Below are 230,686 nucleotides of genomic sequence, written 5' to 3'. Positions count from 1 at the left end.
CGGGTGCCGCGCACGATGCGCTCGTCACCGATGTGATCTTCCAGGGGCAGGACGCGAGCGTCGCGCTGCAATTGCAGTCCGCCACGCGGACGATGGTGCGCGCACGCGTGCCCGGTTATCTGTGCCCGCGTCCGGGCGAGCGCGTGCGGCTAGCGGTCGAGGGTGAAGTGACCGCCTATACGCGGGCTTGAAGGGCGACCAGGGCTGGCACGCTCGGCTACCGCAACGACAGATCCTGCACCATCTGCTGCGCCAGATAATCGCAGGTCGGCCGATCCGATTTCGCGCTGCGTGCGACGACAATTTCGAGCGGCGCGATTTTCGGCAGGCCTTGCGCGTCGCCGAGAATCGCGAGCCGCGGCGGCACGCTGCAACGCGTCAGCGCGATCACCGACAAACCGGCATCCACGGTCGCGACGAGTCCCATCAGGCTCGCGCTGCTGAACGCCGCGCGATAGCGGATGCGCGCGCCATCCAGCGCGGCGAGCGTATGCTGGCGCGCGACGCAGCCAGGCTCGTACAACCCCACCGGCAACGGCGACGCCTTCAACACCGGCGTATCGACCGACGCCCCAACCCACACCATCGGCTCGCTGCGCACGAATTCGCCGCGCAGCTTGCGGTCGCGCGTGACGAATGCGAGGTCGATCTTGTTGTCGGCGAGCATCGGCGCAAGCGCCGTGCTCTGCGCGCAGACGATCTCGATCTCGACGCGCGGGTACAGCGTCGCGAAACGCCGCAACACCGGCGACAGCAGCGACGACACATAGTCGTCCGGCGCGCCGAGCACCACGCGCCCGGTCACCTCGGGCCGCACGATCGCCGACCATGCCTCCTCCTGCAACGCGAGCGCGCGCCGCGCGTATTCGAGCAGCGTGTTGCCGGGCCGTGTCAGCGCCAGGTTGCGCGTGTTGCGGGCGAACAGCGTCGTGCCGAGCATCGTTTCGAGCCGCTTGATCTGCATGCTGACCGCCGCCTGCGAGCGATGCACGCTCGCCGCCGCCTTCGTGAAGCTGCCCGCCTCCACAACCGCGACGAAGCTGCGCAGCAGATCGACGTCGAATTCAGGGTTCACGATTTATCAACCGGGCTTATGGAATTGCTCAATTTAATTCGTTTGTGATAAGCCCGCAAGCGGCGCAATACTCGCAGGCATCATCTCAAGGAGTCGTTGCGCATGTCCCTCACCTCACGTCAACAAGGCGCGATCACGCTGGCGGGCGGCGGGCTGCTGATGGGCACGATCGGCGTTTTCGTCGAGGAGGCGCGGCTCGATGCGCTGACGCTCGTGTTCTTCCGCTGCCTGTTCGGCTTTCTGTCGCTCGCCGCCTATTGCGCGTGGAAGGGCTTTTTCACGCGCGCGCAGTTCACGCGCCGCACGGTCGCGCTCGCGCTGATTTCCGGCGTGCTGATGGTTACGCAATGGGTCGGCTTTTTCGACGCGATTCATCGGACCAGCATCGCGGTCGCGACCGTCGTGTTTCATGTGCAGCCGTTCTGGGTCGTGCTGATTGGCGCGGCGCTCTTTAACGAACGGCTCGGCGCGGACCGGCTCGGCTGGATCGCGACGGCGTTCGTCGGGCTCGTGCTCGCGTCGGGCGTCATCGCGGCCGGCAATCTGCAGGGCCACACCAGCTACCTGATCGGCTTGAGCGAAGCGCTGCTCGGCTCGCTGCTGTACGCGAGCGTCACGCTGATCGCGAAAAGCCTCGGCGACATGCGCCCGCATCTGCTGACGCTCATGCAATGCGCGGTCGGCGTGATCTGCCTGCCGCTGATCGCGCCGTTCATCGCGCCTTTGACGCTCACGCATATCGGGCCGATGCAGTGGTTCTCGCTGATCGGCATGGGCGTGCTGCACACGGGATTGTCGTACGTGCTGATTTACGGCGCGCTGCCGAAGCTCAGCACGCCGGTGATCGCGGTGCTGCTGTTCGTTTATCCGCTGACCGCGATCGTCGTGGATGCGCTCGTGTATGGCCGGGCGCTGTCGCTGGCGCAACTGGCCGGCATGGCGCTGATCGTCGCCGCGAGTCTCGGCGTCAATCTCGGCTGGCCGTTGCTGACGCTGCTGCATCCGGCCGGGCGGGCGCGCAGTCACGCGAAGTAACGCGAAGTAAGGCGCGCCGCCCGCCTGGTGCTCACTGCGGCAGCGTCTCGCCCTTCGTCTCCGGCGCGAACGGAATCACGAACAGGCCGAGCACGAAGGCCAGCGCGGTCAACGCGACCGGCACACCGAGCGTCTGCATATGCAGCACCGCCGCGCCGAGCAGAAAGTTGACGCCCGCGCCGACGAAGCGTCCAAACGACGTGCAGAACGCAAACGCGGTCGCGCGTACGCGGGTTTCGAACTGCTCGGGCAGCCACAGGCTGAACAACGCGAAGTTGCCGCCGAAAAAGCCCAGCACGAACAGCCACGCGATGAACGGCGCGAGCCCGTTCGGCAGATAGAACGCCCAGCCGAAGCTCGCCGCGATCGACACCGCCATCCCCGCGAAGTACACCGCCAACGTCATCTTGCGGCCGATGCGCTCGGCCATCGGCGGCAGCGCGAGACAGCCGAGGATCGTGCCGATCGACAGCAGGCCGGTAGCCAGCGACGCCGTGCGCATCGAATCGCCCTTCGACATGCCGGCGCGCGTCGCGAGCTGGATCACCGCGGACGGCTCGTACACGGCGCCTGCCCACAATCCAATGATGGCTATCGTCAGCAGAATGCACGCGACCCATGTGCGACGCCGGTAAGCCGGCCCCATGATCTCGCGCAGCGGCTTCACGCGCACCGTCTTTGCCTCGGCCTTCTGCCACTTCTCCGGCTCCTTCACGCGCAGCAGGATCAGAATCGCGACGACGACCGGCACCGCGCCGGTCAGGAACATCGCGCGCCAGCCGAAATGCACGCCGATCGTGTAATTGAGCGCGGCCGCGAGAAAGAAGCCCGCGTAGTAGCCGGTCTGCAGATAACCGGCGCCCATCTTGCGGCGATCCTCGGGCCACGCCTCGGCCACGTAGGTGCCCGCAAGCGCCCATTCTCCACCGATGCCGACGCCCGCGATGAAGCGATAAATACCGAGCTGCCACACATTGGTCGAGGTCGCGGCAAGCCCGGTGAAAATCGCGAACGTGAAGATCGTCGCGGCGAGCACCTTGGTGCGGCCGAAGCGATCGGCGAGCGGTCCCCAGATGAACGACAGCCCCCAACCGACCAGGAACAGCGCAAACAGGATCGATCCCGCAAGGCCGACATTCGACGGCGTGGCCGCGAAGCCCGAACGCGGCAGCAACTCCGTCAGCGCTGGCGTGAGCACCAGCGCGTAAATGAACGAGTCCATGCCGTCGAGCGTCCAGCCGGCCCACGCGCCCCAAAACCCTGCGATCTGCGAACGATTGAGCGGTGTGCGCTGACGCGCGAGCGCTCGTCGGTCGGTCACTGTATTCATCTTGCTCCTCCAGCCTACGATGGTTGAACGTAACGAAAAACGACGGGCGCGCTTGGGGTTGGATCGACGACGTTGATTGATCGGCGATGTCCTCGTACAACTGATTCAGAGGACGGCGCGGGGAAATTGCCGGGATTGTGGGTGAAGACCCGTCCGGGTTTGCCCGCGCTGAAATACGCGTCTTTTTATATATAATATTTGATACCATGACCGACGCAACTGAAGGTTTTCCCCTGGACGCGCCCGTGCCCGGCTCGTTTCTTCCGGCCGCGGCACCCCGCGAAAGCACCTCGCACATGATTGCGGAGGCGCTGCGCGCGGCGATCGTCGACGGCACGCTCGCGCCCGGCGCACCATTGCGCCAGGACGCGATCGCCCGGCATTTCTCCGTCAGCGCGATTCCCGTGCGCGAGGCGCTGCGCCAGCTGGAAAGCGAGGGCTGGGCGCGCGCAGCCGTCCACAAAGGCGCGACCGTCGCGCCTTTGTCCGCCAGCGAGGCGCGCGAGATCTACGAGATCCGCTCGGCGCTCGAAAGTCTCGCGCTCGGCCTCGCGATTCCGAATCACACCGCGGCGACGCTGCGCGAAGCCGCGCAGTTGTGCAGCGCCGCCGAGCGCGAAGAGGACCCGTCGCTATACGTGACGCGCAATGCCGCGTTCCATATGTGTCTGTACGCGCCCGCCGGCCGGCCGCAGTTGGAGGACATGATCGGCTTGCTGCACCGGCGCGGCGAACGCTATCTGCGGTTGAAGTTCGGCTTGCCGTCGTACAAGGGCGAGTCCGACAGTGAGCACGCCGCGTTGCTCGAAGCCGTCGAGCGCCGCGATATCGCGACCGCGCAGTCGCTGGTGGTCGCGCATCTGCTCGGCACCGGCGAGCTTCTGCATCGTTTCCTGACCGAGCGCGCGCGCGAAGAAGCGCTGGCGCACCAACCGAAGCCGCGCGGCCGACGCCCGCGCGTCCACACCGGGAGCTGACTGAACCGATGAATGAGCCGATGAATGAGCCGATGCCCGAGCCGATGAACCACCCCGCCGAAGCCGCCGCATCGCGGTCCACTGCCCGCTCATGGACGATCCGGCGCGACGAGAAGAACCGCCGCCTCGCGGCCATCGCGCCGTGGCTCGAAGACGGCGTGCTGCCCACGCACCGCATAATCGATGCGCTCGAAACGCTGATCCAGCCCGGCGAGCGCGTCGCGCTCGAAGGCGACAACCAGAAACAGGCCGACTTCCTGTCGCGCTCGCTCGCGAAGGTCGATCCGCAAAAGCTGCACGACGTGCATCTGCTGATTTCGAGCATCAGTCGTCCTGAACACTTGACGCTGTTCGAGCGCGGCATCGCGCACAAGGTCGATTTCTCGTTCGCGGGGCCGCAGAGTCTGCGCGTCGCGCAACTGCTCGAAGACGGCCAGTTGGAAATCGGCGCGATTTATACCTATGTCGAGCTGTACGCGCGCATGTTCGTCGACCTGACGCCGCACGTCGCGCTGCTGTGCGCGGACAAGGCCGACCGTCACGGCAATCTGTACACCGGCCCGAACACCGAGGACACGCCGACCATCGCCGAAGCCGCCGCGTTCCGTCACGGCATCGTGATCGTGCAGGTCAACGAGATCGTCGACGAGTTGCCGCGCGTCGACATTCCGGGTTCGTGGGTCGACGTGGTCGTGCAGGCGGACCGGCCGTTCGCGGTCGAGCCGCTGTTCACGCGCGATCCCCGTCATATCGGCGACTTGCAGGTGCTGACCGCGATGATGGTGATACGCGGCATCTACGAGCCGTATGGCGTCACGTCGCTCAATCACGGCATCGGCTTCGATACCGCGGCGATCGAACTGCTGCTGCCCACCTACGGCGAAGCGCTCGGCCTCAAAGGCAAGATCTGCCGCAACTGGACACTCAACCCGCACCCTACGATGATCCCCGCGATCGAATCGGGCTGGGTCGACAGCATCCACTGCTTCGGCAGCGAGGTCGGTATGGAGGCGTATATCGAGGCGCGCCCCGATGTGTTCTTCACGGGCAACGACGGCAGCCTGCGCTCGAACCGCGTGCTGTGTCAGTTGGCCGGCCAATACGGCGTCGATCTGTTCATCGGCTCGACGCTGCAGATCGACGCGGACGCGAATTCGTCGACGGTCACGCGCGGACGGCTCGCCGGTTTCGGCGGAGCGCCGAACATGGGCCACGATCCGCGCGGCCGGCGTCATGCGAGCGAGGCGTGGCTGAAGCTGTTGAAGGGCGACGGCGCGGTGTCGCGCGGCCAGAAGCTCGTCGTGCAGCTCGCGGAAACGTACAAGAAAGGTGGCGAGCCGACCTTCGTCGATGAACTCGACGCGATCGCCGTCGGCGCGAAAAACGGCATGCCGATCGCGCCGGTGATGATCTACGGCGACGACGTGAGCCATGTGGTCACCGAGGAAGGCATCGCGCATCTGCACAAGGCCGAAGGCATCGACGAGCGGCGCGCGGCGATCGCGGCGGTGGCCGGTGTCACGCCGATCGGCCTGCGCGCAAAACCCGAGAAAACCGCCGAGTTGCGCCGGCGCGGCATCGTCGCGTATCCGGAAGATCTCGGCATCCGGCGCGGCGAAGCGAAGCGTTCGCTGCTCGCGGCGCGCAGCATCGACGATCTGGTCACGTGGTCGGGCGGACTGTACGCGCCGCCCGCGCGCTTCCGGAGCTGGTGACGATGGCGTCCGCTGCTGCTGTTCTCGAACGGTTGGACGCGCCGGCTGCTTCTGTCCTGCGCGATGCGTGCGGCACATCGCCCAAGGGGGCGCCGTTTTCCGACGCGCAACTCGCGCGCGACGCGATCACCGCGCTGATCGACGAGGCCGAGCTCACGCCGAAGCCCGCGCTCGTCGACCGGCGTGGCAGCGGCGCGCATCGCGACCTCGATCTCGCGATCATGCGGCGCTCCGCGCACGCGCTCCAACCGACGTTCGCGGCGCTCGCGCGCACCGCGCGCCGTCGCGGCGAACCGTCGGCGCTGCTGCGCGCCGAACTCGCGCAGATCGGCCGCGCGGGCGAACTGGATATGATGCAGGCGACCGGGGGTTGCAACGCGCATCGCGGCGCGATCTGGATCATCGGCTTGCTCGTTGCGGGCGTCGCGCTCGAAACGTCTTCGAGTGCCTCGATGCGTACGCACGGACCTGGCGCGCCGAACCCTCTGGATACCTCGCGCGTCTGCACTTTGGCCGCGCAGATCGCCTGCTTCCCGGACCGCTTCGCCGGTTCGTCCGATAGCCACGGCGAACGCGCGCGTCGGCGCTATCAGGTCGGCGGCGCGCGGCGCGAAGCGCAGGACGGCTTCCCGCACGCGCTCGACGTCGGCCTGCCCGCATTACGCGCGGCGCGCGCGCGCGGCATCGACGAGAACACCGCGCGCATCGACGCCTTGCTCGCGATCATGAGCACGCTCGACGACACCTGCCTGCTGCATCGCGCGGGCCTCGCCGGCTTGCATGCGGGGCAGCGCGGCGCACGACGCGTGCTCGACGCGGGCGGCAGTTCGACAGCCGCGGGCCGCGTCGCGCTCGACGCGCTCGAACGCGAACTGCTGGCGCTGAACGCATCGCCTGGCGGCGCGGCCGATCTGCTCGCCGCCACCCTCTTTCTCGACATGCTGGCGCATCGCGACGCCAGCCGGAGCTGAGCCTCATGGAACATCTGACCTTCGACTATCCGGCGCAACGCGCCGTCACGACCCGCGCGCACGTCGGCGTAGTCGGCTCGGGCGATCTGGAAGTGCTGCTGTCGCCCGCCGCCGATGCAGGCGGCTCGGCGCTTGCTGCGCACGTGGTCGTGCGCACCAGCGTCGACGGCTACAGCCACATCTGGAAGAGCGTGCTCGACCGCTTCTTCACGCGCTACGACGGCGCCGCGAACATCGAGATCAACGACTTCGGCGCGACGCCGGGCGTAGTCGCGCTGCGGCTCGCGGAGGCGGTCGAAGCGGCCGAGGAAGGAGACAGCATATGAGCACGAGCGTCAGCATTCACCGCGCACCGCTGCTGCACGAGAGCTTCATCGAACTGCCCGCGCGCGAGCGCGCCCGTTCGCTGCTCGACGCGGGCAGCTTCCGCGAACTGCTTGGACCGTTCGACCGCATCGCGTCGCCGTGGCTGCCCATGCAGGGCATCGTCTGCCAGGCCGACGACGGCTGCGTGATCGCGCGCGGCACGATCGACGGCGAACCGGCCGTGGTCGCGGCGATCGAAGCGGCGTTCCAGGGCGGCAGCATCGGCGAAGTGTCGGGCAGCAAGATCGCCGCGGCGCTCGAGATGGCGCGGCGCGACTGCGAGCGCGGCAAGCTCGTGCGCCCGGTCGTGCTGTTCGAGACCGGCGGCGTGCGGTTGCAGGAAGCGAACCTCGGGCTCGCGGTGATCGCCGAGATTCAGGCGGCGATCGTCGCGCTGCGCCGGCACGTGCCGGTGGTGGGCGTGATCGCGGGGATGGTCGGCTGTTTTGGTGGCATGTCGCTCGCGGCCGCGCTGTGCTCGTATCTGATCGTGACCCGGCAGGGACGGCTCGGCATGAACGGACCCGAAGTGATCGAGCAGGAAGCCGGGATCGAGGAACTCGATGCGAGCGATCGCCGCCGCGTGTGGCAACTGATCGGCGGCGAGCAGCGCGTCGCGAGCGCGCTCGCCGATACCCTGGTTGATGACGATGCCGACGCGGTGCGCGCCGCCGTGCTCGCCGCGTTCGCGCAGGGCGTGCCGGCCGCGCATCGCAGCGAGCAGGTCGACACGTTCCTGCGGCGGCTCGCGCGGATCGATCCGGCGAGCGTCACGCCCGAGACAATGCGTGATGTGTACAACCCGCAAGCGGGCGATGCATCGAACAAGGAGCAGGCATGAGTGACACGACACTCACGCGCGGCGCGCGCTGGTTCAACGCACTGGCCGGCGAATCTTCGAGCGCCGCGCCCGTCTGGAGCAGCGATGCGCCGCTCGGCGGCGACACCGCGCGCTTTATCGCGGTCGTGCCCGATGCCGCGAACCGCTTTCCACGCGCGACCAGCAACGTGGTCGGACTCGAACAGGGCTGGCAACTCGCGCGCGCGGTGCGCGAAGTCATGGTGGCGGATCGAGGCGCCGGCACCCGCCGCCCGATCGTCGCGATCGTCGATGTGAAGAGCCAGGCGTATGGCTATCGCGAGGAAATGCTCGGCATCCACCTCGCCTGCGCGGCCGCGGTCGACGCCTACGCGAGCGCACGCGACGCCGGCCATCCGGTGATCGCGCTGATCGTCGGTCCGGCGATGTCCGGCGCGTTCCTCGCGCATGGCTATCAGGCGAACCGCATCGTCGCGCTCGACGTGCCCGGCACGATGGTCCACGCGATGGGCAAGGAAGCAGCCGCGCGCGTCACGCGCCGCACGGTCGAAGAACTTGACGAACTCGGCGAGACGATCGTGCCGATGTCGTATTCGATGGCCTCGTTCGCGAAGCTGGGGCTGCTCGATCGGCTGATCGACGGCGTCGATGCGGATGCGCCCGACGCGGCGCAGATCGAGCGCGTGCGCACCGTGCTGGTCGAACAGATTCGCAGCGCGCGCGACGGGGATCGGACGCTCGCGCGTCGGCTGGAATCGGTTGCGGCGCGGCAGACTCGCGCCGCGTCGATCGAGGTGCGGCGGCGTCTTGCCGAACAGTGGGACGCCGTGTGATGCGCGTGTGTGCGGCTGCGCCCTTTCCGACTGCTGGCGCCACGTCGTGGGACGCGCGCTGGCGGCCGCATGATCTGCTGCGCTTGCGACGACTCGATGCGCTCGATGACGAACCCGCGTGGGTCCGCGCTGCGTTCGAACGCGCACCGTATGCGGTCGTGCGACGCGCGCTCGCCGTTGAAGGTTTCGTCGCGATCGGCGTGCGCGGCGCAGAGCGAGCGCAGCGTTACGGCACGTGGGCGCATGCGGACGATATCGTCGGCGTCGTAGCGCCGGAGTCCCTGGCCCGGGCGCGACCCGGTCCCGAACGTGATGCATTGCCTTCCTTCGTTGCGCTGAATTCGTTGCAACGTGACCGGAGCGGTCCGCTCTCCGGATTCGCTTGGGGTCCTTCTGGTAGCACGGGATTCGAACTGGCGACGCATGCTCCCACCGTGAACGAAGCCAGCGATCTCGATCTGTTGATCCGCGTGCCCGAACCGCTGGCGTTGAAGGTCGCGAGTGCCTTGCTGGAGCAACTTCAAACGCTCTCGGCTCGTATCGGTGTGCGCATCGATGCACAACTCGAAACGCCCGCGGGCGGCGTCGCGCTCGCGGAGTGGGCTGCGGGAAAGGCGCGCGTGTTGGCCCGCCACGCGAGCGGTCCCCGCTTGATCGCCAATCCGTGGGCCGAGGTCGCTCAGGATGGCGCTACCTGATGTTGGCGCTTATCTTCCCCGGTCAGGGTGCGCAAAGCGAAGGCTTTCTGAATCGACTGCCGCCGCATCGCGCGGTACAGGACACGTTCGCTGAAGCATCGGACACGCTCGGCGTCGACGTGCTGACGCTCGACTCGCCCGACGCTCTGGACTCGACCGTCGCCGTGCAACTGGGCCTGACGATCGCGGGCGTCGCGATCACGCGCGCGCTCGCCGATGAAGGTTTGGTGGCGGAAATCAGCGCGGGGCTGTCGGTCGGCGCATATCCGGCAGCGGTCAGTAGCGGCGCGGTGCCGTTTCGCGATGCCTTGCTGATGGTGCAGCGGCGCGCCGAATTGATGGAAACCGCTTACCCGTCGGGCTACGGTCTGGCGGCCGTATCCGGCTTGAACGAGCAGCAGGTGGAAACGCTCGTCGCGCAGCAGGCGCAAGAGCGGCGGCAACGCGTTTATATCGGCAACGTCAATGCGCCGCGCCAGATCGTGATGGCCGGCGCGAACGATGCGCTCGACCTGTTCATCGAACGCGCACTTGCGGCCGGCGCGCGCAAGGCCACCCGGCTCGCGGTCAGCGTGCCCTCACATTGCGAGTTGCTCGCGCACGCGAGCGACGAACTGCTGGCGTACTCGCGCGAGTTGCGTTTCGAAACGCCGCGCGGCATCTATATCGGCAATCGCGGTGGACGGCCGTTGTATACGGCCGACGCGATCCGCGAAGATCTTGCGACGAACATGCGCTACACCGTGCGCTGGTTCGATGCGCTCACCGTGATGCAGGAAATGGGCGCGCATGTGCTGGTCGAGGCGCCGCCGGGGCAGGTGTTGACGGATATCGTGAGGGAGTATTTTTCGGAGACTAGCGCGCTGGCTGCCAGTGCATGGCCGTTCGACAGACTGGTCGGGACGGTGCGCAGGCGCCTCGAGCGCGGAGCATAAGCGTTTCATATAAATCTTCCGGTTGACCCTGAATGTGTCGGCCGCTGAACAACGCGAGATTCGCCCAGGTGTCTGCCCTCACGCAACGCTGCCACGCCCGAATCAATTTCTCCGCCCGGATATTTCATTTGCATACCTTGCAGAGCCCACTTCGATCCGGCGGGACGGGTCTCGACCGCATCACCGGGAGCCGAGGGCGCAAAACCATCACAATAAGGCGCGAAACGTGGAGATTCCTGGCCAAATGCGCAGGGACCAACTGCTATCCTTGAAAGAAGTCGACCCGTTCTCGAGCGCACTCCCATGCGCGCGCACTCGGAAAGAGGGATCCATGAGTTGTCCCGCACTATCGCGACATTTTTTTCCCCGTCGTTCCATTGCCGGGTTGCCTGCGACACGTGTCGCGTGCACCGCCCTCGAGCGAAAGTCTGGCTGCACAGAGCCTTACACAAAACCTGAACCGCAACGCAGTTGAATCAGCAGGTTCAAATTCAGACTGATCAACTTCCGTGAATTTATCGATCTGATGTCACACGTGTAGCAACAGCCGGCATTCTGGAAACGAGTTGCGCAGAACTCCGCCTTCGCACCGATATGAGGGAGATATGCATAGACCCATCGACACTGAAACCATTCCGAGCAATGAATTGCAGCAGGTCAGGACGACTTATGCCAAGCTTTGCGAGGACTACCTTGCACATCGCGCCGATGGTGAATACCGGGACTATGTGCAATCGGTCATTGCCAACGACGCCAGTCTCGATCGCCATGTGCGCGCGTTCGAAATTTATGCACCGTATATCAAGCGTGGAATGAAAGTGCTCGACTGGGGATGCCGTCACGCCCCAGATTCGTGCATGCTTCGTACGCTCTACCGGGACATCGAGATATATGGGTGCGACCTATGCAACGATGGGCAATTCGCGGAATTCCATCAGTACGCCGGATTATCTTTCGCAGCGCTCGATCATGAATTTCTGCTGCCGTACGAAGACAATCAATTCGATGTGGTGATTGGAAGCGGTGTACTCGAGCACGTGGCTCGCGAACAAAAGAGCATCGATGAGCTATGGCGCGTGCTGAAAGACAACGGTTTGCTGATAATCACATTTTTACCCAACCGCTTATCGGCAACAGAAAACGCCTGCAGAGTGATGAAGAAGTACACGGGCCATAATCGACTGTACAGCCTCAGCGACGCGAAGCGCCTGTTTCTCAGTTCGGGATTCGTGCTAGAAGAATGCGGCTATCATCAGGTCTTTCCGACGTTCGCAAAAGGCATCAAGGGCGGCGGAGCGCTCAATGCACTGGCCAATATCGGCATGAAGCTGAACCGGCCTTTCGAACGGATACCGATCGTCAATGCGGTCTCGGCAAATCTGTATTTCATCCTCCGCCGCGTTCATGAGATGTAGCGGTAGGCCGCCGAGGCGGCCTACCCCGTCGGATCATTGCGCAAGGCCGCACCGCCCTCCTGTTGCGAAGTCACGAATCCTCTCAATGCGGGGGTGAGTCGGAAGACGAGCTTCTCCAGTTCCACCACGAGGAAGAACAGGACGCCACCAGCAAAGAGCCACCCCCACGCCGACAACGGCAAAGCCTCGGTGTGGAAAACGGCCTGGAACGGGAACGTATAGGTGAATAGAAGCTGCAACACCACGACCCCGGCTATCCCGTACCACAGATGACGATTGCCCATATGGGCGCGCACGGTCAGTGACGAATCGAGCAGATACCGGATGTTGAGCAGATAGAACACCTGGCCCAGCGTAATCGCGTTGACCGCGGCCGTGCGCGCCAAATCATCCGACGCCCCGTGCGACTTCATCCAGAAGAAGGTCGATAGCGTATAGAGCACGAGCGCCGCGCCGACGAACAGGATGCGCCAGATGCCGAAACGCGTGACGATCGGCCGGTCGATTGCGCGCGGCGAGCGGCGCATCACGTCGGCCTCGTGCGGCTCGAAAGAAATGGTCAGGCCGAGCGCGACCGAAGTCACCATGTTGACCCACAGGATCTGCGGCGCCGTGATCGGCAGCGTGAAGGCGAACAGGATCGCCACCGCGATCACCGCGCCTTGCGCGATATTGGTCGGCAGCATGAACAGCATCGCCTTCTCGATGTTGTTGTAGACCGTGCGCCCCTCCTTCACAGCCGCGGAAATCGACGCGAAATTGTCGTCGGCGAGGATCATCCCCGCCGCCTCTTTCGTCACCTCGGTGCCCTTGATCCCCATCGCGACGCCGATGTCGGCCTTCTTCAGCGCGGGCGCATCGTTGACGCCGTCGCCCGTCATCGCGACGATCTGCCGATTCGCCTGGATCGCCTTGACGAGCCGCAGCTTGTGCTCGGGACTCGCGCGCGCGAACACGTCGACGCTGCGCACGCATTCCTGCAGCGCCGCGTCGTTCATCGCTTCGATCTCGGCGCCGGACACGGCCGTTTTGCCGTCGCCGATGCCCAGCATTCTTGCGATTGCCGCCGCCGTGATCTTGTGGTCGCCCGTGATCATCGTCACGCGGATGCCCCCGCCGTGGCATTCGCGCACGGCCTCGATCGCCTCTTTGCGCGGCGGGTCCATCAGACCCACGAGGCCGAGCAATACGAGGGTGCGCGGCAGGTCCTGCGGCCCGAGAGTCCCCGTACGCAGGCCCGGGTCCGGCAGCCACGCCAGCCCGAGCACGCGCTCGCCTTGCGCGGCGAGCCGGTCGCCCTCTCTTGCGAAATGCTCGCGATCGAGCGGCACCGGGCCTTGCGCCGTTTGCTGGCGGTCGCAATGATCGATGATCACCTCAGGCGCGCCCTTGACCAGCAGCATCTCGCCGTCGGCCGAGCGGTTCAGCGTCGCCATGAACTTGTGCTCGGACTCGAACGGAATCACGTTGATCCTCGGCGCGGCCGCGGTCTCGGCCGCACGGTCCATGCCCAGCTTGGAAGCGAACGGATAGAGCGCACCCTCGGTCGGGTCACCCTCCACTTTCCATTTCCCTTCTTCCTCGAAGAGTTCGGCGTCGTTGCACAACAGCGACACACGGCCCATCAGCTTCAGCACGTCCGGCGCGGCGCCGAGCGGCTTGCCATCGGCGCTGACCTGTCCTTCGCTGGCGTAGCCGTCGCCGGTAACGGAATAGCCCGCTTCCGCCGTCACGGCGGAGGTCACCATCATCTCCATCAGGGTCAGCGTGCCCGTCTTGTCCGAGCAGATGCGCGAGACGGCGCCCAGCGTTTCGACCGCTGGCAGGCGGCGAATGATGGCGTTGCGCTGCGCCATCCGCTGCACGCCGATGGCGAGCGTGATGGTGATCAGCGCCGGCAGGCCTTCCGGGATCACCGACACCGCAATCCCGACGATGGCCTGGAACAGCTCGACGAACGTCATGTGTCCGAGCCAATGCCCATAGGAGAACAGCAGCACGCTGACAACGGCGATAACCGCCGTGATGACGTAGCCGAATTTCTTGATCTGGCGCAGCAGCGGTGTCTCGAGCGCGCTGACTTCGGCGAGCATCTGGTTGATCCGGCCAAGCTCCGTATGGCTGCCGGTCGTCACCACGACGCCGGTTGCCCGGCCCGACAGGACCATCGTGCCGCAGAAAGCCATGTTCTCGCGGTCGCCGACCGTCGCTTTGGCGGGCACCGGCGCGGTGCTCTTTTCGGCCGGGAGGGATTCGCCCGTGAGAGCCGCTTCTTCCGTGTGCAGATTCCTCGCGTCGACGAGACGCATGTCCGCCGGGATTTTGTCGCCCGATTCCAGTAGCACGATGTCGCCAGGAACGAGTTCATCGGCGGGGATCAAGCGAACCGCTCCACCACGCATCACGCGCGCCTCGGCGGACAGCATGTTGCGAATCGAATCGAGCGCCTTCTCGGCGCGTCCTTCCTGAATGAAGCCGAGCAGCGAGTTGAGAATCACGACGGCAAGAATGACCGTGCCATCGAGCCACAGGCCCATCATGAACTTGATGAAACCGGCCACGAGCAGCACGTAGATCAGAATGTTGTGGAACTGCATCAGGAAGCGTGCGACCGGCCCTCTCTTCTTGCCCTGCGGCAGGCGGTTCGGCCCATAGGTGGCCAGCCGCCCGGCCGCTTCCGCGGCATCGAGGCCCTGCGCGGGATCGACGTTGAACTGCCGTTCGATGTCACCGGCCGGCATCGCATGCCACGGCGTCGCACTCTCAACTGAGCTCATCCTCGTGTCTCCCGGTTCCAGTGATTTCGGGTCAGGGGGCCGCTCTCAATGATCCGGATCGTCCCCGGGTTGATCGGGTCACGTCTCGTCCACCGCTTCAGCGTCGAGCTCCTCCCTCGCGGCCGCGAGATCCTTCATCTGCTCTGGCGTCGCTTTCGGATATGCGAGGTCGAGCTTCTCGACGGCCTCGACGATCGCCGCCGCGACGATGAGGCGCGTGAAAGGCTTGTTGTCGGCGGGCACGACGTACCACGGAGCCGCTTCGGAGGCCGTCGCGCGGATCGCCTCTTCATAGGCCTGCATATAGTCGTTCCAGTAGCGACGCTCGCGAACGTCGGATGCGGAAAACTTCCAGTTCTTGTCGGGATTGTCGAGGCGTTCCATGAACCGCTTCTTCTGCTCCCCGTACGACAGGTTCAGATAGAACTTGACTATGACCACGCCCTGGCGCGTCAGATAGTCTTCGAAGCGCGCGATGTCGGCGAGCCGTTCGTCCCATATGTTGTTGCCGACCCGTACCGGCGGAATCTTCTGCGCACGGAGCAGATGCTGATGCACGCGCACCACCAGCGCCTCTTCATAGTACGAGCGGTTGAAAATACCGATGTGCCCGCGCTCAGGCACTTTCCTCGAATAGCGCCAAAGGAAGTCGTGCGAGAGTTCCTCATCCGACGGCTGCTTGAACGAGATGACATCGCACCCTTGCGGATTGACGCGCGACATCACGTGCTTGATCGTCCCATCCTTTCCCGCGGCGTCCATGGCCTGGAATACCAGCAGCACGGCCCAGGAATCCTGCGCGTAGAGGACCTCCTGCTCCATCGCGAGCCATTTCGATCCGCGCTGGAGCAGTTGCTGCGCCTCTCCCTTATGCATTTTGAGTCCCAGCGTCTCGCCGGGATCGAAATTCTTCAGGAAGAAATCTTTGCCGCTCGTGACGCGGAACGGATCGGTGTATGCCCGCAGCGCGTCGAGTATTTCCGTGCGAACCATCGCTTGTTTCCCCACGACATCTGCAATCAGTTGCCTCGCAACCGCGGTCGTACTGGTCACAACTCTTTCTGATAATAGGTCACACAAACGGAAACGTGCTCATCGGCAACGTCGCTGCGCAGTGGGGTAGCGACGAAAACGGCGAGTTGGCGACGACACCAGCGCCGTCGGCGGCTGCCTCGAGCGCGGTCATCGCGGGTGAGAAATGGTGGCCGGGCGATTCGTCGGGGACCGGCATCCTCGCGAATTCGGCACACTTGCGCCAATACGACAGACCGGCATGGACGATGCCGCGATCGCCGTGCACCGAAGGCAGCGACGCGAGCGAATCGAGTCGTTAGCGACTGATGGAAAAGCGGCGCCCCGAAGAACGGGGCGCCGCCGTATGACGCGCTGGAAGACCGCGCCCTAGCCCGGCGCGCGCCCCAACACCTGGGAATCCGACGACGCCGCCGTCGTCGACGGCTCGTCATGGCCGTGCCCATGCCCCGTGGTCGTGACCGCATTGGTGCCGCCGGGCCGACGCACGGACTTCGCATGCCGCTCGATCAAGCGTTGCAGCAAACAGAACGCGCACAGCAGCGCGCCGATCACGATCCGCGTCCACCACGAACTGAGCGTGCCGTCGAATGTAATCAGCGTCTGGATCGTGCCGAGAATGCCGACGCCAAACAGCGAGCCGACCACATAACCGACGCCACCGGTCAGCAGCGTGCCGCCGATCACCGTCGCTGCAATCGCATCCAGCTCCATACCCTGCCCTTGCAGCCCATAACCCGACAGCACATAGAACGTGAACACCGCGCCGCCGAGCGCCGAACAGAAGCCGCTCAGCGCATACACGCCGACCCGCGTGCGCGCGACCGGCAGCCCCATCAGCAGCGCCGAGCGCGGATTGCCGCCGACCGCATATACGTTGCGTCCGAAGCGCGTGAAATGGGCGACATAGATCGCGGCCGCGAGCGCCACGAGCGCGATCAGCACGTTCGCCGATACCGAACCGACGCCAACATTGAGACGGAACGCGGAGATCGCCTTGAACGTCGGATCGGTGATCGTGATCGACTGCGTCGTGATCAGAAAGCACAGGCCACGCGCGAAGAACATCCCCGCCAGCGTCACGATGAACGCCTGCAGGCGGAAGTAGTGAATCAGCGCGCCCTGCACCGCGCCGAACACCGTGCCCATCAACAGCACGATCGGAATGATCAGCCACACCGACACGTGCATGTGCTCGGACAGCACGGCTGCGACGATCGTCGTCAGCGCGACGATCGAGCCCACCGACAGATCGATGCCGCCCGACACGATCACGAACGTCATGCCGATCGCGACGATCAGCAGGAACGCGTTATCGACGAGCAGATCGAGCAGCACCTGCCATGAGAAGAAGCCTGTGTACATCACCGAACCAAAGCCGAATAGCGCGCAGAACAGCAGGACCGTCACCGCGATCGGCAGCGTGCGCGGATCGATCACGCGGGCGAGTGCTTCGAGAAAGCGCGTCATCGTGCCACCCCGCGCGATTTGATGAGCGACGCGCCGAACGACACCGCGAGCGCGCGCGCCGCAGGCGACTGGATCACGCTGACCGCGAGCACGACGGCCGCCTTGACGACGAGCGTCGCTTCCGGCGGCACGCCGATCGAATAGGTCGTGTACGTGAGCGTCTGGATGATCAGCGCACCGAGCACGGTGCCTGCGAAACTGAAGCGGCCGCCGAGCAGCGACGTGCCGCCGAGCGTCACGGCAAGAATCGCGTCGAGTTCGAGCAGCAGGCCAGCGTTGTTGCCGTCCGCGCTGCGCACGTTCGAGCTGATCAGGATGCCCGCCAGCGCCGCGGTCAAGCCCGAGAAGCTATACACCGCGAACACGATCGCCTTCGAGCGCAAGCCGACGAGCCGCGTCGCAACCGGGTTCACGCCGATCGCGCGAATGAACAGGCCAAGCGCCGTGCCCTCCACCAAAGCAGCGGTCGCCAGCACGGCTACGGTCGCGATCCATACCGAGCACGGCACGCCGAGCCAGTAGCCGCCGCCGACGAACAGATAGCCGGGCGCACCGATCGGGATGATCTGCCCGGCGGTCAGCAGTTGCGCGATGCCGCGGCCGGCGACCATCAGAATCAGCGTCGCGATGATCGGCTGCATGCCGACGAACGCGACGAGCAGCCCGTTCCACATGCCGCTCAAGATGCCGACGACGAGCGCGGCCACGAGCGCCTGCACGATCAGCGCACCGCTCGGCACGGCCTGAGTCGCGAGTATCGTCGCGGCCGCGGCGCCCGCGATCGCGACCACCGCGCCGACCGAGATGTCGATGCCGCGCGTCGCGATCACGAGCGTCATGCCGATCGCGACCAGCACCAGCGGCGCCGCGCGATTCAGAATGTCAATCGGCGCGCCGAACAGGTGACCGTCGAGCGTGCGCAGCGCGAGAAAATGCGGATTGACCAGCAGGTTCAGTCCGCACAGCAACAGCAGCGTCACGCACGGCCACAGCAGCGGCCGCTCGACGCCGTCGCGCGCGAACCAGTTCGATAGCTTCATTCGCCGCTCCCTGCGATGAGTCGGTAGATGTTGTCTTCGTTCGATGCCTTGCCGGCCACCTCGGCGATCTTGCGGCGATCGCGCAGCACCGCGACGCGATGGCTGACGCGCAGCACCTCGCTGATCTCCGACGAGATGAACAGGATGGACAGGCCGTTCGCGCACAGCGCGAGCAGGCGGTCCATGATGTCGAACTTCGCGGCGACGTCGATGCCGCGGGTCGGCTCGTCGAGGATCAGCAGTTTCGGATCGGTCGCCAGCCAGCGCGCGAGCAGCGCCTTCTGCTGGTTGCCGCCGGACAGGAGCGCGATCGGCTGCTCGGCGTCGGACGCCTTGATGCCGAGCCGCTCGATCCACGTATCGGCCAGTTCGCGCGCGCGTTGCCGGCTGATCTTGCGCCACCAGCCGCGCCGCGCCTGCAACGCGAGCATGATGTTTTCACGAATCGACAGCTCGGCGACGATGCCTTCCTTCTTGCGGTCTTCCGCGCAATAGCCGATGCCGTGGCGCACCGCGTCGTGCGGCGTGCGCAGCCGCACGGGACGCCCTTCGACGAGGATCGTGCCGCTGTCCGCGCGATCCGCGCCGAACAAGAGACGTGCGGTTTCGGTGCGCCCCGAGCCGAGCAGTCCCGCGAGGCCGAGTATCTTGCCGGCGTGCACTTCGAGATCGATCGGCTGTAGCGTGCCGCGACGGCCGACGCCGCGCAGTTCGATGAACGGCTGCTTGGCCGTTGCCGTTGCTTGCTCCGGGTGATCGTGCGCGATCTCCTGCAGATCGTCGGCGGCCTGACCTTCGTGCGCCGCTTCGCGCAGACGCGCGCTCATGCGCTCGTGGCCGACCATCTTCGCGACCAGTTGATCCGCGGACAGATCGCGTGCCAGATATTCACCTTCGCGCTCGCCGTTGCGCATCACCGTGATGCGATCGGAGATCGCGTAGGTCTGCTCGATGAAATGCGTGACGAACAGGATCGCGATGCCCGATTGCTTGAGATGGCGAAGGATTTTGAAAAGCTGCGCGACTTCGCTGTCGTCGAGGCTCGAAGTCGGCTCGTCGAGAATCAGCACGCGCGCATCGACTGACAACGCTCGCGCGATCGCGACCATCTGCTGCACGGCGATCGGATAGGCGTCGAGCGAGCGCGTGACGTCGAGCGACACGTCGAGGCGCGCGAGCGCTTCCTGCGCGCGCCGCTTGATGTCGGGCCAGTCGATCGCGCCGAAGCGGCGCGGCTGCCGGCCCGCGAAGATGTTCTCCGCGACCGACAGATTCGGGCACAGGTTCACTTCCTGGTACAGCGTGCGCACGCCGGCCGCCTCGGCTTCCTGCGGCGACGCGAACGCGACCACCTCGCCGCCGAGGCGGATCGTGCCGGCATTGGGTGCAAGCACGCCGGTGAGCACGTTGATCAACGTGGATTTGCCGGCGCCGTTCTGGCCCATCAGCGTATGGACCTCGCCGGGAAACAGGCGGAAGTCGACGTGTTGCAGCGCCTTCACGCCCGGAAATGTCTTGCTGACGCCGGAGGTCGCCAGGATCGGTTCGCGCGCGCTCGTGTCATTCTGTTGGCTTCGCGCACCCGGCGACGTGCCGCGCTGCGGCTGGTCCGGCTGAGTCGGTTCGGTAGCGGATTGGGTCATGGACCTCGCTCGATCGGCTATGCATGGTTCGGCAGGCCCCAGCGGCATGCTCCCGCGGACGCAGGCTCCTGAAAAGAGACCGCCCGCTGCAGAAGGAAGCAGCCCGGGCGGTCAGGCACCACTGGAGAAACCTGTTCGATGCGTCCGTACTGCACATCTCCTTCGCGCCGTGGGCCGCGTCGGCCCGGGCGCCTGAACACCGCACACGCCGCGGCACTCGCGCGAGCGATGCCGCGGCGGCGTTGCGCGCCGCGTCAGTACTTACGCGACGGCAAAGTTTGCGCAGCGACGCTCATCGGGAAGACAGTCTCCTGAGTCAGGATGCGCTTCGGCAGCGGCTTGCCAGCCACCACGTCTTTCACCGCCGTCATCAGCTGCGGTCCGAGCAGCGGGCTGCACTCGACGTCGACGTTGATCTTGCCGGCGGCCATCGCCTGGAAGCCGCCCTTGGTCGCGTCGAACGAAACCACCACGACGTCCTTGCCCGGATGCATGCCGGCTTCTTCCATCGCCTGGATCGCGCCGAGCGCCATGTCGTCGTTGTGAGCATAGACAACGTTGATCTTGTTGCCGTAGGTTTTGATGAACGCTTCCATCACCTGCTTGCCGCCGGCAAGCGTGAAGTCGCCGCTTTGCGACGCGATGATCTTGAACTTCGGATCGCTCTTGATCACTTCGATCAGACCCGAGTGGCGGTCATTCGCCGGCGCGGAGCCGACCGTGCCTTGCAGCTCGGCGATGTTGATCGGACCTTTATCGTTCTTGTAGTTCTCCTCGAGCCACTTGCCGCCGCGTCGTCCTTCTTCGAGGAAGTCCGAGCCGATCATCGTCACGTACAGCGACGGGTCCTTTACGTCGATGTTGCGGTCGGTCAGGATCACCGGAATCTTCGCCGCCTTGGCTTCGAGCAGCACCGGTTCCCAGCCCGATTCGACAACCGGCGAGAACGCGATTACGTCTACCTTCTGCGCGATATACGAGCGGATCGCCTTGATCTGGTTTTCCTGCTTCTGCTGCCCGTCGGAGAATTTGAGGTTGATACCGGCTTCCGTCGCTGCCGACTTCACCGATTCGGTATTCGCGGTGCGCCATGCGCTTTCCGCACCGACTTGCGCAAAACCGAGCGTTATTTTCTTGTCTTCGGCATGCGCGCCTGGCGTGGCCAGCGTTAGCACTCCGAGACTCGCGGAAAGCGCGAGCGCGCCCAGAGCGCGACACGCGGCACGTCGTGTATTCGCCATGACAGTCTCCAATCGTTGTTGTGTAGACGACCCAGCGGTCAGCCCGGCCCTCGTGGCCCTCACGGCGCATGGATCGTGATGTAGCGTACTGTGCGACGCGTTACCCGTCCAATCATATGATTCGCGCCCTCGATACCAATTTTGGTATAGCGCGCCGATCAGAGCATTGCCGCTCGCTGATTTAGGTCGGCGTGACTCTCGGGGTGACCCAGCGAAACGTCAGATTGATGCGCTCGCCGCTCACGCGCGGCTCCTTCGGCACCCGATGGCGCCACTGCGCCTGGGTGTCGCCCTTCATCACGAGCAGGCTGCCGCCCTTCAGCGAGAACGATTGCACGACGCCACTGCGGTTGTGTTGCAGATCGAACCTGCGCGCGACGCCGAGACTCACCGACGCGATCACCGGTTGCTTGCCGAGTTCGGGCTCGCGGTCCGCATGCCACCCCATGCTGTCGGCGCCGCTGCGGTAGCGATTTAGCAGCACGCTGTTAAAACGCGCGCCGCTGGTCGCCTCCGCGGCGGCCTTCAGTTCAGCGACGGCGGGCGTCCACGCTTGCGGCACGTTGCGGATGCCCGAGTAGATATACACCGCGTCCGGCTCGCCCTGCCAGGCGGTCAGACGCGGCAGTGCAACACGGCCGCCAGGCGTGCCCATCATGTCCTGGCGCCATTGCACTTCGTCGATCAGGCGGGCGAGCAGGTGTTCGGCGTCGGCCGGTGCGAGCCAGTCGGGATACCAGTCGACGTCGGGGGTCGGCAGGTCGTTGAAAAGATCGGTGTTCATCGGAATGCCTGGATGCAAGCGGACGAGTCAGTACCTTGGCTATTATGGCGACGACGGCTCACGCGCTGATTCACGCGCCTTGCTCTTTCATTCGACGCGGCTCTGCGCGTTCCCTCTATTCTTTCGCACGGGTCGCTTCCATGACACTTTCCGATCAGGCGCTCGCGCAGCTCTTTCGCGACGCGCGTACGCACAACGGCTGGCAGAACAAACCGATCGACGACGCCGTGCTGCGCGAGTTGATGGAGCTCTTCCTGCTCGGCCCGACCTCGGCCAATTCGAGTCCGGGCCGCTTCGTGTTCGTCAGGACGCCGGAGGGCAAGGAGAAACTGCGCCCGGCGTTGTCGGCCGGCAATCTCGAGAAAACGATGGCCGCGCCCGTCACGGTGATCGTCGCCATGGACATGGCCTTCTACGAGCAGCTGCCGAAACTGTTTCCGCATGCCGATGCGCGCAGCTGGTTCGTCGGCAACGAGCGGTTGATCGCGGACACGGCATTTCGCAATTCGACGCTGCAAGGCGGCTATCTGATTCTCGCCGCGCGTGCGCTCGGGCTCGACACCGGGCCGATGTCGGGCTTCGATCAGGCCAAGGTCGACGAAGCGTTCTTTGCGGGCACGCCGGTGAAGTCGAACTTCCTGATCAATCTCGGCTATGGCGATCCGTCCAGGCTGTTTCCTCGCAGCCCGCGTTTTTCGTTCGACGAAGCGGCGCGGATAGTGTGACGGTGCGTTGATGATGGATGGCGCGGCGGGTGTCGCGCCTCGCGTTGCATCGAATCTCGTCAGGTTAGCAGCGCGATATAAAACACCACGGTGCCGATCAACGCGCCGACGAAGCAGAAGCCCTCATCGGCTTCGTCGCCATTCGAGCGCAGCCACGCGCCGACCGCGCCGAACAGGCCCGCGATGCCGAGCGCGACACACACCATCACGACGTCGAACAGTGCGCTTTTGCCGAGTTCGGAGAAATCGATGCCGCGCACGCCGATGTAAAGCGCAATTGCCATCAGCGAAAGGCCGACGAGCGGCAGCATCACATGGCTACCCTCGTATCCGACATGATGCGCATGATGCGCATGATGCACGTCGTCCGCGTGATGCCACAGGTGGCCCGGTTTGAGCAGCTTCATGGTGTGCCTCCCCCCGCCGATCTTCTCCGGCGACAGATCCAGTCATGCCCGAAGCGCGCTGCGCTGCCCCGGCAACAGGCTGTTTGGTTCCAAGCATACTCCACGCATGAATACAATTCAAAGCCCATTTAATTCGTTTGCATAGGCATCAAATGCTTCGCGCGTGCCCTTGTAAGTATGTGCTGAGCACGGAATGCGCCTGTCCCCGGCGAAGCGCTGTCGTGGCGCGTCCCGGCGCCTTCCGGCGGCCGTCTCGTGCGGTGCGGGAGCATGAATATTGCAGCCACGGCAAGGGACCCAACATGTCGGTAGAATGATTCGCCGCGTTCGCTAACCGTCGCGCACGCAAGCACTGCCCGCCAACGGATCGCCGCCCCGCTGTCGCTGTCATGCCGGCCCTTTGGCCCCCTTCCCGTCCTGATCCTCTTTATGCGACGTTCATCGTTTCTTGTCCGCATCATCCTGATTGGCATCCTGCTGCATATCTACGTTGGATTGCGCCTGATTCCCGACATGCCGATCGACTCGGCCGGCCGCGGACTGTGCGTGCTGTGGCTCCTGCTGTCGATCTACCTGATTCCGGTCGGCATGATGGCGCGCGGCTTCAAGCGCCAGCCGCTCGGCGACCGGCTCGCGTGGGTTGGCCTGCTCGCGATGGGCTTCTTCTCGTCGCTGCTGGTACTGACCTTCGCGCGCGATCTGATGCTGGCGTCGCTGCTGACGATCGACGCGATCTGGCCGAGCACGCTCACGATCGCGCATTGGCGCACCGGCTCGGCGGCGGCGGTGCCGCTGCTCGCGCTGCTGTCGACGCTGATCGGCCTCGTCAACGCGCGCCGTCGCGCGCGTGTCGTCACGATCGAAGTACCGATCGACGATCTGCCTGCCGAGCTCGACGGCTTCACGATCGTGCAGATCAGCGATATCCACGTCGGCCCGACGATCAAGGGCCGCTATGTCGACGCGATCGTCGACGCGGTGAACCGGCTCGAGCCGGATCTGATCGCGGTGACGGGCGATGTCGTCGACGGCAGCGTGCCGCAGTTGAGCCGGCATACGCAGCCGCTGTCGCGGCTCGCCGCGCGGCACGGCGCGTTTCTCGTGACCGGCAATCACGAGTACTACTCCGACGCGAACTCGTGGATCGCTGAATTCCGCCGGCTCGGCTTGCGGGTGCTGCTCAACGAACACGTGATCGTCGATCATGACGGCGCGCGCGCCGTGATCGCCGGCGTCACCGATTACTCGGCGGGTCATCACGATCCCGCGCATCGCAGCGACCCGGTCGCGGCGCTCGCCGGCGCGCCGGGGGACGTGCTGATCAGGGTGCTGCTCGCGCATCAGCCGCGCTCGGCCGAAGCGGCCGCGGCGGCCGGCTTCACGCTGCAGTTGTCGGGTCATACGCACGGTGGTCAGTTCTTTCCGTGGAATTTCTTCGTGCGGCTGCAGCAGCCGTTTACGGCGGGCCTCGCGCGTCTGGACGGACTATGGGTTTATACGAGTCGCGGCACGGGCTATTGGGGACCGCCCAAACGACTCGGCGCGCCTTCGGAGATCACACGGTTGAGACTCGTACCGGCCGAACCCGATTGAACTCAACATTCGCAGTCCGGAGCAATTAATTGCAGCCTTTCAGCATTAAGGCTAGGGCAACACTAAATGCACACTCCGTGCCGCTCGCGGCTTGACTGATCTTTGCGCAGCCCTCTAAAATTCGCGCAATTCTTCTAACCGGAATCATGATCTTGGACAGTAGCAGTTGTACGAGCCGAGTATCGATTTGCCCGCTCGCCTGAGCCCCAGGATTTCCGCGTCAGTCTTTTCTGTCGCCGTCCTGCCCTCGGGCTCGATGGCGCATGTCGCTCTCATTTCATTGTCATTCGCGTACTGGCGGTAAAGCACGGCGTGGCTCGATGCCATGCCGATGCCGCACGCTCCGGCCGCTGCACTTGTGTGCGCGCGTACTTCGTCCCGCCGCATGCACTTGCCGTGCACGAGGTAGACGATCTGGTGTTCTCACGCGTAGGCTTCACACTGCGACAGCGCGCACGCCAACCTTTCTGAACGATGACACTCGAATTCTTCCTGCGGCTTCTGACCGCTTTTGCTTGCGGCGTCGCAATCGGCCTCGAACGACAGATGCGCCAGCGCACCGCCGGCCTGCGCACGATCACGCTCGTGGCGAGCGGCGCGTGCCTGTTCGTCACGCTCGGCGTGCTGACCGGCAACGGCGTCAGCGGCATTACGCAGATTGCGGCCTATGTGGTGTCGGGCGTCGGCTTTCTCGGCGGCGGCGTCATCATGCGCGACAAGGGTTCGATCCAGGGGATCAACACCGCGGCGACGCTGTGGTGCTCGGCGGCCGTCGGCGTATTGAGCGGCGCGGGACATTACGGACCGGCGTTCGCCGGCACCGCGGTCGTGCTGCTGGCCAACACCGTACTGCGCGAAGTGAGCCGGATGATCAACCAGACACCGGTTTCAAACGCCGACCTCGTGCGCGAGTACGTGCTGACGATCGTCTGCCGCGAAGCCGACGAGATCCACATTCGCACCGCGATTTCCAACTCGATGTACTCGGCGCCGCTGTCTTTCCAGAGCCTGACCAGCGAGGATGTCGAGGACGAGCCGGCGCGCATTCGCGTGACGGCGACGCTGACGATGCATCCGAAGGATCAATCGAAGCTCGAACAGATGGCGAGCCGCCTGAGCATGGAAAAGAGCGTCTCCAGCGTCAGTTGGACCGCGCGGGAAGCGGAACCGACACCGGAGTGAAGCGCTGTGCACAAGTCTCCTCTGTTCGCGCGCATCGTCTACACTTAGCTTGCAGCAGATTCAGATAGTGTTAATTCCGCGTCCCGAACGTGGACCGTCCCATAACCTTCGACTAAGCTCTGTCACCGTGATTTGTTCACACTCAACCAGGGAGTCTCGAATATGGAACACGGCATCATTGCATGGCTCATCATCGGCGCGATTGCTGGCTGGCTCGCGGGCGTATTGGTCAAGGGTGGCGGCTTCGGCCTGATCGTCGACATCATCGTCGGGATCATCGGGGCGTTCATCGGCGGTTGGCTCGCGGGCGTGCTGCATATCTCGATCGGCAGCGGCTGGATCGCCTCGATCATCACCGCGGTGATCGGCGCGGTCATTCTGCTGTTTATTATCCGGCTCGTGCGACGAGGCTCCTGAGCACAGCATTCGATTTCATCAAGCGCCAGCGGGCTCGTGCCGCTGGCGCTTTTTTATTGCCTGTTTCTGCTGCTTTTATCGCGGCGATTGTGTGCGCTGCGGCCGTTGCACATCAGGCCGGCAGCATCGAGCCGGTATCGCGCAGCCGCGTATGCCATGCAAACGCCTGATCGAGGCAATGCGGGGTCTGCCCTCCCCAACGCAACGCATCGCGGTAGTAGTCGCGCAACAGTTCGCGATACCGCGGGTGTACGCAATGCTCGAGGATCAGCGTCGCACGTTCGCGCGGTGCGAGGCCGCGCAGGTCGGCGAGACCTTGCTCGGTGACGACGACGTCGACGTCGTGTTCGTTGTGGTCGCAATGCGGCACCATCGGCACGATGCTCGAGATGCGGTCGTCCTTCGCGGTCGACTTGGTCGCGAACACCGCGCACGACGCATTGCGCGCAAAGTCGCCCGAGCCGCCGATGCCGTTCATCATGTGCGTGCCGCCGACATGCGTCGAATTGACGTTACCGTAGATATCGAATTCGAGCGCGGTATTGAGCGCGATCAGACCGAGCCGCCGAATCACCTCGGGATGGTTGCTGACTTCCTGCGGACGCAGCACGAGCCGGTCGCGATAGCGCTCGATATCGCCGAACACCTGCGCCTGCCGCGCGGCCGACAACGTGATCGACGCGCCGGACGCGAACGCGACCTTGCCGGCGTCCATCAGATCGAACGTCGAATCCTGCAAGACTTCTGAATAGATTTCGAACACATCGAAAGGCGAATCGACGAAGCCCGCCAGCACCGCGTTGGCGATCGTACCGATGCCAGCCTGCAACGGCGGCAACTGCTTCGGCATGCGGCCACGCGTGACTTCGTGCTGGAAAAATTCGATCAAGTGGCCGGCGATCAACGCGGTTTCGCGATCCGCGGGCAGCACGGTGGACGGGCTGTCGGCCATGTCAGTGATCACGATCGCCGCGATTTTCTCCGGCGGAATCTCGATCGCGGGTGTGCCGACGCGATCCTGCGCGCGCACGATCGGCAGCGGCTCGCGATGCGGCCGGCGCCCCGGAATCCAGATGTCGTGCAGGCCTTCGAGCTCGAGTGGCTGCGCAAGATTGATCTCGACGATGACCTTGTCCGCGAGAATCGCGAAGCTCGCCGAATTACCGACTGAAGTTGTCGGCACGATACCGCCGCTTTCCGTGATCGCGGCGGCCTCGATGATCGCGACATCGAGCTTGCCGAGCTGGTTCGCGCGCAGCATCTCAACGGTCTCGGACAGATGCTGATCGACGAACATCACTTCGCCGCGATTGATTGCGTCGCGCAACGTCTTGTCCACCTGAAACGGCAAACGGCGCGCGAGCACGTGCGCTTCGGTCAGCATGCGGTCGACGTCATGACCGAGCGAGGCGCCCGTCATCAGCGTGATGCGCAGCGGCTCGCCCAACTGGCGCGCACGCTCGGCAAGCGCGACCGGCACCGCTTTCGCGTCGCCCGCGCGCGTGAAACCGCTTGCGCCAACGCGCATGCCGTCGTGAATCAGAAGCGCCGCGTCGGCGGCCGTGGTGATTTTTCCGCGCAGGGCGGTGCAGCGAATTCGGTCTTCGTACATGAAAGGGAGTCTCTCCATAGTCGCCAGCTCCGTCTACTGGTGCGCACGTCTGCGGTGTGCTTCGCTCAATAGGCGGTAGCCGCACCCGCTGCGGCGTCTCGATCGGACGGCGTCGCGAGCAGGTGTTGGGTCGCGTGACAGGTCCGCGACAGGTGTTGCGCGTGAAGCAGCCGGACTCAGCTGCCGAAGAAGATGTTGCAGAAGCTCATCGGGCCAACGCATTCGTCGGCTTTCGCTTTCGGCGCTTCCGCATGCTTGCGCGCGGCACCCTTATCGGCGCGCCGGCTATCCGCTTGCGCAACCTGCTGGTCCGGCGCGGCCGGCGCCGTCTGTGCATAGGCGGCGGCAGCGGTAGACAAAGAACAGGCGATCAGGATCAACTTCAAGACTTTCATCTCATTCTCCAGGGCTTACAACTACTGCGACGCCTACTGCGAGGCAGTGACGGCACTATATGACCGTCATCAACGCGGATTAACGGGGCCGGCCGGAAGAGATCTTTCCATATGGCAGAAGAATCCACGAAGCATTGCTCAGCGACGATTGAACGGCGCGTCTTTGTCGAGCAACGCGCTACGAATGAAGTGCAAACAGCTCAGGATGCGCTGCAGATCGTGACGCCGGTCGCGCTCGGCATGCACGGTCCGCAGTATGTCTTGCGCGAGCCAGGTGGCCGAGCGCACGGTGACGAGTGCGCGTTCGAGCGAACCGCGACCGGGGCGTTCGAAAAGCCGGGCGAGATCGTCGCAGGTGTGTTCGATCACGCTGCGCCAGCGCGGCTGAAGGATGTCGGCATAATTCGCGCGCGCGGCTTCGTTGCGCAGATCGATGACGGCGTGACCTACTTCGATCGTCGCGAGCATCCAGCGAAGTGCGTCGCGCCGTCGTCGCGAACGACGTGTCAGCAGCACGCGCAGTTGTGAAGTCAGATCGTGCGTGCCCGCCTGGAAACGTCGGTTCAGTCCCGGCAGAGCCTCCTTGCATGCCGATACCGTCTGCGCCCGCAGGTCGCCCATGATCCGGTCGATCAGCCAGCGCATATCGGCGGGAAAGACCACCGCGAATGCAACAGCCGCGAGCAGCATCGACGCGGTCAGCGCGATGCCGTTGTTGATCAGCAGATCAGGCACGTAGGTGACGACGTTATCCGGTCCGGCCAGCAGACAGAAGAACACCGAAAAGCCGATGCCAAACCCCGCTGCGCCGCGACGTGTCGCGATGAATGCGCCGAGTGCGAGCACCGGCGCGAGTGCCGCGCAAAGCAGCGGGAAACCATCGATGTTGGGATACACGTAGCACATGAACGCGTAGCCGGTCAGCGTCGCGAGCACCGCGCCGATCGCCATCTGCATGGCCATCCTGGTAGCGCTCGGCGCGGTGGACGTCAACGCACAGACCAGCGTTGCGCCGATCACGGCAAGGCCGCCGCTCGGCCAGTTGGTCGCGATCCAGAACGCGCCGGCGATCCCGATGACGACAGCCGAGCGCAGAAACGTGAACAATACGGCGAAGTGGTTTGTGTGGCTGATCGGTCTGCTCGTGCAGTCGCTCTTATTTGGGCTCGAGCCGCGTCGCAGGCTTTGCTGCCAGCTTTCTGATTTGCGCCACAAGCTTGCATAGGTTTGCGAATAATTCATCCATTCGCCCACGAATCGATACAGCAATTCGGCTGCCGTGTCGAAGTCCGCAAGCGATTCCGCGGACGCGGCTTCGAGGGGCCGCCTCGTTTCGCGTACCCGGCGTGGCAGGTTTGCTCGAAAGAGGCGCAGATCGGCTGCTGCGTGCGAGGCTTCGACGCCTGCTTCAATTGGTGCTTGTGCTTCGAACAAGGCTCCGAGTTCGTCGAGGTATGGATCGATGGCCGCGAGTATCGACACCGCGCCGCTCGCACGCAACCGTTTGAGCAACTGATTCAGCGCATGCAGACGTGCGCATGCATCCATGAATTCGCAATTCAGGCGCGCCAGATGCGCACTGCGCGAGCGCATCGCCGGGTCTTCGAATGCGACGAACGTACGCGTTGCTTCGAAGCCAGCGATTTCGTCGACGAAATCCGCGAACCGCCGTTCGAACTCATGGCGCTCGAGCCCGCGTGCGAGCACATCGACAGCCAAGGCAGTAAAATCCGCGTACCTGATCTGAAGGTTACGTCGTAGCGCCAGGCTTGAGCGTTGCGGCAGCAGCAATGCGCTGACCGCGCTGGAACACACGATGCCAACCGCCACTTCCGCCGCGCGCGCGAGTGCTGCGAGGAACAGTCCCTCGGGCGTCGTCACGTTCGGAATGCCGATCAGCGCGGCGGTGTAACCGGCGAGCACAAAACCGTACCATCTGAAATGCCGATACCGGACCGCCGCAGCAATACAGGCGCTCACCCACGCGATCATGCCGAGCATGTACAGTTCGGGCTGCTGGGTGAACAGCCCACCGAGCACGAGCGCGGCCGCGGTCCCTACCGCCGTTCCGAGAATCCGGTAGAAGCTCTTCGCGAGCACCATGCCGCTGAACGGTTGCATCAACACAAAGACGGTCGTCATCGCAATGCGCGGCTGCTGCAAATCGAGCAGCATCGCGATGCCCAGCGCCAGCAGCCCGGCGGTTACCGTCTTCAGCAGATGAAGCCAGGTCAGACCGTCGTTGCTGGCCCAGTCACGCAAGACCCGATTGAGTTTGGCTCGACTGAGTCGTCGCCGCATGAGACCGCGCGGACCGAAGAAATCCGACGACGGTTCGATCGCATGATCGGGTTTCATCTGAAAACAGTGCACCCCACGTGGTCGCTGAGAGAGCCTCCGGGCAGAATCGCTGACACCGACAGGCGAGGCGCCGATTGTAGGAGTCCCCGTTGCACGCATTAAGACGACGAGTGCAGAACATCTGTTCCAAAACAGACAACAATAGTGCCCCGGGACTGACGGAAAATATGATCCTGGTCATGAAACAGAAGGTTTGATGGACACGCTACAAAATATGCGAGTGTTCGTGCGCGTGGTTGAAGCCGGCAGCTTCACCGCGGCCGCGCAATCGCTCAATTCAACGACCGGCGCGATGTCTCGCGCGGTCTCGGAACTTGAAGCACACCTGCGCACGCGCCTGCTGAATCGATCGACTCGTCGGCTTGCGTTGACCACCGCCGGCGAGCGCTATCTGAAGCGATCGCAGCAGATCCTCGCGGATGTCGATATCGCGGAAGAAGAAGCCAGTTGCGCACACGAGCGACCAACCGGCGCGCTGCGCATGCATAGCTTTGCGAGCATCGGCCAGCACTACGTCCTGCCGGCTATTTCGCGTTATCGCGAGCTTTATCCTGATGTGACCGTCGAGTTGACGCTGTCACAGCGCATGCCCGATCTGTTCGAGGGCAGCGCCGATGTGGCCGTGATCGGAGCGTCGATGCTGCCGAATTCGGACCTCATATCGTTTCCGCTGGGGACGACGTTCAGCATTCTGTGCGCATCGCCGGCTTACGTGCGCGCGCACGGCGCGCCGCAAGAACCGGCTGACCTTGCGCATCACGAGTGTCTGATCCTTCATACGCCGGCGTTCCCGCCACATGAATGGACGCTCGACGGCCCGAACGGCAGTGAGTTGATGGAAGTCGACGGACCCGTGCATGTGAACATCGCGGAATCACTGATCGTGGCGATCCGCGAAGGCATGGGCATCGGCATGGTGCCGCTCTACGCGGCCATTTCCGGGTTGCGCGATGGCACGCTGGTTCGCGTGTTGCCAGAATATACGCTGCAGAAGACGACTGTTTATGCGCTCTATCCGTCGCGCAAATTCATCGATGCAAAGACGCGCACGTGGGTCGAATTCTTGCGTTCGCATCTGCCGAAGGTGATTGCGCGCGACGAAGCGTTGCTTGCCGAGGTGGCGCAAATGGGATGCGTAGATGACTCAGTGCAGATGAGTGGAGTTGTCGTCCCTGTCACTCAGGACATGCGGACACCGTTAGGTCTATGAACTCGCTGCAGCACGCCTAGACTCGCGCGGCGAGCGGATTTCAGGGCTTTATGCGGGTGGCGCTCATTGAAGTGTTAAATACATGAGAGCGCCGTTGGCGCGTCAGGCTTGGCCATATGCGCGACGTAGTTTCCGTCGATAAACGGGCTACTTTCGCCAGTGGCTGGCAACGCCGTCCGGCCACGCGTATTGTTTGCCCTCGGTCGAGCATCTTGCTTTTGATTTCGGCCGCGTAAACGCAAAAACCCCACCGCTGGGCGGTGGGGTTTCTGGCTTTGGGGAGCCTGACGATTACCTACTTTCACACGGGCAATCCGCACTATCATCGGCGTGGAGTCGTTTCACGGTCCTGTTCGGGATGGGAAGGGGTGGGACCGACTCGCTATGGTCATCAGGCATGACGGGTTGCTGCGTCGCTGTCGGATTGGGCTCAACCCGGCGCCACAGCCAATCGGGAAGAAGCGTAAAGGATTCGTGTGTTTGGGGTTGTGTTGTTGCTGGCACAACACTGATCTCAAACTGCATATCTTCATCCCCTTCGGGGATCGGACACCCGTAAGCGCTAAAGCGCTAACGGTTGTCGAGACACACCTGTTATAGGATCAAGCCTTACGGGCAATTAGTATCAGTTAGCTCAGTACATTACTGTACGTGCACACCTGACCTATCAACGTCCTGGTCTTGAACGACCCTTCAAGGGGCTCGAAGCCCCGGGGATATCTCATCTTAAGGCGAGTTTCCCGCTTAGATGCTTTCAGCGGTTATCTCTTCCGAACATAGCTACCCGGCGATGCCACTGGCGTGACAACCGGTACACCAGAGGTTCGTCCACTCCGGTCCTCTCGTACTAGGAGCAGCCCCCTTCAAATATCCAGCGCCCACGGCAGAATAGGGGACCAAACTGTCTCACGACGTTTTAAACCCAGCTCACGTACCTCTTTAAATGGCGAACAGCCATACCCTTGGGACCGGCTACAGCCCCGAGGATGAGATGAGCCGACATCGAGGTGCCAAACACCGCCGTCGATATGAACTCTTGGGCGGTATCAGCCTGTTATCCCCAGAGTACCTTTTATCCGTTGAGCGATGGCCCTTCCATACAGAACCACCGGATCACTATGACCTGCTTTCGCACCTGTTCGACTTGTCAGTCTCACAGTCAAGCACGCTTATGCCATTGCACTATCAGCACGATTTCCGACCGTACCTAGCGTACCTTCGTACTCCTCCGTTACACTTTGGGAGGAGACCGCCCCAGTCAAACTGCCTACCATGCACTGTCCCCGATCCGGATCACGGACCAAGGTTAGAACCTCAAACAGATCAGGGTGGTATTTCAAGGACGGCTCCACGCAAACTGGCGTTCACGCTTCACAGCCTCCCACCTATCCTACACAGACCGGTTCAAAGTCCAATGCAAAGCTACAGTAAAGGTTCATGGGGTCTTTCCGTCTAGCCGCGGGGAGATTGCATCATCACAAACACTTCAACTTCGCTGAGTCTCGGGAGGAGACAGTGTGGCCATCGTTACGCCATTCGTGCAGGTCGGAACTTACCCGACAAGGAATTTCGCTACCTTAGGACCGTTATAGTTACGGCCGCCGTTTACCGGGACTTCAATCAGGAGCTTGCACCCCATCATTTAATCTTCCGGCACCGGGCAGGCGTCACACCCTATACGTCCACTTTCGTGTTTGCAGAGTGCTGTGTTTTTATTAAACAGTCGCAGCCACCAGTTTATTGCAACCCCTTCACCCTCTCGGCGCAGGCCAGTCAAGCTACCGGGGCGTACCTTATCCCGAAGTTACGGTACCAATTTGCCGAGTTCCTTCTCCCGAGTTCTCTCAAGCGCCTTAGAATACTCATCTCGCCCACCTGTGTCGGTTTGCGGTACGGTCACTGTGAAACTGAAGCTTAGAGGCTTTTCCTGGAACCCCTTCCAGTTGCTTCGCTTCCGAAGAAGCTCGCGCCACACCCTTGAGTCCTGTGCCCGGATTTGCCAAGGCACCCTCTCCAATGCAGCGACCGGGACTTCCAACACCCGGACAACCTTCCGCGATCCGTCCCCCCATCGCATTTCACAATGGTGCAGAAATATTAATCTGCTTCCCATCAGCTACGCATTTCTGCCTCGCCTTAGGGGCCGACTCACCCTACGCCGATGAACGTTGCGTAGGAAACCTTGAGCTTACGGCGAGGGGGCCTTTCACCCCCTTTTATCGCTACTCATGTCAGCATTCGCACTTCCGATACCTCCAGCACACTTTCCAGTGCACCTTCGCAGGCTTACGGAACGCTCTCCTACCATGCACATAAATGTGCATCCGCAGCTTCGGTATATGGCTTAGCCCCGTTACATCTTCCGCGCAGGACGACTCGATCAGTGAGCTATTACGCTTTCTTTAAAGGGTGGCTGCTTCTAAGCCAACCTCCTGACTGTTTTAGCCTTCCCACTTCGTTTCCCACTTAGCCATATTTGGGGACCTTAGCTGGCGGTCTGGGTTGTTTCCCTCTTGACACCGGACGTTAGCACCCGATGTCTGTCTCCCGTGATTGCACTCTTCGGTATTCGGAGTTTGCTATGGCGTAGTAATCCGCAATGGACCCCACAACCATGACAGTGCTCTACCCCCGAAGGTGAGACACGAGGCACTACCTAAATAGTTTTCGGAGAGAACCAGCTATTTCCAGGTTTGTTTAGCCTTTCACCCCTATCCACAGCTCATCCCCTAACTTTTCAACGTTAGTGGGTTCGGTCCTCCAGCACGTGTTACCGTGCCTTCAACCTGGCCATGGATAGATCACCTGGTTTCGGGTCTACACCCAGCGACTGGACGCCCTGTTCGGACTCGCTTTCGCTACGCCTGCCCTAATCGGTTAAGCTCGCCACTGAATGTAAGTCGCTGACCCATTATACAAAAGGTACGCCGTCACCCCTTACGAGGCTCCGACTGTTTGTATGCATGCGGTTTCAGGATCTGTTTCACTCCCCTCCCGGGGTTCTTTTCGCCTTTCCCTCACGGTACTGGTTCACTATCGGTCGATCACGAGTATTTAGCCTTGGAGGATGGTCCCCCCATCTTCAGACAGGATTTCACGTGTCCCGCCCTACTTCTCGTACACCCAGTTCTTTCCCGCTGTTTTCGTCTACAGGGCTATCACCTGCTATGGCCGCACTTTCCAGAGCGTTCGACTAACAATGAGAATAAAGAGTACAGGCTGATCCCATTTCGCTCGCCACTACTTTGGGAATCTCGGTTGATTTCTTTTCCTGCGGTTACTTAGATGTTTCAGTTCACCGCGTTCGCTTCACGCAGCCTATGGATTCAGCTACGGATACTCCATTAGGAGTGGGTTTCCCCATTCGGACATCTCCGGATCAAAGCTCGTTTGCCAGCTCCCCGGAGCTTTTCGCAGGCTACCGCGTCCTTCATCGCCTGTGATCGCCAAGGCATCCACCACATGCACTTGTTCGCTTGACCCTATAACGGGTGTGTCTCAATGATTGCTCACTGCAGAATCACCTTCCGCTACAGGTTGAGTATTCGTGTTGCGCCGTATTCCAAAGCGATCTCTCGATCACCTTTAAAATACATCGATACAATCACAACCCTGATTCACCTACTCACGCACCCATCTCCAGGTACGCTTTCGTGAATCTCTTTACTACTTCTTCCTGATTGTTAAAGAACGACAGCCGATATAAAGCCTGTGCCTCATACCGCGCTGACTGGCTCAATCGCCAATGCGCAACGCTCTGCCTTCATGCAGAACCCTGCGCATTGAGGATTGGTGGAGGATGACGGGATCGAACCGACGACCCCCTGCTTGCAAAGCAGGTGCTCTCCCAGCTGAGCTAATCCCCCGGTCATACCCTACTCAAGGGTGTCCCAGTCAGCACCACAGACAAAGATGGTGGGTCTGGATGGATTCGAACCATCGACCCCCGCCTTATCAAGACGGTGCTCTAACCGACTGAGCTACAGACCCCTGAGTCTGTCTGCGTTGCTTCTCTAAACCACAGCCGATAAGCGTGAGCGCTTGCGCAGCAATGCAAGCTCTGGAAAGGAGGTGATCCAGCCGCACCTTCCGATACGGCTACCTTGTTACGACTTCACCCCAGTCATGAATCCTACCGTGGTGACCGTCCTCCTTGCGGTTAGACTAGCCACTTCTGGTAAAACCCACTCCCATGGTGTGACGGGCGGTGTGTACAAGACCCGGGAACGTATTCACCGCGGCATGCTGATCCGCGATTACTAGCGATTCCAGCTTCACGCACTCGAGTTGCAGAGTGCGATCCGGACTACGATCGGTTTTCTGGGATTGGCTCCACCTCGCGGCTTGGCAACCCTCTGTTCCGACCATTGTATGACGTGTGAAGCCCTACCCATAAGGGCCATGAGGACTTGACGTCATCCCCACCTTCCTCCGGTTTGTCACCGGCAGTCTCCCTGGAGTGCTCTTGCGTAGCAACTAGGGACAAGGGTTGCGCTCGTTGCGGGACTTAACCCAACATCTCACGACACGAGCTGACGACAGCCATGCAGCACCTGTGTGATGGCTCCCTTTCGGGCACTCCCGCCTCTCAGCAGGATTCCATCCATGTCAAGGGTAGGTAAGGTTTTTCGCGTTGCATCGAATTAATCCACATCATCCACCGCTTGTGCGGGTCCCCGTCAATTCCTTTGAGTTTTAATCTTGCGACCGTACTCCCNAGGCGGTCAACTTCACGCGTTAGCTACGTTACCAAGCCAATGAAGGCCCGACAACCAGTTGACATCGTTTAGGGCGTGGACTACCAGGGTATCTAATCCTGTTTGCTCCCCACGCTTTCGTGCATGAGCGTCAGTATTGGCCCAGGGGGCTGCCTTCGCCATCGGTGTTCCTCCACATCTCTACGCATTTCACTGCTACACGTGGAATTCCACCCCCCTCTGCCATACTCCAGCGCTGCAGTCACCAATGCAGTTCCCAGGTTAAGCCCGGGGATTTCACATCGGTCTTACAGCACCGCCTGCGCACGCTTTACGCCCAGTAATTCCGATTAACGCTCGCACCCTACGTATTACCGCGGCTGCTGGCACGTAGTTAGCCGGTGCTTATTCTTCCGGTACCGTCATCCCTCACGGATATTAGCCACGAGGTTTTCTTTCCGGACAAAAAGTGCTTTACAACCCGAAGGCCTTCTTCACACACGCGGCATTGCTGGATCAGGCTTGCGCCCATTGTCCAAAATTCCCCACTGCTGCCTCCCGTAGGAGTCTGGGCCGTGTCTCAGTCCCAGTGTGGCTGGTCGTCCTCTCAGACCAGCTACAGATCGTCGGCTTGGTAGGCCTTTACCCCACCAACTACCTAATCTGCCATCGGCCGCCCCTTGAGCGCGAGGTCTTGCGATCCCCCGCTTTCCTCCACAGAGCGTATGCGGTATTAATCCGGCTTTCGCCGGGCTATCCCCCACTCCAGGACACGTTCCGATGTATTACTCACCCGTTCGCCACTCGCCACCAGACCGAAGTCCGTGCTGCCGTTCGACTTGCATGTGTAAGGCATGCCGCCAGCGTTCAATCTGAGCCAGGATCAAACTCTTCAGTTCAAACCTGTTACTGTTTTCGGTTCCGCAGTTTCCTGCTTATGAACCGGTCGCTCACTCAACGTACTGACGATGATCAATCCGTCTTTCGACAGATAAACCTTCCTCTAATACTGTGTGAGGCTTCTGATACTTTTGCCTTGCAGCAGATCCAACGGATCCGCCGCCGCATTCCGCATCAAGCGCCCACACTTATCGACTGTTAGTTTTTAAAGATCGATCCGCCCAACCCGCAGCGCCTGAACTACCACCACCCGGCACTGCTTCGTTTGCGTCGCTGCGTCTGCAGCAGAGAAGCGAGATTATGGAGAACTTTCACCGGATCGTCAACAGGTTTTTATCACTTGCTTAACCTGCCCACGCCGCTGAAGCCCTCGCCAACAAAGGCTTCCCGCCTCTCCGCGCCCCGGCGTCCGGAGCACGAAAGAGCGGAATTCTAGTCGCCGCCATCGCGACTTGCAAGCGATATTTTGACGCTCGAAGTGCGACCTGCCGCGCCCCAAAAACACCTCGACTCACGAAGTCGCATGCGCGCGCATCGCCCGTTCGACGACGGCCAAATAGTGGTCGATCCCCGGCGTCGCACGATCCCTCTCTTTCGCGCGATCGTCCCATCGGCGCAAACGCATCGCGTCTTCCGCGTACGGCTTCTGCGTAAATGCCTGCGCCTCTTCCCTGCTAAAGATCCCGCCCTGCAACTGCAAGCTTCGCACCGAATCGGCGGAAAGCTGGCCGAAATACGTGGCGTCGATCGCGCATAGGCAGCGCTTTGCGTCGACGTGCAGACGAATCGGCTCCAGCACCGCATCCGACAACACCGGTCGCAAAAACGGCAAGGCGAAATACTGATGCAGATCGTCGACACCCCGTTCCGTCGGCGTCTCCCCTTGCAGGTTCAGCAGATGTCCGAGGTCGTGCAAAAACGCCGCGGCGACCAGTTCGTCGCTCGCGCCTTCCGCCTCGGCCAGCGCGCCGCTCTGCAACGCGTGCTCGAGCTGCGTCACCGGTTCGCCGCTATACGCGAGGCTGCCGTGCCGCTCGAAAAGCACACGGATATCGTCGAGACTCAATGCCACGGGTCACTCCCAAGGTAATGAAAACGTCTTCAGATTGGTAAAGCCCTTCATCGCTTCCTGAACGCCTTCCTTGTAACCAAGCCCGGAATCCTTGATGCCGCCGAATGGCGTCAGCTCGATCCGGTAGCCCGGCACTTCCCACACGTTGACGGTCCCCACGCGCAGCTCGTTAATGAAACGCGTGATCGCGTCCTGCCGGTTCGTACACACGCCCGACGACAGCCCGAACGGCGTCCCGTTGCTGATGCGGATCGCGTCGTCGAGCGTATCGAACGCGATGATCGGCGACACCGGCCCGAAGGTTTCCTCGCGCACGAGCGTCATCGACGGATCGACGTTGTCGAGCACGGTCGGCGCATACAGGGCGCCGCTGCGCTCGTTGCCAATGCGCAAGCGCGCGCCCGCGGCCACCGCCTCGTTCACGCGCGCCTCGAACAGCTGTGCGGCGGCGGCGTCGATCACGGTGCCCATCTGCATCGACGCATCGAACGGATCACCGAAGGTCCACGCGCGCGTCTTCTCGACGACCCGCTCCGTGAACTCCGCCGCGACGCGCTGTTGCACGAGCATCCGCTTGACAGCCGTGCAGCGCTGCCCCGAGTTCTTGTACGAGCCTTGCACCGCGAGCGTCGCCGCACGCTCGAGATCGGCGTCGTCGAGCACGATCAGCGGGTCGTTGCCGCCCAGCTCCAGCACGACGCGCCGATACCCGGCCTTCGCCGCGATGTATTTGCCGATCGCGACGCCGCCGGTAAACGTAACGAGGTCGACCGACGCGTGCGTAATCAACTCGTCGGCGATTTCGCGCGGATCGCCAGTCAGCACCTGCAGCATCGGCGCGGGCAGCCCCGCCTCATACAGCAGATCGGCCAGATAAAGCGCCGACAGCGGCACCTTCTCCGACGGCTTCACCACCACGCGATTATTCGTCGCGATGGCCGGCGCGACCTTGTGCGCGACCTGGTTCATCGGATGATTGAACGGCGTGATCGCGACGATCACGCCCGCAAGCGGTTCGCGCTGCGAAAACACCCGACGCTTTTTGCCATGCGGCGTCAGATCGCACGAGAAACTCTGACCGTCGTCGCGCAACGCCTCGAATGACGCAAAGCGGAACACGTCGGCGACGCGACCGATCTCGTAGCGCGAATCCTGCTTCGACAGCCCCGACTCCAGCGAGATCAGATCCGACGCCTGTTCGATGCGCTCGCGCAGCAGCACCGCCGTGCGCTCCAGAATCTGCGAACGCTCGTAGCGTGACAGCGTCGGCCGATACGCGAGCGCATAGTCGAGTGCGGCGCGCACATCGTCGATGCTGGCGAGCGGCACGGTGCCGACACGCATGCCGGTATAGGGATCGAATACGTCGAGCGTGCGGGCGCGCGTCGCGCGCTCGCCGCGCAGCCGCAGCGCTTCTACGCGGAACGCCGGATGGTCCCGCAGCACCGGGTTCATGATGTCGACACGCGATTGAGCGCGACGTCGAAGATATCGAAGTTGCGCAGCCGCTTGCCTTCGTTGCCGCTGGCCGTTGGCTGAACGCGCCGGTTGAACAGCAGCGGCACTTCCTGCTCGGAAATCCCGCCATGCGAGCGCAGCGGCACGGTGAGGCCGGACAGGTCGTGCTCGTCGCGCCGCGTGCCGAGCACGACATGCTTCGTGCCGATCACGACCAGATCGCCGATGCGATCCTCGGGCAACCCGAAGCGCGCGCACGCTGCGTTGCGGTCGAGCACGACTTCGATTCCCGGCAGGCGGCCAATCCGCGCAATCACCGACGCAGCATCGAGCTCGCGCGGCAGATAGACGGTCGCGAACGAACCCAGCGCGCCATGATGCACGACGTACGGATCGGTGATCGGCAGAATCACGCGCGTCGTCGATGCGCCGAGCCAGTCGTCGAGCAAGTCCTGCAGATAGATCACGTTCGGCTCGCCGGTTCGCGGATCGTGCTTCGCGTTCATGCCGTGGTCGGCGGTGAGACCGATCACCCAGCCGAGCGCGTCGAGCTTCGCGAGATAGCCGTCCATCATCGCGTAGAACGCGTTCGCGCCTTCGGTGCCTGGCGCCCATTTGTGCTGGATATAGTCGGTCGTCGACAGATACATCAGGTCGAGCTTGCGCGTCTGCGCGAGCCGCACGCCGGCCGCGAACACGAATTCCGACAATCCCGCGCTATACACGTCCGGCAACGGCAGACCGACCAGACCGAGCACACCGTCGATGCCGTTTTCCTCGACCGTCACCTTGTCGGCTTTCTCCGCCGAAAAGCAGATGCCCTTCAACTGCCAGCCGAGCAGTCCGCGCAGTTTGTCCTTCGCGGTGACGACGGCGACCGCGGCGCCCGCGTCGGCGGCGGCCGCGAGCAGCGTGGGCGCGCGCAGGTAGGCAGGGTCGTTCATCATCACCGCCGCGCCCGCGCCGTTGTTCGCGTCGGTGTCCCAGAAGTAGTTGCCGCAGATGCCGTGCACGGACGGCAGCACGCCGGTCACGATCGACAAGTTGTTCGGGTTCGTGAACGACGGGATCACGCAGTCGCCGCGAAACGCCGCGCCACCCTCGAGCATCGAGCCGATGAAAGGCGCGACACCGGCCGCGACCGCCGCGTCCAGATAAGCAAACTCGCAGCCGTCGACACAGACGACGACCGTCGGTTGCGAAGGGAGGCGATAGCTCCGGCCGTTGACTTCGATCGTGCGTTGCTCGGCGTGTGTCATCGCGTGGTCTTCCATTACAGGGGTTGTCATTGCCAAGGCCTCATCGTCCGCGCGAGCCGGCCGCGCCCGCGGTTGCCGGGATGCGCCGCTCGTGCGCCGCATCACCCGCCGCGTCGCACGCCGCACGGGCGCGCTGCAAGCCGCCCTGCACATGCGCGCGCATCAATTGCGCGGCCTGCTCCGCATCGCGTGATGCGAGCGCGGTCAGAATTGCGCGGTGCTCGGCGAGCGAGCGCGCCATCGCGTCGCCTTGCACGACCAGCGCCGCTCGCCGAAACAGGCTCAACTCGCTGACGAGCCTGCGATACGTGTCGTACAACTTCGTGTTACCCGCCGCCGCGACCAGCCCATCGTGAAACGCGACGTTCGCGCGCGCATACGCATCGGGATCGTGCGACGCGAGCGCGGCGCGCATCGCATCGACGCAATCGCGCAGCACCGCGAGCTTGCCCGCATCGATGCTGGCCGCGAGCATCCGGCACGCCGCCTCTTCGAGCACCGCGCGCACCGTGTAAATCTCGTCCGCTTCCGCGAGCGACACCGTCCGCACGAACACGCCGCGATTCTTCTCGGTCCGCACCAGCCCCGCCTGCTCCAGCGCGCGAAACGCCTCGCGCACCGGCCCGCGCGACACCTGCAAGCGCGCCGCCCAATCGGCTTCGTTGAGCTTATCGCCCGGCGCCAGCGTGCCGTCGACGATATACCGCTCGATCTCGTCGCGCACCAGCGTCGTCAGCGAATGGCGGCGCACGACCTCGATCGGATCGACGGAAGCAGAGTGCATATATTCGGTCACTTTGACAAATTTCGCCACATCACATCGGATGTCCACCGTTGGGCGTGCGCGCTTCAGATCAAGGAAACCGCCCGCCGATCAGCCGGGTCAGCCCGGTCAGTCGATCCGGCGACGCGGAGCACGCGCCGCGATCAGCAGCAGCGCGACCAGCGAGACCAGCAGCAGAATCAGCGACAGCGCGGAAGCCGGCAGGTAATAGCCGCGCTCCACCTGCCCGACGACGACGATCGGCACCGTCGCGAAGCCCGGCGGATACACGGTCAGCGTCGCACCGAGTTCGCCGAGCGACAGCGCAAAACCGAGCGCGAGACTCGCGCGGATCGCCGGCACCAGTTGCGGCAACACGACACGGCGCAGCACCATCGACGGCGGCGCCCCGAGGCTCGCGGCCGCTTCGCGCAGCACGGTCAGCTCCGGGCGCAGCGCGGCGGCCGCGCAGCGATAGCAGAACGGCAGCACCAGCGCGAGCTGCACGAACACGACGATCGCCGCCGAGCTCGACAGATCGAGCGGCCGTTTGTGATACGCGATCAGCACCGCGAGGCCGAGCACCACACTCGGCACGCCGTTGGGCATCATCGCGATCGTGTCGACGATAGCGCCGAGGCCGCGCCGGTCGCGCCCTTCGAGCGCGAGCGCGAGCCACAAACCGAGGATCGTGCCGAGCACCGCGACGCCCATGCCGACTTCGAGGCTGGTGGTCAGCGCGTCGAAGTCGCTCGAACCGAGGCGCTCGAACCAGCGCATGCTGAAGCCGTCGGGCAAGATCGTGCCGGACCAGTGCGACGCGACGCTCGATAGCGCGACGACCAGCACCGGCAGCACGAACAGCCAGAAGCACAGCAGCGCGGCGAAACCCAGAAAGAGACCGCCGAGCAGTCGCACGACGAGGCTGTGCCGCACGGGCCGGCCCTTCTTGTGCATGACCGGCAGCACGGTCGGATCGAGTTCAACGGCCATGACCGGCTCCTTTCACCTTGCGACTATTGACGCGCCGGTACAACGCGTACAGCGACAACGACATCAGCAGCATCACGACCGCGCCGGCGGCGGCGGTCGGCAGATCGAGATCGACGGTCGCGGCGCTATAGATCGCGACAGGCAGCGTGATCAGATGGGCGCTGCCGAGCACCAGCAGAATGCCGAACTCGTTCAACGTCAGCAGAAAACACAGGATCGTGCCCGCTGCGATACCCGGCCACGCGAGCGGCAGGATCACCTTGAACGCGACCATCAGGCCGTTCGCGCCGAGGCTGCGCGCGGCTTCGATCAGCCGCCGGTCGAGCAGCGCGAACGATGCCAGCGTCGGACGCACGACGAACGGCGTATAGAACACCACTTCCGCGAGAATCACGCCGCCGATGCCGAACAGAAAGTCGAGCGGCGGCGCCTGCAGATTGAACAGCCGCTGCAGCCCGATGCTGACCGAGCCCTGCGAGCCGTACAGAAAGATCAGCGTGAAGGCGACCAGAAACGACGGGAACGCGACGAACAGCTCGAGGAAGCGCGTGACCATTCGCGCGCCCGGAAACGGCTTGAAAAACAGCAGCGACGCGAGCGCCACGCCGAGCAGCGACGCCAGGCTCGCGCTCGCGAACAGGATGCCGAGCGTGGTGCCGATCACGCCGCGCGTTTCGGGGTTGCCGAAGAACGTCACGTACGCGTGGCCCGACAGGCCGTGCGCGCCGGTCAGACTCAGCATCACGAGCCGCACCAGCGGATAGATGACGAGCGGTCCGAGCACCACGACCGCAATGAACAGCAGATGCCATTGCGCGAGACGCTCGCGCCGCCTCACTGCGGCCGCATGCGCCGCGGCGCTCGCCAGACGGCGTGCGGCGGCGGCTTCGAGCTCGGCTTGCGCGGCAAGGTCGAGCGGATTGGACGTATCAGGGCTTGATAAGGACGACATCGCCAGCCTCGTAACGCAGGGAAACACGCGCGCCCTTCTCCGGCGTCATGCCGAGGCTGCGCTGCATCGTGACGAGCACGGGATCGTTCGGCAGCGCATCCAGCACGACCGATACCGACAAGGCCGCGCCATACCACTCGACCGACGCGATCGCGCCATGCAACTGCCCCTCGCCGAGCGGCACGATGCGCAGCGCCTCCGGACGCAGACACGCGACACGTTCGCGCTCGTTGTAGCGCGCGTCGTCCATGCCGAACGCGACCTGCGGCGGCAGCAGATTGGCCGCGCCGAGGTAGCGCGCGACGAAGCCGTCGGCCGGCGTGTCGTATAGCTGCTGCGGCGTGCCGAGCTGCGCGATGTGGCCATCGCGCATCAGCAGCGTGCGGTCGGACAGCACGAGCGCGTCGTCCTGATCGTGCGTCACGCAGACGATCGTGAGATTCGGCAGGCGCTCATGCAGCGCCTTCAGTTCGGAACGCACCGACGCGCGCAGATTGGCGTCGAGCGCGGACAGCGGTTCGTCGAGCAGCAGCACGTCGGGTTCGATCACGAGCGCGCGGGCGAGCGCCACGCGCTGCTGCATGCCGCCCGACAGTTGCGCGGGCATCACGTGCCCGGCGTCGCCGAGCTGCACGAGCTTCAGCGCCTCGGCGACGCGGCGCGCGACGTCGCGCGCCGGAATGCGCCGTGCGCGCAAACCGAACGCGACGTTCTCGAATACCGTCAGATGCGGAAACAGCGCGTAGCTCTGGAACAGCAGTCCGAGGTTGCGCTTGTGCGGCGGCACATGCGTCAGATCGCGGCCGGCCACCGTCAGCGTGCCGGCCAGACCGTCGGCCTCGATGAAGCCCGCGATGAAGCGCAGCAAGGTCGTCTTGCCGCAGCCGCTGCGGCCGAGCACGGTGAGCAACTCGCCGCGCTGGATGGTCAACGACAGATCGTCGAGCACCGTGCGTGCGCCGAAGCGCACCGTCAGGTGATCGATCTGCACGCCGCCCGGCGCGGCGGCGCCCGGCGCGTCCAAACGCGCGGCGTCGAGCGCATCCAGCGGCGCGCCAGGCGCGGTGGGGTGAGCGAGACTGGCCGTATTCACCGGGGTCTTCCTCCAACAGAATTAATGCTGATGCGGCGCCGCGCAGTACCTGCGAAGCGCCGCCTGAATCGACAACGTCAAACGTTGCTGATCTGAGTCACTTACTTCGGCTTGACCACTTCGGTCTCTTTGCCCGACGAACCGATCACGTCGCTCTTCCAGCGCGCGGTCCAGTCGGCCTTCTTCGCCATCACGTGATTCCAGTCGACCGGAATCAGCTTGACGCCGCTGATCGCCTGCTTGACCGTTTCGCCGCTCTTGCCGGCGAGCGGCACGTCGCTGCGACCCGGAATGCCGAAGATGTCCGGCACCTTCGACTGCACGTCCGTCGACATCAGATAGTCGATCAGCTTCTTGCCTTCGGCCTGGTTCGGACCGTTCTTGATCAGCCCGATCGCGTACGGCAGCTGGAACGTGGTCGGCTGACCGCCGGGCGTAGCGGCGAGGAACACCGGCTTCAGAGACAGGCCGCCGTTGGCCGCGTCGTCGAGATCCATCTGCAGATCGCCGTTGGCGACCGCGATCTCGTTACGCGATAGCAGCACGTCGAGATAGCCCGTGCCCTTGGTGTGGAACTTGGCGCTCTGCTCGAGCTTCTTCAGATAGTCGAACGCCTGGTCTTCGCCCATCAGCGACGAGGTCAGGATGATCACCGCCATGCCGTCGCCGGCGGTCGCCGGGTTGGAATAGGCGACCTTGCCGGTGAAGTCCGGGTGCAGCAGGTCCGCGAACGTCTTCGGCTGATTTTTCGTGACTTCGGGGTTGATCGCGAACGAGAAGTAGTTGTTCACGAAGGTCGCCCATGCGCCGTTCGGCGCCTTCGCGATGGCCGGCACGTTCTTGTAGTTGGCGCTCTGGTACGCCTGCAGCAGACCGTTCTGGTCGGCCTGCTGGATGAACGGCGGCAGCGTGACGAGCACGTCGGCCTTCGGCTGGTCCTTCTCGATGGTCGCGCGGTTCACGACTTCGCCGCTGCCCGCCGTGACGATATTGACCTTCACGCCTTCCTTCTTTTCGAAGGCCGGCAGCACATCCTTGTACAGATTTTCGAGGCCGTCGGCCGTGTACAGCACGACGGCGTCGGCCGCATGAGCCTGCATCGCGGCACCGCCGAACGCTGCGGCGGCGACCAGCACCGGCAGCAGCTTGCGCGCGAGACCGGCCGCGGCGTGAAGGGAATTCGTCTTTTTCATGTCGCTCTCTCCGAAAGGCTAAAAACCAGACGGTCGGGATAACCCATACCTGTAGTGATTGAACGGCGGCACGCGCCGCTTGGCGTTGCCCGCTGCGGTTGCCGCGCCGGTCTGTCGTGGATTGCAGATTGCCGACAACTTTGCCGCTTCTCGCCCAGCCTGACTGACAGCCCGCCTCCGACACCCGCGCTGCCTGCCGCGCCTGAGCGGGCACGGGAAGAATCACAGGTTTCGATGACACGGCCGTGACGATTTTGCCGAATTCCAAAAAAAGACACAAATTGCCAATTCAAGCCAACCGATGGAATTCGTCGCGCCGCCCAAAAATGGAACTCCGCGCGCCGATCCCGTGTGGATCGTACATGGCGAAAATGACGATGTATGCACGATGCATCGACGAAATTGCGAAGGCGCGGCGCTGCTCGCGGACGCGGCGCTCGCGCGGCGCGCTGGCCGTGCTCGTAGCGTTCCCCGCGGTTACCTCTGCTGCGGTGTACGCGGCCCTGATAACGGCGCGTATTGTGCCCGGCCGTTCCGTTCCAATATCTGGAGCGAAACCCGCGGCTTTTTTTAGTTAGATTTTGGCGGGTGCGGAATGGCGTTCAGCGAGGAGCCGTCTCACGCGATCAGAATCTCCGGACCATGCGCGGTGATCGCCTTGCCAAGCGCGCGCTCGGGCGCCAGTTCGGTGACCAGATACCGCGCCGACTCGATACCGTTGATGCGCACCGGCGTCACGCGTCCGAACTTCGAATGATCGGCGACGACCACCACCAGGTCGGCCGCGGCGATCATGCGGCTGCGCACTTCGGCCGCCATGCGGCTGTAGTCGGTCAGATAGCCGTCCGGGGAGATCCCGCCCGCGCCGATGAACGCGAAATCGGCGTGGTACTGCGTGATCTGGTGGACCGTGTCGAGTCCGAAGGTCGCGTCCTCGATATCGGACAGCTCGCCGCCGAGCAGCGTCACGCGATTGTCGTTGCGTCGGCCGAGCAGCAGCGCGATGCGCCAGTCGTTCGTGTAGACCGTCAGCCGATGCCGGTCGAGCAGCGCGCGCGCGACCGCCTGCGTGGTACTGCCCGAATCGACGATCAGCGATGCGCCGTCCGGCACGAACTCGGCCGCGCGCTCGCCGATCGCGCGCTTCGCGCCCGCGTTCTCGGCTTCGCGCGTATCGAGATCTGGCTCGCGCCGATCGCTTGACAGCGCGCCGCCGTGAGTCGTCACGAGCAGTCCGCGGCCGGCCAGTGCGTTGAGGTCGCGACGGATCGTTTCGCGCGATACGTTCAGTTCGCGCACCAGTTCAGCGACCGACAGCGCGCCGTTCTTTGCGACTTGCGCGAGGATGTATTGATGACGTTGTTCTGCGAGCATCTGTGCGCCGTGGTTGAGGAAGGCCGCCGTATTGTATTACGCGTATTGCGCGTCGTTGGCGCGGGCGCGCAGGTTGCGCTCATGGCGAGTTCATCGCGCGCTAAGGTTGCTACGAGCCGCCCCTTGCGCGCGCACCCGCCCGCCACCGCGCCGACCTGCTAACCTTGACGGCTGGACTCTTCGGCCATGCGGCGAACGCCACGCCGCCGCCCGGCCGAGTCCCGCGCACAACGCCTCGCCCGTCAACCGAACCGCCGATGCCGCCACTGTTTCGCCGTCTACTGCTGCTATTCCATGCGCTGCGTTACGGCGCGCGCCTGATCTGGCTCGCCGCCCCGCCCGACCACAAGCTGCATTGGATGATCGAGCTGATCGGCCGCGTGCATGCGTCCGAGCGCAGCGGCGCGCAGTTGCATGGCCTGCTGCCGGCGCTCGGTCCGCTCGCGAGCCGCTTCGCACAGACGCTGGCCGCTCGCCCAGAACTCGCGAGCGGCACGCTGCATGACGCGCTGGACGCCATCGATCACATGGAAGCACCGCTGTCGCCGGACGACTCCGCGCTGGCCTTGACGCGCGCGTTCGGCCGGCCGCTCGGCGAGCTGTTCAGCGCGGTCGACCTCGTGCCGGTGCGCAGCGGCTTCGCCGAGCAGACCCATTTCGCGCGGCTCGCGGTGCCGCTCAAAGGTCACCATGAGGTCGCCGTCAAGCTCGTGCGCGCGCAGCAGTTGCAACAGATTGGCGATGAGCTCGCGCTGTTGCGCTGGGTCGCGCGCTGGCTCGAAAAGCTGTCGCGCGTCGCGCGCCGGCTGAAGTTGCGCTCGCTCGCGCAAACCTTCACCGACGACATCCTGCGCCGCTTCGACCTGCGCGCCGAAGCCGCGAACCTGAGCCAGACCGGCCATCATTTCGACGGCGACAAGCGCATCGTCGTGCCGGACGTGATCTGGGAGCTGTGCACCGACCACACGCTGACGATGCAGCGCATCAATACGCTGCCCGCGAGCGACCTGCCCGGCCTGCACGCACACGGCATCAAGCTGGCGCCGCTCGCCGCGCATATCGTCGAGGTGGTCACCGAGCAGGCCTTCGAGCTTGGCTTTTTCCACGCGACGCTCGATGCGCGCCGCGTGCGCGTCAGCATCGAGCCGGACACGCTCGGACGCCTCGTGCTCGCGGAGTTCTCGATCATGGCGACGCTGTCGAGCGGCGAGCGCGAGTTCTTCGTGCACGGCGCTACCGCGTTGTTCGACCAGGACTACGGGCGGCTCGCCGACATGCATCGCGAGGCCGGCCATGTGCCGGACGACACACGCCCCGAGATGCTCGAAGCCGAACTGCGCACGCGCGCTGAAGCGCACTTCGCGGCGGCGCCCGAGGATCGCTCGGCGGGTTCGCTGTTTCATCATCTGCTGCACGGCGTGCAACCGTTCGACGGCCAGGTGTCGGGCCAGCTCGCGACCGCGCAGCGCTCGTTCCAGCAGGCGGAGATGCTCGCGCGGACGCTGCATCCGGGCGTCGATACATGGAACATCGCACGCGGCGTGCTTGCCGATATCGCGCGACGCGATCTCGATCATCGCGGCTGGCTCAAGCGGCTGTCACACGAACTGCCGCATCTCGCGCATATGCTGCCGCGCGTGCCGCAACTGGCAGTGCGCTATCTGCAGCAGCACGATCGCGCGGGTACGCCGCAGCAGAACGCGCAACTGCTCGCGGATCTCGCGCGCGAATACCGGCGCACGCGTTGGCTATTGTGGGCGTGCGTGGTCTGCGGCGGCGCGCTCGGAGCGGGGATGACGCTGCTCGCGTGGTGACGGTCCCGCGCGCGCATTGCAGCTTTGAACAAGACGCGCGCCGCCCGTGCGGTCAACATGGCGGCTTTTTCACACCCTCCGCCCCGATGCTCGCCACCTTTGCTGCCGCCGTGTTCGTCGTGCTGTGGTCGACCGGTTTCGTGGTCGCCCGCGCAATCACGCCTTACGCCGATCCCAATCTGTTTCTGCTGGCCCGTTTCGGCGGCACCGCGCTGATCTTCGCGCTGGCCGCGCTCGTCGCGCGCTCCGCCTGGCCGACCGGACGCAACTTCGGCAAGCACCTGAGCGCCGGCGCACTGCTGCAAGGGGTCTATCTCGGCGCCGGCTACTGGGCTGTCGCGCAAGGTCTGAGCGCGGGCGTGATGGCTTTGCTCGGCGCGCTGCAGCCGCTCGCGACGGCCGCCGTTGCCGCGCCGCTGTTCGGCGAGCGCTTGTCGCGGCGCGGCTGGAGCGGCATGGCGGTCGGCCTCGCCGGCGTCGTGCTGGTGCTCGCGCCGAAGCTCGCTGCCGCGACGCCGCCCACCCACGGCAACGCGCCGGCGTGGCTGGTCGTGCTGATATCGATCGTCGCGGTCGGGGCGATCACGGCGGGCACGCTGTTCCAGAAGACCTCGCTCGCCAAGGCCGATATTCGCAGCGCGAGCGCGGTGCAGAACGTCGGCGCGGCTGTCGTCGCGGGGGTGCTGGCGCTCGCGCTCGGCGAGCATCGCTGGATCGCGTCGCCGACGCTGTGGGCATCGCTCGCGTGGGGCATCGTGATGCTGTCCGGCATCAGCGTCACGTTGCTCGTCTGGATGGTCCGGCGCGGGGATGCTTCGCGCGCGACAGCGCTGCTGTTTCTCGCGCCGCCGCTCGCCGCGCTCGAAGGCTATCTGGGGTTCGGCGAGACGCTGCTGCCCGTGCAGATTGCCGGTTTTGCGGTCGCCCTGGCGGGCGTGTTGTTGGCGAGGTCGTGAGGGGCGCCCCGCGCTGGTATTGCGACAAGACCTGGGCGTCCGTCAGTCGGCCGTATCCGCGTGCGCGGGCATTTTTGCGCGCGCGACCGCACCGGGCACTGGCGACCAGGCTGGCCGGCTCTTGCGCTGCGAATCGACGACGACGATAAAACGCCCCGCCCACGGCATGATCTGCCGATCGCTTTTCAGCACCCACAAAGACTGGCCGGAATCGACGAGCTGCTGGTATTCCGCGTCGAGAATCCCGTAGTGATCCAGAAACGTGTTGAGCGACGCGGGAATCCGCACGCAGCCCTTCGAATGGCGAATACCGAGCAGCTGTTCTAGCCGATCGGGGTCGGTCGCGTGCATCTGGAAACGCATCTGCGACATGCCGCCCTTGCCCCAGCCGCGTTCGCCCTGCGCCCAGCCGAGGTCGAAGATGCGCATATCGCGACGGCCATAACCGCGAATGTGGTTTTCGTTCTCCGTGCCCTCGGAGCGGAAATCCATATTGTCGGGCGTATGTTCAAACACGCCGAGCGGCGTGATGAAGTGGTCGTACTCGCCAGGCCGTCCGGTGGATACCGGCGATGCGCCGATCATCTGCCAGTTGTCGGCGGGCGCTGGGCGGAAGTAAATCAGGAGCGCCTGCACGTTCGCATTGCGATCGACGAGCACCACATACTCGCCCGACAGATTGCCAAGCTCGTTCTGATTGAGTGCCGTCTCCAGACGGTCGGCGTACGCACGCTGCTCCGCGACGGGCAGTCTGAGCCGGCGCGTCACGTCCTGCGCGAATACATCGCGCAGCAAGAACGCGCGGCGCGGATCGACGATGCCGGCCGCGTCGGGCGCGGCGACGGTGGCGGCGTCGATGGTGCCCAATGGTTGGCTCGCGCCATTCCACGCTTTGGCCGAAGTGGTCGGATTCACAGTGTGCGCCGCCGATGTTGCGGATGCAGGCGACTGAGCGGTACCGGGCACCGCTGCATGAACCTGCGCCGCCATCGCGCCCGCACCTGCCGATATGACGGTTGCGCACATCCACGCGCAAATCCTCAGGCGGTTAAATCCAGGCTGGCCAGGCCGATCTGGGTATCTCATCGCGTCCTGAAACAAACATGATTATTATTGATTGACACGCCGGATCCCGGTGGCGTTCGCTACGATCGATGTTACGCAGCGAATTGACGCGTGTCGATGAATATACCCTCTAACTTAGGACCTATTCAAAAACGATTGACTATTTCCCCGCAATCGACATATCAGTGAAATGCAATTAATTCGCAATTAAGCTGGTCATCGGAAAATCAGGCCACAAAAGCGAAGGACGATTTCATTCGACGAAAGATCGCCCGAATACGGCGGCACATCCCGATACTCGAGCCCTTTCAAGCGCTTTTTCTCTCGCGAGGACAACAACGATCATGGCTCCATCCGATCCCGCCGCCCGCCAGGCCCGCATCGCGGCCGAAATGCACGTCACAGCTAAATTCGACGCAAGCCGCGAAATCGAGCGCCGGGTCGATTTTCTGGCGAACTATTTGCGCAACAGCCACCTGAGAACTTATGTGCTGGGCATTAGCGGCGGCGTCGATTCGACGACGGCCGGGCGTCTCGCCCAACTCGCGGTCGAGCGTTTGCGGGCGAATCATTACGACGCGCGTTTCGTCGCCATGCGTCTGCCTTACGGAAAACAGCGCGATGAAGCGGATGCACTGGAGGCATTACGTTTCATTCGCGCCGACGAAAATCTGACTATCGATATCAAACCCGCCGCCGATGCAATGCTCGAATCGCTCGATAAAAGCGGTGTGTCGTTCAAGGACGAATCACAGCGGGATTTCGTGCACGGCAATATCAAGGCGCGCCAGCGGATGATCGCGCAATACGCGGTGGCGGGTGCGCGCTCCGGTGTCGTGATCGGCACGGACCACGCGGCTGAATCGGTGATGGGCTTCTTTACGAAGTTCGGCGACGGCGGCGCCGACGTGCTGCCGCTCGCCGGGCTCAGCAAGCGCCGCGTGCGCGCGCTCGCGCATACGCTCGGCGCGCCCGACGCGTTGGCGCACAAGGTGCCGACCGCCGACCTCGAGATGCTGCGGCCGCTTCGTCCCGACGAAGACGCGTACGGCATCCCGTACGACGCGATCGACGATTTTCTCGAAGGCAAGCCGGTCAGCGATACCGTGCGTGACGTGGTCCTGCAGTTTTACAACGCGACGCGTCACAAGCGGGCGCTGCCGTACACCCCGTTCGACTGGCAGGCGTCACCTGATGGGCAATGACGAGACAGCGAAGCAGCTCTCAAACGAATAAAGGCGGTGGACCTGCGCGCGACGCCGCGCATGGCCACCGCCTTCGAAAGGAATCGACGTTACCGAGCCGCCTACACCTACGGCGCTCGCTGCTCCGGCGGCGGTTCGTCGCTGAACAGATCGGCGCTCGCTTCGAGCGGCTGGCCGCCCAGATGCTTGCCGTGAATCTGCCGCGCGATCACGTCGCCGACATACGGCACGCTCGCGTCGAGTTCCACCGTCGCGTAGGCGTTGGGCTTGCCGGCGTCCACCACCTCGACGTGTTTAGCGTAGTGGCCGAGTTCGCGCTTCAAGAAATCCCGCACGTCCTGCTCGCTGCACGATTCGGCGATATTGCGCACAGTCAGGTTCATGCGGACTACCCTCGCCGTGCCCGGCGCTCAGTCAGTCGGTCAGAGCTGGAGACACGCACCGGTCGCAGCGCGACACGCTGCTTCGTCTGAGCCACGGCCAGTGCGCGAAGTGCGACGACGCCGGTCGCGCCGCCCAATCCCAAAGCGAGCAATGACAAAAAGAAAGCCATCGTTCCAATCTCCTGTGCAAATTTCATCCTGTTCTCAGGATAGCCCGCTTCGACAGCGAACACACTGTGACGCAGTGTCGTAGGCAACGGCGAAACACCCCCGTCGATGCACTGTACCTGAATCAGTCGCGCCAATCCTGGAAAACTTCGGCTGCTTCAGCACCTTGCATGCCTGGCACGCAGACACATCGTCAAAGGCATCCTGCGGAGGATGTCAGCAAGGCGGGCTGATCGCGCCGATCAGTCGGCCGCTTGCACGTTCGCCGCGCTCACCCACCAAGCATTTTTACCGTGCGGCAGGCGGACCAGCACCGCGGAAGGATCGTCGACGCCGTCGTCGGCGATCTGGCAAACCGGCAGGCCGTCGGGCAGACGCTTCACTTCGCCGGCGGCCTCGAACAGCGCGATTCGCCGCGCATCCAGCGGGCGCAGTTGCCGATACACGTCGAAGCTGAGCGCCGCGGGCACGTCGCCGCGAATCTCGAGCTCATTGGCGGGCGCGCAATGCGCGGGCGCGGCGGCAACCGCGGCTGCGCTGCCGCTCAGGCAGCCGATCGTCAGCGCAACGGTGGCGAGGCGGGAATGGGTCATCGTGTTTCTCCGAAAAAAATGAGGGCAGCGAACCGTGGTTCCGCGACGACTGCGGCAGCGCGCGGATGCGCTCAACGCTCGCGCTCATGCGCGTCGCCGCGCCGGCTGTCTTCGCTGTCGGCGCCGTCGTCGTCGCCAGTCGCGACGTCTAGCCGGCTCACGTCGCACGACGCCTGGCCAAAGCCCGCATACACCGCCGACCAGTTGCCGACGATCGCCGCTTGCGCCTGCGCGAGACTCAGCTTGCCTTCGCAGACGCAGCGCTTGAGCATCGCCGCCGCGCGTGCCTTGCGGCGCTCGCCCTGCGGGCCGGCCCACGGCAATAGATCGAGATTGGCCGGCGCATCGGGCGATCCGCCGAGCATGATCGGCACGTGCCGGTCGAGCGCAAACGCGGCGCTGTCATCCGCATCGATCCCGCGCGCGGCAAGCATGCGGTCCTTGTGCGCCATCAGTTCGTCGAACGGCGGCGCGACGGTTTCCGCATAACCGGGGCGGCAAATCGTCCGGCCGATCGACTGCTGGGTCACGCGGTCGTCGAGGACGTCGCTCGGCTGCGCGGCGCCGTCCCCGATGCGCAGCGCGAGCAGTGCGCCGACGATAACGAACAGCGCACGATGTGTGATGTGCGCGCGCGGGCGAACGACGCTCTTGCGCCCGAGCCGCGGCGCGTTGGCCGCGTCATTGCTGCTGGTGATGTCGCGGGAAAGACCGCGCCGATGCGTGTCTGCGATGCCTGCGTTCATTCGTCTGCGCGCCGGCGGCACGCGGTAGTTCAATTCGCAAGGCAATTAAAACACAATCAATCTGGATGAGTACAAAAGCCCGAGATGGCAGCGCACCGTTTGCCGGCTCGCGGCGACCGCCGCGAGCCAGAGCAGACCGGCAGAACGCGACGTCGCGATGTGTCGCGACGCCCCGCCACCGCCGCTACTTCGCCACCCGCGCCTGCAATGCGCGGATCCGCCCGAGCGCCTGCGCGTTCGACACCGTCTCTTCGTACATCTTTGCGAGGTCGGCTTTCAGAGCGGTGCGCGAACCGCCGTCGAGATACACCATATGCCCCGATGGATAGAACCGCGCCGACAGGTTCTGCCGCACCTGCTGACTGACCAGCGGCATCTGCTGCAGGTCGAGCACAGTTTGATAGAACGGCGTGACGAAATCGTAGAAACCATTCGCCGACAGCACCTTCAGGTCGGGATTGAGCGCCATCACGGCCGCAAGGTCGCCGGCCGTGTACAGAATGATGTTGCCTTTCGAGTCGACGCCCTTCTGCGCGCCGGTGGGATCGATATGGCTGAAATCCCAGTACTTGAAGGCCTGATCGTTGAGGTCGGTGAACGCCGAGTTCGACGTGTACTTCAACTGCTCGTTCAGATACACGTTCCACATCGTCGTGTAGACGCCGGTGACCGCGGTCATCGTCGGATCGTTGCCGCCGGAGTTCGGGTCGATCTTGCCGGCGATGCCGGTGTCGATCGCGGTCACGCGGCCGTCGTAGGCGCCGAGCGCGAGGCCTTGCGACTTCAGCAAGGTGGTCAGGAACAGCGAATTGCCGCGGCTGTCGTAGCCGGCGATGTCGAGGCTCCACGCGAGCAATGTCGTTTTGTCGATGCCGGTGTATTCGCTGAGTTTTTCGACGGTCGCGGTGTCGGTGGTCGGGAACTTGCGCAGCGCGGCCAGGTAGTCGGTGCGCGCGAACTGCGCGACCTCCTCAGCGAACGTGCCGAGATCGGTGGGCCGCGGCGCGACGCCGAGCTTCTTGTGATACCACGCGTCCGCGGCCGCCGTGGGCAGCGCGCCGACCGGGTTGCCCGACTGCGTGTAATCGAGAATCGAAGACTGCAGCGTCACCCCGTTCAGATCGACGCCATCCTCGTGCAGCCGGTACGCGAGCACGCAGCTGCGCGCCGTGCCGTAGGACTCGCCGAACAGATACTTCGGCGAATTCCAGCGGTTGTTTTTGGTCAGAAACCGCTTGATGAACTGCTTGATCGAGTCCGCGTCCTGATCGACGCCCCAGAAATCGCGATTCTTCTTCGGCGCGATCGCCGCCGAATAGCCGGTGCCGACCGGGTTGATGAATACGAGGTCGCTTTTGTCGAGCAGGCTGTCCGGATTGTCTTCGAGCGAATATGGCGCCGGCGGCGTGAAGCCCGGCATCGACGTCTTGATGCGGCGCGGCGCGAACGAGCCGAGCAGCACGAATACCGACGACGATCCGGGCCCGCCGTTATAGAAGAACGTGACCGGCCGCGTCTCTTCCTTCTGATTGTCCTGCGTGAAAGCGACGTAGAACATCGTCGCCGACGGCTGCGAGCTGCTCGGATCGACGATCACCAGGTGGCCCGCGGTCGCCGTGTAGTTGATGTTGTGCCCGCCGATGGTCACCGAATGATGCGTGATCGCGGCCGTCTCGACCGTATCGGTAACCGAATCGTCCGGGCCGTTGCCGTAGGCGACCGGGTCGAAGAATGGCTGGTCGCCGGCTTTGTGCGGGGTGCTCGTGGCGGTGGACGCGCCGGCCGAGGCCGTGGCGTGCGTGTTGTGCGGCGAATGCTGGCTACCGGAAGCTGATTCTGTATTCGTCATGATCGCTCCAAGGGTTCGTTTTATTGCCGTGCGTCCTCGTTCTTACGTCTTGTCGTTGTGTGATGCGCTGTGTTGCAGACTATAGTGCGCCCGCCACCTTCCCGCCATTGGGACTGCCCAGGCCCGTGCAGGCGTCCCACCCCTTCGACGCCGCAAAACTGCCGTTGTTGCCCTCGGTGATGTCGTTGCACACGCCCGTCGCCTTGTACAGTTTCGCGTTGACGAAGCCGACCGGCTGTCCCTTCGCCGCGTTGATGCGCGCGATCAGCGCCGCCCACAGCGGCGCGACCGCGCTGGTGCCTCCCACCACCGTTTGCGTTCCGTCGACCAGCACTTCGTAGCCGGTCGACGGCGACGCATCGCCCGCGACGTCCGGCACGCCGCGCCCGCTGAGCGGCTGGCTGCCGCCGGCCGTCATCGTGGCCGACAAACCCTGCTGCCACGCCGGCAACTCAAACGCGGTGCTGATGCCGCCGCCGCTCGCACCGCCCAGTTCACCGTCGTTCCACACGACCTCGCGCGTGATCGCCGAACCGGACGCGCTCAGGTGCGTGCCGCCGCAGGCGAGCACGTACGGGCTCGACGCCGGGAAGTCGACCTGGTCGCCGCCGCCCGAGCCGTCGCTCGACCCGCTGTCGCCCGACGCTGCGCAGATCGTCACGCCGAGCGCCGCCGCCGATTGCAGCACGCTGTTGAGCGCATTCATCGACTGGCCGGTCCAGACCGACTCCGGCGCGCCCCAGCTGATCGAAATGACCGATGGCTTGTAGGTCGTGTCGTGCACCGCGCGGCTCACCGCGTCGATGAAGCCGGCGTCGCTGTTCTGCGTGAAGTACACGGCGATGGTCGCGCGCGGCACGAGCGCACCGACGATCTCGATGTCGAGCGTAACCTCGCCGTCCGGCCCGTTCGGGTCGCCGCTCGGCTTGTTGCCGGCCTGATCGACACCGACCGCGGTCACGGTCGGCTCGCTGACGCCGAGGCTCGAGAAATAGGTCTTCAGGTCCGACGTGTTGTAGCCGCCGCCGAGCTCGATGATGCCGACGCACTGGCCGCCGCCGTCGCCCTGCGGAAACTGGTAGAGCGACGCGAGCTGCGGCGGCGTGAACGACTCCTGCTGCGCGCGCGCCGCCACGAACGGCGGCCGGATACGGAAGTGCGGTCGCGCCTGCGGCCGGTTGTCGAGCCCTAGCACCGCCTCGACGACGCCGCGCAGATCGTCCGGCACGCTGATCGTGCCGGTGCGGCCACGGAACTGGCCAGCCGTGTGGTGCTGGTAGCGTTCGAGCTTCACCTCGAACGCGCTCTGGAATTGCGCGATCGTGCCGCTCAGCAGCACCGAGCGCGCCGCCGGGTCCTCGCGCACGACGGCGAGCCCATGCGCGGCCGCAAACGCGCGGACCTTCGCGATGTCATCGGGCGCGGCGCCGTAGTCCTGGGCGAGCGCCTCGCGCGACAGCGGCTTCACGCTCGCGTCGCCGGCTTCGATGCGTTTCATCAACGCGTCGAACTGCGCCTGCTGCTGGCGGCGCAGCATCACGAAAACTTCGATCCGCTCGGCGGGATCGCATTGCCCGATGACCGTGGTGCCCTGCGCGACCTTACGCTCGCTGCCTGGCAATGGGTGCTTGGTGACCATGGTGTCGACTCTCCTGTTAGCGTGGCTTCGCACACGGTCAGCCACGCGCCTGCACGAAGCGCATCGTTTGCGCGATACGCGGCAGGGGTTGTTCAAGAACTTCGTCCAAGCGTCCGACCAAGGCATTCGAACACAGTTCCGACGCGTGCGGCAGTCGTCCGAATGGCTAATGCGCGGCGCGGATGCGACACGCTATGATGCTGGAGCGGTATTCCCGCCGTTTCAGTGCCGCGCGCGCCGCCCGCGCGCACGATCGAGAAATCAGAGGAACCCATGTCAATTTCGATGTATCAAGCATCACTGCCTGTGCTGATTCGCGGCCTCACCAACCTCCAGGCCATCCTCGGCAAGGCCGAGGCGCATGCCGCCGCGAAGCAGATCGAACCGTCGGTGTTCACCAATGCCCGGCTCGCGCCGGACATGCTGCCGCTCCTGCGCCAGGTGTATATCGCGAGCGATACCGCCAAGGGTTGCGCGGCGCGCCTCGCCGGCGTCGAGCCGCCGAAGTTCGAGGACGTCGAGCAGACTTTCGATGAGCTGCGGGCCCGTATCCAGAAGACGATCGATTACCTGAAGGAATTCAACGAGGCGCAGATCGACGGCTCGGAGAGCCGCACGATCACGCTGAAATTGCGGCCGGGGCCGATCGAGTTCACGGGAGCGTCGTATCTGTTCGGTTTCGTGCTGCCGAACTTCTTTTTCCACGTGACGACCGCGTACGACATCCTGCGTCATAACGGTGTCGAGCTCGGTAAGCTCGACTATCTGGGCGGGATGCAGCAGTAATGGGAGCGGGCGGGTCGTCGATCGCGGCGCCCCGTTCGCGCAGTCTCATGCCGGCCTCGAGTGTCAATCCAGCGAAAGCCGCAGCGCGAAGCCGATCAACGCAGCCGAAAACGTCCAACGTTGCAGCGTTTGCGCCAAAGGATGGGCGCGCATCCAGTTGGCGATGCGGGCGGCGCCGATCGCATACAACGCGTCGAAGCATGCGCCGATCGCGAGCAGCACGACACCGAGTTCGATCATCTGCCACGCCACCGGCCCCGCTTCCGGCCGCACGAATTGCGGCAACAGCACCGAGCAGAACAGTAGCGCCTTCGGGTTGAGCAGATTCGTCAGCAGACCTTTGACGAACGCGGTCCGCAACGGCCGCGCGCCTCTATCTGCATCACTCGAAGGAGTGGATTCCACACGCGACGCGCCGGCCGCTTGCCTGTTGCGTGCACCGGCGGGCAATGCGAATCCGGGCGAGCGGAAAATCTGAATCCCGATCCACGCGAGATAGACCGCGCCGGCATAACGCACCGCGTCGTACAGCCACGGCGCGTTGCGCAGCAGCGCCGCCATGCCGCACGCCGACAGTGTCACGTGCGTCGCGCGCGACACGCCGAGCCCCGCGGCGGCAGCGAAGCCGCTGCGCACGCCGCGCGCGATGCTGGTTTGCAGGATCAGCGCCATGTCCGGCCCGGGCACCGCATAAACGACGATCAATGCCGCCACGTAGACGGCCAGCAGGTGAGCGGAAATCATCGGAGCCTCCTTGTTGTTCGAGACTCCATCTTGCTATCGGAAGCGGAGCGTTTGCTGGCGATTTTCGGCACAGACCAATCCGAAAGTAGCGGAATACGCTAAGATTTCAAGATCTAATGGTGTCTTCCCCCAACCCGCAGCAAGCACCTTCCGATTATGTCCGCCGACGATCTCGACAAAACCGACCGCGCGATTCTCGCCGCGCTGCAAAACGACGGCCGCATGTCGATTGCGCGTCTCGCCGACATGGTCGGCCTCAGCGAAACGCCGTGCGCGCGGCGTCTGAAACGTCTGGAGAACGATGGTTACATCGACCGTTACCGGGCGGTGCTGTCGCGCGCCGGGCTCGGTCTGGGCGTGGTCGCATTCGTGCTGGTGCGCTTCGCGGTACACGACCGCGTGGTGTCGACGCGCTTCGAGCGCGAGGTGCAGGCCATCCCGCGTATCCTGTCGTGCCACAACGTGTCGGGCAGCGCCGACTACATCCTGCAGATCGTCGCGCGCGACCTCGACGACTACGGCACCTTCATGCGTGATGAACTGCGCAGCCTGCCGGGCGTGACGTCGGTGGAATCGGCCTTGTCGTTGCGCGAAGTGAAAGCGTTTGGCGGTCTGCCGCTGTCCTGAACGCGAACGTGGCATAGTCACCCCTTTGGTCCCCTTTAGGAGCGGCGCGAGCCGCCCCGACGCAACCCGACGACCCCGGAGTTCTCATGGATCACGACAAGGCGCGAGCCGAAGAAACCGCCGCAATGGAACGCGTGTTGACCGCCACCAAGCGTGTGCAGACGGCGTTCGCGTCGCTGCAATCGCAATTCCCGCCCGCAGGCAGCGGCAAACCCTCGCAATTTGCGTTGCAGACTTTCGACGCCGCGCTGCAGGAACTCGAAGACGCGCAAGCCGCGTTCGACGAACTGCTCGGCGATCTGCTCGACGGCAATCGTTGAGCGTTAGCGAGCGGCTGGCCGGCGCCCCGCCCGCCGGCTCGCATGCCTGGCGCCGCCGCCCGCGCCTCAACGCACATCCGTCTCCACGACCGCCTCGCAGAGAATCGGAAAGTTGACCGAGTTCGCGATGTAGCACTTCTGATGCGCGACGTGATGCAGATGCATGGCCTGCTCGACGTCGCCGCCCGCGCGGATCGTCACGCGCGGGCGCAGCACGATCTGCGAAAAGCGGCCTTCGTGACCGGAATCGAGCATCGTGCCTTCGGCGTCGTCGCGATAGTCGAGCACTACGATGCCCGCGTCCGAGCACAGATGCAGGTACCAAAGCTTGTGACACGCGCTCGCCGACGCGACCAGCAGGTCCTCGGGATTCCAGCGCGTCGCGTCGCCGAGAAACGCCGGGTCCGACGAGCCCGGAATGTCGGGCTTGCCGCTGGAAGAAATCACGTGGTCGCGGCCATAGTCGCGGTAGCCGGAGGTGCCGCTGCCGCGGTTGCCGGTCCATTGCACCGATACGCGATACTTGTGCTCACCGTGTGCCATTCCCTTCCCCTGTGGTCGGATCGGAACTGCATTCTATCCGCCGCCCTAGCGCCGCGGCGCCGCGCGGCCGGTCACGTTCGGCGCGCGCGGGTCGGGACTCATGTAGAGCGCCGTGCCGTTCGCGCGCATGTTGTTGAGCGCGCCGCCCGAGCCGGTCGCGCCACCGGCGCCGAGCCCATACGAGCCACCCGCCGACATGCCCGGCCCCGGCATCGCACTCGGACTGACGCCGGTACCGATGCCCATTGCGCCGCCGGCAGCCGCATTGCCGCTGTCCGCGCTGGTGCCCGCGCCGGTGCCCGCACGAGTCCCGGCTTGGCTGCCGCCAGGATTGCCCAGTTGCTGAGCCTCGACCGTCCCCGCGCCCCCCACCGTCAACAGCGTCACGAGCAACGCCGACCATACGATCCCACCGGTTGCTGTCTTCATAGCTCCCCCCAAGCGCATCGATCCGCCGAGCCACGATATCTATTCTGAGCCGATCGCCCGACCGCTGCAGAAGCGCCGCCCCCGCCCGCGCCCACCGTTTGCCCGTGCGCGTTATGATCGATCGTCACGCCCGAGAACCGCCGATCGCGCACGATGGAGCACGCCTACAGCCACCTTTTGCATCTGCTCGCCGGCCACTCGACGTGGATGCTCGCGGTCGTGTTTCTCGCCGCATTTTTCGAATCCATCGCGGTCATCGGCACCTTCGTTCCCGGCAGCACCGCGATGTTCCTCGCCGGCGCGCTGACCGGCACCGGCTCGCTGAGTCTTGCCTGGGTCTTCGTGTGGGCGATCGTCGGCGCGGTCGCCGGCGACGGCGCCAGCTTCTGGCTCGGCGATCGCTACAAGGAGCGCATCGTCACCCTGTGGCCGTTCCGCGCACACCCCGGCGTACTCGACGCGGGCCAGCGCTTCTTTCTGAAGCATGGCGCGAAGAGCGTCGTGCTCGCCCGCTTCATCGGCCCATTGCGGGCGATCGTGCCGGTCGTCGCGGGCATGATGGGCATGCGGCCGCTGCGCTTCCTCGCGATCAACGTGCTGTCCGCGCTGTTGTGGGCGCCCGCGCACATCCTGCCCGGTGTCGTGTTAGGCGCATCGGTGCTGCTCGCGGGCGCGGTGTCGTTCCGGCTCGTCGTGATCATCGCGATGCTGGTGTGCATCGTGTGGCTCAGCTTTCGCGGCGCGGGGTTCCTCGTATCGCACGCGAACGCGTGGTCGAGCGCGGCGGGCCGTCGTCTCGGCAGCTGGGCATGTCGACATCCGGGTCCGCTCGGCCGCATCGCGCGCCGCATGCTCGACCCCGACACGCCCGATGCGACCCATCTGCTCGCGACATCGCTGATCGTGCTGGTGGCCGGCGCGCTTTTCTTCGGGGTCCTTGAAGACGTCGTCAGCGGCGATCCGTTGACGACCATCGATCTGTCCGTCTATCACTTCCTGCAATCGGTGCGCACGCCGTGGGGCGACACGGTACTCGCGGCGCTCGGGACGCTCGGCAGCGGCATCACGCTGCTCGCGCTGGTCGTCACGGTTGCGCTGTGGATGGTATGGGAGCGGCGCTGGCGCACGATCACCTACTGGCTCGCCGCGGTCGTGTTTTCGCAGCTGCTGATTCTCGGCCTGCAACTCGCGATGCGCCGCGCGCCGCCCAATGAGTTGATGACAGGCCACTTCGTGTTTCCGAGCAATCACGTCGCCGCGACGGTGATCGTCTACGGCTTTCTCGCGTTTCTGCTCGCGCGTCGGGTCGACAAGCTCGAAGGCGTGCTGGTTGCCGGAGCGAGCATCATCGTCGTGATCGTGGTGGCGCTCGCGGGCGTGTACTTCGGCCGCTACTGGGTGTCCGACGCGATCGGCGGCGCGGCGCTCGCCTATGTGTGGGTCGCGCTGATCGCGCTGACGGCGATGTGGCGGCATCCGCGGCCGCCGCCGCCGCGCCGTTTCATGCCGCTCGTGGTGCTCGCGGTGGTCGTGCTCAGCGTCGGCCTGCAGCTCGGCGTCGCCATGCCGGCGCCGCCGAACAGCGCGCCGCAACCACCACCCGTGCAGTTCACGCAGGCGCAGTGGAAACACTCGGAGTGGCAGCGGCTGCCGTGCTATCGCTCCGACATGGGCGGCGATCGCAAGGAGCCGCTGACGCTGCAATGGGTCTCCGAACCCGCTTCGATCCGCGAGCTACTGCGCGCGCGGGGCTGGATCGAGGGCACCGACGTGTCCGCGCACAGCCTGCTGTCGCTCGCTTCGCCCGACGTCGCGGCGGTGTCGCTGCCGGTGCTGCCGAAGCTGAACAATGGCGTGCCGTCGTCGCTGATCTTCATGCGGCCGGGCGAATCGCGCGAGGAACGTTATGTGCTTCGTTTCTGGCCGAGCGCCTACGCGGTCGGCAACGGCACCGCCGCGGCGCCGCTGTGGGTCGGCGCGTTTGCGCACGAGAGGCTGACGCGGCCGTCGTGGCCGCTGAACATTCTGCGCATCGACCGCAATGGAACTCCGATCGACGCGCGCACCAGCTTGGGCGAAGAACTCGGCGCGACGGTCCTCGCGGAAGTCGATTGTCACGGCGTGCCGGTGTCGCTGCTGGTCTCGCCGATGGAATGAGCGTCACATGCAGGCTACCTAGCAGGCTGTTGAAAAGCGCCCCGTCATGACGACCGAAGCTATGTTCAGGAGACTTGCGCGTGCGATATTGCGCTGAATTAACGGTTCACCGCGCGATCTGCGCGGGGCAGGCGCACGCATGCGGCTCGTCTGGCGCGCAGTCTTCGCGCATTGGCGGCTCATCGCGTCGCTCCTCGCGGCACCATCCCTGGCATTCGGGCCATGCGGGTCAGATTGCTCGCAACCATCGTCAGCTTGAAGTGCTGGTCGACGCGCTTGAGGCCGCGATAGACCGTCTGCCGGATCCGCCCGATGGTTTTGCCCCAGCCGAAATGCTCTTCGATTCGTTTGCGGATGATCTGGCTAGTCCGGTAGCCCGCATGCCGCGAAGTGCGACCGTCGATGGCGCTGCCGCCCCAACGCTCATCGTTGCGCGCGACATGCGGTGTCACGTTGCGAGCGCGGCAATCGTTCACGAAGTCACGGGTGTCATACGCCTTGTCGGCGCCAACTGTCTTCGCATGAGTACCTGGCACGCAATCGAGCAATTGCAATGCGCTGGCCCGCTCGGCAAAACCATCTGCGTGACTAACCACGGCGCCGACCACCAGCCCCGAGCGATTCTCCATCAGGATGTGCCCGTGGTAGCACAGGATGGCCGGGCTCTTGTGGCTCTTCTTGAACAATCGCGCCTCCGGATCAGTAGTCGACTCGTGCGTGGCATTGCTACGTCGCTCGCCTTTCCAGTCGGTGTCGGCGTTGCGGCCACCGCCGGCTGGCGGACCATCGTCCGGGCCGTCCTTGCGGCGGAAGCTTTTGTGACTGGCCCACGCCTGAATCAGCGTGCCGTCCACCGAGAAATGCTCTCTCGACAGCAAGCCCCGCTTGTCCGCCAGGCTCATGACTTCGGTGAAGAACGCTTCCACGACTTCATGCTCCAGAAGCCGGTCGCGGTTCTTCGAGAACACCGAGTGGTCCCACACGGCGTCCTCAATCGCCAGCCCGACAAACCAGCGGAACAGCAGGTTGTAGCGCATCTGCTCCATCAGCATGCGCTCGCTGCGTACGGAGTAGAACACCTGCAACAGCAGCGCCCGCATCAGCTTCTCAGGCGCAATCGAGGCACGACCGGTGTCCGCGTAGATGACGCTGAACAGCCCGTTGAGCCGTTTCAACGCATCATTCACCAGCAACCGGATCGGTCGCAACGGGTGATCTGCCGGGACGAAGTCCTCGAGCTTGACCGTCGTGAACAGGGGTTCCTGCATCTCGTCCATTCCGCGCATCGCATCCGCTGCCAAAGATCATGAACACGATATCCATAACGCCCGTCCTTCAAACCCCGTTTACACGGGATCCAAATTCAACAGCCTGCTAGGCAAGCCCCGACTCAACGACTCGACAAAGGAGACAACCGTGGGCCGCTTTTCGACCGAACAACTCGATGATTGCGCAGCGACGTTCGAACGCGACGGCATGGTCGTTCTGCGCCAGCACTTCCCGAAAGCGACGCTGCTCGCATGGCGCGACTCGTTCGCGCCATTGCTGCAACAGCAGATTGCCGCGCGGGCGACCGCCGTGCGCGGCGAAAACCGGCACTACGTCACGCTGCCGTTCACGGGGGTCTTCGCCGATCAGTCGATCTTCTGTGATCCGGACGTGCTCGGCATCGTCGAGCGCGTGGCCGGCGACGATCCCGTGATGTGCCAGCTGGCCACCGACACGCCGTTGAACGGCTCGACGTATCAGGAGATTCATCGCGACACACCCGCGCTGTTCGAAGGCGAAGCGGAAACCCCATCGTTCCAGCTCGCGGTCAACTTTCCGTTATGTGACGTCACGCTCGAGAACGGCCCATTCGAAACGACGCTCGGCACGCATCGGATGCGCTCCGACGACGCGCTGAACGCGTGGCGCGACGGCCGCCTGCCGTTGCATGCGATCACGATGGAACTCGGCGACGTGATGATTCGCGACGTGCGCGCGCTCCATCGCGGCACGCCGAACCGGACCGACCTGCCGCGTCCGATGGTCGTGATCGGCTATAGCCGCAGCTGGTATTTCCGACCGGAAGTCCGCATCGACGTACCCGAAGCCGTCTATGCGCAATTGACCTCACGCGCGAAGCGACTACTGCGCCATATGCCGCGCGTGAGCGAACTCGACAAGACGGGCGCGCCGGAGCAATACCGGAAATTCGCCTATTGAAGCGGGCTTTCAACTGTCGCATTGATTGGGCAACGATTTGCCGGGCAATCGAATCGCGAATCGCCACGCAATTGTCATGAGCGAAAACTGCGGCGCGCCCAACGGATATATCAAGGCGCGAATCACCCGCGATTTAACATTTAAAGCTCCGTTGCGCAAATGCAACGACACGACGCTATTCCGACGTTGTTCCGACGCTGTTCCGACGCTGTTCCCGTCGCTATTCGCATCGATAGCGCGGCAGGTCTTTTTCCACTCGCGCCATTCCTAATAGCACTGGCAGAATGAGCGAAAAAACGGATAGCGGGAACCGGCGTGGATGGCAGTTTCCGCAATCAAAACGCGGACCCTGATTTTCTATCCAACTGCATGCTTTGACGCTATCGTCTCATTGCGACCTGAACTCGTAGACCAATAGGAGCTCCGCGTGCGGAATCGATTGATGTCTCGCGTGAAGAAAAACCGCCAGTCTGGCGTTCGCAGCCATCGCTCGCGCGTTTTCCGATTGTCGTCGAGTCCGCTTTCCGGCTCATTTTCCAAACTGCTCCCCAGCCTATCGGTTTGCATCAGTGCGCTGGTGCTCGGCAGCTACTCTGCGTATAGCGTCGCCGGGGTTTCCATATTGCGTCCGCCGCGCGAAGCGAGGTCCGACGAACCGCTTGTCGTGACGATCGTCTACACCGGCGACGCACCCTCCGGCACGTCGGTCGACGTGCCTCGCACCTTGAGCGTCACGCTGACCAACGGCGAGGCCCTGCCAAGGGCCGTACTGCTCACCCGCGCATCCGGCGCACCCGAGCATGTCCGGCTAGCGGCCGGCGAGATGAAGGCGGTCAGCTATAGCGCGCCATGGCCCGATTGGGCGCGCGGTGCGCTTCGCATCGACGTGCCTGGCGTCGACGTATCACCTTCGGTGGTCCTGCTCACTCGCATGCCTCGCAACGCGGCGACGGCCAGCGCCGCAACAGCGGCGCCCGCGTCTGCGGCGGCGGTTGCGTCCGCATCCGCACCGGTCGTGATCGCGCCAGCCGAAGGGCCGATGCCCGGCAACGAGTCGATCGCCGCGCAAGTGCCGCCTTCGACCGTGAAGCCCTCGAATTCCTTGGTGCCGGACCTCGGCACCTTTCTCGTAGGGCGATTTTCGTTCTACCAGCCCACCTACTTCGCCGACGGCTGGGACTCGTCGGAAAGCGGTCTCGCCAAATTCCAGGTCAGCTTCAAATTCCGCTTCGTACTGCCCGATGATCCGCGTTCACGCGGTTTTCTCGACAACCTTTACTTCGCCTACACGCAGACTTCTCTGTGGGATATCCGCGGGCATATGAACCCGTTCTACGATACGAGCTACATGCCCGCTCTTTTCTACTACCTGGAGGACACCGGGTGGAGGACCAGCTGGTTCACCCGGATGGGCATCGAGTCGGGCTACGAGCACGAGTCGAACGGAACCGCCGGTCCCGGGTCGCGTGGCATTGACTATGTCTACATCAAGCCGATCTGGGATTTTGGCGACCTCAACGCCAACCACCTGACCATCGAGCCGAAAATCTACGCCTACACGCACAAACAGGACACGAATTCGGATATCGCCAACTATCGCGGCTATGTCGACCTGCTCGTCAAATACGGCAGCCCGGATGGCTGGCAGCTCGCGACCACGTTGAGAAAGGGCACGAAATCGACCTATGGAAGCGTCGACGTACAATTTACCTACCCGCTTGCCAAGATGTTCGGCAGTGCATGGGGCGGGTATCTGTTTCTAAACTATTTCAACGGCTACGCGGAAGATCTTCTCTCTTACAACCAGCACCGCTGGGCCGCGCGCATTGGCTTCGCCGTGTCGCGCTGACGCATGACGTTGTCCTCTGTAGGCGCCGGGCCAGATGTACTCGGCGCCTTTGCGCGACATGAGTTACATGCCGGCATTGTTCTTTTACCGCGAGGACAGCGGTTACGTATGGCTCGGCTTCTTTAGCGGTTATGGCGAGGACATTCTCGACTACAACCAGCATCGCTGGATTGCGCGAATCGGCTATAGCATCACACGCTAATCAGGTATTCGCCGGAAATGCAAGCAAAGGGCCGCCGAGCGGTCCTTTTGCCATTCGAGGACGGCGCACGACCTGCCGTAATACATCGAAAGTTCTGCCGTAATTCTTTCAAAAGATTGCCCAGAGCCGATTCCCACCCGGCGGGCAACCCGTCTTGAACCGCTCGTGAATGCTGTGTGCACGAACAGACGGGCGTATCGGTGCGGATTTCTCTAGAGTTGAAGGGTCGCCGGTCCAACCGGCTGGCCACGCCGCGCGCTGACTTTTCCAGCGTCTAATCAGAACCAAGGAAAAACCAATGAAGACCGCTCTCCTTAAAGACCTGTCGACCGTTTCAAACGAGCCAACCGGACTTCTTTTGCATCGGAATAGTGCACCGCTTGCGCTCAAGCACGAAATTCACCCGGAACAGATCCGCGATAGCCTGCCGGCCCGTCAGGGGGGAGTCGGCTTTCTGTTTCACGCGACCGATTGGGAGACCCTTTCATTTTCTTTTCACAACGTTCGCGAACGCAGCGAGTCGTTCGAAGAAGAGTTGTGGAAGACCAAGCCTTTCATCGCATCGCCGATCTATTCGGGCTCGCAGGTGATCGGCGCGAATATCGCCTGCCCGGTGCCGCTCGAAATGTGGCTCGGCAGCCCGCGCGGCATCAAGCGCTTTCGGGCGACGCAATTCTTTCCGGCGCTGGAGCTCGCCAGAAAGGCGGGCTTGAACATGGTCGCGATGGGCGCGTCGACGCCGTACGCATGCAACTACGGGGCGCTGCCCCGGCCGGTCAAGCCGCCTCACATCACGACCGGCCACGCGGCGACCGCGGCGATGCTGAAGGACTGGGCGATGCATTGCTGCGAACAGCTCAGCCTCGAATTCGGCAACACGAAGCTCGCGCTGTTCGGCGCGGCCGGCCGGCTCGGCACGACGGTCGCGAAGTATCTGCTGTACAAGGATGCGCCGAAGGAACTGGTGCTGATCGATCTGCCGGACAAGATCAACCTGCTGACCGATCAGGCGAACGAGTTGCTCGCGTCGGACCTGCTCGGCAAATCGAAAGTCTCGGTGCATACGTTCAGCCCGGACACGCCGCTCCCTGACTTCGACGGCGCGATCCTCGCGAGCAGCACGAGCGTGCCCTACCTGAGCGCCGCCGATCTCAAACGCGCGCAATTCTGGATCGACGATTCGCATCCGCGCGCGGCCAGCGTCGAAGCGGAACTCGCTTCTCGCGGTCATACGCTCTATATTGAATGCTTCGCGCGTGGGCCCGCTGGACTCGACACCGCTTTCCCGTTCAGGCTGCCGTCCACCCGCGACTGCTATACCTGCTTTGCCGAAGGTTATTCCGCGTGGCAAGAAGGCATCGCATCCGATTTCATCATCGGTAGCCCGCCCGTGTGGTCGGTCTCTTATACTCATGGTCTTCTGAAGAGGTACGGCTTTTCGGTCGGACCGTTTCACGGCAAGAATGGCGATTCGCTCGCCGAAGGCGTCGAAGCACAGCAATTCAATACGCATGAAATGATGGGTTCCTGATGAACTCGGAGGCCTGATGGCGAGACCGCGCGAAAGCATGCGGGATATGCTGGAAAGAAGCAGGTTCGCGATTCGATGGGGAGGCGCACTCGGCCTCCTGTGTCACCCCATCTATTACATCGTCTGGACCTACCTCCTTCCGCAGCCTTACGACAACCTGCTGCTGCGGCTCAGCGCGGCGGCCGTCTGCGTCCCGCTGCTGTTCCAGGCGCGCTGGCCGAGGCGCTACAACCCCGCTCTGCTGATCTACTGGCATTGCTGCCTGATTTACGTGCTGCCGTTCGTCTGCACGTTCCTGACCGTCAGAAACGGCTTCTCCACGATGTGGATGATGACCGAGGTCATGATGATCTTCATTCTGGCGCTGTGTATCGACAACCCGCTGCTGCTGATAACGTGCATCGGTATCGGCGTGTTTTCCGGCGGCCTTGCCGGCGTGTTGAGCTCGCCGACGCCGATCGTTCTCAGCGCCGACGACAAGTCCAATCTCGCGCTGCTGCCGGTGGTCGTGCTGTGCAGCATGGCGTTCAGCCACGCGATCAGCAAGGGACGCATCTTCGTCGAAAAGAACCGCGCGTTGCAGGCGCTCGCGGGTTCCATCGCGCACGAGATGCGCAATCCGCTGAGCCAGTTGCGGCACGTGCTCGACCGCGTCGAGGAAGCGTTGCCCTCGGCGAACAAGGCGGGCGCGGCGCCGACGCTCACCGACGGCACGGCCTCGCTGATGTACAACCATCTCGCGCAGGGTCAATTGTCGATCGAGCGCGGCCTGCGCATCATCGCGATGACGCTCGACGAAGTCGCCGCGAAATCGATCCGCCCGGATAGTCTCAGCTACCTGCATGCCGGCGCGACCACGCGCAAGGCGCTCGCCGAATATGGCTTCGACAACGACAAGGAACGCGCGAAGGTGAGCGTCGTCGTCAACCGCGACTTCGTGTTCAAGGTCGACGAGACGGTCTATCTGTTCACGCTGTTCAACCTGATCAAGAACGCGCTGCATCACATCGTCGCGTATCCGCAGGCGACGCTGACATTGACCGTCGATAGCGACTCGGTGATCGTGCGCGACACCGGCCCCGGCATCGCGGCGGAGATCCTGCAGCATCTGTTCGAGCCGTTTCGCACGGCCGGCAACTCGGGCGGCACCGGGCTCGGGCTCGCGTACTGCCAGCGCGCGATGCGCGCGTTCGGCGGCAGCATCGACTGCGAATCGGAACTCGGCAAGTTCACCGCATTCACGCTGCGCTTTCCGCCGGTGGCGGCCGACGAGGTCGCCGAGCACGAGCGGCGCCTGTTCGAACGCGCGATGCCGGCGTTCAAGGGCAAGCGCGTGCTCGTCGTCGACGACGACGCTACGCTGCGCGCCCGCACCCGCCGCGTGTTGACGAAGGCAGGCGCCTATGTCAGCGAGGCGTCGGGCGGCGAGCTTGCGCTCGCCACTCTGCGGCGCGCGCCGCTCTACGACCTCGTGCTGATGGACATCAGCATGCCCGATCTGGACGGCTATGCGACGACCGAGCGCATCCGGGCCGACCGGGACTGCCCGAACCGCAACGTGCTGATCGCCGCCTACACCGCCGAACCGGGCAACGCGGTGCGGCTGCGCGCGCGGCGCGCCGGCATGGACGAGATCATCGGCAAGACGTCGAGTGTGCAGGAGCTGATCACCGCGGTGCAGGCCCTGTTCGACAACGGCGTGCGGCATCAGCCGGGCGAGCTGCCCGACGGCTTCGCCGGCAGAACCTTCGTGATTGCCGACGACGACACCTACAGCCGGCTCGTCGCAAAGGCTTATCTGGAGCGCTGCGGCGCGAGCGTAATCGAGGCCGACCACGGTCAGGCGGTGCTGACCAACCTGCACGAAGACGGCTTCATCGACGCGATCCTGATGGACGTCAACATGCCGGGCATGAACGGCATCGAGACGACGAAGTCGATTCGCGCGCGCACCGATGCCTACGCGACGCTGCCTGTCATCGCGCTGACCAGTCACACCGATCCCGCAGCGGTGCAGGCCTGCCTTGCCGCCGGGATGAACGAGGTGTTGATCAAGCCGGTGCAAGCGGGCTCGCTGTACGCATGTCTCGCACGGCAGTTCGGCACACGCGGCGAGTTGGGTGCGGACTCTCCATCTTCACAACGGATTGCGGAAACCGCGGGCGAAAGCGCGCAAACGGATTTTGCGGCGACGCCGGTGGCATTGGCCCCCACTGCGAGCGCGCACGCGGCCACCCCTATCGCTGAAGAAAGCCTGCTCGACGAACCGCACCTGGAAGAACTGGTCTCGCTCGATCTGCTCGACGAATCGTTCCTGAACGGCATCGAACAGATCCGCTCGCTCGTCGCGCGGCTCGCGGCAAACAGCGCGGCTGTCGATATCAAGGCGACGCACGCGAGCTTACATGCGCTGCTTGGCGTAAGCGGCAACATCGGCGCGAAGGCACTGCATCGGTACGCACGACAGATCTATCCACGCGTGATCGGCGGTGAGTGGCCGGTGGAAACCGACTGGCTCGTCCAGGTCCGCACGCTGGGCGCGCGCTCGACCGACGCGTTGCAGCGATATTACGCGTCGGCGAAAGGCCCGCGCGATCATCGCGATGCACTGAGCGATTGAGCGCGCGCGCCGCCGCCGTCAGAACTTGTGCAGCACGCCGATCGCAACCGCCAGCTGGTTCGCGCCGGTCTTCACGGTCGTCGTCGCGACCGAAGTCGCCCACCCGGTCGCACTCAGCGCGGCCTTCGAGCTGTTGATCACATAGGTGATGTCGGTGTACAGCGCCGTGCGCTTCGACAGCCAGTAGTCCGCGTTGACGCCGGTGCTCAATGCGTGCGCGTCGACCTGGCGATACGCGTGGTAGTAAGTCGCGGCTGCGAGCTCCAGCGCCGGCGTCGCCTTGTAGCGCACGCCCGCGAACGCCATCGACTGCGGCGGCGATGCGGTGAGCGTCGACGGGACATCGTTCAGCAGCAATTCGTAGCCGCCGTACAGCGTCGCCTTGCCGATTGCATACGAACCGCCGGCCACGTAGCGCCGCTCGCTATCGCCCGATGTCGCGATCACCGAGCCTTGGCGCTGCTCGTACACGAACGTCAGATTCAGCGGCCCCTGCACGTAGCGTCCACCGATGTCGTACTGCTTGCCGACGCGGAACGAGCCCGCCACCGGCACGTTGGAGGCGACTGCGTCATAGCCGAAGCTGTAGAGCGCATTCAGCTCGAACGGTCCTACATGGCCGAGATACGACACCGCGTTATCCGCGCGACCGACGAACTGCGCGTCCTGCGCGGAAAGGCCGTAACTGGAATAACCGAGCGGGTCGAGCGCGAGGAAGTAGCGGTACATCGGCGTCATCTGCCGGCCGAGCATCATCGCGCCGTAGCGGTCCGATTCGAGTCCGACGAACGCTTGCCGGCCGAACAGCCGCCCGCCTTGCTGCAGCGCGCCGGTGTTCATCGCCATGCCCGATTCGAGCGTGAAAATCGCCCGCAGTCCGTTGCCGAGATCTTCCTTGCCGGTAAAACCCCAACGCGAATTCTGCCGGTTGCCGGTGCCGAGCGCGACCTGGGTGCCAGACGATCCCTGCGGCGTGACAGCGTGAGTCACGTAGGTCACCCCCGAGTCGACGATGCCGTACAGCGTGACCGACGACTGCGCGTGCGCCGCGCCGCTGATGCCGATACCAATACCACATGCAAAAAGGACCTTCGAGGGCCTGGCGAGAGGCTTGTGCTTCACCATGTGTCTCCTGCTGGAAATTGAGTTGTTTTGTGCTGCGAAAGCGTGATCGTTCGATCTCTGTGGTCGCGCTAGCCGGCGCGTGGCCGCGGCGGCTGCCGGAGAGAGTCGGTCATTCGCGTGCGATGTGCGGATTGACGAAGAACATCGCGACGACCGCGATAGCGGGTCCGATCGCGAGCGTGACGAGCGCGAGCATGAATGAATGACTCGCGCCATACAGCGAGCCGACCACCATCGGCGACACCGCGCTGCCGGACTGCCAGATCGCATTGGTCCAGCCGGCGCTCGCGCCGGCGAGGCGCTTGCCGGATGCGTCGCTCACCTGTGCCATCAGCACCGGCAGATAGCCGAACGAGAACGCCCCGAGGATCGGCGCGACCAGATAGAACTGATGCGCGGTCGAGCAGTAGCCGAACACCAGCAGCGCGATCGTGAACGCTATCAGGCAGCCGATCGACATCATCCGCCGCGACACGCCAGGCAGATCGGAGATCCAGCCGAGCGTCGGCTTCGCGATCACCGCGCCGATGCCGAACGACGCGACGATCGATCCAGCGACGATCGGCGCAATGCCGTATTGGCGCGTCATCAATGCGTTGCCCCATGCGGCGAAGCCGACGGTCGCCCACAAGCCGCCGCAGCCCGCAATCGACAGGGCAATCAGGTTCCGGTTGCGCAACAGGCCGAGCATGTCCTGCAGGCTGTTGCGCGCGGGCTTCGCTTCGTTCGACGGCCGGTTCTTCAGCAGCAGCAACGTGACGATGCCCCACGCGAACGTGACGATGCCGAGCATATGGAATGCGTTCGACCAGCCGTGCCGCGCTGAGAACGACGGCACGACCGCGTTCGCGATCACGACGGCGAGCGACGTCGCGGTCGTGTAGAGGCCCATTGCGCGGCCCCGGTCGCGCGTGAACCATGCGGGAATGATCTTCATGCCGGCCGAGTAGTCGGCGCCCGCCGCGAAACCCATCGCCGCCTGAATCACGATGCCGAAGGCGAGCGAATGCGTATAGCCGAACGTAAACGTGAGTACGCCGAGCGGCAGCAGCGCGAGCGTGAGCATCGCGCGACCGCCGAGCAGATCGGTCAGCATGCCGCCGACAACGTTCGCAAGCACATAGCCCGCGTAGAACGCGGTCACGAACGCACCGAGCATCGACACGCTGATGCCGAGCGACGCGCCGACCGGCGCGGCCACCGTGCTCCACGCCACGCGGACCACATAGCTGAGCAGAAACGCGGCCCAGACGATGAACAGCGCGACCCAGCGATACGGGTTCGTGTCGGCGCTGCTCGCCTCCCGTGCGCCGTTCGTGGCCCAGACGTTCGCGGACATGCCCTCCGACGACGCCAGATTCTTCTCCATGACTCCTCCAATGCCGGGCGTGCCAGCGGCCGCCCGTTTTCTTTCTTTCTGATGGATAGGGTGCCGGCCGCCTGCTGTGACCGGCGCGGGCGAATGCCGTTACAGATCGAGCACCAGCACCCTCGACTTCGCACGTGAACAGCACGGCAGGAACTGATCGTTGCGGGCCTGCTCCTCAGGCGACAGGTACAGATCCCGGTGGTCGGGTTCGCCTTCGAGCACCCGCGTGATGCAGGTGCCGCAGATGCCCTGCTCGCACGACACCGGCACGTCGACGCCCGCCGCCGCGAGCGCCTGCGTGACCGTGCAATCGGCCGCAATCGACACGACGCGGCCCGAGCGCGCGAGCCGCACGTCGAACGAGCCGCCGTCGCCGGCAGGCTGCGCCGCCGCGAAGTATTCGTAATGCAGACGATCGTCGCTCCAGCCGAGCGAGCGCGCCGTATCGAGCACCGCGTTCATGAAGCCCTGCGGACCACACACGTACAGATGCCGGTCCGCGCCGCCTGTCAGCAGTGCGTTCAGATCGAGCGTGCCGTGCTCGTCGTCGAAGTGGTACTGCGCGTTGTCCGCCCACGACGACGCGGCGATTCGCTCGACGAACGCCGCACGGCTTTTCGAGCGCGCGCAGTAATGCATGTCGAACGCCGCGCCCATCGCTGCCAGCTGCTCCGCCATGCAGAGAATCGGCGTGACGCCGATGCCGCCCGCGAGCAATAGCGGCTTCGCGTCATGGCGGGCGAGCGGGAAATGATTGCGCGGTACGCCGATGCGGATCGCGTCGCCTTCGTTCACCGCTTCGTGCATGCGCAGCGATCCGCCGCGCGAATCGGCGTCGCGCAACACCGCGATCTGATACCGGTGACGCTCGTGCGGCGCGTTGCACAGCGAGTACTGCCGCACCGGCCCGCCGGGCACGTAGACGTCGATGTGCGCGCCCGCCTCGAACGGCGGCAGCTCGCGGCCGTCGACATCGACGAACTCGAAGCCGGCGATCCCGTCGGCTTCGTCGCGCCGTGCGGCGACCCGCACCATCAGCGTGGAATCGGTCATGTTCATGCCACCTCTCCTCCGCTCACATCGCCGACAGGCCGCCGTCGACCATCAGCGTCGTGCCGGTGATGTACGACGCCTCGTCGCTCGCGAACCACAGGATCGGCCACGCGATCTCTTCGGGCGACGCCCAGCGGCCGATCAGCGAGGTGTCCTGGCGCTGCGTCTTCAGCACTTCGACGCTCTTGCCCGCTGCAATGGCGCGGTTCACGTGGAATCCGGTCAGCGTCGACCCGGGGCATATCGCGTTCACGCGCACGCCGTTCGCGGTCTCCTCGAACGCGAGCGTGCGGGTCATCGCCAGCATGCCGGCCTTGGTCGCGTCGTACAGGCCCATGCCCTTGCGGCCGGTCACCGCATAGCACGACGATACGTTGACGATACTCGCGCGGCCCGCGCGACGCAGGAACGGCAGCGCCGCCCTGCAATAGTTCGACGTGCCGACCAGATTGACCGACACCATCGCCTGCCACTCGGCCGGCGTCGCGTCGGCGAGTGCGCTGTAGTTGCGCATCGCCGCGTTGTTCACCAGCACGTCGAGCCGGCCGAACGAAGCCGCGGCGAACTGCACCGCGCGCACCGCATCGGCGTCATCCGACACGTCGGCCGGGAACGTCTCGACACGCGCCGACGGATCGGCCTCCTTCAGGTCTTCAGTGACGCGCGCGAGCGCCTCTGGATTCGCATCGACGAGCACCACCGCAGCGCCCTGGGCGCAGAACACGCGCGCGGTCGCGGCGCCGATGCCGCCTCCGCCGCCAGTGATAAGCGCGACCTTGTCTTCGAGTCTTTTACGTTGCTGCATTGCTTGCCGGCGCGCAGCCGGCCTCCTTTTGCGGAATGGGCAGAAGGTCCAGTCGGACCAGACGACGACACGCGGGGGCGGAGAGAAGCCCGGCCCCGCCGTGCATCAGATCGTGTAGATCGGTTGGTCCTTGCCGTCGTGCAGATGGATCACCGCCCATTCCTGTGGCTTCTGATCGCGCGGCAGCAAGACGCCGGCAGCGCGCACGCGCTGCTGGTCGGCGTCGATCGCGGGCGGATCGGTGTCGGGCACCAGCGCCGTGGCCGCCTCGTACATCATGCGGCGCGCCATCACGATCGCGCGGTCGGTCGGCAACAGCTTTTCCTTGCTGTGGTCCTGGATCGGACCCATGCTTTCCTGCAGCGACGCGTCCTGCATCGCGAAGCCGAACACGCCCGAGTACGCGCGCTTTTCCTTCTGCGCCTTGCGGTCGATCAGGTAGTCGTTGTCCTTGTTCGCCTTCGGACGGAACGAGCCGCCCTCCTCGTACTCGCAGTGAATGCCCTTGCCGGCGTTCAGGTCGGCCAGTTCCTGCTCGTCGAGCGGACGGTCCGGGCGGAAGTTGATGCTCCACGCCCAGCAGTTGTGATCGTCGATCGGCACCCACACGTGGCCCGCGAGCGAATGGTCACCGAACGGCGGGATCAGCGTGTACCACGGGAACAGCCACTGCGTGACGCGCCAGTAGTACGAATCCGGCTCGCCGTTGCGGCGGCCGAACAGCGTGAGGCCGAACGGCTGCTTCTCGATCTCGAAGATCACGTTGCCGTCCGCCTTGATGTAGTCGAGCGCCTTCGTGCCCTGGTGCATCGGGTCATCGTCGACTTCGTAGCGGTGCACATACGACACGTGGCTCGTGTCGATGCCGCCTTCCATCGCCTGCAGGTAGTTCGATTCCTGCAGCCGCTTCGACACGAATACGTGGCTGTCCGGCAGGTTGCACCACTCGAGATCCGGCGGCGCCGGCTGACGGTCCTTCGGCCCCATGTACGCCCACACGATGCCCGCGCGTTCGATGCACGGATACGCGGTGATGCCCATGTGCTTGCACGCCTGCGGTGCGGACGGCACCTCGACGCAGTTGCCGTTGCGGTCGAATTTGAGGCCGTGATACGAACAGCGAATGCCGTTCTCTTCATTGCGGCCGAAGTAGAGCGACACGCCGCGGTGCGAGCAGAACTCGTCGATCAGCGCGGGCTGGCCTTCGGAATCGCGAAAGGCCAGCAGCTTTTCGCCGAGGATCTGCACGCGCACCGGCGGGCAATCGGGCTCCGCGATTTCGCTCGCGAGCAGCACCGGCACCCAATAGCGACGCATCAGATTACCCATCGCCGTGCCCGGGCCAGTGCGAATCAGCGTCTCCGACATGTTCTTGTCCATAATTCCTCCGAATCCGGTTGTCCGTTGTATGAGAATGTGGTCTCATTGTACGGACAGATTGATGTGAGTCAAGTTCGTGCCGATAGGGACTTTCACTACAATGTGCAATCGACGCGGACCGTCGCGGAAAGGAAATTTCAAATGGAAGAAAAAAAGCCGCACGAAAATGTGCGCGCAGTCGAACGAGCGCTAGAAATTCTTCTGGCGTTCCGACCCGGGGACAAGGAATTGACCGTCGCGGAGTTGCTGACCCGCGTGGACCTGAGCCGACCGACGCTGTACCGACTGCTGAATACGCTCGAACAGAACGGCTTTCTCGCGTCGTCGGGCGAGCCGCAGCGCTTCAGGCTCGGCAGTTCGGTCGCGCAAGTCGCGCACGCCTGGATGGCGAACAATACGATCGCGCAGCTCGCGCAGCCGATGCTGCGCGAGCTTTGGGAAGCGACCTCGGAGACGGTCGCGTTGTTCGTGCCGGAGGGGACCTACCGGATTTGCGTCGCCGAACTGGAAAGTCCGCAGCCGCTCAGTTTCCGGCGCGGAGTCGGCTATCGCGAGAAGCTCGTGCTCGGCGCGAGCGGCCGCACGATTCTTTCGCAGATGCCGCTGTCAGAGGACGATCTGCGGCGGTATCTGACCGATCCGGATCAGGACGTCGCGGCGCTCGCCGCCGATCTCGATGCGGTCCGCGCAAAGGGCTTCGGCACCAGCCATCACGAGCTGATCGCCGGCGCAGTAGCGGTGGCCGCGCCGTTCTTCAACGGTGCGAACCAGGTGGCGGGTTCGGTGTGCATCTTCGGGCCGAGCGTGCGCGTAACCGACGAGCGCGTCGCGCACTTCGCGGCGTTGCTCAAGCGAGAGGTGGGCAATCTGTCGCGCGCGCTGGGGCATCAAGGGGAAACTGGACGGGTGCCGAGTGTGGCGCGTCGGTGAAATGGGCATCGAAGATTTTGGCCAACGCCGGGAGCGCAAGCAGGAAAGTCGACACTCAGTTCTTGCTTCTCCTGACGCCGATTCATGGCTGAAGCCAAAAACTCACGTCTCCGGCTATACGCTCATAACGCGCCGCGCGAGCGTCGAATAAGCGAGTGGCTCAAAACGATTGAGCCCCTCCTTAACCTCAGGAATGTCGTTATTTCTGGCGTGCTGCTCCATCTGTGCGCAAGCATTCGCCACTTCGGGTTCCTGAATCATCGCGAAAGATCCGCGTACCGCATGAAGCTGGGCGAGCACCGTTTTCATATCCCCAAGCTCAATGGCGGCATGCAGTTCCCGAAGCGAATCCCTCAGCGCCTGAGTCATCGCGGCGTGGATGTGCTCGGGCAATGGCCCTTGCGAAATGTCGCGCCTCGCCACGGTGTCGTTCGCGGGACGCCTGGCTGCCTCGTTGACCAGCCGCCGCACCGTCGCTTCCATCGTGTCGAGCAGGACAGGTTTTAGCAGGACCTCGTCGATTCCCGCTTGCGTGCATTGCGCGCGCACTTCTGCCGCGACGTGCGCAGTAATCGCGATGATCGGCACCGTCGAACTTTGGGCACGAAGGCACCGCGCGAGCGCGTACCCGTCCATCCCCGGCATATTGATGTCGGTCATCACCAGATCGAAGTGGCGCTCGTTGAAGCGCCGCAACGCCGCACCGCCACTTTCGGCCATATCGGCCTCGTATCCCAGCGTGGCAAGTTGAGCGACAAGCAGCTCCCGATTGGCGAGCTGATCGTCGACGACGAGGATGTGGATGGCGTGTGTGTCGATCTCGGTGGACTTCGGTTCGGCTTTGGTATGCCCTGGGGCGCTGACCGGGGTGGCTGCACTCACCGGAATGGGCAAGGTCACGACAAAGGTGCTTCCGGCATTCAACTCGCTCTTCACCCGAATCGTGCCATGCATCAATTCAGTCAGGCGCAGACAGAGCGCGAGTCCGAGGCCTGTTCCGCCGTAGCGCCTCGCAATCGACGAATCGGCCTGCGTAAAAGCATGAAATAGCGTCTCCTGCTGCTGCGGAGTCATGCCGATGCCGGTGTCGCTGACACCGATCACGATCGGAGAATCGTCGGCCGTGTCGTCCTTGAGGTAGACCTCCAGTAGGACATCGCCCGTGGCGGTGAATTTGATCGCATTGCTGACCAGATTGATCGCGATCTGGCGGATTCTCGTCGGGTCACCGAGATAGTGCGGCGCGAGCGCATCATCTATCACGCAGTCGAACTCGAGCCCCTTCGCCTGCGCGACTGGTTCGAACATCGCGGCCACCTCACGAATCACCTGACCGAGATCGAAGCTGATCGACTCGAGCGTCATCTGCCCCGACTCCACCTTCGAAAAATCGAGGATGTCGTTGATGATGCCGAGCAACGCAGTGGACGACGACGTGACAACCCCTACCCGCTCCTCCTGCAACGGCGACAACGGCGAGCGTCCGAGCAGCTCGAGGTTGCCGAGAATGGCATTGAGCGGCGTGCGTATTTCGTGGCTCATCATCGCGAGGAACGCCGACTTCGCCTCGTTGGCGGCGTCCGCCGCGGCACGCGCCTCGTCCAGCTTGCGTTCGGTGTTCTTCAGCGTCGTGATGTCGGAAAAACTGCATAGCAACACGTCTTTCCCGCGATATTTGGTGCGCACCATGCTCACCAGCAGGTCGTCCACCCGGCCATCGGCTAGCCTGAGCGGCATCTCCAGATCGGACTGCCACGCGGGAGCGTCGGGGCTGTGGTCATAGAGAGCGAGCAAACGCTCGTGCAAGCGTGGTTCGTCCGGATGCGTGTTCAGTTCGTAGCTACGCATCAGGTTGCTCTGCAACAGAATTTCGCCCTGTTCAAAAGACAGCAGCGCGAACCCGGACGGCGCAGCGGCAACCATCGCGCGATTCAAGGCTTCACTTTCGAATACTCGTTGCGAACGTTCGTAGTCGGGCTTGAACAGCTTGTGATCGAGCATCAACAGAAGCAGCCACATGAATCCCAGGACCAGCAGCATGACTGCAATGTACGCAGCGAGGCGCGGCCCCAAGTCGCGCAGAATCGTGCGCCATGTGAATGCGTAAACGATGGTCCAGCCAGAATTCGTTACTTCCGCACTGGCCGTGAAAAGTCGATTGCGATAGCGACGGCTTTCCCCGGTTCGCTCCGCCGCTTGCGGACGAGACTCGAGAATCCGTTGCGTCAGCGTAGCGTCGCTACCCGGCGTGGCTGTACTGAGGATCACGTTGCCGGCGGAATCCAGCAGCAGCGATTCTTCATCGTAGCGCCCCCCGGCAAGTATTTCGATTATGGAACCCAAGTAGATCTTTCGGACAGCGACGAGGAAAATCTTGCCCTCGCTAAAAGCCGGCATGACGAGCCGGATTGCGGGCTTGTCGCCGAATGGATCTGTGACTGGCCCAAACCAGGTCGCACCCTCGCCCTCTCGCAACCGCTGGATCACCGTTGGGTCTGTCAGATCGCCGAGGTCCGGTGCAATGCGGTCGAGAAGCTCGTGGACGTCTATCGCGCCGCTTTGCTTGACCGGGTTGCCCGATGCCGGTGCAGGAAGAATTCCGACGAAGCGCCGGTCCGGTGAATAGAAATAGCCTGACACCGCATTGGTCTGCACCTTGGCCCAAGGTCCAACACGATAATGAAAATCGACGCCGAGCGCGAGATACGGTGCAAAATCCGATGCGTGGTGCGACGGACCAACATCGCCGAGCATCATCACCGGGTCAAAATTCGCGTGTCTCTGCAGAATGACTTGTCCATGCTGCGCGGCAAATTCGTCGATGAGGGCCGCGGGTGGAAGTGGTCGCGTGCCCCACCCCGATTCTTCATGCAGGATCGCGGCTCGCAAGGTTCTTTCCCGCTCGAGGAACTCCAGTTGCAGGCGAGTTTGGCGTAGAGAGAAGTCTCTGTAGCGATCCTCTATGTATTCCGCGACCGCCGAGTGCAGCACAACGCCGGTCAACAGCACCAGCACAAACGAGATGGCGATGCCCGCCCCCATGACCAGCGCCCGCTGATATCGGTTTAGCCTGCTCGGCTCATCAATGTGTGCATCGCCATTGAGTGCGTAAGTCACACGCTCATGTCCAGTGGAATCTGTGCTCTTTGATGGCATGGCGGACCCGCATCCGGGACCTTGGAGATGATTTCAGCATCATACGGCCAATCTGAGGCGTTGCGCGTTTGAAGTCATTCGAGCCGCGTTCAGGCAGGGACCGACGAGCGCAGGTCCGCACGAGAAGTCTCATGAAAAAAATAAATGCCGTTCAGTGACTTGACTGAACGGCATTACGGCGACGGCGGAGTATCAACTGAACGGGACGATCAGGAGATGACTCCAGACGCTACGACGCGCACTTCCACGCGGCGATTGAGCGCGCGTCCTTCAGCAGTCGCATTCGAGGCGACCGGATCATCCGCGGCCGCGCCCTCGGCGACGAAACTCTGGGCCATCAACCCGCGGTTACGCAGGTATTGCAGGACCGACTGGGCACGCGCTTCCGACAATTTCTGGTTGTGGGCTCGTGTGCCGGTCGAATCCGTGTAACCAATTATCGTCACACGGCGGAAGTTGATGCCCTCATTCACGCGCAAGAAATTATCGAGACTCGCCTTTGCCGCACTACTCAATACGGCACTATCCGTGGCGAAATTCGCGTCGCCCTGCAGCAGGACCTGGCGGCGCTCCTGAGACTGAGGTTGAGGTCGAGGTTCGGGTTTCGGTTGAGATGGAGGTTGGGGAACCGGGGCGGGGACAGCTTGCGCCTCAACCGGTTTACCACACATGAAGGTAACCTCGCGCGGATCTTTCGTATTGACACCGGACCTGACTCCATCAACGGCCTGCACCAGCGTGACAGGCTTGTCCTTGCAGATCTCGGCCGCCACTTTGAAACAGGTTTGTGAACTTTCGAGCAGACCACCGCACTCGACGCGATAAGTCGGCGCTTTCTGGTCTGGAGCAACGATTGCATGTGCGTTGTAGGTGGGGCCCGATTGCGTCGTACATGCCGCCACAAGCCCCAATACTGAGCCCAGCAATGCCAGGCGTGGATAAACTGAAAAGTGCTTTTTCATGTTTTGTAGATTCGCTTGAAGCGAAAGAAGAAAAAATTGTTTGATTCGAAGCGGAGGAGAGAGGGGGCGTACCCCCTCTTACTAAACGCTTACCACTGGTACGAGGCGCCCACCCCGACAGTCGTTCCACCGCTGGACAAGCCAACACCCGCTTTCATCTTGATGTTTTGCGTGATGCGAGCCGTACCACCGATCGCGACAGCCTGATAGCCCTTATAGGTCCCGCCACCAATACCGATCGACAGCGTCTTGTCCTTATCGACGTCCGGAATCATCGTCAGCGCAGTGGCCGCCGCAATACCCGAGTAAGCGCCCCTAGCCACATCGTTGATCGCCTGGTCTGCAGCGTTCATGCGGTCGTCGAGGCCCGACAGGGCATCACCCACGTTCGAGTATGTGCCACCTGAGAGCTGATACGACGGTCCGGTCACCGCACCGGTCGTCGGATCGATGCTGGCGCCGCCGCCCAGACCATCAACCACGGTCGTCAGCTGCGAGACGTTGACGGCATCGGTTGCTTGTGAGCCAGCCGCGACGTTGGTGACCTGACGCTGTCTCCCAGCGGAGCCCACAGAGACCGTGTTCTCCCGATCAGCAACCGAATGCTGACCCAAGGCAACCGAGCTGGAAGCCGTGGCTTGCGCACCCTGACCGACTGCAACCGCACCAGAGGATGCCGCGGCGCCTGAGCCTATTGCCACTGCACTGTCCGAGGCGTTGGCGTTCGAACCGACTGCTGTACCGTTGTCACCCGTAGCCACCGCACCGGAACCAGCCGTGGTGCTGCCCGCACCCGTACCCGGCGCCGCAACGTTGACAACGGCACTATCATCCGACGAGGTATCCGTTGCGTTGAAGTACGGGTTGCTGCCCGATCCACCGTTGCCTCCCGAGCCACCGTTGTTCTCAATGTTGGTGACTCGGCTGTTGACATTGCTCACCTCGTTCTGCAGCGCTTGCAACTGACCGTAGTTCACAGCGTCGTACGTTGACGATCCAGCGGCAACGTTGGTCAGCACCACTGGACTAGACGACCGGCCGCCACCCAGCGTCACGCTGTTGTAGTTCACCGTGCCATCGGTGTTGATGTCGTACTTGACCACGCCTAGATCCAGGTTGGTCATATTGCTACCGATCTGGTCCAGTGCCTGATTCGTTGCATACAACTGCGAGCCGTTCACCGCGTCCGTGCTCGTCGCGCTCAGGCGACCGGCGGCCACGTTCGTGATCGTGCGTTCGCTACCGTCGCTGCCCACGCTCACCGTGCTCGTCGGGTTGGCACCGGCGAACGCATATTCCGTCCCGCCAATGGTCGCGCCGCTCGTGCCCACCGCGGCAGACGTCGTCGAGCCTGCGCCCAGCGCCACATCATTTGCGTTGTTCGACACCGCACCCATACCGATTGCCACCGAATCCTCACCCAGCGCAGACGAATCTGCACCCGTCGAGTTCGCATGGAAGTACTTCGTGCCGTTCTCGTACAAGTTCGTCACCTGGTCACCCAGGTTGGTGATCGACTTCGTGTTCTGGTCCACCTGCTGGTTCGTGACGTACAGCTGCGAGCCATTCACCGCGTCCGTGCTCGCCGACGACAGCTCGCCTTCGGCCACGTTCGTGACCTTCGTGCCATGGATGCCGTCGCCCAGCGTGATCGCGCCCTTCGACGAGTCGTCGTAATGCACCGCCAGCGGATCCGTCCCGCTGCCCGCACCATTCCTGATGTCCTCGCTCAGCTGGTCCACCTGCTGGTTCGTCGCGTACAGCTGCGAGCCATTCACCGCGTCCGTGCTCGTCGCGCTCAGGCGACCGGCGGCCACGTTCGTGATCGTGCGCTCGTTACCCACGCTGCCCACGCTCACCGTGCTCGACGGGTTGGCACCGGCGAACGCATATGCCGTCCCGCCGATGGTCGCGCCGCTCGTGCCGACCGCCGCAGACGTCGTCGAGCCTGCGCCCAGCGCCACATCATTCGCGTTGTTCGACACAGCACCCATACCGATTGCCACCGAATCCTCACCCAGCGCCGACGAATCTGCACCCGTCGAGTTCGCATGGAAGTACTTCGTACCGTTCTCGTACACGTTCGTCACCTGCTCGCCGATGCTCGTCACCTGGTCGCCGATGGTCGTCACCTGGTCGCCCAGGTTCGTCACGTTCGTGTTGGTCTCGGTCAGCTGCGCCATGTTGACCGCATCGCCCGGGTTCACACCTTCCGCCACGTTGATGATCTTCCTGCCGCCCGCGTCGATGCCACCCGTGGTGATGCTCGGGCCGTTCTTGATGGTCAGGCCGTCGTTGTTCACCACCGTGTCACCCATCGTCACGCTGTCGACCTTCAGGTCGCGTGCCAGATCGAAGTTCACGTCGTTGCCGGCCGTGCTCTTGCTCACCGCGAGGTTGCCATCGGTGTTCTTCAGGTCGACCGTGCTGCCCGGCGCCACGTTCGTCGCGTTCGCGCCCTGCGCGCTCACGTTCCAGCCTGCGCTGGCCGTCTTGCCGACCTCGTCGAGCTGCTCCTTGTTCACCGCGTCGCCAGCGTCCACACCCGCCGCCACGTTGATGATCTTCCTGCCGCCCGCGTCGATGCCACCCGTGGTGATGCTCGGGCCGTTCTTGATGGTCAGGCCGTCGTTGTTCACCACCGTGTCACCCATCGTCACGCTGTCGACCTTCAGGTCGCGTGCCAGATCGAAGTTCACGTCGTTGCCGGCCGTGCTCTTGCTCACCGCGAGGTTGCCATCGGTGTTCTTCAGGTCGACCGTGCTGCCCGGCGCCACGTTCGTCGCGTTCGCGCCCTGCGCGCTCACGTTCCAGCCTGCGCTGGCCGTCTTGCCGACCTCGTCGAGCTGCTCCTTGTTCACCGCGTCGCCAGCGTCGACACCCGCCGCCACGTTGATGATCTTGCTGCCGCCCGCGTCGATGCCGCCCGTGGTGATGCTCGGGCCGTTCTTGATGGTCAGGCCGTCGTTGTTCACCACCGTGTCACCCATCGTCACGCTGTCGACCTTCACGTCGCGTGCCAGATCGAAGTTCACGTCGTTGCCGGTCGTGCTCTTGCTCACCGCGAGGTTGCCATCGGTGTTCTTCAGGTCGACCGTGCTGCCCGGCGCCACGTTCGTCGCGTTCGCGCCCTGCGCGCTCACGTTCCAGCCTGCGCTGGCCGTCTTGCCGACCTCGTCGAGCTGCTCCTTGTTCACCGCGTCGCCAGCGTCCACACCCGCCGCCACGTTGATGATCTTCCTGCCGCCCGCGTCGATGCCACCCGTGGTGATGCTCGGGCCGTTCTTGATGGTCAGGCCGTCGTTGTTCACCACCGTGTCACCCATCGTCACGCTGTCGACCTTCAGGTCGCGTGCAAGATCGAAGTTCACGTCGTTGCCGGCCGTGCTCTTGCTCACCGCGAGGTTGCCATCGGTGTTCTTCAGGTCGACCGTGCTGCCCGGCGCCACGTTCGTCGCGTTCGCGCCCTGCGCGCTCACGTTCCAGCCTGCGCTGGCCGTCTTGCCGACCTCGTCGAGCTGCTCCTTGTTCACCGCGTCGCCAGCGTCCACACCAGCCGCCACGTTGATGATCTTGCTGCCGCCCGCGTCGATGCCACCCGTGGTGATGCTCGGGCCGTTCTTGATGGTCAGGCCGTCGTTGTTCACCACCGTGTCACCCATCGTCACGCTGTCGACCTTCAGGTCGCGTGCCAGATCGAAGTTCACGTCGTTGCCGGCCGTGCCCTTGCTCACCGCGAGGTTGCCATCGGTGTTCTTCAGGTCGACCGTGCCGCCCGGCGCCACGTTCGTCGCGTTCGCGCCCTGCGCGCTCACGTTCCAGCCTGCGCTGGCCGTCTTGCCGACCTCGTCGAGCTGCTCCTTGTTCACCGCGTCGCCAGCGTCCACACCCGCCGCCACGTTGATGATCTTCCTGCCACCCGCGTCGATGCCGCCCGTGGTGATGCTCGGGCCGTTCTTGATGGTCAGGCCGTCGTTGTTCACCACCGTGTCACCCATCGTCACGCTGTCGACCTTCAGGTCGCGTGCCAGATCGAAGTTCACGTCGTTGCCGGCCGTGCTCTTGCTCACCGCGAGGTTGCCATCGGTGTTCTTCAGGTCGACCGTGCCGCCCGGCGCCACGTTCGTCGCGTTCGCGCCCTGCGCGCTCACGTTCCAGCCTGCGCTGGCCGTCTTGCCGACCTCGTCGAGCTGCTCCTTGTTCACCGCGTCGCCAGCGTCCACACCCGCCGCCACGTTGATGATCTTCCTGCCACCCGCGTCGATGCCGCCCGTGGTGATGCTCGGGCCGTTCTTGATGGTCAGGCCGTCGTTGTTCACCACCGTGTCACCCATCGTCACGCTGTCGACCTTCAGGTCGCGTGCCAGATCGAAGTTCACGTCGTTGCCGGCCGTGCTCTTGCTCACCGCGAGGTTGCCATCGGTGTTCTTCAGGTCGACCGTGCTGCCCGGCGCCACGTTCGTCGCGTTCGCGCCCTGCGCGCTCACGTTCCAGCCTGCGCTGGCCGTCTTGCCGACCTCGTCGAGCTGCTCCTTGTTCACCGCGTCGCCAGCGTCCACACCAGCCGCCACGTTGATGATCTTCCTGCCACCCGCGTCGATGCCACCCGTGGTGATGCTCGGGCCGTTCTTGATGGTCAGGCCGTCGTTGTTCACCACCGTGTCACCCATCGTCACGCTGTCGACCTTCAGGTCGCGTGCCAGATCGAAGTTCACGTCGTTGCCGGTCGTGCTCTTGCTCACCGCGAGGTTGCCATCGGTGTTCTTCAGGTCGACCGTGCTGCCCGGCGCCACGTTCGTCGCGTTCGCGCCCTGCGCGCTCACGTTCCAGCCTGCGCTGGCCGTCTTGCCGACCTCGTCGAGCTGCTCCTTGTTCACCGCGTCGCCAGCGTCCACACCCGCCGCCACGTTGATGATCTTCCTGCCGCCCGCGTCGATGCCGCCCGTGGTGATGCTCGGGCCGTTCTTGATGGTCAGGCCGTCGTTGTTCACCACCGTGTCACCCATCGTCACGCTGTCGACCTTCAGGTCGCGTGCCAGATCGAAGTTCACGTCGTTGCCGGCCGTGCTCTTGCTCACCGCGAGGTTGCCATCGGTGTTCTTCAGGTCGACCGTGCTGCCCGGCGCCACGTTCGTCGCGTTCGCGCCCTGCGCGCTCACGTTCCAGCCTGCGTTGCTCGCCTGGCTGATCTGCTCAATTGCCTGGTTGGTTGCATACAGTTGCGAACCATTGACCGCATCGGTGCTCGTCGCACTCAGACGGCCGGCCGCCACGTTCGTGATCGTACGCTCGTTACCTCCGCTGCCCACGCTAACCGTGCTCGTCGGGTTCGCGCCGGCAAAGCTATAGTTCGTGCCACGAATGTTCGTGCCGCTCGTGCCCACCGCCTGTGCCGTCCGCGAATTCGCACCCAGTGCCACTGAATTCGCCGACGTTGCAACGGCGCCCGCACCAAGCGCAACCGAGACATCACCTGACGCCGCGGCGGACGTACCAACAGCTGTGCCCGCACCTCCATTTGCAGTGGCATAAGCACCAAGTGCCGTTGCTCCATACGCTGACGACGTAGCTCGCGAACCGAGCGACGTAGCAAGATCTGCCGTCGAAGCAGCCTGATAACCAGCTGCAATTGCCTCCGGGCCCGAGGAAGTAGCCTCACCACCAAGCGCCACCGAGTCAGTTCCTGTCGCAGTGGTCTTATGGCCAAGTGCCATGGAGTCGACGCCAGATGCCACACCCCAGCTTCCGAGCACTGTCGACCTATCAGCAGATGCCAACGCATTGAGTCCAACTGCAGTCGTATCTCTTCCGCTGGCGACAGCACTCGTACCGACCGCCGTCGCGCGGAAACCCGACGCCAACGAATAGGCGCCCAATGCCACGCCGAACCCAGCTTCGGCTGCCGCATGGTCTCCGAGCGCGACGCCACCTAGCTGCGCAGCAGCGCTAGATCCGACAGCAGTACTGCTGACGTTCGGCGGAGCAGGATAATTCGGATTGGCAAATTCCCAAGGGTTTGCGCACTCGCCGACCTGGCAGGGGTGCACCCACAGTTTTTCCACGCCGGCAACCGCGCCTTCGCCGGCCGCATAATGCGCCGTCTCAGCCTGCGCGCTGCCGACAAGCCCTTGACCCACTACAAACAAGGCCGCAGCTACGCTTGCAATCGCCGATGACTTGCTTCGCTTACCACGCGACGTCGTCAACTCTGAAGTTGCGACCCAGGTGCCACGGGATTCATTCCAGACACTTTTATACGACTTATTCATAATCCAATCCTTTCTCAAAACTAAAATTTGGCATCAGAGATTGCGACGTCCGCGTTATTCGTCGTCGCCCTTGGCCGCCGCGAAAGAAACGTTAATTTTTCTTTTCCTCTGAAATCTTTCACTTACCTACAAATCGTTTCTCAATACCGCGCATCATTCATGGCCACCCCGCCCGATGGGGGCGTGAACGAAAGAATTTGCATTTGAGGCATTAAAGAATTGCCTATGAACACAAAGATCGAAGCGACTTGCTCACGACTAAAGTTCCGGATAATCTTATTTTTTTTGGATAAGCAAGATAATCAGCCTCGTCCTAAAGTCTCCACGCAAGACATAGGACAAAGCCGCAGGCTCGGCTTTATCGGCAAATGGTTTCCCATCGATTTTTTGATCTTCTCGTGATGAAAAGGAAAAGAAGGAAAACAAGAGATAGGGCAAAAATTGGATGACTGTAGAAATGGAATTCGCCAGGTGTGAATCGCGGCAACGTGGCGACTGGACCGGGAAGATGGCGAAGTGAGCCCGACGGACGCGCTCGCGGCGTTCAAGACGGAACGATCAAGAGCGAGCAGATGCGAGCCGAACTGATGCCGCCGTTTAAATCTGCACCTGAACCAGATCTCGTAAAAGAGGCAACGGCGACTGGGTGCGGCAGGTGAGTTCGTCGCTGCCGGTGCTCTATCGAGCGACCTACCGTTTGATCTGAAATTGCTGCGCGCAACGATCGGCCGGACCTTGAATCGACGCCTCGAAAGAAGCGCTATTGGGGCAAGTTCGACTGTACGCACAGTTCGGCGGGTTTCGCTGCAGACCCCGCCTGTTAGGGTCGCGAGGTCGAGCTGCATGACCCATCAGTGCCAGGGAGCGAAACGGATCGATGATGGCGCGAAGTGCGCCTGTTCCTGTTCGACTTCGCGGGCCTGCGGGATCGTTAAGCCCCTGTACGCCCGCAAGAATCCAACACGGCAGCGCCAGTGACGCACTCATCGCGCCGGCACGGCGAGGCTGCAACTCGTAATTGCTCGTCAATCGCCGCGCACCGCCACTCAGCGCGAACAAAACTTCATGTCAATAACCTATTCTGTGCACACAAAAAGGAGCGCACTTCATTTTCCCGTGACAGCGGGGGATAGCGCGTTCCCCTTCCGACTTCAGACCGCGAAAGCTGCACACCCAGAACTATTTTCGTGCCCGCAGCGAGGGGTTATTTGGACGCAAGCTCGCACCTCGTACAACCAGCAAGGCCGAGAGCCCAACCAAGATAAAGGGACGCATCATGCTCCACTGGAACTGCACGCGTCAAATGTGCAACCTATGCACCTTTGATTGGCAGGTCATCAGTAGCTCGCGATGATCGCGGCAAGAGAGTGATGCGGATATAAGCGTTGCCCCCGTTGTCCTCGCGGAACTTATTGCGCAGAAGTCTGAGATCGTCCGTTCGGACAGAGCCGTTGAACCGTCACGCTAGCATATTAAAGACGGTCCGAAGTGGTAGCCGGAGTTTTTCAGCAATAGCATTCGGGCCTTGGCCCATGCTTTTCAATCTGTTCACTTCCTGAACATACACGCGCCCCCAGCGGGTAATCCGCGGTGGACCGATACCGGCGTCAAGCTCTTCGCATGTGAAGGTCATACCGCATTCGCACGCGCACTGTAACACACGATTTCTCCAGGCTGTTCTTTCCACAATATGTCCAGCACCGTGCGGCGCAAGCGAACTCGGGCATTCCACCGGAGGACGTGGACGAAACCGAGGTCCACACTTAACCCCCGCTAACGATACGTCGCCGTAGATCGACTTGAAGCAATCATCAGCTAACAAATCGGGATGTCGCTCGATTAGCTGCAGCACGCTCGTGAGCAGCACTGCCTTCCAGACTCCAGCTCTTTCAAGATTCCTCTCACGAATCAGACCATCCACCGGTCCAATGCCTGCGCATGCAAAATAATCTTTTCCAAAGCAGCCGTTGATCAGTTTCTTAGTGCATTCTTCAGTTCTGTGTCCGGAGAAGTATCTTGATCGCCTACTAAGGAAACGAGAAAATTGTACGCTCAATGATTTACGATTAATGGACTTGACTCCGTGCAATAAGTCATTCGACACCTGTGCATACTCCAGTGCAGCCTCTTCCCTCACATGCTCGGCATCCGACACAAGAGGCGCCACGCCTAGTTTCCGAACGGTCTCTGGCGTAATGAATCCTCGAGAAACGCTGTGTTTATCCCTCATCTTGTACGACCAAAGAAATTCCCTGTGGCGAAGGCAAATTACTACACCCGGCAGCTGATGAGTCCGCCGCCAGTGCATAGGAATCCCTTGCTTCTGGTCTTCCAACAAACAGCTTCTGCAATAGCGGAATTCTACCGCGCCGCTCCACGGGCCAAGTCGATGGGTAAGCGGGCGGGCGTTCCTCGATCCAATCATCTCCTCAAGCAGGTCTGACGCTCTCTCTTTCTCAAGCATATTGGAGACGTACGGAAAGATCGTCATCCGGCAAGCAATCTCTTGCGGTGCAAGCCCCCAACAAGCGCTCGTCTCACTTGCGACATGACCAATATTCCTGCCCATAATCGATGCAGTAACCGGCGCGCCATAAAGGAATGGAATCACACGGCTGAGGGAGATTCCGGGTGACGTTTCAATATACCGTGCAACAATCCCAAAAAGTGGCTCGTCGTCAAGTTGCTCGTCAAGATATACCGCCACTGCACCCTCCCACGTTACGCTACGGTCAAGCTGCGCCGTTCAGAAGACCGGATACTCCCCTCGTTGCGGTCATTTCCTTTTACAATCGGTTCAGCGCAAACAAACCGGTCGCTTCATTCAGCAAGAGCAGGTAGCAGAGCTTCTGGAAGAGCCTCAGCAAGAGGCGCAACACGCCGCCAAAGGCGCCCGTCTTTTAGAAAGGCGGCATTGGCATCGCCAAGCTGATTCACCAGTTCGACCCACGAAGCCAGATGTCTCGCGCGCACGGTCCGACGATGCCAGGGGCGAACCTCCACCCGGTGCCCGATCTGTCGCTCCACATGGGCGACTTCGAGCCCCAGACTGCTCGCGATTTGTGCTACGGAATGGCTTCTGCTCGCCAGCACCGCTGCCGCCATTGCAATGTCGGGTCCAGTTTGTGTCGGCGTGATAGCTCCATCGCCACCGGCAAGTTGTTCGAAAATGAAGGAGAAACCACAGGAACAGAAGTAATGTGGACATCCATTTTCTCTCCTTCTTTGAGTGACACGATGCTCCTCGTCATGATCCGATCTTGCCCCCGGACATATCGGAGTACTGGCATCTGCAGGACGCGACGAGCCGCCTATCAGGTGGTGCGCCACCAATAATAGAGGCAGTGACTGGAAGGAACCATAAGTCGGTCGCAGGAAGGCACGACGCAGCCAGGCAGAACCGTCACCCGCCAGGCCCACTGCTCGCATGTATGTGTTCCCTAGCCGAGCGACCATGTCCCTGGACATTCGGGCGAAGTCCAGAGAATTGCCACTGGCATAGCCACAGCGCCGGGCGCACCCGAACCGCACGTCGGGATCAAAAAATCCTGTCCAGGGGAAATTACCGCCAAGCAGTTGTGCGGCAAGCAGCGTTATGTCCCGCCATGCGACCGCATCGCCAGCCCGACCTTCGATCGCCGGATGGCCCTCATCTAGTCGCGTGGTCGCGACCAGAAGTCGCCGCGCTGCCGGAGCCCCAGCGACATGCAGTACTTCGCCGTGCCAGACACAGGTAACCACGCCTGGCAACTGATGGGAACGCCTCCAGTACCGCGGCTCCTGCCTTTCGTCATCTTGCCGCCAGCAGGTCCGGCAAAAGCGAAGGCCAGGGTATCCGGCCTCCAGATACCCTGACCACTGGGCGCATCTCAGCAGGGAGCGCCCCAAAGAACCGTTGCCTCCCGGGCCAACCATTGCCGAGTAGAAAGGGAAATGCGTAAGCCTGTCCTGGATGGCGCGGGGAGTCATTCCCCACGCGGCTTCGGTCTGTGTTGCTAGATGTACCAAATCCAGATATCCATCCGCGCAAACGGTGCCACGCACGCCCATGAGATTGCGCAGGAAGCCCGCGATGTCACCGACGCGAGATCCCTGAACATACCGGGCAATCACGCTGAACAGCATCTCATCGGGCAATGGCTCATCAAGATAAACCGGCATGATCCCTCCGCGTCCTGTACACCAACTGCATTGGCACCATCCGAGTCCGGTTCCGATAGGATCACCGCGGTGCTTTATTCATTCGATTGCAGATGCGATCCGACAGAACTGCTTGCGGCGCATTGGTCGCCCTGACCGTTTCTGACTGAATGCTCTCAAAACCGGCTCAGGCAGCAGACGCGCCCGTCGACCCGGAATCATCCGGCTTAGCCATCAGGGCCATGCGAACGATGCTGGCTATCGGCATCGATGCGTCGGACACGAGCTTCGACCTGACAAATGCCTCTGCGTCAATCTGTGTCCAGCCCAGATTGATGATCGTTTCAACACATCTCGAAAACTTCTGAACGACATCGTCTGCCCCGGCAGTCAAGGCCAGACGGCTCCTGCTCTGCTCCACGGCCATCTTCTCCCTGATATCTTCGATCTGCGCGATTGCCGTGTCCCTATACCGATCAAGGGCAACGAGATCTTTTCTGCGCAGGGCGCCTAAAAGGCCTTCGACAAGCGAGAATGGCTCCTCGACTGCACTCCGGATCAGCGCAGGCGTGACGTATGTTTCGCCAGCACGATCTCCCGCGTATTGGGTGTGCGACCAGGCAAGTTTCATGAACGCCGGCGAGCCCGCTCCCACCTCAATGAGCGCCTTATTCACGCTCACTTTGTTGCGTGGCTCCTCCGGCAAAAAATCGATCGCAGTTATCTTGCTGGCGAGGCGCATCGCATCTTCTGGCGCCGGAAAGAGATCGAGGGGGATATAGGTCCTGCTGACTACACGTCGGAGGTTGCGAACTGTCCTTTTTATCATTTCACCAGCATCAGGCGTCCCCACGAGCACAAAAAGGCACTCGCCGTCGTTGAGCAAACTGGTGATAAACCCCATCAGGTCCGCCCGTTCTGCGGACTTCACCGCAAACTGGATCTCATCAATGACAATCAATCCGACGAGATGCCGACGAATCTGGACCACCACTGCCTGTATCCAGTCTCCCGTGTTTGCACTGCTCTTTACCTCTTCGACATAGTGTGTTCCGAGGTGAAGATCGAACCAGTGCAGGATCCCTTTCATGAGGGTCGACACCGACCCATTTGACGGACAGGACACGAAGATCCAGACGACCTGCGCAAACCTGGCCGATACCCCCATGAATTCAGTGTGTTCAATTATCGCTGGAAACATGCTCAGAACCATTTTGATCGTGGTCGTCTTGCCAGCTCCGGAGATTCCAAGAACCGAGATGCAATCAGCGTGCGAATCTTCTACCGGATAGATTGCGCAAGGCGCCCCCCGTTGAGTGGCTGCATATTTCTTTTGCGCGCTTTCTCGCAGCGACCTGGTGGGTATTAGGCCCCGGTATCTATGTCGCAAGGAAATGTGTATCCAGTCGATGAGTTTCAGATGGGCCCCCGTCAGGACCAGAACCCGCGAGATGCGCTCAATGGATAACAGTCGCAATTGCCGGGGAAGATTCCGGGATTCCTTAGAATGGAATACGGCAAAGCTGGCATTCATTGCTTCAGCGAAGCTCTCCTGTGATTCAAGCGGAGGAAGCGCCAGGATCGCCGGGTTCTCCCCATTCTCCGGTAGCTCCAGTGTACTCTTGTGATAGCACGCGGAAACAGAAAGGCATTTTCTGCCAAAGAGCAAATCTGCGTTCAGATCCGCTGGAACAGTCTTGTACAACTCTTCGTTCGAATTGTCCCCTGACTCTGCGTTGTCCTCTGCACCGACCGACCGACTCCGCTTCATATCGCGACTCCTGCCGTTATGTGAATGTCGGGACCACCGACTCATGCACCGTCGATGATATTCCGGATGTTTTTCGACATCCTTGCTGCAATTGAGTCTTCAGCGTCTCGGTCAGGGCGACTATCGTGATCGACCGCTGGCTCCTCGTCGCTCCGTTTATCGTCGCGTGATCGCCCTTGCTGGAAATTCCGGAATGGTTGGGCCGGTCCGGACTGGCCTGACGCCGCTGATCCACGATGCCGTGCTTGCCGCGGGTGAGCGATGCCGGACTGCCTGAGCGCTTCTTTCTGGTCCCGCTTTGCAGCGCGACTTTCCTCCGAATTGTTCAGCAGGTCCATGATGCGCTGCGGTTGAAGAGCCTGATGTTCTTTGCGTGCGTTGTGCCGGTCCATGGTCCGGACCACTTCCCATTCCATCAGCGTCCCTTCATCGGGAGTGACTTTGTTACTTCCCGCGAGCTGAGCGTACTCCCAGTGCAAATCACCGGGAACCAGGATTTGCGAAGGAGAATTGGGGTTGAACTGGATCTGCACGGCATCTTTCGCATGTTTCCCGAACATGTGAACGTGTTTCGACTGGATATGAGGTGACGTGAAATACAAGCCACGCCAATGCAGCCCCTGCTTTGAAGGGGTTGCCGATTCGACAGGCCACGTCGCGCGACGAATCTCGTCCAGGGAATGCTTCCATAAAGATCCTGTGCGATTGTCCAGCCCCCAGTTCCAACGGTTAAGCGGTGTATCTGCAAATCCAGCGGTCGCCATCTCGATGATGGCGCCTTTGCGACCGATGGGCGTCCGGTTATGTCTCAGAACCGCGCGGATCAGCTTCCGCGTGAATTCGCTCATCGTGTGCGTCGCGTCCCAGGCATAATGAGGAGCCCCTCGCGTCGTGGCGTCCGCCTCCACCACGCCAAACGTCGCTCGCTGGAAATATGCCGGAACAATGCCAAACCTTCGCTCGATGAGCGCACGCAGGGTAGGATCTCCGGCCTTTGCATTGCCGATTGGTATGCCCAGGACCCGGTTGACCGACTGCCATGCCGCAGTCTTCATGAAATCGTTTCCACGGTCGGCAAAGAAGCCCGACTTAGGAAGGTACTCACACGGCCAGTCTTTCCACTCTATTTTTATCCCGAACCTTGCGCAGAATTCGTCCTTGGGGGTCGCAATGTTCTCCAGCATCAATGCAACGCCCTCGAACGAAGGCGGATCGAATGTCACGTAGAACCCCACGATCATCCGGCTCCATACATCCATTGCCAGATACACGGTGGGACGCCCGACCACCACCGTCCGATCGTAGGAAAGCACCAGGTACACGTCGGCGATGGTCGCGTCAATCAGATACTCCTGCCCCGGCCCCAAGGAATGCTGCAGCGCATGACCCTTGATGGGGCGTCCCTGACGCAAGTACTGCCGCTCCCCCATCAGCCTCCGCTTCCTGGCTTCGGGAGGCACCCGGGTCTGATAGTAGTTTGTCAACTGCCGCGGTGTAATGAGCCCAAAGGGCGCCAGTTCCAGGTCGACTATCTGACCGGTACCGTCACGCACCTCATGAGTGCAACGACAGACATAGTTCAGGTAATCTGTCAGGTCCTGCCAGGTCACCCGGGTCCTGGGTCCGCCGCGCCGACCGGGACTGTGCCATCGCTTACGCTTCGGAGGACTGCTGCCCTTCGGGCGACACCGGGGCTTCCTCGTCGACGGAAAACGGGCGGCCTTCGCGAATTTTCTAATTTCCTCCCTCTGTTCATCGCTGACTTCCAACGTCCAGGGGCCCACCTTGCTCGTGAGATAGATATCGACACACTGTTCGAAGAGCCTCTCGAGCGCATCCGTTCGCGCCGCATGAGCGCGTTCGTCTGACGGCTTCCGCCCGGGCCTCTTTTTAAATTGGCGAGAAACGACGGTGACCCCCGCGTCTTCCCCCAGCTGGTATCGCGGTGGCTGCACTCTGCGCCCGCAGCGCCAGAGTTCCGATGCGACTGCCGCTTCATTCATTCCCCTCTGGAGATATTCACGAAAGAGCTTCCGGATACGCTGGATCGTCACACCGCAATCATCTGCAATTTCCTGCAGGATCCGCGTCCGCCCTGAACCTCCCCGGAGCGCCCGATAAAAGAGCCGCGGATCCGACACAAGCGGAAAAATCCGCTGCCAGTTGACCGTGCTTTGGCGGTCGCTGCCTGCTGTTCCACGTACGCTTCTTTGCAGCACGCTGTAGGGGTCGCGCTCCTGTTTGAGACGGGTGAAGCCGTCCTCCCCTGCATATTCACGCGCGCTCAGAACGCAGAAAACAGTCAGCGAAATGAACCGCAGAACCAGTCGTGATCCGAATATGTAGCAGAGAACGACTTCCGGTGATCCGTTCTCTGCGTGGACAACGCGGTATAGCTTCCCGCTCGACTCTTCTCTATACAGTTCACGCAGAACCGGCAATCTCTGCACGCGTGCTGGCATTCCCTTTCCTTTCGGTTAGCATTACTTATTAGTGCCGTGACGCGAGGCACGACTTCGTCGCATGGTTTATAACACCTGACGCCGATGCACGTCACCTACGACGGTACTTTCCTATTTTTAAGTCGTTCGAAGGACAACCGCACGCGTGAATCCTGCCGCTTTTGAGATAGCAGCACAGGAACATCGAGCGAGCACTCGACGATACGCAGCGCGATCAGTTCATGCATCGCAGCCACGCATGCTGAGCGCGGAATGCCTCGCGCATCGGCTGCCGCGTGACAGACGGCAAGAAGCGTCACACCCTGACGTAATCTGAGTCGCTCCAGGACCGCGCGCTGAGCAAGTCGCTGCTCCTGGGACAGCCCACGATTCACAATGAGCTCCGCCACGTTGAACAGAAACCAGAGGTGTCTGGCCCTAGGACTGTTCAAGCCGCGAGAATGTACAACGCGGTGAGCCACCCCGAGTCTCTTCCAGTATTCGCCCTTAATCCGATTTTCGTCCGACGGCTCGCGCTGGGCATCGGGCGAAGATACGACATCGATAGCTTCCCACTTGTACGACCCTGCTCTGCGCTTGCAGACCATCAGGCTGGTCATCAGCATCGCCGGACTCCCATCGGAGAGTTCGGGATGGCCGGCCCCCAGGATCCCGGCAAGTTGCACGGTCTTTGCGACGTCAATGAGCGGCATGTACTCATGAAGGTCACGTGTGCACGGATCCCAGTACTCATCGAGAAAAACCGAGAGCTCGACGTCCGACGCAAGCACTATCTGGCGCCCACCACAACGCGCACAGGCAAATCTGCGCAGGCGTCCGATGCCGGACATATCACGTTGGGCTTGGCCCGGGACGTAATCCGCCCCTTCTCCGGCGCCGCGTCCTTCCTTACGGAACAGGGCGATCTGCTGTTCAGACAGGCTCTGGATTCCAGCTGCCACACGGCCTCCCGGATAGGGCGCTGACGTGAAAAGAAGATTAGCTATGCGAATTGAACGGAATGGACGCACAGGCGATGTCCTTTATGATCATGGAGGCAATCGATGTCCGCGATCCCATCCTGGGCCCGCTGGTCGCTGACCCGGAACGGGCCATTACCCTGTCCCCGCTACGGACTGCGCCACCATTGCTTCCTAGGGGCTGACCGTGCTATTCATTTCATCGACCACCCGCCGCCCCGTTTTTAGCCTGGACATGCCCGGGCTCATGCGATCGTTGAAAATTCAACGCCCAGGCTTTGTCCATCCGGAACGGGACTTGATAAACTGTGGTTTTTGTCGCCCATACGGGCGGATAAGGGCTTTTCGTCTCCGCTTTACCTTATCATAAATGACAGGATATCGCCATATTTGATATTTCTGACTACAGGGATGAAACATGTCAAACGCGGCGAGGTCAAGAGGATAATATGCAGAGTGGGGTTAAAACGCAAGGGGTCTCTGTCGCGGCCGCCACGGACGAGCTCGACTACGCGGAATTTGCCCGGCGATCGTTGAAAACGGTTCTCTCGACCCGGGGTATTACGTATGCACAGCTTGCCGACAGGCTGTCTGCATTAGGGCATGTCGAGACCGAGACTTCGATCGCCCAGAAGGTCCGCAGAGGGACATTCCAGTTTGCGTTCTTCATTCTTTGCATGAAAGCCGTCGGCGTCTCCCGTGTGTCGATTGACGTGCCGACAGGCGATTCATCGAACGCGATCCATCTTTAAACCCCTGCTTTCCTGGCGCAGACAGCCGCGCACCGCCACCAGGCTCGGGGCCGCCACATGGGCCATGAACAGCCGAGGCGGGCGGCGCCGCTCTCCAGCATGGGGCCGGCTGCAGTCGCTTTCGTTTGAACTCGCCATACCCGATCCCTCAGTTCTCGCCTCTCGTCCGGCTTCCCGGCGCGCGGTTCCTTCCGCTAGGGACAGTGAACGGGGATCCTCCATCTGGCAAGAGGACCTGGCCCCGCCGAGGCATCGCCGAGGCAGCACACCCCAGCGGCTAGGCCGCTGCCTCACGCACGAGCCGCCGAGCGCAACGTGGATGGCATTCCTCTGTGCCACGCGGGCACGAATGGCGCACCGGAATCTCGAATCGGACCGGGCCGCGCGTGCGACCGTGCCCATAGCGCGCGTTGCCTCGACAAGGCGACCTCGGTGGCTGCTGCGGATATGACCATCACCAGAGCGACGCACCCGTTGCCGCACTCCCTGTCCGTTCCGGCATTTCATCTCCCGCTCGCCGTGCATCGCGTCGCTGGCACAGAAAGAGGTGCAGCCGCGGCCGAACCCGTTTCGGGCGTTCAGGCAAACGCCTGGAATGCATCGCAAGGGGGGCTGGCCGAGATAACGCCGCTTATCACCGCCATCCTTCCACCGGTGTCCCGCCTGCTATCAGCGCACATCAAAGTCTGCGACAAAATTCCCGGACTACTAGATATAGAAAATTCTAGCCCGCAAACCACATCATCTTGATTTTTCCGCCAGACCTTCGTAAGATTGATGCGGTAAAAGTTGCATCGTCGATATTGCATTGCGGCAAACATGACCTTTCGGGAGGGTGTGTGGACGGTATCGAAATCGAATTTCTGCCCGTGGGTGGCGGAGAGCGCAGCGGCGATGCAATCTGCCTGCGATGGGGTACTCCAGGCAACTACAAGGTAATGGTCTACGACGGAGGCACTCAAGAGTCAGGTCAGTTGCTGGTCGACCATATCAAGTCACATTACGGTACGACCCATGTCGACTACATGGTGAATTCCCACCCTGACAACGACCACGCTAGCGGCCTCTCTGTGGTGCTTGAGCAGATGTCGGTCGGTGAACTGTGGATGCACCAGCCGTGGAACTATTCCGACGAAATTTGCCATTATTTCCGCGACGGTCGTATTACGAGCGCCAGTCTGGCTGCACGACTTCAGCAAAAGATGCGTGCGGCTTATAACCTCGAGAAGCTTGCCGAAGAAAAAGGGATTCCCGTCTACGAACCATTCGCCGGTGCATTAATTGGCATCTTTCGCGTGCTGTCGCCAGACAATTTTCGCTACGTTCACGAACTGGTGCCTGAGTTCGAGAAGTCTCCCGAACTAAAGGAAGACACGCTTGCTGGACTTCTGGCGAAGCTCATGGATTCAGCGAGCGAACTCGTCAAGAAAGCTGTCAGTTACGTGGCCGAACAGTGGGGCGAAGAATACCTTCCGGAGAATGTCGAGACGTCGGCCGAAAACGAAAGCAGTGTTGTGCTGTACACAGAAGTTCAGCAAAAAGGCTTCTTGTTGACAGGAGACGCAGGAGTTCAGACGCTCCGCAAGGCGGCCGAATGCGCTGCAATTTGGGGATTTGACATTGTGCGCCGAGTACATCTCGCTCAAATTCCTCATCACGGCAGCCGACGAAACGTCTCCACTGAGACACTCGACCTGTTGTTTGGACCTCGCAACCCCGTCGCGGGACTTCCCGCCGCACGTTACGCGATTGCGTCGGCGGCGAAAGAGGCTCCTACGCACCCCAAGAAACGAGTGGTGAATGCGTTCGTGCGGCGCGGTTTTGAGATTTGTGCAACGAAGGGGCAAACGATCCGTTACGGTATCGGGATGCCGGGAAGGCCCGGATGGACATCAGCACCGGTTCTCGAATTCTCGACAGAAGTTGAAGAATGAATCTCGAATCCGTTCTTCGACAATTTGGCGACCGTTACGACCGCAATGCGCGGCTTTATCCGTCTCTACTAGCGTGTCTTCCGTTCATCGTGACTGTCGTGGCGCTTTACGGTCGCGCGCTTGGCGTGCTGGGCTCGACGATCAGTTCAATCGCAATATCGTTTGGCTGCCTGTTTTTGCTGTCCGACGTTGCGCGCAGCCGGGGAAAACTCGTCGAAAAGAAGCTTTGGGAAGAATGGGTGGCCCCCCTTCTACCGAGGTGATGCGCCACTCGGACAGGACCATCGACTCGCATACCAAGGCGCGCTGTCACCGATTTTTGTCGACCCAATTGGGAGTCGCGCTTCCGGATGAGCAAACTGAAGCGGCGGACCCAGTCGCGGCCGACAAGGTCTATCATTCCGCCGGGCGTTGGCTCGTTACTCATACGGCCGACGGCAAGAAGTTTCCCCTGCTCAAGAACGACAACATTACGTATGGGTTCCGGCGGAATGGCTATGCACTCCGGCGTTTTGGCATGCTTGTAGCCATCGCTTCCCTCACGTGGTCCTGTCTGCACAGGGGGCTTGCCGACTTCGTGGCTCGACTTATCGCCGGGCCGGTTGAAAGCTGGTTCTCCGTGGGCGAATGGATAGCAACAGGGGCGTCGCTCGCCATGCTGTGCGTCTGGCTTTGGTTTTTCACCGAGGCGATGGTTCAAGCCGCAGGACGCTCTTATGCTGAGAAACTAATGCTCGCATGTGAAACGATGGCTAAACCCGCGAACAAGCGTTCATCGGCGAAGGCGACAATCGACGATGCAAAGGAAGTTGCCAATGTCGCTGATGCGCTTCCGCGTACGCGCAGCACAACGACGTCAGCGAAAAAGCGAACTCAAAGGACCAAGCAAGTAGATGCTGCAAACGTAACAATGACGGAAACTTCCGGGGCGCCGGAAGGCGCTAAAAAATAAGCTTCCTCGAAGTTGCTGACATGTCGCCATCCGCAATTTTATTTCAGCTTGTCTCCTCGCAACTCTCTCGAGGAGGCCTCGGCGGAGCACCATAAAGCGATTGAATAGTCTGCGCAACAAATTCGCGCAACCAACCTGACTGCCCACGACACGAAGCTGCTTATCGACTTCCTGCATGCAGTGTCGCCTCGGGATGAACCCAAGCAGGCAAGCGCCACCTGATCGAGGATGACCTTCACGTCACGCCGGCACCACCCCTCCAGAAATTCGGCAAGCTCTGCCTGAGATAACAAATGCAGTTCGCCGGCGGCCGCCTTGTCGCATACAAGTCGTGTTTTGATACCGGCTCCCGGCGTGTCCCGGGTATGCTGCCAGCGCTGATGAGATCCTCTGTCCCTCGCCAGCGCCTGCTCCTTCAGTTTGCGCACCAGCGTTCCCTTTCGGGTCCGCACCGTATGTTTCGTCATGTCACCCTCCAACGCGCAATCCATTTCCCGAAGATCGCCGTGGGAACCCGGATTGGAAATGGAAAAAGACCCTACCGACCCGATCCATGGCGTAAGCGAAGTGGAGCTATTTCATGCCACTTCGGCTTTTGACCGTCGCCCCTATAACCGGAGCGTCAACTCACGCCTCCCGCAAGCGCGCCAGCGAAGGCTGCAACGGCCTCTTTTTCGGCAGTTAGACGTCGCTTCGACTGTTTGACGAGGTGTATCCCCGCAGTCGCAACCTTTGTCTAGGTGCAGTATTACGGGATGTTTGCGTCGCCCTCCCCGAGGTACCGAGCACGGAGAACTGCTTGCCGTGGTCGGCCACCCACCAGCGATCCCGACGAGATACTGCTTCCGTCGAGTGAGCAGAACCTCGGATGCCTGCACGCGTTCCGTTGGGGACTGCATTTTTGCCGCGGACCTCGCGCGGAACTCCCGCTGATTTTCACCGTGAAAAGCTGGTTCAGCACTCCAACTGCTTCGCCCACGCGAAGTTCTCGTCTTCGCCAAGGAACTTGAGCGCCCAGACGACATCCCTGCGCACGCAGTGATCCGCTAGCTCCTGCAGAACGTTTAGCCGGAAATTACGCAACATTCCGACGAGACTGGCATTGTCCTCTCGCAGCATTCCGGACTGCGCGGAACCGGCCAAATGCTCGAGGATGGCGCGCTCGGGAGCTGATACAGGCATTCCGGGATTGCGCGCCGGTAACGCGGAAACCGCGTAGCCCGCCTTTAGTCCCTCATTGAATAGACGCTCATGTTCGTAAGTCGGCAGGAGCAGTTCCTTCACCCATTCAGGAAAATCGTGAGGCACATTGCCCCACAAATTCACTCGCGGCCGGGCATATAGGTAGTTACGCATGCCCTGCATGTCCAAAGCGGCTTTCCCGCCCACGTGTAGTCCAGGAATTTCCCGGGCTAGAAACGCGACCGTGCCGTCCGGAGTCGGGGAGTCGCCTCTCAGCAGGAATGCGCCCCCGGCAAGTTGTCGAAGCCAGCCTCCTTCGACCAGACAGGACGCATCGCCCGCTTCAATCCCGAACCGCGCGAGTAACGTCAGATCCATCGGTTCGCCGCGGGGCGCAAAATCCATCAGAAGCTGGACCAGTTGGATCACGCGCCACGAACGATTCCTGCGACTAGACGACACTGAGGTCTCGCACCTCCGACTCAAACGCAAGATTAAGCGGTGCGTCGTTTGGCATATACGATTGCAGGCGAGAACACGGATATAGATCGCCTTCTTCTGTCCTGTACCAATAGTCAAGCGCTGTGGCGGAAATGGCGGTCTGACTATACAGCCCCAACAGCCTTCTTAGCCCGGCCGCACGACCTTGCGAGCCCGGTTGCAGCACATAGACCGAAAAGGTATCTGCCGGCATTTGCGCGATTACATCAAGCAGCACCTCTGGGCCGACGACCAGTAACCCGTCAGGCAGATCGTCCGACTGATTCGTTCCGCGCTCGGGAAATACCCAGAAACAGACCTCCTCGTCCGTCCAGCCTACACAGCGCCAAGGCTGATACGGCTTCGCAATCGCTCTTCGCGAAGCACTCGCTTCGGCCCAGTTCGCGTCGGTAAACAACATCTCTTTTCCTCAGGTGACACAAGATCCACTGGATAAAGCCAGCACAGTCAGCATTTTATGTTGACTACCAATATAAAGCGATGTTACCAGAAACCCCCGTTACAGAGACCATTCCACGTTAACAGACAACATGAAATGGTGACCCTTGACTGCTGTTGATGAGCAGATAACCGCAAAACTTCTGGGACGCGCGCTGGCGGCAGCCAGAGCCGATGCCGGGCTGACGCAGGAGCAGGTAGCAGAGCATCTGGGTGTTTTTGTCGAAACAGTCAGTCGCTTCGAACGTGGCGCGAACTGGCCAACTGTTCCCCGCCTTCTTCAGCTGGCAGAGCTATATGGGGTTCCGGTCTCCACGCTGCTGCAGCGAGGCTCCGGCCGGGCAGTCGACGTTAGCATTGAAATTGCCGAACAACTGGAACGGCTGAGCAACGACGATCGTGCATGGGTTGGCAGTCTGGTCAGAGACCTATGCAAAAGACTGCCGGCAACAGGCGGCCATAAAGCGGGCAAGCGGCATCGTTAGCAGGCTTTGGCTGGAGGCGAGTGTACAACATTGCCGGTCTTCTTCCTGGGATATGCCGTCCAACACAATGTCATCCGGATGCCGCTACCGGTCAGTGCTCGGGAACGGTGCTGCGTCTGGTGATCGCCGGAAGATTTTCGTAACAGATGGCACAGACCAGCCGCACGTGGAACGGCGTTTTCATCCGCTACTTTTCAGTCCGCACAACACTGACCACGGCGTTTAATCGACCGTCACTACATTAGATACCTCTGTCGACACCTATAGTTGACTGCTCCCGTTCGATCTCGTCAACCTGCTGTTCGGGGTAACGAAAGTGAGCATGGAGCCGGTGGATCAACTGGACCAGCCGAGGCGGCACGTCGTGCATAGCGAGCACGTCGGGCGGCCGGCGGAGCGTGGCTGTGGACAGAGGAACAACGATGCCGAACTCAAGCAGGATGCCGTGGTTCCGGTTGATGATAGCCGTGCATTCGGTGACCAGCCCTTCGCGTGCCCGGTGCAGTGCGGCCAGAAGCTGTTGTACTTCCGTTCGCGGTTCAACAAAGCGCATCGCGGGACGGGACGCCGCCAGCGGGCGCTGTCAATTGTCGATGTACGCGCTTGTGGCCTCAAGGGCATGAAGTCTTCCGCAAGAAGCTCGCTCATGCGACTCCGAGTTGCACTTCCGCACGCCGAACTCGAATACGCTCCGCCCGAGCCAAGATGTGCTGTGGAGCACACCCTGCGCTTCGCCGTCAACGTAAGTTCATCGCCATGGAATCTTCCCATCAAGGGGCTGGATCAAGTATTAAAGATTGGCGACGCGGCTCCTCGAAAGTCATCCGATGAGTCATGAGGCGAACCCGCGTCGCCACCGCGCAGACAAAAAGAAAGAGCCCGCACGAAGCGGGCTTGAATCCATTTGGAGAAATGGAGGAGACGCCTTAAGTATAAAACCCAACCCCTCATTTTGCACACCCGAGGTTGGGAAACCCTCAGCAACGAATTCTGCCGGCGGCGCCACCGGCCTGCACTCATGGCACATTCCGCTCATAGATGCGCGGCTGAACTGCGCGAATGGTTCGTTGCGGTACATGCGGTGTGACTGCGCACTGTGGCGTGCGACTCCTGTCACGTTCAGTGCATGTGCTGCCCGCCGTTGATAGCGATATTGGAACCAGTCACGAAGCTGGCATCGTCCGAGCAGAGGTAAAGCACGAGCGCCGCCACTTCCTCGGGCTTGCCCAGACGCCCGACGGGAATATGTGGGAGGATCTTTGTATCTAGGATCTCCTGTGGAATCGCCGTGACCATCTTCGTCGCGAGATAGCCCGGCGAAACGGTGTTCACGGTCACTCCTTTACGCGCGACTTCGAGCGCGAGCGATTTCGTGAAGCCGTGCATGCCGGCCTTGGCTGCCGCGTAGTTGGTCTGGCCGATGGAGCCTTTCGAGCCATTTACGGATGAAATGTTGACGATGCGTCCCCAACCCCGTGCAACCATCTCCTCGCACAGCGGCTTCGTCATGTTGAATACAGAATCCAGATTGGTGCGGATGACCGCGTCCCAGTTGACCTTGTCCATTTTGCGCAGCGTCATGTCCTCGGTAATTCCAGCATTATTCACCAGAATATCGACCGGGCCGACTTCGAACTTTATCTTGGCGGCGCAGTGCTGGCACGAATCGTAGTCGGCCACGTCGACCGGATACGCGCGGAAACTACGGCCCCGACTTTCCATGTTTGCCAGCCAATCAGTTGCACCGCTGTTGCTTGGCGAGTGCGTGACTACTACTGCATAACCCGCGTCATGTAGCTTCGCACTGATCGCTTCTCCCAAGCCGCCCATGCCACCCGTCACTACTGCAATTCGTTTCGTCATCCTTATTCCATGGTAGTAATTTTTGCGAGAACGATAAATACGCAATAGCCGCCTCGCACAAGCCGCCATTGCATTTTTTCCCAACACATAGCCGTCTTCTTACTTGCAGAAGAAATCGGCTTAGAATTTGATTGAACAGCGCCGTTTGTTTGGACTCGAGTTGCAAAGAATAAAATCTGCTTCGCCGGCCAGTTGCATCGCGCTGCCGGGCCACCGCTCCAGTATTCTCAGTAGTTGCCGCTGAGTCAGCGGCCCACGTCCCACCAACACGCAACGTTATGCCTTGGGCAACGCTTATCGCGGACGGCGCCTGCACGGTCTTTACGACGATTCGCACAGTCCAACGCAAATGTCACGCGCAGCGGTTCGCCGCTGTCGCAACGAAACTCGAAGCCGTCAGAACGTCAGCGTTGATTGCGCCTCGTCACGGCGACCTTGCCGTCACGCCGCCTCTGCGAGCCCGACGCCATGGGCCTGCGCTCGACCAGCAAGCCGTGTTCGCGCATGACGCGATAGGCCCGCTTGACGTTGACGGGAGCCGCGCCCTGGCTCTCTCCGCTCGCTTCGCAGCCCGCCCCAGAGGCGCCGGCAGCCCCAGCTCGGCAAGTCGGCGATGGCGCGCCGGATTTTTCCGACCATCCCGGCGTCATCGGTTGCCTCGCCGTGCGCATTCGGCCGCTTCGCGCAAGATTTCCGCCTCCATCGTCTTCTTGCCCAGCAGCCGTTGCAGCTCCTTGATTTGCTTGAGTGCGTCAGCGAACTCGGAGGCCGGCACGACCTCCTCACCGGCGCTCACCGTCGAGAGGCTGCCATCCTGATATAGCTTGCGCCAACGGAACAACTGAGTCGGATTCACACCGTGCAGGTGCGCCACCGTCGAGACCGTCTTGTCCGGCTCAAAGGTCTCCCTGACCATCGCGACTTTATCTTCTACCAACCACCGCCGCCGGCGCCTGAGTCCCGTCAACGCTTCCATCACTTCTTGCTCGCTGTTAGTCCAAAACACAATCGTATGCTTACCCGTTGTTGTAAGTGGGTGACGTGTCCAACGTTTGAGGAGGCTGCTCCAACTCCGTAGGCTCTACGGCGCTCGGGCTTCGCGGAAGCTGGTCAACGTGTGAGTTATAAAGAGAACCGCCGGTCAGGCTTTTTTTGCTCTATCGACCGACGGTGTCGGGCGGCGAAGAATTGGTGACCCGTGCGCGGCGAGTGCCCGCCGGCACGCGTCATAGCAATGCGCCAGAAAGGGACCCTTAGAACCTGTGCCGCATCCCCAATCGGAACAACAGCTGCTGATGGTTGGAAGAATCGCCCAGATTATCGATATTGGCTACCGCCGGCGTACCGAGCGACGAGGTACCCGACGCGTGTTGCCATCCGGCGCCGACATACACATCCGTCCTTTTTGAGAGAAGGTAATCCGACACGAGAGAGACTTGATGATAGTGCTGTTTCCCCACCGTCGTACCGCTTGCAGTAGTCACACCATTTGACGTCAGGTAGTCGTATGCAATCCCAGTAGTGAAGGCAGGGGTGAACTGATATGAGACGCCAACGTCGACGTTGTTGAATATGGCCGTACCGTTGTGGAATGCGGCTCCAAGATTTGCATACTGCACGTTCGAGTACGACGCTGCGAAAGTCGCGGCCCCCACTGCATAGTTTGCAGCAACGATCGCCACCTGGTATGCCTGCGCTGGCACATAGGCCTTATTCAATGAATATGCGAGTGGAGATGCGCCGTTGGCGTATGCCGTGAAGAACCCATTACCGGGGGTCGCCGTTGGATTCTTGAAGTATTCAAATGCCGCCCCGACCTTCAGAGGCCCACCGGAATAGCCGGCGCCAACCGAATAACCGCTGTTCGCGGTAAAGTTCCCTGCCACACCACCGAGGCTATATTCACCACCAAAGGAAAATCCTCCGCGGACCGGGCTCATATAGCGGACTGCGTTATTCAATCGCACCGTATTTGCCGCATTATCAACGTCACCCGGATGCATCCCAACGGGACCACCTACCAGGCTACCCGCTGTCAGAGGCTCTGGGAAATAGAACACCATGTCATATTGGCGGCCGAACGTCAGCGAACCAAATTGTGCGCTCTTCAGTCCGACGAAGGCTTGACGCCCGAACGCCGTCCCCCCTTGCCCAAATTGACCGTTATTCAGGTTCACACCCGATTCCAGCGTGAAGATGGCCTGAAGATTACCGCCCAGGTCCTCGACGCCAGTAAAACCCCATCGGCTGCCAAAGAGACCCGACAATGAGTCCAGCGAAACCTTCTTCCCTCCGGCAACGTTGCTGGTGTACATCAGCCCTTCATCGAGAACGCCATACAGAGTAACGCTACTTTGTGCGTTGGCAATTACTGGAAGTGCAAACAGCGCGCAACACACGGACAGCCGCTTCATAGTATCTCCTTTACTACATATATGAATTATTTGAATAACTTTTACTCAGCGTTTCATGACTGATGGGTTCACCACCTTCACGAAACCAGATAGCCGCGACGCCTCCTCGCGACCTCGAACGCGCGACATCTGAATAGCTTGAACGTCTGCTGACTACGCCTGGAGAGCCAGTGAAGCAGCCTTTCTTTGACCGATTGAAAACGTCGCCAGAGCAGAAATAAGGGCTGGCACCGCCAGCATCGTGAACACATCACCAAAGTGCCAACCCAAACCCAGCATTGCAGCGCCTGCGAAGGAGCCTGCAACGCCTCCGAGTCGGCCAACGCCCTGCATCCAGGCCACGCCCGTAGAACGGCCTTCGGTCGGATAGATTTGTGCCGCGTAAGATGACAGCGATGTAGCCGCACTCGTCGCCAGTGCTCCGCAAAGGAATATGAGCGCGCCGAGAGTTGTCTCACTGCCGACACTGTGTCCGACTAGCGCCACAAGCACAGCGACCAGCACATAGGAAACCACGATCGTACGGTTTGCGTTGACGCGATCCATCAGCCAACCGGTAACCGGATTTCCAAGCAACCCGCCTAACGGGAACAACGACGAGATCAACATCGCATGCTCCGTACTGAAGCCAAGATCGCGGAATAAGGTCGGCATCCAGTTCGTCATCAGGTAGTACACAATCAGACCCGTGAAATAGGCAATCCAGAGCATGATCGTGGGCAGACGATAGGCCTTCGACAGAATCAACGCTAACGCAAACCGGCGACCACTTTTCGTCGACGAAACTACGGGAGCGACGAAAGTGCAACGGTCCAGGTTGGCATGCGGTGAAATTCGTTTCAGAATCCGCGCGATCTTTTCATGCGTACCGCTACGAACCACGAGAAACTGGACCGATTCGGGCAGAAGTGCAATGAGGACCAGCGCAAGCACAAGCGGCAGGACGCCGCCGAGTACCAGTACGCTTTGCCAGCCAGCGTGCGGAATTAGCCATGCGGAAGCCGTACCCCCTGCGATCAGGCCCACTGAAAATCCGCAGTACATGACGTTCACGGCCATCGAACGCAAACGCTCAGGAGCGTATTCGGACATAAGTGCCACGGTATTCGGCATCGCCGCACCAAGCCCCAAGCCAGTCAGGAAGCGAAAGATCGTCAGTGAACCAACGGTGTGCGAGCTTGCAGCAATCAAACTCCAGATGCCAAAGGACGCGACGGACACTACAAGAACGCTCTTGCGCCCGATTCGGTCGGCAATCGGTCCGGCGAAAACCGATCCCAACCCGAGGCCGACGAGGGCAGCGCTCATCACGATGCCTAGTTCAGATTTATCAATGCCCCATGCATGGGTCAATGCGGGTGCAATGAAGCCAATCGCTGCGGTATCGTAACCATCGGCAGTCACGATGCAAAAACAAAGGATAAGAATCAGCCACTGACACAGGGAAAAACGCTCAGCATCGATGAATGCCTTGACGTCGATCGTACGAACTCCGCTTTTCATCAGTTGTCTCCTGAATGCCCGCTGAATTGCCAGAGAACATTCCTAAATGCTTATTTTCAAAATAGAACATCACATTCACACGCGCGTTGCGTGACTTCAAATTCACGGATTCAAGAGCCGATCTCTCCAAGAAACATTGATTGGTAATACTAATCATTAGAAGCATGCAAGATCCCCCTTTCGGGGGTCTACTTACATGGCGAGGTATCCGCCATCAACAGGCAAAGTCGTACCTGTCACATAGGTCGACATGGAAGAAGCCAGAAATAGAACTGCGCCAACCAGCTCTTCCGGCTTGCCCACACGATGCATAGGAATGCGCGTCAGAAAGCGTTCGAGCTTGTCCGCATTGGCGCGCGTCGATACAGTCATCGGCGTCTCGATCACGCCGGGGGCAATGGCGTTGACGCGTATCCCGTCGTTGGCAAGGTCAACAGCCAGCGACTGCGTCAGCATCTTCACGGCCCCCTTGGAGGGCGAGTAACCGAGCGTGTTCGGCTGCCCCGAGAACGACGCAATCGATGCCACGTTTACGATACTGCCGGCAGTCTTGCGCAGTGCGCTCAGAAATGCATAAGTGACGTTGAAGGTTCCCTCATGATTGACCTTCATGACCTGCTGGAGATTTTGCGCGGCATTCGGACTATCGATGCCATCCCGGATGATGATGCCAGCATTGTTCACCAGGATGTCAATGGCTCCCAACTCGCCGTCGACCTTTGCTGCCGTGGCGTGGCATTGCTCAAGGTCAGTGACGTCAAGCGGATAATGTCGGGCTTGACCGCCTTTCTCCATAATCTGTTCCGCGGTCTGACGCGCATTATCGGCATTCATGTCGGTCACGACAACGAGCGCGCCAGCTTCCGCCATACCGATGGCGATGGCGCGGCCGTTGCCCTGTCCTGCGCCGGTGATGAACGCCTTTTTGTTGCTCAAGAGGTTCGGAATAGTCATAGGTAATCTCATGCGGTGGTGTTTGAACAAGGCTGCAAATCTTTGGCAGACCACGAACACATGCGCGGTGCCGCGCTTATGCTCGTGGCCTGCTCTCACTGGACCAAAGCCACGCGCCCTTTGATTGCAGCATTGTCGAGATGACCGGCGCTTGCATCGGCAATGTGATTGGCCGCTACGTAGCCAAACGTCAAGCCGGGGCCGAGGGTGATACCAGCGCCGTTGTATTCACCACCCATGATGCTCGCGGCGTCGTTGCCCGCTGCATACAGGCCTGGAATCGGCGAGCCCTGCGATGCAAGTACTTGCCCATGCTCGTTGGTCTTGATACCCATGAACGAACCGAGATCGCCCGGCACGAGCTTGATCGCGTAGAAAGGTCCCGTCTTCAGGGGTTCAACGCACGGATTGGGTCCGTGCAGTGCATCGCCCTGATAGCGGTTATAGGCCTTGCTGCCCCGGCCGAATTGCGGATCGCGGCCAAACTGCGCGCCGTCGTTGTACTGGCGAATCGTGCCCTCCAGTACCGCCGCGTTGACATTAATCTGCGCTGCGAGATCGGCAATGCTCGCGCCCTTCTTGAGATACCCGTTGCGCAGATGGCTACCAAGCGGCAGCGGGAAGGGTTTGACAAAGCCAAGACCGTAGCGGCGGATGGCGCGATGATCTGCCACCAGCCAGCATGCTGCCTCGGATTTGCCTTCAGAAGCTTTGATCATCGCTTGCACCACGTCGTGGTACGAGTTCGCCTCGTTCGTAAAGCGTCGACCATCCTGATCGACCGCGATAACGCCCGGCTTCGCACGATCGATGAAGTGCGGGAAGATGCCCGTCGAGCCATCTTTGCGAGGCACCAGCGACATCGGCGTCCACGCTGCGGCGTTCGGCAAGGTGTCGTCGAAAATGCCGCCGACCTTTTCCGCCATGGCCGCGCCGTCGCCCACGTTGGTTTGTGGGGTGGGCGAGAAGTGCTTCTGCCCGGCCTTGATATGGGGATAAGTACGCTTCAGGCGTTCGACGTTATGCGGGAAGCCGCCACTCGCGAGTACAACACCACATCGCGCCTTGACCGTTACCTTTTCACCGCCGCGTTCGATGACCGCGCCAGTTACCCGTTCGCCATCACGCGTCAGATCGACAGCCGGCGCGGACAGCCAAAGTGCCACGCCGAGATCGGCAGCGGACTTGGCCAGACGGGCGGCAAGCGCATTGCCATTGGTTAACGTCATGCCGCGACCATAACGCCGTACTTCTGCGAAGTGCTTGGCCAGACGCTTGGTCACATACCACGCCGACTGGACTGAGCGCGTAACGCGCATGAAATGGATAATGTCCTTGCCCGATCCGATTGTGACACCAAAGACGGTCAGTTCCGGCAGCACCGGTCCAAGCGTCTTGAGCAGTGGTCCGAGCTCGCGTGCGTCGTACGGGCGCGTCACAAAGGAGCGGCCTCCCTGTGCCGCACCAGGCGCTTCTGCGTGGTAATCGGGGAACGTCAGCGGCATATCGAACTGCACGGCCGTCTTCGCCATGAAAAACTCGACGGCCTTCGGACCATTGGTCAAGAACGAGCGAACGCGCGCCTCGTCGAAATTGGGGCCAGCTTGATCCCTGATATAGGTGAGCGCCTGGTCTGGCTCTTCGTTATGTCCATAGGCTTTGGCCAAATGGGTGCCGGGAACCCACAGCCACCCGCCCGACCGAGCGGTCGTCCCGCCATAGTAGCTGGCCTTTTCGGTCAAGATCACCTTCAACCCACGGCTTGCCGCCGTTATCGCCGCCGACATTCCGGCGACGCCCGAGCCGACGACAAGTACGTCGCACTCTTGCACATGTCCTGCTGCCATGAATCCCTCCGTTCATTACCTTATGGCGAACCGATTCGCCATGGATGAACACTAGATTAATACTAGCGCGCTAAATTTGAACTAGGTGTTAACCATGCGCAAGCACGCTAGACCATATCTATTGCTATACTGAGGGCATCATCTCCCGTAACAGGAACCAGAAGTGGATCAATCCGTATCTCAACCGGACCGGGAGCGCCGTGGCATCCAGTCCATTGAAGTGGGCGGTCAAATTCTCAAGGTTTTCGCCTCTGAGCCCCGTCCTATGGCCCTGCGCGACCTGGTAAAGGCCGTAAACATGCCTTCTGGGAAAATCCACCCGTATCTGGTCAGTTTCGGAAAGATCGGACTCGTATCGCAGGATCCGACTACCGGCCATTACCAGCTTGGCCCGATGGCGATCCAGTTGGGGTTGACCAGCCTGCAAACGTTAAATCCGGTTCGCGAGGCTTCGCCATTCGCTGAAGTGCTGGCTGAAGAGACGACACATAGCGTTGCGCTCTCCGTCTGGGGCAACATGGGTCCAGTCATTGTCCGTCTGGCTGACTCGGCCTATCCGGTCCACACAAACATCCGGACCGGAACGGTGATGTCGCTCGTCGACACGGCAACGGGTCGCGTCTTCTCGGCCTTCTTGCCACGCCCCTTCGTTGAAAAACTGCTGGTTGACGATCGTAAGCGGCTAGGTCCCGATATCGCGCATCCGCTCGACGCTGCCGTGGTCGAAGAGTTGATCGAGGAAACAAAAAGACGCAAACTGTCGCGCGGCGTCAACCATCCGACGCCGGGTCTCGTTTCTTTCTCAGCCCCAGTATTTGACTACTCCAGCAACATCGCATTGGCCATTACGATTATTGGACCCACGGGGATAGTCGACTCGGATTGGGACAGCCCGGTGGCTCGAGCCGTGCGCACCTGCGCTGAGACCATATCCAGACGACTGGGATATCGGGGAGCGTACTAGATCCGGCTCGCGGCAATTCAGGGGGTAACCTTTCGCGGCAGCGTCCAGCGGCGGATCTGCATCTTTGATGCGGCCAAGTGTCGAATGCGGCTGCAGGTCATTCCCAAGACCGGCGCACATTAAACGCCTGAGAACTAGCCCCCAAAAACGCGGGCGAGTATCGGCGGCTTTCATCGCGATCGGGGCTGGCAGTACCTGATATTTGCTTTCAGCAAACCTTTCGAGGTGGCATCCGCCTGCGTTTCCATTCCTACGTCAAACGTATCGACCTCCGATGAATGGGCTGAGTTCAGTGATGTGCAGAACCCAGCCCTCACGGCTCCAAGCAAACCGTCCATCTTCGCGGTCGCAGTTCCCTCCCGCGGTCTCGCCAATTGCCAGTGGCCTAGTTTCGGCTTTTAGCTAAACGAAGTATTGGCATCACATGCAGGTGTAGTTACTGGCGGAAGTTATATCACCACTGCCGTTGTAATGCGGTGCTTTCGGGTACAGGCAGACCGGCAAACTGCGCGACGCGGTCGCACTTGTTGGGAAGGTGTAGGTCAACTGCGTAGGCGCCTGCCCCTGTTCGACCCAGTTTATGATCGCACCCGGCCAATCGATCTGCGTGACGTCCTGTCCTGCGCCATGCATATTTGCGGGAACGAGGAAAAGCCGGGTGTTAGTCGTTGGATCCGCCAATCCCATGCTTTGAGCGATGGCGGTCATTTTTGCATCATTCCTTTGATGCTCATTGGGTGACAACAGGTTATCTCCATTGTCGTGCCAGGAGATGAGTTTCTTACCCGAAGCAACGAATTGCGCGATCGACTGCAGATCATTGTCAATGCCAAGCTGACTCAGGCCCAAACCGATAGTGCCGTAATCGGTGTCCGGATTAAATGTTGCCTGCTTTGCGGGCGTCAGCCAAGATTGATCCCCCGTTGCCAGGAATGCGTAGACCCCTCCCAGCGACCCGAAAGCTCCGCCAAACTCGGAAAAGTCCGACCAGTTAAACCCATCGTAGATGACGGTACCGTTCGAGAGAGTCATCGGTGCCATGTACTCTTGCAAGGTAGCCACCTGTGCCGCAGAAAGACAAAGCGTAGGATTCGGGTTCGCAGTAGACAGTCCGCACTGCAAAAGCGCTGGGCTGAAGTGACAAGCTGCTGCATTCGTCAGATATCCGTCGGCAACCCCATCTTGCGAATCGCACGATGCTACTGCGGCCTGATACGCCGCAGTGTATTGCGCATTCGTCAGCGCGGCGGGAGTCCCGGCGGTTCCACCGATTTGAAGCCATTTCGCCGTTTGTCCAGCCATGTCTTCGGTTTCGCATCCCGCCACGATACCGTCGAATTGATCCGGCCACCGTTGAGCTGCAATATAGCCTTCGCGTCCTCCATTGGAACAACCATTAAAATAAGATTTTGTCGGTGCTTTTCCGTAGAGCGCGCTAACAACAGCCTTGGCAAACGTCGTTGTCGTGCCGATCGACAAATAGGCGTAGTCGGTAATCGAGGCCTGCGCCTGTGACGTACCTGTCAGCCAAACAGCTGGTGCAGCTTGCGCAGGCACTGCGGCACGATTTCCACCATTCGACGCTGCATAGGCAGCACCATACTTCGTGATGATTGGGGTAATCGCGCTGATAGCCTTGGAAGAGTTATACGTATACGCAGAGTAGATGGTTCCATCGAAGCCGCCGCCTCCGTTTTGAAAGTACCTTCCAGACCAATTGTCTGGCACGTCTACTTCAATGTCGAGGAATGGCGCTCTGGTGCCAGATACTTTACAAATCCCTGCGGTGCTGATACCCGCCACTGGCTCGATGCGAGTAGTTGCGGTGACCGTGACCCCGGCAATCACCTGGCCAGTCAAAGCCTGGCACTTAGCCGTCAATTCCGCCACGGTAGGTCCGCTAGACCCTGTAGATTGCGGCGCTGGGGCCTGTATCGAATTGCCACCACCACCGCAGGCGCTCAGTTGGAACAGAACCATACTGGCTCCGATGGCAAGTGCAAGACCCTTCCACTGGCCTCTAATGCTCCTCACTCGCATGTCTTTCTCCATATAGTTGTAGTTTCAAACCAACTCAGCCCTTCTTCACGAAATCCTTTCCGCCGCGCAGTCGAAGCCATATCGCCAGGTCGCGGCGAGTCCGGTTTTCATCAACATCTCTCGTGGGTTAAGCCCGTCGGCAACTTCGCAGACGCAAATCAGCGCGGTAGCGACTTCCTCGAACAGGCTCGACTTCCAATGCAATCATACGCCGTGAATTTTGTCATTAACAATTTTGTTTGGCGATGGTTAACCCGATTACATTTGCTGCGGTTCAGGCGTAATGTCGACCCGCTGGAATGGTGCTTGTCTCCGTTCGGTGTCTACAACATCGGCGACTGGTGGTTATCCTTACCTGTTTCCGCGTCGCAGGCAGGGCGCGTGGGAAACAACGTAACTTCAAAGTCGGTAGGAAGGCGACAACGACGAGATCCTCGATATCTGGTGTGCGGTCCCGGCGCGGCAACATTGCAAATATCGTTGACAAGGTCGAACAGACAACAATAAGCGCGATTTGGAGACGCAAATTGAAAACTACGAAGTGGGTTGTGAGCGCAATTAGCGCGGGACTTGCAACAGCGTTGCTGACCACGACGAACTTAGCCGCCGCGCAGGTGAAGATCGGCGTGACGCTATCGACGACCGGGCCCGCCGCGTCGCTTGGCATTCCTGAGAAGAACACGGTCGCGCTTTTGCCTAAGGAGATCGGCGGCAAAAGCGTGCAATACATCGTGCTCGACGACGCTTCAGATACTAGCAAGGCCGTGCAGAACACGCATAAGCTGATCGACGAAGACCATGTGGACGCTATCATCGGTTCGTCAGTGACGCCGAACTCGCTCGCCATGCTCGACGTGGTCGCGCAAGGCAAGACCCCGATGATCTCGCTCGCAGCTTCGGCAGCCATCGTCGAACCAATGGACGCGAAGCGCCGCTGGGCATTCAAGACACCGCAGAATGACAGCCTGATGGCGGAAGCGATCGCCAGTTACATGCAAAAGCATGGCGTTAAGACGGTCGGCTTCATTGGCTTTATGGACGCCTACGGCGACAGTTGGCTCAAGGGATTCGATGCCGCGGCGGCGAAATACAATCTCAAGGTCATTGCTACCGAGCGCTACAATCGCATCGATTCGTCGGTCACCGGCCAAGCGCTCAAGCTGATGTCGGCGAACCCGGATGCCGTCTTGATCGCAGGCTCCGGAACTCCTTCCGCCCTACCCGCAACCACGCTCAGAGACCGCGGTTATAAGGGAAAGATATATCAAACGCACGGCGTCGCGAACAACGATTTCCTGCGCGTGTGCGGCAAGGACTGCGAAGGCGAATTGCTTCCTGCGGGCCCGATCCTTGTCGCCGATCAGTTGCCCGATTCGAATCAAGTCAAAAAGTCGGCCCTTGCTTATAAAACTGCGTACGAGAAGGCCTTCGGCTCTGGTTCGGTGGCCACGTTCGGTGGTCACGCCTGGGACGCCGGGCAGATGCTCGAGCGTGCAATTCCCGTGGCGCTCAAGTCAGCGCAACCGGGCACCGAGGCATTCCGCGAGGCACTGCGCGAGGCGCTTGAGAACATCAAGGATCTGCCGATGTCGCACGGCATCATGAATACAACATTAACCGACCACAACGGACTCGACAATCGCGCCCGCGTGATCGTGGAGATCGTCGATGGCAAGTGGAAGTTGCAAAGCGAGTAACGGATAAGGTGCCCGCAGTTCGATAGGTGTGTCTCGGGCAAGCACCGCAAGATCTCACGTTGATGTATGCGGGTAGTCAAGGCGATAGCGCCAGTCGAGGCCTGAATCACTTTGCTCCCAAGGGTTTGGTGCGACGCGTGACCGGCGGACACTGAGCGTTCCCAGTCTTCAACGTTTGTCCGTTGAGGGCTGATCGAGGCTTATAACCTTCCGCAAGGTGTGATCTCCCAATTGTTTCGAGATATTGCCGCTAACCGACCGGGTCGCCTGTCCATCGTCGGGCCTGATACGCTTGTCGCCCCGCGCAACGCAGGCGGCAAGCTCAATGCGAGAGCCACTGAGGACCTGGTCCGCTCGATATCGCTGAACGGCGTTGACTGTCTTCTGTACAAAACCTTTCCGGTCGACGTCGCCATCGTGCGGGGAACCACCGCAGATGCCGACGGAAAAGTGACGATGGTAAAGGAGGCGCTCGCCCTAGAGTCGCTTGCCATTGCAATGGCCGCGCGGAACTCGCGCGGCATTGTGATCGTTAAGATCGAGCGTATCCGACAAGCGGTCTCTGCTGTAGCTACGAAGTTGGCTGGCGATCTGGTCGTGTGTGAGCCCGTCGTGCGGTAGCTACGAGCCTCAAGGATCACGCAATCAGCGATCGCGAACGTCGTTGCGCCCCAGTTGCTCCAGCGGAACGTTGTAAGTTTCTCTCATCGAATAGATGGAGACGGCCGACACGAGACACACCAACGCCGCGAAGGCAGCCGGCATCACCCAAGGTGCCGTGCCGAATTTGCCGATCAACGCCGTCTCGATCAGCGGCGCGAATCCGGCAACCGCGAAGCCGAACTGTGTTCCGATCGCCATTCCCGAAAGGCGTACCTGCGTCGGGAAACGCTCGGCATATGTCGCGGGCCAGACGGCATTGGTGATGCTGTACACGATGCCGCCGAGAAACACGCCTGTCACCAGAACCAACGCATCACTGCCAGTCGAGATCGACCACAAAAAGAAGGCCGCGCCGATCGCGCACAATACGTTGCCCGTGATGAACACCGGCCGACGTCCGATCCGATCCGATAACGTGGCCCAGAACGGAATCGTGAATACAGCAATCAGATTTGCGATGACGGCTGTCCACAACATCGTTGAGGTACTGACGTGCTGGGTGAGCGTGCGCGAGAACGACAACGAAAACACCGCGAAAGTCGTGCCGATCGATGCAATCAGTGCCGCGAAGAACACCTGAAGCAGTTCTTTGCGATACCCGCTGAGCAGTGTTCTGAGCGGCGCGCGGGGCACTTCGCCGTGCGACGCTTCGCTCTGGAAAGCCGGCGTTTCTTCGAGCCGCGAACGCACGATGAAGCCGACGATTACGACGAGTGCGCTTAGCCAGAAAGGTACACGCCAGCCCCACGACAACAACTGATCGTCGGGCAGCAGGGCGGCAAGCGGCAGCACGATGGCTGGCGCGAGCACCTGGCCGCCTTGGGTTCCGCTCAGCGTCCAACTCGACGTGGCCCAGAACGGAATCGTGAATACAGCAATCAGATTTGCGATGACGGCTGTCCACAACATCGTTGAGGTACTGACGTGCTGGGTGAGCGTGCGCGAGAACGACAACGAAAACACCGCGAAAGTCGTGCCGATCGATGCAATCAGTGCCGCGAAGAACACCTGAAGCAGTTCTTTGCGATACCCGCTGAGCAGTGTTCTGAGCGGCGCGCGGGGCACTTCGCCGTGCGACGCTTCGCTCTGGAAAGCCGGCGTTTCTTCGAGCCGCGAACGCACGATGAAGCCGACGATTACGACGAGTGCGCTTAGCCAGAAAGGTACACGCCAGCCCCACGACAACAACTGATCGTCGGGCAGCAGGGCGGCAAGCGGCAGCACGATGGCTGGCGCGAGCACCTGGCCGCCTTGGGTTCCGCTCAGCGTCCAACTCGTGTAGTAGCCTCGACGGTGCGCCGGCGCATGTTCAAACGACATCGAATTCGCACCGGCCTGCTCGCCGGCTGCAGAAATGCCTTGCAGGATGCGCAGCACGACGAGTAGCGTCGGCGCGAGGATTCCCGCGCTGTGAAAGCTCGGCAAGCAGCCGACGAGAAACGTCGAGAGCCCCATCAGCAGCAAGGTGCCGACCATCACCACCTTTCTGCCGACGCGATCCCCATAGTGGCCCATCAGGAACGAGCCCAGTGGACGCGCCGCATAGGCGACCCCGAAGGTGGCCATCGACGCGAGCGTCGCCGCTGCGATGTCACCGGGCGGAAAAAAGATGCGAGGAAAAACCAGCGCGGCGACCGTGCCGTAAATGAAGAAGTCGTAGTATTCGAGTGCGCTGCCGATCCATCCGGCAATCGCCGCCTTTCTGGCGTGCTTTCGGCGCTCCTCGGGTACGAGCGCCGGTGTGGCGCTATTTTGCAGGGTATTGGTCGTCATTTCCGTCTCCAGTATTTATGTGGGTTTTCAGCTCGCCGTTACGGTCTGTCTGCGAACAAGTTCTCCATGCTCTGCCTTACGAGGCGTGCGCGCTGCGCGAGATTCGTCTCGCGAGCTAGCGGCACTTCCGCAGCTAGCGCCACGTCTTTCGGAACCGCCGCTAACAGTTCGCGCAAAGGCAACTCGCCCTCGCCCGGCAACAACCGGTTGCCGCGGGCTTCATCGACGATGCCCGAGGACGGCGGAGAAGCAAGGGGTGCATCGCAAAGCTGCACGCTGCCGATCACCGCGGAATCAACCGCCGCGACCTCGGCAACCGTGCCGCCGGAGCGAATCAGATGTAGCGCATCGATGAGCACAAAGGCGTTGCGCCGGCCGACTTCGCTGACGACGCTCACCGCATCTGCGAGCCGCGCGACGGGTCGCCAGATCATGAACTCGACGTCGAGCGCCAGGCCAAACGGACTCGCCAGATCGCACAACGCGCCCAGGCGGTCGATCACACGCGCACGCTCGGCATCGTCGATGTTGATACAGACGCGTCGCGCGCCGAGTTCGGCGCCCGCTTCGAACGTGGCCACGTAGTCGCCGGGGCGTGTATCGGCTGCGATGCGCACGACCTCGATGTCGGACACGACGACATCGTGCTCCGTCATCAGGCGCCGCGTCTCGCGCAACTCAGGCGACCCTGCACGCAATGGATAAGCGATGCCGCCGCGCATCGGCGCACACAGGCGAAGGCCTACGGCGCGGAAACCCGCTTGCGCCGCGAGTTCGATCAGATGAGGCGGGCCGACATCCAGCACCGTGAGATGAGAAAGAGAAATGGGGTTCATGAGCACGCGCCAGCCCGTCAATACGTGGCGCGGCCGCCGGTCAGATCGAACGCGGCGCCGGTCGAGAACGAGCAGTCCTCGGTCGCGAGCCACGCGACCATCGACGCAACTTCGTCCGGTCGGCCCGCGCGTCCAAGCGGAATCTTTGCGAGCACGAAGTTGCGCGCGTCGTCCGTCATATTGCGCAGCATCTCCGATTCGATCGCGGCCGGCGTCACGCAATTCACACGGATATCGGTATTCGCCAGTTCCTTTCCTAGCGACTTGGTCAGTGCAATCACCCCCGCTTTCGAGGCGCCATACGCACCTTGATTCGGGTTGCCTTCCTTTCCGCCAACCGAGGACAGATTCACGATGCGTGCATGGCGCGCACGACGCAGATACGGCAACACTTCGCGACAGCACAGGAAAACGCCGGTGAGATTGACTTCGATCACCTGCCGCCAACCGTCGATTGGATAGGTGTCGACCGGGCCGATCGGTCCGTTAATGCCCGCCGCGTTAATCAGCACGTCGATCGATCCCAACCGTTCGTACACGTCTTTGGCCGCGTGCGCGATACTCGCGGCATCGGACACGTTGACCTGTGCCGACGACACGGCACCCACCTTTTCGGCGGCTGCCTGAGCGGCCTCGCCGTCGATATCCCACAGCGAGACTTTCGCGCCCGACGCTACAAACCGCTCGGCGATCGAATAGCCGATAGCGCCCGAGCCTCCAGTGATCACGCAGACGCGATCGTGCAAGTCAAGTTGGTTCATGTTCCTCGTCTCCAAGCTCAATCAGATGGTTTGACGCGATGCTACGGAGAAAGCGGAACTTTGTCGTATGCTGAAGTTCGTTTACCCTATAACGTTCGGTTAATTTGGGGAAAACCCGATGCGCTTCAAGCTTCGGCACATGGAAGTGTTTCGCGCTGTGATGCTTACAGGGTCGATCAACTCGGCTTCCAAGCTCCTGTTCGTCTCTCAGCCAGCCGTCAGCAAGCTGGTATCGCATATCGAGACGACACTCGGCTTGCGGCTATTCGAGCGCACCAAAGGCCGGCTCGTACCGACCGCGGAAGCACATTCGCTTTTCCGGGAAGTCGAGCATGTCTATCAGGCGGCCATGCGTGTCGATGATTTCGCGCATGCACTTGCACTCGGGCCCGCGAGCCTGCTGCGGGTGTCGTGCAGCGCGTCTCTTGCGATGAGCGTTGTCGCGCCTGCGTTGGTCGAACTTAAGAAAGAACTGCCGGACTTGACGGTTAGCTGGAAGACGACGCTGATGGCCGACATGCCGATGGAACTGCTCAGCAAAGAGGCCGAGGTCGCCATCTCCGCGATGCCGGTCGCGCACGAGCATCTCCACAACGTGCCGTTCATGTACGGGCATATGGTCTGCGCAATGCCCAATCATCACAGGCTCGCAGCGCGCGAGAGCATATCGCTCGCCGATCTGGTCACTGAGCCGATCGTGCTGTTCAAGCGCGACATCCCGTTCGGAACCGTCATCGCGCAGGCTTGCCAGCAGGCAGGCGTCGACCTCAAGTCAACCATTGACGTAATGCGCTCAGACCAGGCGCTGGCCCTCGTCGAAGGTGGATTGGGCGTGACCATCGTCGATAACTTCGCGACTACCGGGAGTTCGCTCGCCATTCGACCGCTGCGTGAAAAGATCGAACTGACAGCAAACTTCGTCTATTCACGCTTTGCCCCGCCATCCCATAATGCAAGCCGGTTCATGCAGGCTGTGTACGAGCGAGCCGAGCAACTTGAGCGTGCCATTCCAGACGTCATTTTCCCCTGATAACAGCGTGCGGTCGGGGCAATCACGCGTCGCTATCTCAAGCTCGGAAGCCGGAGCCCGGTTGATCTGACAGGCGCACGAGCTCGTCGATAACCACACGAATCCGCGGCTGGATATATTTCGTTCGTGGCCAGATAACGTGTACTGGCATTTCGCCGCCAGACCACGGCTGCAATACTTGAACCAGCGCGCCGCTGCGCAAATGCTCGCCGACAAGCCAGGTTGGCAGCTGAGCAAGTCCGCATCCAGCTAGTGCAGTATTCAGCATTGCCTCGCCGTCGCCCAACTCGTACCGTACCCTGACTGCCGTCGGCTCAAAAGTGTCCTGCAAATTCTTCAGCAGCCATTGCGCAGGTTCGCTTCTCCGTAGACCGACGATGCAATCATGATTCAGCAGATCCTCTCTCGTCTGCGGTACCCCGTGCAGCTGGAGGTAGCTGCTGGCCGCACAGATGATCAATCGCTGTTCGCCCAGCCTGCGCGCAGCGATATCGGAATCATCCCTGAGCTCTCCGATGCGAACCGCCACGTCGACGCCCTCTGCAATCAGGTCGGCGCGCCGTTCGCTGAAGTTCGCGGAAAGGTCGAGACGCGGATGGCGATTCGAGAGTTCGAGCAATGCCGGCAAAACGTGTCGGCGGCCGAACGTCGCCGGCAATTCCAGTCTGACCTTGCCCACCGGCTCCTGCCGCCCCGTGGTGAGATAACTCTCAGTTTCCTCAAGGTCGTTGAGCACGCGCAGGCAGCTTGCAAGGTATGCCTCGCCCTCGCTGGTCAGTGTCAGGCGACGCGTGGTGCGGTGTACCAGCTTGGTGGCCAGCCGTCTTTCAAGTCGCGTAACCGCTTTGCCCACCGCGCTGCTGGTCAGTCCCAGCCTGGCGCCGGCCGCCGTGAAGCTACCCTCTTGCGCCGAAAGGACGAATTCATTGAAACCAGAAAACCGATCTTTGAGCGTCATTTTAGAACCATAGGATGAAGTCAATGGAATTCTAAGTGCTTAATAGCTTAGTTGAATGAAATCTACAATTAAGTAACTGGAGAACACCATGAATGCGTTGACGGAACATGACTTAAGCGGCGCACTTGCTGCGCAGCCGGCCTATGCCCGGCTTTTCTCCCCCGGCAAGCTGACCGTTGGGCTGATCCTGCCGCTGGAAACCCATCCTCACCGTCCCGCACCGATGATGCGGGACCACGTCGCGATGGCACAAAAGGCAGACGAACTCGGGTTCGCCGCGCTCTGGATGCGCGACGTGCCCTTCTACGACCCACAATACGGCGACGTGGCGCAGATCTTCGACCCTATCCCGTACATGGCCTACCTTGCGGCGTTCACGCGCCGCATCGCGCTGGGAACGGCCGGGATCGTTCTGCCCATGCGGGAGCCTATGATCCTTGCCAAGCAGGTCGCGTCGATCGACCAGCTTTCGGGTGGGCGGGTCGTGATTGGCCTGTCTTCGGGAGACCGTCCCGCCGAATACCCATTGTTCGGTATTGATTTCGACACCCGCGGCGAGCGCTTTCGCGACGCCTTCGAGGTCTTCAAGACCGTCATCGAAAAAGATTTTCCCCGCTTTTCCTCGGCGCGTTTCGGCAGTTCTAGCGGAACCCATGAGCTGATTCCCAAGCCAGCCTTCGGCGCGCTGCCGACGATTGCCGTCGGTCGTGCCCAACAGAGCCTCGCATACATCGCAGAGCACATGGATGGCTTCATCGGCTCTTCGCCGGTGCCGCAGCAACTCCCCGCGTTCGCCAAGCAATGGCGCGATCAGGTGAGCGAGTCTTGCGGCGAGGAACGATTCAAGCCGCTCGGCATCGGTGGCTTTCTCGACCTGGTTGAAGATCGCGATGAGCCGCTCATCCGGACGCGAGGCGGCTTTCGCGCAGGCAGCAGAAGCCTCGCCTACTTCCTTCGCGATGCGCAGGCCGCAGGCGTCAACCACATCGCACTCAATCCGAAGGTCAGCCGGCGCCCCTATGCGGAGCTGATGGACGAACTCGCTAGTGAAGTTCTTCCCCACTTCCCTTCTCACTGAACACAGGCGCAGCGATGTACGCGACAGCGGTGCGATCCGCGTTGGCGTTGCGCGTCAGATACCTCACTCCAGGCGAACAACCATGAGCAGACTTTTCGACGGTTACGATCTGTCAGGGCTGAGTCTCCGCAATCGCGTGGTCATGGCGCCCATGACGCGCTCGCGTGCGGCGAACGGTGTCGCTGACAGCGAAACCGCTCTTTATTACCGGCAGCGCGCTGGCGCAGGATTGATCGTTACGGAAGGCTCGCAGATTTCCGTTGAAGGACGTGGATACCTGTTGACGCCGGGTATTCATACCCCCGAACAGGTCGAAGGATGGGCGAAGGTCACGCGCGCTGTGCATGAGGAAGGCGGCCGCATCTTCATTCAACTTTGGCACGTTGGACGGATATCGCACACGACTCTGCAGACCAACGCGGAAAGTCCAGTTTCTTCGGTCGACCGGCCAGCAGTCGGCAGCACGGCCCGCGCGTATGACGCCGCCGGATCGCCGGCAACGGTGCATGTAAGCCGCCCGCGAGCACTCACGACGTTCGAGATCTCCCGCGTCGTCAAGGACTTCGTTCGCGCCGCAACCAATGCGATTGCAGCGGGCTTCGACGGCGTAGAGATCCACGGCGCGAATGGATATCTACTCGAGCAATTCCTGAATGGTGCCCTTAACACCAGAGTTGATCGTTACGGTGGCGTCAGGATCGAGAACCGCTTGCGCTTTGTCCTCGAAACCATCGACGCGGTAGCCGACGCAATCGGCGCCGCGAAGACGGGGTTGCGCCTGTCTCCGTTTGGCCGGATCCACGACATGCAGGCCTACGCGGGCGAAAAGGAGACGTGGCTGACGCTCGCGGCGCAGCTGGCGGCTCGCAAGCTCGCGTATGTGCATTTGAACGATCAGCACCCGTTCGGCCCACCGGCGCTCAGTGCAAACTTTCTGCGCAAGTGGCGCGACCTTTATCCGGGAACTATCGTTCTTGCGGGCGGCTTCGACCTGCATAGGGGGGATCAAATGATCAGTTCCGGGGTGGCGGACCTCATCGCATTCGGCAGGCCGTTCATTTCGAACCCTGATCTCGTCCAGCGGCTAGCCAACGGCCTCGCGCTGGCGCCTATCGATCGATCAAATTTCTATGGTGGCGGCCCCAAAGGCTACACGGATTACCCGGTCTTCGACCACAGCACTTCAACCTAACCTTTACCAACCCGGCATCGCCTTTGCGCTCTACGGCGCTCAGGCTTCGCAGGCGCTGGTCAACGTGTGAGCTACAAAGAGAACCGCCGGTCAGGCGTTTTTGCTCTATCGACCGACGATGCGGGGCGGCGAAGAATTGGTGATCCGTGCGCGGCGAGTGCCCGCCGGCACGCGTCATAGCAATGCGCCAGAAAGGGACCCTTAGAACCTGTGCCGCATCCCCAATCGGAACAACAGCTGCTGATGGTTGGAAGAATCGCCCAGATTATCGATATTGGCTACCGCCGGTGTACCGAGCGACGAGGTACCCGACGCGTGTTGCCATCCGGCGCCGACATACACATCCGTCCTTTTTGAGAGAAGGTAATCCGACACGAGAGAGACTTGATGATAGTGCTGTTTCCCCACCGTCGTACCGCTTGCAGTAGTCACACCATTTGACGTCAGGTAGTCGTATGCAATCCCAGTAGTGAAGGCAGGGGTGAACTGATATGAGACGCCAACGTCGACGTTGTTGAATATTGCCGTACCGTTGTGGAATGCGGCTCCAAGATTTGCATACTGCACGTTCGAGTACGACGCTGCGAAAGTCGCGGCCCCCACTGCATAGTTTGCAGCAACGATCGCCACCTGGTATGCCTGCGCTGGCACATAGGCCTTATTCAATGAATATGCGAGTGGAGATGCGCCGTTGGCGTATGCCGTGAAGAACCCATTACCGGGGGTCGCCGTTGGATTCTTGAAGTATTCAAATGCCGCCCCGACCTTCAGAGGCCCACCGGAATAGCCGGCGCCAACCGAATAACCGCTGTTCGCGGTAAAGTTCCCTGCCACACCACCGAGGCTATATTCACCACCAAAGGAAAATCCTCCGCGGACTGGGCTCATATAGCGGACTGCGTTATTCAATCGCACCGTATTTGCCGCATTATCAACGTCACCCGGATGCATCCCAACGGGACCACCTACCAGGCTACCCGCTGTCAGAGGCTCTGGGAAATAGAACACCATGTCATATTGGCGGCCGAACGTCAGCGAACCAAATTGTGCGCTCTTCAGTCCAACGAAGGCTTGACGCCCGAACGCCGTCCCCCCTTGCCCAAATTGACCGTTATTCAGGTTCACACCCGATTCCAGCGTGAAGATGGCCTGAAGATTACCGCCCAGGTCCTCGACGCCGGTAAAACCCCATCGGCTGCCAAAGAGACCCGACAATGAGTCCAGCGAAACCTTCTTCCCTCCGGCAACGTTGCTGGTGTACATCAGCCCTTCATCGAGAACGCCATACAGAGTAACGCTACTTTGTGCGTTGGCAATTACTGGAAGTGCAAACAGCGCGCAACACACGGACAGTCGCTTCATAGGATCTCCTTTACTGCGTATATGAATTATTTGAATAACTTTTACTCAGCGTTTCATGACTGATGGGATAACCAGCTTCATGAAATCAGATAGTCGCGACGGCCCCTCATCAACTCCGCCCCGCGACATCTGTATCTTGAACGTCTGCACGATCAGATGATGCGATGTTCCTCGACCAGGAACGCGGTAATGCCCGCAAGGAACGTCTTCGCGTGATCCATGGTTTTCACGCCAGCCGCGGAAGCGAAAGCCTCCTGCAGGGTGTCGGTGCTTTCAAACCAGAACTCCACTACACCGTCGATTGGCAATTCGTTATACGCGCAAGCTGTTCCCTTCTGTACTTCTCGCTGGATCACTGCGTTCTGCCGATAACCCTTGACGCCCGGCATCTCACGAACCAACTCCGCGTGAACTCGCCACTCGTTCAGGAACTCCTGTTCCGACAGGTCGGGGCGGCGACGAATCAACGACATGCGTTTTTTCAGCCGAGCGCGCTGTTCGTCCGACGGCACATCTACGACAGTCGTCTGCTTGACCGTCAGAATGTTGAGCCGACCCAGAAAGTAGTTTTCGTCGGCAATGATCTTCTGCGGCAACTCGCCTTCGCCGAACGGCTTTTGCGCGTCGGCAATCCAGAGTTGGGAGAAACCGTCATACTCCAAGGGGTCTCGCGTAAAGTCGATACCGCGTTGGACGCGGTCCACGATATGGTTCTGCCTATACTGACTGAGCCCTGGGGCATTTCTCACCAGCGGCCCATGATGGCCGAGCCAATGCTTGCGGAATTCGTCGCCCGACCATTCGGGCTTCTTCGCTATCAATCCCATCCTCACGATGTTCATCGATCCTCCAGTTTTCTGACATCAATCCATGTGATCAGCGCATTCAATGGGCGCCAAGATAGGCAGCCTTGACCTTCGGGTCGTGGAGTAGATCGCATCCGGAACCCTCCAATGTGATATTGCCCACCTCGAGTACATACGCGCGGTCTGCGACGCCAAGCGCTTGCTTTGCCATCTGCTCGACGAGCAGAATCGTCAGTCCGTCCTCGCGGAGGCTGCGAATCGCCTGAAAAATGTCGCGTATGACCAATGGAGCGAGTCCAAGCGACGGCTCGTCCAAGAGAAGCAGGCGAGGCTGACTCATCAACGCGCGCGAGATCGCGAGCATCTGCTGCTCGCCGCCGGATAGCGTTCCCGACAATTGGTTCTGCCGCTCGCGAAGGCGCGGAAAGCGGTCGAACTCACGTTCGATTGCGGCCTCCGTTGCGGTTGCCGTCTGCTTGCGCGAATACGCGCCGAGCAGCAAGTTCTCCCTGACGGTCTGGTCGGGAAAGACGCCCCGACCTTCGGGCGACAGCGCAATGCCCAAGCCCAACCGCATATGCGCCGGCAACTGCGTGCAGTCCCTGCCGCCCACGCTGATTCGGCCAGACGAGACCGATTGCAAACCGGCAATGCTCTTGAGCAGGCTGCTCTTGCCCGCGCCGTTCGCGCCGATGATTGTCACAACCTCGCCTTCGCGCACTTCAAGGCTCACGCCTTTCACCGCTTCGATTGCGCCGTAGGACACTTTGACTGAGTCGACTTTCAACATACCGCCTCCTTTCATCACGCTGCTTCGGCCTCGTCGACGCCGAGGTATGCCTCGATCACGCGCGGATTGGCCTGGACGTCAACAGGCTTGCCTTCTGCGATCTTGACCCCATAGTCGAGCACGATTACGTGATCGGAGATGGACATCACGAGATCCATGTGATGCTCGACCATCAGGATGCTGACGCCGTACTTGCCGATGCGAAGCAGTAGCTGACCGAGCTCAGTCGTCTCTTGCGGATTGAGACCGGCAGCGGGCTCGTCGAGCAGCAGCAGTTTCGGCTCGGTCGCGAGTGCGCGGGCAAGCTCCACTCGCCGCTGCAAGCCGTAGGCCAGACTGCCGGCCGGCCTGCTCGCAAGATGACCGAGGTCCACAAGATCCAGCAACTCAAGCGCGCGCTGGCGCGTTATCTCCTCTTCGCGGCGTGCCCGAGGAGTGGCGAACAGCGACGCGAGCAGACCATTCTTCATGCGGCTATGACGGCCCAACATCACATTGTCGAGAACCGACAGATCTGAAAAGAGACGCAAGTTCTGGAAAGTGCGGCCCATGCCGAGACAGCAGATCGCATGAACAGGACTGCCGCCGATCTCCTTTCCGTTGAAGCGGATTGAACCGGTGTCCGGCCGCACGATACCGGTCACCATATTGATCATCGTGCTCTTGCCGGCCCCGTTCGGACCAATCAGCGCATGGATGTGGCCCTTCTTGATAGTGAACGAAACATCTTGTGCAGGCCTCACGCCGCCATACGACTTGGAGAGCTTCGTCACGCTGAGCAGGTCGCCGCCGCCTGTGCGCGCGCTACGCATGAGGGTCATCACGTGGCCGCCCGTGTGAAGCTCGTCCACGGACTGGGCCTTCTTGCTGCCAAACCACTTCGCCAGCGTACCTACAACCCCGCCGGGCATCGCGTAAAGCGCGAACAGCAGTAGCAGTCCGTACAGCGTATGTTGAACGGACGGCCAGCGCGCGAGCAGCGCATCCAGCAACGTCAAAACGATGGCTCCAACGACGGGACCGAGCTTCGTTCCTGCCCCGCCGAATAGCACGAGCAACAGGATGAAGACCGACAGCTGGAACGACACAAAATCCGAGTTGATGTACTGGTTCTGCTGGGCGACCATCGCGCCCGCGAGTCCGCAGGTTACGGCAGCAATGACAAATGCGATCACCTTGCCGCGATAGACGCGCACGCCGACCGACGCCGATGCGATCTCATCGGCCTGCAGCGACAGGAACGCGCGGCCAAAGCGGCCGCTCAACAGATTCCGCAACAGCAGATGGGTGATCGCGCAAAACACCACACCGACGCAAACCCACTGCGAAAGCAACATAGGCTGCCCGCCGATTTCCGGGCTACGAATTCCATAGATGCCCTGCGCTCCGCCGAAAACCTCCGTCCAGTCGCTCACGAGGCGTTCGACGACGATCCCGAACGCGAGCGTGACCATGGCCAAGTACGGCCCCTTCACCCGCAACGAAGGTAACGCGATCAAAACCCCGCAGATTCCGGCGATCGCTGTCGCCAGCGCCATCGCGAGCCACGGGTTGATTCCGGTCTGCGACGTGAGCAGCGCAACCGCGTACGCTCCCGCTCCGAAGAGTCCTGCCTGCCCCAGTGACTTCTGGCCGGCGAAGCCGACCAAAACGTTCATGCCGGCGGCACACAAATAGTAGACACACATCATGAACGCGATGTGCAGGTAGTAGTCGTTTCTGACCGCCAGCGCTGCCGCGCAAACCACCACTGCGGCCGCGACGACGCCCAGAAAATGGGAGTACTTGCTCATACCTTCTCCACCAGTCGGCTGCCGAAGAGACCTGTAGGCTTGAACGACAGCACGAGAATCACGACCGCGAACACCGCAATCTCCCGCCACTGCGCTTGCCACAAATTCACCGTCGATTCGAATACGCCGAGCGCAAAGCCGCCAATCACGCATCCGCGAGGATTACTCAAGCCACCGATCATCGCGCCCGAGAAGCCCTTCAATCCGATGGCAAGACCCATAAACAACGACGCCTGTGTAATCGGCGCAAGCAGGAATCCGGACAGGCCGGCGAGCGCGGAGCTCACGACGAACGCCCCAATCATCACTGCGTTCGTGTTGATTCCCATCAGATTCGCGACGTTGCCGTTGGCGGCCACCGCGCGCATCACTTTGCCGATCATCGTCTTTCGCATCACGAAGTCGAACACGATCATCACGACGACTGCGACGGCGAGCAGCATCAGTTCCTGCGGGCGAACGCCGATTCCGAAGATTTGGACCACAGAGTCGCCGAGCGGTGACGGTACGACCACCGGTTTGGGGCCCCAGATTGCGAGGCCGATGCTGTCGAGTACGACCCCGAAGCCAAGCGTGCTCATTACCCACGCCATACCTGGTTGTTTCGCAAACGGCCGCACGCCGAGGATGTACAGCAACCAGCCCAGCGCTCCCATGACGACGAGTGCTGCGACAAGTGCTAGCAACTGGGCCGTGGCACCGGGCACTTGCCCCCCGAAAGTCGTCGCTGTGATGGGCTTGCCGAGCAGCAGCAACATCGCGCTCATCCCAATGAAGGCCCCCGACGAAACAAACTCCCCGTGGGAGAAGTTGAGCGTTTTTGTCGTGGTGAAAGTGATACTGAAGCCAAGCGCGACCAGCGCATATGCTCCTCCCACTGCAAGGCCACTGATCAACGCCTGGAAAATCGCTTCCATCATGTCTGTTCTCCGCGGTGACGGCGTCGCGAAGGCGCCGTCGCGATAGAAAGGGAAGTTACTGCTTGTAGTCGGCCGCGGTAAGCGACGTTGTCATCTGGTCGGTGTACGGAAGCAGCTTGCCGTCCTTCCAGTGCACCCACACAAGGTCTTTGGCCGTCAGCGCCTCATGATTCGCCTTGCTGAAGGGCTTGTTGTAGGTCTTCAGCAGGCCCTGAACCGGCGAATTCAGGTCTTCCAGCGCTGCGCGAACCTTTGCACCGTCCGTGCTGTTCGCCTGCTTGATCGCTTGTACGAGCACAAGAACCGAGTCATAACCGTGCAGTGCGAAGGAAAACGAACTGGGCGCTTTGAGTTTCGAACCGACCCGTGCAAACAGCTTGTCCTGGGCGGGGGTTCGGTTTTCACTGACCGTCCGAAGGAATAGCGGCTTTTCCGCAAGCGTCTTGCCGGCGGCATCGTAGAACGTAATGTTGTCCGCAGCCCACGAACTGAGCGTGCGCGGATAGTAGTTGATCTTCTCCATGCTACGCATCACCTGAGCGATCGGCGTGCCTTGCGCCCAGATAATCACCGTGTCTGCGCCGGCTGCCTTCAGCTTGTTCAGCTGTGACGTCATGTCCGTATCGCCGACACCGAACTGTTCGGTGTCCACCGGCTTGATGCCTTGCACCGCCGCGATCGCGTTCAAGTCGCGCAGGCCACCTTGACCGTAGCCAGTCGTCTCGGACATGAAGCCGACCTTTTTGATGTCGTTGGACTTCTTCACGTACGCCACTAGCGCAGCGACCTGTTCGCGGTCCACCATCGACACCCGGAACATGTAGTTGTCCGCGCCCGGACTCATCGGCTTGGTGATGTCCGTTCCGGAAGAAACGTTATCGATGACCGGAATCTTCTTCTGATCCACGATATGTTTCCACGCCATCGCATTTCCCGAATTGGTCGGCCCGAACACGGCAACCACTCCTTCGTTGTCGATCAGGTCTGTCATATTCTGGATCGACTTTGGGGGCGCCGATACGTCGTCGCGCTGTACGAGCGTGAGCTTCTTGCCGAGAACGCCGCCGGCCGCGTTGACATCGTCGATCGCGGCCTGCATGCCTAGCACCGCGGCCTGGCCGCTTTGTGCGGACGGCGAGGCCGACAGGTCTCCGTTGAAACCAACCTTGATCTCCTCCGCGCTTGCCGCCGACACGGCAGTAGCGAGCGTCAACGTTCCGAGTATTGCTGCGACGATGCGAATCACTTTCATGGTGTCTCCATACTGTTTCTACTGAACGCGACGGTGGTCGCACGACCCCGTCCTTGTGGTGCGGCTAAAGTCCCCGTTGCCACATGAGCAACTGATTTACTACGCCGGATAAATGCCAGATAAGCGACCGACTCCATGTAGAGGACGACGCATCGATCGCGAGGTCTTCTATGTATCAGGGATTGCTCTTGTCTCGTGCCTTTGCGAGTTCCGACACGACCGCTCTGTAGATGAGATACTACGGCCTCAATTATATATATGCCATTGCTTTTGCGTAGGTGCAATCCCTGAGTCAGCCGAAAAAGGCCTGTCACCTGCGGAAAGCGGAGCATCGGGAGACTGTTCGCCCCTCCTGGCGGCGGGCCAACCATTGCGTGAGTAATTACACCGATGCAATAACACATGTATATGTGCAAAGCTGCCGATTTATCCACGGCCACACGGCCACCCATTCACGAACAAGGACAAGTCATGTCGTTTCCCCAATCCGTAGCGCCTCGCCTGCTCGACGGACGCTTTGCGCTCGTCACCGGCGCCGGGCAAGGCAATGGCCGCGCGCTCGCCGTCGGTCTCGCGCAGGCCGGAGCGAAAGTCATCGTCAGCGATATCGCCTTTGAGCACGTTCAGGAAACCGCGGGGCTGATCAGTGAAGCAGGCGGCGACGCGTGGGCCTTCCCCCTCGATGTGACGGATGCCGACGCGTGCCATACGCTTGCCGATAAAGTGCAAAGCGAAGTGGGTCAGGTCGATCTTCTTGTCAACAATGCCGGCATCATCATTCGCGAGAACACTTCGAGCCCTGATGCCGCGAAGAACTGGAAGAAGGTCATGGATGTGAACGTCCAGGGCACCTTCAACGTGACGCATGCCTTTCTCGGTGTGATCAAGGCGACGAAAGGCGTGATCATCAATGTGGCTTCGATCGCCGCTTATGCTGGCCAAGGCGCAAGCCTCGGCTACTCTCCGTCGAAAGGAGCAGTCAAGATGTTCACCCAGTCACTCGCCGCTGAACTCGCCCCTTTTGGGGTACGCGTCAATGCGCTGGCACCGGGGGTCATCGAAACTCCGATGACGGCCGCGACCCGTGAAGATCCAACGCGCCTGGCGGCTTTCATGTCGCGCATTCCGATGGGTCGCGTGGGGCAGACGGAAGACCTTATCGGTCCGACGATCTTCCTCGCGTCTGACATGTCGCGCTACGTGACGGGCGTCACACTCGCGGTCGACGGCGGTTTCCTCGCTATCTGAACGGTCTGCGGCGGCGTCCGCGCGAGGCGAACGCCGCCGGCGCTGCCCGCCCTGAATAACCCTAGCAGGCTGTTGAATTTGGATCCCGTGTAAACGGGGTTTGAAGGACGGGCGTTATGGATATCGTGTTCATGATCTTTGGCAGCGGATGCGATGCGCGGAATGGACGAGATGCAGGAACCCCTGTTCACGACGGTCAAGCTCGAGGACTTCGTCCCGGCAGATCACCCGTTGCGACCGATCCGGTTGCTGGTGAATGATGCGTTGAAACGGCTCAACGGGCTGTTCAGCGTCATCTACGCGGACACCGGTCGTGCCTCGATTGCGCCTGAGAAGCTGATGCGGGCGCTGCTGTTGCAGGTGTTCTACTCCGTACGCAGCGAGCGCATGCTGATGGAGCAGATGCGCTACAACCTGCTGTTCCGCTGGTTTGTCGGGCTGGCGATTGAGGACGCCGTGTGGGACCACTCGGTGTTCTCGAAGAACCGCGACCGGCTTCTGGAGCATGAAGTCGTGGAAGCGTTCTTCACCGAAGTCATGAGCACGGCGGACAAGCGGGGCTTGCTGTCGAGAGAGCATTTCTCGGTGGACGGCACGCTGATTCAGGCGTGGGCCAGTCACAAAAGCTTCCGCCGCAAGGACGGCCCGGACGATGGTCCGCCAGCCGGCGGTGGCCGCAACGCCGACACCGACTGGAAAGGCGAGCGACGTAGCAATGCCACGCACGAGTCGACTACTGATCCGGAGGCGCGATTGTTCAAGAAGAGCCACAAGAGCCCGGCCATCCTGTGCTACCACGGGCACATCCTGATGGAGAATCGCTCGGGGCTGGTGGTCGGCGCCGTGGTTAGTCACGCAGATGGTTTTTGCCGAGCGGGCCAGCGCATTGCAATTGCTCGATTGCGTGCCGGTACTCATGCGAAGACAGTTGGCGCCGACAAGGCGTATGACACCCGTGACTTCGTGAACGATTGCCGCGCTCGCAACGTGACACCGCATGTCGCGCGCAACGATGAGCGTTGGGGCGGCAGCGCCATCGACGGTCGCACTTCGCGGCATGCGGGCTACCGGACTAGCCAGATCATCCGCAAACGAATCGAAGAGCATTTCGGCTGGGGCAAAACCATCGGGCGGATCCGGCAGACGGTCTATCGCGGCCTCAAGCGCGTCGACCAGCACTTCAAGCTGACGATGGTTGCGAGCAATCTGACCCGCATGGCCCGAATGCCAGGGATGGTGCCGCGAGGAGCGACGCGATGAGCCGCCAATGCGCGAAGACTGCGCGCCAGACGAGCCGCATGCGTGCGCCTGCCCCGCGCAGATCGCGCGGTGAACCGTTAATTCAGCGCAATATCGCACGCGCAAGTCTCCTGAACATAGCTTCGGTCGTCATGACGGGGCGCTTTTTCAACAGCCTGCTAGGCGAGGACTGTTGACCGCCGCCGTTTCCATGCAAGCGCTGCGCGCCTCGACTAATAGCGGCAGCTCTCGGCGCTATCTGTCGAAATCGCCAAGGGTGCCTTATCGCGTGGCCCGCTTCTGGACAGTCTGCGCGAAAATTCCAGCAGTCGATCTCTCACCTTGCCGTAATCGGAGGTGTCGACGCTGCTCGACGAGCCGAACACCGTCACCGCAAGGATGATGGCGCCTGTCGCATCGAAAATCGGGGCGCTCAGACTGTCGACCTCAGGAATCGGCAAGCCGTAGGTGCGCGACACACCCTGGCGCCTCACGTCGGCCAGGATGGCATCGAGTTCGAGTTCCTGGATGCCGTCTTCCGACGCGCCCAGTTCCCGCAACAGCATAGGCCGCGTCGATTGTCTCGGCAGAAATGCGGAAAAGAGCCGTCCCGTACTGCTGTGTGCTACCGACATCACGGACCCGACATGCAGGCCAACATGAAGATACATGTCGGGGCCGTCGTACTGGATCACTGTCGGCCCATGATCGGTCCATATAGCAACGAATACCGCGTGGCGTTCGCTGACCACGAGTTGTTTCACTTGGGTTAGCGACTCCTGAAGCGGGGAAACCTGCCGCAGCGCGGTCAAACCCAGCCGAAGCGCGAGCGGTCCAGGCTCGAAGCAGTGCGTGGTCGCATCTTTTCTCACGAGGCCTGTACGCACCAGACTAACCATATATGTGAACACCTGATTCAACGGCAGGTTAGCGGCGACGCTCAGATCCAGCATCGAGACGGGCCGGCCGGCGTTGGCAATCGTTTGCAGCAGCGCACCGCCGACCTCCATTGCGTGGATGCCGCGCTGTGGCTTCCCAGTCCTCGGCACGCCGTTTTCAAGTACAGGATTCGTCGCCATCGTGATCCTTGCCCGATCTGATACCGGCCGAACGAAAAGCCGCGGTGGCTACGCGGTTCAACAGCGCAGCCACCGCGGCAGACAGATGGATACCGGAACAGCGTTAGCTCGCCTGTTGGGAGACCATCGTGAGCTTGCTATTCGTGATTGCATTCCCCGCGGGGGTACCGTATTCGGAGACGTTGACACCTGAAGCAATTGCTTTCCCGGCGATGAAGCCGAACGTCAGAGCCGGTCCGAGCGTAATGCCTGCCCCCGGATAGTTGCCGCCCATGATGCTGCACGCGTCGTTGCCCACGGCGAACAAACCGGTGATCGGCGAATTGCTGCTGTCCAGTACGCGACATGATTGATCGGTCTTCAGGCCAGCGAAAGTTCCGATGTCGCCGATTCGGATCTTGAGCGCGTAGAACGGACCCCGCTCGATCGGCGCGATACATGGATTCGGCGCATGCAACGCATCTCCTTGATATCGGTTGTATGCCTTGCTGCCTTTTCCGAATACAGGGTCGCGACCAAGCCTGGCTTCTGTGTTGTAGGTCCGGACCGTTTCTCTCAGGTTCAGCGCATTAACGCCAATTTTCCCGGCCAGTTCCTCGAGCGACGCACCCTTGGTCAGATAACCGACCCGCAAATAACGTCCGATCGGCATCGGAAATGGCGCAACGCTACCCAGCCCATAGGTGCGCAGCGTCTTGTGATCACATATGAGGTGCGCCGTGATTTCTTCGCCCGGCGGGGTAGCCTTAACCAGCGCCTGAACGAAGTCGTGATACGAATTGCCTTCGTTCGTGAAGCGCTTACCGTCGCGCAAGACCGAGATGACCCCCGGTTTCGCGCGGTCGATGAAGTGCGGCATGATGCCGGTCGTGCCGTCCTTGCGTGTCAACGTCGATACAGGAACCCACGCTGCGGCGTTAGGCAACGTCGTTGTCACGCGGCCGCCGACGGTTTCCGCCATACGCAGGCCGTCGCCCGTATTGCCGGTCGGGGACGGCGAGAAATGTTCGTTGCCGGTCGGGGCGTGCGGGAACAGTTGCTTGCGTCGCTCGATATCGTACGGGAAGCCTCCGCTCGCGAGCACTACCGCTCGCTTCGCCGTGACGTTGATCTTTGTGCCCTCCCGATCGAGCACCGCGCCCGTGACGCGTCCATTCGTCGTGGTCAGGCTCAGCGCTTTCGTGTTCAGCCACAACGGGACGTTCAGGTCGAACAACGACTTGGCGAGTCGGCCCGCCAGCGCGTTGCCGTTCGTGAGCGTCATGCCCCGGCCATGCTTGAGCACGTCGGCAAAGTGACGGGACAAACGCTTGGTCACGTACCAGGCCGACTTGACGGACTTCGTCACGCGCATGAAGTGAACGATCTCTTTCCCGGAGCCGAGCATCATGCCGAACACCGTCAGCTCGGGCAGCGCGGGCGCGAGGTCCTTGATGGCCGGGCCAAGTTCCCTGCCGTCGAATGGGCGAGTCACCATCGAACGTCCGCCTTGCGTCCCGCCCGGCGCTTCTGCATGGTAGTCCGGAAATACGAGCGGCATGTCGAAGCGAACGGCCGTTTTCGCGGTAAAGAAATCAACCGCCTGAGGACCGTGCTCGATAAAGGCATCGACTCGGGGGCCGTCGAAGCTATCCCCGGCCTCGTGCTGAAGATAGGTGCGCGCCGCGCCCTCCGTCTCGTAGATGCCCTGGACCTTCGCCAGCGACGTATTGGGAATCCACAGCCAGCCGCCGGAGCGGGCGGTCGATCCACCAAACTTCGGTTCCTTTTCGATGACTAGTACCTTCAGGCCTTCGTGCGCGGCGGTAATCGCCGCCGACATTCCTGAGCATCCCGAACCGATAACAAGAACATCACAGCTGTAATCGCTCTCTGCCTTCATTATGCGTCTCCGTCGTCCGAGAACGCGCTGCAACAGCGCGTTCTCATCGTCAATCCCAATTCATTGGGCCATGAATACATGATACGCTTAAATTATACATACGCAGAGCAATTTGCGTCCGTACAATCCCTAGGATTGGGCAACGACGAAGTCATCGAACATCTTTTTTTAGGAGACGAAATGATCAAGCGAATGACGCTGCTGTCCCGCAAGCAAGGCTCTTCCGTTAGCGACTTCCGCGCCTATTGGTCGGGCTGTCACGCGCAACTCGCGCTATGCATGAACGGCATCAGCAGCTACACGCAGAATCGGGTCGATAAAACGCTTTGGCAGTTTTCAGACGATTCGGGTCACTACGACATCGACGGCGTCGTGGAGCTTTGCTTCGAAAGCGACGCGGTGATGGACGAAGCGCAGCGCTCCAGCGTTGGCAGCGAGCACATCCCGAATGATGAACCGAACTTTTTACGCGGATGGACGCTTTGCGTGGTGGAGCACGAAGATGAGCCGACCGCCCATGCAGGCGTGAAGGTGATCGTCGCTGCGACGATGCGCGACAGCGTATCGCGAGCCGACTTCAGGCAAGCGGTCGTTGGCGCAAACCTGGCTCAGCGCGAGGCCGCCGCACTTTCGTTCGACTGGACCCAGAAAACCGCAAAACGCGAGCGACTATGGGCCGAGCCCGTTACGCCAACTGTCCTCGCGAGCCTGTGGTTCGGGAACGTCGCGCAAGCGCATGACGCATTTAGGCCTGACGGTGCCTTCGCGCAAAAGATCGGTCAGATTTCGACGCGGGCAGCCGCTCTCCTGATCGATCCGCTGGTCATAAGATAGACCCGCTGCGATGGCTGGCGGTGCAACGCCGCCAGCCACGCATGAGTTCGTCAAGAATCCACTGTTGCCGTTACTAACCTGCATAAGACAAAAAAGGGCGCTTCAACTTCTAGCGCCCCTGTTCCCCGGTCAAGCTGGTTATGCAGTCCTCGCCCTTTCGGCGCGCTCGTGCCGCAGGGCATGCGCCATCGCAACGCACGCGAGCACGAGCAGGACCGCGATGAAGTAGAACGCATAACTCATGCTGCCGGTGTAAGTCTTGATGAGGCCAATCAGGTACGGTGTGATGGTGCCGCTCGACACCCCGATACTGCTGACGAGCGCGATGCTCGCTGCTGCGTTGGGCCCACGGAAGAACGTGGCAGGCACGGACCAGAAGATCGGATGAGCCGCGTAAATGAGGACGGTTGCGGCAGTCAAAAAGGCCATCGAACCGGCGAAGCCGATGCCATGCGAAGTCAGCAATGCGAGCGCTGCTGCCGCGCCCGCCGCGCAAATCACGAAATGCCACTTGCGCTCGTTGCGACGATCCGAGTTGCGCGCGATCAAAATCACCCCGAGCGCACCAATCGCGTTAGGGATGGCCGAATAAAGGCTGATTTGCACGATGTCGGTGACGCCGAACCCCTTGATCATCGACGGCATCCAGAACAGCAATAGGAGAATGCCGGAGGTCAGGCAGAAATAGACGAACGCAAACAGATAGACATAACGATTGCCGAGCGCCGCCAGCAGCGAGTGTCCGTGTTCGGTCGGCTTCGCGTCCCGGGCGAGCGCTTCGCTGATCTGTGCTTTCTCGCGCGGACTCAGCCACGATGCCGCAGACGGATTGTCTTGCAGATAGAAGTAAGCGATGACACCCAGCAACACCGCCGGTGCACCTTCGATGGCCAGCATCCACTGCCAGCCATGGATACCGTGCATGCCATCCATGCCGCGCATGATCGAACCAGAAACCAGCCCGCCCAGCACGCCCGCCACCGCGACGCCAGCGTAAAAGATCGACAGCGCGCCCGCGCGACGCCGCGCCGGGAACCAGAAAGTCAGGTAAAAGACGATACCAGGAAAGAAACCTGCTTCGAACACGCCGAGCAGGAAACGCAGCACATAGAACTGCGTGGTCGTCGATACCGCGACCATCAGCACTGACGCCATCCCCCAAAGCACCATGATTCGAGCGAACGTCTTTCTCGCGCCGAACTTGTGCAACAGCATGTTGCTGGGCACCTCGAACAGCACGTAACCGATGAAGAAGAACACCGCGCCAAGGCTGTATGCGGCGTCCGTCAACGAAAGGTCGTGCTTCATCTGCAGTTGCGCGAAGCCGATGTTATTGCGGTCCAGGATCGCGATTACGTAGCAGAAGAACAGAAACGGAATGATTCGCAGCGTGACTTTGCGGAAAAGACTATCTTCCGTCGTCTCCGTGTGAATCTCGTTCGCGGATGCCGGAACCGCGTAAGCGGAACTTCGCGTTGTCATCAGATGCTCCAGTGCTGTGGTCTTGCCTGTCGACGCCGTCGCGAGTCACGCGGACTTCGCCCTACAGAGGAAAGAAGGCAGCGGCGCGAACGCACGACAACCCTCCTGAGTTACATATTAGCTTCATCATTCGCATATATATAATTCAGGTTTGTACCTATTCGTCATTTGCAGGCCTTGGACGCCGCTCGGCGGGACACACTTGGGGTTAACCCCTGTTACGCAAACCTGAGCGTGTGTTTAGCTTGTTATATATACGCAAACGCATTCATTACTTTATAAAACCCAGCATCATATTTCCAGGCCGGAGCGGGAGAGCGAGTGTCCAGGCAAGTTTTGTGGCTGTTAAGCACATGTTGCTTTGCCAGCATGGCTTCCATGAGAGTCTGCGATTCTCTGGTGCCTGCCGTGCAGACAACATTCGCAGTGGCTATGGGGCACGCCGCCCAATCAATCTCCGCGTTCGCCTTGGCCTACGGCGTGATGCAGCTGGTGTTCGGACCTTTGGGCGACAGATTCGGAAAGACGCGCGTCATCGCGATTGCGACGCTTGCATGCACGGTGGGCAACCTTGGAGCAGCGCTTTCCGGGACCATGGGCCAGCTGGTTGCGGCCCGAGTACTGTCGGGGGCAGCCGCCGCGGGTATCGTCCCTCTGACGATGGCGTGGATCGGCGACACGGTCGCCTACGAGCGTCGTCAGGAAATTCTCGCCAGACTCCTAGGCGCGACAGTGTTCGGCATGGTCGCAGGGCAGTGGTTTGGCGCACTGCTTGCGGACGCGTTCAACTGGCGCGCCCCCTTTGCCGCGCTCGCGGCCGTTTGCCTGGTAGCGGGTTTGCTGGTTTTGCGCGAAGGGTCTGACTCAGGGGGGCAACACGCCGCCCATCAGCCCCCGTCCCGTTCCGCTCATCGGGCGCTCGAGGTACTCTCGATTCCTTGGGCCAGGACCGTGCTGCTGGTGACTTTCATCGAAGGTGCGTTCGCATTCAGCGCTCTGTCCTTCATTCCCATCTATTTGCACACCGCTTTTGATATCGCCATGTCCAAGGCCGGCGGGATTGTTGCAATGTATGGTATTGGCGGCCTGAGCTACAGCAGGGGCGCGCGCCTGCTGGTAAGACGCCTCGGCGAGGTCAACCTTGCGCGGCTGGGAGGTGTCTGCCTCGCCATCGCCTATGGCACTCTCGCATTGCTCACCAACTGGTGGCTCGCGTTGCCTGCATGTTTTCTGGCGGGGTTCGGCTTTTACGCGTTGCACAACACGCTACAGACGCACGCGACTCAGATGGCGCCCAACATGCGCGGCACTGCGGTTTCGCTGTTTTCGTGCTTCCTGTTTTTCGGCCAGTCGCTCGGCGTATTCTGCGCGGCCTGGCTGATCGACCGGTTCACTGCGCCGCCGGTTTTTGCGGGCAGCGCCGCTGGCCTGCTCGCGATCGCGGCCGCCTTCTCATGGCTGATATCTCGCAAAAGCGCACGGTTAGGTCTGACCTGAGCCGGCGCCCACGGCGTCCGCTAAACCGGTTGCACGGTGGGGCCGGCGTTTCTTTCAGTAAGAAGCCTGGTCGTCTCGAGCAGGCTGGTACAAAGCGGCCCGCGCAATGCAACATCGAAATTGCCGGCCACGCCAAAGAGCGTAAGCACGAGAACGATGTCGCCGTTGCCGTCGAAAACCGGTGCACTGATGCTGTTGACGCCCGGAATCGGCAATCCTTCGCCACGGGCCAGTCCGCGCTTTCTTATATCGGCCCGGATGGCGTCGAATTGCGCCCGCGTCAGGTGTTCGCCCTCTGGCGTCTGCGAACCGAGATCGGCTTTAAGCAGTTCCTCGACCTTGGGATCCTTCTTGTATGCCGCGAAAACGCGTCCGGTCGTCGAGTGGGCGAGGGACATCACCGTGCCGACGTGGACGCCTGCGTGCAGAGACACGGCGGGCTCGATGCTTTGCAGCACCGAGGGGCCGCGGTCGCCCCAGGTCGCAAGCAGCACACTCTGTTCGACGCGGGTCGCCAAGTCGACGGCCGGCCGCATCGCGTTACGCACTTCGGGCACCATGCGTAACGCATGCAGTCCCAAGCGAAGCGACAGGGGCCCGGGCTCGAAACGACCCGTTACAGGGTCGCGCTTGACGAGCCCGGTCCGCAGCAAGCTGACCATATAGGTGAAGACCTGATTCGCTGGAATCCCGCTCCGAGCACTGAGTTCGGCGAGTGTCACCGGCTCGCCGGCTGCCGCGAGGTACTGGAGAAAGCGTCCGCCGACCTCCATGCTCTGGATACCGCGCTGCTCCCTCCGGGCGCCGGATTCGTCTTTGTCCGGATTTTCATCTGACTGCTGCCTGGTTACCATCCATTCCCCTGCCGCACGAATGTACGTAAGATTTGCTGATTTTACCGGGTCGTGAGCCCTCGCGACATTTCCCACACCAATCGAGCTTCATCTGAACTCAGCATGGACACCGAAAGCACAGAAAAGGCACAACGGGGGATTCAATCCGTCGAGGTGGGCAGTGAGATTCTTTCCGCACTCACGCAGTCGGACACGCCAATGCCGCTGAAGGAAATCGCGCGTGTGACTGGCATGGCGCCTGCGAAGCTTTTCCCTTATCTAGTCAGTCTGATCAAGCTGCAGCTGGTTCAGCGAGTCGAACCCTCAGGCGATTATGCGCCTGGCTCGCTCGCGTTGCGGCTGGGACTGTACGGGTTGCAACGTCTGAACCCGCTGCGAGAGGCGGAATCGGACGTGCTCGCGTTGGCATCGAGAACTGGCCAAAGCGTCTTCCTGACTACGTGGGGTCCGAACGGGCCGGTAGTCGTCAGGCAGGAAGACCCTTCGTATCCGCTGCACCTGACGCTTCGGGTCGGGACCATCATGTCGTTGGTCAACACGGCGACCGGCAGGCTCTTTGGCGCGTACATGCCGGAGCAAATGGTCCTCAAGGCGCTGACTGACGAAGGGATGCGCCTCAGCGGTGCGACCTCGCTCAAAGCGGCGGACAAGCAGTTGCTTTTCCGCGAATACGCCAAGATTCGCGACGTTGGAATGACGCGCACGTCCGGCAAGCCCTTGCCGGGGGTCAACGCGATCGCGGCGCCCGTCTTTCTCTTTAACGGCACCATCGCGCTGGCGCTCACGTTGGTCGGACCGGCCGGCACGTTCGACGTTCGATGGGACGGCGAACTCGCGAAAACGCTTCGCCAGACCGCAGCCGAGCTGTCATATCGGCTCGGCTATTCAGGCCCTGTAACCGGCCACTGATACCCCTTCCGGGTTGTCCGTCGGGACGCCCGCTTGATCCGTCGCAGCCGCGGTCCCCATAGCGGCTGCGCCGTCTGTCCCTACCTTCCCCTTTGCTGACCACGCGAACGCCGACCACGGTTCGCGTGTCTCCGCGCGCGCCGCGGCATGCAATTCATCCGCTTGGCACCCCGTCCTCGCACTACCCGGCGCATACGGGGAATTGTCTATATGCGATTCAATTCGCTAATATATAATTTAAACACTGTCGCGTGTGCACCCGCGCACGCATTCGATGAACAACCGTTACCGAGGTTTTTGCCATGACGTCAGTAAAGAAATTCGCATCGCACGCAGACACCGAAGAAAAGAAGGTCACTTTCGAGCAGCTTTCCGAGCACGCGTACGCGTACACGGCGGAAGGCGACCCGAACACCGGCATCATCATTGGCGACGACGCTGTGCTCGTTGCGGATACGCAAGCCACGCCAGTTATGGCCCAGGACGTGATTCGCCGCATCCGAGAAGTCACTGACAAGCCGATCAAGTACGTCCTGCTCACGCACTATCACGCGGTGCGCGTACTCGGCGCCTCGGCGTACAACGCCGAGCAGATCATCGCCAGTCAGGACACCTACGATCTCATCGTCGAGCGCGGTGAGCAGGACATGAAGAGCGAAATCGAGCGCTTTCCCCGCCTCTTCAATGCTGTCGAATCGGTGCCCGGGCTGACGTGGCCGACGCTGACCTTCCAGAAAAAAATGACCCTGTGGATGGGCAAGCTGGAAGTGCAGATTCTTCAACTCGGCCGTGGCCATACAAAAGGCGATACCGTCGTCTGGCTCCCGCAAGACAAGGTGCTGCTGTCGGGTGACCTCGTTGAATACGGCGCTACGCCGTATGCGGGAGACGCCTACTTCCAGGACTGGCCCGCGACCCTCGATGCGATTGCCGCGCTCAAGCCGGAAAAACTGGTGCCCGGTCGCGGCGCTGCACTGAAAACGCCGCAAGAAGTCGCCGACGGACTGGCGGGAACCCGAGCGTTCATCAGCGAGCTATACACCAAGGTCAAGTCGGGTGCGAGCGACGGAAAGGATCTGAACGCCATCTATAAGGAAGCCTACGCCACGTTGAAACCGAAATTTGGCGACTGGGTGATTTTTGATCACTGCATGCCCTTCGATGTAACGCGCGCACACGATGAGGCAACGCAATATCCCGACCCGCGTATCTGGACGGCTCAGCGCGACAAGGAAATGTGGGAGACGCTCGAGGGCTGACACTCCGTTCGTGGGCCGGACCGGTCACGCCGAGCCGGCCCCGTTTAAGGCAATCCAGCAAGGAGACAAATAGTGAAACCCACCGCGCAGGAAGCCACTGCCCGATTCGAGCCGGCGGACCAGGGCTCATTACGCAACCCCCTGCTGAAGCGCGCTCCGCGGGACTCTGCACATTCAGCGCACCCTCCCGGATATCAGTCTGGATTCGGCAGCGAATTCGCGACCGAGGCGCTCGCCGGCGGACTTCCGATTGGCCGCAATTCGCCGTAGCGAGCACCTTATGGGCTCTATGCCGAACAACTATCCGGTACTGCGTTCACGGCACCGCGCTCGCATAACCGCCGGTCCTGGCTGTACCGGGTGCGGCCGGCCGCGGTCCACCGGCCATTCACGCAAGTTGAAAATAGCCGCCTTCTCAGCGACTTTTCCAACGTGCCACCGACACCGCCGAACCAGCTCCGCTGGGACCCGCTGCCCTATCCTGCTAACCCGACGGATTTCGTCGACGGCATGGTGACAATGGCAGGCAATGGTTCCGCAGAGTCGATGAACGGCTGCGCGATTCATCTTTACGCGGCGAACCGCTCGATGTCGGACCGCTTCTTCTACAGCGCCGATGGTGAACTGCTGATCGTTCCCCAGGACGGCAGACTCAGCATCGCCACGGAGCTCGGACTCCTCGAACTCAGCCCGCAAGAGGTCGCCGTCATTCCTCGCGGCGTGCGCTTTCGAGTCGAACTACCGGACGGCCACGCACGCGGCTACATCTGTGAGAACTTCGGCGCATTATTTCGCCTGCCCGATCTCGGCCCGATCGGATCAAACGGCTTGGCCAATCCGCGCGATTTTCTGACGCCACTCGCCGCCTACGAAGTACGCGAAGGTAGCTTCGAGCTAGTCGCAAAGATGAACGGACACTTGTGGCGCGCGGACATCGATCATTCGCCGCTCGACGTCGTTGCGTGGCATGGAAACTACGCGCCGTACAAGTACGACCTTCGTCTATTCAACACGATCGGTTCGATCAGCTTCGATCATCCGGACCCATCGATCTTTTTGGTCTTGCAGTCAGTCAGCGACACTCCGGGCGTCGACACGATCGATTTCGTTATATTTCCGCCGCGCTGGCTGACCGGAGAGGATACATTTCGCCCTCCATGGTTCCATCGCAATGTCGCAAGCGAATTCATGGGCCTGATTCATGGCGAGTACGACGCGAAAGCGGAAGGCTTCGTTCCGGGCGGTGCAAGTCTGCACAACTGCATGTCAGGTCATGGTCCGGACGCGGACACGTTCGAAAAGGCATCCGCCGCCGATACGTCCAAACCGGTCAAGGTCGACGCCACCATGGCTTTCATGTTCGAGACCCGCACCCTCATCAAGCCGACCCGGTTCGCACTAGAAACATCGCAACTACAAAACGAATACTTCGAGTGCTGGCAGGGACTCAAGAACCAATTCAATCCGGAAGTAAAGTCATGAGCGCTACTATCGAACCCGGCGATGTCGTTTCACAGACCACACGCGCGGATCTGAAAAGCTGGGTCGAATCAGCTAACGACGGAAAAACCGATTTCCCGATCCAGAATCTTCCGTTCGGCGTCTTTTCGACGGGCGGCAATTCCCCGCGAGTTGGTGTCGCGATCGGCGACTGGATCGTCGACCTCGCTGCGCTCGAAGCAGCCCGGGTAATTACGATTCCCTACGCGGCAGTCGACGACGATGGCAATCCGAAAAGCGTGTTCCGGCAGAAACGGCTTAACGATTTCGTGTCGATGGGCCGCCTCGTATGGTCGAGCATCCGCAGCCAGTTGTCTTCGCTCTTGTCGGCTGACGTTGCGACGCTGCGCGCCGATGCCGGATTGCGCGCGCGCGCGATGGTTAAGCAAGCCGATGCGCAAATGCATCTGCCATTCGAAATCCCCGGCTACACAGACTTCTATTCGTCGCGCGAGCACGCAACGAACGTCGGTTCGATGTTCAGGGATCCCCGCAACGCCCTGATGCCGAACTGGCTCGAGATTCCAATCGGCTACAACGGTCGCGCGTCGTCGGTCGTGGTCAGCGGAACACCGGTTCGCCGGCCGAACGGTCAGCGTAAAGGCCCTAACGACGCGCGCCCCACATACGGGCCGTGCTGCAAGCTGGACATCGAACTGGAAACCGGATTTTTCGTCGGAATTGGCAATGCTCTAGGCTCTCCGATCGACGCGAAGGCGGCCGACGAGCACATCTTCGGTATGGTCCTGCTGAACGACTGGAGTGCGCGCGACATTCAGCAGTGGGAATATCAGCCGCTTGGACCATTCAATTCGAAAGGTTTCGCCACGACCATCTCGCCATGGGTTGTGACCTTGGACGCACTGTCACCATTTCGCGTCGAGCAGCCGACTCAAGACCCGCAGCCGCTTGCTTATTTGCGTGGTGCGCACCGCGCGGGCGTCGATCTGGAACTGGAAGTGCGACTCAAGCCGCAACACGCAGACGTCGCCAAAACAATTGCTCGCACCAACTTCAAACACATGTACTGGTCTATGGCGCAGCAGCTGGCGCACCACACATCCGGCGGCTGTAATACCCGCGTCGGCGATCTGATGGGTTCGGGCACGATCAGCGGGCCGGAGTCTGATGCCGTATCCGGCGACATCGGGACCTTCGGCAGTTTTCTCGAACTGACCTGGAACGGACAGAAGCCGCTCGATGTCGGTAACGGCGAAGTCCGGTCGTTCATCGAAGACGGCGACGAGCTAACCTTGCTCGGGTGGTGCCAAGGAGACGGCTATCGGATCGGCTTTGGTTCGTGCGTCGGCCAGATCTTGCCCGCGCTGCCCTCGACGGAGAGCCAATGAAGCTATACAGCTACTTTCGCAGTTCGGCGTCCTATCGCGTCCGTATCGCGCTTGCGTTGAAGAAGCTTCCTTTCGAATACGAAGCCATCCATCTACTAAAGGATGGCGGTCAGCATTTACACGACGCATATCGCAAGATAAATCCCGACGGGATCGTCCCTGCGCTCGTTGACGCACCGAACGTGCTGACGCAGTCGTTAGCGATCATCGAGTACCTGGACGAATTGCATCCTACGCCCCCGTTATTGCCAACGGATCCGGCCGATCGCGCATACGTGCGTGCAGTCGCGCTGCAGGTCGCATGCGAAATACATCCAGTCAACAACCTGCGTGTTCTGCGCTATCTGAAAGACCAGATCGGAATCTCGGACGAGCAGAAAGCTGCATGGTACAAGCACTGGATCGACGTCGGCTTTAGCTCCCTGGAAGCGCGCCTTGCGCAGGAGCACCGGGTCGGCGGCTTCGTGTTCGGCGATGCGCCCACCCTCGCCGACATCTGTCTCGTTCCGCAAGTCTGGAATGCGAAACGCTTTGCGATTCCGCTAGATCCGTACCCGACAATTGAACGTCTTGCACGCAACGCCATGGCGCTGGCACCGTTCATGCAAGCCGACCCAGCCAATCAGCCGGATTCGGAGGACTGACTTGCAAACGTCCCGGTGAGGCACAGCACGGGTTTGTCCCGATCCCACTTCCTGGTTAAATGAGGCCAAATATATTCTCCTATATCTAATTTCAGTCCACGCTGGGATTAATTTAGGTGAACTTCGGATCGGGCGTACAGAAATGCGCCCCGACTCAATCTCGCCAGACACCGGAAGGGGACAAAAGTGAAACGTTCGAGACTTGCATGGCTGCTTACCGCAGCACAGGCTGCTCTGCTGGGCAGCGTGGCTATTCCTGTCTTCGCTTCTTGTGAAAGCGGGCACGCACAACAGTGTGACTCCACCGCCGCCACTCCGTTTCCCGGCGGGGTATGGACGCCCGGCAACGCGACCTACGGCACCGCACTCGACAAGAGCATTCCTGTGACGATGAGCGATGGTGCTGTCCTGATGGTAGATGTGTCGTACCCGACCGACTGGCAAACCGGTGCGCGCGCGAAAGGCCCGTTTCCGGTTCTGATCACGCAAACTCCGTATCTGGGAACGCCGTCCAATGCTGGGGACTACTTCGTGCAACGCGGCTACATCTTCGTTACCGCATCAGTGCGGGGAACACGCAATTCGGGCGGCGACTTTTCGTTCTTCAGCGAGCGCGACGCGAAAGATGGAGCGGAGTTGGTTCAATGGGCCGCCACGAAACTACAGAATTCGAACGGCAAGATTGGCTTGCAAGGCGGCTCGTGGGCAGGGCTAAATCAGTTCTACACTGCCGTCGCGGCGGGGCGCAATTCCCCAATCAAAGCGGTCGCACCCTTCTGCGCCGGCGCAGAGTTCTATCGCGAGACTTACTTCGCCGGCGGTATTCCCACGCAGACCGCGCAATTCCCGCTATTTTTCGGCCCGGCTGTGGGTAACGATCATGGAGCGACCGCCTATGGCCAGTCGCTGGTGAACGAGATTGAGGCCGGCGGCCCGCGAGCCTACGACAGGGAGTTCTGGCAAATCCGCACCCCAGGCAATTACGCGCGTCAGTTTGTCGAGCTTGGCATCCCAGCGCTGATCTGGAGTACCCACCAGGACATCTACGCCGAAAGTTCAATGTCGATGTACGCGTATCTGCAAAACGCATATAGCAAGCAATATCTGTATGGTCCGATGACCCCGAACCAGAAGGCGACCGGCCGCTATCAGATCATCATCAGCCAGGGAGGCCATTGCCAATTCGAGGAACAGACGACCGGCCAGAATATCGCCAACAACATCACTCTCGAATGGTTCGACACCTGGCTCAAGGACAAGAAGACCAGGATGGCGGACACCACTGAGCCGGTTCACGTGCACGAGTTGGGCTCGAACAATTGGATAAGCACGTCAGCATATCCGGTTGCGCCCTCCTACAAGCAGTATTTCCTTTCGGCGCAAGGCGAGTTGTCGCGAACCGTGCCGAAACATTCCGGCAAAGCAGACGTCCTGTGGGCGCAACCCGGCACCGGCAGTTCTCTGCAGTTCGACAGCCCCGTGCTCAAGAAAGGCGCCACACTCGCGGGCCCGATGAGTGCTTCGTTCTATGCATCTTCGACCACACCGAACCTGGAACTGATTGCGACCGTCGAACTGGTGGCCGCAGATGGAACGGTGACGCCAGTCTCGTCCGGCACCGTGCTCGGCAGTCTCTCGAAAAACGATCCGAACCGTTCGTGGATCGATAAGAACGGAGTTCCGGTGAAGCCGTACGGCGAATACGTGGCCGACCATTACGTGCCTGCCAATGAACTGCGCAGATACGATTTTGTCATATCGCCCAAGTTCATCGCGATCCCAGAAGGAAGCAAAGTTCGACTGGTTGTCACCACGCAGACCCCGTCGCAAGGTGCTAATGGTGCTTCCACTCCCCCGCCGGCGAATTCCCAGTGCTCGCCGTCGCTCGGCACCGATGCCTGCTTCCCCACCCATCCGCAGGTCGTCTCGCTCACGTCGAGCACAGTCTCCCTCTACTTCGGTCCGGGCAGCCCTTCCTCGTTGAATCTGCCGTTGCTTAAGGCGAATTGCTTCAGGTCAGAAGGCAACACCAGCGTTCCGAACTGGAGCGGCGATAACGACGGCTCACACGGTGCAGTTTGTCAGGACATGAGCGACAACGATTAGTCCGCATCTGAGCGCTTGCGCTGCTTGACCCGATCCTTCTCGAACGGGTCAAGCAGCAGCCTCCGTCAAAATGGGGAACCGTGCGCCAGACGCACCGAAACAGCATCAAAATGCAGTCCCTTTCATGCTCCCCATGTGCCCCTCCGAATGATCTCGCTTCGCCTGCTCAAGCCGTTCTCGGTCTCCAGCACGAATGGTCCAGGACCGGTCCGCTGGAAAACTGAACAGCAGGGACGAACTCGGCCGCCGGAGACTCACCTCGCCGTTTCGCGCACGAAAAAGCCAGCGATTCCTCGGCAATCGCTGCATCAGAAATTGAAAGCAGGTGCGACTGCTTAGATCGGGTAACGCTTCGGGACCGCCGCGCACTCGCGCCGGCCGATGTGTCTCCAAAGCCGACACTGCCGTGGAGGCTGCACCCCATAGTGATGTTGAGTTTCTCCGTGCCTGGGCGAAGCCGCCATCCTCTGTGACATGGACAAAGACTCGCATCGAACGCAGCTTGTCCATTTCAGCACCAGATGCTTTTCCCGGCACTACCGGGTGGATATCTCGCCATGAAGCCTCTCGACCACGGGGATCACGATCGTCGTCCAAAATTCGGAAGCCGCCGGGTCTATCAACGTGGACTCGTGGCTCGCGACCGCGCGGCCGGCATCGCTTCGCAGGAAATCTTCCGCTGCAGCGACATTGTCGAAACCGTACAGTCCGATTCCATCGATCTTGACAGCATCGGGGTGATAAAACGGTGCGTCTGCTTCAGTCGGCCCAACGTTATGAAGCTGCACGTACCGCTTGACGCTACCGTCGAATCGCGCCTGCTCGCTCACCAGCGCGGCATGTTCTTCCCGCCACCAACGTTGGAACTCGGCCCGGCTTGCATTAGTCCGGCGCCTGTGCAGCTTCACGAGAATCACCGCCTCCGCTCCATTCGGGCTCGGGATGATCACATGCTGCCGCGCAAGCACGGGAGCGAGATCACGAAACATTGCCCGGTCTTCCGGAATGATCTTCGTTCTAATTCGTTCGTTGGCAAGCACTAGCGGAATGTCATCGGGAGTGGCGAAATTGAGGAAGGCCACGCCGTCCCACGAAGGCCGTTTGTACGGCGCCACGTGGCCGATGATCGTCGGCCAAAGGGCACCGTGCGAGTCAACCGGTACGCGATATGGCGGCTGATCCGTATTCGTGGGCCCCGCGGCAAAGCGGTGCAACTGTGAATAACGCAGCAGCCGCTCGAGACTCTTGTCACTGTCCTCCTCTACGTGCGTGAATCGCACGCCGTGCACTTTACGCCAGTACTCGCTCCAGTGTTCGAAATTAACGTTGGCATCACTTTCGAACGCGAGGTTCTTGGCTTCCGCCGCAGGATCGGCGCTCGGTCGGCCTGAAGTATCCAGCGTAAATCCGCTTCCCAGCCGTCGGTCGCCCAGTCTCGTGCTGTCGGCACGAGACAGCAACGAGAAAAGCGCTGTCAGCGGCTCATCGCTTGCCTGACGCGTTTGGATATGTGGCGGCCGAAGCACGGTTTCTTCGACAAGATTAGCCATGAGTGTCACCTTTAAAACGATCGAGGAAGGAAATGATCAATGGCACGATACCAGCCAGTACGCCCACGGGCCAAAGACCGTCGCGCCCATGGATTTGCAGTGCTGTGCCGCCGAGCGCCGGACCAAGCGCCATACCATACTCAGCGCCTGTCATGAGCATGCCGTTGAGACAGCTGCGCGCTCGCGTCCAGGCTTGATCAGGCGGGTGAGATACCAACGCTGCCATGACTCCAAGGTCGAAAACGACGGCACAGATGCCAATCGTCCAGAGGCTCGGAGAAGCCACAATCAGAGTCGCAAAGGAAGCGATTAGCAGAGTGCAGTCGATCCGAACAGCATGCAGCGGACCGGAACTGTCAGCAAGCGCGCCAAACATAGGCGCGGCGAGCGCACCGGCAGCACCCGCGAATCCGAACATTCCAACAACCGCTGATCCTTGACGAAACGGAGCTGTGCCAATGACCACAGACAAGGAAGACCAGAAGGCCCCGAGCGTAATGGCCAACGCGGGCTGGGTAGGCACATCCAAGCGAAGTCCGCGATGTCTGGTCCAAAGCGCCCACAAGCTACTCAGCAGAGAAGAATAGTTGGACCTCAACGTGGGTCCTGCTTCATCTGCGGCTGTGCGAAGCGGATGCTGATAGGCCAAAAACGACACGACACAGCAAAGATAGGGAAACGGGATGATGCGCCGCGCTACTCTGTCGAGAATCTGCTGATCGTCTGCGGCCGCGCAGAACACGGGAACCGCATCGATGTTGAGAGATTTATGTATTGTCTCTCAGGACGGCGTCGAGTCGATAGTGCATCGCCTGTTGCCCGGCAGTGTCTCGCGCGCCCTCGCCTGATGACATGAAACATGAAAAAAGGCCCCGCGAGCGGGACCTTTATGAGTGGCTCCGGACAGTCAGTCCTGCAACGCGGCCCACATTTCCTTGTCGCGCTGCGCCGTCCAGATACGAGGATGCTTGATGCCGCTTGCCTCGTCATAAGCGCGCGATACGTCGAACGGCAGGCAGTGCTCATAAATGAAGACATGGCCGAACTTCGGGTCCATCGACTTGCGGGTATGCGCCATCGACCCCTTCAGATCGAGTTTGTCGGCCACCGCTTCGCGGCCCGCCTGCAGTAACGTCGTAACGAAGTCTTTCGTGTAGTCGAGACCCTTGTTCACTTCCGCGGGCGACAGCAGCGCGGGGCCACGGCCTGGGACGAGCTTCTCGGCATTCAGAGCGCGCAGCGCTTCGAGCGTGGCCGGCCATTCTTCCAGCTGCGCATCGCCGCAATAACAGGCCGCGTCGTATTCGACCAGATCGCCGGAGAACAGCACCTTCTGCGACGGCAACCAGACGACTGTGTCTCCTTTGGTATGCCCCGAGCCGAGATGCGCGATCTTCACTTCGAGCTTGCCGAGAAAGAGCGTCATTTCCTTTTCGAACACCAGCGTCGGCCACGTCAGGCCGGGCACTGTTTCGACGCCTGCAAACAGGCGCGGGAAGCGTTCGATCTCCGACTTCATATCGGCTTCGCCGCGCTCGACGATCATTTCGTAGGTGCCGCGACTGGCGATCACCTGCTGCGCACCTTCCTTGAAGTATGCCGACGCGCCCAGCACGCGCACGGCGTGATAGTGCGACAGCACGACGTATTTGATCGGCTTGTCGGTGACGCTGCGGATCTTCGCGATCAGGTCTTGCGCCATGGCAGGCGTGGCGGTGGTGTCGACGATCAGCACGCCATCGTCACCGATGATGACGCCCGAATTCGGATCGCCTTCCGCGGTGTACGCGTACGCGTTCTCGGACAACTGGGTCCACGTGACTTTTTTTACTTCCAGGTCAGCCTGGGATGCGAATGCTTTTGCCATGTATGTCTCCGTAAATCGGCGGGGGATGACGAATAGTCTCGCCCCGGGTAGAATTTGTCAATAGCAAGTCGATTTGCTATATGTAAAATACGGGAAAACCCCGGTGCTGTGGGCGCCGCTGGCCCAATGCGCTAGCATGAGCGTCCGACGGTGACGTGCAACAATGGATCGGACAATTGAAAGAAGCAACTGAGAGATCACAACGAGGTATCCAGAGTGTCGAGGTCGCCGGACGCATCCTTAAGGCTCTGGCACAACGACGCGCGCCCGCGGCTTTAAGCGAACTCGCTAACGCTGCGGAACTGTCCACCGCGCAGGCCCATACCTATCTCGTCAGCCTGACCAGGCTCGGACTCGTAAAGCGCGACGCGTTGACCGGGTCCTATGAACCCGGTCCACTTTCGCTGCGCCTCGGCCTCATGTTCGTCGAGCAGCAGGAGGCCTACCGCGTCGCAGTGCCCTACGCGACCGAACTCGCCGCGAAGCTCGGATTCAGCGTGGCAGTGTGTGTAGCCGGTGCACAAGGACCGATGATCGTGCGCTATGAGCGCGGCGCCTACCCGTTGCATGTCAACCTGCATATCGGTACCGTGATGTCACTGCGCTCGACCTCTACTGGCAGGATCTTCAGCGCATTCCTGAAGCCCGATGAGCTCGCGGCGATGATGCGAAATCAGGGAATCGCACCACTGAACGTCGGCGTCGATCACGTCGAGTCGCCCGATGGTGCGAAGACTGAGAGTCTCGAAGAAGAGCGTAAACGCGCGATGGCACGCAGCGTCGATGTGCCAAGCCCAGGGATCAGCAGCCTGAGCGCGCCCGTATTCGACGCACACGGAAGCATGCAGCTCGCGCTGACTGTGATCGGCCCGTCGGGTGCGATGGATACTGACTGGCAAGGTCCGATAGCGACCAAACTCCGCGAGATCTGCCAGCGCATCACTGAAGCTTTGACTGACAGGACGTCGACCCATGCAGTCTGAACCGAATAGCACAGCAAACGATGCCGCGGCCGGCTCGGACGTTAAGGCACAACGCGGCATTAGCGCGCTCGAGAGCACCGGTGAGCTTCTGGTGTCGCTTGCTGGAGCGAGCCAGCCGCTGGGCCTGCGCGACCTTGCGGCGGCAGCGGGCATGCCGCCAGCCAAGGCTTTCCCGCACCTCGTGAGCCTGCAGAAAATCGGCCTGCTTTCACGCGATGAAGACGGCTGCTTTTCGGCGGGACCGCTAGGCTTCGAACTGGGACTTGTCGCGCTGCAACGGATGTCGCCTACCCGTGATGCCGAGCCGGAGATCGCCTCGCTCGCCGCGACGACGCAACTGACAGTCGCCGCCGCCGCTCTGGGTCCGCTTGGTCCGACAATCATCCGTCTCGAGGAGTCCGCACGGCCGCAACATATCAGCCTGCGGATAGGTACGGTCATGTCGCTCGTCAATACGTCGATTGGACGCGTTTTTGCGGCGCACATGGAGGAAGATGCGCTGGAACGCTGGCAAAGCCACGAGTCCATCAGACTCGCAGGTGCACAAGCGGAACAGCCGCTTTCGCGCGCGTACCGCGAGCGCTTGAACCGGATCCGCGAGAACGGCATCGATGAGTCGTTCGATGCGCCTGTGCCCGGCGTCGGCACCGTCGCCGCGCCGGTTCTTGATCATACCGGCGGGATCTCGCTAGTCATTGCGGTGATCGGCTCGTCGGCCAGCTTCGATGCGGGCCCGCAAGGGCCGGTCGGACTCGCGCTGCTGGCAGCGACGCAGCGGCTATCATGGCGTTTCGGCGCAAGCGGCGCGGCTACGCCTGCTGGCTGACTCAAGCGTCCGCGTCAGGCTGCTTACTGGGCTCGGCTGCGGCAAACGCCGGATGCGTCATCGCATGATCCGCGATTCGAGCGATCGACGGGTAGCTATGCAACGGTATCTCGAACCGGCGCGCGTTCCAGACCTGCGGAACCAGACAGACATCCGCAAGGCTCGGCTTATCTCCGAAAACAAAACTACCGACGCGCGAATCCGACGAGAAACGTGTTTCGAGAGCCGCAAAGCCAAGATCGATCCAGTGCCGGTACCATGCTTCCTTCTGCGCTTCCGATGCGCCAACTTCGCTCCTAAGGTACTTCTGGACGCGCAGATTGGCGATTGGATGAATCTCACAGGCAATTTGGAGCGCGATTGATCGCACGAAGGCCCGGTCCAGCGATGACGGCGGCAGCAGGGCCGGTGTCGGGTAAAGCTCTTCCAGATACTCGATGATGGCGAGCGACTGCGTAAGCACGGTGCTTGTCGCTCCGTCGTCGCAGACGAGCGACGGCACCAGCCCATCCGGGTTGATTGCGCGATAGGCCGCCAGCAACTGCTCCCCGCCGTTACGCACCAGATGCACAGGCGCCTGATGGTACGGAATGCCTTTCAGGTTCAGTGCAATGCGCACACGAAACGACGCCGAACTCCGAAAATATCCGTGCAACGTCAGGTCGCTCATACTACCTCTCGTGCCGGCAGCACTTGACCCGCGCAGGCGCCGAAACCGACTCGGTAGCCGTCGCCTTGGCACCAGCCCCGCAGAATCAGTTCATCCCCATCTTCGATGAAGGCGCGCTGCTGCCCAGAAGTCAGTTGCAGCGGGCGCTGGCCATTCCAGGTCGATTCGAGCAGCGAACCACATGAGTCCGGCGTCGCACCGCTGATCGTCCCCGAACCCATGAGATCGCCAACCCGCACATTGCATCCACCGCTGGTGTGATGCGCAAGCTGCTGCGCCATCGTCCAGTACATTTGACGGAAGTTGGTGCGCGATATTGTTTGCGCCTCGGATTCGCTCTGCGTACGCAGATCGACTTCGAGCTGAATGTCGAACGCATGCTCACCGGCATGTTGCAGGTACGGCAAAGGCTGAGGGGACTGCTCGGGTTGCCGGCAACGGAACGGCTCAAGTGCATCGAGTGTCACGATCCATGGCGAGATCGTCGTGGCGAAGCCCTTCGAGTTGAATGGACCAAGCGGGACGTACTCCCACTGCTGGATATCGCGCGCACTCCAGTCGTTGAGCAGTACCAACCCGAAAATGTGGTCTTCCGCGCGCTCGCACGAGATTGGGTCTCCCAAGGCACTCCCCGCGCCAACAATGAAGCCCATCTCCAGTTCGATATCCAGCTTGCGGCACGCGCCGAAAATTGGGCGCTCGGAGTCCGGCAACTTGATTTGCCCGTTGGGGCGCCTTACCGGCGTGCCACTCACGACCACCGACGACGCGCGTCCGTTATAGCCGATGGGAATTTCAAGCCAATTCGGCATAAGAGCGTTCTTCGGATCACGGAACATGGATCCGACGTTTGTTGCATGCTCCCTGGACGAATAGAAGTCGGTATAGCCGGGAATGTCTACCGGAAGATGAAGTCGTGCGTCCGCCTGCGCAATCAACGCCTTCTGCCGAATGGCAGCGTTGTCACGTAGTTCCGGATTGTTTGCGTCAAGAAGCGCCGAAAGCCGCACGCGAATGGCCCGCCATTGTTCCTTCCCTGTCGCTATGAAGGCGTTGAGCGAAGCCTGCGCGAACAATTGCGCGTCGAACGAAACAAGGCCTTCTCTCGCGAGGACGTCGAGGTCTACGATCGAATCGCCGATTGCCACACCTACACGCCGAGACGCGTTCGAAGAGTCGCTGAAGATACCGAACGGCAGATTCTGAATCGGAAAATCACTGCCGGGAGCGTTGGCCGACTCGATCCAGCTTTTCAGCTTCGGATCGTTGGTGCGCTGCCAATTGCCGCCATTCGCTGCGTTCATGACTGATTTTCCTTCGCAAAATTGTTTTTGAGCCCCTGCCAGCACTGAAAATATTCCGCCTGAAGTTGAGACGTCGTCAGTGCAAACTGCGTCGGTCGAATGACAAGGGGCGTCTCGAACATGAAGGCCATGGTGTCACTCACCTTGTGAGGCTTCGTGGTGTCACTGTTCGAAGCCTTGTTAAACGTCTCCGCATCCGGGCCGTGGCCGGACATGCAGTTGTGCAGGCTGGCGCCACCCGGTACGAAACCCTCTTCCTTCGCGTCGTACGCCCCGTGGATCAGGCCCATGAACTCGCTTGCGACATTCCGGTGGAACCAGGGCGGCCGGAACGTGTCTTCGCCCACAAGCCAACGCGGAGGAAAGATCACAAAGTCGAGCGAATGCACACCTTCGGTGTCACTCGGTGACTGCAGGACCAGGAAAATAGATGGGTCCGGATGGTCGAAACTGATTGAGCCAATCGTATTGAATTGGCGCAGGTCGTACTTGTACGGCGCGTAGTTTCCGTGCCAGGCCACGACGTCGAGCGGCGAATGGTCGATCTCCGCCCGCCATAAGCTGCCACCGAATTTCGCTACAAGTTCGAAGTCGCCTTCGCGGTCTTCGAATGCCGCGACCGGTGTAAGGAAGTCGCGGGGGTTGGCCAGCCCGTTCGAGCCGATCGGCCCCAGATCTGGCAGTTCGAGCAAGGCGCCAAAATTCTCGCAAACGTAGCCACGTGCACGGCCATCTGGAAGTTCGACTGAAAAGCGCACACCACGCGGAACCACGGCAATCTCAAAAGGCTCGACCTCGAGCACGCCGAGTTCAGTTGCGAGCGTCAGACGCCCCTCCTGCGGAACGATAAGCAACTCGCCATCGGCCGAATAGAAAAAGCGGTCCTTCATCGACTGCGTCGCCGCGTACAAGTGAATCGCGCAACCGGATGAAGATGCGGCCGAACCATTGCCTGCCATCGTCACCAGCGAATCCACGAAATCAACAGGTTCGCTTTCAAACGGCAGTGGATCCCAGCGAAGCTGATCCGGTGGCGTCTTGGGGACCGTCGAAAAGTCGCCGACCAGCCGCTCATTCTCAATAGGCTTAAACGGACGGTGGACCGCGGCCGGACGAATCCGGTAAAGCCACGAACGGCGGTTATGCGCGCGCGGCGCCGTAAATGCTGTGCCCGAAATCTGTTCCGCGTATAAGCCTTTCGCAACTCGCTGCGGGGAATTCCTGCCGACTGGCAGGACGTCCGGTACGGCTTCGGTAGCAAACTCGTTTCCGAATCCGGATTGATAGCGTGAACCTGCTGCGAGTGTCAGACCGTGACTGTTTTCCGACATGATTACTCCATTCAACGTCAAATACCGATTCAATGGGACTGCGCGGATGTCTGCGCCACGGGGGAAATGCCCGCACGAGCTTTTGCGAACGCATCCTTGAGAACGTCCATGTCGCCGATGTGATTAGCGAGCAGGAGCACCAGCTTGGCGTTGATGAGTTGGCTATCTGCCTCGCTCAGCCCGTTGTGTGTCTCGATCAGGTGTTCGTAGAACGAGTCCATGTCCGCGATGTTGATTTCGGTGTTCAGATGGCTCATGGTCTTCATCCGTTGCAGGTTGCGCGGCTGACCGCCGCGGAGATCGAATCGGTGTTAAGTTCGCGCCAGCGTGCGCAGACGTGCTGATCGGGACGCACCAGGTAAAAGGTGCCCGGCCGCGCATCAAAGCGGTGCGAGACAATCCCTTCCACATCCTCGACGACGACTGCATCAGCCGCTGCGCATGCGGCTGCACCTTTGGGAGCCACAATCAGCGGCTTTACGGGTATTGGCAAATGCGCAAGCGCAGCGAGTTGTTCGGTGGTTGCGGCGATGTCGTCGTCAAGACCACAAAAATAGATGCCGGCGAACTGACCGCCCGAAATCTGACTCAGGAACCAGGCGTCGTTACCGTCGAGCTTGATCGGAGCATCGACGCATACGGCACCCGGAACCATCGCGCATGAGAACGCGTCGTCGGCCTTATCCGGCGTATTCAGCGGCGAACCGGAAAGTACGGCCGGAACCGACAGTCTCCCGCTGTTGACGATGCGACGCGCAAACGGATAGTCCTTTGCAAGCTTCAGTGTTGCGTCGCGAAACAGATGCGAGACCGCGCTTTTCGGCGTGATGAAGTCGGTAGCACGGGTCGAATTGAGAATGTTTTCGTCTGCTGCGTATTCGCGCTCTGACGCGTAGGTGTCCAGCAGAGCGGACGGAGCATCCCCGTTCACGACCAGTTTGAGTTTCCAGGCGAGGTTGTCCGAGTCCTGCACCCCACTGTTCGCTCCGCGTGCGCCGAACGGCGACACGCCATGCGCGGAATCGCCTGCAAACAATATGCGCCCGTGACGGAAAGAATCCATGCGCAGGCACGAGAACGTGTAGACGCTGACCCATTCGAGATCAAATTCGACGTCTTCGCCTAGCAGCGCCTTTACACGCGGGATCACGCGCTCGGGCGCTTTCTCGGCAACCGGGTCCGCATCCCAGCCAAGCTGAAAATCGATACGCCAGACATCGTCCGGCTGACGGTGCAAAAGCACGGACTGATTGGGGTGGAAAGGCGGATCGAACCAGAACCAGCGCTCGGTGGGAAAAGACGCCTTCATTTTCACATCCGCGATCAGGAAGCGATCCTTGAATGTGCGGCCTTTGCTGTCCAGGCCAAGCATGTTTCGCATCGGGCTACGCGCCCCGTCAGCGGCGATGACGTACTGCGCGCTCAACGCGTAAGTTCCGTCCGGCGTCTCGACTTGCAACTCGACATGGTCGTCGTGCTGCGTGAGACCGACAACGTTGCTTTTCCATCGCATTTGCAGGTTATCGAGTTGCGTCGCACGCTCGGCAAGGTAGCCCTCGACGTAGTACTGCTGGAGGTTGATAAACGCTGGTCGTGCATGACCGGTTTCGGGAAGCAGGTTGAAGGTGTAGATCAACTCGTCCTGAAGGAACACCTTGCCGACATTCCAGCTCACGCCCTTCTCCACCATGCGATCACCGCAACCGAGACGATCGAAGATTTCAAGCGTCCGTTTGGCAAAGCAGATAGCGCGCGACCCGCTCGACAGCGTGTCGTCGTTGTCGACGAGTACGGTTTTAACGCCTTGCTGCGCAAGGTCAATTGCTGCCGCAAGCCCTACTGGTCCAGCGCCCACTACGACAACGGGATGGATTACCTGGCTTTTAGCGTCGTGATCTGCAGCTCGAAGATATTCGAACCGCAGTTGTTGATAGTCGGTCGGCATCAGCGTCTCCCAGCCAAAATTAATGTATAACAAGCGTTATTGCTATTTGCGAACGCGCCTATTCTAGAGCGGCAGGGAGCCTGTGAAATATGTGTTTACCCTGGTGCCAACCTTTCAAATCGCGAACAGTGTCGTGAGCCGTTCGCCGGTACGGTCTCCGACGACCGTGTGCGACAGGGGAAAGAGTTCGCGACGTCGCGCGAGCTATCGACGGGACATGTCCCGCACTGGCCAGAATTCAGCCGATCCCATTTTCCAGCAGCGAAGACAGATCGCCGCGATCGCCGCTACCACGCTTACGCTCGGTCTGCGGATACGCGTGCTAGCCGTGATAAGAGCGCTACTGTTTTGCGGAGATAAGTGCGAAAACGTAAATCACCCGCCTCGCGGCGGTTCTGAGTGGTGCTTTAGGCGAGATAGGAGGCGCTAGGACCGGTCGGTGGGCCGCCCAGGAGAGAAGTTGGGAACAGGCGCGGCGGCACGTTCTAGGTTGATCGGGTACCTCGTAGCGGCCCCGAAGTATCATGATCGGAAAAAACGGGGAGTCTTATGAAAGCAGGTCTTCTAGCTGCGGCCTTGGCGGTGGGTGCCACTGGAGTTTCTGCGAAAACGCTTACTCTTGAGTGCGGCGAACTGAGCGGCATCAGGTTCAGCGTGGACGCGCACGGCAAAACCCAGTCCGGTCCAAACGGTTTCGCTGCTAGCCATCCGACCATCGTATGGCCGGACGAGCCGCGCGGAGCCCAAGCCACGATCAGCATGTCGGACGCGTCTGGCGTTCCAGAAAGCGATCCTGCGATTACAGTCCACGTAACGAACGAGTCGGTGACTTGGGTTGTCCTACAGCCGAAAGCTACCGAAATGTGGACCTATGTCGCCACGAATCACATGCTGATCTACTCCCAGCAATCTCCCCGTTCCGGAACAGACCTATCGGAAACCACGCCCGGTTCCGGCGCGTCTGGCGACGTTATGGTGACGACCTGCAAAGAGGGGCTGAACTGAACGCCACATTGGCGGCTTTCGCTGACGAGGAGTAGGAGACGGCGCTGCGGCAGGACCCTCCAGTGTCCTCGCGTTCGCCATAGCGGACGGAGACGATAGGAACCGCTTTGCTCTTATACTCGCCCACGAGTAACGGGCGTTAAGGCCGCCCACGGCGCGAACCGTAGGGCGGCTTTTCTTTTGTCCTACGCCTCCGGAAGCGCACATTCGCCCCTCTCCCCGTCCTGCGTACGCCTCTCGCCTCCCCCGCCCGGATATTGGACTGCCCCGCGCAGCCAATTACGCCTTCCGCGACCCCGTAAAATGTCGCGGCAACCACGCCAACTACGAAGGGAACAAAATGACGCTATCTCCGGCAATAGCAGCCAGCGCGATCCAGGCAGCCAGCGCGACCTCCTCCGCGATTGGCGACGGGATAAGCAGCGGGGTATGGTCATTCGTTGGCGGCTTGATCGGCGCAGGCGTGGCCGTCGGCTTAGCCATCCTGCAACAACGATCACAAACTGCCCGCGAACGAATCAAGATGGCGACGGACTCCGCTGGCTCACATATGGCGAATGTCGCCTTCGATAAATACGTTCAATTCTGCGAAGAGTACGCCGAAGGCTTCCGCAACGCGCTCGACACGCTTGTCACGAGCGGGCCAACGGAGAAAGTCCTTGATGACGCAGGGGCCTTGTATAGACTCAGACGGAAGTGGACGATATGGATCACAACCGACACGGACGAGAAGCTGGAGCGATTCGAACAGGCATTACGCGACATCGGAGCGAGTGCGGGGTATGTTCAGTCAACTATCGGCGATCCGAACGCAAGTGATCGCGGAGAGCACATAAACCGAATGTATACGCGCTTGTGCGAAGTGATGGGCTACAAGGAATGGGCCGGGAAGGAAGTTAAGGAAGGTCTGCATAACCCGCATTTCGAGCGCTGACCTTCTATATTTTTCGCAGTGACGGTGATGAGAATTTGTTGAGTCGTTAAGGCGCCTGCGATTTACGCCGCTCCGTGCACCGCTACTGAGGCGCAAGACACGGCGCCTGGGTTATCAAGCCTTGCGCAAAGCTCTACGCGCCATCCATAGATTGCTCAGAGCAAACAACGTCGTGATCTGGGCTGTGTTCTTCATCAAACCGCGATATCGGGTCTTCGTGTAAGCAAACTGCCGCTTGAGGACGCGGAACGGATGTTCGACCTTGGCGCGGACGCCGGCCTTCAGCCGCTCGATCTGATCGTATATCGCGTCCAAACGATCACTCAGATCCAGCTTTTTGCGCTTGCCTGGTCTCATCGCGATGTGCCAGCGCACCGCGCCAGTCTCGCAACGCTTTTCGATCCCCTGATATCCCGCGTCAGCGTACACGTCCGTTTCTTGACCGTGCAACAGCGCATGAGCCTCCGTAATGTCGTGGACGTTGGCCGCCGTGCCTACAACGGTATGGACCAGGCCGGACTCAGCGTCCACGCCGATGTGCGCTTTCATTCCGAAGTACCAGTTACCGCTTTTCTGCGTCTGACGCATCTCGGGATCGCGCGTTCCGGAGTTGTTTTTCGTCGAACTGGGCGCCGGAATCAACGTGGCATCGACAACCGACCCGGTCTTGAGCATCAGGCCTTTCTCCACCAGGATTTCATTGACCAGCGCGAGCATCTGCGCAGCCAGTCCATGCGCTTCGAGAAGGTGACGAAACCGCAGAATCGTGCTCTCGTCCGGCAAATGCGTCATGCCGCCGTCAAGTCCTGCGAAGTCACGATACAGCGGCACGTCATATAACGCTTCTTCCATCGCTGGATCGGACAGACCAAACCACTGTTGCATGAAATGAATGTGCAGCATCGTCGCGATCGGGAACGGCGGCCGTCCAGTCCTACCAGTCGGATAGTGCGGTTCGATCAGCGCAATGAGCTTCAACCAAGGCACAACGCGTCGCATCTCATCGAGAAATTCTCGCTTACGCGTGCGCTTCGTTGTCAGATCCAGGTCAAGTCCAAGTTGCGTCATCTGGGCTCTCCTCAACTCACTCCCTTCATCCCAGGATAGTTCACCGGAATCTCAATGCCAGGACTTTTGCAGACCTTCCTTAACTCTGAACTCGCGCATTACAACCTGATTGCACTGTTGCGTCGCATTCTCGGAACTGAGCAGTTAGACGAGCTGCGCGCTGCCGTAATCGCCCGCGCGATGAACGAACTTGGCGGCAACAAGCGTTGACCTTTCGGAAGGAGTCGAGCCATGAATCGCGACGAAGTGCTTAAGGTTCTTCCAAGTAACGCCGAGTTCCAAGCCGCGCCGAACTACGGCAAAAAGGCGTTTGCTGAGCGGATCATTCGCGCGGCGCTTGATCAACTTGACGCAGAAGGAAGCGAGCCCGATCGTTGGGAGGGTGAACACTTGGCGACCGCGATCGGGTACCTGTTGGTCGATTGGTACGGCGCTGCCATCACGGCGGCAGAAAAGGCGCTTGTCCCCTCCAACGAGCGCGCGGACCCGGACTCGTGGGCGAGGGATCGCGATACCGTCACGAAGCGCGCCCTACGCGAAGGACTGGACTATCTCGCGGGAAAGCCTGCAAGGAACGGATAACCGCACAGAACCGCCGCGTGAAGGCAGGCTCCGCTGCGCGACGCAACGTTCGATTTCATCGCGGGGCTTGAACGGGACCGTCTCACTTACATACGGTCGTCAAAACGCCAGTTGCATGAACGAAAGCGGTCGTAAAGTTGGTGCTCTCCGTAGGACCGCAGACCCGCAGCGCGCCTAGAAGCAGACGCGCTACTAGTACAAGCCCTACAACGCACTGCCACAGTGTCGCGGGACGGCCCGAGTACGATGCCGTGGCGTGACGCTTCAGTTTATTAACGAGGGGCTTACCACTTTCCACGGCTATCTCAACCGGCTGCCTTCGGAGGGCAGTCGCGCTGAGGCAGAGACGGTATAACTGTCGCCGTCACACTGGCGACGGTTGGCTTTATTGGGAGTCCAATCCAAAAAACCAACGCGAGATCAAAGGATGACGTCCTCTCCCCGTGTGCACAACTTGGCTGCCCACACCGCAAGGGTGTGGACAGCCGCCGATCGGCGGTCCCCAAGTTGCACACACTTGAGCCTGACGCGCCGGCGTTGCCGGCTTGCCTTATTACGATAGTGATTCCAATCAATAGGGACTTTTTTTGTTCATCTGGCATACAGACCGGCCGTCCGCAAAATCCAATGGCGTTGACGACGTAGTCCCTGCGTTAGCATTATGGCGTTTGCGGTTGCAATGACAGTACAGAAAGGGGAACTCGGGATGCAAAGCCGTCAAACATCGAACGCTACAGACCGCCGTTGCGCAAAAGCAGAATTTAAGACTGCGGACTCAAAAGGCGCGCGAGCACCTACAAAAACTACCTGCTCAACGCCCCTAGTTAAGGCGGTGTAAACCAGTGAGTGGTCAAGCACTCTGCTTTGCTGAATCGCTATGGCGACGCGCTTGAATTGAGAGCCTTGAGCTTTGTGTACACTAATTGCATACGCAAGCTCAATACGTCCGCGCAGTTCCTCCGGTCGAAACGTGAATTGTTGCCCGTCAAAATCAATTACAGTCCCTCCAAATTCATCTCTGGCGGTAACTTGCCCAAGAGACCCGTTCATCAGAGACCGTGTGTAATCGTTGACACGGTGAACTACCGGCTCACCGACCTCGAAATTGGGTTGACGCTCAACTCTCGAGCACCGGTCGAAGTGAAATGCGTCATTGATCGCACGCACGCCTGCGCGCCCTACCTTGAGAGCTGAAAGAATCCTCCAGTCTTCGCCCTCCCAGCAAGTTGCCACGATCCGCAACTGCTGCACAATCTCGTCAAGGCCACACTCAATAAAGCTGACCCCAGGCTGTACCCCACTAAAGGGCGCCAAAGACGGCAGTCGATGATGGCGCACGTCCTCAGCGACTTTCGGAATTCCAGTAACGGCAGATTGCCGAAGTACCGTAGACAATTCAACGAATGGGACTCGGGGATTGTTCACGAGCCGGTGGAATACCAGCCCAAAACCGATCGGCGGCAGTTGAGTTGGATCTCCTACAAAGAGTACCCTAACGCCGTCAGAGAGACAGCGGAGAATTCTATAGGTTGTGGGCAGGTCCAACATCGAGGCCTCATCGACTATTACAATCGCTCGGGAGCTTAGATGTTTCAACTGGTCGACCGACACGGCAGCAATGAATCGGGCAATGGTCATCGCAGCGTGACCAGAGCCCTCTTCAATACGCTTCGTCGCGCGGCCTGAGAGCGCCATTGGCATTACGTCGAAGCCCATCGCAACCGCAAGGTCCGCAATTGCGCCCAACACTGTAGTCTTTCCTACCCCAGCGCCGCCACAGAGGATACTGAATTGTGACTCGAAAGGAAGCCGCACAGCTTCAATCTGTTCTTCACTCAGCCGGAACCCGTGTACCGCCTGAATGCGTTCAACGGCCGAGGCGATGAAATCAGGCTGACGAGTTCGCGTGCCAATTTCTTCGAGAAAGCTCAAATCGCCGGCTAACATCGACCGAATCCTTGCGACTACCGCTTGTTCCATTGCCGCCGCGCCTATCGACTGATACCCTGCCTCCGCGCTGCCGACAACCGCTCCCTCCTCGACAGCCAGTTTGAGTGCGTGCCCGCCGCACGCTCTGACTAGAAGCCGATTGATGCATCGAATCAATGTAGCTTCGTCTGTAATCGTATGGCCATCGGAAAGTCGGTCGTAGAGACACGATTCAACAGCTCCAATCAGGCGCCGCGGGTCATCATGTGCGACTCCCAACTTGGCAGCCGCAGCGTCTACGGGAGCCCACGACGTGAACGCGAGCAAGTAATAGGGATTGAGTTCCATCATCCGAGCAGCGTCGTTACCCCAAGCCCGACGGACTGCAGTTGCAAGGTTAGGCTCGAAGCCATGTGTGTCGAGAAATTCGACGACCATAGCTTCCGCTTTTCGTTCGGCCCAAGCTTCAACGAGGCCCCGCGCAACACGCACAGTCAGCACCTGACAAAGTGCGGTCAGGTCACCTCGACCAAGCACATCTGCGAGTTCATCGCCAAAGAAATCCCATAAGCGACGCGCTTTCGCTTCGCCGATTCCAGGAAAATTCGCTGAAAGGGCGAGATAGTCGACAATGAGCCTTCCCCGTGGTAATTCATAGCGGCAACACGCTGCTACCAGTTCAGCGCCATAAGTCGGGTGGATTTTCCTGACCCCTTCCACGGACCACGCCTCACCGCGCATCGGTATTCTCGTGAAGACAGGGCTCGGGACAACAACACGAATTCGCTCTCCGGTCGAGGAACTGCCGTCAAACACCGTAAAGCCATTGGGCAATGCAACTACTGTCTTGTCGACAAGCAACGTGGTTCTCTCGACGTAGGCAACCGCGTTCACGCACGCGCACCCGGAATGGCGATCCTACGGCCCGATTCCAGCATCATGTCTTCCCGCCCCAAACGAAGTCGCAACTGGCTAATTTGTGCGCGTAATTCGCCTACCTCCGCGACCAGTATCGCGTTGCGTTGCTGCAACTGTTGAATTCTGCGCTCAAGAGCCGAAGTCGATGGTTCGGCGGACCCCGTACTTGGCTCGAAACTGGATGCCTCCTGCGCTTGCTTTTTCTCCGTCGTCCCTCGGCGCGAGATACCGTTCGACCGCAGATGCTCGTCTAGGCATTCTTTCAAACGAGAATTTTGATAGAAACTGCATTTCGGTATCCGTGTCAATCGCGAGAGCTCAGCTAGATTGAGCACACCATCGGAGGAGAGTGGCACGGGCCCGCCGGCCTTGAAAAACGCCCTCAGTCCTTCGACATAGTCCTGCCCAATCTCCTGACCGTTCTTCATTTGTCTACCTCACGCTATATCGTGATCGACCTTCAACCAGGAGATGAAGGGACCCAATAGCCTCTGCTCTACGATGACATTTCCACGCAGCTTTGACCTGTCAACTATCTCCTTCTTTTCAGAATCAAAATGGATAAGCCGCTCCGAGTAACGCAGAAGCGTGTGAAGCGCCTGACACGTCTTCGCCAAATCGATTTGTAGTTGTTCTGCAGCAAGACGGGACCCCGCTCCTCCCTGCTTTCCATCTCGTTCTGCACTAGCGACTGGTTGTTGCGCAGCACACTCCAGCGACGCGACATATGTTCGCAGCCGCGAGTTGTCTCGTCTAAGGTTCGCGCTTTCCAATTGCGCGGAGACAAGCGCTGCGTCCTTCTCGGCGTCGCTCTGAAGCGACGCATACGCGACTTCCCTGCCAGCTTGCGTTGCTAAATGGCTGACCAACAGCATGCGATATCTTTTGTTGCGCAGAATCGTCGCCTGGTCACACGGTCGTCCTTGACTCAACGCTATGTGACCGGAGACCGCAGACGCAAGCGCTGTAACATGCGGATATTTGGCGCGCGACTGCTTCAAATGTTTAAGAAACTCAGTAATGAGTTTTTCTCGATTCGACTGCTTGTTTTCCTGATAAGCCTCAAATGTATTTCTATTTTTCGTCATTATCGCCCCCAGATTCTGGCAACAGGTTTGTGGGCGTGAAGTTCGTCAGATGCTGGTCACGTTCAAGCAACTTCACCAGGTCTTCGTACGTGAGAGTATTTGCTTCAACCATCGTCCGTAACAAACCAGCACACTCTTCCGCCGGGTTAACAGGCGCTGCAGAGTCGAATGCGTCGTTCATGCGGCCAGTTCGCGCCAAGAGTGAACGCCTCAGCAAATCAAACTTCGCTCGCATCTGAGGGCTCTCAAGCGTCGGGTACACAATGCACTCCTGCAACCGTTGAAGCAGGTACGCCGTCGCATTCGATGGAACCGGAACGCGCTGGAGGTCCTGAAGAATGATTTCTGGCGCCTGCACGACCCATCGTCGCGAATCTTCTCCTGCCGCGATACGGCATTTGGTCGCATAGAGAACTTCTTCGCTGACTTTCCAGCCTGCGAGTTCCTCTCCTATCCGCAAACGCTCCTCTTCCAACCGGTCGAGTTCTGCATCTGAATATTGAGGGTTATCGCTACTCATGGCGGCGACAATCTTCTCGGTCAAGGCAAATAGCATTTCGTCAAACTGCTTTATCTTCGCTCCCAATGCGGGCAGGTGGTCAACAGACCGCACCGCGTACTGGCACAAACCGCATCGATGCGGCCCTCGCCACATTTTTACAACCTCAGGCGGACAGTGATTCCCATACGGGCAAATCTCCGTCTTGTTTTCGACGGCATACGCGGCGCGCGTCTCACGCAGAACATCAAGGCCGCTATTACTCCCCTCGTTCAGAACGATACTGACGCAGCCATAAGAAACTAATGTCTCGTCGAGATTCGAACGCAGGCTCCTGGCGAGGTGGGAGTTGACGTCGTCAGCTCTTATGAATCTGTCCGGGATACGGGGTGCGGTAGCGAAAGCCTCGAGTTCGTTCCGATAAGCTTTCTCGCGCAGCACCATGCTTTGATGAACAAGCTCAATCTCGAGAAACTCTGGGTCGAGTTTCACGTAATGATGGACCGTAGCAGGCGTCTGACCGGTGACGTATGTGCCGATCATCTCGGCCGGCAAAAAGGTGATGAACTGCGATACAACGCTGACGCGGGCGCTATGCGGTGTTATCTTACTTTTGATATCTAGAACGCATACGCCTGATCCGTCGCATTCAGCACCATATTTCTTCTTCTTCGAGTCAGCTTCAGCGTCGAGAAACTCAACGTATGGCGGCTCCAGCGAACATAATTGGAAATTGGACGCCTCACCGAGGTCAGGTACGATTGATTGGAAACCTCCCAAAAGAGCGCGCCAAGTACGCTCGTATCGCGAGTCCGAATGGGGCCTGCCGTCAGGAGTGGCGGAAAAAAGCGGCAGGATTTTTGGCCACTTTGTCCTTTCATTGTTATTGTAATAAATTAGCTCACTGAAACCAGGCCATCCAATAAGATTCCTCCAATCTTTTTGACTGCGCAATATTTCAATCACGCGAAAGTTGACATGGGGCTCCCAAGCGCTCGTTTTTGTTTTATCGGTATTGGTATGCAGCTTGGCAAATTGCTGCTTTTCCTCCACAACACGGCAATCAAATGTTCTTGCATCCAACCATTGAATATGATTGTTTCTCAACCCAGTATAAAGAGAGACAAGCACGTTATTCAATCCATGCGGCTGCGGAAGCATTATTTTTTTATGGATTTTAAGCTCAAACCAATCAAATGATAAGCAATTTGGTATAAGCCGAAGTGGAATCGTCTTAGATTCTTTCCCCGATCTCGCCAACACGAAAAGAATCGGAACAAATCCCACAGAGTCCGACGTTTCTATCGTGTCAAGGACTCGCCCTTTCGATGAAATATCATCATTGAAAACAACTGCATCCAACGTCCCATCCAAAATCCTCGTCTGGATAACCAAGAGATGACATCGGATTGCCTCAATGTAGTCAATAAATGTTCCGAACAGCCTTCTAGGCATTGGTTGCTTATCAGTTCCGATGGAGTTGGACGTGGCCGGATAGTCATCACTCGAAAGGGCCTGTTTAAAGCCATCACACCCGGGCAGTTCGTCGGAATTTCTCTCAATGAATGAGAAAAATAACTCCACCTGCTTCAATTTCGCGTAGTACGGATTTCCTTTCCAGTTTCGCTTTTCGGCGATTTTGTTCATCACCTCGACAAATGTAAGTGGCAAATTTTCCGACGCAACGAGGAGACGCGACACAAATACTCCCCCAATCAGTAGATTTGGTGTCGACGGAAACACGAGCTTGTTGCCGGGATTATTCGCAAACCAGCGAGGCAAATAAAAGAAGAGATAGATATTTAAATACCCCATCGCCGATTGGATATCTTTATAAGACTCTCTTTTAATTTTCCGGATATACACATCTTCCAAGTCTAACCAGGCTTCCAGAGCGCGTTTCAACCCAGGCGTTGAAGCCATGGATTCCACCCTGTTGCGAAGAGCGGCAGGCTTCGCCATTGACGGACTACCATTCAAGACGTCGCGAAGAGAATCGCCATCTTCGTATGCTACCTGTCCATGGGCTCGCTCACGAGCGAGAGATACGCTAAGGGAGGCAACCTGGACCTCCCAATCGTTCACGGATATTGCGAATTGCTCTTCATACCTTCTCTTCAAAACATCGACGAGAAGATTAATGGGGAGCTTACGACTCCCATGCAGTCTTCCTTTTGATTCCGCCCGTTTAATCTCGATGAGTTCGGCAAGATTTCCGTCCGACGGGTTATGCCAACCCGTAGCAAGCAAAAGCTTCGTTGCGCATGTCTGAAAATATCGTCGCCTCTTCAAATCCCGGCCTACTGGCTCGAAAGCAGGATGCGACAGTTTGTTGCTAGTAGGAGCCAGCTCCCGAACAAAATGCAACATAGGCGAACAAACCAAGATACCAACCTCTACGGATTTTCCATTCACTAGACGGGGAAATGGCCAGTTGAAAGAAGTCGGAAGAGTAATGGCTTTGTTGCTATGTAGACACAACAAAAAGACACCCACGCCTGTTGTGAACACGCGTAAATAGGTTGATTTGTACGCCAAGACTCCGCGCCCCGAGCACAATGTGAAGTCGTTGAATTGCTTTTCGGTTGTTTTTCCTTTTCCTTTTCCCGTGATATAAAGCGAAAACGCATTTTGTACATACGTTTCATCAAACTTAAATTTTTTAACTTTTAAGGCCGACAATTCGACCAGCATGGAGTAGCATGCAGGAAGATTAGTTTTAGTCGTGACCCCATTGAGATTTACATCGCCCAAATTATAGGCATCCAGCATCGCCCTGGATGATCGACGGAGAGCATCGCGGATGGCAAAATTAAGCTTTGGTCCTGAGAGATTGAAAACCAATTCTCCATCTGTGATATTTATCATGTCATGCGGCCTGTTCAAACAGTGCAGCCTGCTCCCGGAGAGCCGCCTTAACCCGCTCAACCTCGGCATTTAGCGCCTGCAACTTTAGCTCCAGAATTGATTTCGGATTTTCGCCGTTGAAAACCATGGCGTTGGCGTGTTCAAGCTCTAAAATCCGAAGATCTTCGTCTAACTGAGCGTATTTTTTTGTAGATTTTATGTCCGCGTGTCCCATTAACTGCTGCACGATCGCCAAAGGCAATCCGTATTGTCCATTCGTCCGCGGAAAATAATTTACGAGATATGTGCCATAAGAATGGCGAAGTGAGTGAGGACCTGACACGACAGCTTCAATGGCGGCCCGACGCACTGCAGAGTGAAAGGTCTCGCGTCGTGAACTTGCGAGGCTAAGAAAGAAAGGTTGTCCCTCGAATCCCTTCGCCAGATATTGAAAAACAAATCTGTGGAGTCCATGGGGAACATATTCGTGTTTCATATAGCCCTCAAGCGCCTCGAAAAACATCGATGCGAAAGGCTCAATCAAAAGAGTCGTTTGCGTCGTTCGCCCCTTCCAACATAGGCGCTCTCGCTGCCGAGGAGAAAGGTAGAGGTAACTCTCATGGTTCTTCCGCGACGCTGGGTCGACGAGGCTCACAGTTCCAGCCTTCACATCCACATCGTCAAAAAGGATTTGCGAGCCCTCGTGATCCCTGCAGCCACTCGCGGCAAGAAAGCCGTAGTACGCCCTGTCGCGGTATGTCGGCAACGACCTAATCAGTTTGGGAATGTCGTCATAGGGAAATGCTCGCTTGTGGTCATAGACACGTGCGAAATGGGACAAGGGAAGGACGGTGCTTTCTTTTGCTTTTGGTCCCCCGGCTAGCACGCCAGCAGTCATCGACGTAGCCTTCATCGCCTGACGTTCGGCAGGATCGATTGGCACTCTCGTTCCTATGCCGGTAAATAGCGGCGCCACGTCGATTTGCACACTGCTCAATCCCGCTTGCAACATGTCCAGTGCTTGACGCCGAGCCCTCTCGGAAAGCTTTAGAAACCCGCGCAGTGACGCGTGTTTCAGTGCCGAACTTGCTGCACTGTTCATGGGAGATGGCCGCACCGAACTCACGAGTCTGGCCAACGCGTTACCGGAATGTTCCCCCAGCACTAAGTATTCGTCATACGCCTCGAAGATTTCCTCAAGGTCAAGTTTGGATAATGGTCGAGGCGGCGTGTGGCCTGACAAAAGGACGGCTGCAGCGTCGAAGGAATAATCGATGGCTTCAGCCATGTGACGACAGTACGCCTTTCGCGTGTTCGGCTTCCGCCGTTTGCGCAGCAAGTAATCAGCGAAGGTATCGAACGCGACTAGCGGAAGACCATCCGGACCCAACAGACGCCAAGTCGTCTCGCTTCCCTTCGTGGTCTCTAGAAGGGTCACATGTGTAAACATGTCGCCTCCAAATACGCAACTAGCCCCACCGTAACAGGGAGCGCTAGCGAATAACTGGAAGAGGCAAACTTTGCAGTGACTTTGACGGAACAGCGCTTGCCGTCAAAGGATTTGGACGCAACGGTAACGTTGGTTTTGCAGGCGATTGGCCCGCCCTACACGATTCGAACGTGTGACCTACGGCTTAGAAGGCCGTTGCTCTATCCGTCTGAGCTAAGGGCGGGAAACAGAAAAAAACTAAGTCAGTAAGATGCAACTAAAAGAACCCACCATAAGAACCCCCGACCCTCGGCTTAGAAGGCCGATGCTCTATCCAGCTGAGCTACTGCCGTATGGATCGCTATTCGCATGAAACCGGCACTCGCCGCGAGCCGCCCCATTTCGCGCAAACTAAAATTTTAACTGACCTGCAAGCAACCGGGCCGGGATTATAACCGATCGCCCGCCGCCCTCAGACCGGCTGCGGATGCAGCATGAACCAGCCGAGGAACACGATTCCCGCGATCGCGCAGTACAAACCGAACGACGCGAGACGCCCGCGGCCCTCGAAGTAGCGCATCAGGAAACGCACGCTCAGGTACGCGGCGATCGCGGTCAGCACGCCGCCGAGCGCCGCGTCGGCGAGCTGACTGGGCGCGTGGAGCAGCTTTGGCAGTTCGAGTACGCCAGCCGCGAAAATGATCGGCGTGCCGAGCAAAAACGAAAACTCGGCGGCTTTCTCGGTGGTGAGGCCGGCCGCATTGCCGGCGATCATCGTCAGGCCGCTGCGCGAGAAGCCCGGAATCAGCGCGCCGATCTGCGCGAGGCCGACGAAGAACGCCTGGCGGAACGTCAGCTTTTCCGGCGCCCGATGCGCGCGCGCGCGTTGCAGGCGATCGCCGAACCACAGCAGCACGCCGTTTACGATCAACGCAAACGCGACGATTCGCAGATCGTGAAAAATCGCCTCCAGGCGCTTTTCCAGCACGAGACCGACGAGACCCGCCGGAATCGTACCGATGATCAGCGCCCACATCATGTGACCGTCGTCGTTGCGGCGGCCACCGAGCGACGCGAAGAAACCGCGCACCAGCGCGTACCAGCGCGCGCGGAAGTACCACAGCAGCGCGAACGCGGTGCCCAGATGCAGGGCGACGAGGAACGGCAGCAACTGCGGCGCATGCTTGTCGATGTGCATGTCGAACAGGGCGGGCACGAGCAGCGTGTGGCCAAGGCTGCTCACCGGAAACAGTTCGGTCACGCCTTGCAGCACGCTCAGAAAAATCAGAAACGACAGGTTCACGCGGCGGTCCTTGTAAGGAAAATGTCGGGGAACTGCGCCGCACAAAAGGAAAGCCGGCGCGTCAAAAGGCGCACCGATTATGCCTGGCTGCACAGTCAGCGCCAAGCGGTTAGGCTACATTCGGATAGATATTGACGCGCCGCGTCACAACTCGACACGGTTGTTACGCGAGGGCAAGGAAGCGAGCAGCGGATTCGTCGCGCGCGTACTGCGAACGCAGAGGAATGAACGGAGCGGGATCAGCGCTTGAGCGAGTGGAAGAAGTAGTACGTGCTAGCCGTGAATATGCCGAACAAAGAAACGGCCATTGCCATTGCGAGATCCATGATGCCTCCTGAGCCGATTCGCCCGGGAGTCGGATGGACCGGACGCTCAGACGGATTATCAATAGGATTCGCCCTTTTCCGACACCCGCAATTTCCCGGGAAGGGTTTCCCCGTAGCGCAAAGCAGCGCAAAATCGCGGTTTCACCACGGGTGACGCAGTCGCGGCGAGTGGCGCAAAACGCCGCTTCAATGCGGATCGCGTCGGCCGACGCGGCCGACCGCTTTGCACGACCCTCAACCTCTATCTGGCTACCTACTGACCATGCCCCTCTCCCCGGAACAGGACATTCTCGAGATCGCCCAGGACGCCTCCGTGCTCCGCTTTTCGCCGCAAGCCGGCGGCCGCCTGCTGTCGTGGACGATCGACGGCGAAGAGGTGATCCACTGGCCCGAGCACGCCGACTGGAGCGTCCCCGCGCGGATTCGCGGCGGCAATCCGCTGCTGTTTCCGTTTCTCGGCCGTCACTTCGTCGACGGCAAGATCGGCTATTGGCGTGACGCGCATGGCACCGTGCGCGAGATGCCGATGCACGGTTTCGCGCGCGACCTGCCGTTCGAGCCCCACGCCGACGTGCACGGCGCCGGCCTGCGCATGGTTCTGACCGACAGCAAAGCGACCCGCGCCGTCTATCCGTTCGGCTTTCGCTTCGAGGCCGCTTACGAGCTGATCGATCCGCGCACGCTCGACGTGACGCTGACCACCGCCAACACCGGCCACACGCGCCTGCCTTACTACGCCGGCCATCACTTCTACTTCACGCTGCCGCACACGCAGCGCGCGCAGACGACGATCGAGCTGCCGCGCACTGAACGCTGCCGCCAGCTCGGGGATGGCTCGATCAGCCCAGCCGAGCCTGGCGAAGCGAGCTACACGCTCGACGAAGACCGCATCTACGACCGCTTCCATTGCCTGAGCGGCACGCCCGATCGACCGGTGCGGGTCGAAGCGGCGGGCATCAATCGCGTGATTACGATCGATCTGCAGCGGCCTGGCTCGGTGCCCTGGTACTCGGTCACGACGTGGACTGAAACGCCGCAGTCGGACTTCTACTGCGTGGAGCCGTGGCTCGGGCTGCCGGATGCGATCCATAACGGCCGCGGTTTGCGCTGGCTCGAGCCGGGACAAACCGAGACGGCGGCCCTGCGCATTAGCGTCGAGAAGACCAGCTGATACGCCGACGGCGGCGGCGAGCCGCTCGAAGCGGCCGCCCGCCCCCTCGCCCCCTCGCCGGGGGGCGCAACACAAAACCATTAGAATCGAACGCTTTGTCTGTCTGTGCCGCGTGATCGGGATCGGCGCGCGGCAGCGCTTTGCGAGGTCCAATGCTGGAAACGACAAGAATCAAACGACTCGGTTGCGCGGCGTTGTTCGCGCTGCTCGCCGCGTGCGGGTCGGCGCCAGTGGCGCCGGGCTACTACCGGGTCGAACGGGGCGACACGCTGTCGAAAATCGCGCGCGGCAACCGGCAATCGGTGCAGAACATCGCGCGCTGGAACAACCTGACCAATCCGGACAACATCGAGGTCGGCCAGGTGCTGCGTGTCGCGCCACCGAGCGGAACGGCGTCGACGAGCGGCGCAATCCGTAGCGGCGGCGGTGGTGGTGGCAGCAGCAGCGGCAGCGCGAGCGCGTCGGCCGCGCCGCGTCCCGCGCCGGCGGACACTGGGCCGGCCACCGCGCCCGCGCCGCTTTCACTGATCTGGCCGGCCGACGGCACCGTATTCCGCCGTTTCGACGGCGGCAACTCGAAGGGGATCGATATTTCCGCGGCGGCCGGCACACCGATCGTCGCGGCGGCGCCCGGCACCGTGGTCTATGCGGGCAACGGTCTGCGCGGCTACGGCAATCTTTTGATCCTCAAGCACAACGCCGACTACCTGACCGCTTACGCGCATAACCGCGCGCTGTTCGTGAAGGAAGGCGAATCGGTCAAGCGCGGCCAGAAAATCGCCGAAATGGGTGACACCGATACCGATCGCGTGATGCTGCATTTCGAGCTGCGCTACCAGGGTCGCTCGATCGATCCGTCCAAGGAACTGCCGCCGCGCTAGCGGCGGCAGGCGCGGGAACCCGCCGTGCTATAAACGCTCAATTCGAAGCGGCGTGGCTGCGCGCCACGCCCTTCCGTTATTTGCAAGGAATCTGAAATGAAAAGCCCATTGGCGCGCGTCGCGACGGCCGCAACGATCAGTCTCGGCCTCCTGACGCTCGGCGGCCTCGGCGGCTGCTCGACCACGACCACGATGACCTATCTGCCGAGCGGCGACACGGGTTTCGCGATCAACTGCAGCGGCAGCGACGCGAGCACGAGCTGGGCCGAGTGCTACAAGCGCGCGGGCGAAACCTGCGGCAACTACGGGTACGACGTGGTGTCGAAAGACGTCGACAACGGCGCGACGTCCGGCGGCACGATCGGCGGGATTTTCGGCGCGAATGTGAAAAACCGTTCGATGGTCATTCGCTGCAAGCAGTAAAGGAGGCACACCGTGCGGTGCGCGCGGCCGCCCAGCGCGATAGCGTCACCGCTTAGTGGCGTCGCCGGCGTCCCGAGCGCGAATCGATGCGAGCGGCGAAACGCAGCAGCAACGCGAGCGCGATCATCCATACTCCGACAAAGATGATCAACCCCGGTGATGAGCCTCGCGCCGCAAAAAATAATCGTCCATCATCGGCCGTGTGTGTGAATTCGCGGTGAAGATCGCCGCAGTGGTTAAACACCCGCGTAAATCCGTTCAAAAAAAAGCCCGGCACGAAGCCGGGCTAACGGGGGTTCGGCGCATATCGGCAAAGGACCGGTTCACCATGCGCCAGAACGAAATCTAACAATCTGCATTTACAAGCGCAATCCAATAATTTTGCGGTCAATGTTACACGGCGTACGGATTACGCAATCCGTGAATCGGAAATGTCGAAATGCGACCGGCTAAATGCGCCGCAGCCGGGATACGCAACCCGCCAGGTCATTCAAACTGGATTCCCCGAGGCTCGCACCAGTCAATGTTCCTGGCCGATCAAAGAAAATTCCCCACAAAACGGCAGAGGAAAGACATCTGTCCGAATAAGACTAACTCGTTCGCCAATAAACCGTTTTCGCTTGCGAATATAAACTTGGTGCGGAAACGCACGTAACGCATCGATTAGTCGCGCCAACACTTTCGAATAATCCTCGATATTTCATCACAACAAATTCGCAATAGCGAAAGTTTTAACATCAACAATTCCAGCGGCAATGCTGAAACCGCATTCAAACTCGCGTTTCAAGTTTGAATATTCGGACGATTAATCGGACGCTGATTGGCGGCAAGGCTCGTGCGCCGTCGTCGTTGAATCCGCCGGCATCCAGGTTCAGAATCCGACTCAGTCCGGCGATGCATTAAAAGACCCGCTCGGCGCGTTGCGCAAGCCCGCCACGCGGCCCGGCGGTCTGCGCCAATGGTTTATAGTGACGGCCCCGTCCGACCCCGCCTACGATGACTTCCAACGACGCCCCCCAAAGCCCCCTGTACGCGAAGCTGCTCGGCGAAACCGCCAAGATCGGCTGGAGCGAACTCGAACGTTTCTTTGCGCGCGGCATCCTGCTGCACGTCGCGCGCGACCTTGATCTCGTGAGCGTCGCCGAAGCGATCGCCAACGACGACACCACCCAGGTCGCCCAATGGTTGTCTTCCGGCCTCGTCGAGCGCGTGCAGTCGGAGACGGCCGCCGATTTCGCCGCGCGCGACCCCGAGCTGTGGGCGGTCGTCGTCTCGCCGTGGGTGTGCGTACAGGAGCGCTCTTGAGCGACGCGAGGACGTCCGATGCCGGGACGCCCGACGCCGGGAGCCCCGACGCCGGCATGCCCCCCGCCCAGCCTTCCGAAACCGCCGCGCATTCGGCCAGCGCGCCTGCGCTGCCGGTGCGCTGGCATCGCCGGGTGCTCGCGCTCGCGTTCCCGATCGTCCTCGCGAATCTGACGCAGCCGATCCTCGGCGCGGTCGATACCGCCGTCGCTGGTCATCTGGACAGTGCCTCGTACCTCGGCGGCGTCGCGCTCGGCGGCCTCTTCTTCAACTTCGTGTTCTGGGGCTTCGGCTTCCTGCGCATGGGCACCACCGGCCTCGTCGCGCAGGCGCACGGCGCGGGCCACGGCGACGAGCTGCGCAACAGCGTCGTGCGCGCGCTGCTGATGGCGGCTGCGATCGGCGGGCTGGTGCTGCTCGTGCAGCAACCGCTGATCGACTACGCGCTGCGAGCGATCGGCGGCAGCGACGCCGTGCAGCGGCACGCGCAGGTTTATTGCCACGCGCGGATCTGGGCCGCGCCGCTCGCGCTCGGCAACTACGTGGTGCTGGGCTGGCTGCTCGGCACGCAGCGGGTGCGGCTCGCGTTGCTGTCGCAGGTGTTCATCAACAGCGTGAACATCGTCGCGGTGCTGCTGTACGTGTACGCGTTTCATTGGGGCGTGGCTGGCATCGGCGCGGCTACCGCGACTGCCGACGCGCTCGGCTTCGTGCTCGGCCTCGCGCTGCTATGGCACGGCAGGCCGCGCGGCCTGCCCGCGCTGAATCGCGCCGCCTTGTTCGACGCCGCCGCGCTGAAGCGGCTCGTCGTGCTGAATCGCGACATTTTCGTGCGCACGCTGTGCCTGCTGTCGTCGTTCGGCTGGTTTGCGCATCTCGGTGCGCGGCAAGGCGACGCGACGCTCGCCGCGAACGCATTGCTGCTCAATTTCCAGACCTTCATGGCGTACGGGCTCGACGGTTTCGCGCATGCGGCCGAGGCGCTGGTAGGCGCGGCGATCGGCGCGCGCGATCGTCACGCGTTCACGCAGGCGGTCAAGGTCACCGCGCTATGGTCGGCGCTCGGCGCGATCGGCTTTTCGTTCGTGTACTGGGGCGCGGGCGCATGGATCATCGAGCGGCTCACCGATCAGGCCGCCGTGCGCGCCGCAGCCGAAACCTATCTGCCGTGGGCGGCGCTGTCGCCGGTCATTTCGGTGTGGGGCTTCCTGCTCGACGGCGTGTTCATCGGCGCGACGCGCACGCGCGAACTGATGATGGCGATGGTGGTGTCGCTCGTGGTGTTCGTGGCGGCATCGTGGGCATTGCTCGCGTGGCACGGCAATCACGGGCTGTGGATCGCGCTGCTGATCTTCATGGCCACGCGCGGCGCGACGCTCGCGCGCTACCTGCCGGGCGTGTCGCGAGGGATTGCGGCGGCGTAGTAGCGCGGTGGGCCGCGCTCCGTTGGCTGTTCGGCGGACGACGGAACGTTACGGCTTGAAACAAGCGCATACATATCGCATAACGAGCGCGCGTCCTAGAATATTTTCAGCCCGTGCTCTCCGCGAGAACAGTCGGCACGGGTCAGAAGTGCCGGCGTGCCCGCGCCGGCGCTTCGCTTTTCCCGCCCCGCCCTTTCCCGATCGTTTTCACTTCGACGAGCGCTCACATTGCGACGGGCGCGGGCACCATCGCGGGCGGCCGATCGTCGGTGGGCACGCCGTGGTAGTCGGCGGGATCATGTGGCGGGCTGCCGCGATGCGCGGACGGATTGTCCGCACAGCCGGCGACGCCGGCGCATAACAGCAAGGCAACAGTCAGAACGCGGGTCATTTTGCAATCTTCTCCGGGACAAATAGGATGGCGGACGTCCGCCGGCGCGCCGAGAGTCTACCCGCAAAGCGCGTTCCGCGACGCCATCACGCCGGCTCGTGCCGCGGTCGTTCCATTTCGTGAGATTTCGCCAGACCTGCGCTACTATGGGTTCATGGCTGAACCTACCGGGAGACTGCCATGGACGGTGAATCGATCGCGGGCCTGGTCGGGCTCGCCATAGGCCTGATCGTGCTGGTGGCGTTGTCGATTTTCGAATCGCGGGCCTACCGGCGAGAACACGACGGCGAGGGCATGCTGCATCACTGGACGCATCAGCATCTGCATATGCCGCATTGGAGGCGTCCACGGCATTGACGCGGGTGATCTTCGAACTCGGATCGAGTCCCTCTAACCGGGGCACCGGCACATCGCAGTGCCTCAGTTGCGCGTCCGCTCGGTGATGCGATGACCGGCGTTGCGGCGCATGCATGCGCCGCGCGCGTCGTCGTCCGCTGCACGTGCGCAATCCCTTGTCAATTCCTTGGACATACCTACAGCAAACGGTGACGCTACGCGCGCCGCTCCCTCCTTTTTTCACCTTCGTCCAAGGCCTCGCCGCATTGATCTTCATCGGTGATTGGCACATGCCTTGCGGGTTCCGATCCAACAACAGGCGCGCGATACGCGCGTCGATTGTCGCGGCGCGCAATGCGCCAAACCAGCGTGACGATGCGGCCAGCGATTTCGCGGCCCTTCGAAAAGGAGAACGCCATGACCGTCGGAACCATCCTGCTAATCGTGCTCATCCTGCTGTTGATCGGCGCATTGCCAAGCTGGCCGTATAGCAGTGGCTGGGGCTATCGACCGACTGGGCTCGTCGGCGTCGTCCTGATCGTCGTGATCATTCTGCTGTTGATGGGGCGTATATAGCTCACCGCCGAGCAAGCGCAAGCCAAGGCATTGACGCTCCTGTCCGTACCCCCTATACTCTCGGATTCGTCGGAGCGTAGCGCAGCCTGGTAGCGCATCTGATTTGGGATCAGAGGGTCGAAGGTTCGAATCCTTTCGCTCCGACCATTGGAATCAAGCACTTAGCCCAGCCTTAACCGGCTGGGCTTTTTGCTTTCTGGGTCCGTCCAGGCGCTGTGTAGGCAAATTCGACCAACGCGAATCGGCCTTCGTCGCGATCCCTCGCCTAAAATCTGCTAGCGAGGCTCTATCGATATTCATCAATCTCAACGGTGCCGCCCATGGCTTCCATCATGGTGCGAATATCGTCGGGCACATCAGGCACGCGGTCGCCCCTCTCGTTGTCCCAATAACAGAAGAAACGCATCTGTGCGCCCTTGTCTGCGAGTAGCTGGCGCAGGTCATCTCGCGGCAAATTCAGGCGATCAATAAGGTAGCGGAGGTGCGGTTCCAGCGAGTCGCTATGAACGGCGGCTTTGCTTCTCACCCCCCATACGCCAGTACGCCCCGGCACGCTACTCAATCGCCCCGACGGCGTCAAAAACCGCTTCCCCTTGACTATCGCCGTGTCCGGCGAAACGCCGAAATATCTGGTCCAAACATCGGGATCCAAATCATCCCCGGCTATCGAAAATGATGCATGTGCGAGTTGATGTACGTTCATCGTATGAAGATCAGTTTGCATAGTCGTGCATATTGCGATGATGTTTTTTCTAAATTCAACGTCCCCACTATCGTGCCAAATGACATTGTCATCGCCTCGCAGCTTCAGATCATATTTCATCGCATGAATCATGTCGCCAAACGTGTCGCGGTCATATCCCAGCATTTTCGCCGCGTAGTTCGGATTGTTCGTGCTCGCCGCGAGTTCTTCTGTATCGTCGCTGAGGGCCTCTGGCTGATAGTCGACCGGCCGCGCATCGCCAAGCAGCGTTGATGCGACTCTATTGCCCGCTCTGGCTGCGCGCGCAGCGTTCAGCCGGGCTTGCCAGGTGGCCGGATCATACTGGACGGACAGAATGGGTTCGCCGTCCGGGTGACTGCCGGTCCTCGCTATGGGATCCCTTAACGGCGTACTGCTGTAGGGTGACGGAAACAGGCTATTACGCGGACCTCGAATGGCAAGCAGTTTGCCCCGGCGAACCTCTTCGAGAAGAGCAAGGATGACCCACCAGCCATCGGTGTCAGGGTTACGGTCCCGCACGTTATGAAAAAACAGCCAGTGACTGTCAAGGAGATTCCTGACAAGCTTCCGGTCCTGCTCCCACTTGCTGTGATTGAGTTCGGCAATCTCAAGAAATTCCCGGGTCTCCGCCCTGGCCTTCTGACGGTCTGCTGCCTTGCCAAGGCACGCTTTATAGTGCCACTCGTCACAGATGACATAACAGGCACCCGATGGCCGCTGGCAGAACAGCTCCACGGAGTGCATCTCAAATACGGACAGGGACATAGGTGTGTCGTTGGTCCATCTGAAGTCGCTGCCGGAGTTGACAGCAGTCAGATAATTACCGTGCGACAGGCAGTCCGTACATGGGCGACCGCCCAAAATCTCTTCAGCTTTCGATGAGACAGACAAAAGCGTTGTCCACCGGCACATGAGCCTGAACGGAGTGTCGAAGGACGCGTTTCCGCCCGATATTGAACCCGATACGATCTGAATCGTGCGCCGCTTAACAGCGAATGCCTGAGGGTGACGGATCATAACCGGATGATCATCAAGTTGGACGAAACAGGGCGAGTTCGCTCAGGCTCGTTTCGGTCTTGGAAAGTGCCTTTTAGAACCTTCGTTCAGGTACCGCCTCGCGCTTCGCGTCGGCGGCGGCGCTTTGCCGGGCGTCCTGTTCGTGCGGGTCACCGACAGCCGATCCATCAGGCACTCGCCTTGCAAACCATCATCCGTGCATGCGACAGTGCTTGCGCACGCACCTCGTTGCCAAGCCGCGCAGACCCGCCGCAACGCCATCCCAAGCCGCTCAAAAGGAGACTCCCATGGACCTGATCCTCTGGCGTCATGCCGAAGCAGAAGATGTCGCCGCGAGCGATCTCGCGCGCGCGCTCACCACGCGCGGCCGCAAGCAGGCGCAGAACGCCGCGAAATGGCTGCGCGCCCGCCTACCCGAGGACGCGGTCGTCCTCGCGAGCCCCGCGGTGCGCACGATCCAGACCGCCGAGACGTTGAGCGACCAGTATCGCGTCGTGCGCGAACTCGCGCCAAACGCGAGCGCGAACGATGTCCTCGAAGCGGCCGGCTGGCCCGGCGGCATCGCGCAGACCGTGGTGATCGTCGGCCATCAACCGACGCTCGGCCACGTCGCCGCGCAGCTGCTCGGCGACAGCCGCGCGAGCTGGCCGCTGAAAAAAGCGGGCATCTGGTGGATCGAGAGCCGCGAGCGCCACGGCGAAGAGGAGGCAGTGTTGCGCGCCGCCATCAGTCCCGATCTGATCTGAGCGCACGCGTCGCGCGACGCGTCCGACTTGACAGGCACACACGCGAGGGCTTACGGGCAGTCATCCAATCGTCACAGCTTTGCCATGCGAGCGTCACCGCGCGTTACTACATTGGCGAAAAAAGAAATCCTCCCTCTTTTCGACCAGGACAGCCAATGCGAGAACTGCCGACGCCCACCCTGCCCTTCGCCTCGCTTTTCGAACCGCGCCGTCTGCCGCGCGCCGAGGAAACGGTTACCGCGCAGCATCGCCTGCAAGTGTCGTGGGCGCGTACCGACGAAGAGCTGCGTGAAGCGCAGCGTCTACGCTATCGCGTCTTCGCCGACGAAATGGGCGCGCGCTTGAGCGGCCCCGCCGGCCTCGACGTCGATGCCTTCGATTCGTACTGCGATCATTTGCTGGTACGCGATCTCGACACGTTGAAAGTAGTCGGCACGTATCGCGCATTGCCGCCGCATCAGGCCGCGCGCATCGGCCGTCTGTATGCGGAAAGCGAGTTCGACGTGTCGCGTCTCACGCATCTGCGCGCGAAGATGGTCGAGGTCGGCCGCTCGTGCGTGCATCCCGACTATCGCAGCGGCTCGGTGATCATGTCGCTGTGGGCAGGGCTCGGCGCGTACATGAAGCACAACGGCTACGAGACGATGCTCGGCTGCGCGAGCGTCGCGATGGCCGACGGCGGCCACTATGCGGCGAACCTGTATTGCTCGCTGCGCGACAACGCGCTGACCGCGCCCGAATATCGCGCGTTCCCGCATACGCCGCTGCCGGTCGACGACCTGCAGACCGGCGCCGCCGTCGCGCCGCCGCCGCTCGTGAAGGGCTACTTGCGACTCGGCGCGAAGATTTGCGGCGCACCGGCGTGGGACCCCGACTTCAATACCGCGGACTTCCTGACGCTGTTCCGCCTGTCCGATATCAACGCCCGCTACGCGCGACACTTCCTCGGCGATGCGTTGCCGCGATAAGCTGCATCACCTGAGAAGCGAAAAAGCCCTGCATTTGCAGGGCTTTTTTGTGCACGCGCACGCTGCGAATCGAAGCGTGCGCCGATCGGCGCCGCGTCAATCGTCCGTATAAACCACGCGATACGGAATCCCGACTTTCTCCCACTCCGCTGCTTCCTGGATCAGGCTGTAGTCCGTCAACGGATTGTTGGCGACCCACTCGTTCGGCAAACGCACCTCGTAACCGCCGTTCGCCTGAGCAACCGTGATACCCGGCAGGCCGACGTCCGCGCGTCGACGGCACAGCAACGCTGCGAGCCGCAGGCAGAACAGCAGCGGCCATTCGACGTCGCGCGTCTGCGACAGCTTGCCGAGCTTGCCCGCGTGGCCGAGCACGAGCGCGGCGAGCCGCGCCTGATCGGTGCGCGAAAAGCCCGGCATGTCGGCGTTGCTTGCGATATACGCCGAATGCTTGTGATAAGCGCTATGCGAGATCGACAGCCCGATTTCGTGCAGCGACGCCGCCCAGCCGATGAACATGCGGTTTTCCGCGCGGCGTTCTTCGTCCGGTTCGATGAACTGGTCGTAGAGGCTCGTCGACAGATCGCTGATACGCCCGGCCTGCGCACGATCGACGCCATAGCGGCGCATGAAGCCCCCGACCGTCACCGTACGCATGTCCTCGTGCTGCGAACGGCCGAGCAGGTCGTACATGACGCCGAGACGCAGCGCGCCGTCGGTGGTGTCGACATAGTCGACGCCCAGTTCGTCGAACACCGCGATCATGATCGACAGGCCGCCCGCGAGCACCGGCACGCGGTCGCTCTTCAGTGCGATCAGTTTCAGCCGGTTGACGTTTTCGGCCTTGATCAGCGCGCGCTTGAGCCGCTCGAGGCCGCCGCGCGAAATGCCGTGCGTGACGCCGGCATCGTTGAAATTGTTCGCCTCGACCAGCTCGGCGAGCGCGCGGGCGGTGCCCGACGAGCCGATCGCCTGCTCCCAGCCGGTCTTCTTGTATTCGGCGGAAATGATCTGGATTTCGCGGCGCGCGGCGAGCTCGGCCTGACGCATCGTGTATTCGTCGACGTTGCCGGCCGGAAAAAACGTACGGCTATGGCTCACGCAGCCGATATACAGGCTCTCCATCTTGATCGGCGTGTAGTGCGAGCCGATGATGAATTCCGTCGAACCGCCGCCGATATCGACGACGAGCCGCTTGCCCGCGCTCGCCGGCACCGAGTGCGCGGCGCCTGCATAAATCAGGCGCGCTTCCTCCCGCCCCGCGATCACTTCGATCGGAAAACCGAGCGCCGCCTGCGCTTCGCCGAGAAACTCGCCCGCATTCTTCGCGATGCGCAGCGTATTGGTCGCGACCGCGCGCACGTGGTCGGGGTGAAAATCGCGCAGACGCTCGCCGAAGCGCTTCAGCGCATCCCAGCCACGCACCTGCGAGGCGCGATCGAGCATTTTGTCGCTCGATAGCCCGGCCGCGAGCCGCACCGGCTCGCGCAAGGCGTCGACCTGATAGATCTGGCTGCCCGCGTCGGTTTCCTCGACCCGGCCCACGATGAGCCGGAAGCTGTTCGAACCGAGATCCACGGCGGCGAGGAGATGAGGGATAGTGACCATCGGGTAAGCGTACTCCATGCGCGCGAGCGCGGCGGCTGCGGCCGCGGGCGTGGCGGCGGACGCTGGCAGCGCCACGCGCCTGCCCGGCCCCTTCGACGCATGGTGCGCGTCGCGGCCGGCCGCACTGTTCAAAGACGCCATTCTAAGCGTAGCAGCCTTCACGGTGTCACCTCGCGGCGCAGGGAGTTCGGTATCGTCGCATAGGTAACGCGTCATATTGACGACAGCCGACGATTGCGGCATAAAATGTTTAAAACATCGCCGATGTCATCAGGACGTCACCAAATCGTGAGAATTTCCGAGCGTCTTTCCGTCGCCATTTCAGACATTCCAATCTCGCCACCGATGTCCGTCCGCTATCCCTTATTGAATCGCGAGCTGGGCATTCTGGGTTTCAACGAGCGCGTGTTGGCGCAAGCCGCCGATCCCGCCGTCCCCCTGCTCGAACGTCTCCGGTTTATCTGCATCACCAGTAGCAATCTCGACGAATTCTTCGAAGTCCGCATGGCCGGCCTTCAGGAACAGATGCGCGACAATCCCGGCGCATTGTCGCCGGACGGCATGTCGCTGCAACACGTGTACGACCTCGTGGTCGAGCGTGCGCAGAAGCTCGTGCATCGCCAGTACACGATGCTGCACGACACGGTGCTCACCGCGCTCGAGGAGGAAGGTATTTATTTCCACGGCACCGAAGCATGGAGCGACGCGCAGACCGAATGGGCACGCAACTACTTCGTCGACGAACTGCTGCCGGTGTTGACGCCGATCGGTCTCGATCCCGCCCATCCGTTTCCGCGCGTGCTGAACAAGAGCCTGAACTTCGTCGTCGAACTCGAAGGCAAGGATGCATTCGGCCGCCAGGCGATGATGGGCATCGTGCAGGCGCCGCGGGCGCTGCCGCGGCTCGTGCGCATGCCGCAGGAACTGTCGGGCTATCCGCACGGCTTCGTGCTGCTGAGCTCGCTGTTGCAACGCTTCGTCGGCGAACTGTTTCCAAACCTCGTCGTGCGCAGCTGCAATCAGTTTCGCATCACCCGCAATAGCGAACTGTTCGTCGACGAAGACGAAATCACCAATCTGCGCGTCGCGTTGCAGGGCGAACTGCCGGCGCGGCATCTGGGCAATGCGGTGCGGCTCGAAGTGTCGGCGGACACGCCCGCGCACGTGGTGCGGCGCCTGCTCGACGAAAGCGGTCTGTCGAACAAGGACTGCTACTACGTGAACGGCCCCGTCAATCTGGTGCGGCTGATGCAGCTGCCCGAGATGGTCGACCGGCCGGATCTGAAGTTCGTACCGCATATTCCGTCGACGCCGACGCAGATCGCCAACAGCACGAGCATGTTCGACGTGATCGATCAGGGCGACGTGCTGCTGCATCATCCGTACGAGAGCTTCCAGCCGGTGCTCGAGCTGCTGCTGCAGGCGGCCAAGGACCCGAACGTGGTCGCGATCAAGCAGACCATCTATCGCACCGGCACCGACTCGCCGCTGATGGACGCGCTGATGCAGGCCGCGCGCAACGGCAAGGAAGTCACGGTGGTCGTCGAGCTGCTCGCGCGCTTCGACGAAGAAACCAACATCAACTGGGCCTCGCAGCTCGAAGCGGTCGGCGCGCACGTGGTCTACGGCGTGGTCGGCCACAAGTGCCACGCGAAAATGATGCTGATCGTGCGACGCGTATTGGCGGGCGGCAAGTCGACCCTGAAGCGCTACGCGCACCTCGGCACCGGCAACTATCACCCGCGCACCGCGCGCCTCTATACCGACTTCGGTCTGATGACCGCCGATCAGAAGATCTGCGAGGACGTGCACCATGTATTCCAACAGCTGACCGGCATCGGCGGCGAGCTGAAGCTGCACGAATTGTGGCAGTCGCCGTTCACGCTGCACCCGAACCTCGTCGAAGCGATCCGCAAGGAAGCCGAGCACGCACGGGCGGGCAGGAAGGCGCGCATCGTCGCGAAGATGAACGCACTGCTCGAGCCGACGGTGATCGCCGAGCTGTATGAAGCAGCGCAGGCCGGCGTGAAGATCGATCTGATCGTGCGCGGCGTGTGCTCGCTGCAGCCGGGCGTGCAAGGACTCTCCGAGAACATCACGGTGCGCTCGATCGTCGGGCGCTTTCTCGAACATCATCGCATCTACTACTTCTACGACGGCGGCAAGGAGCAGGTCTATCTGTCGAGCGCCGACTGGATGGATCGCAATCTGTTCCGGCGCGTCGAAGTCGCATTCCCGGTCAACAACCGGCGGCTGAAACGGCGCGTGATCGCGGAAGGGCTATCGGCGTTTCTCGGCGACAACCAGTCGGCCTGGTTGATGCAAAGCGATGGTCACTATCGCCGGCGCCGGCCGGGCAAGGCGTCGCGCAATGCGCAGATGAGCCTGCTCGGCAAGTTCTGTTCGTAGTCGCCCGCGTCGCGGGTGCTCGCCGCGACGGCGGGCACCTGACAATCCGCGCGCATAAAAAAACCGCCTGTTTCAGGCGGTTTTTTGCTGGATCGACCAGTCGGACGGCTGCCGCACTCAAACCTGCGCGGTTTGGCAGCGCGCGGTCCGATACACCGGAAAACGCACCGTGAACGTGCTGCCGCGCCCTTCTTCGCTCTTCACTTCGAGTTGCGCATCGTGCCGTTGCAATACGTGCTTGACGATCGCGAGACCGAGCCCGGTGCCGCCCGTGTCGCGCGAACGGCTGCGATCGACGCGATAGAAGCGCTCGGTGAGTCGTGGAATATCGGCGGCCGGAATGCCGAGGCCGCTATCGATGACCGAGAACACCGCATGGCCACCCTGCGCACGCCAGGTGACCTTGATCGAGCCGCCGTCCGGCGTGTAGCGGATCGCGTTCGTCACCAGGTTGCCGAACGCGCTGAGAATCTCGGTTTCGACGCCGGTTACCGTCAACGCTTCGTCGGCTTCGAAGACGATCTTGTGATGATCGCCGGACAGGCTCTGCGCGTCGTCGCGCAGATGCCGCAATACTGCCTGCATGTCGATCATCTGATCGCTCGGCGGCTTGTTGTCACCTTCGAGCGTCGCGAGCACCAGCAGATCGCTGACGATATGACGCATGCGCGACGCCTGCTGCTCCATCAGGTCGAGATAGCGCGCGCGCTCGGCCTCGCCCAACGGCAGCTCGCGCATCGTCTCGAGAAAACCGGACAGCACGGTAAGCGGCGTTTTCAGTTCGTGCGACACGTTGGCGACGAAGTCACGCCGCATCGCATCGGTGCGCTCGAGTTCGGTGATGTCCTGCGACAGCACCAGTTTGCGATTGTCGCCATACGGAAACACCTGCACCGACAGCACGTTCTGGCGCTTGTCGCCCATGCCGCGCATGATCAGCATTTCCTCGTACCGATGCGAATTCAGATAGCGCACGAAATCCGGATGGCGCACCAGATGCGTGATGTGCTGGCGCAGATCGCGCTTCGCATCGAGCCCGAAGTGGCTTTCGGAAATCGCGTTGCACCATTCGATCTGATCGTGATCGTCGAGCATCGCGACGCCATTCGGCGACGCCTGGATCGCCTGGATGAAACGCGAATGCTGCTGCTCGACCTGGCGCACCTGGGCGTGCCAGCGCTTCGCGAGCTTGTGCAGACGGTAGTAGATTTCGCCCCAGATGCCGGGGGCGCTCGGCACTTCGCCGTACACCGGCGCATCGAGCAGACGCCACAGACGCTGCTTATGGAAGGTACTGAAGACGCTCTGTGCGAGCAGCATGACGATGGCGAGAGCGAGCCCTGCCTTAATGTTCACCAGTGCGCCGACCACCGCGCACAGAACAGCAAGCAGCACGACGGACACGATGGAGCGCGCCCAGATGATGTTCATGGTCTAGCGATCGAAGAGAAAATACTGCGCAGGAAGGAGGTGCGGCGGCTCAACAGCTACGCAGTGCAGTGCGCCGCCGACGACGGCTGTCAGGCGCTCTTCGCCAGCCGGTAGCCGCTGCCGCGTACCGTTTCAATCATAGCATCGCACCCGGCCGGCTTGAGTGCCGCACGCAGACGCTTGATATGCACGTCGACGGTACGCTCTTCGACGAACACGTGATCGCCCCACACCTGGTCGAGCAGTTGCGTGCGGCTGTGCACGCGCTCCGGGTGAGTCATGAAGAAATGCAGTAGACGGAATTCGGTCGGGCCGAGATCGAGCTTGATCTCGCTGCCTTCCGCATGCGCCGCGACGCGGTGCGTGGCCGGATCGAGCTTCAGGCCGTTGATCGCGACCACGTCTTCGGTTAGCTGCGGCGCGCGGCGGCGCAGCACCGCCTTGATGCGCGCCATCAGTTCCTTCGGCGAGAACGGCTTCGTCACGTAGTCGTCGGCGCCGATCTCGAGGCCGAGCACCTTGTCCTGCTCGTCGCCCCGCGCGGTCAGCATGATGATCGGGATATGCTTCGTGCGCTCGTTGTTGCGCAGATCGCGCGCGAACGAAATGCCCGATTTGCCCGGCAACATCCAGTCGAGCAGCACGAGATCGGGCAGCACGTCGCTGATCAGGTTGTGCGCCTGCTCCGCGTTGTACGCGCGAATCGGGCAGTGTCCGGCGTGTTGAAGATTGACCGAAATCAATTCGGAAATGGCGGGCTCATCTTCAATGACGAGAATGCTGCTGGGCATCGGCACCTCTGTTCCTTATCTCTGGATTAGCTGAGCGCTTCGCGTTCGAGCGCGTCGCGCGACTGGTGCCGCACGTCGGTACCCTTGACGATGTAGATGATGAATTCGGCGATGTTCTTCGCGTGGTCGCCGATCCGCTCGATCGCCTTGGCGATGAACAGGAAGTCGAGGCCCACCGAGATCGAACGCGGATCTTCGGTCATATACGAAATCAGCTTGCGCACGAACGCGCGGAATTCCTCATCGATCGCCTTGTCGTCGCGCACGATCTGCGCGGCCGCGACCGTGTCCAGACGCGCGAACGCGTCGAGCGCGCGGCGCAGGATCGACACGGCCATCTCGCCGGACAGCTTGATCTCGGCGATGTTGATGGTGCGCGAGGCGCCGTCTTCCATCAGACGCCTGGTGCGTTTCGCGATCTTCTCGGCCTCGTCGCCGGCGCGCTCGAGGTTCGTGATGGTCTTCGAGATCGCGATCAGCAGGCGCAGATCGCGCGCGGCCGGCTGACGGCGCGCGATGATGTTGCTGCACTCCTCGTCGATCTCGACTTCCATCTTGTTCAGACGGTCTTCGGCGGCGATGACCTGCTCGCACATACCGAGGTCGAATTCGTTGAGCGCCTGCATCGCGTTGACGATCTGCGATTCGACGAGGCCGCCCATTTCGAGCACTTTCGACGAAACGAGGTTCAGGTCGGCGTCGAACTGGCTGGACAGATGTTTATCGGACATGTCGTACTCCGTTGTATTGCCCGGCGGATCAGCCGAAGCGGCCGGTGATGTAGTCCTCGGTTTCCTTGCGGACCGGCTTGATGAAGATTTTTTCTGTGTCGCCGAATTCGATCAGTTCACCGAGGTACATATAGGCAGTGTAGTCCGAACAGCGGGCCGCCTGCTGCATGTTGTGCGTGACGATCACGACCGTGTAGTCGCTCTTCAGTTCGGCGATCAGTTCTTCGATACGGCCCGTCGAAATCGGGTCGAGCGCCGAGCACGGCTCGTCGAGCAGCAGCACTTCGGGGCGGATCGCGATACCGCGCGCGATACACAGACGCTGCTGCTGGCCGCCCGACAGACCGTAGCCGCTCTGGCCGAGCTTGTCCTTCACTTCGTTCCACAGCGCCGCCTTGGTCAGCGCCCATTCGACGCGGTCGTCCATTTCCGAGCGCGACAGCTTCTCGAACATCTTCACGCCGAAAGCGATGTTGTCGTAGATCGACATCGGGAACGGCGTCGGCTTCTGGAACACCATGCCGATGCGCGCGCGCAACAGCGAAATATCCTGGCGCGTAGTCAGCAGGTTTTCACCGTCCATCACGATCTCGCCTTCCGCGCGCTGCTCCGGATACAGCGCGTACATCTTGTTGAAGGTTCGCAGCAGCGTGGACTTGCCGCAGCCCGACGGGCCGATGAACGCGGTCACCTTGCCTTCGGGAATCTGCAGATTGATGTTCTTCAGCGCGTGGTACTTGCCGTAGAAGAAGTTGAGATCCTTGACTTCGATCTTCGGACGCGACGGCGTTTGCGCGTGAGCGCTGTGTTCGGGGTCGGAGCCCGCGGGCGCGGTTGCGTGCCCGACCGGATTGAGTTGGGTTTCTGCCATGTTCATCGGATTCACTCCGCCCTTACTTGTTCGAGAAGATCGTGCGCGCGAGGATATTCAGTCCCAGCACCGCGAGCGTGATCAGGAAGACGCCGGCCCACGCGAGCGATTGCCATTGCGCGAACGGGCTCATCGCAAACTTGTAGATCGTGACCGGCAGGTTCGCGACCGGCTGGCCCATATCGACCGAGAAGAACTGGTTCGACAGCGCGGTAAAAAGCAGCGGCGCGGTTTCGCCGGCAATCCGCGCGATGGCGAGCAGCACACCGGTAACGATGCCCGCGATCGACGCCTTCAGCGTGATCGACAGCACCATCTTCCACTTCGGCGTGCCGAGCGCGAACGCGGCTTCCCGCATCGCATTCGGCACGAGCTTCAGCATGTTTTCGGTCGTGCGGATCACGATCGGAATCTGCAGAAGCGCCAGCGCGAGCACGCCGGCCCAGCCGCTGAAGTGGCCCATCTTCGCGACGACGAGCGCGTAGACGAATAGACCGATGACGATCGACGGCGCCGACAGCAGGATGTCGTTGATGAAGCGCGTGAGGTTCGCAAGCCAGCCCTTCTGGCCGTATTCGGCGAGATAGACGCCCGCCATGATGCCGATCGGCGTGCCGACGAAGGTCGCGAGCGCGACCAGCAACAGGCTGCCGACGATCGCATTCGCAAGACCGCCGCCATCGGTGTTCGGCGGCGGCGTCGACTGCGTGAAGAGCTCGACCGACAAACCGCCGATCCCGAGATGCAGCGTCGTATAGAGAATCCACACGAGCCACAGCAGGCCGAACGCCATCGCCGCGAGCGACAGCGTCAGCGCGATCGCGTTGGTCATCCGACGGCGCCCTTGCAGACGCACGCGCATCGCTTCGAGCGTCGCGGGGTCCTTCAGACCCGGCATATTCAGGGACGGCCCGCTCATTTCGCGCCCTCCCCTTTCTCGAGACGCAGCAGCATGATTTTCGAAATCGCCAGCACGATGAATGTAATCACGAACAGGATCAGGCCGAGTTCCATCAGCGCCGACGTGTGCAGGCCCGGGTCCGCTTCCGCGAACTCGTTGGCGAGCGCCGACGTGATGCTGTTGCCCGGCGAAAACAGCGAAATATTGTCGAGCAGATTGGTGTTGCCGATCACGAAGGTGACCGCCATCGTCTCACCCAGCGCGCGGCCGAGGCCCAGCATGATGCCGCCGATCACACCGGTCTTGGTGTACGGCAGTACGATCTTCCAGATCACTTCCCACGTCGTGCAGCCGATACCGTAGGCCGATTCCTTCAGCAGCACCGGCGTCACTTCGAACACGTCGCGCATGACCGCCGCGATGTACGGGATGATCATGATCGCAAGGATCACGCCCGCGCACAGAATGCCGATGCCGATCGGCGGACCCGAGAACAGCGCACCGACGATCGGAATGCCGCCGAGCACCGCGCCGAGAGGCTTCTGGAACCACACCGCGAAGATCGGCGCGAACACGAGCAGGCCCCACATGCCGTACACGATCGACGGAATCGCGGCGAGCAGTTCGATCGCGATGCCGAGCGGCCGACGCAGCCACGCGGGCGACAGTTCGGTCAGAAACAGCGCGATGCCGAAGCTGACGGGCACCGCGATGATGAGAGCGATGATCGACGTCGCGAGAGTGCCGTAGATCGGCACGAGCGCGCCGAATTGCTTGCTGGGTGGATCCCACACCGCCGTCCACAGGAACGCGAGACCGAACTCGCGAATCGACGGCATCGAGGCGATGATCAGCGACACGATGATGCCGCCGAGCAGCAGCAGCGTGACGATCGCGGAAAGGCGTGCGAGGCCGCCGAAGATCACATCGCCGGAGCGGCCAGGCGCTTTTTGCTGCGACGCGCTGCCAGGCGGAGTGGCCCGGCTCGTGCCGGACGCTAAATGAATATCGGACATGAGAGCCTGAGGGACCTGTTTCCAGTTGCCGGACGACACTTGTCGGGCGGGCGGTGATGCATGCGGCGCGTGCCGCGTGAAAGTCACAGGCCGTCCTCGTACGAGGACGGCCGGGGTGCTACGAGGCGCGATTCAGACATACCGCGCCAGCTTACGCCTGTTACTCGGCGAGCGTCTTGCCTGCCGAATCCTTGACCTTCTGCTTCCACTGCGTGCGGATTTCCGACACGACCGATTCCGGCAGCGAGATGTAGTCCAGATCGTTCGCAGCCTGACCGCCGTTCTTGAACGCCCAGTCGAAGAACTTCAGCGTTTCCGCGCCTTGCGGTGCCTTTTCCTGCGTCGTGTGCAGCAGCACGAACGTCGCGCCGACGATCGGCCATGCGTTCTTGCCCGGCTCGTTCGTCAGGATCTGGTAGAACGACTTCGACCAGTCAGCGCCAGCAGCCGCTGCCTTGAACGTGTCCGTCTGCGGCTGAACCACTGCGCCAGCTTCGTTCTTCATCGCGACGTAGTTCATGTGGTTCTGCTTGGCGTAGGCCCATTCGACGTAGCCGATCGAACCCGGCAGACGCTGCACGAATGCCGCGACGCCGTCGTTACCCTTGCCGCCCGTGCCGGTCGGCCAGTTGACCGTCGCACCTTCACCGACCTTCGTCTTCCATTCCGGGTTGACCTTCGACAGGTAGTTCGTCCAGATGAAGCTGGTGCCCGAACCGTCGGCGCGGCGCACCACGGCGATGTCCAGATCCGGCAGCTTGACCTTCGCGTTCAGCGCGACGATTGCCGGGTCATTCCACTTTTTGATCTTGCCGAGATAGATGTCGCCGAGCACTTCACCCGACAGCACCAGTTCGCCCGGCTTCACGCCCGGCACGTTGACTGCCGGCACCACGCCGCCGACCACCGTCGGGAATTGGAACAGGCCTTGCTTCGCGAGTTCGTCGTCCTTCAGCGGAGCGTCCGAACCAGCGAAATCGACGGTCTTCGCCTCGATCTGCTTGATGCCGCCCGACGACCCGATGCCCTGGTAGTTAACCTTGCCGCCGCCGGTCTTCTGATAAGCGTCGGCCCACTTCGTGTAAATCGGTGCCGCGAACGTGCTGCCCGCGCCGGTGATGTCTGCGGCTTGCGCTGCGATTGCGAAAAGCGCGCCAGCGACGCCAGCGAACACGGTTTGCATCAATTTCATGAGACCTCCAATGGAGTGTGAGCGTGTGGTGTGAGCGGGAAACTCGAACACCGCGAAGCTTAGGGTCTCTTTATGACAAAAACGTGACTGATCGTGAATCAGATGTGACAGTCACATTACCCAATGAAAGGTTCGGGAGCCGGCGAATTGCCGCGATTGCGATGCTCGTTGCATTGCATTTTTCAAGTTAGACGAAAAAGACGGGGCGCGAACGTTTGCGCTCGGTGCGGAGAGACATTTTGGTGCGGGATGCACCGACCTTTTGGCGGCTGCAGCGTGGGGATTTATTGGGGTGAAGCCGGCGACGAAGGTCATGGCACGCGGGTCGCCGGAGCTCTCGGAGCGACCGTCAGGCCGCAAGCGGTCGCCGCCGCCCGCCGCCTGTTGGGGAACAGATCAGGCCGTTGCTACCCGCACGGCTTGCGCAATCGCTTCCGAATGCTCGAGCGCGTCCGCGACGTTCTGCGCCTCTACCATCACGCGCAGTACCGGCTCGGTGCCCGACGCGCGGATCAGGACGCGACCGCGCCCGTCGAGCGCGCCTTCGGCCACCTTGATCGCGCTACGAATCGTATCGCTGCCCTTCCAGTCCGCGCCGGGCTTCATGCGCACGTTGATCAGCTTCTGCGGGAACAGCGTGACGCCGTCGAGCAGATCCGCGAGCGACTTGCCGCTGCGCTGCATCGCCGCCAGCACGAGCAGAGCGGACACGATGCCGTCGCCGGTCGAATGGCGATCGAGCGACAGAATGTGGCCCGAACCTTCGGCGCCGAGCTGCCAGCCGTGTTCGCGAAGCTGTTCGAGCACATAGCGGTCGCCGACCGCGGCGCGCACGAACTTGACGCCGGCTCTCTGCAGCGCGACCTCCACGGCCATGTTGGTCATCAGTGTGCCGACCGCGCCTTCCACGTGGCCGGCGGTCGCGATACGGTCTTTGACCAGCACGTACAGCAGCTCGTCGCCGTTGAACAGGCGGCCGGACTCGTCGACTACCTGCAAACGGTCGGCGTCGCCATCGAGCGCGATACCGAGGTCCGCGTGGTTCGCGCGCACCGCGCGCACCAGCGCATCCGGCGCGGTCGCGCCGACGCCGTCGTTGATATTGAAGCCGTTCGGCGAGACGCCGATCGGGATCACTTCCGCGCCGAGCTCATGGAACACGTGCGGCGCGACGTCGTACGCGGCGCCATGCGCGCAATCGACGACGAGCTTCATGCCGCGCAGGTCGTACGCGGCCGGGAAGGTGCTCTTGCAGAACTCGATGTAGCGGCCGGCCGCGTCGTCGAGACGACGCGCCTTGCCCAACTGCTCGGAAGCCGCGCAAGCGAGCGGCAGCTCGAGCTGCTCCTCGATCTGCGCCTCGACGTCGTCCGGCAACTTGTTGCCGTCGGCCGAGAAGAACTTGATACCGTTGTCGTAGTACGGGTTATGCGACGCGCTGATCACGACGCCCGCGGCAAGCCGCAGCGCGCGCGTCAGATAGGCGATGCCGGGAGTCGGCATCGGGCCGGCCAGCATCACGTCGACGCCGGCCGCCGAAAAGCCCGATTCGAGCGCGGCTTCGAGCATGTAGCCCGAGACGCGCGTGTCCTTGCCGATCAGCACGGTCGGGCGAGCGCCTGTCTTCGCCCATTGATCGGCGCCCGCGAGCACCTTGCCGGCCGCGTAGCCGAGCCGCAACACGAATTCCGGCGTGATCGGGCCTTCCCCGACCTTGCCTCGAATGCCGTCCGTTCCGAAGTAACGACGTGCCATATTTGTTCTCCCTGTATCTGGCTGCGGGCTCAACCGTGCGCGCGGCTCTGCTTGGCAGCGTCGCGCAGGGTTGCCCATACTTTCAATGCATCGACTGTTTGCGCGACGTCGTGTACGCGCAGAATCGCGGCGCCCCGCTCGGCCGCGCACACCGCTGCGGCGATGCTGCCGGCCACGCGCTCCGGCGCCGGCCGCCCTGTCACCGCGCCAACCATCGATTTGCGCGACATGCCCGCAAGGATCGGATATGGCGACGCGGCGCGCGGCGCCGTGTCGCGCAGATGCGCAAGCAACGCGTAGTTGTGCTCGACGACGATCTTGCCGAAGCCGAAACCCGGATCGACGCTGATTCGCTCGCGCGCAATCCCCGCCTGCTGCAAAGTCGCGACACGCTCCTCGAGGAACTGGCGCACTTCGCTGACAACGTCGGCATAGTGCGGCTCGCCGCGCTGCATGGTCTGCGGCTCACCTAACATATGCATTACACAAAGGCCGCAGTCGCTGTCGCGCACCGCGTCGATCGCGCCGGGCATGCGGAAGCCCCAGACGTCGTTGATCAGGTCGGCGCCCGCGTTCAACGCGTCGCGCATCACTTCCGGCTTGTATGTATCGACCGACAACGGCACATTCGCGCCACGCAGCTGCTCGACGAGGGGTATCACGCGCTCCAGTTCTTCGTCGAGCGGCACCGGCGGCGCGCCAGGACGCGTCGATTCCCCGCCGATATCGATAATGTCCGCGCCCTCGAGCATCATGCGCTCGGCATGGCGCAGCGCATCGCCGCGCATCGCGTACAAGCCGCCATCGGAGAAGGAATCGGGAGTGACGTTCAGAATGCCCATGACCAACGGGCGTTCAAACGTCAGCTTGAAGCGGCCGCACTGCAGCGGCTCTGGAAGGGGTACGGAAGAACAATCGACTTTCGACACGTAACAATGCTTCACTTTGAACGGATCAATGCAAAACGGGCCGGTGTGTAGCACACCGGCCCGCACTTTCTACTGGCTACCTATCAGGCCGGCGCGGTTGCGCTGCCCGGCTTGACTTCGGTGCCCGCGCTACCGCCCGACGAGGCGTCGCTTGCCGACGGCGGCGAACTCTTCGGCGAACGCGGCGGACGGCCGGCCATGATGTCGTTGATCTGATCGGCGTCGATCGTCTCCCACTCCATCAATGCGGCGGTCATCGCTTCGACCTTGTCGCGGTTCTCTTCCAGCAGGCGCCGCGCGAGATTGTACTGCTCGTCCAGCACACGACGGATTTCCGCATCGACCTTCTGCTGCGTCGCCTCCGAAATGGTCCGCGTGAAGCCGCGGCCGAACGGCGAAGCGTCGTTTTCGTCGTCGACATAGACCATCGGTCCGAGCGCATCTGTCATACCGAAGCGGGCAACCATTGCGCGAGCCGTCTGGGTCGCCTTGTTGAAGTCGTCCGAGGCGCCGGTGCTGATGAGGTTCAGGAACAGCTCTTCCGCGACGCGACCACCGAACAGAATGGCAAGACGGTCGAGCAGATAGTCCTTCGAGTACGTTTCGTTATCATGCTCCGGCAACTGCCACGTGACGCCCAGCGCACGGCCGCGCGGAATGATCGTGACCTTGTGCACCGGATCGGCCTTCGGCAACAGCTTCGCGATCACCGCGTGACCCGATTCGTGATACGCGGTCGCACGCTTCGATTCTTCGCGGATCACGGCCGACTTGCGCTCCGGACCCATGAAGATCTTGTCCTTCGCGTCCTCGAAATCGGTCATTTCGACGATGCGCTTGCCACGGCGCGCCGCGAACAGCGCTGCTTCGTTGACGAGGTTCGCGAGATCGGCGCCCGAGAAACCCGGCGTGCCGCGCGCGATCACTGCCGCATCGACGTCGTTCGAAATCGGTACCTTGCGCAGGTGCACCTTCATGATGTGCTCGCGGCCGCGGATATCGGGCAGACCGACGTACACCTGGCGGTCGAAACGGCCCGGACGCAACAGCGCCTTGTCGAGTACATCCGAACGGTTCGTCGCAGCGATCACGATGACACCCGAGTTCGCCTCGAAGCCGTCCATTTCGACGAGCATCTGGTTCAGCGTCTGTTCGCGCTCGTCGTTACCGCCGCCCATGCCGGCGCCGCGATGACGGCCGACCGCGTCGATTTCGTCGATGAACACGATACACGGCGCGTGCTTCTTGGCCTGCTCGAACATGTCGCGCACGCGAGCCGCGCCGACGCCGACGAACATTTCCACGAAATCCGAACCCGAAATGCTGAAGAACGGCACCTTCGCCTCGCCGGCGATCGCGCGTGCGAGCAGCGTCTTACCGGTTCCCGGCGGGCCAACGAGCAGCACGCCGCGCGGAATACGACCACCGAGCTTCTGGAATTTCTGCGGATCGCGCAAAAAGTCGACGAGCTCCGACACTTCTTCCTTGGCTTCGTCGCAACCGGCAACGTCGGTGAAATTGATTGCGTTGTTGTTCTCGTCGATCAGCCGCGCGCGCGACTTGCCAAACGAGAAGGCCCCGCCTTTGCCGCCCCCCTGCATCTGTCGCATCATGTAGAACCAGAAACCGATGATCAGGATCGTCGGCCCGAGGTAATACAACACGGACATCAGTGCATTGGGTTCGTCGTCAGCCTTGCCGCTCACCTGTACACCATACTTCATCAGATCGCCGACCATCCAGATGTCGCCGGGCGACACGATCTGGTACTTCTGGCCGTCTGCTGGAGTGACCGTGAGGTTCCGCCCCTGGACAATGACGTTCTTGACTTTGCCGTTCTTCGCGTCGTCCATGAACTGCGAATAGGAAACGCCTTCCTGGACACGGGGCTTGTCGAACTGCTTGAACACCGTAAACAGCACCAGTGCGATCACCAGCCACACTGCTGCTTTCGAAAACATATTGTTGTTCAAAGCACCACTCCTTCACTTAGACGGGCGCCTACATTTGCCTTGCGGCACCACGAAAGCATTCTAATCCAGTCCGCAGACCCCTGCCATAGCGTTTCACTACCACGGAAATAGGGTAGCGGGCCAGCTTGACGCCGGTCTCCGACGCATCGGGCTAGTTATTGGCAGAAATGGAACCGGCTCGCCGCATCCCTACACGAGACGCTTCAAATGCTTACCCAAAATAAATGTTTCTGACGATTTATCCCGCGACGCCTTCGGCTTGCGGGCTGCCACCACCTTGAATTGGCGCTTGAACTTTTCGACAATCTGACTATATCCGCTGCCGTGAAAGCATTTGACTAAAAGGGCACCATCGGGCTTCAGGTGATTTTGTGCGAATTCGAGCGCGAGATCGCATAAATGCTCGATCCGCGCCGCGTCCGCGATCGCCACACCGGACAGGTTGGGTGCCATATCCGAAATTACAAGGTCTACCTGGCGCGCGCCGACCAACTCTTCGAGCTGGACCAGCACCGAGTCTTCGCGGAAATCCCCCTGGATGAAGTGCACGTCGGCTACCGGCTCCATCGGCAGAATGTCCAAAGCGATGATCGTGCCGTCGATGCCACCTTCGCGTTCCGCGTTGCGCTGCGAGCCGCCGGCCAGCTTGTTACGCGCGTACTGACTCCAGCTGCCCGGCGAGGAACCGAGATCGACGATCACCTGTCCGGGGCGGATCAGCTTGTCCTGTTCGTCGATTTCCTTGAGCTTGTAGGCCGCGCGGGCACGATAACCTTCCCGCTGCGCCATTTTGACGTACGGATCGTTGATGTGGTCGTGCAGCCACGCGGTATTGAACTTGTTTTTTGCCATTAAAGATTGAACTATTGCTGCGTCAAGTCGCGCTTTAGGGGATAATACGCGGTTAATTCGCGCGGCCACCGCCAGACTGGCGGCCATCCGCGATTCTGTTGTTCTGACGCGCATCCTGCTGAATCAACCCGCCCGAATCGCTCGGCGATCGGACGAAAGCGCAGGAGCCGCCATTTTAGTCGAGTCTTCCACTTTCCATGCCAGCCCTCAAAGTCTCTTCCGACCAACGCGCCGAGTTGCGCTCCCAGGCACATGCGCTCAAACCGGTCGTGCTCGTCGGGGCCGAAGGCTTGACCGATGCTGTACTCGCCGAAATCAGGGTGCACCTCGCAGCGCATCAACTGATCAAAATCCGCGTGTTCGGTGATGAGCGCGAGGAGCGCATCGCCATCTACGAAGAGATCTGCGACACGCTGAACGCGGCACCGATTCAGCATATCGGCAAGTTGCTCGTGATCTGGAAGCCAGAATCGGCACAACCGGCGGCAAAAGCGAAGCGCGGCGCGTTGCCGAGCGCCCGTGAAGCGGCAGCTGAAGAAGCCCGGCCGGCCAAGGGCCGCGCACCGCGCATCGTCAAAGTGGTGAAGCCGACCGACGTGCCGATGCGCAAGCCGCGAGCGAAAGCGGTGCTGGTGCGCGGCAATGAACGCGTGACGCAGGGCGGCAACATCAAGCGCGCGAAGAAGCGTCAAACCAGCGCGAAGCGTTCGCATCAGTCGAAGTAAGAGCACACGCGGCGAAGGTGCGGACCGGCTCCGCACCCCGCGTTGGCGGCCTTGGGCGCAAGGCCCGAAACGGCGCCAATGAACCGTAGCTGGCCGCCGGAATAGCGACGATTCGTCGCAACATGAAGTTCATCGCGGGCATCGGTTCGGCATCGACCGGGGGACATAGCGCCGCGTCACACCACCAGCCACCCGCGAGCCTCAGCCCGCCACCTTTCCCGCGACTCCGCGCGCGCCCTCTTCGTCGGCCGCGGTACCGACATGCACCGGCAGCAGCCACACGAGCGCAGCACCTAGCAGGCTCTCGATCAGATAGAACAGACTCGACACGCCATGCAGGATGCCGAAGCGCGTCGCATAAACGGAATGTCCGACGTCTGCGCCCGCCTCGAGCGCCGCGACGCGCATCGCGTTCATGAACGGCTGCAACGCGAAATAGCCAACTAGCACGCATACGAGCATACCGGCGAGCAGCCAGCGCAGGCGGCGATACACGCCACTACCGCGCCGCACGAGCAGATTGGCAAGACCGAGCAGCAAAATACCGCACACGACGCCAATCACTCCCTGAATCCGAAACAGCTGCGCGGCAATGGCACCCGCCGTCATGCGGTCGAGCGACGTGAACAGCACGGGCGCAACCGCGTAGCCGATAGTCAACAGGCTACCGACCCACACCACCGTCAACAGGCGGAATAAACGATGCGGCATCAGAGACAGCGGCGCCATCCTCAGATGTAGCTGACCGCGATGATTTCGTATTCGCGAATGCCGCCCGGTGCCTGCACCGACGCGACGTCGCCTTCCGATTTGCCGATCAGCGCACGCGCGATCGGCGAGCTGATCGAGATCAGGCCGTGGTCGATGTCCGCTTCGTCGTCACCGACGATCTGATATTTGACCGACGCGCCCGACTCGAGGTCTTCGAGCTCGAGCGTCGCGCCGAACACCACGCGGCCGTCCGCTTCCACTTGCGCCGGATCGATCACCTGCGCGCCCGCGAGCTTCGACTCGATTTCGGCGATGCGGCCTTCGATGAAGCCCTGCTTTTCCTTCGCAGCGTCGTATTCCGCGTTTTCCGACAGGTCGCCCTGGGCGCGCGCTTCCGCGATCGAGTTGATCACGGCCGGACGCTCGACCGATTTCAAGCGCTGCAATTCATCGCGCAGCATGTCTGCTCCGCGCTTCGTCAATGGAATAGTGCTCATAAACAACTCTGGAGGCAAAAAACGGCCATAAAAAAAATCACCGCGGTTAAGTGCATTCCGCGAAAGCCGCCGCCCATGGACAGACCCGGGCCACAGCACCTGCGGAACGCCGCTTAACCGCGGCACTTACATCTTGGACAGGTATCGAAGCCTTAGTTTAGGCGAGCGTGGAGTCCTTGTAAATCATAGACTTCCAGGTTCTTCAGATAACGAAGACCCTCCACCGCCGCGCGTGCGCCCGACATCGTCGTGTAGTAGGTGACCTTGTTCGCCTGCGCGCTCATGCGAATCGAACGCGAATCGGCGATCGCCGCGCGCGTTTCGTCGACGGTCGTGAAGACGAGAGCGATCTCGCCGTTCTTGATCATATCGACGATGTGCGGACGGCCGTCTTTTACCTTGTTGACGACCTTGACCGGCACGCCGGCCGCTTCGATCGCGGCAGCCGTGCCCTTGGTCGCGACGATCGGGTAGCCGAGCTCGTGCAGCATGCGCGCGACTTCGACGGCCTTCGGCTTGTCGGCGTCCATCACGGTCAGCAGCACCGTGCCCGACTCCGGCAGACGCGAACCCGCCGCGAGCTGCGACTTGAACAGCGCCTCGCCGAACGTCTGTCCGACACCCATCACTTCGCCGGTCGAACGCATTTCAGGTCCGAGCACCGGGTCGACCGTCGGGAACTTGACGAACGGGAACACCGCTTCCTTCACGCTGAAGTACGGCGGCTCGACTTCCTTCGTCACGCCTTGCGCGGCGAGCTTCTGGCCGACCATCGCGCGCGCCGCGATCTTCGCGAGCGGCAGGCTGGTCGCCTTCGACACGTACGGGACCGTGCGCGACGCGCGCGGGTTCACTTCGAGCACGTAGATGATGTCGTCCTTCGCGCCATCAGCCGCATTTGTTTTGGAAGGCACCTGCTGGATCGCGAACTGCACGTTCATCAGGCCGACCACATTCAGCGCCTTCGCCATCGCGGCCGTTTGGCGCTTCAATTCGGCAACCGTCTCCTTCGACAGCGAATACGGCGGCAGCGAGCAGGCCGAGTCGCCCGAGTGCACGCCCGCCTGTTCGATGTGCTCCATCACGCCGCCGATGAACACGGCGTCGCCATCGGAAATGCAATCCACGTCGCATTCGATCGCGTCGTTCAGGAAGCGGTCGAGCAGCACCGGCGAATCGTTCGATACCTTGACGGCCTCACGCATATAGCGTTCGAGGTCGCGCGGCTCGTGGACGATTTCCATCGCGCGGCCGCCCAGCACGTACGACGGACGCACGACGAGCGGATAGCCGATTTCGTCAGCGAGCTTCAGCGCTTCGTCTTCGGTGCGCGCGGTACGGTTCGGCGGCTGACGCAGGCCGAGGTCTTGCAGCAGCTTCTGGAAACGCTCGCGGTCTTCGGCCGCGTCGATCATGTCCGGCGACGTACCGATGATCGGCACGCCGTTCGCTTCGAGATCGAGCGCGAGCTTCAGCGGCGTCTGGCCACCGTACTGCACGATCACGCCGACCGGCTTTTCCTTGTCGACGATTTCGAGCACGTCTTCGAGCGTCAGCGATTCGAAGTACAGACGGTCGGACGTGTCGTAGTCGGTCGACACGGTTTCCGGGTTGCAGTTGACCATGATCGTTTCATAGCCGTCCTCGCGCATCGCGAGCGCGGCATGCACGCAGCAGTAGTCGAACTCGATGCCCTGGCCGATCCGGTTCGGGCCGCCGCCCAGCACCATGATCTTCTTGTTGTTCGTCGGATTCGCTTCGCACTCTTCCTCGTAGGTCGAGTACATATACGCGGTTTTCGTTGCGAACTCGGCGGCGCACGTGTCGACGCGCTTGTACACCGGACGCACATTCAACTCGATACGACGCGCGCGCACGTCCGCCGGCTTCGCGCCGAGCAGCTTGGCGAGACGCCGATCCGAGAAGCCGCTCTGCTTCAGATACTTCAACTCTTCCTTCGTGAGGCTCGCGAGCGTACGGCCCGCCAGCGCCTTTTCCTTCAGCACGATCTGTTCGATCTGCGCGAGGAACCACGGATCGATCGCGGTCTCTTCGAAGATCTCTTGCGCGCTCATGCCGACGCGGAATGCATCGCCGACATACCAGATGCGATCCGGACCGGCTTCGCCGATCTGGCGGATGATCTCGTCGCGATCGGCGGTCTTTTCGTCGAGCCCGTCCACGCCGACTTCGAGGCCGCGAAGCGCTTTCTGGAACGACTCCTGGAATGTGCGGCCGATCGCCATCACTTCGCCGACCGACTTCATCTGCGTGGTCAGGCGCGAATCGGCTTCGCGGAATTTTTCGAACGCGAAACGCGGGATCTTCGTGACGACGTAGTCGATCGTCGGTTCGAACGACGCCGGGGTCTGGCCGCCGGTGATTTCGTTCTTCAGTTCATCGAGCGTGTAGCCGACCGCGAGCTTGGCCGCGACCTTCGCGATCGGGAAGCCGGTTGCCTTCGACGCCAGTGCCGACGAACGCGACACGCGCGGATTCATTTCGATCACGATCATCCGGCCGTCTTTCGGATTGATCGAGAACTGCACGTTCGAGCCGCCCGTGTCGACGCCGATTTCGCGCAGCACCGCGAGCGACGCGTTACGCAGGATCTGATATTCCTTGTCCGTCAGCGTCTGCGCCGGCGCGACCGTGATCGAGTCGCCGGTATGGATGCCCATCGGGTCGAGGTTTTCGATCGAGCAGACGATGATGCAGTTATCCGCCTTGTCGCGGACCACTTCCATCTCATACTCTTTCCAGCCGAGCAAGGACTCTTCGATCAGCAGCTCGCGCGTCGGCGACAGGTCGAGACCGCGCTTGCAGATCTCTTCGAACTCGTCGCGGTTGTACGCGATGCCGCCGCCCGAACCGCCCAGCGTGAACGACGGACGGATCACGACCGGATAGCCGCCCGAGCCGGTTTCCGCGGCGATCTTCGCCTGCACTGCGAGTGCTTCTTCCATCGAGTGCGCGGTGCCCGACTTGGCCGAACCGAGGCCGATTTTGGTCATCGCGTCCTTGAACTTCTGGCGGTCTTCCGCCTTGTCGATCGCTTCCGGCGATGCGCCGATCAGCTCGACGTCGTACTTCGCCAGCACGCCGTGCGCGTGCAGATCGAGCGCGCAGTTCAGCGCGGTCTGGCCGCCCATCGTCGGCAGGATCGCGTCCGGGCGCTCCTTCGCGATGATGCGTTCGACCACTTCCCACGTGATCGGCTCGATGTAGGTCACGTCGGCCGTGTTCGGGTCGGTCATGATCGTCGCCGGATTGCTGTTGACGAGAATGACCTTGTAGCCTTCCTCACGCAGCGCCTTGCATGCCTGCGCGCCCGAGTAATCGAACTCGCACGCCTGGCCGATGATGATCGGACCCGCGCCGATGATGAGGATGCTCTTGATGTCTGTCCGCTTGGGCATAACGCTCTCGCTAATGTATTCCTGAATTCTTTCCGTCGGCGCGCGCCGTTTTCACGTTGCGCGCGCTGTTTGCGGCGCGCCCGCCGCATCGTGCCGCGGGGCGCCGCGGCCGCCGCGAGCCGCTTTCGTTTCCGTCTCGGGCTGGCTTTGCGGCCGGCCTTTAGTGCTTCAAGCCGCTGCGCTCTTGCCGCTCTTCTGCGCGTCCATCAACGCGGTGAAGCGATCGAACAGATACGCTATGTCGTTCGGACCGGGCGACGCTTCCGGGTGGCCCTGGAAGCAAAACGCCGGCTTGTCGGTCAGCGCAAAGCCCTGCAGCGTGCCGTCGAACAACGATACGTGGGTCACGCGCGCGTTGGCGGGCAGTGTGTCGGCATCGACCGCGAAGCCGTGGTTCTGCGACGTGATCACCACGCGGCCGTCTTCGAGATCCTTGACTGGGTGATTCGCGCCGTGGTGGCCAGTCTTCATCTTCATCGTCTTTGCGCCGACTGCGAGGCCCATGATCTGGTGGCCAAGGCAAATGCCAAAGGTCGGAATGCCGCGCTCGATGAACTCCTTCGTCGCCGCGATCGCGTAGTCGCACGGCTCCGGGTCGCCGGGGCCGTTCGACAGGAACACGCCGTCCGGGTTGAGCGCGAGCGCGTCGGCGGCGCTCGCTTGCGCCGGCAGCACGGTGACATGGCAGCCGCGCTCGGCCAGCATACGCAGGATGTTCTGCTTGACGCCGTAATCGAATGCGACCACGCGGTACTTCGGCGCCTTCTGCTCGCCGTAGCCCGTGCCCAAGCGCCATTCGGTTTTGGTCCACTCGTAGGTTTGCCCGGTCGACACGACCTTCGCGAGGTCCATGCCGGCGAGGCCCGGGAACGAGCGCGCGAGTTCGATGGCCTTGGCTTCGTCGTCGGACCCAGCGAGGATCGCACCGTTTTGCGCGCCCTTGTCGCGCAGCAGGCGGGTCAGCTTGCGGGTGTCGATGCCGGCGATGGCGACCACGCCTTCGTCCTGCAGATATTGCGGGAGCGTACGCTCCATGCGGAAGTTCGACGCGAGAACCGGCAGATCACGGATGATCAGGCCGGCGGCATGGACTTTCGTCGCTTCGACGTCTTCGGCGTTCACGCCGACGTTGCCGATATGCGGGTACGTGAGGGTCACGATCTGGCGCGCGTAGCTCGGGTCGGTCAGGATTTCCTGATAGCCGGTGATGGCGGTGTTGAACACGACTTCACCGATGGTGTGCCCGGGGGCCCCGATCGAATAACCACGAAAGACCGTGCCGTCGGCGAGCGCGAGAAGAGCGGGAGAAAATGACGGCAACACGGGAGACTCCTTGGGGGAACACCCTGTTGCCACCTGTCTATCCGATTTCGAGCCGCAGCGGAACACATTCTGGATGCGCGCGCAGACTCGCTCGCGAGCTGCCGGTAACGATGCAAGGGGCGCGATGAGTCCCATTGTGTGGACGACTTCGGCTGGGTGCGGGGCCCTTCTTGCTACGCCAATGGCGCGCGGCGGATGAACGGTATGGGGGAGGTAGGCGCTAGGGTGCGGGTTGATAAGCTCAAACCTTGAAATTATAGCCTGAAACCGCCCTTCCTTCCAAATCTGAGGATAGGACGCGGACTTGGGGCGGCGTGCCGCGCGGCCGTTCAGGCTTCCTGCTCCGCGCGCATTTCGCCGGACCCGGCAAGCTGCCGTCCCGGCAATGCGTACCAGATTGCGCTCAGCACCTGCAGCGCGACAAGGATTTCCCACGCGCTCAGATGCGCGACCGCCGGATAGTGCCCGCCGCTCGCCGGCCAGTGAGAAAGCACCGCGCCAACGCCGATCTGAAAACCGAAGATCAGCAGAAAAATAATCAGCGTCAGCGTCGTGTTGACCCGGCCGATCATCTGCGGCGGGAAATGTCGCGCCATCACCGCGTAGCTCAGAATGCCAGTGCCACCGAAGATTCCGTACGCGGCCCACAACAGGCTCGCCGGCAATGGCGCATTGAACATGATCAGCATCTGCGTCAGCACGTATAACGCCATGCCGATGCCGCAGAACGCGTACAACGAGAGACCGCGCCGCTCGAGACTACGCGCCGCCGCGCCGAAACCGACGCACCCCGCCATCATCGCGAAGCCGAGAATCGACACGAGCGCCGCCGCCTCGTGCGGTTCGAAGCCCTGTACGTCGCGCAGCCATGCTCCGACCCACAACGACTGCATCGCGTAGAAAACGCCCTGCGTAACGACCGAGAACGACGCGATTTTCCAGAATGCCGCGCTGCGCAGGATATGCCACGTGCCCTTGAACTGCGCAACGAGGCTCGTCTGGCGATGCGTGTCGCGCGCGTCCGGCGCGAGCGTCCATTGCGCGAGCGCGACCACCACCGTCAGCACCCCGAGCCCGACGCAGACCGAGCGCCAACTGGAGAAGCCGAGCACCCACGTGAGCGGCGAACCGACCATCACGCCGCCGAAACCGCCGATCGCCATCACGAGCCCGTTCATCAATGGCAAACGCGAGACCGGAAAATGCTGCGCGAGCGCCTTGAACGCGGCGCCGAGGCATACCGAGACGCCGACGCCGATCAGCAGCCGCCCGACCATCATCATGCCGAGACTGTGCGCCGCGCCGAACACCCAGATGCCGAGCGCGGCGAAGAGCAGCGTGACGGCCGTCACGCGACGCGCGCCGAAGTGGTCGAGCAGCACGCCAGCGGGGATCTGCGCGCCCGCGAAGCCGAGGAAATACAGACTCGTCAGCACACCCAGATCGGCGGCTGACAGACCGAGATCGCGCGTGATGAACGGCGCGAAACCAAGATTGACGCCTCGAAACACGTAAGAGACGAAATAGCCGGCGGAAAAAAGCAGAAAGACGCGCAGTTGGGTCGACGACATAAATCCGGAAGAAAACCTGGAAATGGACCTCAAGAACCTTGCCCGAGGTTCCGACGGATCGGGACAGAACGGCGTCCCGCGGCCAACGCGGCCGAAGCACGAACAATAAAGTAACTACGGCAAACCCGCAGGAACCGTCCGCGCAATGAAAAACGCCGTCACCCTGAGGTGACGGCGTTGGATGAACACGGTGCGTGATCGGAGCGCAATCCATGCGCTGCCCCCGCAACGCATGTGGTCACTACCGTGAGAGCCGCTATTGGTCTATTTACCCTTCTTCTTCGCGTTGGCCACGGTCTTCGGGCGGCTCTCAGCCGCGGCCTTCGACGCATTGCCGGGCACCGAGGCCGACACCTTCTCGACCTTGCCCTTGCTGGCAGGCGCCGCCGGTTTGTCACCCTTGCCGCCCGGCTGGGAGACCTTGACGATGGCAGAGTGGCCGCGCCCTTTCTTCTTATCGTAGCGCGAATCGCCGCGTGCGTCTGCGGCATGGACGCCAATCTTCTGCACACTGCCGCCTTGCACATCGGCGGCGATCTTTTCCGGCCCCGGCTCGCTCGGTACCGGCTTGCCGACCGGCACATGCAGCACGACCACCTGGCCGCGCGAAACCTGATCGCGATGTGTCTTGTTCCATGCCTTCAGCTGACCGACCGACACGCCGTAGCGCAGCGCGATGGCGGCCATCGACTGATTGCGGCGCACGCGGATCAGCATCTTGCGCGTGTCGGGCACGTCGGGTTCCATCGCGAGCACCGCGCTTTCGGCGATGTCGGCGCTGATGTCCTCGTCGTCGTCCGAGCCGCGCGGCACGACGATCGTCGAGCCTGGCTTCAGGCGCATGCCGACCGGAATCTTGTTCACTTCCATCAGCGTGTCTGCGTCGACGCCGATCTTCTGTGCGATCGCCGCAGGTGTCGCCCGTGCGTCGACGGTGTAGGTGGTCCAGGACGACAGCGAGCCCGAGTACGTTTTCAGATTGCGCTCGAACGCGGACGCGTTGTCGAAAGGCAACAGAATCTGCGGCTGCGTCGCGCCGAGAATCACCGGCTTCCTGAACGACGGGTTCAGCGAGCGGAACTCGTCGGTCGACATGTTGGCAAGCCGCGCGGCGACGTCGACGTCGATATCGTGCGAGGTCGTGACCGTCACGAAGTACGGGTGGTTCGGAATCGCCGGCAGCGCCAGCCCGTACACCTGCGGGTTCATCACGAGGTTCTTGACCGCCTGCAGCTTCGGCACGTAGTTGCGCGTTTCGTTCGGCATACGCAGGCTCAGGTAGTCGGTCGGCAGACCCGCCGCCTCGTTGCGCGCGATCGCGCGCTGCACGTTGCCCTCACCCCAGTTGTACGCGGCGAGCGCGAGCTGCCAGTCGCCGAACATATCGTGCAGCTTCGACAGGTAGTCGAGCGCGGCACTGGTCGACGCGAGCACGTCGCGGCGCTCGTCCTGCCACATGTTCTGCTTCAGGTTGTAGGTACGGCCCGTGCCCGGCATGAATTGCCACATGCCCGCCGCCTTGGCGACCGACAAAGCCTGCGGGCTATACGCGGACTCGATGAATGGCAGCAGCGCAAGCTCGGTCGGCATATGGCGCGACTCGAGTTCCTCGACGATGTGATAGAGATATTTCTGCGAGCGCTCGGTCATGCGCTGCACGTAATCGGGGCGTTGCAGATACCAGTTGAGCTGCATGTCGACGAGGTCGCTCTGCAGATCGGGCATCTGGAAGCCACGGCGAATGCGGCCCCACAGATCGGCGTCCTGGCTCGTCAACTGATTGACCGAGCCCTGGTCGACATTGATGGTTTCTTTAGCGGTGGCGTTCTTGCGAAGTGCGTCGGCTACGGCTTGCTGGCTGGCGGGGTTATTGGCGGTATTCGTCGTCGGTCCCTGACTCGCGCACGCGGCGAGTGTCAGGACCAATAACGCGCTTAAGATAAATCGCATGAACGTCTCGGTTTCCACAAGGGCTGGAATTTGCAGCCGATAGTACGAAACGTCAACGTTTCCGTCAATTGGAAAATCAAGAAAAAAATCAACCAAATCTGGGGCTTGGCGAATTTTTCCGATTCATCGCGTGAAGAACTGCCGAATGCGCTCCGGATCAACGGAAGCGGTTCTTCCATTCGCGCATCAAGGTGAAGGCCTTCAGCCTGTCAGAGACCGTTTCGTGCAATTGTGCTTCGAGGTTCGACTGGATCGCCGGCTCGTCTGCGCGCAGGAACGGATTGACCGCGCGCTCGTGCGCGATCGTGGTCGGCAGCGTCGGCTGGTGGCGGGAGCGCAGTTCGTTCGCCTTGTCGCGCCACGCCTGCAGTTCCGCGTTGTGCGGCTCGCAAGCGAGCGCGAAGCGGATGTTCGACAGCGTATATTCGTGCGCGCAATGCACTTCGGTTGCGCCGGGCAGCGCGGCGAGCGCATCGAGCGAATTCAGCATCTGCTGCGGCGTGCCTTCGAAAAGGCGCCCGCAACCGCACGCGAACAGCGTGTCGCCGCAAAACACGTGCGGCGTGCCGCGCGTATCGGCCGCCTGGAAATAGGCAATGTGTCCGCTGGTGTGACCGGGCACGTCGAGCACGCTGAATTCGAGTGCGGGTGCCGCGATCGTCACGTGATCACCGCTTTTGAGACGATGCGTAAGGTGCGCGATCGCTTCGCCGGCGGGGCCGTAGACAGGCACGTCCTGGCCGTTCAGCAGGTCGGCCACCCCGCCGACGTGGTCTTGATGATGGTGCGTGAGTAAAATAGCGCTCAGCCGCCAGCCTCGTTGGGCCAGACAGGCGCGCACAGGGGCGGCTTCGCCAGGATCGACGACGACCGCATGGTGTCCGTCGGCAATGACCCAAATGTAATTGTCTTCAAACGCCGGGACCGGCACGTACTCGAGCGCATTCATAGGCGACGCATTTTTAATATGACTGACCGAGCGATTATAGACTGGCCCGCCTGGACCGATTCGCCGCCAGGCCGCTACGTGCTCGACTGGGAGCAAACCCAGCTCGATCGCGTGGTGTCGGATGTGTTCGGCTATCATGCGCTGCAACTCGGCCTACCGCAGCTCGACGCGCTGCGCGAAAATCGGATGCCGTGCCGCGGCCTCGTGCTCGACGCGGCGAGCGGCGCGAGCGCGCCGTACACGTATCCGCCGGCGGCACGTCGTGGCAGCGCCGGCGGCATCGGCGGCGCGGGCAACCCTGGCGGCGACAATCCCGTCAACGCCGCGCCAGGCGCGCCGGGGCTGCACGCGCCGGCCGGCCGCCGCGCGGTCTGGTGCGACCTGCTCGATCTGCCGTTCGAAGCGCAAAGCGTCGACCTGCTCGTAATGCCGCACACGCTCGAATTCACCAGCGACCCGCATCGGCTGCTGCGCGAAGCCGAACGCGTGCTGGTGCCCGAAGGCCAACTGATCATCCTCGGCTTCAACTCGTTGTCGCTGTGGGGCGTACGGCAATCGATCGGCAAGATGACAGGCCGCCCGTTCGTGCCTTCGGCCGTCGACCTGATCGCGTTCACGCGTCTGAAGGACTGGATCAAGCTGCTCGGCTTCGATCTTGAACGCGGGCGCTTCGGCTGCTATCGTCCGCCGCTCGCGAGTGATCAATGGCTCGCGCGCTACGGCTTCATGGAAGCCGCTGGCGACCGCTGGTGGCCGATTTTCGGCGCAACCTACATGATCAAGGCGATCAAGCGCGTGCGCGGCATGCGTCTCGTCGGGCCGCTCAAAGTGAAAAAGCCCGTGCTCGCGGCGGGCCTCGCGCCCGCCGCCACCCCGAACACACGTAACCACACCGAATGACACCGGACCACATCGACATCTATACCGACGGCGCCTGCAAGGGCAATCCCGGCCCTGGCGGCTGGGGCGCGTTGCTGCGCTTCGGCAACCAGGAAAAAGAACTGTTCGGCGGCGAGGCCAACACGACCAACAATCGCATGGAGCTGATGGGCGTGATTTCCGCGCTCGAGGCGTTGAAGCGCCCTTGCAAGGCGATCGTGCACACCGATTCGCAGTACGTGCAGAAAGGCATCAGCGAGTGGATTCACGGCTGGAAGAAGAAAGGCTGGGTCACCGCGGCGAAGCAGCCGGTCAAGAACGCCGATCTATGGAAGCGGCTCGATGCGCTCGTCGCGCAGCACGAAGTCGAATGGCGCTGGGTGCGCGGCCACAACGGCCACCCGGAGAACGAGCGCGCCGATCAGTTGGCCAATCGCGGCGTGGCGTCGCTCGCCGAGATGTAAGGAGCGTGCGCGCAGCGGCCAACGACGCGCGCCGCCCTCTTCGCTTTTTTACTGCACTTTTTTCGAAGCAGGCTAATCCGACATGCGTCAACTGATCCTCGACACCGAAACTACCGGCCTGAACGCCCGCGGCGGCGACCGGATTCTCGAACTCGGTTGCGTCGAGCTAGTGAACCGCCGACTGACCGGCAACACCCTGCACTTCTATATCAACCCAGAGCGCGACAGCGATCCGGGCGCGCTCGCGGTGCACGGCCTCACGACGGAATTTCTGAGCGACAAGCCGAAGTTCGCGGAGATCATCGACCAGTTCCGCGACTTCATCCAGGGTGCGGACCTGATCATCCACAACGCGCCATTCGACATCGGCTTTCTCGACGCCGAGTTCGCGCTGCTCGGTCTGCCGCCGGTGAGCACGCACTGCGGCGAGATCATCGACACGCTCGCGCAAGCCAAGCAGATGTTCCCCGGCAAGCGTAATTCGCTCGATGCGCTGTGCGACCGCTTCGGCATCAGCAATGCGCACCGTACGCTGCACGGCGCGCTACTCGACTCGGAATTGCTCGCCGAGGTCTATCTGGCGATGACGCGGGGCCAGGAAAGCCTCGTCATCGACATGCTCGGCGAAGCGCAGACCGGCGGCGCTACAGATACGCCGCGTGTAGCGCTCGAATCGCTGGAACTGGTCGTGATCACCGCGAGCGACGACGAACGCGCCGCGCACGAAGCCGTGCTCGACGATCTCGACAAGGCGATCAAGGGTGCGAGCGTATGGCGCCTTGAACCCGCGCCAGCAACTGATGAGCAAACTGCTTAAAAAAGACTAGACGAACCCCAAGTTCCCTGACATAATCTCAATCTCTTCGGGTGGTTAGCTCAGCGGTAGAGCACTGCCTTCACACGGCAGGGGTCACTGGTTCGATCCCAGTACTACCCACCACTTACCGGGACAATCTCGGGACAGTGGCGGAAACCGGAGAACATCAAATGGGCACGATCACCCAGCGCGAGAACGGCAAATGGCAGGTCAAAATCCGCCGAGCCGGGACAAAAGCCATCAGCGCAACATTCCACACGTACGAAGACGCCAAAGCCTTTGAGCGCCAGCAGGAGCACAAGGTTGACAAGGGCGTACTCGGTCAGCTCGACGGGACACCTACTCTGTCCCAAATCATCACCCGCTACCTCACCGAGGTCACACCTAGCAAGAAGGGTGCCGACTCCGAGGAGTGGCGTCTAAAGGCCATCCAGAGGCACTGGATCGGCTCCACACAGGTCGGCAAACTCACCAGTACCATCGTAGCCAAGTGGCGCGACGAGCGGCTCCAAGGAGCTGATGGTCGGCCTGTAAGCGGATCGACAGTCAACCGGGAGATGAACCTCCTGCATCACGTGCTGGAGACGGCCCGTAAGGATTGGGGCATCGGCACCGCTGTCAATCCGGTGTCCGAGGTACGCCGCCCGAAGAACAACCCTAGCCGCGACCGTCGTCTGACGGATGAGGAGAAGGCAGTTCTGCTGGAAGCGTGCCGCGATACGCGGAAACCGTACCTCCCACAAATCGTGGAGCTGGCACTGGAAACCGCGATGCGGCAGGGAGAAATCGTCTCCCTGATGATCGAGCAAGTCGATCTGAAGGATAGTGTGGTCAGCCTCAAGGCGGGAGCCACGAAGACTGATGAGGCACGCACGGTGCCACTGTCCACCCGAGCGAACGCGATCCTGAAGGAAGCCATTGGCGACAGGACCGAGGGCCGGGTATGGCCGGGACTGACCAGCGAGGCGGTGAAGAAAGCCTTCATCCGGGCGCGGGAGCGGGCTGGGATCGAGAACGTGAAGTTCCACGACACCCGGCATGACGCCACCACCAGCTTCGTCGAGCTGGGTCTGACGGACACCGAAGTCATGTCGATCACCGGTCACAAGACGCAGAGCATGATGCGCCGGTACACCCACTTGCGGGCGAAGGACTTGGCTAAGAAGCTGGGCTAGTGCATGGTCATCTCGGACCACAGCCACACGGCTAGAACGTGGTCCGTCACCGGCCACACCGAGAAGGTGTCGTCCGGCAAGGGTTCGGCGGGTACAGCGGTGTACTCGTCGTTCTCATCCACGCACAGGTCGGCGTAGACGTAGATCACTTCAGCTTCTCGTAGAAGGCTCGCAGACCGTCGAGCTGCGCATTGCAGAAGTCGAGGGCGGTCTGATAGTCATGGATGGACTGCACCAGCCCGCCGAGTGTGTGGTCAGCCGGGGGCGCTGGCTCCTCGCACGGGAGCAGTAACGACGCCGCTGGCTTTGCTGGGCCGGTTGCCGTACAGGCTGTCCCACACATCATCAGGAACGCTAGTGCTAGTCCAGTCAGGGTGCGCTTGCAGGGCATTGTTCACCTTGGTCTGGTTGGTCGCGGCTGTCTTCGCCGCCTTCTGCGCGGAGGCCGTGTAGGCGTCCAGTGCAGCTTTGGAGGCGGCTAGACTCGCGGTGAGGGTTAGGACTTGCTGCTCGGCGGCGTTGGCCCTCTCGTGCTCTATATATATAGCGGCACCGAGGCCACAGAGGACGAGCAGGCCAGCGAGCGCCAGCAGGATGCGGTCGATGAGGGTCACTTGATGCACACCTCGTACTCGGCTTGACGCCGCAGCTCAAGGCCACGCAGCTTCACGCCCTTGGCGTACACCCACCTCAGCAGCTCCTTACAAGCACCGGCATGGTCGCCAGCGTTGAACTTCTTCAGGAGCGTGGAGGAGGCTAGGTTGCCCCTACCCACATTGAATGTGAAGTCGGTGAGTGCAGCCAGCTCGTTCGCATTGATCGGGCCGGTGGTGAGGTCAAGCACGGCTCCCATTGCCTCGGCGGAATCCGCGTTCAGCAGGGTCGTGCATTCGGCTGGTGAGTACACCCGCCCTACCCGCACGTCCTTGCCGGTATGCCCGGTGCAGGCCGTAGGGATGCCGACAGGATCGGCGTAAGCGGTGGTGCGGGTGCCCTCGAAGTGGAGCGTGAGCGGGACAGCGATAGCAAGCGCCGCCGCAATCACTCGCGGCGAGACGCGAGCCATTAGCTGCCGCTGACCGGGACCATGCCCACGGTGAAGTTCTTGTCGCCGGTCGCCTTGTGTGCAGCGTTCGCAGCGGCGATGAAGAAGTCGCGCAGTTGGCCTGCCGACGCCTTACCGCCAGCGCCGTACGCAGCCACGATCTCGACCGCCGAGATTGCATCGGCGGTGTCTTGGCGAAGGTCGTCGCCCTCGCTGACGATGTTGCTGATGTTGGGAAGTGATGTAACGAGTGCCATTCGGCTTATCTCCTGTACTTGTTGAAGACGCTCCCGCCGCCGCGTTGTCGCTGGCGTGGGTCTTGTCGGTAGTCCACTCGACCGAGCGGGTTCTTGATCCAGTCCTGAAACTCTTTCTCGCGGAGGTGCTGGATCGCACGCTCCTGATTAATGCCCATCTGCTCCACCCAATAGCGGCACGCACCAGCCAGCGCGTCGAGCCTGTCGTCGTGCTGTAGTGCGTTCTTCTCTCGGGTGATGAAGGCGATCTGATGCAGCAGGGAGTAGCTGGGGCGCTTCTCCACCGGGTAGCGCTGGAGAGACTTCTCCTCGTCGCGGGCGATGTCGTCGTTGAAGACGAGCGAGCCACGGGCGATGATCGGTTCGAGCACGTCGATGATGCGCAGCTCCTTCTGGCCCGACTCCCACGTCTCCTCGATGGCGCAGCCGTCACCGATGGTTTGCGGGTACTCGGCACGGAGGATCGGGAGCCACGTGTGCAGGTACGCACCGTTGCCGAAGTTCTTCTCCACGAGGATGCGGTTCACCTTCCAGTTGCGGGCGACGTGGGCGAGGAACTTGAACCCTTCCGGGTCGAAGCCGCCCTTGATGCCGCCCACCTCCAGCGCGTACAGCGTGCCGTTCAGGAAGCCGACCACGGCGTAGCCTGTCTCGTCGCCGTTCTTGCCGCCGCCTGCCGGGTCCACGTACATGACGATGCCTTGCAGCGGAGCGCGGTCGGGCGATACCGACGAGGGCACGCCCATCGTGTACGTCGTGCCGTTGACTTGGTACTTGATGATCTCGTGCGCGAGCAGACCCGGCGTGACGGTCAGAGGGAACACCTCGGACACACGCATCGACATGATCTTCGCGAGGCGCAGCGGGAAGCGTTCGCTGTCCGCCAGCTTCGTGTTCAGCATGTGCTGGAGCTGGAAGTAGCTCGGGCCTTGGTCCCGCTCCTTCTTCGCGAGGAACTCCTCGGTGCCTGCTGGTAGCTCGGTGTCTACCGGCTGGCCTTGGTCGCCCAGCATCCCGCCGCCCGTGGTGAGCGTGGGATCGGCTTCGAGCCTGCGCCGGATGTACGGTGCGAGCATGTCGCCGTAGTTCTCCATCTGCGCTGCCGTGGGGAAGCGACCGGGCCAGATGCGGACTGTGTAGCCGCGACCCGGCAGGGTGTTGTAGATGGAGTTGATGGACTGCGGCGTGCCGAGGTAGATGATTCGCCCGGTCGAGCAGATTGAAGGGAAGTCACGTGTGAGCTGAAGTAACGCCTGACGCTGGTGTTCGGTCAGGGAGTTCTTCGCACTCTCAATGTCGTCCGCAATAAGTAGGTCGGCGCGCTTACCCTGCAAGTTGCCGGTGACGCCTACGCACGCCACGGATGGCGACTTATCCAGACCCTTGAGGGTGTGGTGAACGTCGAATGCCTCGACCGAGGTTCGGTCGCCTGCGTTACGGTCAGGGCGGAGACACTCAAGAATGTCCATCGTCATGATGACGCGGACGATGAGGGTTGAAATTTCGTTGGCCTGTGTGCCGCCCGCCGAGATAATCAGCACGCGGAACTTCGGGTCGTGGATGAGACACCACACAGCGAACGCTGCGGTGATGGTGGTCTTTGCCTGACCACGCTGCGCCTGCACCATCAGATAGTGCGGGCCGTACTCTAGGAATTCCGCGATGTCCGCCTGAACCTCCGAGAGCGAGAAGCCCAGCTCCACCATCACGTCTTCACAGAACGGGACGAAGTGCGGGTAGGCTTCTTGCAGGAGTTCTAGCTGCTCGAATCGCTGGAGGGCGAGTTCGGCGGACTCACGAGCCATTCATTGCGATGGCTGCATCGACTGCGGCTTGCGCCTCGTCGTCGGTTACTACGGGATCGGGTACGAGCGGAACTACATTCTGGAAGCGACGCTTGCTCTGCCGCTCCTGAATCTTCTTCTGCATCTCGGTCAGCGTCGAGTTGTCCTCGACCACTGCGGTGATGCTGTTGTCCTTCAGGAACTTCGTCGCCGCTCCGAGGATAGCCGCGTTGCACAGCTCAGGGTCTTTCACCAGCTCCATGAACGTGTCGGCTACCATCGCGTGCAGTTCCGCCAGCTTGTCGGTGCTGGCGGTCTTGGTCACTTCTTCTCCTTGCCTGTGAGAGTTCGGTACACCTTCGGTGCGATGACGATGAACTGGCACGCCAGATACAGCGCGGTGCCATACATGACCCAATCGTTTACCGGGTGCCCAAGAATGAGCGAGCCGCTGGTGTAGACCGGGGGTGACGCTTGAACTACTGCCGATGCTACTTCGCGGCCAGTCATATGTTCTCCTAAGTTATTGAGGCTCGACAGGCCACTCGACGGAGAGCGGGAAGCCCTCCTGCTCGGTGATGTCTCGCAGTGATTGTCGGTACGCCCGCCACTTCTCGCGGACGGCCTCGGGGATGTCAGGGTTCTGCGTCCAGTCCGACCGTGCGATGATCCAGTCGCGGCGCTCGCGAACTTGCGTCGTGTGGAAGTCGGTGTCGTACTTCGGGTACAGGTCAGTCATAAGTGCCACGTTCGGCACGGGGATGTCGGTGCGCTTCCAGTTCACGATGAAGGCTGGGGCACACTGGTTGCCATCGTCATCCAGCGGGTGCCCGACAAGGAAGTCCTTGCCGTGCTCCAGACCCGGATGCTCTTGGCAGATGACGAAGATCAATTGGTCATGAGTAAGCATCAGTTGTTCCTCAGGTAGACGGCGCGGGGCCATACGTTGTTGGTGCCGTACTGTGTGCGCAGGCCAATGAGAACCCACGGGTTGCCGCAGTCGCTCGTGTTGGTGCCACCGACGTTGCAAGCACCTAGTTCGATCAGCCCGCTGTTGTAGTTGCAGTTCGCGTTGCGGTCGGCCTTGCCGTTCCACAGGTTAGTGTGGTCAGACTCATTCCACGCGCAGTACTCCGAGAGGTACTGGTTCTTCCAGTTCATCCGAACGTTACCGTCCGAGTTGACCCGGCCACCATCACCGAACGCGAGCGCGCCCGCGTCATCTATGGATAGCGAGATGCGGTTGTATGCGTTGTTGATGAACTCCACCCCGCCGCCGCCTGAGCGACCACGGAGGTACATGCACGTACCATCAGCCGAGCGGATAGCCATTTCGCCGTACGTCCCATCTCGCCACAGGTAGATGCGCTGCTTCGCGTACGTCTCACCCGCGACCGTCAGGTTCCCGCCTACCGAGCCCGTACCACGGAACATGAAGTTGCCGTTGTCGTACAGGGAGAAGTTGACGAACGAGTTCGCGGCGTTGACGATCTCAACGGAGCCGCCGAGGCCCGAGGCATTGTTGGCACGCATGAACGGCTTGTATCCTGCCGCGTCGAAGTAGAGGTGTGCGCTGTACGCGCCCGAGGTCTGCTGAAGCGTGAGCCACCCGGTCATCGTGTCGCCGGACTTCTGCACAGCCGTCGCCACAGCGGCGCTCGCCGCGTTCGCGGTGGACTGCGCGGCTGCTGCCACTGTCTTCGCGTCGTTCGCGGTGCCGCTCACGGAGTTCGCCGTTGAGATGGCGGTATCTGCCTTCGAGCTGGCGCTGTTCGCCGTGGTGACGGCTTGGCCTGCCTGCGTGAGTGCGCTCGATGCCTTCGCGTCGATGCCGTTCGCCGTGGCCACTGCACCGTTCGCGGTCGTGACGGCATTAGCCGCCGTGTCGAGCGCGCTCTGCGCCTTGCCGTCGATGCCCTGCGCCGTGGTCTTGGCGTCGTTCGCGGTAGATTGCGCCGTATTCGCGGTGTTCACTGCCGCGTCGGCCTTCGAGCTGGCTGCGTTGGCGGTGCCGGTTGCAGCGTTCGCTACGACTGTTGCAGCAGCGGAGGCTGCGATAGCCGCGTTGGCTGTGTTAAGCGCCGTGGCAGAGTTCACGATAGCGAGTGAGCTACCGTCGTTCACAGTGTCGAAGCGGTCGGTCATCTCAGCCGTGGCGAAGACGGCCTGCTGTGCCATCTCGTCGAGGTTCGGCTCGTTCAGGATCGCGCCGTTCGCGAAGCTCACGAGCGGCTGCGTCTTCGGCGTGTCGCGGTAGATAACGAGGGTCTGCCCGACAGGTGTCGGTGTCGGGAACGTGAGCTGGCTGGGGCCAGTCCACATATCCGCTGTAATGGTGACTTCCGTCGTCAGCCCGGTGTCCGGGTTGAAGACGTAAGCCTTGATGTGATCCTTGCTGATGTAGCCACCAGCGAAGTTGAAGCTGAAGGTCTTGGTAACGCCGTCGCCGGGGATTACCTGCATGGAGTTACGCAGGCCATCCTGACCCGACGCCTTCAGCCACGGAACGAGATAGTCTGCTGCCATGTAAGCTCCTGTTGTTCGTGTCTGTCAGAGGGTCATGAAATCGGAGAAGCCCGCCCAGCAAGGGCTGGACGGGTTCCGGGTTACTGATTTAGCTCATTGGCGATTGCCGAGCCGATGATGGTGTTCGCGCCGGGTAGCACGCGCATGGCGGTGCGGACGTTCTTCACGTAGTCCACGGGCTTGCCGGTCAGCGGGTTGGTCCCGCCGTTCACCGCGCCGAGCGCGGAGCCGCCGATAGCGCCAGCCGACTTGGCGATGGCTTGCGCCTGCCCGAGGGCCACGATAGGCGAGCCGCTGGCGTTGGTCTGCCCGCCCATGAGGACATTCGCAGCGTCGAGGCCGTCGCCCAGCAAGCCGGACACGTTGGTCATGACCGCGATGCCGGACCACAGGTGGATGCCGCTCATGTGCTCCTTCATGTACTTCTCGCGCTGCGCGTCCGTCATGCCGATGGTGCTGGCCTGACACTTCGCGTAGTAGAGAGCCGCGCCCCATGCTGCGCCCATGACGAAGCCGGTGCCCGAGTTGCGGTCCATGATGAACGCGTTGCGAGCGAGCTGCTTCTCCTGCGCCGTGATGCCGTACCGCTTGAACTGTCCAGCGTACTTGCCCACGATGCCCTCGCTCAGCCAGCGCGGAGTCTCACCGATGTAGGCGCGTTGCAGCGCTTGGCCCGTGACGCGGTGGATAGCCGCAATCATGTCCTCGGCTGCTCCGGGATGCGTGCGGTCCCATGCGTCCCACGAGAAGATTTCGCCATGATTGCGAGCGCCGTCGTGCAGCTCCATCGCTTCCTTGATGCGGGCCACGCGGTCAGCCGTCAGACCGGCATCCACGAGACGCGCCGGGGTCAGTGAGCCGCCGCCAGTCGAGGTGATGACACCATCCTCGATGGTGGACTTGCGGATCGCTTTCGCGAGGTCTTCAGCCAGCATCGGCACGAAGCCACGGTGGAGCGCCTTGGCGACATAGTGCGCGCCCGAGAGCTTGCCCACCAAGTCCATACCCATGTGCCCCACACGACGCCATGTGGATGAGTCCTGAAGCATGGAGCCCGTGCGCGTGAGCTGTGCCCCGCTGCGCGTCTCACCGAAGTGCAGCCGATGGTCAAGACCCATAGCCGACGACGCAGCCTTGTTGAGCTGCTTCACCAGCGCGGTGTCTTTCGCCATGCCGCCGAAGATCGCCTTGAACATGCCAGTCACGCCGGACGATGCGATGATCGAACCGGCGTCAGCCAGCGCGTTGAAGCCGAGCTTACCCATCATGCTCATGTGCGCCGTCTGCGCGAGGAACTGAGCGACCGCGTTGTCCTTGTTGTTGAGGCGGTCAGTCAGGCTCTTGTGGAGGAAGTCGAGCGAGTCGATCTCCTCGGGCTTGGCACCACGCGACACCAGCGCATCCTTCATCGCGGTCCAGTGCGCGTCATCCTTCAGCCCGCGCTTCGCCAGAGCGATGCGGCCTGCGAACTCCGAGGACTGGCCCTCGACCATACGGCCCACGTCAGTGTCCATGTAGTCGAGCAGGCGCACGCCGTCAGGCTGGCGAGCGAGCAAGTCGAACTCCGTGCGGGTGCGATCAGAGATCACATCCTTCAGAGCCTTCTTGAACTCGTCGGCCATCACGCCTGTCACCTTCTTGCCCTTGTAGTCCGCCTTCAGCATGTCCGCTGCCACGGAGCCGAAGTGGTCGTCGGCACCGTTCAGGCGTGACTCGGGATCGCGGATGATCTGCGTGAGGTAGCGGTCGGTCAGGTTCGCGGCGCGCTCGCGCACGTCAGCGTGCAGAGCGTTCAGCGCATCCTGCTGCACCGGGCCTGCCTTGTTGAGCTTGTCCAGTGCAGGCTCGATCACCTTGGCGATGTACTGCTGCCGCAGCATCCCCTTGAAGCTGTTCCACTCACCAGCGCGAGCCGGATCGTTGTACAGCTCTTGCAGGTTGCGCCAGTCCCACGAGTACGGCATGTAGCCCTGCCAGCCGCGCTTGCCGATTGCGGTTGACTTGGCCTCGCCGTACTTCGCGCCCATCTCGGTCATGTCCTTCCAGAAGCCGTCGATGACAGCCGCCATCTGCTTGACCAGCGGGTGAGCCTGCGAGGTGTACTCGGTGCCGTTCAGGCGAGCGTTGCGGTTAGCCAGCCGCTCCTCCTGAACCATGCGCGAGATGCGCTTCTCGGCGTCGCCGGAGAACACACCGCCCTGCGACCACACGTTCTTCTCCTCGGTCGTCATCAGCTCGGGCAAGATGCGGTTCCACATCTCAGCCACCGGCTTGCGCCAGTTCGAGGCGAGGATCACCTTGTCGATTGCTGCCGACGAGGCGTGCTGACGGTTCAGCCCTGTCGGGTCTTCGGCCAGCAGGGACGCAATGTGCCTCACGTCCTTGTTGTCCGAGCGGGCCAGCTTCAGGCCCACCGAGTCGAGCTTGCCCAGCACCTTGCTCACGGCGTCGGCCTTGCCGCCCAGCGTCCGCACCTTGTCGAAGTACGTGGTGGCGTTCTTGCGCAGGCGTGCCGTCTCCTTCGGCAGCACCTCCTTCCAGTTCTCAAGCTGCTCTGCCATCTTCTGCGCGAGCGAGCCGAGCGGAATCTCATCGCGAGCCACACCGGGAGCCGTCAGCACGCGGCCATTGGAGCGCCCGTACGGAGTGTTCGCACGGAACTCGGATGATGCGAGGTGATCGGACAGGCCCAGCGCCTTCGTGAGCATGTTCGTCTCGTTAGGCTTCAGGCCCAGCAGAGCGCGCACAGCGTCAACGGTCTTCGAGAGGATGTTGCCGTTCTTGACTTTGAGCGACTTCAGGTGACTGATGAACTCGGACTGCCCCGAGTACAGACCGGCCACGAACTCATGCACGTTCTTGAAGTAGTACCGCGTGTTGGCGTCCGAGCCCTTGTACTCGCGCTGTGCGCGTTTACGCAGCTTGTCGAGCTGGCTGACTAGCTGGCCGTGCGCCGTCTCGGGGTTCCGCAAGCCGAAGTTGATCTTCTGCCCCGTGACCGAGTGAGCGATCTCGTGCAGCATCGTCTCGTCATGGTTCAGCCCACCGTTGCCGATCAGGCCCTTCGCTTGCTTCTCCTTGTTGACAGAGGAGTCGCGGAGGTCATGGTCCCACACGTGAATCTCGTGGGTGCTCGGGTCGTAGTGGCTGCGCACACCCTTGAGGTCGGCCTTGCCGTCGTGCTTGAACACCGGGGCTGGCGTACGGCCTTCCTGAGACTCCAACAGCCGCCCAGCGAGAGCGCGCACCATCGGGTCTTTGGCCTCAGCGGCGAGTCGTGCCAGCTCGGCGTGTGAGTCCGTGGTTGCCGGATGGTCGCGTTCGAGGAAGCTCAGCGTGTCCTCGCGCAGCTTGCCCACCGTTGTGTCGGCCTTCCACTCCTCGTTCACGCGGTCCTCTGCGTGCGGAGCTACGTCGCGGTCTGCCTCGGCGGCTTCCTGCTCTGCCTTGACTTCAGGCTTCGCCTCGGCTTCCTTGGCTGCTGCTTCGGCCTCTGCCTTCTCGCGCTGCTGCGCGTCGAAGTCCTCGATGGCGTCCGCGATCTTCGAGTCACCGTTGCCGTGATCGCCGGGGCGAGTCTCCGTCTCGGAGATCACCTTGCCTTCGGCTGCTGCGTCGTTGTCGTGGATGCCCGCGTGCGGGTCTTCGCTGCGAACCTCGCCAGCCGAGCGGCCAATGAGATCGTCAACGTGCTCGTTCATACCGTCGAGGTGAGCGCCTACAGCCTTCTCGTCCAGCTTCGGGCCTACTTCCTCTGCTGCCTTGAACTTGCCCATCAGGCCCGCAGCGTGACCTACGCCGCCGAGCAGCGCGCCCATGACGCCTTGCTTGAACAGCTCGGGCCAGTTGTCCTGCCCGCCGTCCATACGGGTGATGGCGTGAGCTGCAAGCATGTTGCCCGCCGCGCCCTCACCAGCCGACATGACTACGCCGGTTACACCCTCCGCTGCGCGAATCGCGAATGCAGCACGAGCCGCGTTCGCAATTGCGCCTGCACCGATTGTTGCGCCCAGCATGACCGGATCGCCAGCACCAGCCATGAGCTGCCCTGCCGTGGAAGTCCAGCCGCTTTGCGCTGCACGTCGCTGGAAGTCCGCTTGCTGCTGCGCCAGCCCGAGGCGGCGCTCGAAGTCAGCCTGCGAGCCCGCAGCGCCGACGTAATCGCGGAGGTGGTCGTCGCCCCAAATCTCGGGCGCTTGTGTCGCCACGTACTGCTTCTGCTCATTGCTCATCCTCCAGTTCGGATCATCTGCGCCAGCCTGCACCGCGTCCATCATACGGCCTGCCAGCGTGTCCCAATGTGCGGACTGGACGAACGACTCGACGAAGCCAGTCTTCTCTCCCAGCGAGCGCATGTCCGCCATGCTCTCTGCGGCTGCTGCGTCTTCGAAGCTCATGTTGTCGAGCGAGGCCCGCATCGGATTCGCCGTGAACGCCGAGTCGTCAGCCAGAGAGTCGGCCAACGGCTGCGCCGTGGCGCGGCGATTCAAAGCCTGCATGACCGGCGTCTGCGCCGGGTCGATCTCTGCGGTCTTGCCGCCCTTACGGAACAGTGCAGGGCCGTCGATGGTGGAGCGCTCACCCGGCGTGCCGGTGCCGCCGAGGATACTCTCGACGTAGCCGTTTGTCTCGGGGTTGTCCCACTTGGACTTGTCCCAGCCAGAATTGTACGCACGCAGCGCGTCGGCGTAGTTGCCGAACTTCTGCATGTTCTGCGTCATGACGTACCGATGAATCTGTAGCGAGTCGTCGAAGTTGCTCGGGTTGAGCTTGCGTCCCAGCGCCGCCTCCACGTTCGTGAGGGTCTGCGGCATAACCTGCGCGTAGCCCATCGCGCCCTTGGGCGATACAGCGTAGGCGTTGTTGCGAGTTTCCTGCGTGAACTGCGCAGCGCTCGCGCCCTGCGGTGCGCCGATGGCGCGGTCATTCTCTGCGAGCTTATCGAGTTGGTCTTGCGTGAAAGGGTTTTGGGTCATACCCATGTAGTTCTCCTAATAGGTTAGAACGCGCTGGGCAGAACTGGCTCGTGAGAACCAGCTCTACCTACGCGCTTAGTAGGCCCAGCCCCAAGCGTTCTTGCTTGTCAGGCCGAGGTCTGCGTTAGAGTGCTCGGGCTTGTTGCCGTAGGTGTCTTGAATGCGCTTACCCACGGTGTCTGCCGAGATGTTGATGTGCTTCAGTTGCCCGTTCGAGTTCGTCATGAACAGCGTCATGTACCCGTTGCCGAGGTTCTCACCGGACGTTACCTTCCAGTCCTTCGGCTCGACGCCACCCGACTTGAGCTGCTCGTCGATGGCGTACTGCACCGCCTGCTGGTAGATCGCCGTCGTCTGATCGCCCATTCCCGGATACTTGGCGTTCACAGCACCAGCGAACGAGGTCTGCCCTAGCGCCGCGTTGTGCAGGATGAACGCACCCGGCACGAAGTCCGAGTTGCGCATGGCCTGCCCGAGCGCGAGCTTCGAGGCTTGGTCGTCGCTCAGGTGATACGCGGCCTTGTATTGCGCCATGAGCGGAGCCACGGCGTTCGCGAGCTGGGCCTTGTTGCCGTCCGTCAGCTCGTACGGCTGAAGATCGCCCGCCGATACCCAAGGCATCATCCGCTTGAACCAGCCGGGATCAGCCTGCTGCACGATTGCCTGCGCGGCCTTCACGTCCTGCGGTGAAGCCGACACACCCTGCGAGCGCGCCAGCAGCTCACGCTCCTGCTTGAGCTGGTCAGGGTCCATGATGTTGATGCCGCTGTTGAGCAGCGCGATCACTTTATGGGCATCCTTGCCGACGTACGCCTCGACAGCCGACTCACCGCCCGGTCCCTGTAGCAGCTTGCTCGCGTAGCCGAGAGCCGTCTGCATGTCCGCCGTGCCGGGACCGTTGCCCGAGACGAGAGCTGGGAGCTGCTGGTTGAGAATCTGCTTGAGCTGCGGAGACTGGAACGTGCTGTAGTTCGCACTCGTGCTGAGCTTGTCCCAGCCGTTCTTCTCAGCGTCGGCCTGCTGGGCAGCGCCGAAGCCCACGGTCTTCGTGAACAGCGTGTCCGCCGCCTGCGATGCCGCGCCCTTGTCGAACCCATCCAGCCCTTCGTACTTCGAGAACGAGTTGTCGTTGTACGCACCCGTGGCGAGCGCTAGGGACTGGTCGTAGTTGAGCTGCTTCATCTGCGCCTTCTGCATCTGCGCCAGCCGCGCCGCGTTGCCCTTGTCCAGCAGCTCGTGCATCTGAGCGCGCTGGGCGTTGTTGTAGACCGGCGTGGCGTCCCCGTTCAGCTTGCGGTTCGAAGCCTCCATCGTGTCGAGGATGTGGTCGAGCTGCGCGTGACCATCCGGTGACGAGTCGATACCTGATGCGCCTGCCGACAGGCTCCAGTGCAAGTCCGCCCGTGAGGTGAACAGGTTGCGAGCTGCCGGATTCTGCAATGCCCACTGCTGCTCCAGCTTCGGAATCTGGACTTCGAGGTTGTCCTTCATCTCCGTGGGCATGGACTGATACTCGGGCATCTGCTTGATCGCCCTCACCGCTGCCCAATTGCCCTTCTGCGCCGAGCCCAGCATCACGTCACGCAGACCACGGCTGTACGCCTCCGAGGTCATGTTGTCGGGCCGCGCCAGCAGGTTCGTGTACCCGGCGTTAGCCTGCGCCACTTGCTCGTCGTTAAGGTTGTTGCCCGCCTTCAGCGTGTCTTGCAGCGCTTGTGCGCCGCTCGTGCCGAGGTTCGTGAAGCCGTTGTAGTTCTGCTCCTGCGTGAACTGCATGTACTGCGACATATGCGTCTGGAGCATCTTCGGGAGTTGCTCCGCGAGCCCCTGCTGCACCATCGCGTCGAACGCGCCGTCGCCCGTGGGCTTCACCTCGCCCATCTTCTGCACGATGTAGGCACGCACCTGATCGGGTGACTTCTCCCGAAGCTGCGGCATGGCCTGCATGAACTGCGATTGCGCGTCCTGCATCGCTGCTGCCATGTTGAACGCCTGAGCACCCTGCACCGTGGCGTCGGGGCCGTACAGCTTCGAGTACCACGGCTGGTCGTTCTCGATGTCGATGAGTGCCTTGCCCTGCGCGGCCATCGCCATGCCCTGCGCGTACTGCTCTTTCTTGGCCTTGTCGATGTAGCCTTGGATCATGCCGCCCGCCAGCTTGTTCAGGGCGTCCACGTTCTTTAGGCCCATCGAGGCCGTATGCTGCGCGAAGTCGAGTGCGTTGCCGCCGCCCGCCACGCTGCCGCTGGATTGACCAGCGCCGCTAGGCCCGCCCGAGAAGGAGGTGGAGCCTCCGCTGTCGAACGTGCTCTGCTGCGTAACAACCCCGCCGTCGCCCGACAGGCTGAAGCTCACATTTGCCATTTGCTCTCCTAGCTGAGTGAGAAGTTGAAGGAATTGCCACCACTGCTCGACGAGCTGCCATCGCCACCGAGAGTGAAGCCGTACGAGTTGCCGCCGCCCGAGTAAGAGCTGCTACCCGAGCTGCTGCCCCACGAGCCGATGTTGTTCACGCCGCTCATGATGGATTGCGACGAGTAGTTCGGCGTCTGCCCGACCGTGCCGTTCATGCCCACGCTATGCGGCTGGCTGTTGGACTGGCTGAACTGCCCAAGCCCTTGCCCAGCAGCACCTAGCAGCGCGGCCTGCGCCATGCTGATGTCCGGCATCTTCATCGGCGCGATGAAGGTCTGCGGGATGTCCTTCTGATAGTTCATCGAGGCCACGGTCGTACCGTAGTCCTGCGACGTGATGAGGTTCGAGCGAGCGCCCGCCATCTGCATCACCTGATCGAAGTTCATCTGCGCGCCCTTGGTTGCCTGAAGCGTCGTGAGGCGGGCGTTAGTACCCTGCATCGTCTTGCGCATGATGTCGGCGGACGTGCCGCCCACACCCTTCGCTGCTGCCTCGACGCGCATGGCACCCAGCGCCGCCGACGCCGCGATCTGCTGCTCGACGTTGCCGCGCACCATCGCGTCCAGAGCACGGCCTTGGTTCACCGCGAGCGCGTTCGTCTGCGCACCGATGGCGATGGCCTTGTTCTGATTGCTGATGGAGCGCTGCGTGTTCGAGAGAGACGCCTGCGCTGCGAGGAACGTGTTGTTAGCCTCGCGGATACTGTTGTTGTTGTCCGCTGAGTCCTTCGCCAGCAAGTTAGCTGCGTCGGTCTGAGCGGACTGCACCTTGTACGTCGCAGCGTTCTGCGCGTTCTGGAGCGTGGCTGACATGGTGCCCGCAGCCGCGCCTGCGATCATGTTAAGGAAGGAACACATTAGACTCTCCTGCCGGAAGTGAAGAACTGGCCCACCCACTCAATCGCGGAGATCGTCATAGGGAGGCCCACCTTTGCGATGAACTTGATCTTGTGCTCGATGTTGGCGCGGCCCACCGGTACAGGGAAGTTCGTAGTGCTGATCGGTACTCGCCCGACGACGTTGTTCGAATGGCCGACCTGACGGCCCGCGTAGCTGACGATGTGCCGCTCGTTGCCGCTGTTATCGACCATGTTCACCACGCAGCCGGAACTGTCCGTGAAGCTCGCCG

190 protein-coding genes, 5 tRNA genes, 3 rRNA genes and 5 pseudogenes (2 of these 203 cut by a window edge) are annotated in these 230,686 nt (G+C 61.4%); 76 read left to right on the top strand and 127 right to left on the bottom strand.

Annotated elements, in window-relative coordinates; translation table 11 throughout:
* Positions 1-191, top strand: partial view of an ABC transporter ATP-binding protein gene (locus tag G5S42_RS04285; RefSeq protein ID WP_176105676.1) — the 3' portion only. 865 nt of this gene lie to the left of the window's left edge; only the last 191 of its 1,056 coding nucleotides appear in the window; the start codon falls outside the window, past its left edge; its stop codon occupies positions 189-191.
* 26 nt (positions 192-217) lie between these two features.
* Here the strand turns inward: G5S42_RS04285 and G5S42_RS04280 are convergent, their stop codons facing one another.
* Positions 218-1,075: a LysR family transcriptional regulator gene (locus G5S42_RS04280; protein ID WP_176105675.1), complete on the bottom strand. Its 858-nt coding sequence runs from the start codon at positions 1,073-1,075 to the stop codon at positions 218-220.
* A 102-nt stretch (positions 1,076-1,177) separates the two neighbouring features.
* On the opposite strand from G5S42_RS04280, the gene G5S42_RS04275 reads away from it, so the two are divergent.
* Positions 1,178-2,110, top strand: coding sequence for a DMT family transporter (locus tag G5S42_RS04275; protein WP_176105674.1), 933 nt, complete (start codon positions 1,178-1,180; stop codon positions 2,108-2,110).
* A 31-nt stretch (positions 2,111-2,141) separates the two neighbouring features.
* Here the strand turns inward: G5S42_RS04275 and G5S42_RS04270 are convergent, their stop codons facing one another.
* The gene (locus G5S42_RS04270) at positions 2,142-3,440 is read right to left on the bottom strand and encodes an MFS transporter (protein ID WP_176105673.1); all 1,299 of its coding nucleotides are present in this window, start codon (positions 3,438-3,440) and stop codon (positions 2,142-2,144) included.
* A 206-nt stretch (positions 3,441-3,646) separates the two neighbouring features.
* Here G5S42_RS04270 and G5S42_RS04265 point away from each other — a divergent pair, with 206 nt between their 5' ends.
* The 9 genes from G5S42_RS04265 (at position 3,647) to G5S42_RS04225 (ending at position 12,170) form a co-directional block, all read left to right on the top strand.
* Positions 3,647-4,417, top strand: a complete 771-nt coding sequence (locus G5S42_RS04265; protein WP_176105672.1) for a GntR family transcriptional regulator — start codon at positions 3,647-3,649, stop codon at positions 4,415-4,417.
* Positions 4,418-4,461: 44 nt separating this feature from the next.
* Positions 4,462-6,132, top strand: a complete 1,671-nt coding sequence (gene mdcA / locus G5S42_RS04260) for a malonate decarboxylase subunit alpha (RefSeq protein ID WP_176110334.1) — start codon at positions 4,462-4,464, stop codon at positions 6,130-6,132.
* A 2-nt stretch (positions 6,133-6,134) separates the two neighbouring features.
* Positions 6,135-7,103, top strand: coding sequence for a triphosphoribosyl-dephospho-CoA synthase (locus G5S42_RS04255; RefSeq protein ID WP_176105671.1), 969 nt, complete (start codon positions 6,135-6,137; stop codon positions 7,101-7,103).
* Positions 7,104-7,108: 5 nt separating this feature from the next.
* Positions 7,109-7,429 carry a malonate decarboxylase subunit delta gene (locus G5S42_RS04250; protein ID WP_176105670.1) on the top strand — a complete coding sequence of 107 codons (321 nt, stop codon included), beginning with the start codon at positions 7,109-7,111 and terminating at the stop codon, positions 7,427-7,429.
* Positions 7,426-8,310, top strand: a complete 885-nt coding sequence (locus tag G5S42_RS04245) for a biotin-independent malonate decarboxylase subunit beta (protein WP_176105669.1) — start codon at positions 7,426-7,428, stop codon at positions 8,308-8,310. The genes G5S42_RS04250 and G5S42_RS04245 overlap by 4 nt, the downstream gene beginning before the upstream one ends.
* On the top strand, positions 8,307-9,122 hold the full coding sequence (gene mdcE / locus G5S42_RS04240; RefSeq protein WP_176105668.1) for a biotin-independent malonate decarboxylase subunit gamma: 816 nt from the start codon (positions 8,307-8,309) through the stop codon (positions 9,120-9,122). The genes G5S42_RS04245 and mdcE overlap by 4 nt, the downstream gene beginning before the upstream one ends.
* Entirely contained in the window at positions 9,122-9,820 is a 699-nt protein-coding gene (locus G5S42_RS04235; RefSeq protein WP_176110332.1) for a malonate decarboxylase holo-ACP synthase, read from the top strand. Before mdcE ends, G5S42_RS04235 begins: the two co-directional genes overlap by 1 nt.
* Entirely contained in the window at positions 9,820-10,755 is a 936-nt protein-coding gene (gene mdcH, locus G5S42_RS04230; RefSeq protein WP_176105667.1) for a malonate decarboxylase subunit epsilon, read from the top strand. The genes G5S42_RS04235 and mdcH overlap by 1 nt, the downstream gene beginning before the upstream one ends.
* 605 nt (positions 10,756-11,360) lie before the next feature.
* On the top strand, positions 11,361-12,170 hold the full coding sequence (locus G5S42_RS04225; RefSeq protein ID WP_176105666.1) for a class I SAM-dependent methyltransferase: 810 nt from the start codon (positions 11,361-11,363) through the stop codon (positions 12,168-12,170).
* A 20-nt stretch (positions 12,171-12,190) separates the two neighbouring features.
* On the opposite strand, the gene G5S42_RS04220 is transcribed toward G5S42_RS04225, so the two are convergent.
* The 8 genes from G5S42_RS04220 to G5S42_RS04185 form a co-directional block, all read right to left on the bottom strand.
* Positions 12,191-14,947 (bottom strand): HAD-IC family P-type ATPase, encoded by a 2,757-nt coding sequence (locus tag G5S42_RS04220; protein ID WP_176105665.1) that lies wholly within the window; start codon positions 14,945-14,947, stop codon positions 12,191-12,193.
* Positions 14,948-15,025: 78 nt separating this feature from the next.
* Positions 15,026-15,940, bottom strand: coding sequence for a polyphosphate kinase 2 family protein (locus G5S42_RS04215; RefSeq protein WP_176105664.1), 915 nt, complete (start codon positions 15,938-15,940; stop codon positions 15,026-15,028).
* Positions 15,941-16,019: 79 nt separating this feature from the next.
* Positions 16,020-16,247: a hypothetical protein gene (locus tag G5S42_RS04210; RefSeq protein WP_176105663.1), complete on the bottom strand. Its 228-nt coding sequence runs from the start codon at positions 16,245-16,247 to the stop codon at positions 16,020-16,022.
* Between the two features lie 101 nt (positions 16,248-16,348).
* A complete protein-coding gene (gene yjfF, locus G5S42_RS04205; protein WP_176105662.1) occupies positions 16,349-17,449 on the bottom strand; it encodes a galactofuranose ABC transporter, permease protein YjfF in 1,101 nt (366 codons plus the stop codon).
* The gene (locus G5S42_RS04200; protein WP_176105661.1) at positions 17,446-18,489 is read right to left on the bottom strand and encodes an ABC transporter permease; all 1,044 of its coding nucleotides are present in this window, start codon (positions 18,487-18,489) and stop codon (positions 17,446-17,448) included. Before G5S42_RS04200 ends, yjfF begins: the two co-directional genes overlap by 4 nt.
* The gene (locus tag G5S42_RS04195) at positions 18,486-20,132 is read right to left on the bottom strand and encodes a sugar ABC transporter ATP-binding protein (RefSeq protein ID WP_176105660.1); all 1,647 of its coding nucleotides are present in this window, start codon (positions 20,130-20,132) and stop codon (positions 18,486-18,488) included. The genes G5S42_RS04200 and G5S42_RS04195 overlap by 4 nt, the downstream gene beginning before the upstream one ends.
* 254 nt (positions 20,133-20,386) lie before the next feature.
* Positions 20,387-21,373, bottom strand: a complete 987-nt coding sequence (locus G5S42_RS04190; protein WP_176105659.1) for an ABC transporter substrate-binding protein — start codon at positions 21,371-21,373, stop codon at positions 20,387-20,389.
* A 181-nt stretch (positions 21,374-21,554) separates the two neighbouring features.
* Entirely contained in the window at positions 21,555-22,157 is a 603-nt protein-coding gene (locus tag G5S42_RS04185; RefSeq protein ID WP_176105658.1) for an alpha-ketoglutarate-dependent dioxygenase AlkB family protein, read from the bottom strand.
* 140 nt (positions 22,158-22,297) lie between these two features.
* On the opposite strand from G5S42_RS04185, the gene G5S42_RS04180 reads away from it, so the two are divergent.
* The gene (locus G5S42_RS04180; RefSeq protein WP_176105657.1) at positions 22,298-22,882 is read left to right on the top strand and encodes a malonic semialdehyde reductase; all 585 of its coding nucleotides are present in this window, start codon (positions 22,298-22,300) and stop codon (positions 22,880-22,882) included.
* Positions 22,883-22,941: 59 nt separating this feature from the next.
* Here G5S42_RS04180 and G5S42_RS04175 read toward each other — a convergent pair whose 3' ends face one another.
* Complete coding sequence (locus G5S42_RS04175) at positions 22,942-23,289, bottom strand: hypothetical protein (RefSeq protein ID WP_176105656.1); 348 nt, start codon at positions 23,287-23,289, stop codon at positions 22,942-22,944.
* Between the two features lie 429 nt (positions 23,290-23,718).
* Between G5S42_RS04175 and G5S42_RS04170 the strand changes: the two genes are divergently transcribed.
* The 3 genes from G5S42_RS04170 to G5S42_RS04160 all read left to right on the top strand — a co-directional run bounded on the left by G5S42_RS04170 (position 23,719) and on the right by G5S42_RS04160 (position 26,481).
* Positions 23,719-24,882 carry a metallophosphoesterase gene (locus G5S42_RS04170; protein ID WP_176105655.1) on the top strand — a complete coding sequence of 388 codons (1,164 nt, stop codon included), beginning with the start codon at positions 23,719-23,721 and terminating at the stop codon, positions 24,880-24,882.
* Between the two features lie 474 nt (positions 24,883-25,356).
* Positions 25,357-26,064 carry an MgtC/SapB family protein gene (locus G5S42_RS04165; RefSeq protein ID WP_176105654.1) on the top strand — a complete coding sequence of 236 codons (708 nt, stop codon included), beginning with the start codon at positions 25,357-25,359 and terminating at the stop codon, positions 26,062-26,064.
* Positions 26,065-26,226: 162 nt separating this feature from the next.
* Positions 26,227-26,481 (top strand): GlsB/YeaQ/YmgE family stress response membrane protein, encoded by a 255-nt coding sequence (locus tag G5S42_RS04160; protein WP_176105653.1) that lies wholly within the window; start codon positions 26,227-26,229, stop codon positions 26,479-26,481.
* A gap of 112 nt (positions 26,482-26,593) precedes the next feature.
* Here the strand turns inward: G5S42_RS04160 and scpC are convergent, their stop codons facing one another.
* From scpC to G5S42_RS04145, 3 genes are all read right to left on the bottom strand, one after another.
* Positions 26,594-28,093, bottom strand: a complete 1,500-nt coding sequence (scpC, locus tag G5S42_RS04155) for a succinyl-CoA:acetate CoA-transferase ScpC (RefSeq protein WP_176110329.1) — start codon at positions 28,091-28,093, stop codon at positions 26,594-26,596.
* A gap of 176 nt (positions 28,094-28,269) precedes the next feature.
* Entirely contained in the window at positions 28,270-28,488 is a 219-nt protein-coding gene (locus G5S42_RS04150) for a hypothetical protein (protein WP_176105652.1), read from the bottom strand.
* A gap of 138 nt (positions 28,489-28,626) precedes the next feature.
* Positions 28,627-30,846, bottom strand: coding sequence for an FUSC family protein (locus G5S42_RS04145; protein ID WP_176105651.1), 2,220 nt, complete (start codon positions 30,844-30,846; stop codon positions 28,627-28,629).
* A 199-nt stretch (positions 30,847-31,045) separates the two neighbouring features.
* Between G5S42_RS04145 and G5S42_RS04140 the strand changes: the two genes are divergently transcribed.
* Positions 31,046-32,059 carry a LysR family transcriptional regulator gene (locus G5S42_RS04140; RefSeq protein WP_176105650.1) on the top strand — a complete coding sequence of 338 codons (1,014 nt, stop codon included), beginning with the start codon at positions 31,046-31,048 and terminating at the stop codon, positions 32,057-32,059.
* A 282-nt stretch (positions 32,060-32,341) separates the two neighbouring features.
* Here the strand turns inward: G5S42_RS04140 and rrf are convergent.
* From rrf to phnS, 13 genes are all read right to left on the bottom strand, one after another.
* Positions 32,342-32,455, bottom strand: a 5S ribosomal RNA gene (gene rrf / locus G5S42_RS04135).
* 202 nt (positions 32,456-32,657) lie between these two features.
* Positions 32,658-35,541, bottom strand: a 23S ribosomal RNA gene (locus G5S42_RS04130).
* Between the two features lie 308 nt (positions 35,542-35,849).
* Positions 35,850-35,925, bottom strand: a tRNA-Ala gene (locus G5S42_RS04125).
* Positions 35,926-35,972: 47 nt separating this feature from the next.
* Positions 35,973-36,049 (bottom strand) — tRNA-Ile (locus G5S42_RS04120).
* Between the two features lie 74 nt (positions 36,050-36,123).
* Positions 36,124-37,655: ribosomal RNA gene (locus G5S42_RS04115) — 16S ribosomal RNA — on the bottom strand.
* Together the 16S, 23S and 5S rRNA genes with 2 tRNA genes alongside form the textbook arrangement of a ribosomal RNA operon.
* Positions 37,656-38,167: 512 nt before the next feature.
* Positions 38,168-38,728 carry a phosphonate degradation HD-domain oxygenase gene (locus G5S42_RS04110; protein WP_176105649.1) on the bottom strand — a complete coding sequence of 187 codons (561 nt, stop codon included), beginning with the start codon at positions 38,726-38,728 and terminating at the stop codon, positions 38,168-38,170.
* Positions 38,729-38,731: 3 nt separating this feature from the next.
* Positions 38,732-40,183: a phosphonoacetaldehyde dehydrogenase gene (gene phnY / locus G5S42_RS04105; protein ID WP_176105648.1), complete on the bottom strand. Its 1,452-nt coding sequence runs from the start codon at positions 40,181-40,183 to the stop codon at positions 38,732-38,734.
* Positions 40,180-41,460 carry a phosphonoacetate hydrolase gene (gene phnA, locus G5S42_RS04100; RefSeq protein ID WP_176110328.1) on the bottom strand — a complete coding sequence of 427 codons (1,281 nt, stop codon included), beginning with the start codon at positions 41,458-41,460 and terminating at the stop codon, positions 40,180-40,182. The genes phnY and phnA overlap by 4 nt, the downstream gene beginning before the upstream one ends.
* A gap of 25 nt (positions 41,461-41,485) precedes the next feature.
* Entirely contained in the window at positions 41,486-42,229 is a 744-nt protein-coding gene (locus tag G5S42_RS04095; protein WP_217709837.1) for a phosphonate utilization associated transcriptional regulator, read from the bottom strand.
* Positions 42,230-42,337: 108 nt separating this feature from the next.
* On the bottom strand, positions 42,338-43,201 hold the full coding sequence (phnV, locus tag G5S42_RS04090) for a 2-aminoethylphosphonate ABC transport system, membrane component PhnV (RefSeq protein WP_176105646.1): 864 nt from the start codon (positions 43,199-43,201) through the stop codon (positions 42,338-42,340).
* On the bottom strand, positions 43,191-44,153 hold the full coding sequence (locus G5S42_RS04085) for a 2-aminoethylphosphonate ABC transporter permease subunit (RefSeq protein ID WP_176105645.1): 963 nt from the start codon (positions 44,151-44,153) through the stop codon (positions 43,191-43,193). The genes phnV and G5S42_RS04085 overlap by 11 nt, the downstream gene beginning before the upstream one ends.
* Positions 44,131-45,246, bottom strand: coding sequence for a 2-aminoethylphosphonate ABC transport system ATP-binding subunit PhnT (gene phnT / locus G5S42_RS04080; RefSeq protein WP_176105644.1), 1,116 nt, complete (start codon positions 45,244-45,246; stop codon positions 44,131-44,133). Before phnT ends, G5S42_RS04085 begins: the two co-directional genes overlap by 23 nt.
* A gap of 101 nt (positions 45,247-45,347) precedes the next feature.
* Entirely contained in the window at positions 45,348-46,439 is a 1,092-nt protein-coding gene (gene phnS, locus G5S42_RS04075; protein WP_176105643.1) for a 2-aminoethylphosphonate ABC transporter substrate-binding protein, read from the bottom strand.
* Positions 46,440-46,740: 301 nt separating this feature from the next.
* Between phnS and G5S42_RS04070 the strand changes: the two genes are divergently transcribed.
* On the top strand, positions 46,741-47,013 hold the full coding sequence (locus G5S42_RS04070) for a hypothetical protein (RefSeq protein WP_176105642.1): 273 nt from the start codon (positions 46,741-46,743) through the stop codon (positions 47,011-47,013).
* Positions 47,014-47,057: 44 nt separating this feature from the next.
* On the opposite strand, the gene G5S42_RS04065 is transcribed toward G5S42_RS04070, so the two are convergent.
* Positions 47,058-47,813, bottom strand: coding sequence for a DeoR/GlpR family DNA-binding transcription regulator (locus tag G5S42_RS04065; protein WP_176105641.1), 756 nt, complete (start codon positions 47,811-47,813; stop codon positions 47,058-47,060).
* A 257-nt stretch (positions 47,814-48,070) separates the two neighbouring features.
* Between G5S42_RS04065 and G5S42_RS04060 the strand changes: the two genes are divergently transcribed.
* Together G5S42_RS04060 and G5S42_RS04055 are read left to right on the top strand one after the other, a co-directional pair.
* Positions 48,071-49,627 carry an ABC1 kinase family protein gene (locus G5S42_RS04060; protein ID WP_176105640.1) on the top strand — a complete coding sequence of 519 codons (1,557 nt, stop codon included), beginning with the start codon at positions 48,071-48,073 and terminating at the stop codon, positions 49,625-49,627.
* 86 nt (positions 49,628-49,713) lie between these two features.
* Positions 49,714-50,583, top strand: a complete 870-nt coding sequence (locus G5S42_RS04055) for a DMT family transporter (RefSeq protein ID WP_176105639.1) — start codon at positions 49,714-49,716, stop codon at positions 50,581-50,583.
* Positions 50,584-50,625: 42 nt separating this feature from the next.
* Here G5S42_RS04055 and G5S42_RS04050 read toward each other — a convergent pair whose 3' ends face one another.
* Positions 50,626-51,609, bottom strand: a complete 984-nt coding sequence (locus G5S42_RS04050) for a L,D-transpeptidase (protein ID WP_176105638.1) — start codon at positions 51,607-51,609, stop codon at positions 50,626-50,628.
* A gap of 383 nt (positions 51,610-51,992) precedes the next feature.
* On the opposite strand from G5S42_RS04050, the gene nadE reads away from it, so the two are divergent.
* A complete protein-coding gene (gene nadE, locus G5S42_RS04045) occupies positions 51,993-52,853 on the top strand; it encodes an NAD(+) synthase (protein WP_176105637.1) in 861 nt (286 codons plus the stop codon).
* A 107-nt stretch (positions 52,854-52,960) separates the two neighbouring features.
* Here nadE and G5S42_RS04040 read toward each other — a convergent pair whose 3' ends face one another.
* The 5 genes from G5S42_RS04040 to G5S42_RS04020 all read right to left on the bottom strand — a co-directional run bounded on the left by G5S42_RS04040 (position 52,961) and on the right by G5S42_RS04020 (position 58,231).
* On the bottom strand, positions 52,961-53,236 hold the full coding sequence (locus G5S42_RS04040) for an RNA-binding protein (RefSeq protein WP_176105636.1): 276 nt from the start codon (positions 53,234-53,236) through the stop codon (positions 52,961-52,963).
* Between the two features lie 410 nt (positions 53,237-53,646).
* Complete coding sequence (locus G5S42_RS04035; RefSeq protein ID WP_176105635.1) at positions 53,647-53,997, bottom strand: hypothetical protein; 351 nt, start codon at positions 53,995-53,997, stop codon at positions 53,647-53,649.
* 71 nt (positions 53,998-54,068) lie between these two features.
* Positions 54,069-54,743: a hypothetical protein gene (locus G5S42_RS04030; RefSeq protein ID WP_176105634.1), complete on the bottom strand. Its 675-nt coding sequence runs from the start codon at positions 54,741-54,743 to the stop codon at positions 54,069-54,071.
* A gap of 184 nt (positions 54,744-54,927) precedes the next feature.
* Positions 54,928-56,592, bottom strand: coding sequence for a S10 family peptidase (locus tag G5S42_RS04025; RefSeq protein ID WP_176105633.1), 1,665 nt, complete (start codon positions 56,590-56,592; stop codon positions 54,928-54,930).
* 79 nt (positions 56,593-56,671) lie between these two features.
* A complete protein-coding gene (locus tag G5S42_RS04020; RefSeq protein WP_176105632.1) occupies positions 56,672-58,231 on the bottom strand; it encodes a S53 family peptidase in 1,560 nt (519 codons plus the stop codon).
* Positions 58,232-58,504: 273 nt separating this feature from the next.
* On the opposite strand from G5S42_RS04020, the gene G5S42_RS04015 reads away from it, so the two are divergent.
* On the top strand, positions 58,505-59,017 hold the full coding sequence (locus G5S42_RS04015; protein WP_176105631.1) for a DUF1993 domain-containing protein: 513 nt from the start codon (positions 58,505-58,507) through the stop codon (positions 59,015-59,017).
* 63 nt (positions 59,018-59,080) lie between these two features.
* On the opposite strand, the gene G5S42_RS04010 is transcribed toward G5S42_RS04015, so the two are convergent.
* Complete coding sequence (locus G5S42_RS04010; RefSeq protein WP_176105630.1) at positions 59,081-59,761, bottom strand: LysE family translocator; 681 nt, start codon at positions 59,759-59,761, stop codon at positions 59,081-59,083.
* A gap of 156 nt (positions 59,762-59,917) precedes the next feature.
* Here G5S42_RS04010 and G5S42_RS04005 point away from each other — a divergent pair, with 156 nt between their 5' ends.
* Positions 59,918-60,388, top strand: coding sequence for an Lrp/AsnC family transcriptional regulator (locus tag G5S42_RS04005; protein ID WP_176105629.1), 471 nt, complete (start codon positions 59,918-59,920; stop codon positions 60,386-60,388).
* 86 nt (positions 60,389-60,474) lie between these two features.
* Positions 60,475-60,708, top strand: a complete 234-nt coding sequence (locus G5S42_RS04000; RefSeq protein WP_013091435.1) for a hypothetical protein — start codon at positions 60,475-60,477, stop codon at positions 60,706-60,708.
* Between the two features lie 66 nt (positions 60,709-60,774).
* Here G5S42_RS04000 and G5S42_RS03995 read toward each other — a convergent pair whose 3' ends face one another.
* Both G5S42_RS03995 and G5S42_RS03990 read right to left on the bottom strand, forming a co-directional pair.
* A complete protein-coding gene (locus G5S42_RS03995) occupies positions 60,775-61,251 on the bottom strand; it encodes an OsmC family protein (RefSeq protein WP_176105628.1) in 477 nt (158 codons plus the stop codon).
* Positions 61,252-61,296: 45 nt separating this feature from the next.
* A complete protein-coding gene (locus G5S42_RS03990; RefSeq protein ID WP_176105627.1) occupies positions 61,297-61,680 on the bottom strand; it encodes a hypothetical protein in 384 nt (127 codons plus the stop codon).
* Positions 61,681-61,833: 153 nt separating this feature from the next.
* Between G5S42_RS03990 and G5S42_RS03985 the strand changes: the two genes are divergently transcribed.
* The gene (locus G5S42_RS03985; RefSeq protein ID WP_176105626.1) at positions 61,834-63,837 is read left to right on the top strand and encodes a bifunctional DedA family/phosphatase PAP2 family protein; all 2,004 of its coding nucleotides are present in this window, start codon (positions 61,834-61,836) and stop codon (positions 63,835-63,837) included.
* A 179-nt stretch (positions 63,838-64,016) separates the two neighbouring features.
* Here the strand turns inward: G5S42_RS03985 and G5S42_RS03980 are convergent, their stop codons facing one another.
* Complete coding sequence (locus G5S42_RS03980) at positions 64,017-65,123, bottom strand: IS5 family transposase (RefSeq protein WP_376776852.1); 1,107 nt, start codon at positions 65,121-65,123, stop codon at positions 64,017-64,019.
* Between the two features lie 130 nt (positions 65,124-65,253).
* Here G5S42_RS03980 and G5S42_RS03975 point away from each other — a divergent pair, with 130 nt between their 5' ends.
* The 5 genes from G5S42_RS03975 to G5S42_RS03955 all read left to right on the top strand — a co-directional run bounded on the left by G5S42_RS03975 (position 65,254) and on the right by G5S42_RS03955 (position 72,247).
* Positions 65,254-66,045 (top strand): phytanoyl-CoA dioxygenase family protein, encoded by a 792-nt coding sequence (locus G5S42_RS03975; RefSeq protein ID WP_176105625.1) that lies wholly within the window; start codon positions 65,254-65,256, stop codon positions 66,043-66,045.
* 664 nt (positions 66,046-66,709) lie between these two features.
* Positions 66,710-67,894, top strand: a complete 1,185-nt coding sequence (locus G5S42_RS03970; protein WP_312883521.1) for a phospholipase A — start codon at positions 66,710-66,712, stop codon at positions 67,892-67,894.
* Positions 67,895-67,928: 34 nt separating this feature from the next.
* Positions 67,929-68,096, top strand: coding sequence for a hypothetical protein (locus G5S42_RS03965; RefSeq protein WP_176104960.1), 168 nt, complete (start codon positions 67,929-67,931; stop codon positions 68,094-68,096).
* Positions 68,097-68,394: 298 nt separating this feature from the next.
* Positions 68,395-69,627 carry a hypothetical protein gene (locus tag G5S42_RS03960; protein ID WP_176105623.1) on the top strand — a complete coding sequence of 411 codons (1,233 nt, stop codon included), beginning with the start codon at positions 68,395-68,397 and terminating at the stop codon, positions 69,625-69,627.
* Between the two features lie 16 nt (positions 69,628-69,643).
* On the top strand, positions 69,644-72,247 hold the full coding sequence (locus tag G5S42_RS03955; RefSeq protein WP_176105622.1) for an ATP-binding response regulator: 2,604 nt from the start codon (positions 69,644-69,646) through the stop codon (positions 72,245-72,247).
* An 18-nt stretch (positions 72,248-72,265) separates the two neighbouring features.
* Here G5S42_RS03955 and G5S42_RS03950 read toward each other — a convergent pair whose 3' ends face one another.
* From G5S42_RS03950 to G5S42_RS03930, 5 genes are all read right to left on the bottom strand, one after another.
* Positions 72,266-73,372 (bottom strand): porin, encoded by a 1,107-nt coding sequence (locus G5S42_RS03950; protein WP_176105621.1) that lies wholly within the window; start codon positions 73,370-73,372, stop codon positions 72,266-72,268.
* Between the two features lie 109 nt (positions 73,373-73,481).
* Positions 73,482-74,741: an MFS transporter gene (locus G5S42_RS03945; protein WP_176105620.1), complete on the bottom strand. Its 1,260-nt coding sequence runs from the start codon at positions 74,739-74,741 to the stop codon at positions 73,482-73,484.
* Between the two features lie 99 nt (positions 74,742-74,840).
* On the bottom strand, positions 74,841-75,800 hold the full coding sequence (locus G5S42_RS03940; protein WP_176105619.1) for a PDR/VanB family oxidoreductase: 960 nt from the start codon (positions 75,798-75,800) through the stop codon (positions 74,841-74,843).
* 16 nt (positions 75,801-75,816) lie between these two features.
* Positions 75,817-76,599: an SDR family NAD(P)-dependent oxidoreductase gene (locus G5S42_RS03935; RefSeq protein ID WP_176105618.1), complete on the bottom strand. Its 783-nt coding sequence runs from the start codon at positions 76,597-76,599 to the stop codon at positions 75,817-75,819.
* A gap of 105 nt (positions 76,600-76,704) precedes the next feature.
* A complete protein-coding gene (locus G5S42_RS03930) occupies positions 76,705-77,979 on the bottom strand; it encodes a Rieske 2Fe-2S domain-containing protein (RefSeq protein WP_176105617.1) in 1,275 nt (424 codons plus the stop codon).
* A gap of 141 nt (positions 77,980-78,120) precedes the next feature.
* Here G5S42_RS03930 and G5S42_RS03925 point away from each other — a divergent pair, with 141 nt between their 5' ends.
* Positions 78,121-78,909: an IclR family transcriptional regulator gene (locus tag G5S42_RS03925; RefSeq protein WP_176105616.1), complete on the top strand. Its 789-nt coding sequence runs from the start codon at positions 78,121-78,123 to the stop codon at positions 78,907-78,909.
* 114 nt (positions 78,910-79,023) lie between these two features.
* Here the strand turns inward: G5S42_RS03925 and G5S42_RS03920 are convergent, their stop codons facing one another.
* The 9 genes and pseudogenes from G5S42_RS03920 to G5S42_RS03885 all read right to left on the bottom strand — a co-directional run bounded on the left by G5S42_RS03920 (position 79,024) and on the right by G5S42_RS03885 (position 98,610).
* On the bottom strand, positions 79,024-82,026 hold the full coding sequence (locus G5S42_RS03920) for a hybrid sensor histidine kinase/response regulator (RefSeq protein ID WP_312883520.1): 3,003 nt from the start codon (positions 82,024-82,026) through the stop codon (positions 79,024-79,026).
* Between the two features lie 248 nt (positions 82,027-82,274).
* Positions 82,275-83,027, bottom strand: coding sequence for an OmpA family protein (locus G5S42_RS03915; RefSeq protein ID WP_176105615.1), 753 nt, complete (start codon positions 83,025-83,027; stop codon positions 82,275-82,277).
* 89 nt (positions 83,028-83,116) lie between these two features.
* The gene (locus tag G5S42_RS03910; RefSeq protein ID WP_376776939.1) at positions 83,117-88,699 is read right to left on the bottom strand and encodes a YadA-like family protein; all 5,583 of its coding nucleotides are present in this window, start codon (positions 88,697-88,699) and stop codon (positions 83,117-83,119) included.
* A pseudogene (locus tag G5S42_RS45675) lies at positions 88,691-89,296 on the bottom strand (ESPR-type extended signal peptide-containing protein); the annotation flags it as partial. The pseudogene G5S42_RS45675 and the gene G5S42_RS03910, both read right to left, overlap by 9 nt.
* A gap of 1,459 nt (positions 89,297-90,755) precedes the next feature.
* A complete protein-coding gene (locus G5S42_RS03905) occupies positions 90,756-92,003 on the bottom strand; it encodes a TniQ family protein (RefSeq protein WP_176105613.1) in 1,248 nt (415 codons plus the stop codon).
* Between the two features lie 113 nt (positions 92,004-92,116).
* Positions 92,117-93,457: a TnsD family Tn7-like transposition protein gene (locus tag G5S42_RS03900; RefSeq protein WP_176105612.1), complete on the bottom strand. Its 1,341-nt coding sequence runs from the start codon at positions 93,455-93,457 to the stop codon at positions 92,117-92,119.
* Positions 93,458-93,623: 166 nt separating this feature from the next.
* Positions 93,624-95,207: an ATP-binding protein gene (locus tag G5S42_RS03895; RefSeq protein ID WP_176105611.1), complete on the bottom strand. Its 1,584-nt coding sequence runs from the start codon at positions 95,205-95,207 to the stop codon at positions 93,624-93,626.
* A gap of 41 nt (positions 95,208-95,248) precedes the next feature.
* The gene (locus tag G5S42_RS03890) at positions 95,249-97,669 is read right to left on the bottom strand and encodes a TnsB C-terminal domain-containing protein (RefSeq protein ID WP_176105610.1); all 2,421 of its coding nucleotides are present in this window, start codon (positions 97,667-97,669) and stop codon (positions 95,249-95,251) included.
* A 95-nt stretch (positions 97,670-97,764) separates the two neighbouring features.
* Entirely contained in the window at positions 97,765-98,610 is an 846-nt protein-coding gene (locus G5S42_RS03885) for a PDDEXK family nuclease (RefSeq protein WP_176105609.1), read from the bottom strand.
* Positions 98,611-99,077: 467 nt separating this feature from the next.
* Here G5S42_RS03885 and G5S42_RS03880 point away from each other — a divergent pair, with 467 nt between their 5' ends.
* From G5S42_RS03880 to G5S42_RS03865, 4 genes are all read left to right on the top strand, one after another.
* Positions 99,078-99,380 carry a DUF6471 domain-containing protein gene (locus G5S42_RS03880; RefSeq protein ID WP_217709836.1) on the top strand — a complete coding sequence of 101 codons (303 nt, stop codon included), beginning with the start codon at positions 99,078-99,080 and terminating at the stop codon, positions 99,378-99,380.
* Positions 99,381-100,219: 839 nt separating this feature from the next.
* Positions 100,220-101,314: a ComEC/Rec2 family competence protein gene (locus G5S42_RS03875; RefSeq protein ID WP_176105608.1), complete on the top strand. Its 1,095-nt coding sequence runs from the start codon at positions 100,220-100,222 to the stop codon at positions 101,312-101,314.
* Positions 101,311-101,577: a hypothetical protein gene (locus G5S42_RS03870; RefSeq protein WP_176105607.1), complete on the top strand. Its 267-nt coding sequence runs from the start codon at positions 101,311-101,313 to the stop codon at positions 101,575-101,577. The genes G5S42_RS03875 and G5S42_RS03870 overlap by 4 nt, the downstream gene beginning before the upstream one ends.
* Entirely contained in the window at positions 101,550-102,266 is a 717-nt protein-coding gene (locus G5S42_RS03865) for a hypothetical protein (RefSeq protein WP_176105606.1), read from the top strand. Before G5S42_RS03870 ends, G5S42_RS03865 begins: the two co-directional genes overlap by 28 nt.
* A gap of 38 nt (positions 102,267-102,304) precedes the next feature.
* Here G5S42_RS03865 and G5S42_RS03860 read toward each other — a convergent pair whose 3' ends face one another.
* From G5S42_RS03860 to G5S42_RS03850, 3 genes are all read right to left on the bottom strand, one after another.
* The gene (locus tag G5S42_RS03860; protein WP_176105605.1) at positions 102,305-102,733 is read right to left on the bottom strand and encodes a PDDEXK family nuclease; all 429 of its coding nucleotides are present in this window, start codon (positions 102,731-102,733) and stop codon (positions 102,305-102,307) included.
* 487 nt (positions 102,734-103,220) lie between these two features.
* Positions 103,221-103,877 carry an AbiEi antitoxin N-terminal domain-containing protein gene (locus G5S42_RS03855; RefSeq protein WP_176105604.1) on the bottom strand — a complete coding sequence of 219 codons (657 nt, stop codon included), beginning with the start codon at positions 103,875-103,877 and terminating at the stop codon, positions 103,221-103,223.
* 22 nt (positions 103,878-103,899) lie between these two features.
* Entirely contained in the window at positions 103,900-104,349 is a 450-nt protein-coding gene (locus G5S42_RS03850; protein WP_176105603.1) for a hypothetical protein, read from the bottom strand.
* Positions 104,350-104,494: 145 nt separating this feature from the next.
* Here G5S42_RS03850 and G5S42_RS03845 point away from each other — a divergent pair, with 145 nt between their 5' ends.
* Positions 104,495-104,872, top strand: a complete 378-nt coding sequence (locus G5S42_RS03845; protein WP_176105602.1) for a helix-turn-helix domain-containing protein — start codon at positions 104,495-104,497, stop codon at positions 104,870-104,872.
* 322 nt (positions 104,873-105,194) lie between these two features.
* Positions 105,195-105,710: a hypothetical protein gene (locus G5S42_RS03840; RefSeq protein ID WP_176105601.1), complete on the top strand. Its 516-nt coding sequence runs from the start codon at positions 105,195-105,197 to the stop codon at positions 105,708-105,710.
* Positions 105,711-105,991: 281 nt separating this feature from the next.
* Here the strand turns inward: G5S42_RS03840 and phbB are convergent, their stop codons facing one another.
* The 6 genes and pseudogenes from phbB to G5S42_RS03810 all read right to left on the bottom strand — a co-directional run bounded on the left by phbB (position 105,992) and on the right by G5S42_RS03810 (position 113,453).
* Positions 105,992-106,735: an acetoacetyl-CoA reductase gene (phbB, locus tag G5S42_RS03835; protein ID WP_176105600.1), complete on the bottom strand. Its 744-nt coding sequence runs from the start codon at positions 106,733-106,735 to the stop codon at positions 105,992-105,994.
* 326 nt (positions 106,736-107,061) lie between these two features.
* Positions 107,062-107,711 (bottom strand): annotated as a pseudogene (locus G5S42_RS03830) (transposase); the annotation flags it as partial.
* Between the two features lie 277 nt (positions 107,712-107,988).
* Positions 107,989-109,149 carry a porin gene (locus G5S42_RS03825; protein ID WP_176105587.1) on the bottom strand — a complete coding sequence of 387 codons (1,161 nt, stop codon included), beginning with the start codon at positions 109,147-109,149 and terminating at the stop codon, positions 107,989-107,991.
* Positions 109,150-109,302: 153 nt separating this feature from the next.
* Positions 109,303-110,652, bottom strand: coding sequence for an MFS transporter (locus tag G5S42_RS03820; RefSeq protein ID WP_176105599.1), 1,350 nt, complete (start codon positions 110,650-110,652; stop codon positions 109,303-109,305).
* 192 nt (positions 110,653-110,844) lie between these two features.
* Positions 110,845-111,606: an SDR family NAD(P)-dependent oxidoreductase gene (locus tag G5S42_RS03815; RefSeq protein ID WP_176105598.1), complete on the bottom strand. Its 762-nt coding sequence runs from the start codon at positions 111,604-111,606 to the stop codon at positions 110,845-110,847.
* A gap of 95 nt (positions 111,607-111,701) precedes the next feature.
* Positions 111,702-113,453 (bottom strand): FAD-dependent oxidoreductase, encoded by a 1,752-nt coding sequence (locus G5S42_RS03810; RefSeq protein WP_176105597.1) that lies wholly within the window; start codon positions 113,451-113,453, stop codon positions 111,702-111,704.
* Between the two features lie 163 nt (positions 113,454-113,616).
* Between G5S42_RS03810 and G5S42_RS45415 the strand changes: the two genes are divergently transcribed.
* Positions 113,617-114,417: an IclR family transcriptional regulator gene (locus G5S42_RS45415; protein WP_176105596.1), complete on the top strand. Its 801-nt coding sequence runs from the start codon at positions 113,617-113,619 to the stop codon at positions 114,415-114,417.
* A gap of 420 nt (positions 114,418-114,837) precedes the next feature.
* Here the strand turns inward: G5S42_RS45415 and G5S42_RS03800 are convergent, their stop codons facing one another.
* A complete protein-coding gene (locus tag G5S42_RS03800; protein ID WP_176105595.1) occupies positions 114,838-116,397 on the bottom strand; it encodes a tannase/feruloyl esterase family alpha/beta hydrolase in 1,560 nt (519 codons plus the stop codon).
* Between the two features lie 587 nt (positions 116,398-116,984).
* On the opposite strand from G5S42_RS03800, the gene G5S42_RS03795 reads away from it, so the two are divergent.
* Both G5S42_RS03795 and G5S42_RS03790 read left to right on the top strand, forming a co-directional pair.
* Positions 116,985-118,154 (top strand): ABC transporter substrate-binding protein, encoded by a 1,170-nt coding sequence (locus G5S42_RS03795; RefSeq protein WP_176105594.1) that lies wholly within the window; start codon positions 116,985-116,987, stop codon positions 118,152-118,154.
* Positions 118,155-118,198: 44 nt separating this feature from the next.
* A pseudogene (locus G5S42_RS03790) lies at positions 118,199-118,757 on the top strand (CoA-transferase); the annotation flags it as partial.
* A gap of 42 nt (positions 118,758-118,799) precedes the next feature.
* Here G5S42_RS03790 and G5S42_RS03785 read toward each other — a convergent pair.
* The 3 genes from G5S42_RS03785 to G5S42_RS03775 are packed head-to-tail and all read right to left on the bottom strand — an operon-like array spanning position 118,800 to position 122,187.
* A complete protein-coding gene (locus tag G5S42_RS03785; RefSeq protein WP_176105593.1) occupies positions 118,800-120,590 on the bottom strand; it encodes an MFS transporter in 1,791 nt (596 codons plus the stop codon).
* A gap of 38 nt (positions 120,591-120,628) precedes the next feature.
* The gene (locus tag G5S42_RS03780; protein ID WP_176105592.1) at positions 120,629-121,426 is read right to left on the bottom strand and encodes a sugar phosphate isomerase/epimerase family protein; all 798 of its coding nucleotides are present in this window, start codon (positions 121,424-121,426) and stop codon (positions 120,629-120,631) included.
* Positions 121,427-121,443: 17 nt separating this feature from the next.
* Positions 121,444-122,187: an SDR family NAD(P)-dependent oxidoreductase gene (locus G5S42_RS03775; protein WP_176105591.1), complete on the bottom strand. Its 744-nt coding sequence runs from the start codon at positions 122,185-122,187 to the stop codon at positions 121,444-121,446.
* A 118-nt stretch (positions 122,188-122,305) separates the two neighbouring features.
* On the opposite strand from G5S42_RS03775, the pseudogene G5S42_RS44035 reads away from it, so the two are divergent.
* Together G5S42_RS44035 and G5S42_RS03770 are read left to right on the top strand one after the other, a co-directional pair.
* A pseudogene (locus tag G5S42_RS44035) lies at positions 122,306-122,434 on the top strand (LysR family transcriptional regulator); the annotation flags it as partial.
* A 102-nt stretch (positions 122,435-122,536) separates the two neighbouring features.
* Positions 122,537-123,217 (top strand): LysR substrate-binding domain-containing protein, encoded by a 681-nt coding sequence (locus G5S42_RS03770; RefSeq protein WP_281375079.1) that lies wholly within the window; start codon positions 122,537-122,539, stop codon positions 123,215-123,217.
* A 37-nt stretch (positions 123,218-123,254) separates the two neighbouring features.
* Here G5S42_RS03770 and G5S42_RS03765 read toward each other — a convergent pair whose 3' ends face one another.
* Positions 123,255-124,175, bottom strand: a complete 921-nt coding sequence (locus tag G5S42_RS03765; protein WP_176105589.1) for a LysR family transcriptional regulator — start codon at positions 124,173-124,175, stop codon at positions 123,255-123,257.
* An 88-nt stretch (positions 124,176-124,263) separates the two neighbouring features.
* Between G5S42_RS03765 and G5S42_RS03760 the strand changes: the two genes are divergently transcribed.
* Together G5S42_RS03760 and G5S42_RS03755 are read left to right on the top strand one after the other, a co-directional pair.
* Positions 124,264-125,253 carry an LLM class oxidoreductase gene (locus G5S42_RS03760; RefSeq protein WP_176105588.1) on the top strand — a complete coding sequence of 330 codons (990 nt, stop codon included), beginning with the start codon at positions 124,264-124,266 and terminating at the stop codon, positions 125,251-125,253.
* Entirely contained in the window at positions 125,222-126,445 is a 1,224-nt protein-coding gene (locus G5S42_RS03755) for an alkene reductase (RefSeq protein ID WP_312883517.1), read from the top strand. The genes G5S42_RS03760 and G5S42_RS03755 overlap by 32 nt, the downstream gene beginning before the upstream one ends.
* A gap of 201 nt (positions 126,446-126,646) precedes the next feature.
* On the opposite strand, the gene G5S42_RS03750 is transcribed toward G5S42_RS03755, so the two are convergent.
* The 6 genes from G5S42_RS03750 to G5S42_RS03725 form a co-directional block, all read right to left on the bottom strand.
* Positions 126,647-127,807 (bottom strand): porin, encoded by a 1,161-nt coding sequence (locus G5S42_RS03750; protein WP_176105587.1) that lies wholly within the window; start codon positions 127,805-127,807, stop codon positions 126,647-126,649.
* A gap of 152 nt (positions 127,808-127,959) precedes the next feature.
* The gene (locus G5S42_RS03745; RefSeq protein ID WP_176105586.1) at positions 127,960-128,649 is read right to left on the bottom strand and encodes an EthD domain-containing protein; all 690 of its coding nucleotides are present in this window, start codon (positions 128,647-128,649) and stop codon (positions 127,960-127,962) included.
* Between the two features lie 43 nt (positions 128,650-128,692).
* Complete coding sequence (locus tag G5S42_RS03740; RefSeq protein WP_176105585.1) at positions 128,693-129,403, bottom strand: ABC transporter ATP-binding protein; 711 nt, start codon at positions 129,401-129,403, stop codon at positions 128,693-128,695.
* A gap of 14 nt (positions 129,404-129,417) precedes the next feature.
* Positions 129,418-131,196, bottom strand: a complete 1,779-nt coding sequence (locus G5S42_RS03735) for a branched-chain amino acid ABC transporter ATP-binding protein/permease (RefSeq protein WP_176105584.1) — start codon at positions 131,194-131,196, stop codon at positions 129,418-129,420.
* On the bottom strand, positions 131,193-132,116 hold the full coding sequence (locus G5S42_RS03730) for a branched-chain amino acid ABC transporter permease (RefSeq protein WP_176105583.1): 924 nt from the start codon (positions 132,114-132,116) through the stop codon (positions 131,193-131,195). Before G5S42_RS03730 ends, G5S42_RS03735 begins: the two co-directional genes overlap by 4 nt.
* Positions 132,117-132,171: 55 nt before the next feature.
* Positions 132,172-133,368 (bottom strand): ABC transporter substrate-binding protein, encoded by a 1,197-nt coding sequence (locus G5S42_RS03725; RefSeq protein ID WP_176105582.1) that lies wholly within the window; start codon positions 133,366-133,368, stop codon positions 132,172-132,174.
* Between the two features lie 471 nt (positions 133,369-133,839).
* Here G5S42_RS03725 and G5S42_RS03720 point away from each other — a divergent pair, with 471 nt between their 5' ends.
* Both G5S42_RS03720 and G5S42_RS03715 read left to right on the top strand, forming a co-directional pair.
* Positions 133,840-134,616, top strand: a complete 777-nt coding sequence (locus G5S42_RS03720) for an SDR family NAD(P)-dependent oxidoreductase (RefSeq protein ID WP_176105581.1) — start codon at positions 133,840-133,842, stop codon at positions 134,614-134,616.
* A gap of 153 nt (positions 134,617-134,769) precedes the next feature.
* Positions 134,770-135,876, top strand: a complete 1,107-nt coding sequence (locus G5S42_RS03715) for an IS5 family transposase (protein ID WP_246391800.1) — start codon at positions 134,770-134,772, stop codon at positions 135,874-135,876.
* Positions 135,877-136,088: 212 nt separating this feature from the next.
* Here G5S42_RS03715 and G5S42_RS03710 read toward each other — a convergent pair whose 3' ends face one another.
* Positions 136,089-136,934, bottom strand: a complete 846-nt coding sequence (locus G5S42_RS03710) for an IclR family transcriptional regulator (protein ID WP_176105580.1) — start codon at positions 136,932-136,934, stop codon at positions 136,089-136,091.
* 103 nt (positions 136,935-137,037) lie between these two features.
* A complete protein-coding gene (locus tag G5S42_RS03705) occupies positions 137,038-138,816 on the bottom strand; it encodes an FAD-dependent oxidoreductase (protein WP_176105579.1) in 1,779 nt (592 codons plus the stop codon).
* 63 nt (positions 138,817-138,879) lie between these two features.
* On the opposite strand from G5S42_RS03705, the gene G5S42_RS03700 reads away from it, so the two are divergent.
* Positions 138,880-139,650: an EthD domain-containing protein gene (locus G5S42_RS03700; RefSeq protein WP_176105578.1), complete on the top strand. Its 771-nt coding sequence runs from the start codon at positions 138,880-138,882 to the stop codon at positions 139,648-139,650.
* A gap of 138 nt (positions 139,651-139,788) precedes the next feature.
* On the opposite strand, the gene G5S42_RS03695 is transcribed toward G5S42_RS03700, so the two are convergent.
* Positions 139,789-141,132, bottom strand: coding sequence for an MFS transporter (locus G5S42_RS03695; protein WP_176105577.1), 1,344 nt, complete (start codon positions 141,130-141,132; stop codon positions 139,789-139,791).
* A 321-nt stretch (positions 141,133-141,453) separates the two neighbouring features.
* Here G5S42_RS03695 and G5S42_RS03690 point away from each other — a divergent pair, with 321 nt between their 5' ends.
* Complete coding sequence (locus G5S42_RS03690) at positions 141,454-142,629, top strand: MFS transporter (RefSeq protein WP_312883516.1); 1,176 nt, start codon at positions 141,454-141,456, stop codon at positions 142,627-142,629.
* 20 nt (positions 142,630-142,649) lie between these two features.
* Here the strand turns inward: G5S42_RS03690 and G5S42_RS03685 are convergent, their stop codons facing one another.
* Positions 142,650-143,483 (bottom strand): IclR family transcriptional regulator, encoded by an 834-nt coding sequence (locus G5S42_RS03685; protein ID WP_176105576.1) that lies wholly within the window; start codon positions 143,481-143,483, stop codon positions 142,650-142,652.
* A gap of 102 nt (positions 143,484-143,585) precedes the next feature.
* Between G5S42_RS03685 and G5S42_RS03680 the strand changes: the two genes are divergently transcribed.
* The 6 genes and pseudogenes from G5S42_RS03680 to G5S42_RS03655 all read left to right on the top strand — a co-directional run bounded on the left by G5S42_RS03680 (position 143,586) and on the right by G5S42_RS03655 (position 151,250).
* On the top strand, positions 143,586-144,392 hold the full coding sequence (locus tag G5S42_RS03680) for an IclR family transcriptional regulator (RefSeq protein ID WP_176105575.1): 807 nt from the start codon (positions 143,586-143,588) through the stop codon (positions 144,390-144,392).
* Between the two features lie 302 nt (positions 144,393-144,694).
* Entirely contained in the window at positions 144,695-145,651 is a 957-nt protein-coding gene (locus G5S42_RS03675; protein WP_176105574.1) for an MBL fold metallo-hydrolase, read from the top strand.
* A gap of 141 nt (positions 145,652-145,792) precedes the next feature.
* Positions 145,793-147,133 (top strand): annotated as a pseudogene (hmgA, locus tag G5S42_RS03670) (homogentisate 1,2-dioxygenase).
* Complete coding sequence (gene fahA / locus G5S42_RS03665) at positions 147,130-148,500, top strand: fumarylacetoacetase (protein ID WP_176110318.1); 1,371 nt, start codon at positions 147,130-147,132, stop codon at positions 148,498-148,500. The pseudogene hmgA (G5S42_RS03670) and the gene fahA (G5S42_RS03665) overlap by 4 nt, the downstream one beginning before the upstream one ends.
* On the top strand, positions 148,497-149,144 hold the full coding sequence (gene maiA / locus G5S42_RS03660; protein WP_176105573.1) for a maleylacetoacetate isomerase: 648 nt from the start codon (positions 148,497-148,499) through the stop codon (positions 149,142-149,144). The genes fahA (G5S42_RS03665) and maiA (G5S42_RS03660) overlap by 4 nt, the downstream gene beginning before the upstream one ends.
* A gap of 186 nt (positions 149,145-149,330) precedes the next feature.
* Positions 149,331-151,250 (top strand): CocE/NonD family hydrolase, encoded by a 1,920-nt coding sequence (locus G5S42_RS03655; protein ID WP_176105572.1) that lies wholly within the window; start codon positions 149,331-149,333, stop codon positions 151,248-151,250.
* Positions 151,251-151,786: 536 nt separating this feature from the next.
* Here G5S42_RS03655 and G5S42_RS03650 read toward each other — a convergent pair.
* The 3 genes from G5S42_RS03650 to G5S42_RS03640 all read right to left on the bottom strand — a co-directional run bounded on the left by G5S42_RS03650 (position 151,787) and on the right by G5S42_RS03640 (position 154,667).
* Positions 151,787-152,800: an EthD domain-containing protein gene (locus G5S42_RS03650; RefSeq protein ID WP_176105571.1), complete on the bottom strand. Its 1,014-nt coding sequence runs from the start codon at positions 152,798-152,800 to the stop codon at positions 151,787-151,789.
* Positions 152,793-153,305 carry an MFS transporter gene (locus G5S42_RS03645; protein ID WP_176105570.1) on the bottom strand — a complete coding sequence of 171 codons (513 nt, stop codon included), beginning with the start codon at positions 153,303-153,305 and terminating at the stop codon, positions 152,793-152,795. The genes G5S42_RS03650 and G5S42_RS03645 overlap by 8 nt, the downstream gene beginning before the upstream one ends.
* Before the next feature lie 402 nt (positions 153,306-153,707).
* Complete coding sequence (locus G5S42_RS03640) at positions 153,708-154,667, bottom strand: MBL fold metallo-hydrolase (RefSeq protein ID WP_176105569.1); 960 nt, start codon at positions 154,665-154,667, stop codon at positions 153,708-153,710.
* A 176-nt stretch (positions 154,668-154,843) separates the two neighbouring features.
* Here G5S42_RS03640 and G5S42_RS45410 point away from each other — a divergent pair, with 176 nt between their 5' ends.
* The gene (locus tag G5S42_RS45410) at positions 154,844-155,650 is read left to right on the top strand and encodes an IclR family transcriptional regulator (protein WP_176105568.1); all 807 of its coding nucleotides are present in this window, start codon (positions 154,844-154,846) and stop codon (positions 155,648-155,650) included.
* Positions 155,640-156,476, top strand: a complete 837-nt coding sequence (locus G5S42_RS45405; RefSeq protein ID WP_176105567.1) for an IclR family transcriptional regulator — start codon at positions 155,640-155,642, stop codon at positions 156,474-156,476. The genes G5S42_RS45410 and G5S42_RS45405 overlap by 11 nt, the downstream gene beginning before the upstream one ends.
* A 1-nt stretch (position 156,477) precedes the next feature.
* On the opposite strand, the gene maiA (G5S42_RS03625) is transcribed toward G5S42_RS45405, so the two are convergent.
* From maiA (G5S42_RS03625) to G5S42_RS03605, 5 genes are read right to left on the bottom strand one after another with little or no spacing between them, the layout of a single operon-like run.
* Positions 156,478-157,137 (bottom strand): maleylacetoacetate isomerase, encoded by a 660-nt coding sequence (gene maiA, locus G5S42_RS03625; RefSeq protein ID WP_176110316.1) that lies wholly within the window; start codon positions 157,135-157,137, stop codon positions 156,478-156,480.
* A 5-nt stretch (positions 157,138-157,142) separates the two neighbouring features.
* Positions 157,143-158,450: a fumarylacetoacetase gene (gene fahA / locus G5S42_RS03620; RefSeq protein ID WP_176105566.1), complete on the bottom strand. Its 1,308-nt coding sequence runs from the start codon at positions 158,448-158,450 to the stop codon at positions 157,143-157,145.
* Positions 158,447-159,781, bottom strand: coding sequence for a homogentisate 1,2-dioxygenase (gene hmgA, locus G5S42_RS03615; protein WP_176105565.1), 1,335 nt, complete (start codon positions 159,779-159,781; stop codon positions 158,447-158,449). The genes fahA (G5S42_RS03620) and hmgA (G5S42_RS03615) overlap by 4 nt, the downstream gene beginning before the upstream one ends.
* 29 nt (positions 159,782-159,810) lie before the next feature.
* A complete protein-coding gene (locus tag G5S42_RS03610; RefSeq protein ID WP_176105564.1) occupies positions 159,811-160,038 on the bottom strand; it encodes a DUF2783 domain-containing protein in 228 nt (75 codons plus the stop codon).
* A gap of 5 nt (positions 160,039-160,043) precedes the next feature.
* The gene (locus G5S42_RS03605) at positions 160,044-161,726 is read right to left on the bottom strand and encodes an FAD-dependent oxidoreductase (RefSeq protein WP_176105563.1); all 1,683 of its coding nucleotides are present in this window, start codon (positions 161,724-161,726) and stop codon (positions 160,044-160,046) included.
* 549 nt (positions 161,727-162,275) lie between these two features.
* On the opposite strand from G5S42_RS03605, the gene G5S42_RS44025 reads away from it, so the two are divergent.
* Both G5S42_RS44025 and G5S42_RS03595 read left to right on the top strand, forming a co-directional pair.
* The gene (locus G5S42_RS44025; RefSeq protein ID WP_246391796.1) at positions 162,276-162,731 is read left to right on the top strand and encodes a hypothetical protein; all 456 of its coding nucleotides are present in this window, start codon (positions 162,276-162,278) and stop codon (positions 162,729-162,731) included.
* Between the two features lie 340 nt (positions 162,732-163,071).
* The gene (locus G5S42_RS03595) at positions 163,072-163,665 is read left to right on the top strand and encodes a hypothetical protein (RefSeq protein WP_176105562.1); all 594 of its coding nucleotides are present in this window, start codon (positions 163,072-163,074) and stop codon (positions 163,663-163,665) included.
* Between the two features lie 114 nt (positions 163,666-163,779).
* Here the strand turns inward: G5S42_RS03595 and G5S42_RS03590 are convergent, their stop codons facing one another.
* Positions 163,780-164,733: an IS5 family transposase gene (locus tag G5S42_RS03590; RefSeq protein ID WP_176105561.1), complete on the bottom strand. Its 954-nt coding sequence runs from the start codon at positions 164,731-164,733 to the stop codon at positions 163,780-163,782.
* 54 nt (positions 164,734-164,787) lie between these two features.
* Here G5S42_RS03590 and G5S42_RS03585 point away from each other — a divergent pair, with 54 nt between their 5' ends.
* Positions 164,788-164,943 (top strand): hypothetical protein, encoded by a 156-nt coding sequence (locus tag G5S42_RS03585; protein WP_176105560.1) that lies wholly within the window; start codon positions 164,788-164,790, stop codon positions 164,941-164,943.
* Positions 164,944-164,964: 21 nt separating this feature from the next.
* Positions 164,965-165,315, top strand: a complete 351-nt coding sequence (locus G5S42_RS03580) for a hypothetical protein (RefSeq protein ID WP_176105559.1) — start codon at positions 164,965-164,967, stop codon at positions 165,313-165,315.
* 717 nt (positions 165,316-166,032) lie between these two features.
* On the opposite strand, the gene G5S42_RS03575 is transcribed toward G5S42_RS03580, so the two are convergent.
* From G5S42_RS03575 to G5S42_RS03545, 7 genes are all read right to left on the bottom strand, one after another.
* A complete protein-coding gene (locus G5S42_RS03575; RefSeq protein WP_217709835.1) occupies positions 166,033-168,105 on the bottom strand; it encodes an AAA family ATPase in 2,073 nt (690 codons plus the stop codon).
* A gap of 29 nt (positions 168,106-168,134) precedes the next feature.
* On the bottom strand, positions 168,135-168,590 hold the full coding sequence (locus G5S42_RS03570; protein WP_176105558.1) for a VPA1267 family protein: 456 nt from the start codon (positions 168,588-168,590) through the stop codon (positions 168,135-168,137).
* A gap of 9 nt (positions 168,591-168,599) precedes the next feature.
* Positions 168,600-169,250, bottom strand: a complete 651-nt coding sequence (locus tag G5S42_RS03565; RefSeq protein ID WP_176105557.1) for a hypothetical protein — start codon at positions 169,248-169,250, stop codon at positions 168,600-168,602.
* Positions 169,237-172,617, bottom strand: a complete 3,381-nt coding sequence (locus tag G5S42_RS03560; protein ID WP_176105556.1) for a hypothetical protein — start codon at positions 172,615-172,617, stop codon at positions 169,237-169,239. Before G5S42_RS03560 ends, G5S42_RS03565 begins: the two co-directional genes overlap by 14 nt.
* Before the next feature lies 1 nt (position 172,618).
* Positions 172,619-173,884, bottom strand: a complete 1,266-nt coding sequence (locus tag G5S42_RS03555) for a tyrosine-type recombinase/integrase (protein ID WP_176105555.1) — start codon at positions 173,882-173,884, stop codon at positions 172,619-172,621.
* A 308-nt stretch (positions 173,885-174,192) separates the two neighbouring features.
* Positions 174,193-174,269, bottom strand: a tRNA-Arg gene (locus G5S42_RS03550).
* Between the two features lie 228 nt (positions 174,270-174,497).
* The gene (locus G5S42_RS03545) at positions 174,498-175,328 is read right to left on the bottom strand and encodes an undecaprenyl-diphosphate phosphatase (protein ID WP_176105554.1); all 831 of its coding nucleotides are present in this window, start codon (positions 175,326-175,328) and stop codon (positions 174,498-174,500) included.
* A gap of 588 nt (positions 175,329-175,916) precedes the next feature.
* Here G5S42_RS03545 and G5S42_RS03540 point away from each other — a divergent pair.
* The 5 genes from G5S42_RS03540 to G5S42_RS03520 all read left to right on the top strand — a co-directional run bounded on the left by G5S42_RS03540 (position 175,917) and on the right by G5S42_RS03520 (position 180,858).
* On the top strand, positions 175,917-176,825 hold the full coding sequence (locus G5S42_RS03540; RefSeq protein ID WP_176105553.1) for an aldose epimerase family protein: 909 nt from the start codon (positions 175,917-175,919) through the stop codon (positions 176,823-176,825).
* Positions 176,826-176,977: 152 nt separating this feature from the next.
* Positions 176,978-177,706 carry a peptidoglycan DD-metalloendopeptidase family protein gene (locus G5S42_RS03535; RefSeq protein ID WP_176105552.1) on the top strand — a complete coding sequence of 243 codons (729 nt, stop codon included), beginning with the start codon at positions 176,978-176,980 and terminating at the stop codon, positions 177,704-177,706.
* A gap of 96 nt (positions 177,707-177,802) precedes the next feature.
* Positions 177,803-178,129 (top strand): hypothetical protein, encoded by a 327-nt coding sequence (locus G5S42_RS03530; protein WP_018433468.1) that lies wholly within the window; start codon positions 177,803-177,805, stop codon positions 178,127-178,129.
* Positions 178,130-179,125: 996 nt separating this feature from the next.
* Positions 179,126-179,434, top strand: coding sequence for a DUF2288 domain-containing protein (locus tag G5S42_RS03525; RefSeq protein ID WP_013089991.1), 309 nt, complete (start codon positions 179,126-179,128; stop codon positions 179,432-179,434).
* Positions 179,435-179,490: 56 nt separating this feature from the next.
* The gene (locus G5S42_RS03520; RefSeq protein ID WP_176110310.1) at positions 179,491-180,858 is read left to right on the top strand and encodes an MATE family efflux transporter; all 1,368 of its coding nucleotides are present in this window, start codon (positions 179,491-179,493) and stop codon (positions 180,856-180,858) included.
* 223 nt (positions 180,859-181,081) lie between these two features.
* Here the strand turns inward: G5S42_RS03520 and G5S42_RS03515 are convergent, their stop codons facing one another.
* Entirely contained in the window at positions 181,082-181,249 is a 168-nt protein-coding gene (locus G5S42_RS03515; protein ID WP_176105551.1) for a hypothetical protein, read from the bottom strand.
* A gap of 180 nt (positions 181,250-181,429) precedes the next feature.
* Here G5S42_RS03515 and G5S42_RS03510 point away from each other — a divergent pair, with 180 nt between their 5' ends.
* The 3 genes from G5S42_RS03510 (at position 181,430) to G5S42_RS03500 (ending at position 182,308) form a co-directional block, all read left to right on the top strand.
* Complete coding sequence (locus G5S42_RS03510) at positions 181,430-181,606, top strand: hypothetical protein (protein WP_176105550.1); 177 nt, start codon at positions 181,430-181,432, stop codon at positions 181,604-181,606.
* A gap of 396 nt (positions 181,607-182,002) precedes the next feature.
* Complete coding sequence (locus G5S42_RS03505; RefSeq protein WP_176105549.1) at positions 182,003-182,161, top strand: DUF3309 family protein; 159 nt, start codon at positions 182,003-182,005, stop codon at positions 182,159-182,161.
* Between the two features lie 70 nt (positions 182,162-182,231).
* A tRNA-Pro gene (locus tag G5S42_RS03500) sits at positions 182,232-182,308 on the top strand.
* A 139-nt stretch (positions 182,309-182,447) separates the two neighbouring features.
* Here G5S42_RS03500 and G5S42_RS45670 read toward each other — a convergent pair.
* Complete coding sequence (locus tag G5S42_RS45670; RefSeq protein ID WP_376776862.1) at positions 182,448-183,650, bottom strand: DUF4279 domain-containing protein; 1,203 nt, start codon at positions 183,648-183,650, stop codon at positions 182,448-182,450.
* Positions 183,651-184,189: 539 nt separating this feature from the next.
* On the opposite strand from G5S42_RS45670, the gene G5S42_RS03485 reads away from it, so the two are divergent.
* Together G5S42_RS03485 and G5S42_RS03480 are read left to right on the top strand one after the other, a co-directional pair.
* Entirely contained in the window at positions 184,190-184,648 is a 459-nt protein-coding gene (locus tag G5S42_RS03485) for a SixA phosphatase family protein (RefSeq protein ID WP_176105547.1), read from the top strand.
* Positions 184,649-184,803: 155 nt separating this feature from the next.
* On the top strand, positions 184,804-185,616 hold the full coding sequence (locus tag G5S42_RS03480; protein WP_013089997.1) for a GNAT family N-acetyltransferase: 813 nt from the start codon (positions 184,804-184,806) through the stop codon (positions 185,614-185,616).
* A 96-nt stretch (positions 185,617-185,712) separates the two neighbouring features.
* On the opposite strand, the gene ppx is transcribed toward G5S42_RS03480, so the two are convergent.
* A complete protein-coding gene (gene ppx, locus G5S42_RS03475) occupies positions 185,713-187,365 on the bottom strand; it encodes an exopolyphosphatase (protein ID WP_176105546.1) in 1,653 nt (550 codons plus the stop codon).
* 204 nt (positions 187,366-187,569) lie between these two features.
* On the opposite strand from ppx, the gene ppk1 reads away from it, so the two are divergent.
* On the top strand, positions 187,570-189,633 hold the full coding sequence (gene ppk1 / locus G5S42_RS03470; protein ID WP_176110308.1) for a polyphosphate kinase 1: 2,064 nt from the start codon (positions 187,570-187,572) through the stop codon (positions 189,631-189,633).
* A gap of 117 nt (positions 189,634-189,750) precedes the next feature.
* Here ppk1 and phoR read toward each other — a convergent pair whose 3' ends face one another.
* The 11 genes from phoR to G5S42_RS03415 form a co-directional block, all read right to left on the bottom strand.
* Entirely contained in the window at positions 189,751-191,064 is a 1,314-nt protein-coding gene (gene phoR / locus G5S42_RS03465) for a phosphate regulon sensor histidine kinase PhoR (protein WP_176105545.1), read from the bottom strand.
* A gap of 89 nt (positions 191,065-191,153) precedes the next feature.
* Positions 191,154-191,855: a phosphate regulon transcriptional regulator PhoB gene (gene phoB / locus G5S42_RS03460; protein ID WP_008922879.1), complete on the bottom strand. Its 702-nt coding sequence runs from the start codon at positions 191,853-191,855 to the stop codon at positions 191,154-191,156.
* Positions 191,856-191,881: 26 nt separating this feature from the next.
* Complete coding sequence (gene phoU / locus G5S42_RS03455) at positions 191,882-192,586, bottom strand: phosphate signaling complex protein PhoU (protein WP_176105544.1); 705 nt, start codon at positions 192,584-192,586, stop codon at positions 191,882-191,884.
* Between the two features lie 28 nt (positions 192,587-192,614).
* On the bottom strand, positions 192,615-193,463 hold the full coding sequence (gene pstB / locus G5S42_RS03450; RefSeq protein WP_018433457.1) for a phosphate ABC transporter ATP-binding protein PstB: 849 nt from the start codon (positions 193,461-193,463) through the stop codon (positions 192,615-192,617).
* 16 nt (positions 193,464-193,479) lie between these two features.
* A complete protein-coding gene (gene pstA / locus G5S42_RS03445) occupies positions 193,480-194,376 on the bottom strand; it encodes a phosphate ABC transporter permease PstA (RefSeq protein ID WP_176105543.1) in 897 nt (298 codons plus the stop codon).
* Complete coding sequence (pstC, locus tag G5S42_RS03440; RefSeq protein WP_176105542.1) at positions 194,373-195,374, bottom strand: phosphate ABC transporter permease PstC; 1,002 nt, start codon at positions 195,372-195,374, stop codon at positions 194,373-194,375. Before pstC ends, pstA begins: the two co-directional genes overlap by 4 nt.
* Before the next feature lie 160 nt (positions 195,375-195,534).
* Positions 195,535-196,566: a phosphate ABC transporter substrate-binding protein PstS gene (gene pstS, locus G5S42_RS03435; RefSeq protein ID WP_176105541.1), complete on the bottom strand. Its 1,032-nt coding sequence runs from the start codon at positions 196,564-196,566 to the stop codon at positions 195,535-195,537.
* A 396-nt stretch (positions 196,567-196,962) separates the two neighbouring features.
* Positions 196,963-198,321, bottom strand: a complete 1,359-nt coding sequence (gene glmM, locus G5S42_RS03430; RefSeq protein WP_176105540.1) for a phosphoglucosamine mutase — start codon at positions 198,319-198,321, stop codon at positions 196,963-196,965.
* Between the two features lie 29 nt (positions 198,322-198,350).
* The gene (gene folP, locus G5S42_RS03425) at positions 198,351-199,250 is read right to left on the bottom strand and encodes a dihydropteroate synthase (protein WP_309235006.1); all 900 of its coding nucleotides are present in this window, start codon (positions 199,248-199,250) and stop codon (positions 198,351-198,353) included.
* Positions 199,251-199,333: 83 nt separating this feature from the next.
* The gene (gene ftsH / locus G5S42_RS03420) at positions 199,334-201,223 is read right to left on the bottom strand and encodes an ATP-dependent zinc metalloprotease FtsH (protein WP_013090008.1); all 1,890 of its coding nucleotides are present in this window, start codon (positions 201,221-201,223) and stop codon (positions 199,334-199,336) included.
* Positions 201,224-201,412: 189 nt separating this feature from the next.
* The gene (locus G5S42_RS03415) at positions 201,413-202,075 is read right to left on the bottom strand and encodes an RlmE family RNA methyltransferase (RefSeq protein ID WP_176110304.1); all 663 of its coding nucleotides are present in this window, start codon (positions 202,073-202,075) and stop codon (positions 201,413-201,415) included.
* 197 nt (positions 202,076-202,272) lie between these two features.
* Here G5S42_RS03415 and G5S42_RS03410 point away from each other — a divergent pair, with 197 nt between their 5' ends.
* Positions 202,273-202,800, top strand: coding sequence for a YhbY family RNA-binding protein (locus G5S42_RS03410; RefSeq protein WP_176105539.1), 528 nt, complete (start codon positions 202,273-202,275; stop codon positions 202,798-202,800).
* 201 nt (positions 202,801-203,001) lie between these two features.
* Here the strand turns inward: G5S42_RS03410 and G5S42_RS03405 are convergent, their stop codons facing one another.
* From G5S42_RS03405 to gloB, 7 genes are all read right to left on the bottom strand, one after another.
* Positions 203,002-203,511 carry a DUF4149 domain-containing protein gene (locus G5S42_RS03405; protein ID WP_176105538.1) on the bottom strand — a complete coding sequence of 170 codons (510 nt, stop codon included), beginning with the start codon at positions 203,509-203,511 and terminating at the stop codon, positions 203,002-203,004.
* 20 nt (positions 203,512-203,531) lie between these two features.
* Positions 203,532-204,008, bottom strand: coding sequence for a transcription elongation factor GreA (gene greA / locus G5S42_RS03400; protein WP_176105537.1), 477 nt, complete (start codon positions 204,006-204,008; stop codon positions 203,532-203,534).
* Between the two features lie 152 nt (positions 204,009-204,160).
* Positions 204,161-207,427, bottom strand: coding sequence for a carbamoyl-phosphate synthase large subunit (carB, locus tag G5S42_RS03395; protein ID WP_176105536.1), 3,267 nt, complete (start codon positions 207,425-207,427; stop codon positions 204,161-204,163).
* A gap of 168 nt (positions 207,428-207,595) precedes the next feature.
* Positions 207,596-208,750, bottom strand: coding sequence for a glutamine-hydrolyzing carbamoyl-phosphate synthase small subunit (carA, locus tag G5S42_RS03390; protein WP_176105535.1), 1,155 nt, complete (start codon positions 208,748-208,750; stop codon positions 207,596-207,598).
* 329 nt (positions 208,751-209,079) lie between these two features.
* Positions 209,080-210,321: an MFS transporter gene (locus G5S42_RS03385; RefSeq protein WP_176105534.1), complete on the bottom strand. Its 1,242-nt coding sequence runs from the start codon at positions 210,319-210,321 to the stop codon at positions 209,080-209,082.
* Between the two features lie 264 nt (positions 210,322-210,585).
* Complete coding sequence (locus tag G5S42_RS03380) at positions 210,586-212,271, bottom strand: transglycosylase SLT domain-containing protein (protein ID WP_176105533.1); 1,686 nt, start codon at positions 212,269-212,271, stop codon at positions 210,586-210,588.
* Between the two features lie 157 nt (positions 212,272-212,428).
* Positions 212,429-213,220, bottom strand: a complete 792-nt coding sequence (gene gloB / locus G5S42_RS03375) for a hydroxyacylglutathione hydrolase (RefSeq protein WP_176105532.1) — start codon at positions 213,218-213,220, stop codon at positions 212,429-212,431.
* 18 nt (positions 213,221-213,238) lie between these two features.
* Between gloB and G5S42_RS03370 the strand changes: the two genes are divergently transcribed.
* The 5 genes from G5S42_RS03370 (at position 213,239) to G5S42_RS03350 (ending at position 216,555) form a co-directional block, all read left to right on the top strand.
* Complete coding sequence (locus tag G5S42_RS03370; protein ID WP_176105531.1) at positions 213,239-214,120, top strand: class I SAM-dependent methyltransferase; 882 nt, start codon at positions 213,239-213,241, stop codon at positions 214,118-214,120.
* The gene (gene rnhA, locus G5S42_RS03365; RefSeq protein ID WP_176105530.1) at positions 214,117-214,563 is read left to right on the top strand and encodes a ribonuclease HI; all 447 of its coding nucleotides are present in this window, start codon (positions 214,117-214,119) and stop codon (positions 214,561-214,563) included. The genes G5S42_RS03370 and rnhA overlap by 4 nt, the downstream gene beginning before the upstream one ends.
* An 82-nt stretch (positions 214,564-214,645) precedes the next feature.
* Complete coding sequence (gene dnaQ / locus G5S42_RS03360; protein WP_176105529.1) at positions 214,646-215,380, top strand: DNA polymerase III subunit epsilon; 735 nt, start codon at positions 214,646-214,648, stop codon at positions 215,378-215,380.
* Between the two features lie 48 nt (positions 215,381-215,428).
* Positions 215,429-215,503 (top strand) — tRNA-Val (locus tag G5S42_RS03355).
* A 47-nt stretch (positions 215,504-215,550) separates the two neighbouring features.
* Positions 215,551-216,555: a tyrosine-type recombinase/integrase gene (locus G5S42_RS03350; protein ID WP_176105528.1), complete on the top strand. Its 1,005-nt coding sequence runs from the start codon at positions 215,551-215,553 to the stop codon at positions 216,553-216,555.
* Here the strand turns inward: G5S42_RS03350 and G5S42_RS03345 are convergent.
* The 14 genes from G5S42_RS03345 to G5S42_RS03285 form a co-directional block, all read right to left on the bottom strand.
* Entirely contained in the window at positions 216,552-216,704 is a 153-nt protein-coding gene (locus tag G5S42_RS03345) for a hypothetical protein (protein ID WP_176105527.1), read from the bottom strand. The genes G5S42_RS03350 and G5S42_RS03345 overlap by 4 nt on opposite strands.
* On the bottom strand, positions 216,701-216,898 hold the full coding sequence (gene lysC / locus G5S42_RS46035) for an Rz1-like lysis system protein LysC (RefSeq protein ID WP_446686554.1): 198 nt from the start codon (positions 216,896-216,898) through the stop codon (positions 216,701-216,703). The genes G5S42_RS03345 and lysC overlap by 4 nt, the downstream gene beginning before the upstream one ends.
* Positions 216,810-217,169 carry a hypothetical protein gene (locus tag G5S42_RS03340; RefSeq protein WP_176105526.1) on the bottom strand — a complete coding sequence of 120 codons (360 nt, stop codon included), beginning with the start codon at positions 217,167-217,169 and terminating at the stop codon, positions 216,810-216,812. The genes lysC and G5S42_RS03340 overlap by 89 nt, the downstream gene beginning before the upstream one ends.
* Positions 217,166-217,621, bottom strand: a complete 456-nt coding sequence (locus tag G5S42_RS03335) for a lysozyme (RefSeq protein ID WP_176105525.1) — start codon at positions 217,619-217,621, stop codon at positions 217,166-217,168. The genes G5S42_RS03340 and G5S42_RS03335 overlap by 4 nt, the downstream gene beginning before the upstream one ends.
* Positions 217,621-217,857, bottom strand: coding sequence for a hypothetical protein (locus G5S42_RS03330; protein WP_176105524.1), 237 nt, complete (start codon positions 217,855-217,857; stop codon positions 217,621-217,623). The genes G5S42_RS03335 and G5S42_RS03330 overlap by 1 nt, the downstream gene beginning before the upstream one ends.
* A 5-nt stretch (positions 217,858-217,862) precedes the next feature.
* Positions 217,863-219,662 carry a phage terminase large subunit gene (terL, locus tag G5S42_RS03325; RefSeq protein WP_176105523.1) on the bottom strand — a complete coding sequence of 600 codons (1,800 nt, stop codon included), beginning with the start codon at positions 219,660-219,662 and terminating at the stop codon, positions 217,863-217,865.
* The gene (locus G5S42_RS03320; protein WP_176105522.1) at positions 219,652-219,966 is read right to left on the bottom strand and encodes a DNA packaging protein; all 315 of its coding nucleotides are present in this window, start codon (positions 219,964-219,966) and stop codon (positions 219,652-219,654) included. Before G5S42_RS03320 ends, terL begins: the two co-directional genes overlap by 11 nt.
* Positions 219,963-220,151, bottom strand: coding sequence for a hypothetical protein (locus G5S42_RS03315; RefSeq protein ID WP_176105521.1), 189 nt, complete (start codon positions 220,149-220,151; stop codon positions 219,963-219,965). The genes G5S42_RS03320 and G5S42_RS03315 overlap by 4 nt, the downstream gene beginning before the upstream one ends.
* Before the next feature lie 13 nt (positions 220,152-220,164).
* Complete coding sequence (locus G5S42_RS03310; protein ID WP_176105520.1) at positions 220,165-220,551, bottom strand: tail fiber assembly protein; 387 nt, start codon at positions 220,549-220,551, stop codon at positions 220,165-220,167.
* Positions 220,551-222,167 carry a phage tail fiber domain-containing protein gene (locus G5S42_RS03305; RefSeq protein ID WP_176105519.1) on the bottom strand — a complete coding sequence of 539 codons (1,617 nt, stop codon included), beginning with the start codon at positions 222,165-222,167 and terminating at the stop codon, positions 220,551-220,553. The genes G5S42_RS03310 and G5S42_RS03305 overlap by 1 nt, the downstream gene beginning before the upstream one ends.
* 80 nt (positions 222,168-222,247) lie before the next feature.
* Positions 222,248-227,149, bottom strand: a complete 4,902-nt coding sequence (locus tag G5S42_RS03300; protein ID WP_246391794.1) for a transglycosylase SLT domain-containing protein — start codon at positions 227,147-227,149, stop codon at positions 222,248-222,250.
* Positions 227,150-227,218: 69 nt separating this feature from the next.
* Positions 227,219-229,507, bottom strand: a complete 2,289-nt coding sequence (locus G5S42_RS03295) for a hypothetical protein (protein ID WP_246391792.1) — start codon at positions 229,505-229,507, stop codon at positions 227,219-227,221.
* Between the two features lie 8 nt (positions 229,508-229,515).
* Positions 229,516-230,415: a hypothetical protein gene (locus G5S42_RS03290; protein WP_246391790.1), complete on the bottom strand. Its 900-nt coding sequence runs from the start codon at positions 230,413-230,415 to the stop codon at positions 229,516-229,518.
* Positions 230,415-230,686 carry the 3' portion of a phage nozzle protein gene (locus G5S42_RS03285; RefSeq protein ID WP_176105518.1) on the bottom strand. Its footprint extends 2,317 nt past the window's final position, so only the last 272 of its 2,589 coding nucleotides appear in the window; its start codon lies off the right edge, out of view; the stop codon is at positions 230,415-230,417. Before G5S42_RS03285 ends, G5S42_RS03290 begins: the two co-directional genes overlap by 1 nt.

The organism is Paraburkholderia youngii (assembly GCF_013366925.1).
Taxonomy (GTDB): Bacteria; Pseudomonadota; Gammaproteobacteria; order Burkholderiales; family Burkholderiaceae; genus Paraburkholderia; species Paraburkholderia youngii.
This window is presented reverse-complemented; position numbering and strand designations above follow the sequence as displayed.

Bases quoted from the DNA above. Each gene is read 5' to 3' on its own strand.
- G5S42_RS04275 (WP_176105674.1), top strand. From the start codon at position 1,178: ATGTCCCTCACCTCACGTCAACAAGGCGCGATCACGCTGGCGGGCGGC.
- G5S42_RS04270 (WP_176105673.1), bottom strand. From the start codon at position 3,440: ATGAATACAGTGACCGACCGACGAGCGCTCGCGCGTCAGCGCACACCG.
- G5S42_RS04265 (WP_176105672.1), top strand. From the start codon at position 3,647: ATGACCGACGCAACTGAAGGTTTTCCCCTGGACGCGCCCGTGCCCGGC.
- mdcA (WP_176110334.1), top strand. From the start codon at position 4,462: ATGAACCACCCCGCCGAAGCCGCCGCATCGCGGTCCACTGCCCGCTCA.
- G5S42_RS04255 (WP_176105671.1), top strand. From the start codon at position 6,135: ATGGCGTCCGCTGCTGCTGTTCTCGAACGGTTGGACGCGCCGGCTGCT.
- G5S42_RS04250 (WP_176105670.1), top strand. From the start codon at position 7,109: ATGGAACATCTGACCTTCGACTATCCGGCGCAACGCGCCGTCACGACC.
- G5S42_RS04245 (WP_176105669.1), top strand. From the start codon at position 7,426: ATGAGCACGAGCGTCAGCATTCACCGCGCACCGCTGCTGCACGAGAGC.
- mdcE (WP_176105668.1), top strand. From the start codon at position 8,307: ATGAGTGACACGACACTCACGCGCGGCGCGCGCTGGTTCAACGCACTG.
- G5S42_RS04235 (WP_176110332.1), top strand. From the start codon at position 9,122: ATGCGCGTGTGTGCGGCTGCGCCCTTTCCGACTGCTGGCGCCACGTCG.
- mdcH (WP_176105667.1), top strand. From the start codon at position 9,820: ATGTTGGCGCTTATCTTCCCCGGTCAGGGTGCGCAAAGCGAAGGCTTT.
- G5S42_RS04225 (WP_176105666.1), top strand. From the start codon at position 11,361: ATGCATAGACCCATCGACACTGAAACCATTCCGAGCAATGAATTGCAG.
- G5S42_RS04220 (WP_176105665.1), bottom strand. From the start codon at position 14,947: ATGAGCTCAGTTGAGAGTGCGACGCCGTGGCATGCGATGCCGGCCGGT.
- G5S42_RS04215 (WP_176105664.1), bottom strand. From the start codon at position 15,940: ATGGTTCGCACGGAAATACTCGACGCGCTGCGGGCATACACCGATCCG.
- yjfF (WP_176105662.1), bottom strand. From the start codon at position 17,449: ATGACGCGCTTTCTCGAAGCACTCGCCCGCGTGATCGATCCGCGCACG.
- G5S42_RS04200 (WP_176105661.1), bottom strand. From the start codon at position 18,489: ATGAAGCTATCGAACTGGTTCGCGCGCGACGGCGTCGAGCGGCCGCTG.
- G5S42_RS04195 (WP_176105660.1), bottom strand. From the start codon at position 20,132: ATGACCCAATCCGCTACCGAACCGACTCAGCCGGACCAGCCGCAGCGC.
- G5S42_RS04190 (WP_176105659.1), bottom strand. From the start codon at position 21,373: ATGGCGAATACACGACGTGCCGCGTGTCGCGCTCTGGGCGCGCTCGCG.
- G5S42_RS04185 (WP_176105658.1), bottom strand. From the start codon at position 22,157: ATGAACACCGATCTTTTCAACGACCTGCCGACCCCCGACGTCGACTGG.
- G5S42_RS04180 (WP_176105657.1), top strand. From the start codon at position 22,298: ATGACACTTTCCGATCAGGCGCTCGCGCAGCTCTTTCGCGACGCGCGT.
- G5S42_RS04175 (WP_176105656.1), bottom strand. From the start codon at position 23,289: ATGAAGCTGCTCAAACCGGGCCACCTGTGGCATCACGCGGACGACGTG.
- G5S42_RS04170 (WP_176105655.1), top strand. From the start codon at position 23,719: ATGCGACGTTCATCGTTTCTTGTCCGCATCATCCTGATTGGCATCCTG.
- G5S42_RS04165 (WP_176105654.1), top strand. From the start codon at position 25,357: ATGACACTCGAATTCTTCCTGCGGCTTCTGACCGCTTTTGCTTGCGGC.
- G5S42_RS04160 (WP_176105653.1), top strand. From the start codon at position 26,227: ATGGAACACGGCATCATTGCATGGCTCATCATCGGCGCGATTGCTGGC.
- scpC (WP_176110329.1), bottom strand. From the start codon at position 28,093: ATGTACGAAGACCGAATTCGCTGCACCGCCCTGCGCGGAAAAATCACC.
- G5S42_RS04150 (WP_176105652.1), bottom strand. From the start codon at position 28,488: ATGAAAGTCTTGAAGTTGATCCTGATCGCCTGTTCTTTGTCTACCGCT.
- G5S42_RS04145 (WP_176105651.1), bottom strand. From the start codon at position 30,846: ATGAAACCCGATCATGCGATCGAACCGTCGTCGGATTTCTTCGGTCCG.
- G5S42_RS04140 (WP_176105650.1), top strand. From the start codon at position 31,046: ATGGACACGCTACAAAATATGCGAGTGTTCGTGCGCGTGGTTGAAGCC.
- phnY (WP_176105648.1), bottom strand. From the start codon at position 40,183: ATGAACCCGGTGCTGCGGGACCATCCGGCGTTCCGCGTAGAAGCGCTG.
- phnA (WP_176110328.1), bottom strand. From the start codon at position 41,460: ATGGAAGACCACGCGATGACACACGCCGAGCAACGCACGATCGAAGTC.
- G5S42_RS04095 (WP_217709837.1), bottom strand. From the start codon at position 42,229: ATGCACTCTGCTTCCGTCGATCCGATCGAGGTCGTGCGCCGCCATTCG.
- phnV (WP_176105646.1), bottom strand. From the start codon at position 43,201: ATGGCCGTTGAACTCGATCCGACCGTGCTGCCGGTCATGCACAAGAAG.
- G5S42_RS04085 (WP_176105645.1), bottom strand. From the start codon at position 44,153: ATGTCGTCCTTATCAAGCCCTGATACGTCCAATCCGCTCGACCTTGCC.
- phnS (WP_176105643.1), bottom strand. From the start codon at position 46,439: ATGAAAAAGACGAATTCCCTTCACGCCGCGGCCGGTCTCGCGCGCAAG.
- G5S42_RS04070 (WP_176105642.1), top strand. From the start codon at position 46,741: ATGGAATTCGTCGCGCCGCCCAAAAATGGAACTCCGCGCGCCGATCCC.
- G5S42_RS04065 (WP_176105641.1), bottom strand. From the start codon at position 47,813: ATGCTCGCAGAACAACGTCATCAATACATCCTCGCGCAAGTCGCAAAG.
- G5S42_RS04060 (WP_176105640.1), top strand. From the start codon at position 48,071: ATGCCGCCACTGTTTCGCCGTCTACTGCTGCTATTCCATGCGCTGCGT.
- G5S42_RS04055 (WP_176105639.1), top strand. From the start codon at position 49,714: ATGCTCGCCACCTTTGCTGCCGCCGTGTTCGTCGTGCTGTGGTCGACC.
- G5S42_RS04050 (WP_176105638.1), bottom strand. From the start codon at position 51,609: ATGTGCGCAACCGTCATATCGGCAGGTGCGGGCGCGATGGCGGCGCAG.
- nadE (WP_176105637.1), top strand. From the start codon at position 51,993: ATGGCTCCATCCGATCCCGCCGCCCGCCAGGCCCGCATCGCGGCCGAA.
- G5S42_RS04040 (WP_176105636.1), bottom strand. From the start codon at position 53,236: ATGAACCTGACTGTGCGCAATATCGCCGAATCGTGCAGCGAGCAGGAC.
- G5S42_RS04035 (WP_176105635.1), bottom strand. From the start codon at position 53,997: ATGACCCATTCCCGCCTCGCCACCGTTGCGCTGACGATCGGCTGCCTG.
- G5S42_RS04030 (WP_176105634.1), bottom strand. From the start codon at position 54,743: ATGAACGCAGGCATCGCAGACACGCATCGGCGCGGTCTTTCCCGCGAC.
- G5S42_RS04025 (WP_176105633.1), bottom strand. From the start codon at position 56,592: ATGACGAATACAGAATCAGCTTCCGGTAGCCAGCATTCGCCGCACAAC.
- G5S42_RS04020 (WP_176105632.1), bottom strand. From the start codon at position 58,231: ATGGTCACCAAGCACCCATTGCCAGGCAGCGAGCGTAAGGTCGCGCAG.
- G5S42_RS04015 (WP_176105631.1), top strand. From the start codon at position 58,505: ATGTCAATTTCGATGTATCAAGCATCACTGCCTGTGCTGATTCGCGGC.
- G5S42_RS04010 (WP_176105630.1), bottom strand. From the start codon at position 59,761: ATGATTTCCGCTCACCTGCTGGCCGTCTACGTGGCGGCATTGATCGTC.
- G5S42_RS04005 (WP_176105629.1), top strand. From the start codon at position 59,918: ATGTCCGCCGACGATCTCGACAAAACCGACCGCGCGATTCTCGCCGCG.
- G5S42_RS04000 (WP_013091435.1), top strand. From the start codon at position 60,475: ATGGATCACGACAAGGCGCGAGCCGAAGAAACCGCCGCAATGGAACGC.
- G5S42_RS03995 (WP_176105628.1), bottom strand. From the start codon at position 61,251: ATGGCACACGGTGAGCACAAGTATCGCGTATCGGTGCAATGGACCGGC.
- G5S42_RS03990 (WP_176105627.1), bottom strand. From the start codon at position 61,680: ATGAAGACAGCAACCGGTGGGATCGTATGGTCGGCGTTGCTCGTGACG.
- G5S42_RS03985 (WP_176105626.1), top strand. From the start codon at position 61,834: ATGGAGCACGCCTACAGCCACCTTTTGCATCTGCTCGCCGGCCACTCG.
- G5S42_RS03980 (WP_376776852.1), bottom strand. From the start codon at position 65,123: ATGCGCGGAATGGACGAGATGCAGGAACCCCTGTTCACGACGGTCAAG.
- G5S42_RS03965 (WP_176104960.1), top strand. From the start codon at position 67,929: ATGTACTCGGCGCCTTTGCGCGACATGAGTTACATGCCGGCATTGTTC.
- G5S42_RS03960 (WP_176105623.1), top strand. From the start codon at position 68,395: ATGAAGACCGCTCTCCTTAAAGACCTGTCGACCGTTTCAAACGAGCCA.
- G5S42_RS03955 (WP_176105622.1), top strand. From the start codon at position 69,644: ATGGCGAGACCGCGCGAAAGCATGCGGGATATGCTGGAAAGAAGCAGG.
- G5S42_RS03950 (WP_176105621.1), bottom strand. From the start codon at position 73,372: ATGGTGAAGCACAAGCCTCTCGCCAGGCCCTCGAAGGTCCTTTTTGCA.
- G5S42_RS03945 (WP_176105620.1), bottom strand. From the start codon at position 74,741: ATGGAGAAGAATCTGGCGTCGTCGGAGGGCATGTCCGCGAACGTCTGG.
- G5S42_RS03940 (WP_176105619.1), bottom strand. From the start codon at position 75,800: ATGAACATGACCGATTCCACGCTGATGGTGCGGGTCGCCGCACGGCGC.
- G5S42_RS03935 (WP_176105618.1), bottom strand. From the start codon at position 76,599: ATGCAGCAACGTAAAAGACTCGAAGACAAGGTCGCGCTTATCACTGGC.
- G5S42_RS03930 (WP_176105617.1), bottom strand. From the start codon at position 77,979: ATGGACAAGAACATGTCGGAGACGCTGATTCGCACTGGCCCGGGCACG.
- G5S42_RS03925 (WP_176105616.1), top strand. From the start codon at position 78,121: ATGGAAGAAAAAAAGCCGCACGAAAATGTGCGCGCAGTCGAACGAGCG.
- G5S42_RS03915 (WP_176105615.1), bottom strand. From the start codon at position 83,027: ATGAAAAAGCACTTTTCAGTTTATCCACGCCTGGCATTGCTGGGCTCA.
- G5S42_RS03900 (WP_176105612.1), bottom strand. From the start codon at position 93,457: ATGCCGGTTTATCTTGATGAGCCATTGCCCGATGAGATGCTGTTCAGC.
- G5S42_RS03895 (WP_176105611.1), bottom strand. From the start codon at position 95,207: ATGAAGCGGAGTCGGTCGGTCGGTGCAGAGGACAACGCAGAGTCAGGG.
- G5S42_RS03890 (WP_176105610.1), bottom strand. From the start codon at position 97,669: ATGCCAGCACGCGTGCAGAGATTGCCGGTTCTGCGTGAACTGTATAGA.
- G5S42_RS03880 (WP_217709836.1), top strand. From the start codon at position 99,078: ATGCAGAGTGGGGTTAAAACGCAAGGGGTCTCTGTCGCGGCCGCCACG.
- G5S42_RS03870 (WP_176105607.1), top strand. From the start codon at position 101,311: ATGAATCTCGAATCCGTTCTTCGACAATTTGGCGACCGTTACGACCGC.
- G5S42_RS03865 (WP_176105606.1), top strand. From the start codon at position 101,550: ATGGGTGGCCCCCCTTCTACCGAGGTGATGCGCCACTCGGACAGGACC.
- G5S42_RS03860 (WP_176105605.1), bottom strand. From the start codon at position 102,733: ATGACGAAACATACGGTGCGGACCCGAAAGGGAACGCTGGTGCGCAAA.
- G5S42_RS03850 (WP_176105603.1), bottom strand. From the start codon at position 104,349: ATGTTGTTTACCGACGCGAACTGGGCCGAAGCGAGTGCTTCGCGAAGA.
- G5S42_RS03840 (WP_176105601.1), top strand. From the start codon at position 105,195: ATGGAGCCGGTGGATCAACTGGACCAGCCGAGGCGGCACGTCGTGCAT.
- phbB (WP_176105600.1), bottom strand. From the start codon at position 106,735: ATGACGAAACGAATTGCAGTAGTGACGGGTGGCATGGGCGGCTTGGGA.
- G5S42_RS03825 (WP_176105587.1), bottom strand. From the start codon at position 109,149: ATGAAGCGGCTGTCCGTGTGTTGCGCGCTGTTTGCACTTCCAGTAATT.
- G5S42_RS03820 (WP_176105599.1), bottom strand. From the start codon at position 110,652: ATGAAAAGCGGAGTTCGTACGATCGACGTCAAGGCATTCATCGATGCT.
- G5S42_RS03815 (WP_176105598.1), bottom strand. From the start codon at position 111,606: ATGACTATTCCGAACCTCTTGAGCAACAAAAAGGCGTTCATCACCGGC.
- G5S42_RS03810 (WP_176105597.1), bottom strand. From the start codon at position 113,453: ATGGCAGCAGGACATGTGCAAGAGTGCGACGTACTTGTCGTCGGCTCG.
- G5S42_RS03800 (WP_176105595.1), bottom strand. From the start codon at position 116,397: ATGGTTCTGTTCCAACTGAGCGCCTGCGGTGGTGGTGGCAATTCGATA.
- G5S42_RS03785 (WP_176105593.1), bottom strand. From the start codon at position 120,590: ATGACGACCAATACCCTGCAAAATAGCGCCACACCGGCGCTCGTACCC.
- G5S42_RS03780 (WP_176105592.1), bottom strand. From the start codon at position 121,426: ATGAACCCCATTTCTCTTTCTCATCTCACGGTGCTGGATGTCGGCCCG.
- G5S42_RS03775 (WP_176105591.1), bottom strand. From the start codon at position 122,187: ATGAACCAACTTGACTTGCACGATCGCGTCTGCGTGATCACTGGAGGC.
- G5S42_RS03770 (WP_281375079.1), top strand. From the start codon at position 122,537: ATGCGTGTCGATGATTTCGCGCATGCACTTGCACTCGGGCCCGCGAGC.
- G5S42_RS03765 (WP_176105589.1), bottom strand. From the start codon at position 124,175: ATGACGCTCAAAGATCGGTTTTCTGGTTTCAATGAATTCGTCCTTTCG.
- G5S42_RS03760 (WP_176105588.1), top strand. From the start codon at position 124,264: ATGAATGCGTTGACGGAACATGACTTAAGCGGCGCACTTGCTGCGCAG.
- G5S42_RS03750 (WP_176105587.1), bottom strand. From the start codon at position 127,807: ATGAAGCGACTGTCCGTGTGTTGCGCGCTGTTTGCACTTCCAGTAATT.
- G5S42_RS03745 (WP_176105586.1), bottom strand. From the start codon at position 128,649: ATGAACATCGTGAGGATGGGATTGATAGCGAAGAAGCCCGAATGGTCG.
- G5S42_RS03740 (WP_176105585.1), bottom strand. From the start codon at position 129,403: ATGTTGAAAGTCGACTCAGTCAAAGTGTCCTACGGCGCAATCGAAGCG.
- G5S42_RS03735 (WP_176105584.1), bottom strand. From the start codon at position 131,196: ATGAGCAAGTACTCCCATTTTCTGGGCGTCGTCGCGGCCGCAGTGGTG.
- G5S42_RS03730 (WP_176105583.1), bottom strand. From the start codon at position 132,116: ATGATGGAAGCGATTTTCCAGGCGTTGATCAGTGGCCTTGCAGTGGGA.
- G5S42_RS03725 (WP_176105582.1), bottom strand. From the start codon at position 133,368: ATGAAAGTGATTCGCATCGTCGCAGCAATACTCGGAACGTTGACGCTC.
- G5S42_RS03720 (WP_176105581.1), top strand. From the start codon at position 133,840: ATGTCGTTTCCCCAATCCGTAGCGCCTCGCCTGCTCGACGGACGCTTT.
- G5S42_RS03715 (WP_246391800.1), top strand. From the start codon at position 134,770: ATGCGCGGAATGGACGAGATGCAGGAACCCCTGTTCACGACGGTCAAG.
- G5S42_RS03710 (WP_176105580.1), bottom strand. From the start codon at position 136,934: ATGGCGACGAATCCTGTACTTGAAAACGGCGTGCCGAGGACTGGGAAG.
- G5S42_RS03705 (WP_176105579.1), bottom strand. From the start codon at position 138,816: ATGAAGGCAGAGAGCGATTACAGCTGTGATGTTCTTGTTATCGGTTCG.
- G5S42_RS03695 (WP_176105577.1), bottom strand. From the start codon at position 141,132: ATGACAACGCGAAGTTCCGCTTACGCGGTTCCGGCATCCGCGAACGAG.
- G5S42_RS03685 (WP_176105576.1), bottom strand. From the start codon at position 143,483: ATGGTAACCAGGCAGCAGTCAGATGAAAATCCGGACAAAGACGAATCC.
- G5S42_RS03680 (WP_176105575.1), top strand. From the start codon at position 143,586: ATGGACACCGAAAGCACAGAAAAGGCACAACGGGGGATTCAATCCGTC.
- G5S42_RS03675 (WP_176105574.1), top strand. From the start codon at position 144,695: ATGACGTCAGTAAAGAAATTCGCATCGCACGCAGACACCGAAGAAAAG.
- fahA (WP_176110318.1), top strand. From the start codon at position 147,130: ATGAGCGCTACTATCGAACCCGGCGATGTCGTTTCACAGACCACACGC.
- maiA (WP_176105573.1), top strand. From the start codon at position 148,497: ATGAAGCTATACAGCTACTTTCGCAGTTCGGCGTCCTATCGCGTCCGT.
- G5S42_RS03650 (WP_176105571.1), bottom strand. From the start codon at position 152,800: ATGGCTAATCTTGTCGAAGAAACCGTGCTTCGGCCGCCACATATCCAA.
- G5S42_RS03640 (WP_176105569.1), bottom strand. From the start codon at position 154,667: ATGGCAAAAGCATTCGCATCCCAGGCTGACCTGGAAGTAAAAAAAGTC.
- G5S42_RS45405 (WP_176105567.1), top strand. From the start codon at position 155,640: ATGCAGTCTGAACCGAATAGCACAGCAAACGATGCCGCGGCCGGCTCG.
- fahA (WP_176105566.1), bottom strand. From the start codon at position 158,450: ATGAACGCAGCGAATGGCGGCAATTGGCAGCGCACCAACGATCCGAAG.
- hmgA (WP_176105565.1), bottom strand. From the start codon at position 159,781: ATGTCGGAAAACAGTCACGGTCTGACACTCGCAGCAGGTTCACGCTAT.
- G5S42_RS03610 (WP_176105564.1), bottom strand. From the start codon at position 160,038: ATGAGCCATCTGAACACCGAAATCAACATCGCGGACATGGACTCGTTC.
- G5S42_RS03605 (WP_176105563.1), bottom strand. From the start codon at position 161,726: ATGCCGACCGACTATCAACAACTGCGGTTCGAATATCTTCGAGCTGCA.
- G5S42_RS44025 (WP_246391796.1), top strand. From the start codon at position 162,276: ATGAAAGCAGGTCTTCTAGCTGCGGCCTTGGCGGTGGGTGCCACTGGA.
- G5S42_RS03595 (WP_176105562.1), top strand. From the start codon at position 163,072: ATGACGCTATCTCCGGCAATAGCAGCCAGCGCGATCCAGGCAGCCAGC.
- G5S42_RS03590 (WP_176105561.1), bottom strand. From the start codon at position 164,733: ATGACGCAACTTGGACTTGACCTGGATCTGACAACGAAGCGCACGCGT.
- G5S42_RS03585 (WP_176105560.1), top strand. From the start codon at position 164,788: ATGCCAGGACTTTTGCAGACCTTCCTTAACTCTGAACTCGCGCATTAC.
- G5S42_RS03580 (WP_176105559.1), top strand. From the start codon at position 164,965: ATGAATCGCGACGAAGTGCTTAAGGTTCTTCCAAGTAACGCCGAGTTC.
- G5S42_RS03570 (WP_176105558.1), bottom strand. From the start codon at position 168,590: ATGAAGAACGGTCAGGAGATTGGGCAGGACTATGTCGAAGGACTGAGG.
- G5S42_RS03565 (WP_176105557.1), bottom strand. From the start codon at position 169,250: ATGACGAAAAATAGAAATACATTTGAGGCTTATCAGGAAAACAAGCAG.
- G5S42_RS03560 (WP_176105556.1), bottom strand. From the start codon at position 172,617: ATGATAAATATCACAGATGGAGAATTGGTTTTCAATCTCTCAGGACCA.
- G5S42_RS03555 (WP_176105555.1), bottom strand. From the start codon at position 173,884: ATGGCTGAAGCCATCGATTATTCCTTCGACGCTGCAGCCGTCCTTTTG.
- G5S42_RS03540 (WP_176105553.1), top strand. From the start codon at position 175,917: ATGCCCCTCTCCCCGGAACAGGACATTCTCGAGATCGCCCAGGACGCC.
- G5S42_RS03535 (WP_176105552.1), top strand. From the start codon at position 176,978: ATGCTGGAAACGACAAGAATCAAACGACTCGGTTGCGCGGCGTTGTTC.
- G5S42_RS03530 (WP_018433468.1), top strand. From the start codon at position 177,803: ATGAAAAGCCCATTGGCGCGCGTCGCGACGGCCGCAACGATCAGTCTC.
- G5S42_RS03525 (WP_013089991.1), top strand. From the start codon at position 179,126: ATGACTTCCAACGACGCCCCCCAAAGCCCCCTGTACGCGAAGCTGCTC.
- G5S42_RS03520 (WP_176110310.1), top strand. From the start codon at position 179,491: ATGCCCCCCGCCCAGCCTTCCGAAACCGCCGCGCATTCGGCCAGCGCG.
- G5S42_RS03515 (WP_176105551.1), bottom strand. From the start codon at position 181,249: ATGACCCGCGTTCTGACTGTTGCCTTGCTGTTATGCGCCGGCGTCGCC.
- G5S42_RS03510 (WP_176105550.1), top strand. From the start codon at position 181,430: ATGGACGGTGAATCGATCGCGGGCCTGGTCGGGCTCGCCATAGGCCTG.
- G5S42_RS03505 (WP_176105549.1), top strand. From the start codon at position 182,003: ATGACCGTCGGAACCATCCTGCTAATCGTGCTCATCCTGCTGTTGATC.
- G5S42_RS45670 (WP_376776862.1), bottom strand. From the start codon at position 183,650: ATGTCCCTGTCCGTATTTGAGATGCACTCCGTGGAGCTGTTCTGCCAG.
- G5S42_RS03485 (WP_176105547.1), top strand. From the start codon at position 184,190: ATGGACCTGATCCTCTGGCGTCATGCCGAAGCAGAAGATGTCGCCGCG.
- G5S42_RS03480 (WP_013089997.1), top strand. From the start codon at position 184,804: ATGCGAGAACTGCCGACGCCCACCCTGCCCTTCGCCTCGCTTTTCGAA.
- ppx (WP_176105546.1), bottom strand. From the start codon at position 187,365: ATGGCGTCTTTGAACAGTGCGGCCGGCCGCGACGCGCACCATGCGTCG.
- ppk1 (WP_176110308.1), top strand. From the start codon at position 187,570: ATGTCCGTCCGCTATCCCTTATTGAATCGCGAGCTGGGCATTCTGGGT.
- phoR (WP_176105545.1), bottom strand. From the start codon at position 191,064: ATGAACATCATCTGGGCGCGCTCCATCGTGTCCGTCGTGCTGCTTGCT.
- phoB (WP_008922879.1), bottom strand. From the start codon at position 191,855: ATGCCCAGCAGCATTCTCGTCATTGAAGATGAGCCCGCCATTTCCGAA.
- phoU (WP_176105544.1), bottom strand. From the start codon at position 192,586: ATGTCCGATAAACATCTGTCCAGCCAGTTCGACGCCGACCTGAACCTC.
- pstB (WP_018433457.1), bottom strand. From the start codon at position 193,463: ATGAACATGGCAGAAACCCAACTCAATCCGGTCGGGCACGCAACCGCG.
- pstA (WP_176105543.1), bottom strand. From the start codon at position 194,376: ATGAGCGGGCCGTCCCTGAATATGCCGGGTCTGAAGGACCCCGCGACG.
- pstC (WP_176105542.1), bottom strand. From the start codon at position 195,374: ATGTCCGATATTCATTTAGCGTCCGGCACGAGCCGGGCCACTCCGCCT.
- pstS (WP_176105541.1), bottom strand. From the start codon at position 196,566: ATGAAATTGATGCAAACCGTGTTCGCTGGCGTCGCTGGCGCGCTTTTC.
- glmM (WP_176105540.1), bottom strand. From the start codon at position 198,321: ATGGCACGTCGTTACTTCGGAACGGACGGCATTCGAGGCAAGGTCGGG.
- G5S42_RS03415 (WP_176110304.1), bottom strand. From the start codon at position 202,075: ATGGCAAAAAACAAGTTCAATACCGCGTGGCTGCACGACCACATCAAC.
- G5S42_RS03410 (WP_176105539.1), top strand. From the start codon at position 202,273: ATGCCAGCCCTCAAAGTCTCTTCCGACCAACGCGCCGAGTTGCGCTCC.
- G5S42_RS03405 (WP_176105538.1), bottom strand. From the start codon at position 203,511: ATGCCGCATCGTTTATTCCGCCTGTTGACGGTGGTGTGGGTCGGTAGC.
- greA (WP_176105537.1), bottom strand. From the start codon at position 204,008: ATGAGCACTATTCCATTGACGAAGCGCGGAGCAGACATGCTGCGCGAT.
- carB (WP_176105536.1), bottom strand. From the start codon at position 207,427: ATGCCCAAGCGGACAGACATCAAGAGCATCCTCATCATCGGCGCGGGT.
- G5S42_RS03385 (WP_176105534.1), bottom strand. From the start codon at position 210,321: ATGTCGTCGACCCAACTGCGCGTCTTTCTGCTTTTTTCCGCCGGCTAT.
- G5S42_RS03380 (WP_176105533.1), bottom strand. From the start codon at position 212,271: ATGCGATTTATCTTAAGCGCGTTATTGGTCCTGACACTCGCCGCGTGC.
- gloB (WP_176105532.1), bottom strand. From the start codon at position 213,220: ATGAATGCGCTCGAGTACGTGCCGGTCCCGGCGTTTGAAGACAATTAC.
- G5S42_RS03370 (WP_176105531.1), top strand. From the start codon at position 213,239: ATGACTGACCGAGCGATTATAGACTGGCCCGCCTGGACCGATTCGCCG.
- rnhA (WP_176105530.1), top strand. From the start codon at position 214,117: ATGACACCGGACCACATCGACATCTATACCGACGGCGCCTGCAAGGGC.
- dnaQ (WP_176105529.1), top strand. From the start codon at position 214,646: ATGCGTCAACTGATCCTCGACACCGAAACTACCGGCCTGAACGCCCGC.
- G5S42_RS03350 (WP_176105528.1), top strand. From the start codon at position 215,551: ATGGGCACGATCACCCAGCGCGAGAACGGCAAATGGCAGGTCAAAATC.
- lysC (WP_446686554.1), bottom strand. From the start codon at position 216,898: ATGTGTGGGACAGCCTGTACGGCAACCGGCCCAGCAAAGCCAGCGGCG.
- G5S42_RS03335 (WP_176105525.1), bottom strand. From the start codon at position 217,621: ATGGCTCGCGTCTCGCCGCGAGTGATTGCGGCGGCGCTTGCTATCGCT.
- G5S42_RS03330 (WP_176105524.1), bottom strand. From the start codon at position 217,857: ATGGCACTCGTTACATCACTTCCCAACATCAGCAACATCGTCAGCGAG.
- terL (WP_176105523.1), bottom strand. From the start codon at position 219,662: ATGGCTCGTGAGTCCGCCGAACTCGCCCTCCAGCGATTCGAGCAGCTA.
- G5S42_RS03315 (WP_176105521.1), bottom strand. From the start codon at position 220,151: ATGACTGGCCGCGAAGTAGCATCGGCAGTAGTTCAAGCGTCACCCCCG.
- G5S42_RS03310 (WP_176105520.1), bottom strand. From the start codon at position 220,551: ATGCTTACTCATGACCAATTGATCTTCGTCATCTGCCAAGAGCATCCG.
- G5S42_RS03305 (WP_176105519.1), bottom strand. From the start codon at position 222,167: ATGGCAGCAGACTATCTCGTTCCGTGGCTGAAGGCGTCGGGTCAGGAT.
- G5S42_RS03300 (WP_246391794.1), bottom strand. From the start codon at position 227,149: ATGGGTATGACCCAAAACCCTTTCACGCAAGACCAACTCGATAAGCTC.
- G5S42_RS03295 (WP_246391792.1), bottom strand. From the start codon at position 229,507: ATGGCAAATGTGAGCTTCAGCCTGTCGGGCGACGGCGGGGTTGTTACG.
- G5S42_RS03290 (WP_246391790.1), bottom strand. From the start codon at position 230,415: ATGTGTTCCTTCCTTAACATGATCGCAGGCGCGGCTGCGGGCACCATG.